189 protein-coding genes and 1 riboswitch (1 of these 190 cut by a window edge) are annotated in these 230,686 nt (G+C 65.8%); of the genes, 72 read left to right on the top strand and 117 right to left on the bottom strand.

Annotation, left to right across the window (positions count from 1 at the left end; all coding sequences use genetic code 11):
• From HY57_RS01185 to HY57_RS01175, 3 genes are all read left to right on the top strand, one after another.
• Nucleotides 1-490 carry the final stretch of a glucokinase gene (locus tag HY57_RS01185; protein WP_019466435.1) on the top strand. Its footprint begins 590 nt before the window's first position, so 490 of the gene's 1,080 nt are visible here — the last part of the coding sequence; its start codon lies beyond the left edge, outside the window; it ends in the stop codon at nt 488-490.
• Between the two features lie 124 nt (nt 491-614).
• Nucleotides 615-2,201 carry an alpha-L-fucosidase gene (locus HY57_RS01180; RefSeq protein ID WP_019466436.1) on the top strand — a complete coding sequence of 529 codons (1,587 nt, stop codon included), beginning with the start codon at nt 615-617 and terminating at the stop codon, nt 2,199-2,201.
• 267 nt (nt 2,202-2,468) lie between these two features.
• Nucleotides 2,469-5,378, top strand: coding sequence for a TonB-dependent receptor domain-containing protein (locus HY57_RS01175; RefSeq protein ID WP_019466437.1), 2,910 nt, complete (start codon nt 2,469-2,471; stop codon nt 5,376-5,378).
• Nucleotides 5,379-5,441: 63 nt separating this feature from the next.
• On the opposite strand, the gene HY57_RS01170 is transcribed toward HY57_RS01175, so the two are convergent.
• Nucleotides 5,442-6,188, bottom strand: coding sequence for a 2OG-Fe dioxygenase family protein (locus tag HY57_RS01170; protein ID WP_026034129.1), 747 nt, complete (start codon nt 6,186-6,188; stop codon nt 5,442-5,444).
• 116 nt (nt 6,189-6,304) lie between these two features.
• Nucleotides 6,305-7,054, bottom strand: coding sequence for an SDR family oxidoreductase (locus HY57_RS01165; RefSeq protein ID WP_019466439.1), 750 nt, complete (start codon nt 7,052-7,054; stop codon nt 6,305-6,307).
• Between the two features lie 108 nt (nt 7,055-7,162).
• Between HY57_RS01165 and HY57_RS01160 the strand changes: the two genes are divergently transcribed.
• The 4 genes from HY57_RS01160 to HY57_RS01145 all read left to right on the top strand — a co-directional run bounded on the left by HY57_RS01160 (nt 7,163) and on the right by HY57_RS01145 (nt 10,776).
• The gene (locus tag HY57_RS01160; RefSeq protein ID WP_026034130.1) at nt 7,163-8,080 is read left to right on the top strand and encodes a LysR family transcriptional regulator; all 918 of its coding nucleotides are present in this window, start codon (nt 7,163-7,165) and stop codon (nt 8,078-8,080) included.
• Between the two features lie 128 nt (nt 8,081-8,208).
• On the top strand, nt 8,209-8,586 hold the full coding sequence (locus tag HY57_RS01155; protein WP_144240732.1) for a hypothetical protein: 378 nt from the start codon (nt 8,209-8,211) through the stop codon (nt 8,584-8,586).
• Between the two features lie 71 nt (nt 8,587-8,657).
• On the top strand, nt 8,658-9,101 hold the full coding sequence (locus HY57_RS01150) for a tetratricopeptide repeat protein (RefSeq protein ID WP_019466442.1): 444 nt from the start codon (nt 8,658-8,660) through the stop codon (nt 9,099-9,101).
• Nucleotides 9,102-9,468: 367 nt separating this feature from the next.
• The gene (locus HY57_RS01145; RefSeq protein WP_019466443.1) at nt 9,469-10,776 is read left to right on the top strand and encodes an SEL1-like repeat protein; all 1,308 of its coding nucleotides are present in this window, start codon (nt 9,469-9,471) and stop codon (nt 10,774-10,776) included.
• Between the two features lie 227 nt (nt 10,777-11,003).
• Here HY57_RS01145 and HY57_RS01140 read toward each other — a convergent pair whose 3' ends face one another.
• The 4 genes from HY57_RS01140 to HY57_RS01125 form a co-directional block, all read right to left on the bottom strand.
• Nucleotides 11,004-12,818 (bottom strand): DUF4231 domain-containing protein, encoded by a 1,815-nt coding sequence (locus tag HY57_RS01140; RefSeq protein ID WP_019466444.1) that lies wholly within the window; start codon nt 12,816-12,818, stop codon nt 11,004-11,006.
• Nucleotides 12,819-12,837: 19 nt separating this feature from the next.
• A complete protein-coding gene (locus tag HY57_RS01135) occupies nt 12,838-13,212 on the bottom strand; it encodes a hypothetical protein (RefSeq protein WP_019466445.1) in 375 nt (124 codons plus the stop codon).
• Between the two features lie 76 nt (nt 13,213-13,288).
• On the bottom strand, nt 13,289-15,481 hold the full coding sequence (locus tag HY57_RS01130) for a toll/interleukin-1 receptor domain-containing protein (protein ID WP_019466446.1): 2,193 nt from the start codon (nt 15,479-15,481) through the stop codon (nt 13,289-13,291).
• 532 nt (nt 15,482-16,013) lie between these two features.
• Nucleotides 16,014-16,478, bottom strand: a complete 465-nt coding sequence (locus HY57_RS01125) for a hypothetical protein (RefSeq protein ID WP_144240731.1) — start codon at nt 16,476-16,478, stop codon at nt 16,014-16,016.
• Between the two features lie 460 nt (nt 16,479-16,938).
• Between HY57_RS01125 and HY57_RS01120 the strand changes: the two genes are divergently transcribed.
• The 7 genes from HY57_RS01120 (at nt 16,939) to HY57_RS01085 (ending at nt 23,140) form a co-directional block, all read left to right on the top strand.
• Nucleotides 16,939-17,562 (top strand): hydrolase, encoded by a 624-nt coding sequence (locus HY57_RS01120; protein WP_026034132.1) that lies wholly within the window; start codon nt 16,939-16,941, stop codon nt 17,560-17,562.
• 14 nt (nt 17,563-17,576) lie between these two features.
• The gene (locus tag HY57_RS01115) at nt 17,577-18,182 is read left to right on the top strand and encodes a M17 family peptidase N-terminal domain-containing protein (protein ID WP_157786198.1); all 606 of its coding nucleotides are present in this window, start codon (nt 17,577-17,579) and stop codon (nt 18,180-18,182) included.
• A 183-nt stretch (nt 18,183-18,365) separates the two neighbouring features.
• Nucleotides 18,366-18,977 carry a hypothetical protein gene (locus HY57_RS01110; RefSeq protein ID WP_019466450.1) on the top strand — a complete coding sequence of 204 codons (612 nt, stop codon included), beginning with the start codon at nt 18,366-18,368 and terminating at the stop codon, nt 18,975-18,977.
• Nucleotides 18,978-19,846: 869 nt separating this feature from the next.
• Nucleotides 19,847-20,521, top strand: a complete 675-nt coding sequence (locus tag HY57_RS01100) for a hypothetical protein (protein WP_019466452.1) — start codon at nt 19,847-19,849, stop codon at nt 20,519-20,521.
• Nucleotides 20,522-21,088: 567 nt separating this feature from the next.
• Nucleotides 21,089-21,562 carry a hypothetical protein gene (locus HY57_RS01095; protein WP_019466453.1) on the top strand — a complete coding sequence of 158 codons (474 nt, stop codon included), beginning with the start codon at nt 21,089-21,091 and terminating at the stop codon, nt 21,560-21,562.
• Between the two features lie 106 nt (nt 21,563-21,668).
• Complete coding sequence (locus tag HY57_RS01090; RefSeq protein WP_019466454.1) at nt 21,669-22,061, top strand: hypothetical protein; 393 nt, start codon at nt 21,669-21,671, stop codon at nt 22,059-22,061.
• A gap of 92 nt (nt 22,062-22,153) precedes the next feature.
• The gene (locus HY57_RS01085) at nt 22,154-23,140 is read left to right on the top strand and encodes an alpha/beta fold hydrolase (protein WP_026034134.1); all 987 of its coding nucleotides are present in this window, start codon (nt 22,154-22,156) and stop codon (nt 23,138-23,140) included.
• A gap of 84 nt (nt 23,141-23,224) precedes the next feature.
• On the opposite strand, the gene HY57_RS01080 is transcribed toward HY57_RS01085, so the two are convergent.
• The 3 genes from HY57_RS01080 to HY57_RS21785 form a co-directional block, all read right to left on the bottom strand.
• The gene (locus HY57_RS01080) at nt 23,225-23,743 is read right to left on the bottom strand and encodes a peroxiredoxin family protein (RefSeq protein ID WP_019466456.1); all 519 of its coding nucleotides are present in this window, start codon (nt 23,741-23,743) and stop codon (nt 23,225-23,227) included.
• Nucleotides 23,744-23,838: 95 nt separating this feature from the next.
• A complete protein-coding gene (locus tag HY57_RS01075) occupies nt 23,839-24,939 on the bottom strand; it encodes a hypothetical protein (RefSeq protein ID WP_019466457.1) in 1,101 nt (366 codons plus the stop codon).
• A 183-nt stretch (nt 24,940-25,122) separates the two neighbouring features.
• Nucleotides 25,123-25,488 carry a DUF2946 domain-containing protein gene (locus HY57_RS21785; RefSeq protein WP_019466458.1) on the bottom strand — a complete coding sequence of 122 codons (366 nt, stop codon included), beginning with the start codon at nt 25,486-25,488 and terminating at the stop codon, nt 25,123-25,125.
• A 375-nt stretch (nt 25,489-25,863) separates the two neighbouring features.
• On the opposite strand from HY57_RS21785, the gene HY57_RS01065 reads away from it, so the two are divergent.
• From HY57_RS01065 to bluB, 4 genes are all read left to right on the top strand, one after another.
• Complete coding sequence (locus HY57_RS01065) at nt 25,864-27,138, top strand: M24 family metallopeptidase (protein ID WP_019466459.1); 1,275 nt, start codon at nt 25,864-25,866, stop codon at nt 27,136-27,138.
• A 133-nt stretch (nt 27,139-27,271) separates the two neighbouring features.
• Nucleotides 27,272-27,832, top strand: a complete 561-nt coding sequence (locus HY57_RS01060; protein WP_019466460.1) for a hypothetical protein — start codon at nt 27,272-27,274, stop codon at nt 27,830-27,832.
• Nucleotides 27,833-27,921: 89 nt separating this feature from the next.
• Nucleotides 27,922-28,374, top strand: coding sequence for a VOC family protein (locus HY57_RS01055; protein ID WP_019466461.1), 453 nt, complete (start codon nt 27,922-27,924; stop codon nt 28,372-28,374).
• 182 nt (nt 28,375-28,556) lie between these two features.
• The gene (gene bluB, locus HY57_RS01050) at nt 28,557-29,219 is read left to right on the top strand and encodes a 5,6-dimethylbenzimidazole synthase (protein WP_019466462.1); all 663 of its coding nucleotides are present in this window, start codon (nt 28,557-28,559) and stop codon (nt 29,217-29,219) included.
• Between the two features lie 125 nt (nt 29,220-29,344).
• Here the strand turns inward: bluB and HY57_RS01045 are convergent, their stop codons facing one another.
• The 9 genes from HY57_RS01045 to HY57_RS01005 form a co-directional block, all read right to left on the bottom strand.
• On the bottom strand, nt 29,345-30,190 hold the full coding sequence (locus tag HY57_RS01045; RefSeq protein WP_019466463.1) for a sulfotransferase family protein: 846 nt from the start codon (nt 30,188-30,190) through the stop codon (nt 29,345-29,347).
• Nucleotides 30,191-30,237: 47 nt separating this feature from the next.
• Nucleotides 30,238-31,245 carry a LacI family DNA-binding transcriptional regulator gene (locus tag HY57_RS01040; protein ID WP_019466464.1) on the bottom strand — a complete coding sequence of 336 codons (1,008 nt, stop codon included), beginning with the start codon at nt 31,243-31,245 and terminating at the stop codon, nt 30,238-30,240.
• A 16-nt stretch (nt 31,246-31,261) separates the two neighbouring features.
• The gene (locus HY57_RS01035; RefSeq protein ID WP_038579178.1) at nt 31,262-33,973 is read right to left on the bottom strand and encodes a glycoside hydrolase family 2 protein; all 2,712 of its coding nucleotides are present in this window, start codon (nt 33,971-33,973) and stop codon (nt 31,262-31,264) included.
• Between the two features lie 4 nt (nt 33,974-33,977).
• Entirely contained in the window at nt 33,978-35,366 is a 1,389-nt protein-coding gene (locus HY57_RS01030; RefSeq protein WP_019466466.1) for an APC family permease, read from the bottom strand.
• A gap of 166 nt (nt 35,367-35,532) precedes the next feature.
• On the bottom strand, nt 35,533-38,730 hold the full coding sequence (locus HY57_RS01025; protein ID WP_019466467.1) for a TonB-dependent receptor: 3,198 nt from the start codon (nt 38,728-38,730) through the stop codon (nt 35,533-35,535).
• Nucleotides 38,731-38,922: 192 nt separating this feature from the next.
• Nucleotides 38,923-41,259, bottom strand: coding sequence for a beta-N-acetylhexosaminidase (locus HY57_RS01020; protein ID WP_019466468.1), 2,337 nt, complete (start codon nt 41,257-41,259; stop codon nt 38,923-38,925).
• On the bottom strand, nt 41,256-42,308 hold the full coding sequence (locus tag HY57_RS01015; RefSeq protein WP_019466469.1) for a glucokinase: 1,053 nt from the start codon (nt 42,306-42,308) through the stop codon (nt 41,256-41,258). The genes HY57_RS01020 and HY57_RS01015 overlap by 4 nt, the downstream gene beginning before the upstream one ends.
• A 192-nt stretch (nt 42,309-42,500) precedes the next feature.
• Nucleotides 42,501-43,133, bottom strand: coding sequence for a hypothetical protein (locus tag HY57_RS01010; protein WP_019466470.1), 633 nt, complete (start codon nt 43,131-43,133; stop codon nt 42,501-42,503).
• 9 nt (nt 43,134-43,142) lie between these two features.
• Nucleotides 43,143-44,363 (bottom strand): hypothetical protein, encoded by a 1,221-nt coding sequence (locus tag HY57_RS01005; RefSeq protein WP_019466471.1) that lies wholly within the window; start codon nt 44,361-44,363, stop codon nt 43,143-43,145.
• A 124-nt stretch (nt 44,364-44,487) separates the two neighbouring features.
• On the opposite strand from HY57_RS01005, the gene HY57_RS01000 reads away from it, so the two are divergent.
• Together HY57_RS01000 and HY57_RS00995 are read left to right on the top strand one after the other, a co-directional pair.
• Entirely contained in the window at nt 44,488-45,252 is a 765-nt protein-coding gene (locus tag HY57_RS01000) for a DUF899 domain-containing protein (protein ID WP_019466472.1), read from the top strand.
• A gap of 105 nt (nt 45,253-45,357) precedes the next feature.
• Nucleotides 45,358-46,101, top strand: a complete 744-nt coding sequence (locus HY57_RS00995; RefSeq protein ID WP_019466473.1) for a DUF2182 domain-containing protein — start codon at nt 45,358-45,360, stop codon at nt 46,099-46,101.
• A 44-nt stretch (nt 46,102-46,145) separates the two neighbouring features.
• On the opposite strand, the gene HY57_RS00990 is transcribed toward HY57_RS00995, so the two are convergent.
• Both HY57_RS00990 and HY57_RS00985 read right to left on the bottom strand, forming a co-directional pair.
• Nucleotides 46,146-46,436: a hypothetical protein gene (locus tag HY57_RS00990; protein WP_019466474.1), complete on the bottom strand. Its 291-nt coding sequence runs from the start codon at nt 46,434-46,436 to the stop codon at nt 46,146-46,148.
• A 34-nt stretch (nt 46,437-46,470) separates the two neighbouring features.
• Complete coding sequence (locus tag HY57_RS00985; protein WP_019466475.1) at nt 46,471-46,884, bottom strand: organic hydroperoxide resistance protein; 414 nt, start codon at nt 46,882-46,884, stop codon at nt 46,471-46,473.
• A 295-nt stretch (nt 46,885-47,179) separates the two neighbouring features.
• On the opposite strand from HY57_RS00985, the gene HY57_RS00980 reads away from it, so the two are divergent.
• The 3 genes from HY57_RS00980 to HY57_RS00970 are packed head-to-tail and all read left to right on the top strand — an operon-like array spanning nt 47,180 to nt 49,809.
• Complete coding sequence (locus tag HY57_RS00980) at nt 47,180-47,722, top strand: redoxin domain-containing protein (RefSeq protein WP_019466476.1); 543 nt, start codon at nt 47,180-47,182, stop codon at nt 47,720-47,722.
• Nucleotides 47,723-47,752: 30 nt separating this feature from the next.
• Nucleotides 47,753-48,493, top strand: coding sequence for a response regulator (locus tag HY57_RS00975; protein WP_019466477.1), 741 nt, complete (start codon nt 47,753-47,755; stop codon nt 48,491-48,493).
• On the top strand, nt 48,490-49,809 hold the full coding sequence (locus HY57_RS00970; RefSeq protein ID WP_019466478.1) for a sensor histidine kinase: 1,320 nt from the start codon (nt 48,490-48,492) through the stop codon (nt 49,807-49,809). Before HY57_RS00975 ends, HY57_RS00970 begins: the two co-directional genes overlap by 4 nt.
• Before the next feature lie 382 nt (nt 49,810-50,191).
• Here HY57_RS00970 and HY57_RS00965 read toward each other — a convergent pair whose 3' ends face one another.
• The 6 genes from HY57_RS00965 to HY57_RS00940 form a co-directional block, all read right to left on the bottom strand.
• Nucleotides 50,192-51,583 carry a sensor histidine kinase gene (locus HY57_RS00965; RefSeq protein WP_019466479.1) on the bottom strand — a complete coding sequence of 464 codons (1,392 nt, stop codon included), beginning with the start codon at nt 51,581-51,583 and terminating at the stop codon, nt 50,192-50,194.
• Nucleotides 51,580-52,245, bottom strand: coding sequence for a response regulator (locus tag HY57_RS00960; protein ID WP_019466480.1), 666 nt, complete (start codon nt 52,243-52,245; stop codon nt 51,580-51,582). Before HY57_RS00960 ends, HY57_RS00965 begins: the two co-directional genes overlap by 4 nt.
• Nucleotides 52,246-52,410: 165 nt before the next feature.
• A complete protein-coding gene (locus tag HY57_RS00955; protein ID WP_019466481.1) occupies nt 52,411-53,124 on the bottom strand; it encodes a phosphatase PAP2 family protein in 714 nt (237 codons plus the stop codon).
• Between the two features lie 19 nt (nt 53,125-53,143).
• Nucleotides 53,144-55,453 (bottom strand): TonB-dependent receptor, encoded by a 2,310-nt coding sequence (locus HY57_RS00950; protein ID WP_019466482.1) that lies wholly within the window; start codon nt 55,451-55,453, stop codon nt 53,144-53,146.
• Nucleotides 55,454-55,591: 138 nt separating this feature from the next.
• Nucleotides 55,592-60,499 (bottom strand): autotransporter-associated beta strand repeat-containing protein, encoded by a 4,908-nt coding sequence (locus HY57_RS20670; RefSeq protein WP_019466483.1) that lies wholly within the window; start codon nt 60,497-60,499, stop codon nt 55,592-55,594.
• 217 nt (nt 60,500-60,716) lie between these two features.
• Nucleotides 60,717-61,229, bottom strand: a complete 513-nt coding sequence (locus HY57_RS00940; RefSeq protein ID WP_019466484.1) for a cupin domain-containing protein — start codon at nt 61,227-61,229, stop codon at nt 60,717-60,719.
• A gap of 42 nt (nt 61,230-61,271) precedes the next feature.
• Here HY57_RS00940 and HY57_RS00935 point away from each other — a divergent pair, with 42 nt between their 5' ends.
• On the top strand, nt 61,272-62,357 hold the full coding sequence (locus HY57_RS00935) for an oxidoreductase (protein WP_019466485.1): 1,086 nt from the start codon (nt 61,272-61,274) through the stop codon (nt 62,355-62,357).
• 256 nt (nt 62,358-62,613) lie between these two features.
• Here the strand turns inward: HY57_RS00935 and HY57_RS00930 are convergent, their stop codons facing one another.
• Nucleotides 62,614-63,609 (bottom strand): aldo/keto reductase, encoded by a 996-nt coding sequence (locus HY57_RS00930; protein WP_019466486.1) that lies wholly within the window; start codon nt 63,607-63,609, stop codon nt 62,614-62,616.
• Nucleotides 63,610-63,731: 122 nt separating this feature from the next.
• Here HY57_RS00930 and HY57_RS00925 point away from each other — a divergent pair, with 122 nt between their 5' ends.
• Nucleotides 63,732-64,631: a LysR family transcriptional regulator gene (locus HY57_RS00925; protein WP_026034139.1), complete on the top strand. Its 900-nt coding sequence runs from the start codon at nt 63,732-63,734 to the stop codon at nt 64,629-64,631.
• A gap of 15 nt (nt 64,632-64,646) precedes the next feature.
• On the opposite strand, the gene HY57_RS00920 is transcribed toward HY57_RS00925, so the two are convergent.
• Entirely contained in the window at nt 64,647-66,689 is a 2,043-nt protein-coding gene (locus tag HY57_RS00920; protein WP_019466488.1) for an amidohydrolase family protein, read from the bottom strand.
• A 223-nt stretch (nt 66,690-66,912) separates the two neighbouring features.
• On the opposite strand from HY57_RS00920, the gene HY57_RS00915 reads away from it, so the two are divergent.
• Nucleotides 66,913-67,281, top strand: a complete 369-nt coding sequence (locus HY57_RS00915) for a hypothetical protein (RefSeq protein ID WP_019466489.1) — start codon at nt 66,913-66,915, stop codon at nt 67,279-67,281.
• A 19-nt stretch (nt 67,282-67,300) separates the two neighbouring features.
• On the opposite strand, the gene HY57_RS00910 is transcribed toward HY57_RS00915, so the two are convergent.
• Both HY57_RS00910 and HY57_RS00905 read right to left on the bottom strand, forming a co-directional pair.
• Nucleotides 67,301-68,053, bottom strand: a complete 753-nt coding sequence (locus tag HY57_RS00910; RefSeq protein ID WP_019466490.1) for a glutathione S-transferase family protein — start codon at nt 68,051-68,053, stop codon at nt 67,301-67,303.
• Nucleotides 68,054-68,112: 59 nt separating this feature from the next.
• The gene (locus HY57_RS00905) at nt 68,113-68,526 is read right to left on the bottom strand and encodes an acyl-CoA thioesterase (protein WP_019466491.1); all 414 of its coding nucleotides are present in this window, start codon (nt 68,524-68,526) and stop codon (nt 68,113-68,115) included.
• 58 nt (nt 68,527-68,584) lie between these two features.
• Here HY57_RS00905 and HY57_RS00900 point away from each other — a divergent pair, with 58 nt between their 5' ends.
• The 3 genes from HY57_RS00900 to HY57_RS00890 all read left to right on the top strand — a co-directional run bounded on the left by HY57_RS00900 (nt 68,585) and on the right by HY57_RS00890 (nt 72,451).
• On the top strand, nt 68,585-68,938 hold the full coding sequence (locus HY57_RS00900; protein ID WP_019466492.1) for an SMR family transporter: 354 nt from the start codon (nt 68,585-68,587) through the stop codon (nt 68,936-68,938).
• On the top strand, nt 68,928-69,260 hold the full coding sequence (gene mdtI / locus HY57_RS00895; protein WP_038579173.1) for a multidrug/spermidine efflux SMR transporter subunit MdtI: 333 nt from the start codon (nt 68,928-68,930) through the stop codon (nt 69,258-69,260). Before HY57_RS00900 ends, mdtI begins: the two co-directional genes overlap by 11 nt.
• 854 nt (nt 69,261-70,114) lie before the next feature.
• The gene (locus HY57_RS00890; protein WP_019463519.1) at nt 70,115-72,451 is read left to right on the top strand and encodes a S9 family peptidase; all 2,337 of its coding nucleotides are present in this window, start codon (nt 70,115-70,117) and stop codon (nt 72,449-72,451) included.
• A gap of 507 nt (nt 72,452-72,958) precedes the next feature.
• Here HY57_RS00890 and HY57_RS21040 read toward each other — a convergent pair.
• The 3 genes from HY57_RS21040 to HY57_RS00880 form a co-directional block, all read right to left on the bottom strand.
• A complete protein-coding gene (locus tag HY57_RS21040) occupies nt 72,959-73,171 on the bottom strand; it encodes a hypothetical protein (protein ID WP_081870081.1) in 213 nt (70 codons plus the stop codon).
• Between the two features lie 615 nt (nt 73,172-73,786).
• A complete protein-coding gene (locus tag HY57_RS00885; protein WP_019463847.1) occupies nt 73,787-74,653 on the bottom strand; it encodes an SPFH domain-containing protein in 867 nt (288 codons plus the stop codon).
• 5 nt (nt 74,654-74,658) lie between these two features.
• Nucleotides 74,659-74,856, bottom strand: a complete 198-nt coding sequence (locus HY57_RS00880) for a hypothetical protein (protein ID WP_019463848.1) — start codon at nt 74,854-74,856, stop codon at nt 74,659-74,661.
• 360 nt (nt 74,857-75,216) lie between these two features.
• On the opposite strand from HY57_RS00880, the gene HY57_RS00875 reads away from it, so the two are divergent.
• The 4 genes from HY57_RS00875 to HY57_RS00860 all read left to right on the top strand — a co-directional run bounded on the left by HY57_RS00875 (nt 75,217) and on the right by HY57_RS00860 (nt 80,238).
• Nucleotides 75,217-75,603, top strand: a complete 387-nt coding sequence (locus HY57_RS00875) for a BlaI/MecI/CopY family transcriptional regulator (RefSeq protein ID WP_019463849.1) — start codon at nt 75,217-75,219, stop codon at nt 75,601-75,603.
• A gap of 1 nt (nt 75,604) precedes the next feature.
• Nucleotides 75,605-77,578: a M56 family metallopeptidase gene (locus HY57_RS22195; RefSeq protein ID WP_019463850.1), complete on the top strand. Its 1,974-nt coding sequence runs from the start codon at nt 75,605-75,607 to the stop codon at nt 77,576-77,578.
• Between the two features lie 138 nt (nt 77,579-77,716).
• A complete protein-coding gene (locus HY57_RS00865; protein WP_019463851.1) occupies nt 77,717-79,018 on the top strand; it encodes an ABC transporter permease in 1,302 nt (433 codons plus the stop codon).
• An 8-nt stretch (nt 79,019-79,026) separates the two neighbouring features.
• A complete protein-coding gene (locus HY57_RS00860) occupies nt 79,027-80,238 on the top strand; it encodes an ABC transporter permease (RefSeq protein ID WP_019463852.1) in 1,212 nt (403 codons plus the stop codon).
• A 136-nt stretch (nt 80,239-80,374) separates the two neighbouring features.
• On the opposite strand, the gene HY57_RS00855 is transcribed toward HY57_RS00860, so the two are convergent.
• Nucleotides 80,375-81,385 carry a ribonucleotide-diphosphate reductase subunit beta gene (locus HY57_RS00855; protein WP_026033685.1) on the bottom strand — a complete coding sequence of 337 codons (1,011 nt, stop codon included), beginning with the start codon at nt 81,383-81,385 and terminating at the stop codon, nt 80,375-80,377.
• A gap of 207 nt (nt 81,386-81,592) precedes the next feature.
• Between HY57_RS00855 and HY57_RS00850 the strand changes: the two genes are divergently transcribed.
• Nucleotides 81,593-81,889, top strand: coding sequence for a GIY-YIG nuclease family protein (locus HY57_RS00850; protein WP_026033686.1), 297 nt, complete (start codon nt 81,593-81,595; stop codon nt 81,887-81,889).
• Nucleotides 81,890-82,050: 161 nt separating this feature from the next.
• Here HY57_RS00850 and HY57_RS00845 read toward each other — a convergent pair whose 3' ends face one another.
• Nucleotides 82,051-84,540, bottom strand: coding sequence for a ribonucleoside-diphosphate reductase subunit alpha (locus HY57_RS00845; RefSeq protein WP_019463855.1), 2,490 nt, complete (start codon nt 84,538-84,540; stop codon nt 82,051-82,053).
• 156 nt (nt 84,541-84,696) lie between these two features.
• A riboswitch (cobalamin riboswitch) is annotated at nt 84,697-84,910 on the bottom strand.
• Between the two features lie 257 nt (nt 84,911-85,167).
• Between HY57_RS00845 and HY57_RS00840 the strand changes: the two genes are divergently transcribed.
• Nucleotides 85,168-86,421 carry a cation:proton antiporter gene (locus HY57_RS00840; protein ID WP_019463856.1) on the top strand — a complete coding sequence of 418 codons (1,254 nt, stop codon included), beginning with the start codon at nt 85,168-85,170 and terminating at the stop codon, nt 86,419-86,421.
• A 677-nt stretch (nt 86,422-87,098) separates the two neighbouring features.
• On the opposite strand, the gene HY57_RS00835 is transcribed toward HY57_RS00840, so the two are convergent.
• The 5 genes from HY57_RS00835 to HY57_RS00815 form a co-directional block, all read right to left on the bottom strand.
• Entirely contained in the window at nt 87,099-89,171 is a 2,073-nt protein-coding gene (locus HY57_RS00835; RefSeq protein ID WP_019463578.1) for a M13 family metallopeptidase, read from the bottom strand.
• Nucleotides 89,172-89,307: 136 nt separating this feature from the next.
• Nucleotides 89,308-89,667, bottom strand: coding sequence for a hypothetical protein (locus HY57_RS00830; RefSeq protein ID WP_050997853.1), 360 nt, complete (start codon nt 89,665-89,667; stop codon nt 89,308-89,310).
• 272 nt (nt 89,668-89,939) lie between these two features.
• The gene (locus HY57_RS00825) at nt 89,940-90,470 is read right to left on the bottom strand and encodes an SRPBCC family protein (protein ID WP_019463576.1); all 531 of its coding nucleotides are present in this window, start codon (nt 90,468-90,470) and stop codon (nt 89,940-89,942) included.
• Between the two features lie 38 nt (nt 90,471-90,508).
• Complete coding sequence (locus HY57_RS00820; RefSeq protein ID WP_019463575.1) at nt 90,509-91,183, bottom strand: glutathione S-transferase family protein; 675 nt, start codon at nt 91,181-91,183, stop codon at nt 90,509-90,511.
• A gap of 16 nt (nt 91,184-91,199) precedes the next feature.
• Nucleotides 91,200-91,835: a YceI family protein gene (locus tag HY57_RS00815; RefSeq protein ID WP_019463574.1), complete on the bottom strand. Its 636-nt coding sequence runs from the start codon at nt 91,833-91,835 to the stop codon at nt 91,200-91,202.
• Nucleotides 91,836-91,985: 150 nt separating this feature from the next.
• Here HY57_RS00815 and HY57_RS00810 point away from each other — a divergent pair, with 150 nt between their 5' ends.
• A complete protein-coding gene (locus HY57_RS00810; RefSeq protein WP_026033645.1) occupies nt 91,986-92,282 on the top strand; it encodes a hypothetical protein in 297 nt (98 codons plus the stop codon).
• A gap of 470 nt (nt 92,283-92,752) precedes the next feature.
• Here HY57_RS00810 and HY57_RS21780 read toward each other — a convergent pair whose 3' ends face one another.
• The 3 genes from HY57_RS21780 to HY57_RS00800 all read right to left on the bottom strand — a co-directional run bounded on the left by HY57_RS21780 (nt 92,753) and on the right by HY57_RS00800 (nt 95,281).
• Nucleotides 92,753-92,899 carry a hypothetical protein gene (locus tag HY57_RS21780; protein WP_158407917.1) on the bottom strand — a complete coding sequence of 49 codons (147 nt, stop codon included), beginning with the start codon at nt 92,897-92,899 and terminating at the stop codon, nt 92,753-92,755.
• A 675-nt stretch (nt 92,900-93,574) separates the two neighbouring features.
• Entirely contained in the window at nt 93,575-94,555 is a 981-nt protein-coding gene (locus HY57_RS00805) for an NAD-dependent epimerase/dehydratase family protein (RefSeq protein ID WP_235186598.1), read from the bottom strand.
• An 87-nt stretch (nt 94,556-94,642) separates the two neighbouring features.
• Nucleotides 94,643-95,281 carry a flavin reductase family protein gene (locus tag HY57_RS00800; RefSeq protein ID WP_019463707.1) on the bottom strand — a complete coding sequence of 213 codons (639 nt, stop codon included), beginning with the start codon at nt 95,279-95,281 and terminating at the stop codon, nt 94,643-94,645.
• An 83-nt stretch (nt 95,282-95,364) separates the two neighbouring features.
• Between HY57_RS00800 and HY57_RS00795 the strand changes: the two genes are divergently transcribed.
• The gene (locus HY57_RS00795; RefSeq protein WP_019463706.1) at nt 95,365-96,069 is read left to right on the top strand and encodes an ArsR/SmtB family transcription factor; all 705 of its coding nucleotides are present in this window, start codon (nt 95,365-95,367) and stop codon (nt 96,067-96,069) included.
• A gap of 52 nt (nt 96,070-96,121) precedes the next feature.
• Here HY57_RS00795 and HY57_RS00790 read toward each other — a convergent pair whose 3' ends face one another.
• The 8 genes from HY57_RS00790 to HY57_RS00755 form a co-directional block, all read right to left on the bottom strand.
• On the bottom strand, nt 96,122-97,033 hold the full coding sequence (locus HY57_RS00790; protein WP_019463705.1) for a DUF2167 domain-containing protein: 912 nt from the start codon (nt 97,031-97,033) through the stop codon (nt 96,122-96,124).
• Nucleotides 97,034-97,521: 488 nt separating this feature from the next.
• Nucleotides 97,522-98,904, bottom strand: coding sequence for a M28 family metallopeptidase (locus HY57_RS00785; RefSeq protein WP_019463704.1), 1,383 nt, complete (start codon nt 98,902-98,904; stop codon nt 97,522-97,524).
• Nucleotides 98,905-98,991: 87 nt separating this feature from the next.
• Nucleotides 98,992-99,756 carry a glutaminyl-peptide cyclotransferase gene (locus tag HY57_RS00780; RefSeq protein WP_019463703.1) on the bottom strand — a complete coding sequence of 255 codons (765 nt, stop codon included), beginning with the start codon at nt 99,754-99,756 and terminating at the stop codon, nt 98,992-98,994.
• 31 nt (nt 99,757-99,787) lie between these two features.
• A complete protein-coding gene (dbpA, locus tag HY57_RS00775) occupies nt 99,788-101,179 on the bottom strand; it encodes an ATP-dependent RNA helicase DbpA (protein ID WP_019463702.1) in 1,392 nt (463 codons plus the stop codon).
• A gap of 252 nt (nt 101,180-101,431) precedes the next feature.
• Complete coding sequence (locus tag HY57_RS00770; RefSeq protein ID WP_268746178.1) at nt 101,432-103,081, bottom strand: sugar porter family MFS transporter; 1,650 nt, start codon at nt 103,079-103,081, stop codon at nt 101,432-101,434.
• 1,165 nt (nt 103,082-104,246) lie between these two features.
• Nucleotides 104,247-104,966 carry a 23S rRNA pseudouridine(2604) synthase RluF gene (rluF, locus tag HY57_RS00765; protein ID WP_019463492.1) on the bottom strand — a complete coding sequence of 240 codons (720 nt, stop codon included), beginning with the start codon at nt 104,964-104,966 and terminating at the stop codon, nt 104,247-104,249.
• 167 nt (nt 104,967-105,133) lie between these two features.
• Nucleotides 105,134-105,907 (bottom strand): ABC transporter permease, encoded by a 774-nt coding sequence (locus HY57_RS00760; protein ID WP_019464357.1) that lies wholly within the window; start codon nt 105,905-105,907, stop codon nt 105,134-105,136.
• Nucleotides 105,904-106,872, bottom strand: a complete 969-nt coding sequence (locus HY57_RS00755; RefSeq protein ID WP_019464356.1) for an ABC transporter ATP-binding protein — start codon at nt 106,870-106,872, stop codon at nt 105,904-105,906. The genes HY57_RS00760 and HY57_RS00755 overlap by 4 nt, the downstream gene beginning before the upstream one ends.
• Nucleotides 106,873-106,966: 94 nt before the next feature.
• On the opposite strand from HY57_RS00755, the gene HY57_RS00750 reads away from it, so the two are divergent.
• Together HY57_RS00750 and HY57_RS21385 are read left to right on the top strand one after the other, a co-directional pair.
• Nucleotides 106,967-107,710 carry an FAD-binding oxidoreductase gene (locus tag HY57_RS00750; protein WP_019464355.1) on the top strand — a complete coding sequence of 248 codons (744 nt, stop codon included), beginning with the start codon at nt 106,967-106,969 and terminating at the stop codon, nt 107,708-107,710.
• 264 nt (nt 107,711-107,974) lie between these two features.
• On the top strand, nt 107,975-108,307 hold the full coding sequence (locus tag HY57_RS21385) for a hypothetical protein (RefSeq protein WP_144240728.1): 333 nt from the start codon (nt 107,975-107,977) through the stop codon (nt 108,305-108,307).
• A gap of 4 nt (nt 108,308-108,311) precedes the next feature.
• Here the strand turns inward: HY57_RS21385 and HY57_RS20665 are convergent, their stop codons facing one another.
• From HY57_RS20665 to HY57_RS00730, 4 genes are all read right to left on the bottom strand, one after another.
• Nucleotides 108,312-109,445: a fimbrial protein gene (locus tag HY57_RS20665; protein ID WP_019464353.1), complete on the bottom strand. Its 1,134-nt coding sequence runs from the start codon at nt 109,443-109,445 to the stop codon at nt 108,312-108,314.
• On the bottom strand, nt 109,442-112,222 hold the full coding sequence (locus HY57_RS00740) for a fimbria/pilus outer membrane usher protein (protein WP_019464352.1): 2,781 nt from the start codon (nt 112,220-112,222) through the stop codon (nt 109,442-109,444). The genes HY57_RS20665 and HY57_RS00740 overlap by 4 nt, the downstream gene beginning before the upstream one ends.
• Nucleotides 112,219-112,974 carry a fimbrial biogenesis chaperone gene (locus HY57_RS00735; RefSeq protein ID WP_019464351.1) on the bottom strand — a complete coding sequence of 252 codons (756 nt, stop codon included), beginning with the start codon at nt 112,972-112,974 and terminating at the stop codon, nt 112,219-112,221. Before HY57_RS00735 ends, HY57_RS00740 begins: the two co-directional genes overlap by 4 nt.
• A gap of 72 nt (nt 112,975-113,046) precedes the next feature.
• Nucleotides 113,047-113,628: a fimbrial protein gene (locus HY57_RS00730; RefSeq protein ID WP_019464350.1), complete on the bottom strand. Its 582-nt coding sequence runs from the start codon at nt 113,626-113,628 to the stop codon at nt 113,047-113,049.
• A 466-nt stretch (nt 113,629-114,094) separates the two neighbouring features.
• Here HY57_RS00730 and HY57_RS20660 point away from each other — a divergent pair, with 466 nt between their 5' ends.
• From HY57_RS20660 to HY57_RS21035, 7 genes are all read left to right on the top strand, one after another.
• Nucleotides 114,095-114,718 (top strand): hypothetical protein, encoded by a 624-nt coding sequence (locus HY57_RS20660; RefSeq protein WP_019464349.1) that lies wholly within the window; start codon nt 114,095-114,097, stop codon nt 114,716-114,718.
• Nucleotides 114,715-114,948 carry a helix-turn-helix transcriptional regulator gene (locus HY57_RS00720; protein ID WP_019464348.1) on the top strand — a complete coding sequence of 78 codons (234 nt, stop codon included), beginning with the start codon at nt 114,715-114,717 and terminating at the stop codon, nt 114,946-114,948. Before HY57_RS20660 ends, HY57_RS00720 begins: the two co-directional genes overlap by 4 nt.
• Before the next feature lie 12 nt (nt 114,949-114,960).
• Nucleotides 114,961-116,538, top strand: a complete 1,578-nt coding sequence (locus HY57_RS00715; protein WP_019464347.1) for an alpha/beta fold hydrolase — start codon at nt 114,961-114,963, stop codon at nt 116,536-116,538.
• On the top strand, nt 116,535-117,269 hold the full coding sequence (locus tag HY57_RS00710; RefSeq protein WP_019464346.1) for an ATP-binding cassette domain-containing protein: 735 nt from the start codon (nt 116,535-116,537) through the stop codon (nt 117,267-117,269). The genes HY57_RS00715 and HY57_RS00710 overlap by 4 nt, the downstream gene beginning before the upstream one ends.
• Nucleotides 117,270-117,271: 2 nt before the next feature.
• Nucleotides 117,272-118,474, top strand: coding sequence for an ABC transporter permease (locus HY57_RS00705; RefSeq protein WP_235186643.1), 1,203 nt, complete (start codon nt 117,272-117,274; stop codon nt 118,472-118,474).
• A gap of 182 nt (nt 118,475-118,656) precedes the next feature.
• On the top strand, nt 118,657-120,360 hold the full coding sequence (locus HY57_RS00700) for a dipeptidyl-peptidase 3 family protein (protein ID WP_019464344.1): 1,704 nt from the start codon (nt 118,657-118,659) through the stop codon (nt 120,358-120,360).
• Nucleotides 120,361-120,516: 156 nt separating this feature from the next.
• Nucleotides 120,517-120,972, top strand: a complete 456-nt coding sequence (locus tag HY57_RS21035) for an REP-associated tyrosine transposase (RefSeq protein ID WP_081500588.1) — start codon at nt 120,517-120,519, stop codon at nt 120,970-120,972.
• Between the two features lie 127 nt (nt 120,973-121,099).
• On the opposite strand, the gene HY57_RS00695 is transcribed toward HY57_RS21035, so the two are convergent.
• The 4 genes from HY57_RS00695 to hemH all read right to left on the bottom strand — a co-directional run bounded on the left by HY57_RS00695 (nt 121,100) and on the right by hemH (nt 125,840).
• On the bottom strand, nt 121,100-122,974 hold the full coding sequence (locus HY57_RS00695) for an aspartyl protease family protein (protein ID WP_019464343.1): 1,875 nt from the start codon (nt 122,972-122,974) through the stop codon (nt 121,100-121,102).
• 73 nt (nt 122,975-123,047) lie between these two features.
• On the bottom strand, nt 123,048-123,845 hold the full coding sequence (locus HY57_RS00690; RefSeq protein WP_019464342.1) for an AraC family transcriptional regulator: 798 nt from the start codon (nt 123,843-123,845) through the stop codon (nt 123,048-123,050).
• Between the two features lie 76 nt (nt 123,846-123,921).
• Nucleotides 123,922-124,779: an alpha/beta fold hydrolase gene (locus HY57_RS00685; RefSeq protein ID WP_019464341.1), complete on the bottom strand. Its 858-nt coding sequence runs from the start codon at nt 124,777-124,779 to the stop codon at nt 123,922-123,924.
• Nucleotides 124,776-125,840, bottom strand: a complete 1,065-nt coding sequence (gene hemH, locus HY57_RS00680) for a ferrochelatase (RefSeq protein WP_026033773.1) — start codon at nt 125,838-125,840, stop codon at nt 124,776-124,778. Before hemH ends, HY57_RS00685 begins: the two co-directional genes overlap by 4 nt.
• Nucleotides 125,841-125,949: 109 nt before the next feature.
• On the opposite strand from hemH, the gene HY57_RS00675 reads away from it, so the two are divergent.
• The 5 genes from HY57_RS00675 (at nt 125,950) to HY57_RS00655 (ending at nt 128,568) form a co-directional block, all read left to right on the top strand.
• A complete protein-coding gene (locus HY57_RS00675; RefSeq protein ID WP_019464339.1) occupies nt 125,950-126,639 on the top strand; it encodes a lipid-binding SYLF domain-containing protein in 690 nt (229 codons plus the stop codon).
• A gap of 66 nt (nt 126,640-126,705) precedes the next feature.
• Nucleotides 126,706-126,933, top strand: coding sequence for a Sec-independent protein translocase subunit TatA (gene tatA, locus HY57_RS00670; protein WP_019464338.1), 228 nt, complete (start codon nt 126,706-126,708; stop codon nt 126,931-126,933).
• Nucleotides 126,934-126,948: 15 nt separating this feature from the next.
• The gene (gene tatB, locus HY57_RS00665; RefSeq protein ID WP_019464337.1) at nt 126,949-127,344 is read left to right on the top strand and encodes a Sec-independent protein translocase protein TatB; all 396 of its coding nucleotides are present in this window, start codon (nt 126,949-126,951) and stop codon (nt 127,342-127,344) included.
• Nucleotides 127,331-128,095: a twin-arginine translocase subunit TatC gene (gene tatC, locus HY57_RS00660; protein WP_019464336.1), complete on the top strand. Its 765-nt coding sequence runs from the start codon at nt 127,331-127,333 to the stop codon at nt 128,093-128,095. The genes tatB and tatC overlap by 14 nt, the downstream gene beginning before the upstream one ends.
• Nucleotides 128,092-128,568: a cupin domain-containing protein gene (locus tag HY57_RS00655; protein WP_019464335.1), complete on the top strand. Its 477-nt coding sequence runs from the start codon at nt 128,092-128,094 to the stop codon at nt 128,566-128,568. The genes tatC and HY57_RS00655 overlap by 4 nt, the downstream gene beginning before the upstream one ends.
• A 968-nt stretch (nt 128,569-129,536) precedes the next feature.
• On the opposite strand, the gene HY57_RS00645 is transcribed toward HY57_RS00655, so the two are convergent.
• Both HY57_RS00645 and HY57_RS00640 read right to left on the bottom strand, forming a co-directional pair.
• The gene (locus HY57_RS00645) at nt 129,537-130,916 is read right to left on the bottom strand and encodes a S41 family peptidase (protein WP_019466101.1); all 1,380 of its coding nucleotides are present in this window, start codon (nt 130,914-130,916) and stop codon (nt 129,537-129,539) included.
• Between the two features lie 139 nt (nt 130,917-131,055).
• A complete protein-coding gene (locus tag HY57_RS00640; protein ID WP_026034072.1) occupies nt 131,056-132,255 on the bottom strand; it encodes a murein hydrolase activator EnvC family protein in 1,200 nt (399 codons plus the stop codon).
• A gap of 387 nt (nt 132,256-132,642) precedes the next feature.
• Between HY57_RS00640 and gltB the strand changes: the two genes are divergently transcribed.
• From gltB to HY57_RS00620, 4 genes are all read left to right on the top strand, one after another.
• Nucleotides 132,643-137,088, top strand: coding sequence for a glutamate synthase large subunit (gene gltB, locus HY57_RS00635; protein ID WP_019466103.1), 4,446 nt, complete (start codon nt 132,643-132,645; stop codon nt 137,086-137,088).
• 127 nt (nt 137,089-137,215) lie between these two features.
• Nucleotides 137,216-138,655: an FAD-dependent oxidoreductase gene (locus tag HY57_RS00630; protein ID WP_019466104.1), complete on the top strand. Its 1,440-nt coding sequence runs from the start codon at nt 137,216-137,218 to the stop codon at nt 138,653-138,655.
• Nucleotides 138,656-138,792: 137 nt separating this feature from the next.
• On the top strand, nt 138,793-139,662 hold the full coding sequence (locus tag HY57_RS00625) for a methylglyoxal synthase (protein WP_019466105.1): 870 nt from the start codon (nt 138,793-138,795) through the stop codon (nt 139,660-139,662).
• Between the two features lie 74 nt (nt 139,663-139,736).
• Entirely contained in the window at nt 139,737-140,498 is a 762-nt protein-coding gene (locus HY57_RS00620) for an NRDE family protein (protein ID WP_019466106.1), read from the top strand.
• Between the two features lie 55 nt (nt 140,499-140,553).
• Here the strand turns inward: HY57_RS00620 and HY57_RS00615 are convergent, their stop codons facing one another.
• The 17 genes from HY57_RS00615 to folE all read right to left on the bottom strand — a co-directional run bounded on the left by HY57_RS00615 (nt 140,554) and on the right by folE (nt 160,526).
• Nucleotides 140,554-140,976, bottom strand: coding sequence for a YchJ family protein (locus tag HY57_RS00615; RefSeq protein WP_019466107.1), 423 nt, complete (start codon nt 140,974-140,976; stop codon nt 140,554-140,556).
• Between the two features lie 81 nt (nt 140,977-141,057).
• Complete coding sequence (locus HY57_RS00610; RefSeq protein ID WP_019466108.1) at nt 141,058-141,651, bottom strand: DUF938 domain-containing protein; 594 nt, start codon at nt 141,649-141,651, stop codon at nt 141,058-141,060.
• Nucleotides 141,652-141,849: a hypothetical protein gene (locus tag HY57_RS00605; protein WP_019466109.1), complete on the bottom strand. Its 198-nt coding sequence runs from the start codon at nt 141,847-141,849 to the stop codon at nt 141,652-141,654.
• Nucleotides 141,850-141,918: 69 nt separating this feature from the next.
• Nucleotides 141,919-142,497 (bottom strand): NnrU family protein, encoded by a 579-nt coding sequence (locus tag HY57_RS00600; RefSeq protein ID WP_019466110.1) that lies wholly within the window; start codon nt 142,495-142,497, stop codon nt 141,919-141,921.
• Between the two features lie 177 nt (nt 142,498-142,674).
• Nucleotides 142,675-143,235, bottom strand: coding sequence for a HutD/Ves family protein (locus HY57_RS00595; RefSeq protein WP_019466111.1), 561 nt, complete (start codon nt 143,233-143,235; stop codon nt 142,675-142,677).
• The gene (dinG, locus tag HY57_RS00590; protein ID WP_026034074.1) at nt 143,232-145,334 is read right to left on the bottom strand and encodes an ATP-dependent DNA helicase DinG; all 2,103 of its coding nucleotides are present in this window, start codon (nt 145,332-145,334) and stop codon (nt 143,232-143,234) included. Before dinG ends, HY57_RS00595 begins: the two co-directional genes overlap by 4 nt.
• 590 nt (nt 145,335-145,924) lie before the next feature.
• Complete coding sequence (locus HY57_RS00585; protein ID WP_019466113.1) at nt 145,925-146,545, bottom strand: ParB-like protein; 621 nt, start codon at nt 146,543-146,545, stop codon at nt 145,925-145,927.
• Nucleotides 146,546-146,756: 211 nt separating this feature from the next.
• Nucleotides 146,757-149,669 carry a TonB-dependent receptor domain-containing protein gene (locus tag HY57_RS00580; RefSeq protein ID WP_026034075.1) on the bottom strand — a complete coding sequence of 971 codons (2,913 nt, stop codon included), beginning with the start codon at nt 149,667-149,669 and terminating at the stop codon, nt 146,757-146,759.
• Nucleotides 149,670-149,990: 321 nt separating this feature from the next.
• Nucleotides 149,991-151,640 carry an NAD(P)/FAD-dependent oxidoreductase gene (locus HY57_RS00575; protein WP_019466115.1) on the bottom strand — a complete coding sequence of 550 codons (1,650 nt, stop codon included), beginning with the start codon at nt 151,638-151,640 and terminating at the stop codon, nt 149,991-149,993.
• A gap of 150 nt (nt 151,641-151,790) precedes the next feature.
• Nucleotides 151,791-152,444, bottom strand: coding sequence for a DsbA family oxidoreductase (locus HY57_RS00570; RefSeq protein ID WP_019466116.1), 654 nt, complete (start codon nt 152,442-152,444; stop codon nt 151,791-151,793).
• A 285-nt stretch (nt 152,445-152,729) separates the two neighbouring features.
• Nucleotides 152,730-153,236: a DUF1993 domain-containing protein gene (locus HY57_RS00565; protein WP_019466117.1), complete on the bottom strand. Its 507-nt coding sequence runs from the start codon at nt 153,234-153,236 to the stop codon at nt 152,730-152,732.
• Complete coding sequence (locus HY57_RS00560; protein WP_019466118.1) at nt 153,233-154,582, bottom strand: TCR/Tet family MFS transporter; 1,350 nt, start codon at nt 154,580-154,582, stop codon at nt 153,233-153,235. The genes HY57_RS00565 and HY57_RS00560 overlap by 4 nt, the downstream gene beginning before the upstream one ends.
• A 193-nt stretch (nt 154,583-154,775) precedes the next feature.
• Nucleotides 154,776-155,123 carry an EF-hand domain-containing protein gene (locus tag HY57_RS00555; protein ID WP_019466119.1) on the bottom strand — a complete coding sequence of 116 codons (348 nt, stop codon included), beginning with the start codon at nt 155,121-155,123 and terminating at the stop codon, nt 154,776-154,778.
• Nucleotides 155,120-157,912, bottom strand: a complete 2,793-nt coding sequence (locus HY57_RS00550) for an AAA family ATPase (protein WP_019466120.1) — start codon at nt 157,910-157,912, stop codon at nt 155,120-155,122. The genes HY57_RS00555 and HY57_RS00550 overlap by 4 nt, the downstream gene beginning before the upstream one ends.
• On the bottom strand, nt 157,905-158,630 hold the full coding sequence (locus tag HY57_RS00545) for a hypothetical protein (RefSeq protein ID WP_019466121.1): 726 nt from the start codon (nt 158,628-158,630) through the stop codon (nt 157,905-157,907). Before HY57_RS00545 ends, HY57_RS00550 begins: the two co-directional genes overlap by 8 nt.
• Entirely contained in the window at nt 158,623-159,924 is a 1,302-nt protein-coding gene (locus HY57_RS00540; protein ID WP_019466122.1) for a hypothetical protein, read from the bottom strand. The genes HY57_RS00545 and HY57_RS00540 overlap by 8 nt, the downstream gene beginning before the upstream one ends.
• Nucleotides 159,924-160,526: a GTP cyclohydrolase I FolE gene (gene folE, locus HY57_RS00535; protein ID WP_019466123.1), complete on the bottom strand. Its 603-nt coding sequence runs from the start codon at nt 160,524-160,526 to the stop codon at nt 159,924-159,926. The genes HY57_RS00540 and folE overlap by 1 nt, the downstream gene beginning before the upstream one ends.
• Nucleotides 160,527-160,685: 159 nt before the next feature.
• On the opposite strand from folE, the gene HY57_RS00530 reads away from it, so the two are divergent.
• Nucleotides 160,686-161,543, top strand: a complete 858-nt coding sequence (locus tag HY57_RS00530; RefSeq protein WP_019466124.1) for a hypothetical protein — start codon at nt 160,686-160,688, stop codon at nt 161,541-161,543.
• Nucleotides 161,544-161,553: 10 nt separating this feature from the next.
• Here the strand turns inward: HY57_RS00530 and HY57_RS00525 are convergent, their stop codons facing one another.
• The 7 genes from HY57_RS00525 to HY57_RS00495 all read right to left on the bottom strand — a co-directional run bounded on the left by HY57_RS00525 (nt 161,554) and on the right by HY57_RS00495 (nt 168,501).
• Nucleotides 161,554-162,417: a class I SAM-dependent methyltransferase gene (locus HY57_RS00525; protein ID WP_019466125.1), complete on the bottom strand. Its 864-nt coding sequence runs from the start codon at nt 162,415-162,417 to the stop codon at nt 161,554-161,556.
• A 79-nt stretch (nt 162,418-162,496) separates the two neighbouring features.
• Nucleotides 162,497-163,330 (bottom strand): hypothetical protein, encoded by an 834-nt coding sequence (locus HY57_RS21775; RefSeq protein ID WP_019466126.1) that lies wholly within the window; start codon nt 163,328-163,330, stop codon nt 162,497-162,499.
• A 157-nt stretch (nt 163,331-163,487) separates the two neighbouring features.
• Nucleotides 163,488-164,951 carry a DNA recombination protein RmuC gene (gene rmuC, locus HY57_RS00515; RefSeq protein WP_019466127.1) on the bottom strand — a complete coding sequence of 488 codons (1,464 nt, stop codon included), beginning with the start codon at nt 164,949-164,951 and terminating at the stop codon, nt 163,488-163,490.
• A 225-nt stretch (nt 164,952-165,176) separates the two neighbouring features.
• Complete coding sequence (locus HY57_RS00510) at nt 165,177-166,352, bottom strand: class I SAM-dependent rRNA methyltransferase (protein ID WP_019466128.1); 1,176 nt, start codon at nt 166,350-166,352, stop codon at nt 165,177-165,179.
• A gap of 136 nt (nt 166,353-166,488) precedes the next feature.
• Complete coding sequence (locus HY57_RS00505) at nt 166,489-166,923, bottom strand: hypothetical protein (protein WP_019466129.1); 435 nt, start codon at nt 166,921-166,923, stop codon at nt 166,489-166,491.
• A gap of 184 nt (nt 166,924-167,107) precedes the next feature.
• Nucleotides 167,108-168,058 carry a serine/threonine protein kinase gene (locus HY57_RS00500; protein ID WP_019466130.1) on the bottom strand — a complete coding sequence of 317 codons (951 nt, stop codon included), beginning with the start codon at nt 168,056-168,058 and terminating at the stop codon, nt 167,108-167,110.
• A 2-nt stretch (nt 168,059-168,060) separates the two neighbouring features.
• Nucleotides 168,061-168,501: a hotdog fold thioesterase gene (locus HY57_RS00495; protein ID WP_019466131.1), complete on the bottom strand. Its 441-nt coding sequence runs from the start codon at nt 168,499-168,501 to the stop codon at nt 168,061-168,063.
• A 338-nt stretch (nt 168,502-168,839) separates the two neighbouring features.
• Here HY57_RS00495 and HY57_RS00490 point away from each other — a divergent pair, with 338 nt between their 5' ends.
• On the top strand, nt 168,840-169,907 hold the full coding sequence (locus tag HY57_RS00490; protein WP_038579152.1) for a 2Fe-2S iron-sulfur cluster-binding protein: 1,068 nt from the start codon (nt 168,840-168,842) through the stop codon (nt 169,905-169,907).
• Between the two features lie 46 nt (nt 169,908-169,953).
• Here the strand turns inward: HY57_RS00490 and HY57_RS00485 are convergent, their stop codons facing one another.
• From HY57_RS00485 to HY57_RS00475, 3 genes are all read right to left on the bottom strand, one after another.
• Nucleotides 169,954-170,406, bottom strand: a complete 453-nt coding sequence (locus HY57_RS00485) for a rhodanese-like domain-containing protein (RefSeq protein ID WP_019466133.1) — start codon at nt 170,404-170,406, stop codon at nt 169,954-169,956.
• Between the two features lie 186 nt (nt 170,407-170,592).
• Nucleotides 170,593-171,006 carry a hypothetical protein gene (locus HY57_RS00480; protein WP_019466134.1) on the bottom strand — a complete coding sequence of 138 codons (414 nt, stop codon included), beginning with the start codon at nt 171,004-171,006 and terminating at the stop codon, nt 170,593-170,595.
• A gap of 73 nt (nt 171,007-171,079) precedes the next feature.
• Nucleotides 171,080-171,562, bottom strand: a complete 483-nt coding sequence (locus HY57_RS00475; protein ID WP_019466135.1) for a YiiD C-terminal domain-containing protein — start codon at nt 171,560-171,562, stop codon at nt 171,080-171,082.
• A 110-nt stretch (nt 171,563-171,672) separates the two neighbouring features.
• On the opposite strand from HY57_RS00475, the gene HY57_RS00470 reads away from it, so the two are divergent.
• The 3 genes from HY57_RS00470 to HY57_RS00460 all read left to right on the top strand — a co-directional run bounded on the left by HY57_RS00470 (nt 171,673) and on the right by HY57_RS00460 (nt 174,871).
• Entirely contained in the window at nt 171,673-172,440 is a 768-nt protein-coding gene (locus HY57_RS00470) for a uroporphyrinogen-III synthase (RefSeq protein ID WP_019466136.1), read from the top strand.
• 77 nt (nt 172,441-172,517) lie between these two features.
• Nucleotides 172,518-173,618, top strand: a complete 1,101-nt coding sequence (locus tag HY57_RS00465; RefSeq protein WP_019466137.1) for a uroporphyrinogen-III C-methyltransferase — start codon at nt 172,518-172,520, stop codon at nt 173,616-173,618.
• Nucleotides 173,615-174,871, top strand: coding sequence for a heme biosynthesis protein HemY (locus HY57_RS00460; RefSeq protein WP_019466138.1), 1,257 nt, complete (start codon nt 173,615-173,617; stop codon nt 174,869-174,871). The genes HY57_RS00465 and HY57_RS00460 overlap by 4 nt, the downstream gene beginning before the upstream one ends.
• Nucleotides 174,872-174,906: 35 nt before the next feature.
• On the opposite strand, the gene HY57_RS00455 is transcribed toward HY57_RS00460, so the two are convergent.
• The 7 genes from HY57_RS00455 to HY57_RS00425 all read right to left on the bottom strand — a co-directional run bounded on the left by HY57_RS00455 (nt 174,907) and on the right by HY57_RS00425 (nt 183,707).
• The gene (locus HY57_RS00455) at nt 174,907-175,263 is read right to left on the bottom strand and encodes a hypothetical protein (protein ID WP_019466139.1); all 357 of its coding nucleotides are present in this window, start codon (nt 175,261-175,263) and stop codon (nt 174,907-174,909) included.
• 99 nt (nt 175,264-175,362) lie between these two features.
• Complete coding sequence (locus tag HY57_RS00450; protein WP_019466140.1) at nt 175,363-175,932, bottom strand: FUSC family protein; 570 nt, start codon at nt 175,930-175,932, stop codon at nt 175,363-175,365.
• 31 nt (nt 175,933-175,963) lie between these two features.
• Nucleotides 175,964-178,159, bottom strand: coding sequence for a DNA helicase II (gene uvrD / locus HY57_RS00445; protein ID WP_019466141.1), 2,196 nt, complete (start codon nt 178,157-178,159; stop codon nt 175,964-175,966).
• A 188-nt stretch (nt 178,160-178,347) separates the two neighbouring features.
• The gene (locus HY57_RS00440) at nt 178,348-180,291 is read right to left on the bottom strand and encodes a serine hydrolase domain-containing protein (protein ID WP_019466142.1); all 1,944 of its coding nucleotides are present in this window, start codon (nt 180,289-180,291) and stop codon (nt 178,348-178,350) included.
• A gap of 115 nt (nt 180,292-180,406) precedes the next feature.
• Entirely contained in the window at nt 180,407-181,579 is a 1,173-nt protein-coding gene (locus HY57_RS00435) for an FAD-dependent oxidoreductase (RefSeq protein ID WP_019466143.1), read from the bottom strand.
• Between the two features lie 188 nt (nt 181,580-181,767).
• The gene (locus HY57_RS00430) at nt 181,768-181,986 is read right to left on the bottom strand and encodes a hypothetical protein (protein ID WP_019466144.1); all 219 of its coding nucleotides are present in this window, start codon (nt 181,984-181,986) and stop codon (nt 181,768-181,770) included.
• A gap of 107 nt (nt 181,987-182,093) precedes the next feature.
• Nucleotides 182,094-183,707 (bottom strand): alpha-glucosidase family protein, encoded by a 1,614-nt coding sequence (locus tag HY57_RS00425; RefSeq protein WP_019466145.1) that lies wholly within the window; start codon nt 183,705-183,707, stop codon nt 182,094-182,096.
• 507 nt (nt 183,708-184,214) lie between these two features.
• Between HY57_RS00425 and HY57_RS00420 the strand changes: the two genes are divergently transcribed.
• The 5 genes from HY57_RS00420 to HY57_RS00400 all read left to right on the top strand — a co-directional run bounded on the left by HY57_RS00420 (nt 184,215) and on the right by HY57_RS00400 (nt 194,901).
• Nucleotides 184,215-187,118 (top strand): TonB-dependent receptor, encoded by a 2,904-nt coding sequence (locus HY57_RS00420; protein WP_050997948.1) that lies wholly within the window; start codon nt 184,215-184,217, stop codon nt 187,116-187,118.
• Nucleotides 187,119-187,296: 178 nt separating this feature from the next.
• Complete coding sequence (locus HY57_RS00415) at nt 187,297-188,868, top strand: alpha-amylase family glycosyl hydrolase (protein ID WP_026034080.1); 1,572 nt, start codon at nt 187,297-187,299, stop codon at nt 188,866-188,868.
• Nucleotides 188,868-191,198 (top strand): TIM-barrel domain-containing protein, encoded by a 2,331-nt coding sequence (locus HY57_RS00410; protein ID WP_019466148.1) that lies wholly within the window; start codon nt 188,868-188,870, stop codon nt 191,196-191,198. Before HY57_RS00415 ends, HY57_RS00410 begins: the two co-directional genes overlap by 1 nt.
• Complete coding sequence (locus tag HY57_RS00405; RefSeq protein ID WP_019466149.1) at nt 191,195-193,417, top strand: hypothetical protein; 2,223 nt, start codon at nt 191,195-191,197, stop codon at nt 193,415-193,417. The genes HY57_RS00410 and HY57_RS00405 overlap by 4 nt, the downstream gene beginning before the upstream one ends.
• Nucleotides 193,414-194,901, top strand: a complete 1,488-nt coding sequence (locus HY57_RS00400) for an MFS transporter (RefSeq protein WP_019466150.1) — start codon at nt 193,414-193,416, stop codon at nt 194,899-194,901. Before HY57_RS00405 ends, HY57_RS00400 begins: the two co-directional genes overlap by 4 nt.
• A gap of 105 nt (nt 194,902-195,006) precedes the next feature.
• Here the strand turns inward: HY57_RS00400 and HY57_RS00395 are convergent, their stop codons facing one another.
• Nucleotides 195,007-196,035 carry a LacI family DNA-binding transcriptional regulator gene (locus HY57_RS00395; protein WP_026034082.1) on the bottom strand — a complete coding sequence of 343 codons (1,029 nt, stop codon included), beginning with the start codon at nt 196,033-196,035 and terminating at the stop codon, nt 195,007-195,009.
• 490 nt (nt 196,036-196,525) lie between these two features.
• On the bottom strand, nt 196,526-199,288 hold the full coding sequence (gene polA / locus HY57_RS00390; RefSeq protein WP_019466152.1) for a DNA polymerase I: 2,763 nt from the start codon (nt 199,286-199,288) through the stop codon (nt 196,526-196,528).
• 163 nt (nt 199,289-199,451) lie between these two features.
• On the opposite strand from polA, the gene HY57_RS00385 reads away from it, so the two are divergent.
• Together HY57_RS00385 and HY57_RS00380 are read left to right on the top strand one after the other, a co-directional pair.
• The gene (locus HY57_RS00385) at nt 199,452-199,979 is read left to right on the top strand and encodes a DUF2782 domain-containing protein (RefSeq protein ID WP_081500694.1); all 528 of its coding nucleotides are present in this window, start codon (nt 199,452-199,454) and stop codon (nt 199,977-199,979) included.
• 36 nt (nt 199,980-200,015) lie between these two features.
• Complete coding sequence (locus tag HY57_RS00380; RefSeq protein WP_019466154.1) at nt 200,016-200,447, top strand: EamA family transporter; 432 nt, start codon at nt 200,016-200,018, stop codon at nt 200,445-200,447.
• Here HY57_RS00380 and HY57_RS00375 read toward each other — a convergent pair.
• Nucleotides 200,444-201,169, bottom strand: coding sequence for a glutathione S-transferase (locus HY57_RS00375; protein ID WP_019466155.1), 726 nt, complete (start codon nt 201,167-201,169; stop codon nt 200,444-200,446). The two genes, HY57_RS00380 and HY57_RS00375, sit on opposite strands and share 4 nt — an antisense overlap.
• Before the next feature lie 233 nt (nt 201,170-201,402).
• Nucleotides 201,403-202,281, bottom strand: coding sequence for a LysR family transcriptional regulator (locus HY57_RS00370; protein ID WP_019463511.1), 879 nt, complete (start codon nt 202,279-202,281; stop codon nt 201,403-201,405).
• 94 nt (nt 202,282-202,375) lie between these two features.
• On the opposite strand from HY57_RS00370, the gene HY57_RS00365 reads away from it, so the two are divergent.
• Nucleotides 202,376-203,377 carry a bile acid:sodium symporter family protein gene (locus HY57_RS00365; protein ID WP_019463510.1) on the top strand — a complete coding sequence of 334 codons (1,002 nt, stop codon included), beginning with the start codon at nt 202,376-202,378 and terminating at the stop codon, nt 203,375-203,377.
• A 1,053-nt stretch (nt 203,378-204,430) separates the two neighbouring features.
• On the opposite strand, the gene purH is transcribed toward HY57_RS00365, so the two are convergent.
• The 12 genes from purH to HY57_RS00305 all read right to left on the bottom strand — a co-directional run bounded on the left by purH (nt 204,431) and on the right by HY57_RS00305 (nt 216,446).
• The gene (purH, locus tag HY57_RS00360; RefSeq protein ID WP_026033707.1) at nt 204,431-206,041 is read right to left on the bottom strand and encodes a bifunctional phosphoribosylaminoimidazolecarboxamide formyltransferase/IMP cyclohydrolase; all 1,611 of its coding nucleotides are present in this window, start codon (nt 206,039-206,041) and stop codon (nt 204,431-204,433) included.
• Nucleotides 206,042-206,180: 139 nt separating this feature from the next.
• Nucleotides 206,181-206,468 (bottom strand): helix-turn-helix domain-containing protein, encoded by a 288-nt coding sequence (locus HY57_RS00355; protein WP_019463975.1) that lies wholly within the window; start codon nt 206,466-206,468, stop codon nt 206,181-206,183.
• A gap of 286 nt (nt 206,469-206,754) precedes the next feature.
• Nucleotides 206,755-207,546 carry a zinc-ribbon and DUF3426 domain-containing protein gene (locus HY57_RS00350; RefSeq protein ID WP_019463976.1) on the bottom strand — a complete coding sequence of 264 codons (792 nt, stop codon included), beginning with the start codon at nt 207,544-207,546 and terminating at the stop codon, nt 206,755-206,757.
• An 86-nt stretch (nt 207,547-207,632) separates the two neighbouring features.
• Complete coding sequence (gene prmA / locus HY57_RS00345) at nt 207,633-208,532, bottom strand: 50S ribosomal protein L11 methyltransferase (RefSeq protein ID WP_019463977.1); 900 nt, start codon at nt 208,530-208,532, stop codon at nt 207,633-207,635.
• 239 nt (nt 208,533-208,771) lie between these two features.
• Nucleotides 208,772-209,137, bottom strand: coding sequence for a DUF7716 domain-containing protein (locus HY57_RS00340; protein WP_019463978.1), 366 nt, complete (start codon nt 209,135-209,137; stop codon nt 208,772-208,774).
• 50 nt (nt 209,138-209,187) lie between these two features.
• Nucleotides 209,188-210,555: an acetyl-CoA carboxylase biotin carboxylase subunit gene (gene accC / locus HY57_RS00335; protein ID WP_026033709.1), complete on the bottom strand. Its 1,368-nt coding sequence runs from the start codon at nt 210,553-210,555 to the stop codon at nt 209,188-209,190.
• 21 nt (nt 210,556-210,576) lie between these two features.
• Nucleotides 210,577-211,035 (bottom strand): acetyl-CoA carboxylase biotin carboxyl carrier protein, encoded by a 459-nt coding sequence (accB, locus tag HY57_RS00330; protein WP_019463980.1) that lies wholly within the window; start codon nt 211,033-211,035, stop codon nt 210,577-210,579.
• Between the two features lie 69 nt (nt 211,036-211,104).
• Complete coding sequence (gene aroQ, locus HY57_RS00325) at nt 211,105-211,563, bottom strand: type II 3-dehydroquinate dehydratase (RefSeq protein ID WP_019463981.1); 459 nt, start codon at nt 211,561-211,563, stop codon at nt 211,105-211,107.
• Between the two features lie 151 nt (nt 211,564-211,714).
• Nucleotides 211,715-212,269: a TlpA family protein disulfide reductase gene (locus tag HY57_RS00320; protein ID WP_026033710.1), complete on the bottom strand. Its 555-nt coding sequence runs from the start codon at nt 212,267-212,269 to the stop codon at nt 211,715-211,717.
• Nucleotides 212,266-214,470 carry a protein-disulfide reductase DsbD family protein gene (locus HY57_RS00315; RefSeq protein ID WP_019463983.1) on the bottom strand — a complete coding sequence of 735 codons (2,205 nt, stop codon included), beginning with the start codon at nt 214,468-214,470 and terminating at the stop codon, nt 212,266-212,268. Before HY57_RS00315 ends, HY57_RS00320 begins: the two co-directional genes overlap by 4 nt.
• Nucleotides 214,471-214,569: 99 nt before the next feature.
• Nucleotides 214,570-215,484, bottom strand: coding sequence for a DMT family transporter (locus HY57_RS00310; protein ID WP_019463984.1), 915 nt, complete (start codon nt 215,482-215,484; stop codon nt 214,570-214,572).
• A 263-nt stretch (nt 215,485-215,747) separates the two neighbouring features.
• Nucleotides 215,748-216,446, bottom strand: coding sequence for a glutathione binding-like protein (locus HY57_RS00305; RefSeq protein WP_019463985.1), 699 nt, complete (start codon nt 216,444-216,446; stop codon nt 215,748-215,750).
• 110 nt (nt 216,447-216,556) lie between these two features.
• Here HY57_RS00305 and HY57_RS00300 point away from each other — a divergent pair, with 110 nt between their 5' ends.
• From HY57_RS00300 to HY57_RS00290, 3 genes are all read left to right on the top strand, one after another.
• Entirely contained in the window at nt 216,557-218,005 is a 1,449-nt protein-coding gene (locus HY57_RS00300; protein WP_019463986.1) for a PLP-dependent aminotransferase family protein, read from the top strand.
• 91 nt (nt 218,006-218,096) lie between these two features.
• Nucleotides 218,097-219,107: a TlpA family protein disulfide reductase gene (locus HY57_RS00295; protein ID WP_019463987.1), complete on the top strand. Its 1,011-nt coding sequence runs from the start codon at nt 218,097-218,099 to the stop codon at nt 219,105-219,107.
• A gap of 29 nt (nt 219,108-219,136) precedes the next feature.
• Complete coding sequence (locus HY57_RS00290) at nt 219,137-219,475, top strand: cupin domain-containing protein (RefSeq protein ID WP_235186596.1); 339 nt, start codon at nt 219,137-219,139, stop codon at nt 219,473-219,475.
• Between the two features lie 186 nt (nt 219,476-219,661).
• On the opposite strand, the gene HY57_RS00285 is transcribed toward HY57_RS00290, so the two are convergent.
• From HY57_RS00285 to HY57_RS00275, 3 genes are all read right to left on the bottom strand, one after another.
• Nucleotides 219,662-221,647 (bottom strand): tetratricopeptide repeat-containing sulfotransferase family protein, encoded by a 1,986-nt coding sequence (locus HY57_RS00285; protein ID WP_019464466.1) that lies wholly within the window; start codon nt 221,645-221,647, stop codon nt 219,662-219,664.
• A 271-nt stretch (nt 221,648-221,918) separates the two neighbouring features.
• Nucleotides 221,919-224,612, bottom strand: coding sequence for a TonB-dependent receptor (locus HY57_RS00280; protein WP_019464465.1), 2,694 nt, complete (start codon nt 224,610-224,612; stop codon nt 221,919-221,921).
• 366 nt (nt 224,613-224,978) lie between these two features.
• Complete coding sequence (locus HY57_RS00275; protein WP_200873894.1) at nt 224,979-226,160, bottom strand: alpha-D-ribose 1-methylphosphonate 5-triphosphate diphosphatase; 1,182 nt, start codon at nt 226,158-226,160, stop codon at nt 224,979-224,981.
• A gap of 62 nt (nt 226,161-226,222) precedes the next feature.
• On the opposite strand from HY57_RS00275, the gene phnF reads away from it, so the two are divergent.
• Nucleotides 226,223-226,963, top strand: a complete 741-nt coding sequence (gene phnF / locus HY57_RS00270; protein WP_019464463.1) for a phosphonate metabolism transcriptional regulator PhnF — start codon at nt 226,223-226,225, stop codon at nt 226,961-226,963.
• Nucleotides 226,964-227,187: 224 nt separating this feature from the next.
• On the opposite strand, the gene HY57_RS00265 is transcribed toward phnF, so the two are convergent.
• Genes HY57_RS00265 through HY57_RS00255 form a run of 3 tightly spaced genes read right to left on the bottom strand, consistent with a single transcriptional unit; the run spans nt 227,188 to nt 230,407 of the window.
• On the bottom strand, nt 227,188-228,372 hold the full coding sequence (locus HY57_RS00265) for a TIGR03364 family FAD-dependent oxidoreductase (RefSeq protein ID WP_019464462.1): 1,185 nt from the start codon (nt 228,370-228,372) through the stop codon (nt 227,188-227,190).
• Entirely contained in the window at nt 228,369-229,700 is a 1,332-nt protein-coding gene (locus HY57_RS00260) for a DUF5690 family protein (RefSeq protein WP_019464461.1), read from the bottom strand. Before HY57_RS00260 ends, HY57_RS00265 begins: the two co-directional genes overlap by 4 nt.
• A gap of 8 nt (nt 229,701-229,708) precedes the next feature.
• Entirely contained in the window at nt 229,709-230,407 is a 699-nt protein-coding gene (locus HY57_RS00255) for an HAD hydrolase-like protein (protein WP_019464460.1), read from the bottom strand.
• Nucleotides 230,408-230,686 lie beyond the last annotated feature (279 nt).

The raw sequence follows: 230,686 nt of genomic DNA, 5'->3' as shown, positions 1-230,686 counted from the left end.
CCAGCTGGCGGCGCGCACGTCGCGCGAACGGCAGGTGCTGGCGGTGCTGTCGCCGGCTGACGCCCATGCGCCCTACGACATGGTGCTGTCCGGCCCGGGCCTGCTGCGCGTCTATCGCGCGCTGTGCCAGATCGAAGGCGTTGCGCCGGCCTGCCACGCGCCGGCCGAGGTGGTGGCCGCTGCCGTCGCGAACCGCGATGCGCTGGCGCACGAAACCCTGCAGCTGTTCTGCGGCTGGCTGGGTTCTTTCACCGGCGACCTGGCGATGATGTACGGCGCCACCGGTGGCATCCATCTGGCAGGCGGTTTCCTTTCGCAGATGACGGACCTGCTGCGTGCCAGCAGTTTCGTCGAGCGTTTTCTCGACAAGGGCGTGGTGCGTCCCTTCCTTGAAACCGTGCCGGTGCAGGTGGTGGATCACGCGCAACTGGCGGTCATCGGCGCGGCACGCTGGCTGGTGGAACGCACGGCGCCTGTCGCGTCTGTGTAAGTCGGCTATTCATCCCGGTTCGAACTCCATCACGGCAATCACAGACCTGGCGGGTACTCCCATGGCAGCTCTTTCCGAAGCACGTCGTTCTTCCCGATTCCGAAGCCTTGCCGGATGGCTGGGCGTGGCCGCCGTGGCATGCGCAGGCACGGTGGCGGCCACGGAGCAGGCGGCGTTTACGCCGCCCGATGCAGCGACCATCGAGCAGCAATGGGTGGCCGCCAACAAGCCTTATGACCATGCGCGTAGCGAGATCCTCGCGCAGACCGAGAAGGTAGCGTGGCAGGGGCCGATGCAGCCGGACTGGCAGCGCCTGACGGCCTACCGCACGCCCGACTGGTACCGCGATGCCAAGTTCGGCATCTTCATCCACTGGGGCGTGTATTCGGTGCCAGCCTTCAAGGGCGAGTGGTATCCGCGCCACATGTACGAGCGCGAAGGCGAGAACTCCGACCGCTACCGCCACCAGATCGCCACCTACGGGCCCATGCCCAAGGTGGGTTACAAGGATCTGATCCCGCTGTTCAAGGCCGAGCATTTCGATCCGGACGCGTGGGCAAAATTGTTCCGCGAAGCGGGCGCACGCTACGTGGTGCCGGTGGCCGAGCATCACGACGGCTTCGCCATGTACGACTCCAAACTGTCGGACTGGACGGCGGTGAAGATGGGCCCGCACCGCGACGTGATCGGCGAGCTGGCCAAGGCCATCCGCGCGCAGGGCATGAAGCTGGGCCTGTCGTCGCACCGCGCCGAGCATGACTGGTTCTACGAATACGGCCGCCAGTTCGATTCCGACGTCAACGATCCGCGCTACGCGGCGCTGTATGGCCCGGCGCATCCCAACAAAGGGGCCAAGGGCGAAGACGGCCAGGACGTGGACTGGACCTTCGTGTCCGATGCGTACCTCAACGACTGGCTGGCACGCTCGGCGGAGATCGTGCAGGACTACCACCCCGACCTGATGTACTTCGACTGGTGGATCGGCCAGCCACGCTTCCGCGGCGCGCTCGCCGACTTCGCCGCGTTCTACTACAACCAGGCCGCCGCACGGCAGCAGGGCGTGGTGCTGAACTACAAGCTCAACGACATGCGTCCCGGCACCGGCACGCTCAACATTGAGCGCGGGCAGGCCGCGGGCATCCGCGAGCAGCCGTGGCAAACCGAAACCTCGGTGAGTCCCGACTCGTGGGGCTATGCCGAGGGCGACACTTACAAGTCGCCGGACGAGATCGTGCAGCTGCTCGCCGACGTGGTCAGCAAGAACGGCAACCTGCTCTTGAACATCGGACCCAAGGCCGACGGCACCATTCCGGACGAAGCGCGCGGCATCCTGCAGGCAGTGGGCCAGTGGATGCACGCCAATGGCGACGCCATCTACGGCACGCGTCCGTGGCAGCGTTTCGGCGAAGGCCCGACGGAAGTGGCGGCCGGTACCAACCAGGACACCAAGACCAAGCCGTACACCGCCGACGACTTCCGCTTCACCATGAAGAACGGTCAGCTCTACGCCATTGAAATGGCATGGCCGGCGACGAAGCACGCGCTGATCCACTCGATCGGGCCGACGATGAAAGTGACGTCCGTAACCCTGCTGGCCACCGGCAAGCCTGTTCCGTTCACCCAGCAGCCCGATGGCCTGCACCTCGACCTGCCGGCGCAGCCGCAGGGCGTGCATGTGTACGCGTATCGCATCGCGCTGGCTTCACACTGACCGCCTGCCGACAAATTCCATGAAGCAACGGCCTGTCCTTGTCTGTGAGGACAAGGACAGGCCTATGTACAAACCTCGACAATAGCCCTGCGGCGTTTCCCCGCGCCGCGAAAAGAACGGTCCCAACCGTCGCAAGGAGCAAGCCGGAACTGGCGCCGGCATGACGTCTTTCGCCAGTACTACAACAACCACAAAGAACGCTGCCATGGCCCGTGGGCCGTGGCGGACAGCCATGACTACCCCAAGGTTCTTCGGGAGGGAACTACCATGACCACTATCCGCATGCGTCGCGGACTGCTTGCCAGTTCGCTGGCGCTGGCGCTTGCTGCGCCGTCGCTTTACGCCCAGACGACCCAGAACGACGCGCAGGCGCCCCAGCAGAACGACGCGGACAAGACCGATACGAGCAGCAAGGCGAAGACGCTCGACAAGATCGTCGTCACCGGTTCGCGCATTCCGCGTTCGGAGATCGAAGGCCCGGCACCCGTCACCATCATCACGGCCGAGCAGATCAAGGCGCAGGGCTACACCACTGTCTTCGAATTCCTCAACTCGCTGCCGCAGGTAGCGACGCCGGCGTTCTCCGACCGTATCTCCACGTGGGGCAACACGGCCGTCAACGCGCGCCCGATCAACCTGCGCAACCTCGGTCCGGACCACAGCCTGCTGCTGGTCGATGGCCACCGCATTACCGACTACCCGCAGCCCAGCGCGGGCCAGAGCACGTTCCAGAACTACGCCAACATCCCCACCGGCATGATCGACCACGTCGAAGTGCTGGCCTCGGGCGCGTCCTCGATCTACGGTTCGGACGCCGTGGCCGGCGTGGTCAACGTGATCCTCAAGAAGCAGTACCAGGGCGATGACCTGCAGCTCACCGGCGGCGGCGCCACCCGTGGCGGCCGCAACTACGGCGACCTGAACTTCACCGGCGGCCGTTCCGGCGACAACTGGCACGTGATCTACAACTACGAGCACACCAACCGCTCGCCGCTGTGGGGCCGCGACCGCAGCTACACCGACGCCGAGAGCGACGCCGGCTACGGCACCTGGAACCCGAGCGCACGCATGTTCGGCTTCCCCACCTCCAACGGCATTGCCCTCCAGAACGCGGCGGGCAACTACATCGCGCCGCCGGCCGGTGCCTGTGGCCAGTTCGGCAACAACTTCTCGGCGTACGACCACAAGACCATCGGCACCATCGGCAACGTGGTCGACCCGACCAGCATCAGCGACGCGGGCGTGTCCTGCACGCAGCGTGCCGTGTTCGCCAACTGGGTGCTGACGCCCGGCCTGCGCAGCGACAGCTTCTACGTGGCGGGCCAGTACGACTTCTCGTCGTCGCTGTCGGCCTATGGCTCGGTGACCTTCAAGGACAGCACGGGCACCACCAACACCCAGCTGCCGGTGCTGTACCCGATGGGCGGCCTGCCCAACAACTTCTATGACCAGACCAGCGGCCAGGTCATCAGCAACTACACGCGCCAGCTCACGTCGCAGGAAATGGGCGGCTACGGCAACACGCACGACTACGAGAAGAACTGGGACATTCATGCGGGCCTGAAGGGTACCGTTTTCGATGACCGCTTCGACTGGGACTTCAACGTCGGCACCAGCAAGTACATCGTGCACGAGAACTACACCGGCCTGAACGAACAGGGCATGTTCGATTACTTCTTCGGGCCGCAGCTGGGTACCACCAACGTCGGCGGCACGGATTACCCGACCTATGCGTTGAACAGCAACCGCTTCTGGAACCCGATCTCCACCTCGGACTACAAGAGCTTTGCGGTGGGCGGCACCAACAGCGCCTACACCTGGATGGACCAGGCCACCTTCAACCTCAACGGCAACCTGTTCGACACCTGGGCCGGCCCGGTCGGTTTTGCCGGCGTGGTGGAAGGCAACCACCAGGGCTTCCGCCTGGCGCCTGACCGCCGTGGCAACACCACCACCTTCGGCGACCCGTTCCAGAACCTGATCACCGGTGGCGGCACCCGCACGCGCTTCTCCGGCGCCACCGAGTTCCGCGTGCCGCTGGCTTCCACGCTGACCTGGACCATCTCCGGCCGCATCGACAGCTACAACGACGCCAGCATCGCCAACACCGCCAAGACCTGGGGCACCAGCCTGGAATACCGGCCGCTGGAAAGCCTGCTGCTGCGCGGCACCTACGGCACCAACTTCCACGCGCCGGACATGCAGGCGATCTACCTCGCCGACTCGGTGAGCACGGTGGGCGACTACGCCGACCCGCTCAAGTGCATCCAGACCGGTGACCGCGCCTGCCAGCCGACCCAGCACGCGACCTACTTCACCCAGTACTCGGGCGGCAGCCGCAACCTGCTGCCGGAAACCGGCCACTCGTGGACCTACGGTTTCGTGTGGGATATCCCGTGGGTGGATGGCCTGGCGGTGTCCGCCGACTACTGGCACATGGGCATCGACAACGCGATCAAGTGGATCGACACCAACACGCTGCTCACCGACGAAGCCGGCTGCCTCACTGGCACGACCGTTACCGGGGCGCCGTACATCGCGCATCCGCAAGGCTCGGAATACTGCCAGCTGGCGATCAAGAACGTGGTGCGCAACGCCGACGGCAGCATCAACAACATCACGGTGGGCCCGATCAACGAGGCCTCGCTGTATGTCAGCGGCGTGGACGCCTCGCTCACCTACAAGTTCGGCAGCGAGCGCTGGGGCAACTTCAACCTGGGTATCGACTACACCAACAACCTGCAGTTCAAGGAGCGTGACCTCAGTTCCGACCCGCTGCTCAACACGCGCTACCAGTACGTGGCGAGCAAGGTGGTCGGCACCGCGAGCTGGCACAAGAACGACTGGGACGTTTCGCTGCACGGCGAGCGCTCGGGCGAAATCCGCTCCAACAACTACGGCGGTTGCGAAGTGCTGCCCAACGGCATCCAGCCGTCGGTGGGCGACCCGCAGTGCGTGATCTACCATGGCCACGTCGCACCGTGGATCGTGTGGAGCACGTCGGTGGGCTATCGCATCAACGAGCGCCTGCGCGCCAGCCTCAACGTGTCGAACATCTTCGACAAGGTCGGCTCGATCCCGTACTACTCGGGCGGCTTCGAGTTCATCCCGACGCAGCAGGGCGACAGCTACACCGGTCGCGAAGTCTTCCTCACGCTGGACTGGAAGATTGATTGATGAGTGACGACATGGGCGGGCCGCCATGGCCCGCCCATGCCATCCGGTTTCATCCGCCGCCGGTTACGCCGCGTGGCTGGCGGACGCCTTGAAGGTCACCACCAGCACGTCGCGGAACGCGGGCTTGTCCGCCTCCAGCGGCCGCACCGGCGTCACGCCGTGATAAACGCTGGGATCGTGGATCAGCGCGGCATCCAGCGGATGCGTCAAGGTGAAATCACCCAGCAGGCGCCCATCGGGCGTATGGATGGTGGTGGTGCCGCTGGCGATGTTCTGCCGGTTCACCAGCAGCACGAGCACATAGTCCACGCCATCGCGGTGGCTGCCTTCCGGCGTGGGTTCGCCAGCGGTATCAGCGGTCGCCTCGATGCGAAACTGATGCACCTCGATATGCCAGCGCAGCGCCGTTGGCGCCACTTCGCCAAACAGCCGGTGACAGAACGCCAGGATGGTGCGCAGGCTCGCACCGTTGGCCACTGGCGCGGTGATCGGCTCGAACCAGCGCTGGATGTCGCCCTGCAAGGCGTTGTACTGCAGGCTCTGGTAGTGAGCCTGGTGCGGCTCGGGCAACACGGGGCCGTCGGCGGTGGCGGAGAATGTCGCGTGGCGCCGGCGGCGGAAGCGTCCCTTCGCGGCCAGGTAGGGATCCGGTTCCAGCTGGTTCCAGCTATCGACGAAGGCTGCCCAGTCCGAGAGCTGGCCCACGGCGGTGAGCAGCGGCTTCATCGCGTCGCCCTCGACGAAGGCGAATCCGGGAGAGGTCAGCTGGCCAGGCAGCGTGGAAGCGAACGAATCGGCGTGAGTGTGCATGCGGTTCATTTTAGGCGCTTGCGGCGTTTGTCGCCGCACGTTGCGCTTCCCGCCTTGCGCCCAGGTGTCGCCGGCAAGGTGGGGCGCCACGTGTCGTGGCACCCCGCCCAGTGGATTTACAACTGGCTCATGCCGCCATCCACCACGATTTCCGTGCCGACGATGTAGGCCGACTCGGCCGCGGTGAGGTGCAGCACGGTGGCGGCGATCTCTTCCGGCGTGCCGAAGCGGCCCAGCGGAATCTGCGCCTGGATCTGCGCGGCCACCGCATCCAGCGCGGAGGCATCCACACCCAGCTTGCCGTAGATGGGCGTGCTGACCGGGCCGGGGCTCACCACGTTCAACCGCACCCCACGCGGCAGCAGTTCCGCCGACAGCGTGCGTGCCAGGCTCACCAGGGCCGCCTTGCTCGCACCGTAGATCGAGGTGTTCGGCATGCCGATGTGCGCGTTGATCGAACCGTTGATCACAACGGCCGCCCCCTTGTTCAGCAGCGGCAGCAGCGCCTGCAGCTGGAAGTAGGGACCCTTCACGTTGGTGTCGAAGATCTGGTTCCACAGCGCCTCGTCGGCGTTCTTGAGGTCGGCGAACTTGGCGATGCCGGCATTGATGAACACCGCGTCCAGCCGCAGCCCGCGCTGGGTGAGCTCGCCGGCGAGAGTCCTGGCGGCCGGAAGCGAACCGGCATCGTTGCTCAGCGCGATGGTCTGGGGCCCGATGGCCGCGGCGGCCTGCGCCAGGGCAGCGGCGTCGCGCCCGGTGATCACCACGCGCGCACCTTCGGCGGCGTAGGCCTTGGCAGCGGCCAGGCCAATGCCACTGCTGCCGCCGGTAACGAGTACGGTCTTGTCTGCAAAGCGAGTCATGTGCGTTCTCCGATAAGGGGTAGGAAAGAAGGAACGATGCCTATGCTGCGCGTTGCCGGCCGCTTTGCCGTACCATGGAATCGGTGCACACGTTCGAAGGTATCGAACATGTTGTCAGACGACGAACTGGACCTTCTGCAAGCCATCCATAGCAGCGGTAGCCTATCGCGGGCGGCCATGCTGCTGGGCAAGGCCCCTTCCACCGTGTCGCATGCCGCGCGCCAGCTGGAGGCGCGCTTCGACGCGCTGCTGTTCGATCGCCGCCGCTACCGCATGCAACTGACGCCGGCCGGGAAACTGCTGGCGGAAGAATCCGCGCGGCTCGCGCAGGACGTCTCGCGGCTCACCCGCCGGGTCAGGCAGGTGGCTGGCGGGTGGGAAGACCGCCTGTGGATCGTCACCGACGAAATCCTCGAATTCGAAACCCTGGTGCCGGTGATCCGCGCGTTCGACGCGCTGCGCTCCGAGGTGCCGCTGCGCTTCACGCATGAAGTGCTCAACGGCACCTGGGAAGCCCTGCGCGATGGTCGCGCGGACCTGGTCATCGGCGCCACCAACGCGCCGCCGTCCATCCCCGACCTGCGCTGGGAAGAACTGGGCGTGATGGAGTGGGTGTTCGCGGTGGCGGCCCGCCATCCGCTGGCCAAGGTCGCCGGCCCGCTGGAGCAGCAGCAACTGCTGCCCTATCGCGCCGTGGTCGTGGCCGATACGGCGCGCGGCCTGGGCAGCCACAGTTTCGGCGTGGTCGGTGGGCAGGCCACGCTGGCGGTGCCGAGCATGCATGCGAAGATCCTCGCCCAGCGTGACGGCCTGGGCATCGGCTGGGTACCGCGCCAGCGCGTGCAGTCCCTGCTCAAGCGCGGTGAGTTGGTGGAGAAAACCATGGCGGCACCGCGCGACCCCAACCGCCTCTTCGTGGGCTGGCGCGGTGACCATCGCGGCCGCGCGCTGGACTGGTGGCTCGACCAGCTGCGCCAACCGAGGCTGGCCAAAAAGTTGCTGCAAGGGGTGGATGCGTGGCGCTGAGTTCGTTGCCCTCCGCGTACGATGGGCACGGCGTCGCTAGCCACCCGCGCCAAATCCTGGCGGCCGGGTCACAGTCAGATCGAGGATGGAAGTCGATGGAAATCAGGTCAGAGGTCTGGGATCAGGTCATGGCATTCGCATCCCGGATGGCGCGTGAAGAACAGCCCGACACCTACCGGGCGGACTACAACGCGCTGAAGGACTATTGCGAAGCGCAAAGCCTTGCCGGCTACGACCATCCCTTCCTCTGGGAAACTCTGGCGGACTTCACCATCGACGACAGCGCCGCCATTCCCCTGTACCTGAGGGCCCTGGCCGGCGCCTCGGATGCGGACATGCGCGACTATCGCGTCTCGATCCGGTTCGCGCTGGCCCAGCGCCACAGGACCCTGGGAGACGCCGAACGGGCGCGCGAATACGCCATCGCGGCGGACGAAGAAGCCCGGCAGATAAACGACCTGGAACTACGCCGCAGAATCAGCAGGTTTCTCCTGGCGCGGGAATAGGGGCTACTTTCTGCCCAAAGCCGACATCGACCACGAGCACCTGGATACGCTGGATATCGCAAGGGGGGGATGTGGAAGAGGTTGCAGCGGATGTACACCAAAAGATCGAGGACCTCTCATCAGAGGGGGACAGACTTGCCGGCCTCAGCCAGTTTGAGGATGCCTTCAAAACTTACAGCGACGCCTGGCAGCTGATCCCAGAGCCGAAGACCTCATGGGACGCAAGTACGTGGCTCCTGGTCGCCATGGGTGACGCCGCGTTCCTCGCTGGTAAGTTCATAACCGGCAGGAACACATTCGGGTATGCGCTTCATTGCCCGAACGGATTTGGCAACCCATTCATTCATTTGCGACTCGGTCAATGTGAGCTTGAACTGGGCAACGTCGATGATGCGGTGGAGAACCTGACGCGCGCCTACGCGCTTGAGGGAAAGGAAATTTTTGAACGGGACGATCCCAAGTACTTTACCTTCCTGCAGTCAACGATCGAGCCGCCCGCGTCCGGTATTTGGTAGCGGGAGCAACGCGGAAACTATCCGCTTGCGACCCGACGTGGACATTAGTCAATGAGCAGCAAGAACCTGACGATGAGCGATGTCAGGTCTATAGCGGTAACACCCTGGTGGGCTCGTCGGATTTAGAGACGCGGGATTGTTCGATAGCAACTGCATTCGGAACCTTTGTCGCTATCAAGGGATACGTCGCCATCAAGGGTACTGTGGTAGCTCTGAGTGATGGGGATCAGGGCCAGCTAGACCTGGGCATCAGACCGGGCGATGGCGCGCCGCCAAGTTGCGACGTCGTCTACATTGCCGACCATTCGCAGAGCGTCATCTAGTGCAGGGCTGTACTTGTTTGGCTGAAATGGCCTAAGGGGGAAATATGGAAGGGTTTGGGCACCGTCTCTCGACAGTTGCTGCCGTAGTGTTGCTTGCCTCTTGCTCGACGTCCAGTCAGCTCAAGCAGGGTAGGCAAGCGCTCGAAGCGGGCGATTTCGCCACAGCCAGGTCGGTCTTTGAGCCACTGGCCGAGAAAGGCAACGCCGAGGCGCAGCAGCGGCTGGGACGAATGTATGTCCACGGGCAGGGCGTCGAAGTCAATGATGGGCTGGCAGTAAAACTGTTTGAACAATCTGCGGCACAGGGTTACGCGGATGGCATCAACAGCCTTGCCACCCAGTTGGAAGCCGGGCGCGGTATTTCACGCGACCTTTCCCGCGCCGTAGCGCTCTATCAACGGGCATCAGACTTGGGCAATGCCAAGGCGGAGTACAACCTCGGTCGCATGTATGAGCATGGCAAGGCCGTGCCGGAGGATCAGGCGAAAGCGGCGGAACTGTACTTGCGTTCGGCCAAACAAGGTTACGAGATGGCCGAGTACAACCTTGGACTCATGTATGACCAAGGAAGAGGTGTGCGAAAGGACAAGGCACAAGCGGCACACTGGTATGAAGAAGCCGCAGCGCAAGGCGATGACATGGCGCTCAATAACCTAGGCGTGATGTACGAGATTGGCGATGGTGTGCCGCGCGACATCGAACGTGGCTTGCATTTGCGCAAGCAGTCGGCCTTGAAAGGAAATGTCCTGGCGCAGCGGGATCTCGGTCGCGTCTATGCGATTGGCGATGGCGTTTCACAGGATTTTGCTGAGGCCCTTCAGTGGTATCGTCTGGCCGTCGCACAGAACGACCCAAGGGCAGAGGCTGGCCTCGGTGATATGTATCATGACGGCAACGGCGTGCCACGCGACTACGCTGAGGCAAAAGAGCTCTACAGCAGGGCAGCGGCCCAGGAGGATGACAGCGCGCTCAACAGCCTTGGCAGGATGTACGGCAATGGCGAAGGCGTGCCCAAGGACGACATCCTCGCCTCAAGATTGTTTAGGCGGTCGGGAGGACAAGGGAATGCCGCTGCGCTGTTCAATCTCGCCGTCATGTACCACGACGGTGGAGGGGTGCCATCCGACGATGTCGTTGCTTATGCCCTTGCTGACATCGCCTGCCAGCTCGACAAAGAGGTGGAAGCCAAAGCAGCCTGGCGGCGTGCCGATATCGCCAGGATGTTGAACCTCAGTCAGCTCTCTGCCGCACGCCTGTTGAGCCAGAATATAGCGACCAAAGGCTTGGATCAGGCACTGGATGACTATGTTGCAAGAACGAGGTCGAGAACAGGCTCGGGTTCACTTCTTTAGTCTTCCGCCAGCGAGCCTGACGTCATCTCCCGTCGGCATGGCACCTTTGTTCAACGCTGGAGAGGAAATGCTTTTTTATTTGCCGTTGATCGCGGGCACCTTCGACCCAAAGCGGAACTAATGCGGTGAGGTGATAACGGGCTTGGATCATGTCCAGCATGGTCCTCGTGATGGAAGACTCTGTGGCCACGAAAACAGCGGCTTCACTGATGATGCGTTCCGCGCGGTCAGAATTTGCTGTGCTCCACATCGCGCTCGCGATGCATCAGCGTCCATTCCGCGTGCTCGGTTAGCGCGGCATCGCCAAGCGCCAGCAGGATCTCGCGTTGCTTGGCCGGGTCCCCGGTGCGGTCCAGGGCGGCGCGGGCACCGCTGAATATCCGTTGCATGAAACGGTACTGGCGGATCAGCTCCTTGTCGGCCTTGCGATACGCGTAGGCTTCGCGGACTGCGGCAACGATGGATAGCACCGCCATGATCAGCACCAGTGTGGTCTTGATCTGCTCGGGCAGTTTGAAGGCGAAGATCGCCAGGAAGACGCTGATGGAAATGCCGCCCCACAGGCTGATCATGCCAACGGCTTCGGTCACGTGGTGCAAGCCGGCGCGCTCGATGGTCTTGCGCTCGAAGTAGTGCAGTTGGCCGCTTCGGCCGGACTCGCCGACCCACTCCTGCGTCACCTCGGCCAGTGCTTCCGCGGTGTGCGCGTCGATGCCGGGTGACGGCTCGACGCCAACCGCGCGCATGACGTGGCGGATCCAGCCCAGCTCGATGTTCTGCTTCTGCAGGAAATTGTCGTGGGCGAATTCATGGTCGGTGCTCGCCGAGATGCCGGCATGCCGCCAATAGGCCTGCACGCGCAGCCCCTCCGCGAGCGCGCGGTAGTCCAGGTATTTGCGATGCCAGCCACGGTTCCGTGCCAGCAGGGCGATCAGCGCGCCGATGCCAAACAGCAGCAGAAACGTGTAGATGAGGAAGTCCTGTTCGGACAGATGGGCATAGAAAGCAAAGGCGATACCCATCAACGCGGCCAGCACGTAGGTGAGCCGCAGGGCGAGCAGCACGCGTTTCTGGAAATGGATCGCAAGCCAGTCGGCCGCATGGAACGTGCGGCCGACGGTGGTCCGGTCGTTGATGACACGGCTGGCCTGCTGGCTTGCGGTCAGCTCGATGTCCTGCCGGTATTTGCTCCAGTCGGCGTTGTACTCCGCCATGTTCGCGAACATTTGGCGAAACTCGGGTGGCGGCATGGTGTCGGTCGTGGTGATGTCGCCGCTGCGCCAGTACTGCTGCAAAGGTTTCAGCCCGGGCGCGACTTCGCCGTGACCGCCCTCGCGCGAGCACACGATGTGATAGAGCAGCCGCTCGTCACCGCCACCGAGCACGTGGCGTGCTTCACGGTGGCGCTCCACCAGGCCCGGCAACGCACCGCTCAGATGGTAGTTGACGATTTGTGCGGTGCCGCCAAGGCGCCCGGAATCCTTGCCGTCCCAAATGGCGAGCAGGATGTGGCAATGGCTGGCGATGAATACGCCGGCCTTTGCGTACTGCTTGTCGCGCGCTGCGCTGGGTGCTTCGACGACGTGGTGCGGCTGTCCTCTGGGTAGCGGCAATTCAAGCACGCGTGCCTGGGCGCACAGCGATTCGAAGCGCGCGCGGGCCCTCGGTGTCGCAAAGTCATCGAGATAGAGTTCCGCCGGCATGGGCAGTGGTGCAACCAGCTCCGCACCGGCACGCAAGGCCTCCTGCGCGAACAGCTGGTCACCGCCTTCCGCAAGGGCCGAAAGCGCGCACAGCGGAAGTTGTGGAAATTCGCGTTGCAGCATGGCGAAGAGTTCGGCAAGGCGGTGCCGGATCGGCTCGATCTCCGCGGCGGGGATATTGCGGTGACTGGTCACACCAATCACCAGTGGTGTCGTGGTGGGCGCCGAGCGGGTGGGGAGTTCAACGCGATCGTCGTCGACACGGCGTGCGCCATAGGCCGCGAGGAGGTCGCCATGGACCCCCTGCGCGGACGGTTGCGGGCTTTCCCTGCGATGCATGGTCAAAGACTCGTGCCGGTCAGTTGTTCTTGATCGTGGGGTTATCCGTGGTGCCAGTGATGCTCGCGTTGGTGGAATACTGGTTGTTGTCGACCTCGATGGTGAGCTTGTAGATCCAGTCGCCGGTGGTGGCAGCGCTATTGTTCAGGTCGGTCAGCGTCATGTTGTGGTCGTTGTTGTTGTACTTCGGTTGGCCGAAGATGTCGGCTTTCGGCTGGGTGCCGACCCAGTTGAAATCGATGATGTCGCCGGTCGCGGCATTGCCGTCGAGCTGCCAGGTGATGGTTTGTTGCTCGGGGTTTCTGGCGACCTCGTTCGCATTGCCTTTTTCATCGATCTTCACGACCCATGGGTTCGTGGTTTCGTCGAGACTGACCTTGAGGTTGTTCGGCATGACTGGATCCTCTTTGATTGAGCGGGTTAGCTATCTCTCCCGGATAGATCAGCGTTTTGTTCGTTTGAAACAGGCGCTATCGGGGGTCCATAGCGCCAACGGCGGCATGCAGGCGTTGCTCGGATGCGGCATGGGAGGGGTAGTCGATGTCGTTGCGCTTGAGCGCAGCGAGCAGTTCCAGGTCGCGATAGCCGGATGCCCACAACTGCCGGACGATGGGGTCGGCATCGGCCCGCCGATCGAGGCTGAGCAGGGCTTCCACGTGCAGCGCCAGCAGGCGCGGATCGTTGTTGGCGCTGATGGCCGACGACAGATCCTTCAGCGCCGCTTCGCGCGACTGGTGTGAGGCCGCAGAGCCGGGCGAGGCGGCGGCCAGCAGCAGGCGGGCACGGGCGGTGTCCAACAGCAAGCTGCGTTCGTCGGGCTTCCTGGCCTGCATGGGGGTGAGTACCGAGAGGGCTTGCGTTGCCTCGTTTTGGGCTTGGCCTTGTTGGCCGGCAGCCAACAGCAACTCGACCTGTTCAAGCCTGGCCTCGGCATAGTCCTGCTGCCACTCCGCATTGCTCGGATCCTGGCGCGTCATGTCGCCAAAGATCTCCCGCGCCTTGTCGTTGAGGCGCTGCGCCTGCTCCAAGTCACCCGACAGTCGCCGTAGCCTGGCCAGTTGCGTGGAATACAGTGCGATCTTCGCGCGGAAGCTGGTGGCTTTGGGCTCGAACTCGCTCAGCTGCACCGCGCCGTCGATCGCCTGCTGAAGGTTTTTCGCACCCAGGTCTACGGCTCCGCCAAGGGCAAGGGTGCGGCCGAGGATGGCGCGTACGCGCACCATGTTCTCCCGCTGGTCATGATTCCTCGGGTCGCGCTCGCTCATCGCGGTTTCGATGGCGTCGTCGGCGCGGTACTCCGCGATGGCCGTGGGGAGATCGCCGCGCATCAGGGCCATCTTGCCAAGGTTGTTGTGCGCTTCCCCGAGAAGTTCCTGCCACTCTGTCTTGCTATCGGCACCCTCGACCAGTTGCCGGCAATGCACCAGCATGTTCTGGTATTGCTCGACGGCCTCGTCGAGCTTGCCACGTGCTTCGAGCACATGGCCGAGGTCGGTATCCAGGGTGGCCCATTGCTGGATCAGCGCCTTGTTGCCGGACAGGGGCAGTGGTGTGCGGCGCAATACATCCTGCGCGGTGGCGAAGCTTTTGCCCGCCGTATCAAGGTCTCCCTGCATCCACTCAGTCATGCCGATGAAGGTGATCACGCGCGAATAGGCGATCTGGCGCGGGATATTGGCCGGTGCGCGGCTGGCCAGGGGCCCGGCGATGCGCGCGGCCGCCTGGTAAGAAAGTAGTGCCGCATCCAGGTGGCCCTGGTCGAAGCGCACGCCGCCGATCTTCTCCAGCGCCTTCGCGCGTTGCTCAAGCGACGTATCGGTGACGTCGGTGCTGGGCAGGGACTGGAAATAGGACATCGCGCGGTCGTCCACCGCCTCCATGATGTCCAGGCGCTGTACCTGCCCGAGTTTTTCGTTGAGGTCGCCGAGCATGAAGCTGACCAGGCCTTCCGCCTGGTTGCGCTCGCGCTCGGCCACGCGGCGTGCGTGCATGGCCACCACGGCCAGGGTGGATGTCATCACGGTAATCACCATCGCCGTCGCCGCGATGGCGGCGAGGCGACGCTGGTGGCGCTGCTGCTCGCGCTGCTTGAGCTGGTCGAAGCCAATATCCAGCAGGCCGGCGATCAGCTTGAGCTTGGCGTTGATCCGGCCGTCCTTCCCCGGGCGTGCATCGGCGGCGATCGGCTCGGCAGGCACGTCGCTCAGCGTGCCGTTGTCGCCCCATAGGTAGCGGAGAGCGTGCGCGAAGCATTCCTCATCCTCGCGACCGGGGAGGTCGGTGGCGTTCGGTTCGCCGCCTACGATCAGGCAGAAAACACGATCGCTTCGCCCAAGCCGCTTGAAAGCCATGACTTCTTCATTGACCCAGCGCGACCTGGCTGACGCGGGCGAACAGATCACGACGAGGTTGGCGGATACCGCCAGGGCCTCGTTGACCTTGCGGCCAAGGTCGGTGGCGCTTGCCAGTTCATCGCGGTCACGGAAGATCGGAACCAGACGCCGTGGCACGACGCCTGCTGTCGTGGTTTTCCCCACCAGGCGTCGGGGAACCCGATAGTTCTCCAAGGCCTTGTGCAGCCAGTCGGCCCAGGCTTTGTCCTGGTGGCTGTAACTGATGAATGCGCGATACCGGCATTCCGGCACAACGGGATCCTGCGCCATGACGAGCCGCACTCCTGCAACAGGCAGCGCAGTCCCTTGCCGGGAAATCCTCACTCATGGGCGGTCGTCAGGCAGCGCCAGCCTGGGCACCAAAAAACGGCTGGCTTCCCTCGCCGGGAGACTAGCACGGCGGTTAGCTTCCGTGAGCCGTCTGGAAGGATAAATGTCTTGCAGCCATCACCTATGACTATCGTTGTACCGCTGGGCATGGCCAGCTATAGCGATCCGCCTAGCCGCTAAGCCCCGGCAAGCTCGATAGGGGTGCTGGGAAACGGGCTCATGACGCATGAAGAAGTTGTGACGGCAGGGATCATGGTCCGGATCCGGCCGCGCGTTATCGAGATAGCGCGGGGGGAAGATGCTGGGTCCGATGCTTCCAGCCTAGTTCAATCGCGACGCTGACCAGCTCGTGGACGCTGTGCGCCTCTTTGCCAGTTCCGCATCAACGCCTATGTTGTGGGTCTATGCGGAGAACGACAGCGATGTCGGGTTAGCCCCGGCCCGGGCGAATCATCAGGTCCCCCCGTTTGGTTCAAATCAGGTCGCTACCGCTCAGTACGTCTGTCGGTTCGGCCCGTTCGACGCGGGAGATCGCGAGGTGCCTGGGTAGTCCTGAGTTTATGGCTCTGACGCAAGCCCCGAAGTCCTCGAGGGTCTCCCCAATGCGGATCCGCGTTCCGTTGCTGGCACGGAGGATGATCTGCCCATGGTCATTGCCACGGAGATACGTTGCCTGGACCACCTCGGCGAACTCGATCTTCTTGAAGAAGAAGGCGCCCGCCCGTAGGGATGTCGCGTCAAGAATGACGCGAAAGCTATAGAGGTATAGGCAGAACAGGGTGGCGGCGAGGAAGTACACCGCAACGAACACCTTTCCGATGAACAGCTGCGTGAGACTTGCCTGCGCTGCCAACAGGAAGCCTAGCGCGTAGAGGCCAATGAGGCAGAAAAGCGGTGTGCCCCTGGGCCACCGGTATGTCGAAGGTTCGTCCATCATCAAGCCTGTGTGTCGTGCCGTGGCCCAGACGTCGAAGCGTCATCATTCGCCGAATCCAGGGGCCGGCGTGTCGTGCCCGGCGCCCGGGATGACGCGCCTTGGGATCTGCTTTTCAGACCTCCAGCGGCGAGTATTCGCCCGCTGTTTCCGTTTTGGAAATAACGAAATGGCAGAGGGATGTAACGCATGTATATAAGCGGGCCCCGGGGCGATTCAGCTGGCGAGCGACCCGCCACGCCCAAAGCGCTGCGCCAGCGTATGCATCTTCATCGCGGGATAGGGCGTAAAGGTACGGACCCGGACGCGTCAGGCGTGGCCGCGGCCGTTCTGAAGCCGTGGCTGGCAGCCGGACTCTCCTCGCCGACTGTTCGGCGGGAGCATCCCAACCGGACCTTCGGCACAGGGATACATCTGTTTTCTGGCGAGTAGGCAACGCATTTCCTTCAACGGAGCATCCCCCATGAATCTCCCGCTTCTTGATCCTCCCCACTGTGCCTTGGTCTTCGTCGATCAACAGGCCGGCCTTGCCTTTGGCGTCGGCTCGGAAGATCGCCAGGTGCTGCTCAACAACTCGATTGCGCTGGCGAAGACGGCCAAGGTGTTTGCGCTGCCCATCGTGGCCTCCACCTCGGCCACCAAGGTTTACAGCGGACCGATGATGCCGGCGCTACAGCGCGCCATTCCCGAGGTGAGCGCCATCGACCGGCGCAACATGAATGCGTGGGAGGATGACACCGTGCGGGAGGCGATCATCCGCACCGACCGCAGGAAACTGCTGGTTTCCGGCATGCTGACGGAAGCCTGCGTGAGCTTCCTTGCCCTGTCCGCGGCAAACGACGGTTACGAGGTCTACGTGGTGGGCGATGCCTGCGGCGGGCTCACCCCGCAAAGTCACCAGCTCGCCTTGCTTCGGATGCAGGCGGCGGGCGTTCGCATGACGAGCTGGATACAGGTGCTGCTCGAACTGCAGCGTGACTGGACGCGGCATGACACCTACGATGGCGCCCGGGCGATTGTTGAAGCATTCGCCGGTGGCTACGGCATCGGGCTGGCCTATGCGCGCGACATGATCAAGCCCGGATGATTTCCGGAGGACGCGTGCCCGAACAGCAGACGCTGGGTTCCTGGCGGGGAGTATCCCTCGACATCGCCGCCTGGGATGGCGTGGCGGCGGAGGTCGATCTTTCCTTTGCGTGCATGTTCACCCGCGAGCGGGATGGTGGGCCGCGCGGTGGCCTGGCTCATTTGGACCATGCGCTATCGGGCATGCTGTTGCGTGCACGCGACGAGGGCGTATTTCAAGGCACCTCCATGGAGACGCTGCTCATCAGCCAACCGCCAGCGAGCATTGCCGCCCGCGCCGTCATGGTGATCGGCATGGGTGAGCCATCCGCGTGGCTGCCTGCCGTGACGGCCGGGGCGGTTGCCACGGCCGTCCGGGCGGCCATGCAGCTTGGCGTTGCCAGCGCCGCGTTTGCGCCCAGCCTGCTCGATGCGGGTCTGGCGCCGGGGGAAACGGCGGGCGCGGGCCCGGAAATGATGAAGGCGGTTACCCGTGCCATCGATGCGCAGGCAAGCATGGCAACGTATGGCCTGGTGCCGACGCCATCGTTGCGTCGCTGGGTATTCGATGTGGGTGCCGCCGGTTACGCGGCGGCAGCCGAGGCGTTTCAGGCCACCCTGGCGCAACTGAAGGCCGGTTGATCCGTGCCACGCGGTGACAGTACGAGGCCCTTGCCGAATCAGGGCGGCGAGTGCGCATTTCGCTATGGGCCGGGTCCTGCAAGGGCACGCGCTGGGCAAAAGAAGTCGCGTCAACCACTCTGGGTGCCCTCGACCATGCATAGCCAGGCCGAGGGGAGCGTTTATTTGACAGTTGGGCCATCCATGAAACGTGCCATCAAGTACCTCGCTTTCCTCCTGGCGGCCTTCTTTCCATGGGCGCACGCATCGCAGGCGCCTGCGGTACAGGCGGATGCACCCCCTCCCCAGGGCGATTGCAGGCAGATGAGTGACAACAGGGTGGTGAACGCATCGACATCACTGCGCGTGACCGTGTTCTCCTGCTCCAGCGGCATGCGCATGGTTATCGATCGGAAGGTCGGCAACGTATCCGCCGAGACAGCGTCGAAGATATTCAACATGCCCAATACCAGCGTGAATGCGGTGGTTGCCGTCAGCGAGGATGCCTTCGACATCAACTTTCTCGAGTCAAGCTCATACACCCATCCGAGCGTGCTGATCTATAGCTTCCATTTCCAGGACAACCAGTGGCTTCTGAGGGAAATGTCCTTTCAGGCGACACAGTCATGCAACGGCGAAGCGGGTGTCGAAGCCAACTATTACGACGTCGACTATCTGGCCGGAACGGTAGAAGCGAAAATGTACGACGGTTGTGACCACTACAGGAAGAAGGAAGCAGCCATGAAACCTGCCTTCATCCTGTTGGAAAATTTTGACCCGTCCGACGAGCGTCTTTCGCCGTTTCACTATGAATGAGTCGTCGCGATATAGACCCGACACCGCTCTCGAGGCGGATGGTCATATCGTCGTTTGATTCGGGTGTTGGCGATGAAGAAGGGCGCCGTCCGTGCGGCCGTTTCCGAAACAAGGCAGGCTCTTCTATCGGCATGACTAGTCGACGATCCTGACGGTCCGTGAACGTGCGTGCCATCAGCAACGTCAATGCGTTTCACGCCTGGTAGGCGCCGAACAACAAGTAGGGTGCATCCACTCATTTCCTGCCTGGCCGGCCAAGGTCCGGCTGCACGCGGCTGGCGACGCTGCGACGCCAGAATCCGCGATTTCTCGCGACCACGGCTGGCCCGCCGTCGACATGATCAAACCCATGTCGGCTGATACGGCTCAGCTTCCCCTCGACGGTTGCAGCGTCGCAGGTTGAGGATGATTGCGCCGCTATTTGAAACAGGCCACGATGTGGCATCCGGGAAGGGGGGATTGAGCATGTCACGGGATTCCGTTTCGATCTGGTCCGAAGAGGCACCGGACGGCCGGTTCGTCGGCTGTTATCGCGTTCTCCATCAAGGCGTACAGATCGCCCAGGACCGCACAACCCGCGCATACGCGACCAGGCATGAGGCTGAAGAGGCTGCGCGTAGCGCGGCGAATCTCGCCAGGGATGCCCAAGGCAATGCCGACATGACCTTGCGGCACTGACGTGGAGGCGGGGCACGGCACTCCGGTCGTAGATGCCTTGCCTTGTCTGAGAAGACGGAATACTGCTGAGCTTGGCGGTGCTCAGCGCTATGTCCGCTTTCGACCCAAAGCAGACCTTAAGCGTCTGACTACAGCTTTTTGAAGGATGCCTCTTCCACACATCCACCGACTGAATCCGACGGAGCTTGGCCATGAAGGTATTCAAGCGGCTGTGTCTATTGGCGGCATTGTTCTTACCCATGAGCGTGCTGGGAGGAGGGCTGGATCTTCTGGGTGGCGTTAAGGTGGAAGATCCTCACGATAATCTCGAACGAATCCGAGCAAGTCGCCACCTTGTCACTATGGCAGTCATGAAGAACGACCGCGCTCACGCCGTCGACATTCCGACAGAGTTGGTCCCATTCATGAGCGCCACCGAGATCCCCGTCTATATCAACAAGGCTGACTTGGAGGAGACTGGCAGGCAAGACTATGTCCTGGTCGTCGGTGCTGAGGACTCCGAGGACAAGATCTTAAGAGTCATCTCAAGAGATGCTTCCGGCACGCTCAAACTCGTATTGAGCAGAAGTGACGTGCTTATGTGTGATGGGTGTGGCGGAATGGACGAGGGCTCAAGTATCGGACTCGGCAAAGGCACGATTGAAATACGGAACATCCAAGGCAGCGCGAGTGGCGGGATAGATGTCACCTGCCTGTTCCGCTACTCAAAGACGTCACGCCTATGGCTCTTGGTGGACCAGGCCACCTTCTTGTGGAGCACAGATGTGCCGCAAGGCGAGTCGCAAACATCGGTTCAACACAAAACTGCAAAAGATTTTGGAGCTGTTTCGCTCGCAGGTCCGAAGCTTTTTGAGCATTGCTTTTAGATTCGGCCAAATCCACTACGTCGCCAAGACAAAAGCCCACTGGTGGCCAAGCGAAACGACGAAATTTTGGGTTCCAGCGAGGTCCGCTTTCGATCCATAGAGGACCTTCGCGTATCCCTGAAATGGGCCACGGAACTACCCTTTGGGAGGGGTAATGTCGGGAAGTCCACACGATTTTTCTCGAGGGAAGGGATCTGTCCCCGTTACTGCGCACTCCACCTACAAATTGACCTGCCCTGAGTGCAACTGGTCACAGATCATCGCCACGCCAGATGCGCCACCCGTCCTTCAATGTCCCCTTTGCAGTTGGGACGAAATTGACGCCAAGGAGGAAGGGACATTTGTTAGCTTTGAGTGCGTTGTGCATGGGGTGGTCACATCCATCGTGACGGATGCTGCGAGCAAAACCACCGATCATATGGATACTTTTTGCCCGCACTGCCTCGTACGTCCGCGGCAGTATTTCGAGAAGTAGTCTGCATATCCGCTTTCGACCCGACGCGGACATTACCCGTCCGGAACCGATCAACGCAAAAGGCGATCGCGAGATCGAAGGAAGGTCCGATCATGTTTGTTGCGATCCGTTGTGGTCTCGTCCTGGCTCTCGCTCTGCTGGCCACCTGTGTGCTGGCCAGTGAGTCCGATGCACTGACACGCCTGCAGAGAACCTCTTCAGGTCACATCTGGGATCGCGACAGTGTGTTGAAGATCGACATTGATTCCGATGGAAAGCCTGACTATGTGTTCCTGAGCCAGGATTCGAAATCCGCATCGGTAGGCCTCGTCCTTGGGCAGAGAGGACGTAGAGTTATCGTTCATACCTTTCCTATCGGTGACCCGTCGCAAGACAGCCTCTGTGCGGCACCCGCGGGTATAGCCAAGGAGTCACTCGATTACGACCCGACCGATGAGGTTGGGGCGATCTCCGGCTTCAGGCGATCTAAGGCTGGGACGGCGTTCATTCTTGGTGAAGGGGAATGTGATCTGTTCCATTTCTTCTGGAACACAAAGACAAACAATCTGGATTGGTGGCGACTGTAAGGTTCCGATATCTGTGAACGCGCATGTCCGCTTCCGACCCAAAGCAGACCTAACCACTAAGCTAACGACAGATCCACTCCGGTCCACATATGCAAAAGGGGAAGTCATGGTCAAGTTTTGTCTTTTGATTGGATTGTTCGCTGCGCCGGTGGCGTTCGCTGGCGATATGACCTTTGCCGAAGCCAAGGCCTTGGCGCATCACGACGAAGCATCGCTTTCGGCGAAGCAGCAACAGGCTTTGGTCCAGGCGCAGGAGCCCGTCATCCAATCGGCTCTGTTGTCATGCGTAGCCGCCAACCGTCCGGGGCCTTTTTCTTTCGTCGTGGTGGCGGAGCTGGACGCTGCTGGAAAGGTTCAAAAGACATGGCGGAACGACGAGTCGAAACTCGGCGGCTGCTTTCAGGGTGTGGTGGCGAAGGCGAGCCTGAATGCGCCGCCGCGCAGTCCGTTCTACTCGTCTTTTGAGGTGAATGTTCGCGCGGGTGGTGCCGGTCAGTAAGAGGCGCGTCATCTGGAACGGCAACGATCCGCTTTCACCCATCGGTTTTCTGGACACTTATCAGGCGCCACTTTGCCTACAGGGATATGGAAATGCAGCGCAGAGCGTTTCTCGGTTTGAGTTTGACTGCCCTGGCCGCCGGTACGGTCGCCGGTTGCGCCACTCGCGTTGTCACGCGTGGCGCGACCGCTACGGGGTCAAGCGGGTCGACGAAGGAAGCGGAAGACTGGCGTGCGTCGCGGCGCTTTCTCAACACGCGTTTCGGCCATATCGCTTACGCGGATCGAGGCCAGGGGCAGGCTGTACTGTTCCTGCATGGCTTTCCGCTCAACAGCTTTCAGTGGCGTGGCGCGATAGAACGCTTGTCCCCCTATCGCCGTTGCATAGCGCCCGATTCGCTCGGCCTGGGTTACACCCAGGTGGCGGAAGGCGTGAAGATTACGCCTGCCACCCAGGTGCAGATGCTTATCGCATTGCTGGACGCGCTTTCCATCCACGACGTCGACATCATCGCCAATGACAGTGGCGGCGCCATCGCGCAGCTCTTCTTCACGCAGCATCCCGACCGAGTGCGCACCGTGCTGCTCACCAACTGCGACGTGGAGGGCAACTGTCCGCCGCCGGCCGTGATTCCGGTGATCGAGCTGGCCAGGCAGGGGCGATTTGCGGACGAATGGCTTGCCCCGTGGGTTGCCGACAAGCATCTGGCACGCTCGGACAAGGGCCTCGGTGGCATGACCTTCACCTATCCGGAAAGGCTGGCCGACGAAACCATCGACATGTACCTCGGGCCACTGGTCGAGTCGCCGGCGCGCAAGGCGCTCACCAACGCCTACGCCATGGGTCTTGCACCGAATCCACTCGCCGGCACGGGAGCGTTGCTCAAGCTGAGTCAGCTACCCGTGCGCGTGGTATGGGGCACAGGCGACACCATTTTCTCGCAGGACGATGCAGCCTACCTCGACCATGCGTTGCCGCGTTCGCGTGGCGTGCGATGGATGGAAGGCGCCAAGCTGTTTTTCCCGGAGGAGTTTCCCGACGTCATCGCCGAGGAGGCGCGGAAGCTCTGGGCTGCGTGATCCGGTCCGCCGCCCACCAGATGCCGAGGGTGCACGGCAGTCCGCGCGCATCGAAGGTGCATCCGCGGCACCCTGCCTCGCGCGTCAGTGGGAGGGTTTTTCCAGCAGCGGCGTCACGACCCGTTCTAGCCGTTCGCGGGTGAATTCGGGCTGCTTGTCTTTCCAGCCGTCGTGGACGAGCAGGCCGTTGCGATCAATGACAAAGCTGACCGGCAAGCGCCAGATGCGACCGTAGCCGGGCACGTGGGGGTCGCCGAGCAGCCCCGTGGGGAAGCTCAGCCTGGACGCGACTTCCCTGACCTGGGCGAGCGTGTCGGGCGTATCCAGGCTGAAACCCAGCACCACAAGATTGTCTTGCGCATGCTCCTGCGCGTAGTGGGACAGCAGGGGCAGCTCGTTGCGGCAGGGGTCGCACCACGTCGCCCAGAAGGTGAGGATCACCGTTTTGCCGCGTAGCGTTTCCAGCGGGATATGCCGCCCATCCAGCGTATCCAGCGTGATCGCGGGTGCGGGCTGCCCCGTGCGAAGCTCACTGGCGAATGCCATGGAGGTACTGGCGGCCAGCAGCACGAGTGCCGTGATGTGCTGCCACAGATGTGTCATTCGCGTGTATCGGGTTGCGGACATCGAAGGTCTATCCATCGGATGGGTGGCGCGGGCTTGCGTCAACGCCCGCGCTCCCTGGTGTGCGGTCACGGTCAGAATTGCATGCTCAGGCCCACCGTGCCGGTCCAGCGCGGAAACAACTGGTATCCCTGCAGGTGGCTGTACACGGGCACCTGTACGAACGCATAGAACTGGAGGTTCCTGGCCAGGCTGGCGCTGATGCCCGGGCTGAGGTAGGCCACGGTGCCCGCGGTGTCCGGCCGGTCCGCGAAGGCGCCCTGGTCGGCGCTGCGGTGGATCACGTTGAGCTGCAGTTGCGGCACCCAGTTCGCGTGCGCTTCATAGCGCAGGCCAAGGCTCGCCGAGGCGAGGTTGCCCGGTCGGAAATCGGCGCCCGGTCGATTCATCCGCTCGCTCACGGCGGCCTGGAACTGGCCATTCACGAACATGTCGAAGTTCTGGCTGACGGGTTGGTAGTAGTAGGCACCGACGATGAGGTCCGTGCTTCCCGTGCCTGCCTGCAGGCTGCTGTCCAGCGACTGTCCCAGGTTGGGGCCGGAGTGGAACGTCGTGGGGTGGCCGATCAGGCCGCCGTCATCCGTCTCGCCGCCGTAGTGGCCCGTCGGCAGCTTGACGCCGAACTGGATGCCCAGGTTGTGCATGGGCAGGAAGCCCTGGTAGCTGCCGATGAGCTTCACGTCGCCGAGCCCGGCGACATGGGCGTTGCTGACCTGATCGGGTGCGGTTTCGGCGGGCGTATAGGGCGCCAGCTGTGTGCCGTAGGTGTCGTGATCGCGAATGACGTAGGGCGCGACGAAGGTTAGGCCCCAATCGGCGTTGAAACGATACGTCGCGCTGAGGTTGATGTAGCGGTTGACGGTCTTCTTCTCGATCTCGCCGCCACCCAGCGACGGATCGGACGGCTGTTCGACGACTTGCTGGGGAGAGGCCTTGCTGTTGCCGTGGCGAAGCTGGTTCTGGTCGATGAACGTGTAGTCCACGTTCACTCGCCATCCGCTGGTTGTCGAATAGCCGGTGGCGGCATCCGTGCTGAGGGTGCATCCGCAGGTCGCGCACGCGCTGGCGAGCTGCGGGAACAACGCGGCAAGGCCCAGCAGGACCATGGGTGTGCCCATCGGGCGTCGCGGCGAGCGGCGAGGCACGGCGGTGAAAGAGGAAGCGATGACGCGCATGGGGCGTGTTTCCATAGCGTGCCGCGAACGCAGGGTGGTTCGCCGGGCACGGAGATGTTCAGGTGCTCGCGCAGCATGGTCGAACCGCGTGGTCTGGCACGTGGTCCGTGGCGCGGAGCGTTGGCGTGGTCGACAGTGCAGAGTCCATGCGGCGCAGCATGCGCGCGGACCCTCACCGGCATGTCAGGCGAGGGAGGGAGGTCCGCGAGGGCGTGCATCCTGGCGCGGTGTCTGCCGCGTGTCGGCCTCATGCAGGGGAACGGGCAGGTAGGCGCGTGGCGGCGCAGGAAGCAGATGGAGGATCGTGTGCGCCGCGACCAGCGACTGGTGATCGAGCAGCACGCAGTAGCCGCAGCGGTCGGTCGTGTCCGCCGGGCGGCTGGGATCCGCGGGGTGATCGGTACCCGCCATCACGTGCGGGCAATCGCCGGCCACCATGCTCATCATGCCCGCCATGTCCTGCATGGCGGCGTGCACGGGCATGACGCGCGATACCAGGGGCGCCACCACAACGAATGCCATGGCCAGCCAGGCTAGCCACGAGACCATCTGTCGGTGGGATTGACGTCGTAACACGCAGGCGGCCGATGGATGCAGGCGAACTGGGGAAATGTAGCACGCGGGGCGGCGGCCGGAGGCTGCCATCAATGTCGCAGCACGCGCGCAAGATTGTGCGGGCCGCAGCGGACACGGCCGGGCGGCGGGACGTGGGGCCATCAGCACGCTTGCAGAACGCGTCCGCGCGCCGGCTCTGGCCGGCGCGGCACGGCGCATCCCCGTGAGCGCAGGCGACAAGCATCATCGCGTGCAGGGCAGGATCGGGGCGACGGCGCCAGTGCGATAGGACATCAGCCAGCCAGTAGTCGCGTCGCCGATTCCGGCCTCATACTGCAACGCATCCTCAGCACTGGTCCGGGAGTCTCCATGCGTCGTCGCGACTTTCTCACGGGGGCTGTAGCCGCCACGGCTGCCGCATCCACCGCCCTTGTGATGGCGGGCCGCCCGGCGCAGGCCGCGCCTGCCAAACCCGGCGGGCTGGCCGGGTTGACCTCCATGACCACCGGCGCCAAGCCGATTTCGGTACAGGAGCGCCTTGCGCGCATCGCCAGGCTGCAGCAGCTGATGGTCGATCAGAAGATCGGCGCCTTGATCCTGGAGTCGGGCTCGAGCCTGGATTACTTCACCGGCATCCAGTGGCATCGCTCGGAGCGTACGACGGCTGCCGTGATCCCGGCCCGGGGTGACATCGTCGTGGTGACGCCGGCCTTCGAGGAGCCGTCCATTCGCGAAACCCTGGCCGTGGCTGGCGATGTGCGGCCCTGGAATGAGCATGAAAGTCCGTTCGCACGCCTTGTCGGCGCGCTTCGCGACCGCGGCGTTACGTCCGGTGCGATCGCCTTCGAAGCGACCACGCGCCTGTTCATCGTCGACGGGGTGCGCGACGCAAGCGCGGGTGCCTATCGCGTGGTTTCCGGCGACGCCCTGGTCAAGGCCGTCCGGCTGATCAAGTCACCGGCCGAACTCGCGCTGATGCAGACCGCCAATGACGTCACGCTGGCGGCACTGCGCTATGTCCACGGCAACGTCCACGCGGGCATGCGCCCCAACGACATCGCCACCCTGATGAACGACGCCACCGAAGCCCTGGGCGGCGCGCCGGAATTTGCCCTGGTGCTGATCAACGAGGCCAGCGCCTATCCGCACGGCTCGCATCAGCCGCAGACGCTGCACGAAGGCTCCGTCATCCTGATGGACGTGGGTTGCAACGTGCATGGCTACCAATCGGACATCTCGCGCACCTGGGTGATGGGCCAGCCGACCGCGAAACAGCGCAAGGTGTGGGACACCGTCAAGCGTGGCCAGGAGATCGCCTTGAGCACTGCCAGGCTGGGCACCCCGGTGGGCGCCATCGACGACGCCGTGCGCGCCTATTACGAAAAGGAAGGCTGGGGCCCCGGTTATCACCTGCCTGGTCTTCCTCACCGCACCGGCCACGGCATTGGTCTGGACGGCCACGAGCCACCTTACCTGGTGCATGGCGACGCCACGCCATTGGCGGCCGGCATGTGTTTTTCCGACGAGCCGGGTATCTACATCCCCGGCGAATTCGGCATCCGTCTGGAAGACTGCTGGCACATGACCGACGCTGGGCCCAAGCTTTTCACGGAGCTCGCCAAATCGATCGACGACCCGATCTGATCGGGTCCGCGGCGAGCCGCCATTTGCCGTTCGTCGAACGTGGCCGGTCGACGTGAAAGGGATGGCCTGGGGGCGTAATCACAGGTGTCTGCTTTCGACCCGAAGTGAACATGGCAACGAGGGGCAGGGATCCATGGATATCCGTGTCATTCCGCGTATCGGCTGGCTGCTTGCGCTTCTTTGCCTTGGCCTGTTCCCGACGCAAGGCCATGCCGAAGCGCCCGTTCAAGTCAGCGTTTGCCAATTGCTCGAGGATCCGGGGCGCTACAACCATGCGCTCGTCGAGGTGACCGGCCGTGCCGGACATGGCTTCGAAGACTTCAGCCTGACGGCAGGGCACTGTGCCGATTCGGTCCACGTGTCGGGCATATGGCTGGAGTACGGTGGAACCCACGCCTCGGGGACCATGTATTGCTGCGGCGTTACCAGGATACGGACGCGACCCGAAGCGCTCGTCGTCGAAGGCGTGACGACGCGGCTCAGGGATGACAAGGTCTTCCAGGACTTCGATCAAATCATCCAGAAGGAGCCCTATGCCAGGGCGCAGGTGACCGTGGTCGGCCGATTCTTCTCCGGCGAGCCGCGGCAGTTTCCACGGGGCACGGTATGGGCGGGCTACGGACACATGGGTCTGTTCAGCCTGCTGGTGATCGAGCAGGTGCTGGCTGTCAGCGCCCTGCCTGATCAAGATTGAACACCGCGGCGTGCACGATCCGCGTTCGACAGGAAGCGGACGTGCCAGCAGCCAGTCACGGGCAAGCCATACCAACCGGGAGCACCTAGATGGATCGGCGATGGATTCTCCTGCTGTGCCTGACTACGCTTTCCACCGCCGGCTTCGCGTCGGCGGCATCCGCGCCACCCGCCGGCCACATCACCGGTGTCGGCGGCATCTTTTTCAAGGCGAAGGATCCCAAGGCGCTCGCCGCGTGGTATCGCGATGTGCTTGGCATGCCGGTGGAAGTCTGGGGTGGTGCGGCGCTGCGCTATGACGCACCCAAGCACCCGCCCGCGTTGGCATGGAGCGCGTTTCCAGCGTCGACGAAGTACTTCGCACCGTCGTCCAGTGGGTTGATGATCGACTACGCCGTGGACGATATGGATGCCTTGCTCGCGCGGTTGCAGGCCAAGGGTGTGCCGGTTCTCAAGCGTGACGACAGCGATCCGAACGGCCGCTTTGCGTGGATTCTGGATCCCGAAGGCAACAAGGTCGAACTGTGGGAGCCCAAGCGCTGAGGCGTGGCTTACCGGTCGTCGCGAGATCCTTCGACCCGTTCAGCGTCAAGGCTGTATCGCATCGCGCAGGCGTCGAAAGGCGCGCCATGCCGATGGTTGACAGCGGGGCGGCGGAACAACCCATCGTAAGCCGCGTCTGTTAGCCTCTCGGCGATTCCTGTCATCACCCGAAGCTTCACCCCATGAGACGTTACAACGACAACGATATCGCAGCCGTCTATCGCGTTATCGAACAGCGGCGCGACATGCGGCATTTCCTGCCCGATGCGCTGGAGCCGGCGCTGCTTGAGCGTCTGCTGCGGGCGGCGCATCTTGGCCCCAGCGTGGGATTCATGCAGCCCTGGCGCTTTATCCGCATTACCGATAGCGCGTTGCGCCGCCGCATCTACAGCCTGGTGGACGAAGAGCGGCAGCTGACTGCCAGCGCGCTTGGTGAGCGCCGGAGCGAGTTCATGCGGCTGAAGGTGGAGGGCGTACTGGAATGCGGTGAGCTGTTGGTAGCGGCCCTGATGGATCGTCGCGAGGAACATGTGTTCGGCCGCCGCACGATGCCGGAAATGGACCTGGCCTCCGTTGCCTGCGCCATCCAGAACATGTGGCTGGCGGCGCGCGCCGAAGGCATCGGCATGGGCTGGGTGTCCATGTTCAATCCGGACGAACTGGGCAAGCTGCTGGACCTGCCGCGCGATGCACGGCCTGTCGCCGTGCTTTGCCTTGGCCACGTGCAGGAGTTCTACAGCGAGCCCATGCTCCAGCAGGAAAAGTGGGCCACGCGCCAACCGCTCGAGGCCCTGGTGTTCGAGAATGGATGGCGCCACGACGAAGAGGCATCCTTCCCGGCGTAGCGCCAGCCCGCAAGGGCTCTGCGCCATGAGCCGGAAAACACGGTGCCGCACGCATTCCCGTGGTTCCCGCAGATACAACAAAGGCCGCGCAAGCGGCCTTTGTTTCTTGCAGGGACAACCGGCGCCTACACGATGGTCACCTGGTTGACGTTGTTCTTCGGATCCATCCAGAACGCTTCGTTGGCGAAGCGGCCGAAGACCTCGCGTGGCAGCATCGGCTGGCGTTCGACCGCCTGCACCTTCGGGCGCACGGAGTGCAGGCCGGGCATGCCGACGCGGGCGTCGAACTCGTCCGCGTGGTACTCGAGATGGTCGAAGTCGTGCTCGAACCAGGGCTCGCCGAGGAACTGGTAGACCGCGCGCACCGCCGCGGCCGGGTTGGCCACCAGGCTTTCGTAGGTCAGCATCAGCAGGTGGTCTTGCGCGAACTGGCCGTAGAAGGCTTCCTTGGTGGCCTGGTAGGCGAAGCCCACCATGCCGCGTGGATCGGTCAAGGCTTCAACGCGCGAGTACACCGTGGTGTTGGTGTCGAAGCGGAACACCTTGCTGACGCTGACCGGCTGCTTCTGCACCAGCCGTTCCATGCTGTCCAGCACCCATGCCAGCTGGCGCACGCAGGCAATGACCTTCACCCCGGGGAACAGCGTGTTGAGCAACGGCATGCGGCTGCACCACAGGCGGCTGGTGTCGAACACCACCTCGGCATGGTTCTGCACCGAGTAGAAGTTCTCGACCAGTCCACGCAGCAGCGCCACGCGCTGTTCGTCGGAGACGTCGAAGGAGAAGTCGTTCTTGCTGCTCGCCTCGGCCATCACCAGGCCCATGATGTCGGCCAGCGGGCTGGTCATGCCGGCGCGGAAACGCGGGTTCTGGTTGAGGATGGCCGCCAGCAGCGTGGTGCCAGAGCGCGGCAACCCGGAGATGAAGTGGAACGTCCGCGGCGGGTGGCTGGCGTCTGGCGTGGCGGGCATCGGGTGGATCCTCGGGATCGGTCGCGTGGGCTGCAGGATAGCGGCGGTCAGGGCGCGGGCGCTGTCGACGCGCGCATGCGCATTTCGTAGTCGACTTCGACCATGCGGGCTTCGCCCTTGCCCAGCACGCGCAGCAGCAGTTCTTCGGTGGCGCGCTTGCCCATGTCGCGCACGGGCTGGTGCACGGTGGTCAGCGGCGGCCACACCTGCGTCGCGATGGTGGTGTCGTCGAAGCCGCAGATGGAGATCTCGCCGGGAACCGACACGCCGGCCTCTGCGGCAGCCCAGATCGCGCCGACGGCCATGTCGTCGTCGGCCGCGAAAATGGCGGTGGGGCGTTGCTTCAGTGCAAGCAGGCGACGCGCCGCAGCCACGCCGGATTCGAAGGAGAACTGTCCCTGCACCATGTACGCCGGGTCTTCCTTCAGCCCCGCCCGCTGCAGGCCGTCGCGATAGCCCGCAAGGCGCCAGATGCCCGCGCCATGCTTGGGGTCGCCGATGATATGGGCGATGCGGCGGTGACCCAGCGACACCAGGTGCTGCACCATCGCCGCGGCCGCTTCGCGCTCGCGCAGCATCACGCCGATGCAGCCCTTGGGGTGGCGCGGGGCGATCGAGGCGAACGGAAGATCGCTCTTGCGCAGGTGGTCGAGCAGCTTGGCATGGTCGGTGATGGGCGGCGTCAGGATCAGTCCATCGGGCTGGTGCCGCGAGAGGATGCTCTCCACGCGCTCGACGAAGTCCGGCGCGGTAGAGACCAGCGGCTGCACCATCATGCTGTACTGCTTCGCCTCGCACGCCTCCAGCACGCCGGCCTGCACTTCCATGATGTAGCTCGGCGACAGGTTGTCGTAGAGCAGGCCGATCATGAAGGAGCGGTTGGTCGCCAGGCTGCGCGCCGAGGTGAGCGGCCGGTAGTTGAGTTCCGCTACCGCCGCCAGCACGCGCTGCCGTACCGAATCGCGCACGTTCGGCTCGTTGTTGAGCACGCGCGACACGGTCTTCTTCGAGGTGTCCGACGCACGGGCGACATCGTTGATGGTCACGCGCGACATGAAAGCCCTGGCGTCTTCAATGGTCTGTTCCCTGCGTGGCGGAAGCCGGAACGCTCTGCGACTGCACGTTCCACCCACTCACTTCGACCACGGGATCGGCCGTGCCCTGCGATGCGTATCGCGCGGTCAGGGTCATCGATTCACCGGGCCAAAGCGTGATGTCATTGTCAGTCCACCGTATCGGCAGCGCAAGCTCGCCACGCGCGCCGCGCCGGATCGACACATGCTGGAACAAGGCCACGGCCCGGGACGATGCGGGCACCGACAGCGTCACCGTGGTGACATCTTCATGACCTTCGTGCCGCGTGCTTGCGTGCACCTCGCTGGCCGCCTCCGGCAGCGAGCGCAGCGCGGTCAGGTCGCCGTATTGCGTCAGCGGCGTGAGGTACCAGTTGGAGTTCGCCCAGTCGAGCACGTCCGCGCGCGTGGACAGCCAGTAGACGTTGCGGCTCACCGGCTGCCCATCGGAAGCGGCGAGGTCGAGCTCGACGAAGTAAGTGGGCGAGAGGTTGCCGATGGCCGGCAAGGTGGCCAGCTGCCGCGTGTGGTTGCCCGCGAGGTCGATGCCTTGCAGGCGCTTCTCGTAACGCACGCTGCCATCCAGGTTGCGCACGCGGAGGGTCGCCTGCAGGCCGTGCATGTCATCGAGCCCATGGTTCACCAGCACGATATTCCTGGAGTCGTACGAGTACTGGATGTGCACCTGCTCGTTGGCCTTCTTGGCGCCGAAGTACGCCCCGGCCGGATTCATGTAGTAGTCGTACAGGTGCCAGTGCAGCGAGGGCCATGCGTTGTTGAGCATCCAGTAGATCACGCCCGTCGCGGGCTTGGCTGCATCCATGCGTGCGTTGAACGCCTCGAACTGCGCGCGGACGTTGTCGTAGTTGTCGAGCTGCGCCTTGGCGACGTAATCGGCAAGGCTGGTGGGGGCGCCGTAGCGCTGGGCCAGCGCCTTGTCGAACGGGGTGAGCACAGCGAAGGTCGACCAGTCGGCCGAGGCGTGGTACTGCCTCGCCTCCGGGTATTTCCACAGCGCTTCCTGTTCCTGCGGCGACAGCATGCGCTCCACGTCTTCCAGGCGCGGGATGTCGGCGCCGGCGCTGACCTCGGAGTCGAAGCCGAAGGCGCCGCCGAGTTTGTCGGCATACCAGTAGGCGGGGGGAATCCAGTCGTAGGGTCCGGCCATCTTCAGGCCGGAAGGGCCGGTGTCGGCGGTTCCCTGGGGCACGGCAGCCGCGATGATGGGCAGCGACCAGTCCGCCGCGCGCAGCGTGTCGGCGTACATCTTCGCGATCGGCGGTGGTGGCGCGTTGTCGCTGCCGATCAGGAAGCCGATCACCGAGGGATGGTTGCGCAACAGGCGCGCTTCACTGGCCATCGAATCCTTCGCGACGTTCATGTCGGCGTCGGTCCATGGCGCGCCGCCGGTCTTGGCCGCCGACTCCCATTTGTCGCAGCACTCCCAGCCCGCGAGTATCAGCACGCCGTAGCGGTCGGCGAGCTCATAGAAGCGCGGGTTCTCCAGCTTGCCCTCGCTACGGATGGTGTTGAGGCCCAGGTTGAGGACATAGCTGAACTCGGCCTCCATGCGGGCCGGGTCGTCGCGCAGGAACATGTCCGGCGCCCAGCCTGCGCCACGGATCAGCAGCGGCTTGCCGTTGATGAAAAACTGGCGGTAACCCTGGCTGGTGAGGCGTGAGGTGACGCTGCGTATGCCGAACGTCGCCGTGGCCCGATCGGAGGTCGCGCCGTCGACGGCGGCACGCATCTCCAGCGTGTACAGCGGCTGCCCGCCCATGCCCGCCGGCCACCAGATCTTCGGGTGATCCAGCGCGAGGCCCGGCGTGGTGCCGGTGGCGAACGCGACGACCTGCGTTTGCCCGGGCGCGAGATGTACGGTCTGTTGCAGGGGGACGCCGGCCACGGTGCCGGTGATGGTGGCGTCATGCGCCACGGTGTCCAGGTTCTTCGCGTCCACCTTCACGGTCAGCGTGGCGCGCGACAGGTCAGGCAACGACAGCGTGGACGCCACCTGTGGGGCGCTGAGTTGGACGGGCCCGGTCTGCATGACGTCCACACCACGCCAGGGGCCCATGTTGTTGTCCGGCGGCGTGGGGTTCCAGTCCACCCAGCCGATCGACAGGCTCTGGCGCGGATCGGCCGGATGCACGCGCAGGGCGAGGATATTGGCGCCCGCGTGCACCCAGCGCGTCACGTCGAGTTCGTGCACGGGATAAGCACCGGCCAGCTCGGCGTGGTCGGCCACCTGGTGTCCGTTCACCCACACGTCGGCGCTCGCGATGATGCCGTTGGTGCGCAGCAAGGTATGCCGGCCTGCCGAATCCTTCGGCAAGGCGAATTCGGTGCGGTACCACCACGGCGTCACGAACAAGTTGCCGCTGGCCTCCGGTACCTGCACGGCACGCAGGTTGTCGCTGTAGAACACGTCGTTCTTGAACGTGTGGTTTTCCAGCAGCGCGGCCATGACGGTGGCGCGACCCGTCGCCGGGTACCAGTCCGTGGTGGGAAAGCCGGTGGAGGAAATCTCGGCGCCGGTTTGCTGCGCCTTCGCGCTGTCCTGGATCTGCCAGTGACCGATGGTGGTGACCGAGCCGGCGTCAACACCCACCTGGGTGGGGGCGTAGGCGGTCTGGGCCTGTACGGCCGGCGCGGCCGACAAGGCCATCGCGGCCATCATCCAAAGCATGGGCTTGGCTGGGGTTTGCATAACGTCAATGCTTCTCGAGATAGGTTTCGCGTACTTCGACGGGCGCGAACGGCCAGGACCGGTTGTGCCGGGCCCAGAGCGCAAAGACGACCAGGCCGGCGACGATCCACAGGCCGGAAAGAATGAGCGACAAGGTCGAGGCGGACACGTACACGTAGATCCACCCCACCAGCGCGATCACGCACGGCACGGGGTAAAGCCATTGCCTGTACGGACGCGCGAGGTTTGGCTGGCGCCTGCGCAGCACCACCAGCGCGGCGATCTGCGCGATGGATTGCACGATGATGGTCGCCGCCAGCAGCATGTTGATGACTTCGGTAAGGTCGAAGAACGTGCCGATGGCCGTCACCACGCCCATGGTGATCAACGCCACATGCGGAAAGCCATGCCTGGCGTGCAGCTTGCCGAACACGGACAGGAACACCTTGTCCTGCGCGGCCTGGAAGGGCACACGCGAACCGCCCAGCAGGCCGGTGAATACCGAGGCGAAGGCGGTCACGATGATCAGCACGGTCATCACGGCCGCGGCCAGATGACCCCAGCTGCGCTCCACCACCAGCGAGGCCACCGACTTGGATTGCGCGATCTCCTGCCACGGCGCCACGCCGAGCACGCTGATGTTGAGCAGCAGGTAGACGAACATCATCGCGATCACCGACACGATGATGGAGCCCGGCATGGTGCGGCCCGGATCGCGCAGCTCGTCACCGATGTAGGCAGTGGTGTTGTAGCCGAGGTAGTCGTAGATGCCGATGATCAGCCCCGCGCCCAGCCCCACGAAGAAGTGGCCGCCAAACGTGTCGGGCGGATAAGCAAAGGCGAAGCCGGCGTGGAAGTGCGAAAAGCCCGCCGCCGCCACGCCGATCACGGAAACCAGCATGATGATCCACAGCGCGATGGTGATGGAGCGCACCGACTCGATGCGCCGGTACAGCATCCACGTGACCACGGCGGTCGCCGCCAGCCCGATCAGATGCACCGGCCACCAGCCCAGGTTGGGGAAGAAGAACGCCAGGTACTCCACCATGCCGATGATGCCGGTGGACATCAGCAGGGGAATCGCCAGCAGCATCGTCCAGATGAACAGGAACGGCATCAGCTTGCCGGTGCGGTACTGGAAGGCTTCGCGCAGATAGACATAGGTGCCACCGGAGCCCGGCATGGCGGCGCCCAGTTCCGCCCAGACCAGGCCATCGGCCATGGCCAGGATGGCGCCGGCGATCCATCCGATGACCGCCTGCGGCCCGCCCATGGCGGCGACCATGATGGGGATGGTGATGAACGGCCCGATCCCGCACATCTGCGTCATGTTGATCGCGGTGCCCGAGAACAGGCCGATGGAGCGGTGGAACGCGTTGTCGCGAACGGGCGGGGGCGTGCTGGAGTCGGGCATGCTGGCAATCGTCTGGGTGGCCGCGTTATGAGTGAGGCTACATTTGAAACAATGTCTAACCTATCCCTCACCGTCATCCCCGCTCTCGCCCCCTTGTCGGGGTTCGCGGGAATGACGGTGAGGGGCTTCGAACATTTCTACACGTTGAAGCGTCAGGCTCGACGACTTACCACTGGCCGCGCACGCCCAACATGAACATGCGCTCGGAGAACGTCGAGTGCCCCGGCTGGTCGGGCCACACCAGGTAGTACTTCTGATACTCATTGGTGAGGTTGGTGCCGTCCAGGAACACCTCGGCGTACTTGCTGAACTTGTACGACACCGAGGCGTCCACGTAGCGTTGCGGCGCTTCGTACATCTCCATGCCGGTGATGCCGCCCACACTGTCCATCACCGCGCGCCGCGAACGGTAGTTGTAGGCGACACGTGCCTGGAAGTGATCGTCCTGGTACCACAGGATGAAGTTGCCGGACTTGGTCGAGTTGTCCTGGAATGGGATCTTCTTGCCGGCCAGGTCCGTTTCGCCCGAATTGCTGGGCGCGTACGTGCCGTTCACCTCCATGCCGGTCTTGGACAGGATGCCCGGCAGGAAGGTGAAGCCCTGGCGGTAATCGAACTCCGCGCCATGGATGCTGTTGCCGGTACCCTGCACGGGCTGGGTGATCACGATGCAGTGGTCGCGCACCACGCCGTCTTCGTCGGGCAGGGTGCAGTTGGTCACGCTGCCGTTCTTGATGAAGCTGTCCACGTTGATGCGGAACAGCGCAAGGCTCAGCATGCTGGTGGGGTTGATGTAGTACTCCAGCGACGTCCCGTAGTTGGTGGAGCGCCACGGGTTGAGGTTCGGGTTGCCGGTGGAGGTACCGTTGGACACGCGGAAGATCGGCCCTTGCGGCGTCTCCATCAGTGAGTAGTTCAGCTGCAGGCCACCCGCCCAGGTGCTGAGATCCAGCGGCATCATGTTCTTGGAGTACGCCAGTCGCCACTTCAGGCGGTCGGTGATGTCCAGCGAGAAGTTGGCCGACGGCAGCGTGTCCTGGTAACTGCGCTTGGTGAGCGCAGTACCCACGTCGGCGGGCTCGTCGCCGTACGAACCCGGCGCGCCGGTCAGGTGCTGGGTCACGTCCAGGTTGGTGTGGATCAGGCGCACGCCCACGTTGCCGCTGTACGGCATGTTGCCGATCTCGCCCTTGAAATCCGCCTGCAGATAGCCGGACAACTCCTTCAAACGCACGGCCCATGTCGTGCCGGGTTCCGCCACTTCCTGGGTATTGGGGTAAAGCGATTTCCAGAAGGAAATCGGATTGACCATCGCGTTGGGATCGATCGCCCAGAAGTTGATGCCCGAGCCGAGCAGGTTGTTGTACTGCTTGAAGTTGTTCGCCAGCGGCGCCGCGGTATTGGGCATCTGTATGGCGGACAGCGGGCCCGCGCGGAAATAGCCCTGGTCGTTGCCCGCCGTGCAGGCGCCGCTGTTGAGCACCACGTCGGCGCCGACATAGCGCACCAGGCATCCGTTCGGATCGCTGGCCCCGATGCCGGCGTAGACCGGCGTTTCCAGCGTCCAGCCATTGTTGTCGGCGCTGCGGATGCTGTTGCGCACGCCGAACTCGAGCTGGATGCCGTCCTGGAAATCGTACTTGCCGTCGAAGCGCAACGCGTTCAGTGCCACCTTGCGGTCGTAGTCGCCGGACGACTCCAGCGTCTTCATGGTCCAGCCATTGGGGTTGGCGAAATCGGCGGCCAGCGACGAGGGCATGCTGACCTGGATGTAGCGGCCATTGAAGTCCGCGACGATCGGCACCGTGTTCTGCGGAATGCCGTTGGCATTGAACACGCGGTTGCCGCCCAGCTGGGCTGGGTAGACCATGGTTCCCGGCGGCACGGTGACGCCGTCCATCAGCACGTTCGGCCACAGCGCGCCGTCGGAATCGGAAATGTTGACGTCGGTTTCCTGGTTCGACTGGGATGCCGTGTCATGGATGCCGCGCAGGCTGGCCGTGAAGTTGCCGCCGTTGTCGTAGTCCAGCTGCAGGTTGAGGTTCTTGGCGACGGAGCTCTTCTGGATGATCTGCGAGTACGACTCCACGTCGCCCGGCCATTTCTCGTACACCTGCGTGGTGTAGAACTGCGAACCCTCCCAGCCGGGCTCGGGCGTGCCGTAGGCACCGAGGGCGGGGCTGCCGGTATTGCGCGATTGCAGCGGCACGTAAGTGGCGCCCTGCCAGTTGGTGGAGTTGAACTGGATGCCGACATTCCGGTCGTACTGGCGCTGCTGCGAGTAGAAATAGTCGCTGGTGACGCTGAAGCCGCTGCCCAGGTCCATCTGGAACGAGGCATTGCCGGACTTGCGCTTGCGCTGGGTGATGATGTCGTTGATGCCGATGTCCTGGCTGCCCATGAAGACGCCGTTGGACTTGCCGTCGCCATTCACATCCACGCTGCCGTCCGGGTTCTGCACGATCCTCGACGGAATGGGCGCGCCGTTCCATGCGCTCAGGAAGCCGTTGTAGCTGGCGGCGCTGGTGGCGTTCTCGCCATTGAGCACGACGCCATACTGGTCCAGGCCTTCGGTGGCGTTCATGCGCCGGGTATCGGAGTAGTCGGCGGAGATCAGCAAGCCCCAGCGGCCATGGTCGTTGTAGGAGATAAGGCCGTTGGCCTCGGGCCCCGTGTGGCTGGTGGTATTGCCGCGCTCGCCGTTCGCGGAATAGCTGTAGGTGAATCCGCTGGGAAGATCCCAGGGGCGATAGGTATGCAGGTCGATGGCGCCGCTGATGCCGGCGTCGGTTTCGTTGGCGGTGGATGACTTGACCACGTCCACACCGTGGAACAGCGTGGACGGCAGCATGGTGAAGTCAGGCTGCTGCGAGTCGATCTGGTCCGCCGTGATGAACACTTCGCCATTGAGCATGGTGCCGACCTGCGGCAGGCCGCGCACGTCCACCGAGGTACCCACGCCTGCGTCGCGGTTGATCTGCACGCCGGTGACGCGCTGCAGCGAGTCGGTGATGGTGGTGTCGGGCAGCGCGCCGATGTTCTCCGCCGTGATGCTGTCCTGGATGTTGGCCGCATCCCGCTTCAGATCGATGGCGCGCATCTGCGAGGCACGCACGCCCGACACGCTCACGGTCGACAGCGTGGCCGCGTTCTTCTGTGCTTCGGTATCGCTGGTCTTGTCGTCCGCCTTCTTGGCGTCGGGCGTCGAAGGCGTCGTTGTCGTCTGCGCCGTGGTGGCCTGCGTTGCCTGCCCGTTGGCCTGGGCATCGGCGGGCGTCGACGCCACCGCCGCCGTCGACACGACGGCGAACAGCGACACGGTGATGGCAAATGACAATGGATGCTTGCGTAGTGCGGTGGACATGGGCGTTGACCTCGTTGGTGTTGCCTGCCGAACCTCAGTGGCTCCGTGAAATTCAAAAAAACGTATAGCCCGGCGATGCCTGCGGATCCGCACGCCGTGGTGATGCCTGTTCTCGTTCTCCCCGACCCTGGCTTCGCGTGCCAAGGGCGCTTGTTCGGTGCTGCCGCGCGGGACGCACGCCCCGCCTGTTGCTTATTTCGAAAACGTCATTCGCGCCAACGCCCACTGGCCATCGCGTGGATCGCCGGTAGCGAAGACGCACAGGTTGCGCACGCCGGTCCCCACCGGCGCCGCAAGCGTTGCATCAAGACGGGTCAGCCCCTTGGCCGGTGCCGCGCTCACTAGCGGCAGACGGGCAAGCAACGGCCCCGAGCAGGTATCGACATGGATCTCGAATTCGCCGGCTGTGCTGGCCTTCGGACGCACCACGGCATCCTTGGCTTCGTCGCCGAAGCGCCACGTCAGTTGCTCGATGGTCAGCTCGACATGCCGGCTGCCTTCCAGCGACGCCTGCGGCCACAACCAGCAGGCATTGCCGATGTCCACGGCATAGACCGGGCGCGGTCCTTGCGCGGGACGCCTGCCATCCAGCCGCGAGGCGGGCTGGCTGGAGCAGGTTGCCAGCGCGCTGCCGTCACGGCTCAGCAAGGTGCTTGCATCCAGTCGCTGCGTGCGTGGCGCGGCAAGTTCGAAGCCGTCCGGCGCAAAGGTCGCGGCGCGCAGGCTGGTGTTGCCCGGCAGGGTAAGCGGCAGCGCATAGGGGGTGGAGTGAACGGTGGGCTTGGTGCCATCGGTGGTGTAGCGAATCGTGCCGAATCCCGCCTGATTGGACAGCTCCACCCGGAATGTACCGTTGGCGGCCGCGGTGACCTGGAAGCGGGGGGCGAACGCGCTGTCGGTGTAGTCGATGCCGAGTGCGCGGTAGCGTGCCAACTCCGCCGGCATGCGTTGCACGAACGTGTTCCAGTCATGCGCGCCCGCGGGCGACCAGCCTAGTTCCGACAGCGCCGCGATGCGCGGGAATACCGCATGCTGGTCGTGCGCAAAGGTGAGCATCTGCTCGGTCCAGAGCCCGCCCTGCACGCCGATGATGCGCTTGGCTTCCGCCGGGCTCGCGCCGTTGGGAATCACGACGGTGTCGTAGGCTTGCCGCAGCGTCGCGGCGGGCGGCGGCCCGGCCCATTCGTCGGGCAGCCCGGACTGCACGTGGTCGAAGTACAGCGATTCCTGCGGCGTCATGACCACGTCGTGGCCTTGCTGGATCGCTGCAAGCGCCACGCGTTCGTTGTCGTTGCCATGCCACGACATCACCACTTCCGATGCGGGCAGTGTTGCGCCGGCCACCAGTTCGTCATCCCAGCCCACGGGCGTGCGGCCGTGCTGGATGAGATGTGCCGCGACCTGCTGGGTGAACCAGCCCTGCAGCTGATCCATGTTCGCCAGGCCGAGCGCGTGCCTCTGCGCCTGTACCTCGGGTGAGGCGTTCCACTGCTGCTTGTCCGCTTCGTCGCCGCCGATGGAGATGTAGCGCGAAGGGAACAGCTGCATCACCTCGTCGAGCACGTCGTCGACGAACTGCAAGGTCTTTGCATCCGGCTTGAGCAGCCACGGGCTGACGCCCCAGTCGGTCCACACCTCAGGACGCTTGCCGGTGACGCCCAGCCACGGATAGGCGGCAATGGCCGCCTGCGAGTGACCGGGCAGGTCGATCTCCGGCACCACGTCCACATAGCGTTGGGCGGCGTAGCGCACGATGTCGCGCGCCTCATCCTGCGTATAGACGCCGCAGTAAGGCTGGCCGGCTGCACCGGTCAGTTCGCTGTCGAGGCCGACGGCCTGGCGGCATGCGCCGTGCCGGGTGAGTTCGGGATACTTGGAAATTTCCAGGCGCCAGCCCTGGTCTTCCGTCACATGCCATAGCAGCACATTGAGCTTGTTGAGCGACATCCAGTCGATCAGCTGTTTGATGTCGGCGACACTTTGGTAGTGCCGACCGGAATCGAGCAGCAGCGCGCGCCATGCAAAGCGCGGGTGGTCGTCGATGACGCCATGGGCCACCTCCACGGGCGTGCCACGCGTCCAGCCCGGTGGCGTCAACAGCTGCCACAGGGTGACGCCACCGTAGAACGCGCCGCGTGGCGTGCGTGCCGTGACCAGGATGCCGTGATCGTCCACCGTGATGCGGTAGCCGGCGTCGTCCGCGACATCGGCCTTCGGGGTCACATCGAACGTGATCGCGGGCTGCGCCGTGCCCGGCGTCGCTAGGTGCAGGCGCAGACCGTTGGTGTCGGCCACGTGCTGCACGAACCGTTCGGCGATGGCCTGCAGTGTTTGGCCGTCCGCACCATGCACCGCGACAACGGCGCCATCGGCGACACGGAACGCGCCCGTTCTGGCAGGAGTGGCCTTCGCGGGCTGTGGCAGCAGCGACCAGGCGGGAGCCGCCGGTGCCGCGACGGCAACGCCCGTCGCCAGGAGACCGGCGATGCCCAGGCAGCGGAACCATGCCGGCCGCACGAGGTGGCTCATGCGCCGACCTCGCCAGCCATGGCATGGGGCGGTGCGACCGTTCCCGGCACACCGCGCCTGAGGTACCACCGGGCCGCACCCTGCACGCCGTGAAGACCGTGCTCCGTCACCCATACCGGAACCTGCGAGAGCAAGGCACGTGCGCTGCGGCCGTGCAGGAACCGCTCTTCGAAGGCGCTGCGCTTGAGTAGTTCGAAGATGGAGGACAGAAAGCCGCCGGCCAGATAGACGCCGCCCGTCGCCATGAAGGCCATCGCAAGATTGCCGGTGAAGCTTCCCAACGAGGCGCAGAACAGGTTTACGGCTTCCACGGCCAACGCATCGCCGCGCGCCAGCGCCGCCCGGGTGACCGCCTCGGGCGTCGCCAGCGTCGGCGTTTCTCCATCCAGCGTGCACAGCGTGGCGTAGAGAGTGAGCAGGCCGGGGCCAGACACGATGTGCTCGAACGCCACGTAGCCGCCCTGCGGTGCCAGGTGCGCGAGCACCTCGCGCTCGCGCACCGAATTCGGTGCGTAGTCCATCTGGCCCGCTTCGGTCGGCAGCACGAGGCCGCCGCCCGGGCCGGGCACGTGCACTGCCGCGCCAAGGCCCGTGCCCGGTCCGATCACCAGGGTGGGGCCGGTGGACAGCGTGTCGGGTCCGCACAGGTGGTGACCGCTGCCGGCGAGAGGGCCTTCCAGCGCATAGGCCAGCGCCTCGAAATCGTTGAGCACGGCCACCTCGTCCAGGCCCAGCGCATGGCGCAGCCGGCTCAGGTCGATGGGCCATGCCAGGTTGTCGTTGACCACCTCGCTGCCCATGATCTGCCCGGCGCAGGCGAGCACGCAGTGCTTCACCGGCGCCCGCACTTCGGCGTCGACAAAGGCGGTCAACAGCTCGGGCAGCCCCGCGAACCCGGCGCAGGTGAACACGCGCCAGGCGAGCATCTCGACGCCACGGGCACGGTCAGGCGATGCGCGCATCAGCGCGACGCGCGCATGCGTGCCGCCGATGTCGGCTGCCAGAAACGGCGCCGCCGGTATCCCCGTCAGTCGATCCGAAAGGTCCATTGCCACGTCCAACGCGCTCCCCCGCATGGAACTGTCATCAGCGTGGAACGACATTGACACCGGTGTCAAGCCGTGGCGCACCATGGGCCGGAACGGACGGTGGAAGGGCTGGAGGATGAGCGCGCGGGTGTGGACGGGCCTGGCGACGTCGCGCGGGTTACGGCGGGAGCGGCTGGCGCATCGCGCCGTGTTCTATCGGGGGCGCCGCACGGCGCGCAGCTTGCCGCTTTGTCCGCCGCCGCAGAAAAACGTGTTGTGCCCGTCGGATTCGAGCCCCGATACCACGGTGCCTGCAGGCATCTCGAGTTTTTCCAGCACTTCGCCCGTGCGGGCATCGATGTGCCTCAGCTCGCTTTCGTTGCCTTCCCAGGTGGCGTGCCACAGCTCACCGTCGACCCAGGTGACGCCCGTGACGAAGCGATTGGATTCGATAGTGCGCAGGATGGCGCCCGTGTCGGGATCGACCTGGTGGATTTTGCGCTCGCGGTATTCGCCCACCCACAGCGTGCCTTCGGCCCAGGCGAGGCCGGAGTCGCCACCGTTGCCGGGTGCGGGGATGCTCGCAAGGACGCGGCCGGTGCCAGGATCGATTTTCTGGATGCGGCGCTCGGCGATCTGGAACAGGTACCGGCCATCGAACGCCGTGCCTGCATGCGCGGCGACGTCCATCGCGCCTTGCGTGATGCCGCTGTCTGGATCGAGTGCGACCAGCTTGTCGCCGCTGGCGAACCACACGCGCTCGCCGTCATAGGTGACGCCGTGCACCTGGTCGACGCCGGTGAAAGGGCCGTACTCGCGGACGATATGGGCGGCTGATCGTTTCATGTGTCCATCCTAGTCGCCGGGCAGCGGGGCTGGGAGTAACAAAGTCGTCGTGAATCCCGGAACGGGTGGCGTGATCCAGCGGCGGGAACGGCCACGCCCCAAGGCCTGCACCTTGCCTGCGTCCGCCAGGGCATCCAGCGCGCGCTGCACGGTGCGCTGGCTGCTGCCCAGCGCGAGCGCCAGGCCGGAACTCGACCACGATTCGCCATCGGCGAGCAGGGCGAGCAGCGCGGCGTGCTTCTCGTCAACGGGCTGCGCCAGCACCGCCACGCCGGGCGCATGCAGGGGCTTCAGCACAAAACCCCGTTCGGTGGCGCGCACGTCGGCCAGTGCCCTGAGCTCCGTGCGCAGCCGGCCGATCTCCACGCGCAGGCGGGCACGATGCGAGTCGTCGACTTGCCTGGCGCGAAACGCGCGGACGGCAAGTTCATGGCGCGACACGTCGCCCGGCCACGCCTCGGCCAGTGCATGGGCCAGCGCGAACAGCACCGGGCGCCTGCCCAGCGACACCAGCGCGGATGTCGCGTACACCGCATGGCGGCATGCATCGACGATGAGTCGTCCCGACGTGCTCAGGGCCTCGACCTCCTCGAGCAGGAGGGGCTGCTGCATGCCGCCCGACAACAGGCGCGCCGCAGGCACCGCCAATGCGCGGGACGCATGCTCCACTTCGGCGATCAAAGCCGGTATGCCGGCCTGGCGTGCATCGTGCGTGGCCTGCGCAAGCGCATGACGCGCGTGGGTGGCGCGCAGGCGACGCATGGCGATGCCTGCGATGGCCAGCCAGTGGATGGTCCGCAACGCGGCGGGAAGCGACGAGGCATCGGAGGAGGCAAGCGCGCGCTCGGCTTCGTCCAGACGCCCGATCAGCAGCAGGCGCCGCAGGGAGAGATAACGCGCGTGCGCGGCATTGATGCGATCACCGTGCGCCTGCAGCGTGGCCTGCGCCAGTTCGAGCGCCTTGGTCGGCCAGCGCAGGTCGCGCGAAACGAGTGCGATCTCGGCCTCGGCCACCACGCATCGCGCACGCGCCACCGGCTCCCTTGGGCCGAACGAACGCGCTGCCCGGCGCAGCAGCGGCCTGGCGCGCTCGAAATCGCCCAGCTGCGCCATGGCGATGCCACGGAGCGCGAGTGCCTGCGGATCGTCACGCAGCGCGACCCGGTTCAGCGCTCCCAGCGGATCACCGGCGGCAAGCGCGCGGGCGGCGGCGGTAATCAGCGAGTCCATCGGAATCCCGACACACTTGTCACTCCCTGCGTCCGGTCGGACGGCGGCAGTCTATCCCACGCCCCATCACGGGTGCGTCACAGCAACACCGGCGCACACCACACCTGACCGAAGGAGACCGACCATGAATGCACATACCACGGGTACCCGCGAGGAATGGCTGAAAGCGCGCATGGCGCTGCTGAAGGCGGAGAAGGAACACACGCGGCGCGGCGACGAGCTGGCCCGTCAGCGCCAGGCCTTGCCCTGGGTGCGCGTCGACAAGACGTATCGCTTCGACACCGACCAGGGCCCGGCCACGCTGGAGGATCTTTTCCGCGGCCGCTCGCAATTGCTGGTCTATCACTTCATGTTCGGGCCCGATTACAAGGCAGGTTGCCCGTCCTGTTCGGCGGTGGCCGATGGCTTCAACGGCAACGTCGCACATCTGGAACATCACGATGTCGCGTTCTGGGCGGTGTCGCGCGCGCCGCTGCCGAAGTTGCAGGCTTACCGACGGCGGATGGGATGGAGCTTTCCGTGGGCGTCGTCGGTCGAGGGCGAGTTCAACTTCGACTTCAACGTGTCCTTTACCGAAGAACAGCAGCGCAAGGGCGACATCGAATACAACTTCGAGCGCGGCGGACATGCGATGGACGCCACTCCCACGCCGGAGCCCGTCGCGTACTTTGCGGCCTCTTGCGGCACCGATGCGCCGACCTACTCACGCGATCGCCCGGGACTGAGCGCCTTCGTGCTCAACGACGGCGTGGTCTATCACACGTACTCCTCCTATGCGCGTGGCGTGGATGGCGTGTGGGGCATGTACCAGTGGCTGGACCGGGCGCCGCTGGGGCGCAACGAGTCGGGTATCTGGTGGCGCCGCCACGACGAGTACGACCGGATTTGATCGACACACCGTTGCGTTGGACCGACAGCGAGGCGCGCCGCCATGCATGCGCAGACATCCCAGGACACGACCGTTGGCCGAAGCCTCCCCAGGGCCTTCCTTACTGTGCTGACGCTGCTCTTTGCCGCCAGCACGGCGATGACTGTGGCGTGGTGCACCTCGATGCCGTCGATGGATGACATGCCGATGCCCGGCGGCTGGACCCTGTCGATGATGTGGATGCCAATGGGGGAGCCGTCGTGGTGGGGCGCCGCGCTGTCCTTCCTCGGCATGTGGACGGTGATGATGATCGCGATGATGCTGCCGTCGCTGGCACCCGTGCTGTGGCGTTGCCACCAGGGCGTCAGCGGCCATGGTGCGGCGAGTCCGGCCTGGCTCGCGATGATCGTGGGCGTGGGGTACTTCGTTGTCTGGGCGGCGCTTGGCGCGTTGGTGTTTTCAGTGGGTGCCGCACTGGCATCGTTCGAGATGGCGATGCCGGCCCTGGCGCGTGAGGTGCCATTGGGAGTGGGCGTGGTCGTGTTGCTCGCCGGTGCGCTGCAGTTCACCCGATGGAAGAGCCACAGCCTCGCATGTTGCCGCCGTGAGCCGGAGCGCGTACCGGCGAATGCCGGTGCGGCATGGCGACATGGTCTTCGCCACGGCCTGCATTGCGTGTATTGCTGTGCCGGCCTTACCTCGATCCTGCTTGCATGGGGTGTCATGAACCTGCGCGCCATGATGCTCGTCACCCTGGCCATCACTGCCGAACGGCTGGTGTCCGCGGCCACGCCGATGGTGAGGACCATCGGTGCCACCGCGGTGATGGCCGGCCTGCTGCTGGTTCTGCGCGCCCTCGGTGCCGCCTGACGCCGCCGGGGCGACGTCAGGCGTCCTGCGACGCGTGCGTAGGCTCAGTGCAAGGCCTGCGGCGCCAGCTGCGACGGGTAGTCGACATCCCAGTCAGAACGACCATTGACCCGGCTGTCGCCTTCAACGTGCGCCTCGCCATGCGAGGACGATGCCGGATACGACACGCCATCCGTCGACGGCGTGGCCGAGGCGGATGCTGGTGCATCCACCGCCGGTATCGCGGAGGGAGCTGCCAACGTGCGCGGCTTTGCTCCCATGTCATGCCCCTGGGCAGTAAAGACGGCAAGGCCGAAGACCAGCGCGGCGCCGAGTGTGGTGCGTATGAGTGCCATGGTGGATTTCCAAAGAGGATGTCGGGCAGGCGGATCAGGCGAGGGTGATCGCAACGTCGATGTTTCCGCGCGTCGCCTTGGAGTACGGGCAGGTCTGGTGGGCGGCGTCGATCAGTTGCTGGGCGGTTTCGCGGTCCAGGCCCGGCAGCGACACCGTCAGGCGTGCCTGCAGGAAGTAGCCGTCGGCGCCAAGGCCCAGGTCGATCTCCGCACTCACGGTGGTGTCGGCCGGGAAGTCGATCTTGCCGGCACGGGCCGCGTGGCGCATGGCGCCGGTGAAGCAGGCGGACCAGCCGGCGCCGAACAACTGCTCGGGATTCGTGCCGGGCAGGTTGGCGCCGGGCGTGGAGAGCTTGAGGTCGAGCTGGCCGTCGTCGCTGGTGGAGCGGCCTTCGCGGCCGCCGGTGGTGGTGGTCTTGCCGGTGTAGAGGATGCTGGAAGCGGACATGGGTGGAATCTCCTGGGTTGGCATGGCTGTGGATCAGCCGGTGTGCCAAGGAGACGCCGGGCGCGTATCGTCGATGTGTCCCGCGGGGTGCCCGATGGCATGGAAACGTGTCGCGCGGTCAGGGCGATACATTCCGTTACACACCGGGCTGCGCCAGTCCCAGGATGACTCCGGGCGACGGATACAAAGCGATACAAAAAGCCTGGGCGGGGGACACGCGCGGTACAAACGGGGTTGTTCCAATGCCTGCGTCGGCGGCATTCAGGCCGCTGCCCCTGTCCTGGAGACTCCTTCGATGAAATTCCTGCATCTTGTCGTTGCTGCCGCGGCTTTCAGTGCAGCCCTTTGCGCCGCCTGGCCCGGATCCTGGCTGGATGCCAACGCCCAGACCCCGTGGGTCGACGCGCCGGCACCGGGATTCGACGGGGCCACGCAATGGCTCAATTCGCCCCCGCTCACCACGCAGGACCTGCACGGCAAGGTCGTGCTGGTCGAATTCTGGACGCGCGAATGCATCAACTGCCTGCACGTGCTGCCGCATACCAAGGCGCTGTACGACCGTTACGCCGGTGACGGACTGGTGGTGGTCGGCGTGCACACGCCCGAGTACGAGGAAGAGCACGACGTGTTCAGCCTGCGCCAGGCCATCCGCACGCTGGGCATCCGCTACCCGGTGGCGGTGGATAACGACAACCGCATCTGGAACGCTTACGGCAACCGCTTCTGGCCGGCCATCTACCTGATCGACCGCGATGGCCATGTGGTCTATCGCCATGTCGGCGAGGGAGACTACGATCAGACCGAAGCGAAAGTGCGCGAACTGCTCGGCAAGGCCTGACGCGCGGGTTCGCACCCCACCGGAGAAAGCATGGAACACGTCGACCATATCCTCGTCGTCGATGACGATCACGGCATCCGCACGGGCATCGTGGACTACCTGCGCAAGAACGGCCTGCGCGCCAGCGGCGCCGCCGATGGCCGCGAGATGTTCGCGCAGCTCGATACCTCGGCGTTCGACCTGGTCGTGCTCGACATCATGATGCCGGGCGACGACGGACTGGTGCTGTGCCGCACGCTGCGCGCCGGCAAGCACAAGCACGTGCCGGTCGTGCTGCTGACCGCGCGCGACGACGAAACCGACCGCATCATCGGCCTGGAAATGGGCGCGGACGACTACGTCACCAAACCCTTCTCGCCGCGCGAACTGCTGGCGCGCATCAAGGCGGTGATCCGCCGCACGCGCATGCTGCCGCCCAACCTGCGTGTCACCGAAAGCAGCGACGTCATCGCCTTCGGCCGCTGGCGGCTGGATACCACCGCACGCCACCTGCTGGACGAGGACGGCACCGTGGTCTCGCTGAGCGGCGCGGAGTTTCGGCTGCTGCGCGTGTTCCTTGACCACCCGCAGCGCGTGCTGTCGCGCGACCAGCTGCTCAACCTCACGCAAGGGCGTGACGCGGAGCTGTTCGACCGTTCCATCGACCTGCTGGTGAGCCGCCTGCGCCAACGCCTGCAGGATGGCGCGCGCGAGCAGACCTACATCAAGACCGTGCGCAGTGAGGGCTACGTGTTCTCGATGCCGGTGATCCTCAACAGCGGGCAGCCATGAGCGCCGACGCGCCGGCTATCGCACGCCGCTGGTTGCCGCGCAGCATGGCGTCGCGGCTGTACCTGATCATCTTTGCGGGGCTGATGCTGGCGCAGGGCTTGTCGTTCGCGCTGCTCTACCTGGAGCGCGTGCAGTCCGCGACGGCGGTGATGTTCAACACGCTGGAGCACGACGTGGGCACCTCGGTCGCGGTGATCGACCGGCTGCCTGCGGCCGAACGTTCGCGCTGGCTTACGCGGTTGGCGCGCGACAACTATTTCTACATTCTCGGCAACGGCGAACCGGGCGACCGCCTCGCCACGCAGCGTTCGCGCGACGTGCTGGCCCTGATCGCGAAAGAGGTTGGCCCGGACTACCGTGTCTACGGCAACACCCTTTCCCTGTCGCCGGAGCGGTATCAGGTTCACTTCACCCTGCGCGACGGCTCGCCGCTGACCTTGCAGATCACGCCGTACATGAAACCGCTGGCGACGTGGCTGCCCTTTGTCTTCACGCTGCAGGTGATCCTGCTGCTGGTGTGCACGTGGCTGGCGGTAAGGCTGGCGACGCGGCCACTGGCGACCCTGGCGGAAGCGGCGGACGCGATGACGCCTACCGCCAACGGCCCACGCGTCGCGCAGGACGGCCCCACCGAAGTCGCGCGCGCGGCGAAAGCCTTCAACACCATGCAGGACCGCATCGCCAGGCACCTCAAGGAGCGGCTGCATATTCTTGCCGCCATCTCCCACGACCTGCAGACCCCCATTACCCGCATGCGCCTGCGTGTCGAAGCGCTGGACGAATCGCCCGAGCAGCAGCGCATCCTTGACGACCTGCAGGAACTGCAGCATCTGGTGAAGGAAGGCGTCGCCTACGCGCGCAGCGCGCACGGCGACGCGGAGAAGCCGGTGAAGATGGACGTGGGCGCCTTCCTGGAAAGCCTGGTGTTCGACTACCAGGACGTCGGCCAGCCCGTCAGCATGACCGCCACCGTCGATGCCACCGCCACCGTTCGCCCGCAGGCGCTGCGGCGCGTGCTGGTGAACCTGGTCGACAACGCGATCAAGTACGGCGGTGCGGCGGAACTGGCCTTGCAGCGTGGGACCGGCGGCGCGCTGGTGATCACCGTGTCCGACCGCGGCCCCGGTATTCCCGAAGGTGAACTCGAACAGGTGCTGCAGCCGTTCTATCGCCTGGAATCCTCGCGCAACCGCGATACCGGTGGCGCGGGCCTTGGGCTCGCCATCGGTGCGCAACTTATCGCTTCCATCGGAGGCCACCTGCAGCTGGCCAACCGCGAGGGTGGCGGCTTGCAGGCGGTGATTACGTTGCCGTGAGCTGGCTTCGCGGCGCCGACTGGCGACCACCAGGGAGACGCTGGGCCACCTCAAGCTCGTCATTCCGGCCTAAGCCGGAATGACGCATCGCTCTTTTCATCGCTGCGGTTCTTCCGATGGCTTCCTGCAAACCTAGGGACACGACAGCGGTATCGACACCCGCACGCGCTGCCCGCGTACGAGAGGCGAGTCAAGCTCGTCATTCCGGCGCAGGCCGGAATCCAGTGGCTGGTGCGTTTGGTTCTAAGCGCGACGCGGATGGCTTTTCAGTGGGCCAGCATCCCGCGAGAACCGGACAATGATGCCACTGGATTCCGGCCTACGCCGGAATGACGCATCGCTCTTTTCATCGCTTCCGTTCTTCCGATGGCTTCCTGCAAACCTAGGGATACGACAGCGGTATCGACACCCGCACGCGCAACCCCCTACCCAGCGGCGAATCGAGCAGCTCGATGCTGGCGCGGTGCAGGCTGGCGGCGCGGGTGACGATGGACAGGCCCAGGCCGTAGCCTTCGCCGCGGGTGCCGGCTTCGCGATGGAAGCGTGCAAACACGGCGTGGCGACGTTCGGCGGGAATGCCCGGGCCGTTGTCGATGACTTCCAGCGTGGCCTCCTGCCGGCCTTGCGCCACGGCGAGCTGGATGCGGCCGCCGGCCGGCACGTAGCGCAGCGAGTTTTCCAGCAGGTTGCGCAGCAGCGCGACGAGTGCCGGCGCGTAGCCCTGCACCAGTACCTGGCCATCCTGCTGCGCGAAGCCCAGTTCGACGCCACGACGCTGGATGACGGGCGAAAGTTCCTTCACCACGCCGTCCGCGACGTCGTTGAGGTCGACCGCTTCGAATCGGGTGGAGGCGGCGCCGGCTTCCAGCCTTGCCAGCGTGAGCAGTTGCTCCACGCGTCGGCTGAGCGTGGCGACGCTGTGGTGCGCGCCGGCCAGGCTGTCGTGGATCTCGTCGGGGTCGACGGTCTCCATGGCGCTTTCCAGGTTGAGCAGGATGGAGGCCAGCGGTGTGCGCAATTCATGCGCTACGTCGGCGCTGAAGCGCCGCTCGCGTTCGATCGCGTCTTCCTGCCGGGCGAGCTGCTCGTTGAGCGCGCCCAGCACGGGGCGCAGTTCGCGCGGCGCGTCGGGCAATACGATGCGCTCGCGGCTGCCGGGCTCGCGCGCGGACAATGCCGTGGTCAGGCTGGCCAGCGGGCGCAGCCCCCGGCCCACGGCCCAGCCCACCAGCAGCGCGAGCACGGGCAGGCCGAGCAGGAATGGCGCGCCGTGGTCCACCCATAGCGTATGCACGATGTTTTCGCGGCTGTCGTAGCGGTCAGCCGTGCGTATCACGTACTGGCTCTGCGAATCGACGTAGTTGAACACGCGCCACACGTGGTGCTGCTTCTTCAGGTCGTGGTAGGCGGAGCGGTCGTCCGGCGTGGCCGGCAGCGTCATCAGGTTGACCGTGCCGAGCACCAGCTTGCCCTGGCGGTCGAACACCTGGAAACCCACTTCCGACTCGTGCGTGGCGACTTCGCCTTGCGCTGCCAGCACGCTTTTCTTCTGCACCGGCACGATGATGCCGTCGCTATTGGCGAAGGCCTGCAGGCCGGACTGGCGGATCAGTGCGGCCACGGTGTGGGCCGCCTCGGCGAGGCGCGCGTCGGACAGCACCGCCATTTCGTCGCTGGTGCGGTAGAAGCTGTAGAACGCGAGCGGCAACAAGAACAGCAGCAACAGCGCGATGATCATCCAGCGCAGGCGGCCGCGCAGGCTGGTGGGTTTCACCGGGCGTCCCGGGGAATCATGTAGCCGAATGCGCGCACGTTCTGGATGGTGTCGAAGCTCAGCTTGCGGCGCAGCGAGTGCACGAGCACGTCGATGGCGCCGTCGGTCACTACTTTCTCGCCGCCGTACAGCGAGCTTTCCAGCGTGTCGCGGCGCACGACGCGGCCGGCGCGTTCCATCAACGCCTGCAGCAGCGACAACTCGCGCCGCGTGACCTCGACCTTGTTGCCGTGGAAGGTCACTTCCAGCGTGCCCAGGTCCAGGCACAGCGCACCGGCTTCGATACGGTTGGCGGCCAGCCCCTGCATGCGGCGGGTGAGCGAGCGGATGCGCGCGCCGAGCTCGTCGAGGTGGAAGGGCTTGGTCAGGTAATCGTCGGCACCGGCGTCAAGGCCGTGCACGCGTGCCTGCACCGCGTCGCGCGCGGTGAGAATGAGCACCGGCGTGCGGATGTCCGCGTTGCGCGCCTCGGTGAGGATGTCCAGGCCGTCCTTGCCCGGCAGGCCGAGATCGAGCAGCACCAGGTCGGCCGCCTTGGCCTGCATCGTCGCAATGGCGTCCGTGCCGTCGGTAAGCCAGGTCACCGTGTACGACAGGCGCTCAAGCGCCCGCTGGATGGCCTCGCCCAGCTCCAGATCGTCTTCCACCAGGATGATGTGCACCTTGTGCCCCTTGGGTACGAGAACAGCAGGCCACAGGAGAAACCCGGAACCCGCCGTCCATTGTCTTTCCGTTTTGTTACCGTCCCGGGAAAAAGGTGCCCGTCCTTGGGCGTGCTCCATGCAGACTTGAGGGAGGGTTGGGGGATCGATCGATCCCCCGGGGGCTTACGGTGTCTTCGGAGCCAAACCGGCGGCACGCAGTTCCTCGCGGGCCGCCGCCAGATCGTGTTGCATGGTGGGCGAGGCGAGCATGTCGGTGGCCAGGGCCTGACCGAATTCCCGTCCCGCATAGATATCCTGCAAGGTGTGCACGCCCTTCACCACGCGACGCCAGCCGATGTCGCGGGCGTGTTGCATCAGCGCATCCGCGTCCTGCGGGAACAGCTGGGCGAGCAGGACGGCATCCACCGTGGCGCGGCTGGAATGGCCGCTGGGGTAGCCGTAACTCTTCTTCGCGGCTTTTTCCGGGTTGCTGGCGCAGTCGGAAGCGGGCGGACAGGGACGCGGGCGCTTCCAGTGGTTCTTGGAAAGATCCACCGCCTCCTTGGTCTCTTCCTCCGCTTCCTTGAACAGCGCGGCCACGTGCGGGAGCTGGTCCGCGCGGAAGCCGGGGCCGATCACCGGGGCGAAGTCGAACGCGTTGAACTTCTCTTCCTGCTTGGCCTGCGCGAAGTCCGCCGCCGAGCGATCGGCAAAGGCACGGTCGGTGGCGGCGTAGTCGGCCTTGTCTTCCGCGCTGCCCGGCGCGCTGGGCGCGGGCAGGGCGGCCATCACGGCGTTGACCTGTGCCGCGCTGAGGTAGGTGTGGGCCGGTGCATCGCTGGCAGATGCCAGCGACGGTGCGAGCAGGAGCAGGGCGAGGAACGTATGCCTGGACATCAAGTGATCGCCTCGTCCGTCAGAGTGCCAGCGAAACCGAGGCGAACCAGCTGCGGCCCGGCAGCACGTAGTATGAGCCCACGTTGCCGCTCACCGAGTTGATCACCAGGTTGTGCGCGTCGAAAAGGTTGTCCACCTGCAGGCGCACCTTGTAGCTCTTGATGAAGGAGCCGGTGAGGTTCTGGCCGTAGCCCAGGCTCATCGCCGCCTGCCAGTAGCCGCCGGTGCCGATGGTGGAGGTCACGGAGGAGGCGACGTCGGGATTGAAGCTGGAGTTGTACGCCTTCTGGCTGCCGGAGTACTTGTCGTACAGCGAGGCGAAGAAGCCATTGTTCTCGTACATCACGCCAAGCGCCGCGGTGCGGTTCGGCACGTTCGGCATGTCGAGGCTGGAGCCCTTGAAATAGGCGTCCTGAAGCGAGGCGTTGGCAAACACGCTGGTGCCGTAGCCGACGTAGTAGGTGGCTTCGCCCTCGATGCCCTTGATGTAGGCGCCCTTGGCCAGGTAGTACACCGGTTCGGTGGTGCCGGGCACATTGGTGGAGAACTGGTAGTTCTTGTAGTTGATGAAGTACACGTCGGCGTCCGCGTTGAAGCGGTCGGTCTTGTAGACCGTGCCGAACTGGTAGTTCATGGTCTGCGTGGGGTGCGTGTTGTTGGCGGTCGGGGCGGGCACGTAGAACTGGTTGAGGTTCGGCGTCAGGAAGCCCTGCGCGGCGGTGGCGTAGATGCTCCAGTCCTCGCGCACCAGGTAGTTGGCCGTGAGGTAGCCCAGCGTCTTGTCCCAGCTCTGCTTGTAGTTGAGCGGGGTCTTGGTGCCCTGGTTGATCGGCGCCTCGATGTCGCGGCTGACGTTGAAATACTTCACGCCCGGGGTAACGCTCAGGCCGTCATAGGCGTACCACTCGTATTCCGCATAGAGCTGGCCGGTGTGCAGCTGGTCGGTCATCGTGTACTTGTACGGGCCGCTGTACACGCCCTTGCTGTTGAACGTGCCGAAGGTGGATGCACCCGGCTTCACGTCCACGGCGCCGCCGCGGCCGTAGTCGATGGCGATGCTGCTGCGGTTGTTGTCGGTGAACTCGTACCAGCCGCCGGTGCGGAACTGGCCGTGGTCGTCGGCGTGCACCAGCTGCAGCACGTCGCCCCAGGCGCGGTAGTTGTTGATCTTGATGTAACCGCCCATGTTGGTGGGCGAGGCCTTGGTGCCCACGTATGGGCTCTCGTGGCTGGTGTTGTCGTAGGCGTACGTATAGACCTTGTTGTCCAGCGACCAGGTCTGCGACAGCAGGCTGTGCACGCCCAGGTATTCCAGGTCGGTCTGCTTGGACTGGTAGTTGTAGCAGGCGCAGTTGGTGCTGGTGCGGTCGTCGTTGAGGCCGAAGTTGCGGCCAAGCTGCTGGATCTGCTGCAGCGTCAGCGAGCTGAGGTTGGGGTTGTTGAAGCGGATGTCGTTGTAGTTGCTGAGGAAGGTGATCTCGGTGCTGTCGCCGATCGGCTGCACGTACTTGATGTAGCCGGTCTTGCGCGACATGTCGCCGTCGGTCTTGGCGGTATCGGTGCTGATGTACTGCGCGCTGGCGATGAGCTTGCCGCCGCCCAGGTCATCGAGCTTGCCCGAGTTCACTTCCAGGTGGGTGAGCGAGGTGCTGTAGCTGCCGAAGCTCTGCGTGGGAATGAACGAGAAGCTGTCGGTCGGATCCTTCGAGCTCAGCGCCACGGTACCGCCGAAGGTCGCTTCGCCGATGGTGCTGGCATTGCCCGGGCCACGGTCGATCAGCACCTGGCCGAGCATCTTGGCCGGGAAGTAGCTGCTGGTGTGGTGACTGAAATCGTTGGTGTCGCCGAACGGAATGCCGTCGTAGGTGACGTTGTACTGGTTGTCGTTGAAGCCCCGCAGCGTCATCTGCTTGGACTCGCCCAGGCCGGGGCCGGCGGTGCTCACGTTGGTGACGCCCGGCGCGATCGCGGCGATGGTGGCGTAGTCGGCGGTCGGCGCGACGTGGTTGCTGATCCAGTCCAGGCCGATGATGGACTGCGGCTGGGTGATGGTCAGGTCGGCCTGCGTTGGCGCCTGCGTGATGGCGGACTGGGTGGCCGTGCCGCGTACTTCGACTTCTTCCAGCTCCTTGGGGGCCTTCAGTGCGTTGGCGTTGGCTTTGGACGTCGAAGCGTCCGCCGCCGTGGCGGCCGTGGACGCGTCGGTGTCGGTGGCGTGTGCCGGCATGCCGAACGACAAGCTGGCGAGCAGGGCAAGGGCGATCGCGCTGGAAATCGGGCGCAGGACGGGGTGCGACGCGTCGAAGCGCCGGCGGGAGGCGATGGACATGGTGGGCTACGCAGTGGCTGGATTCAGTGCGCTAGCGTGAATTTACGATTTGACAGTTCTGTTTCACACGGGTGATGCGCGCCGGCGGTTTGCTTAGCGCCGTCTTAGGCAGGCCATGGCTCTAAGACCGCGCTAAGACTACCAATGGAAGCGCATGCCGATGTTCCCGTCGATGGCCTTGACGCCCTGGCTGAACCCCTTGTCGTAGCCGACGGTGGCATACAAAGACGCGCCCTTGCGCAGCTGCGCGTCGACACCGACGCCCACTTCCCACCAGCTGCCACCGAGATCGGAGTGGAACGGCACGTTGCCATCGGCCGAGGAGAAGGCTGTGACCGTGTCGGCTTTGAACTCGTGCCAGAGGTTGGCGAAGAACCACCCGGAGATCAGGCGCGAGGCATCCCACTGCCAGGTGCGCGCCGCGCGGCCGCCGATGCGCGCGGCCAGCGAATCGCCATCGCGAAACTGCACGCGGGCGGCGGCATCGGAGGCGTTGTCCAGGTGCAGCGTCTGGTAGATCACCTGGCCTTGCGGCTCCAGCGACCAATCGTTGTCGAAGCGGAAGGGATAACCGCCTTCCACCGACAGCGCCGCGCCGAAGCCATGCGTGGAGAGGCTGTAGGGCTCGTTGGAGGTGGCCTTGGCGTCGTACCAGGTGCCCTGCAGTACGCCGTCGAGGTACCCGTCGTTCGCACCGAAGCGTGTCCAGTAGCCGCCGACGGAGTACGAATCGAAGCGGTTGTTGCCGGCCGAGGTGCCGTCGTAGTTGCTGACCCCGCCGTGGCCATGGCCGACGGCGGCGAGTACGCCGGCAATGTCGCGCGCGCCGCCATCGTACCCGGCGCGATACAGGTCAAGGCCCGCCTGCACCGCGATCATGTTGTCGTCGAACGATGGCCCGTCGCGATACACGCCGCCGGCCTTCGCATCCCACTGGCCGTCCTGCCCGACCACGCGCGCCCATGCGCCGCTGGGGCCAGCGACGTCACCGGTGGTTCCGCGCAGCTGCTCCTCTTCACCGACGCGGTCGTGCAGCGTGCCGATCAGGGCCCGGCCGTAGTTGAGCGCCATGGAGGGCAGCGCCGTGTAGAGCGAGACCTCGCTGCGGTAGTACGGCACGTATGGCTCCAGCGGCGGTGGCGTCGGTTCGCCGGGAGCGACGACCGGCGGCGGAGGCGGCACGCTTTCGGGTATCTGTGCCGGTGGCAGCGGCGGGGTCGGATTTTCCGAGCGCAGGTACCAGGAATCCGCCGAGGTGTTGTCGCGCGCGCCCCTGAACAAGGCGTACTGGTAAGGCCCCGCTTCCAGCGATGTGCCCAGCGCGAAGGACCCTGGCGCGGTGGTCGCGGATGCGGCGGCTGCGACCACCAGGATGCCGTTGCCGGTGGTCGCGGCACCCAGTCCGCCTGCATTGGCGATATTGAGCACGGTGCGACCGCTCGCGCTGCCCGCGTTGATCACGAGCAGGTCCGATTGGGATGTGTCTCCGCCAAGCACGGTGTTCATGGCGATGCGCGAACTGCCCTGGCCCACCAGATCGTGGACGAACAAGGTATTGCCCACGCCCGACCCCGCGAGCTGGATCAGGTTGTTGTTGGTCAGCGTGCCGCCCATGACGAAGTCGCCCTTGCTGCCGCCCTGGAACAGCGGCAGGGCATCGGCCACTGCGATGGTGCCGTTGTTGTCCACCGCACCGGCGGTGCTGCCGTAGCCGCCGAACGTGGCGCTGCTGGCCACGGTGACCGTGCCACCACCCGCCAGCGCCGCGGTACTGAGGGGTACGTTGCCTATGACGAGCGTTCCGGCGTTGACCTGCGTGGTGCCGCTGTACGTGTTCAGCGCGGTGAGCACCGTGGTGCCGCTGCCGTTCTGCTGTAACGAGCCGATCGGATCCGGCGTGGTGTGGGTCCAGTCGCTGATCACGCCGTTGAAGGTGAAGGTGTCCGAGCGGTTGAAGATCAGCGCGCCGCCGTCCTGCACGTCCCCGACGATGCTGCCCGTGGTGCCGCCGGCGCCGAGTTGCAAGGCGCCACCGGCGATCACCGTTCCGCCGCCATAGGTGTTGTTGCCGGTGAGTATCGTGGTGCCGCCGCCCAGCTGCTTCACACTGCCGCTGCCGGAAATGACGCCAGCGAATGTGACCGTGTCCGCGCGATCGAAGACCAGCCGGCCGCTGTTGGCGACATCGCCCACGATGCTGCCCGTGGTGCCGTTATTGCCCAGTTGCAGCATGCCCGCCTGGATGGTGGTACCACCCGCATAGGTGTTGGTGCCGGTAAATATGGTGGTGCCGGTGCCTTGTTGCGTGACGCTTCCGCTGCCGGTGATCAGGCCGGGAAACGTGACCACGTCGCTGCGATCAAAGACCAGCGCGCCGTTGTTGGTAACGTTGCCGACGATGCTGCCGCTGGTACCTCCGTTGCCAAGCTGCAGGGTACCCGCGCTGATCGTGGTGCCGCCCGTATAGGTGTTGTTGGCTGTGAAGAGGGTGGTGCCCGCGCCCAGCTGCGTGACGCTGCCACTGCCGGCGATCAGGCCGGGGAACGTGACCACGTCGCTACGATCAAAGGCCAGCGTGCCGTTGTCGGTGACGTCGCCGACGATGCTGCCGGTGGTGCCGCCGTTGCCCAGTTGCAGCGTGCCTGCACTGATCGTGGTGCCGCCCGTATAGGTATTGTTGCCGGTGAGGATGGTGGTGCCGGTGCCAAGCTGCGTGACGCTGCCACTGCCGGCGATCAGGCCGGGGAACGTGACCACGTCGCTTCGATCAAAGGCCAGCGTGCCGTTGTCGGTGACGTCGCCGACGATGCTGCCGGTGGTGCCGCCGTTGCCCAGTTGCAGCGTGCCCGCGCTGATCGTGGTGCCGCCGTCGTAGGTATTGTTTCCGGCAAGGATGGTCGTGCCCGTGCCCTGCTGCGTGACACTGCCGCTTCCGGTGATCCATCCAGGAAACGTGATGACATCAGCACGGTCGAACACCAGTGCGCCGTTGTTGGTCACGTCTCCTGCCACGCTGCCTGTGGTGCCGCCGCTACCCAGCTGCAGGGTGCCTGCGCTGATGGTCGTGCCGCCCGTATAGGTGTTGTTGCCGGTGAAGAGAGTGGTGCCGGTGCCTAGCTGCGCGACTGCGCCACTGCCGGAGATCAGGCCGGGGAAGGTGACCACGTCGCTACGATCAAAGGCCAGCGTGCCATTGTCGGTGACGTCGCCGACGATGCTGCCGGTGGTGCTGCCGTTGCCCAGTTGCAACGTGCCCGCGCTGATTGTGGTGCCGCCGCTGTAGGCGTTGTTGCTGGTGAGGATGGTGGCGCCGCTGCCAAGCTGGGTAACGTTGCCGCTGCCTGAAATCATCCCGCTGAAGATGCTCGCGTCACTGCGATCAAACACCAGCGAACTGTTGTTCGTCACATTACCGATGATGCTGCCGCTGGTCCCGCCGTTGCCCAGCTGCAGTGCGCCGCTGCTTAGGGTGGTACTGCCGGTATAGGTGTTGGTGCCGGTCAGTGTCATGGTGCCGGCGCCGGTCTTGGTCAGTCCGCCGCTGCCGCCGATCGCGCCTCCGAACGTGGTGGAGGAGCCGAGGCCACCGGTGGTCAAGGTGCCCGCACCCAGCGTCACCGTGCCAGCGCCGGCGAGGCTGCCGATGGTCTGATTGGCGTTGCCCAGATCCAGCGTGGCGCCGCTGTTCACGGTGAAGGCGCTGGATGGCGACAGTACTCCCGCACCGCCGGCCTGCAGCACGCCGCTGGCAACGGTGGTGGTGCCGGTGTAAGTGCCCGCACCGGACAACAACAGCGTGCCGCTGCCCGATTGCGTCACCGCACCGCTGCCCGCGATGGGCGCGGTAATGCTCAGGTTGCTGCTGCTGGCAAAGACCAGGGATCCGTTGTCGGTGATCTGTCCGCCGATGGTCAGTGCCGGCGTGGCGAACGTGGCCGTCGTGCCGGCGTCCAGCGCGAGATGGGTCAGCGCGTAGCTTGATCCGGAGAGGGTGACATTGGCGCTGTTGCGCAGTGCGACCAGCTGCCAGTTGGGAATGGCATTGGCAAAGGCGCTGGCGGTGAAACCATCGAATACAAGGGTATTGTTGCTGCCGCCGTTGCCGCCATCGATCGAACCGGTGGTGGTGGAGCCCGCCTCCAGCATCACCGTGTTGTTGGATTGCCCCGCGCCGAACAGGATCGCGCCACGGCCGCCGCTGAGCGTGCCCGCATTGATCACCGTGATGCCGTTGGCATTGGGCCCGTTGCCGTAGAAGCCGTAGGCGTTGTCGCTGCTGACGCCCGCACCTGCTTCGTTGATGAACGTGCCCGGGCCGGCCATCTCGACACCGTTGCCGGCGATGGCCACGGTGGCGCCCGTGCCGACGGTGGCATAGGCGCCGTGGGCGGCCACGGTGCCGTAATTGAGGATGGTGCTCGCCACGGCACTGTCCGAGCGGATGCCGGCCGAGGACGAACGCGGACTGGTTCCGGAGATGGAGCCGCTGGTATCGATCGTGCCGCGGTTGATCAGCGTATTGCCCGCGGTCTTATTGGCCGTGCGGGCGAACATGCCCACGGAATTGCTGCCCGTGGTGCGGATGCTGCCATCGTTCTCCAGCGTGTTGCCGTAGCCCACCGTCGTGCTGGACGCATTGCCGGGATCGCCCGCCCAGATGCCATAGGCATTGATGAAGGTCGTGCTGATGCTGCCCGCGTTCGTCACCGTGCTGTTGTTGTTGACCTGGATGGCCGCGCCCGTCGTCGCCACGCCCGCGCCCGCCTGGACGATCACTTTCGCGCCGTTGGTCGGAATGCTAAGGGTGCCCGCCCCGCTGCTGATGGCGTTGATGCTGTTGGTGAATGGGTTGGGGGCGTTGGTATTGCAGATCACCGTGACGCCATCGGACTGCAAGGCGCAGGTGGCGAGCGCGTTGTGCGAAAGCGCGGCAAGCAGGCACGCGATCAGCAGCCTTGGGCGCAGGGAACCATCACGGCGCTTCGGCTTGGCGCATGCACGGAGATTCGCCGGAAGCACCGGCGGACGTTGTGCGTTTCCATTCATGGTCCGCCTCATGGGTCGTCCGATGACGCCGCTGAGTAGCATCGGCGCGGTGACCTGCCCGTGAAATAACGCGGCGCGTGATGTCGCCAGGTGGTTGCCGACAGGCGGCAAGATCTTGCTTCCCGAAGGGAGCGCAGCGTGTGCGCGCTCGCCTCATCGCTACATCGGGCTGTCGCGCACAGGGTGCGCTCCCACAGGGGAGACGATGGCGCGGGTGTTATTTCACCGGCTCGGCCAGCGGTTTGCCCTTGTCGACGATCCAGGTCGACAACGCCACGCCGCCATCGCCGTCGGGTGCCGCGACGAGGTTGTGCACGGCGCCGCGCGGATTGAAGAAATGATCGCCCGCCTTCAGCACCTGGTCGGGCTTGCCGCGTGTCTTGAGAATCAGGTTGCCCTTGAGCACATAGCCTGATTCGTCGCCGTCATGCATGTGCCAGCCAGACGCGCCGCCGGCCGGGAGCTCGGCGGTACCCAGCACGATCACCGTGCCCGCCACACCGCTCTGGTCGTGCTGGTCGAGAATGGTCCGCTTGGCCTGCGGCGTGCTGGCCGCTGGTGCATCCAGTGCGTTCGCACCTGCGACCAGGCACAGGCTCGCGAACAGGGCGGCGCTCCACAAGGGACGGGTCGACATGGCGGCATCCTCGATGCAAAGGGAGGCCGCGATGGTGCGCGCCACCACGTCATGGCGGTGCGAAACCGCGCCTGGCAGATCAGGCAGGGGCATGGCCTATCATGTCGGTTTCGCCCTTCGCTGCCGGATTTCGCCATGCATGACACCATCACCCCATTGCGCGTGGCGCTGATCGGTTACGGGTTTGCCGGCAAGACCTTTCATGCACCGCTGATCCGCAGCGTGCCCGGCCTGGCGTTGAGCACGGTGGTATCGCGCGATGCCGGCAAGGTGCATGTGGATCTGCCCGACGTCGAGGTGGTTGCCGATGTGGCGGCGGCGCTCGCCGATCCGCATCTGGACGTGGTGGTGATCGCCTCGCCCAACGACACGCACGCGCCGCTCGCGCGCGCGGCGCTGGAAGCGGGCAAGCATGTGGTGGTCGACAAGCCGTTCGCCCTCGACCTGGCGCAGGCACGTGAGCTGGTCGACGTCGCCGAACGCGAGCAGCGCGTGTTGTCGGTATTCCAGAACCGCCGCTGGGATACGGATTTCCTCGGCGTGCGGCAGCTGATGGAAGCAGGCCGGCTCGGCGAGGTCACGCACTTCGAATCGCATATCGATCGCTTCCGCCCGCAGGTGCGCGCGCGCTGGCGCGAACAGGCGGGCGCCGGCAGCGGGCTGTGGTACGACCTTGGGCCGCATCTGGTGGATCAGGCGCTGTGCCTGTTCGGTGTGCCGGATAGCGTATGGGCCAGCCTGGCCACGCAACGCGACGGTGGCGAAGCCACCGACTGGGCGCATGTCGTACTGGCATACGGCGGGCGTCGGGTGATCCTGCACGCCAGCATGCTGGTGGCCGGCGGCACGCCGCGTTTTGTCGTGCATGGCACGCAAGGCAGTGTGGTGAAACCGAAGATCGACCCGCAGGAAGCGCAGCTGCTCGCGGGTGTGCGGCCGGGCGACGCGGGCTGGGGCAGGGATGCGGACGATCTGCTGCTGTATGACGGTAGCGGCCAGGTTGAGCACATCGCCTCGCCGCTGGGCGATCAGAGCCGGTACTACGCCGCCTTCCGCGATGCGGTGCGCGGGTATGGCCCCCATCCGGTCACGCCACGGCAGGCCATCGGCGTGATGGCGGTGATCGAGGCGGCGATGACATCGGCGGCGGAAGGAAGGGCGGTCTCGCCTGAGCTGCGTGATGAAGAGCGCCACGCCTGGACGACGATGGCGCACGGCTGACGCGGGCCCGGGTTGGCACCAGGCGGAGCGCGGACTTCCCGTCACGCCTCCTGTGTTTGCCGTGCAAAAAAAAGGCCCCCTTTCGGGGGCCTCATGGATCGGCTCTAGGGGGGCGACCGATCCGGGGGCACCGACGTCCGTGGGAACGTCGATGTGTGTAGATTGCCTGAGCGCCCACGATTTCTATGTAAGCGAAATCCTACTCAACAAGTAAGGAAGCAGAGCATCGACTGTCAGGCACGCGGGGAGATGTGAACTACCTGTTCACCATCTGCATCATCGGCCCCGCATAACGCGCGCCAACGGCGGCGTCGGGCGGGAAGATCGCGTCGATGGCGGCCAGCTCGTCCGGCGTCAACACGATGTCGATGGTGCCGAGATTTTCGTCCAGGCGTTCGCGACGACGCGTGCCCGGGATGGCGAACACGGCCTTGCCCTGCGCCAGTACCCAGGCCAGTGCCAGTTGGGCCGGCGTGCAACCCTTGTCGGCGGCGATGGCCTTCACCTGCTCCACCAGTTCCAGGTTGCGGAAGAAGTTGTCGCCCTGGAAGCGCGGGCTAGAGCGGCGGTAGTCGTCGGCTTCGAAGTCGTCCGGGCTGCGGAAGGCACCGGTGAGGAAACCGCGACCCAGTGGCGAATAGGCCACGATGCTGGTGCCCGTGGTCGCGCAGGACTCGACCATGCCGTTCTCCTGCGGGTCGCGCGTCCATAGCGAGAACTCCACCTGCAGCGCGGCAATCGGGTGCACCTTGGCCGCGCGCTCCAGCGTGGCGCCGGAAGCTTCGGACAGGCCGAGGTAACGCACCTTGCCGGCCTTCACCAGTTCCGCCATCGCGCCCACGGTTTCCTCGATGGGCACGGAGGTATCCACGCGGTGCTGGTAGTACAGGTCGATGTGGTCGGTGCCCAGGCGCTTGAGGCTGGCGTCCACCGAGGCGCGCACATAGTCCGGGCGGCCGCTGACGCCGCGCTTCGACGGATCGTTCGGGTCGCGCACGATACCGAACTTGGTGGCGACGAAGGCCTGGTCGCGGCGGCCCTGGATGGCCTTGCCCACCAGCACTTCGTTGGTATGCGGGCCGTACACGTCGGCGGTGTCGAGGAAGTTGAAGCCACGCTCCAGCGCGTGGTGGATGGTGGCGATGGATTCGGCTTCGTCGCGGTCGCTGCCGTAGAAGTCGCTCATGCCCATGCAACCCAGGCCGAGGACGGAGACGGAGGGACCATTCTTGCCGAGCTGTCGCATGTGCATGGGGCATTCCTTGATCAGGGGGTGAGCGGATGACGCATTCTTGGCCATGACGCCGTGGCGATAAATGCTCAATAATCGCCAGGTCTGTTGTCGAAATGATCAACAATCTGGGGTGCCATCCCATGGATCGTCTGCAAGCCATGCGAGTGTTCACGCGCATCGTCGAACTAGGCAGCTTCACCCGTGCCGCCGACGACCTGAGCCTGCCGCGCGCCACGCTCACCCATACCATCAAGCGGCTGGAGGAGCGCCTGGGTGCGCACCTGCTCCAGCGCACCACCCGCCGCGTGCGGCCCACCCGTGACGGCGAGGTCTATTACAACCACTGCGTGCGCCTGCTCACCGACCTGGACGCGGTCGAGGCGGATTTCCGCGAGGCCGCCATGGTGCCCAAGGGGCGGCTGCGCATCGACCTGGCCTCGTCGCTGGCGCGCAATGTGCTGATTCCGGCGCTGCCCGCCTTCATCGAGCGCTACCCGCAGATCGAACTGGACATCGGCACCAGCGACCGCTTCATCGATCTCGTGCAGGAGGGCGTGGATTGCGTGCTGCGCGCGGGCGACCTGCCGGACTCGACCATGGTCGGCCGGCGCGTGGCCAACCTGTCGCAGGCCACGGTGGCGAGCGCCGCCTACGTGAAACGCCACGGCGTGCCGCAAACCCTGGCCGACCTGCAGGACGGCCACGTGGCAGTGAACTGGGCTTCGCCCACCACGCGGCGCACCACGCCGCTGGAATTCATGGTGGGCAAGCGCCTGCGCGAGGTGAACCTGCCGGCGCCGGTCACCATCAGTGGCACGGAAGCCTATCTCGCCTGTTGCGAAGCGGGCCTGGGCATCGCGCAATTTCCGCGTTACCGCGTGGAGCGCGAACTCAAGCGTGGTGCCCTGGTCGAGTTGTTGCCGTCGATGCCGCCACCGTCGTTTCCGCTCAGTGTGTTGTATCAGTCACAGCGGCAATTGCCGCTGCGACTGCGCGTGTTCATCGACTGGATGGCCGAGGTGATGGGCGCGCTGCACTGAGCGCGGCCACCTGCCTCACTCTTCCCATGCCGGCCGCTTGCTGATGCCGCCTTCGGCGCGCAGCGCGTTCGCGTCCATCAGCTTGCCGTCCATCATCACCACCTCCGTGTGGCGCAGATCGCCGATGTTCACCGCCGGGTTGCCGTCGACCAGCACCAGGTCAGCGGCCTTGCCGGTCTGGATGCTGCCGGTGCGTGCGTCGGCGCCGACCAGGTGCGCGGTGGCGATGGTGGCGCTGGCGAGCGCTTCGGCGTTGCTGAAGCCGGCCTGCACGTAGAGCTCCAGCTCGCGCACCAGCTCCATGCCGGTGCCGTCGGTGCCGGCGACGATGGGCACGCCGGCCTTGTGCAATGCGCCCACCAGCGCCTGCAGCTTGGCGAAGCTGGCGCGGTAGTCGGCCCGGGTGAGGTCCTTGGGCACGGTGAAACCGCCCTGGCGGAAGCCGCGCTCCACGGCGGGCGGCAAGGTGCCGACAAAGGGTGCGTAGGACGGCGAGAGATCGCCGTTCTCCGGCACGTACAGGCTCTCGGCCACCACCAGCGTGGGATCGGAGGTGATGTGACGCTGCGCCATGGTGGCGATCAGCGACTTCATCGGTTCCTTGTCCAGGTCAACGTTGCGCGCGTAACGGCCCGGCCCTTCGAAGCGGCCCATGCCATTGGAGGCTTTCACCACGTCATCCGGCATCGCCTGCATCATCACGAAGTAGATGTGCGTGATCTCGTCGTAGCCGTCGTCGATGGCTTGCTTCGGACGCATGCCGGCCGGCAGGTGGCCGTGCACGTGCAGACCCTGCTTGTGCGCTTCGGCCGCGGTGGCCTTCACCCAGTCGGGGTTGAAGGTGCCGTAGATCTTGATGGCGTCGAAGCCGTCGGCCTTGGCCTTGTCGACCAGCTTGAGCGCCTCCTCCTGCGAGGTAGCCACGGTGGCGACCTGCGCGGTATTCGGGCCCTTGCCATCGATCAGCACGGAGGGATACACGTGCGGCCCCAGCAGCTCGCCCTTGGCGCGGCGCTGTGCGCGGGAGAGGGTCTGCTTGTTGTCGTTGCCCGGATCGCGCACCGACGTGATGCCGAGCGACAACAGCAGCGGACCGGCGGCATCGTCGGGCACGTGCTGGTGCGAATCCCACAGGCCCGGCACCAGCGTCTTGCCCGTGCCGTCGATGAGCTGCGCGCCGGCCGGCACCTTCACCGATGCCGCGTCGCCCACGTCCGTGATCATGCCCTTGTCGACCACCACCGTCTGGTCGTCGGCGAAGCGCGTGCCATCGACGAAGGCGCGCACGTGGGTAAAGGCGACCGGGCCAGCCGGCGTTTTCTCCAGCTTGGGAATAATGGCCTTCGCATGTTGTGCGAGTGCCTCGGTCTGGATCTTGTCCAGCATGGGCAGCGCGGATTCGTAACCCTCCGGCAACCACGCCAGGCCGTAGATGAAGCCGAAGAAGTGGCCCTTCGCGTCGACCCAGATCGGTACCGGCGTAGTGCTCAGACCGCTGACCGCATAGGCCGTCACCACCTGCTTCTTCGCGCCGTCGCCCACGGTGGCTGTGGTGAGTCTCTCGGCATGCGCCTTGCCGCCGGGCAGCAGCGTGAGCGTCTTGTCCGGCATGGTAAGCAGCTTTTCCACCAGGTCGGCATTGAGATCGACGGGACCACCAAAGGCGACGTATTCCGCGGGCGAACCATAGGGCGCGGACCCCGCGTCCACCGGGCTTTTCCAGGTGGCGGTGCCGTCCTTCACGCTGAAGGTCTCGCCGGCGTCGCCGTTGGGGGTGTGCCCACGTACCACGACGTGTTGCAGCATGCCGTCGCTGCCGAGCGTGGCGCTGCTGTCCACCTCCGTCACCATGCCGCGCAGCAGCAGGCTGTCGCGCCCCATGCGCTTGCCGTCGGCGGTGGTCCAGCGCGCCGAGGTGCCGTGCTTGCCGGCGGTGGAAAGAATGCTGAAGCGCTGGGCGTTGGCCGGTGGCGTCGCCAGCGCATCGGTGGAAGCGGGAGTATCGGCCAGGCAGGGCAGGGCCAGGCAAAGAGCGAACGCGACGAGCGGGGCACGCATGGGAAAGCCTCCGGGTGGGTTCGCCGCGGAGTATGGCGTCGCGCCGGGCCGGGCCATAGTGCCCGGATGGGGTGCCTGATGGCCTATGCGGGGCGGGCCGGCCTCAAGTTCGCGTAAGCATCGCCGATAACCGTGCCATACGCCGGCCCTTGGGACGACGTGTCTGCCTTGCCGCGCCCACCCTCGCGGCGTTGTCGTACCGCCCGATGAGATCAGTTTCCACATGACCGCACACAAGCCGCACGTGAAAGGGAATCGCGTGGATTGGAGCGACCCGCGCCTGCAGGCGTTGCTGCGCCGATCGGAGAACTGGAAGCTCGACAACCGTGGCAGCTACGCGCCCAAGGACGTGCAGATCCACCTGGGCTGGGGTGCCAACTCGGCCCGCCCGGCCATCCTGGTGTGGGAACGCGACCAGGTGATGATGCTGGAAACCCGCTTCGCCATTCCGCTGGGCGAGCATGTGCGCGTGGACGAGCCATTGGGCGAGACGATGCGCACCGTGTGGGGCATCGTGGCGGAGGGCCGCGAAGGCTTCCGCGCGGAAGACCGCGAGAACGGGGTCCACCTGCACTGGCTGCATCTGCGCTGAGATCGCCCCGGCGCGAGGGCTACTCCATGCGGGCAAAGCCCTTGCGCGGCGTTGGCGTACCCATCGTCCACGAGGTCAGCGGCGCACCGGCAGCCTGCAGCGCCGCACGCTGCTCGGTGACCGGCAGGCGCAGCGCCGTTTCTTCCCAATGCGCCAGGCGCTGGAACGCCGGCAGCGCCTGCGTGCGTTCGACCAGTTGCGCCGTGCGCGGCCAGCGCGTGGCATCGATGGCGTAACGCACGAAAGAAGCGGTGCGGAAATACGAGGCGATGCTGATATCCGCAATGGAAAGCCCGCCGAACGCGAAACCCTCCGCGGGCAGCTGGTTCTCCAGGTAATCGAGCGCCGCCGGAATCTCCACGCTGAGCGCCCGCTCCACCACGGCCTCGTCCGTTTCCTCGTGAAAGACCCGGCGCAGGATGGCCTTCTGGTAGAACAGCTTCCACACCAGCACGTTCGCCAGGTGCGTATCGCAGTATTCCTCCAGCCAGCGCGCCTTCGCGCGCTGCGCGATGTCGGCCGGATAGAGCGACGGCGTGGGGAAACGATCTTCCAGATACTGGCAGATCACCGATGAGTCGTTGAGCACCAGCTCGCCATCGATCAGCACCGGGATGCGTCGCAGCGGGCTCAGGTCGCTGAAGCGATCGTCGCCGACAAAGGGCGTGATCGGGTCGATGTCATACGCCAGCCCCTTCAGTTCCATGCACGCCAGCACTTTGCGCACGTAGGGCGAGATGTAGTTGCCGACAACGGTAAGGCGAGGCGACATGGCGGGTATCCCAGGGCGGTGAATGGAGGCGGCGTGCCTGCGCCACGGCAGAAACTAGCTTAGCCGGCGACGGCGGCCAACGGCGGCACGGTGGCCGGCGTGCCGTTGGAATCGAGCGCGACCATCACGAAGCGTCCGGTGGTACACACGCGACGGTCGCCGGTGAGGGGATCTTCGGCGGTGAGTTCCACTTCCACCGTCATCGAGCTGTGGCCCACGTGCACGATGCGCGCGACCAGTTCGGCCAGCTGGCCCTTGCGCACGGGCACGCGGAAATTCACCTCTTCCGAGCGCGCGGTGACCACGGTGCGGCGGGCATGGCGCGAGGCGACGATGAACGCGGCCTTGTCCATCCAGGCCAGCGCCTGGCCGCCGAACAGGGTGCCAAGGTGGTTGGTGTGGTCGGGAAACACCATCTCGAGCATGCGTGCTTCCGGCAGCGAGAGGGACGGGGAGGTGACGGCTTGGTTCATGGCGTGATCGGGGATGGCAAGGGTAGGATGGCAACGCAAGGGGGACAAGGAGATCCACATGCGTTACTGGCTATTCATGGCAGCCGCTATTGTCACCGAAGTCGCCGGCACATTGGCGATGAAATACGGCACGCACCACGGCTCGCAGACAATCGGTCTCTCCGTGATGTACATCATGCTGGTGCTGTCGTACACCAGCCTGGCACTGGCGGTGAAGCGCATTCCGCTGGCGGTGGCCTATGGTGCGTGGGAAAGCCTGGGGCTGGTACTCATCACCGTCTGCAGCGCGTGGCTGTTCGCCGAGGCGCTCTCGCCGGTGAAGCTGATCGCGATCGCGCTGATCATCGCCGGCATCGTGCTGCTGGAACGCGGCACGGACGAAGCGCCGGAGGAAGGCCATCATGCTTCCTGAGTTCGAGCCGGTCCATTTGCTCTATCTCGCCATCGCGATCGTGCTGGAGATTGCGGCAAATGTGTTGATGAAGCAATCGCACGGTTTTGCCTACAAGCGGCCCGCGGTGGCGGCGATTGCCTGTGCGCTGGCGGCGTTCACCGCGCTGAGTTACGCGATCCGGGGGATACAGCTTTCGGTGGCGTATGGCATTTGGGGTGGCGTGGGCTTGGTGGCGACGACGGTGTTGGGGATGACGTTGTTCGGGGAGCGGTTGAGGCGATCGGGGTGGGTGGGGTTGGGGTTGATCATGGTGGGAGTGGGCTTGTTGAAGTTTGCGTAGTTCGCGTGGGGTGGTCATGGATGACGGTGACTCTTGCATCCTCCCCTTCGGGCGCGATTCGGAGTGAGAGGTCACTCTTGCCCCGCCCCTCCTGCCCGTCATCCCGGCGCAGGCCGGAGGCGCTTTTCAACAGCCGAAGGGCTGGTCATCCAGTGACTTTGCGGTTGGTTGTCGCCTCAGACGATCCCGCGATCGGGCCGCTTACGCAGCGGGCGTTTCGACCTTCTGCCGAAGGCCGAGTCACTTTTCTTTTGCTGGCCCAAAAGAAAAGTAACCCAAAGAAAATGGCCTGAAGAGCCAGAGCTGGCAGCATTTCAAAGGGAAAAGCTCGAACGCTCGAGGCGGTTTGTTGCTTGCCTACCTCCGCCTCTAGACAGCGAGTACTTCGAAGCGCTTCGCAACGCGCCATGGCGATGAGGGCTCAAAGCGTAGTCTCGCTGCGCTTCGGTCCTGACGGGCCACGCACGGCCGCCCGCTTTTCTGTGGGAGCGCACCCTGTGCGCGACAACCTAACGGAGCGGTGACTACGAGACGCCCTAGTCGCGCACAGGGTGCGCTCCCACAAGGGACTCGCCTCTCTGGGACGCCCCGCCAACGGCTCAGGTTCATGCTTTGGCTTCCGGCCATGGCTTTTGATCTCCGGGGGACCTTGTATGACGCGCCCTTCGGACAACAACCAGGCCATTCAGTCACCACATGCCTGGCAACACCATCCCCTGCCGCGCGAGCAAGCAACCGTAGATAGCCACTCCCCAAACCAATGGCATGCGTCCCCATCCATCGGTAACACTAGGATAAAAGGTCCGGCCGGCAGGTAGACCTGCCGGCACGCCGTGATTGACTGGGGAGATAACATGACATTGAACACACGTGGCGCGCGCCTTGCCGGTGCGCTTGCGCTGGGCGCTCTTTCGATGGGGGCGGCGGCACAGGGGCGTACCCTGACCAACGATGACTACGCGCGGGCTGAGCGCTACGTGGGTTACAACGTCACGCCGCTGGTCGATCACGCTGTACAGACCGTCACCTGGCTGGACGATACGCACTTCTGGTATCGCGACCATGATGCGACCGGCGACCACTACTTGCGCTTCGACGTGGGTACCGGCAAGGCCGAGTCGGCGTTCGATCATGCAAAGCTTGCCGCAGCACTCGGCAAGGCACTGGGCAAGCCGGTCAGCGCGACGAAGTTGGGCATCGCCACGTTCGCCATCGCGCCCGATGGCCGCCTGGACGTAAGCCTGAAAGGCCGGCACTACCTGTGCGACATGAAGGGCAAGGCCACGTGCGACGCGGGCAGGGACGAGAACGTCGACGGCGTCGGCAACGAGCCCATGGTGCTCTCGCCGGACAAGCGCAGCGGGGCCTTCGTGCGTGACTGGAATCTGTGGGTGCGCGACATCGCCACCGGCAAGGAAAGCCAGCTCACCCTCGACGGCGTGGAGAACGACGGCTACGCCACCGACAACGCAGGTTGGAAGCACAGCAGCAAGGCCATCCTGGTGTGGTCGCCTGATTCCAAGCGCATCGCCACCTTCCAGCAGGACCAGCGCAAGACCGGCGACATGGTGCTGGTGGGCACCAACGTCGGCCACCCGAAGGTGGAGAAGTGGAAGTATCCGCTGGTCGGCGACAAGGACGTGACGATGATCGAGCGCGTCATCGTCGACGTGGATGCACGCAAGGTGCTGCGCCTGAACATGGAGCCGGACCAGCATCGTTCCACCTTGTGCGACGACGTGAGTTGCGGTCGCGATGACGGCTGGGATGACGTGCAATGGGCGACCGACTCGGGTTCGCTCGCCTTCGTGTCCTCCTCGCGCGACCACAAGCAGGCATGGTTCCGCGTGGCAGATATCCACACCGGCGACGTGCGCACGGTGTTCGACGAAAGCGTGCCCACCTATTACGAAAGCGGCAACGGCAAGGTCAACTGGCAATACCTGCCGGCCAGCCACGAAGTGGTGTGGTTCAGCGAGCGCAACAACTGGGGCAACCTGTACCTTTACGATCTGGACAGCGGCAAGCTCAAGCACGCCATCACCACCGGCGAAGGGAACGTCACCGAGGTGCTGAAGGTTGATGCGGCGACGCGCACGCTGTGGTTCCGCGGCGTCGGTCGCGAGCATGGCGTTGATCCGTACTACCAGCAGTTCTACAAGGTAAGCCTGGATGGCGGCGCGCCGACCCTGCTCGCACCGGAGCCGGCGGACCACACCATCACTCTTTCGCCGGATGGACGTCTGTTCGCGGATGCCTATTCCACGCCAACCACGCCCCCGGTCACCGTGCTGCGCAACGCGCAGGACGGCAAGGTGATGGGCACCATTGCGAAGGCGGACATCTCGCGCCTGCTCGCCACCGGCTGGAAGGCACCCGAGCCGTTCACCGTGAAAGGCCGCGACGGCAAGACCGACCTTTATGGCCTGATGTTCAAGCCGACGCATTTCGATCCGTCGAAGAAGTACCCGATCATCGATTACATCTATCCCGGCCCGCAGACCGGCTCGGTGGGATCGCGCAGCTTCAATCCGGCGCGCGTGGATCACCAGGCGCTGGCGGAACTGGGCTTCATCGTGGTCGCCATCGACGGCATGGGCACGCCTTGGCGCTCGAAGGCGTTCCATGACGCGTACTTCGGCAACATCGGCGACAACACACTGCCTGACCAGGTCGTTGGCCTGAAGGAACTGGGCAAGCGCTACCCGTGGATCGACATGCAGCGCGTAGGCATGTGGGGCCACTCCGGCGGCGGCAACGCCACGGTGACCGCCATGTTCCGTTACGCCGACCTGTTCAAGGTAGGCATCGCCGAAAGCGGCAACCACGACAACCGCAACTACGAAGACGACTGGGCTGAGAAGTGGCAGGGCCTGCTGGTGGCCGGCAAGGACGGCAAGAGCAACTATGACGACCAGGCCAACCAGAACCATGCTGCTGGACTGAAGGGCCACCTGCTGCTGGCGCACGGCACCATGGACGACAACGTGCCTCCCTACGAAACGCTGTTGGTCGTCGATGCGTTGATCAAGGCCAACAAGGATTTCGACTTGCTGCTGATACCCAATGCGCGGCACGCGTATGGCGCCGCGAGCCCGTACATGATGCGCAAGCGGTGGGATTATTTTGTGCGGAATCTCGCGGGGGATACGTCGCCGCGGGAGTATGAGATGAAGCCGCCGAAGGATTGAGGCTGTTGGTGGGTGATCGTCGGGTGGTGTCGTTGCCGGCCGGATTTGCATAGTTATTTCTGCGGGGTACGCGGCCATGGATGGCTACGGCTATTGGGAGCGGGGAAGAGGGTTGGAGTGAGGGGTCAATCTGGCCTCACTGCTTCGTTCTTCTGCCGTCATCCCGGCGCAGGCCGGGATCCAGTTTCTGTGGTGGTCGGTCGTCGCCTCAGGCGCTCCCGTGACCTGGCTCGCCTGCCGCGGGCTTCCGCCCTCCTGCCGGAGGGCGGGTCACTTTCTCTTGCTTGCCCAAGTCCCACGGGGATTAGCTTCGCGTCAGAAAGTAACCAAAGAGAAGGGCCCCCCGGATGACGCGCCTTCCGGGCTTCGCCCGGAAGGTTCGCGGGCGGGTTCCGGGCTTTTCAACGGGGCATCCTGCCCCGACGAAAAGTGCCAGGGATCCGTCCCTGGCACCCCTACGGGGCCTGATCTCCACCCGTCCGCCGCGTCATACGGGGACCCGGTAGGTCAAAAGCCAAGAGCCAAGAGCCAAGAGCCAAGAGCCAAGAGCCAAGAGCCAAGAGCCAAGAGCCAAAGCCAAGAGCCAAAGCCAAAGCCAAAGCCAAAGCCAAAGCCAAAGCCAAAGCCAAAGCCAAAGCCAAAGCCAAAGCCAAAGCCAAAGCCAAAGCCAAAGCCAAAGCCAAAGCCAAAGCGGACGGCTCGTGCTGCTTCGCTGCACATTGCGTCGAATGTCGCGATGGAACTCCGTTGTGCCGGCTTGTCTGCGGGAGCGCACCCTGTGCGCGACAGCGGCGTCTCGTAGTCACCGCTCCGTTAGGTTGTCGCGCACAGGGTGCGCTCCCACAGAAAAGAGAAAAGCGGGCGACCGTGCGGGTCATGTCCCCGCCGAAGCGAGGCGCTGCTTTAAGTCCTCATCGCCATGGCGCGTTGCGAAGCGCTTGGTAGTACCTGCTGTGCAGAGGCGAAGGTTGCCGTGTGGCAACGTTCCTCAACCGTTCGGGTTTATCCCACCGGAATGCTGCCAGCTCTGGCTCTCAAGGCCATTTTCTTTGGGTTACTTTTCTTTTGGGCCAGCAAAAGAAAAGTGACTCGGCCTTCGGCAGAAGGTCGAAACGCCCGCTGCGTAAGCGGCCAGATCGCGGGAAGGCCTGAGGCGACGACCGGCCACTACCGCTACTGGATCCCGGCCTGCGCCGGGATGACGAGTAGGAAGGGTGCGGCAAGATTGCCCCCACCCCCAACCCTCTCCCCCACAGGAGAGAGGGCCGAAAAGGCGGCTAACAATCGCGGTTTCAAATCACCACCCCGCAACAAAAAGCAAGAACACCAACCAGCCTACTTCCCCTGCACACTCCCCAAACTGACAAACGGCAACGCAGCACTCCCCGTATACGTCGGCAGATGCCCATCCCACTTCTCGATCGCCGACATCTGCACAATATTCGGATTCGACCGCAGCGCCTCACCCTTCAACTCGATCGCCTTGGCCTCCGCCTCGGCAATCGTGATCTGTGCCTGGGCACGTCCCTGTGCTTCCGCCTCCACCTTTTCCGCTTCAGCCTTCGCCTGCGCCACTTCGTTCTGGCGCTGCTCGGCCATCTGCGTTGCCTGGATCTTGGCGTTGATCGACTGCACCACGTTTTCCGGCAGGCGCAGTTCGCCGATCCAGTAGATTTTCTCCACGTCGATGCCCACGGCGGATACTTCGTCGCTCACGTCCTTCTGCACCGCTTCGATCAGGTTGGCCTTGCCCTTGCCGTACACCGACTCGATGTCCAGGCTCGAAGCTTCCTTCACCAGCGCGTCGCGGATCATGTTGCGCAGGTACACGTCGGTGATCTCGTCGATGCCCTTGCGGTACTTCTGGAAGATCAGCGTCACCTTGGATGGATCGATGTGGTAGGTGATGCCCACGTCGGCGTTCACGGTAAGGCCCTGGGCGGTCTGGAAGCTGATCGATTCGTCGACCGGGCGGCCTTCGGTGGCCGAGCGGGTGAAGGTGTAGGTCTGCGTGAAGGTTGGGAAGGTGTACATCTCGTAGCCCCAACCCACCCAGTAACGGCCGGGCGGCAGCTCCTGCAGCGAGCCCTTGTCGTCGCCATACATCTGGAACTTCACGCCGACATTGCCCGCCGGCACTTTCGAGCAGGCGGCCAGCAACAGGGCGGAGAGCGACAGCGACATCGTCAACATGCGTTTCATGGCGATCATTCCTTGTGAGTGAAACCGCGGCGCAGCAGCAACCCGCCCCATGCCAGCAGCAAGACCAGGAGCACCAGGCCGGCGATCACGGCCGCCGTGCTGGCGGCTGAGATCAGTGCCGGCCCTATGGCACCGACGTAGAGCACCAGGCAGAACACGTACGGCCACAGCCGTCGCGCCAGCCAGTCGACAAGCGTCTTCATGGTTTTCCCCGTGTGTGGTGAATCGTTCGGCGGATGCCGTATGGACGTCCCATCGCATTCGTCCGCCACGGCGCATGCGCGCGCCGCGGGTACGGATGCCTAAGGATGGGAGGAGGTCGCTAACCCGTGGGCGGAAGCACTCGCCGTGCGAGGCGGGACAGGTCGGCAATGTGTTGCGTGATGGCCTTCATATGAGCGCACTCCAGGCGCGCCGTTGGATGAGGACGGCGCGCACTCTACTCCGAATTTTGTGCGATGCAACAAGTCAGCGCTGACGCAAATCCAGTCCGACCGGCCTATTGACTACATCTGTAGTCACGGCGTAGGTTGACTACAGATGTAGTCACGAGGATCGTGGACATGGGCAAGCCAAGCATCGGCGACCAGGAGCTGGCGCTCCTGCAGTACCTGGCCGAACACAACAACGCATCGGTCGGTGAAGTGGCCGCCGGTTTCGGCGAGCCCCGCGGCCTTGCACGCTCCACCGTGCTGACCATGATGGAGCGCCTGCGCGGCAAGGCATATCTCAAGCGCAAGCAGGTGGATGGCGTGTATCGCTACAGCCCCGCCACCGGCCCGGGCGAGGTCATGCGCAGCGCCGTGGGGCAGTTCGTGGAGAAGACGCTCAGCGGCTCCGTGTCGCCCTTCGTGGCATGGATGTCCGAACGCAGCGACGTGAGCGATCGCGAACTCGCCGAACTGGAGGCGCTCGTGCAGCAACTGCAGTCGCGCCGCAAGGGGAGCTGACATGGCCGCCTTCGCTTCTATCGCTCAAGATGTGGTGGTGCGGCTCGCCTGGACGTCGCTGCAGGCCACCTTGCTGATTGGTGCAGTGTGGCTGCTCAACCGCCAGCTGCCGCGCCTTTCCGCGGCGACGCGCTCGCTGCTGTGGTGGTTGCTGGGCGTGCAGTTGCTGCTTGGCCTGCTGCTGCCCACGCCGGTGGCGCTGCCGTTGCTTTCACCCGCGCGCACCGCGATCGCCACTGCCACCACGACAGTGGCGGACGGCCCGTCGACCGGGCTCACGATGTCGACCACGGCACCTGCCGAGCATCGCATCGCTGGCATGGGGCAAACCGGTCGGTCGTCGCTGGATGCCTTCGCCATGTCTGCCGAAGCCAGAGCGAAGCCGGCCGGTGAAAACCCGCACGTTGCCTGGTCGCGTGTGCTGCCCGTTGCATTTGCACTATGGCTGGCCGGCGTGCTCGTGCAGCTGGCCATGACGATGCGGCAGTGGCGCGAAGCGCGTGCCGTGGTTCGCGCATCGCGTTCGCTCGATGACCCTCGCCTGCAGGCGCTGTGCGCGGCGCAGGCGCGCGACATGGGGTTGCGCCGCTGCCCGTCGCTGCGCGTGTCCGATGCCATCCGCTCGCCCCAGGTCAGTGGCTTGTGGCGCCCCGTGGTATTGCTGCCGGCGGCGCAGGGGCTATCAGCGGAGGAGTCCGCGCTGGCGCTGGCGCACGAACTTACCCACCTGCGCCGCGGCGACCTGTGGATGGGCTGGGTGCCCGGTATCGCGCAACGCCTGTTCTTCTTCCATCCCATGGTGTTGTGGGCGATGCGCGAATACGCCCTCAACCGCGAGGCCGCGTGCGATGCGCAGGTGGTGCAACGGCATGACGCGGCACCACAGGATTATGGTCGCCTGCTGCTGCGTCTTGGCGTGGCGCATCCGCTGCACGCTGGCCTTGCCGGCGCCTCGCCGACCTTCCACAACCTGAAAAGGCGCCTGATGCTGTTGCAGCTGAGCGGTCAGGACACCACGTCGCGCCTGCGCAGCGGCCTGATCATCGCGCTGGTTGCCGCCATCGGCGTGCTGCCGTATCGCGTGACGGAAGCGAAGGCGGAGGCCACGCCCGCACCGGCCACATCGTCCGGCGTGGCAGCCTCACCGTCTCCTTCATCCGCTCTGACACCGACACCAGCAACACCAGCGACACCGACGGAGCCTGCCACGCCGTCAACGCCCGCCACTCCGGCCAGCCATGCGTTGGCGCGACCCAGCATGGCGCCGCCGCCACCGCCTTCGCCGCCGCGCATGCCGAAGGTGCCACCTCCGCCGCCCGCGCCGCCGGTGGAAGCAACGGGTTTCGCCGCGCATCACGTGGATATCGATACACGCAGCGGTGCCACCTACGGGTTCGCCGTGCTCGACCACGACTCGGTGATCGTCAACGGTAGCGATGTGGACTTGTCCACGGCCCGGCGCATGCAAGGCAACGGCGCGCCGCTGGTGCTGTTCCGTCGCGGCTCGGACACCTACCTGATCCGCGACGAGGCGTATGTCGCGCGGGCCAAGGCCGCCTATGCGCCGGTGACCGAGCTTTCGAAGGAGCAGGGCCAGCTGGGTGGCAAACAAGGCCGGATCGGCGGCGAGGAAGCAGGTATCGGTGCGCGCATGGGTGCCTTGGGCGAACGTTTGTCCCGCATAGCACAGCGCGAGTCCGAACTTGCGGTTCGCCTCGCGCAGCAACCGTCGGCCGACCGTGGCGATGGGGAACGCGCCGGATTCGCCGCAGAGCGTGCCGAGATCGAGCGCGAGCAGGCCGGACTGGAGCACGAACAGCGCGACCTCGAGGGGCAACAGCAGGCGTTGAGCAAGGAGCAGCAGGCCTTGAGCGAGAAGCTCCAACAGGCCTCCGCGAAAGCCAATGACAAGATGAACCAGCTGTTGGACGAGGCACTGGCGAAGGGCGCAGCGAAGGCCGTGGAAAACCGCTGAACCGACCCGGTGGCGCGGATTGGGCGCGCCACCTCAACCGATTCACCCCTATCCGATGACCACCCGTCCCGGCCTGAGCCGGGGCGCCGGGTGCGGCTTGCCCTCGCACGCCCGGCACGACGCGGGACAGGAGACGACATGATCGGCTACTACGCAGCCACCGCCATCAGCAGCCTGCGCCGCAGCAAAGCGCTGGCGATCCTGATGATCCTGGTGATCGGGCTCGGCATCGGCGCGAGCATGACCATGATCACCATCTTCCATGTGCTTTCCGGTGATCCGCTGCCGGGACGCAGCGGACAGCTCTATGCGCCGGTTATCGACCCGCGTCCGCTGGCCCGCGACCGCAGCGAACCGGGCGAGCCGGATGGCAACTTCACCTGGCCCGATGCGATGAACCTGTTGCGCGCGCATCGCGCGGACCGGCAAGCCGTCATGGCTGGCGGCGCGGTGCCCGTGCGTCCGCCACAAGGCGGCCAGCTGCCGTTCTACGAGGCGGGCCGCTACGTCACCGCCGATTTCTTCGCCATGTTCAATGCGCCGTTCGCGGCCGGCGGCGGTTGGCGCAGCGACGAGGACGATGCTCACGCGCGCGTGGTCGTGCTCAACAGCGAACTCAACCGCAAGCTGTTCGGCGATGCCTCCGGCGTCGGCCACACGGTGCGCCTGAAGAACACCGACTTTCGCGTCGTGGGCGTGCTTGACGCGTGGAACCCGCAGCCGCAGTTCTACGCGCAGATCAACGGTCGCGTGTATGGCAAGGCCGACCAGTTCTTCCTGCCGCTGCAGACCGCGCAGGACCTGGGCCTCGATTTCAACGGCCGCTTCTCCTGCTGGGATGGCGGCGGCGACGCACGCACCAGCGACCACTGCGTGTGGCTGCAGTTCTGGGTGCAACTGGACACCACGGCGAAAGCCGTGGCTTACCGCGACTTTCTTGGACACTACTGGCACCAACAGCAGGCGCACGGCCGCATGCCGCGCCCTGCCAGTCCACAGCTGTTCGGCCTGATGGACTGGCTGGCGCGGCAGCACGCCATTCCCGATGACCTTCGCCTGCAGCTGTCGCTCTCGCTGGGCTTTCTCGCGGTGTGCATGCTCAACGTCGTGGGCCTGTTGCTCGCGACCTTCCTGCGCCGCGGCGGCGAGATCAGCGTGCGGCGCGCGCTGGGGGCGCGCCGTTGGGAAATCTTCCTGCAACTGGGCGTGGAGTCCTGTGTGATTGGCCTGGCCGGCGGCTCGCTGGGACTGGGCATCGCCTTCCTCGGCCTGTGGAGCGTGCGGCAACGGCCGGACGGTTACGCCCAGCTCGCGCAGATGGACGCCAGCATGCTGTTCGGCACGTTCGCCCTGGCCTTGGTGGCCAGCGTCATCGCCGGCTTGCTGCCGGCATGGCGCGCCTGCCGCATCCCGCCCGCCCTGCAACTGAAGACGCAATGAGGTTCGCCATGTCGCACTCACCGTTGATCGCCAGCCTGCTGCGCCACAAGCTCACCGCCGGCCTGCTGGTGATGCAGGTCGCGCTCACCTGCGCCATCGTCTGCAACGTTGCCTCCATCATCGGCCATCGCCTCACGCAGATGCAGTTGCCCAGCGGCGTGGCGGAGAACGAACTGGTGCTGATCGAGAGCATCAGCGTGGACGAATCCGCCAACCCGCTGGCAAGGCACGATGCGGATCTGGCGGCCTTGCGTGCGATTCCCGGCGTCACCTCGGTCACGGCGGTCGACTCGCTGCCGCTCAGCGGCAACAACTGGAGCAATGGCATATCGCTGGTGCCCAACGGCCCGTCGCTGACCACGGCAACTGCGTACAGCGGCACGCAGGAAGAAATGCGCACCCTGGGCATGCACCTGGTATCGGGCCGCCTGTTCCTGCCGGAGGAATACATCCCCCTGGGCGCCGCCCACGACTGGTCGGGCATCAACCATGTGTCCTCCACCATCATCACGCAGGCGCTTGCTGCCAAGTTGTTTCCCGGGCAGGACCCGCTGGGCAAGGTGATCTACCCGGGCGATGGGCCGATACGCATCGTCGGCGTGGTCGACCACCTGCTGCGCCCGACGTTGGACGAATCGGAAGCGAGCGGATACGCCACCTTGTTCCCCATGCTTCCCGACGGCGCCGGCATCACCTATGTCATGCGCTCGGCGCCGCAGGAGCGCGAACGCGTGCTCAGGCAGGCGCAGAAGGTGCTCGCCGTACTCGATGGCAATCGCGTGCTGCGTCGGCCGCAGACGTTCGAGCAGTTGCGCAGCGACTACTTCCGGCGTGACCGCACCATGATCTCGCTGCTGCTGGCGGCGGCGACGGGCTTGTTGCTGGTGACGGCGGCCGGCATCACGGGCCTGGCCAGCTTCTGGGTGCAGCAGCGGCGGCGCTCCATCGGCATCCGACGCGCGGTCGGGGCGACGCGCGCCGACATTCTCCGTTACTTCCAGACGGAGAATTTTGTGATCGTCGGGGCAGGTGTGGTGCTGGGTGCCGTGCTGGCGTATGGGCTCAACATGCTGCTGATGGAGCATTACGCGTTGCGGCGGTTGCCCTGGTTCTACCTGCCGGCTGGCGCGGTGGCGTTGTGGGGCTTGGGCCAGCTGGCGGTGTTGGGGCCGGCGCTGAGGGCGAGCATGGTGCCGCCGGTGGTGGCGACACGGGGGTGATTGCCCTGGCGCTCGCTCCCCCGGCGCGCGAGCAAAGCCGGTGCCTCGCCGCAGGGCGGCAAGGCCACCACCAGAAAAGCAAAGGCCAGCCCCATGCAAGCAGGCTGGCCTCAACACTACGACATGGAGATGGGGATCAGAACGCCATGTCGAACGCGACTTCACCCTGCACGCCCACCTGATACGCCGACACGCGACGCTCGAAGAAGTTAGTCACTTCCTGCACGTCCTGCAGGTCCATGAAGTCGAACGGGTTCTTCGCGCCGTACTTCTTGGGAAGATCCAGCTGGGCCAGGCGCTGGTCGGCGCAATATTCGAGGTACTGGCGCATATCCTTCACCGACAGGCCGGCCACGCCACCCGACAGCACGTCCTCCGCGAACTGCGTTTCGCAGGCGATGGCGTCTTCCAGCATTTCCTCGATCTGCGCGCGCATCGCATCGTCGAACAGGTCGGGCTCTTCGGCGCGCACGGTGCGTACCACGTCGAAGGCGAACGCCATGTGGCAGCTCTCGTCGCGGAATACCCAGTTGGTGCCCGAGGCCAGGCCGTGCAGCAGGCCACGCGAGCGCAGGAAGTACACATAGGCGAAGGCGGCGAAGAAGAACAGGCCTTCGATGCACGCGGCGAAGCAGATCAGGTTCAGCAGGAACTGGCGGCGCTGCTCGCGCGTCTCCAGCCTCGTAAGGTTCTGGATGGAGTCGATCCATTTGAAGCAGAACTCGCCCTTCTGGCGGATCGAGGGGATGTTCTGGATCGCTGCGAAGGCCTTGTTGCGCTCGGCCGGATCGGGGATGTAGGTATCGAGCAGCGTCAGGTAGAACTGCACGTGCAGCGCTTCTTCATAGAGCTGGCGCGACAGGTACATGCGCGCTTCGGGCGCGTTGATGTGCTGGTACAGGTTCAGCACCAGATTGTTTGCCACGATGGTGTCGCCGGTGGCAAAGAAGGCCACGAGGCGATGGATCAGGTGACGGTCGGCGTCGGACATCTTCGAGCGCAGGTCGGTGACGTCCAGCGAGAAATCCACTTCGTCCACGGTCCAGGTGTTCTTGATCGCGTTGCGGTACATCTCGTAGAACTCGGGGTAGCGCATGGGGCGCAGGGTGAGTTCGAAGCCGGGGTCGAGAATGTGCTGGGTGGACATGGTGTTCCTCGTGCTGTGTCGCGCCAGCTGCGGCCGGCGCATGTGTCTTTGCTCGTCATTCCAGCGAAAGCTGGAATCCAGTGACTTCCTTCATTCCACCGAAACGTGTCGGGGAAAGGCGCTGGATCCCAGCTTTCGCTGGGATGACGGTCGAAATGGGTTGTTGATGACGGCAAGCTCGGGCGAGAACCAAAGGGGTCGCGTCTCGTGCGTATTCGTCAGCCTTGCGTTTACATCCTTGCCAGTGGCCGCAACGGAACCTTGTACACGGGCGTCACCTCCAACCTGCCGGCGCGCATCTGGCAGCATCGCAACGACGTGGTGGAGGGTTTCAGCCATCGGTATCAGGTCCACATGCTGGTCTGGTACGAAGTGCATGAATTGATGGAGTCGGCCATTTCACGGGAAAAGGCCATCAAAAAATGGAATCGCGCCTGGAAACTCGGGTTGATTGAAAAGACCAACCCCTGCTGGTGCGACCTTTACCCTGACCTCATCCCTTGATCGTCATTCCCGCGCAGGCGGGAATCCAGTGCCTTTCCAACCTTGCGATGAAGCCACTGGATCCCCGCCTGCGCGGGGATGACGGTGAGGATTGCTGACGGGCCTCGCCATATCCCCGCCCTTGCCCCCTTTTGTGGGGTACGCGGGGATGACGGTGAGGGTTACTGACAAGCCTCGCAATACTCCGGATTCTCCAGCGAGCAGAACACCGCCGCCGTCGCCTGTTCCTGATCCGCCACCGGCGCCGGCTTGGCCGCCGGTGCCGCCGAGACGGTGGTCTTGGCGATCTTGGTGGCCGGACGCGAACGCAGGTAGTACGTGGTCTTGATGCCGGACTTCCACGCGTACATGTACATGGAGCTGAGCTGGCCGATGTTCGGGTTTTCCATGAACAGGTTCAGCGACTGGCTCTGGTCGATGTACGCGCCGCGGGCAGCGCCGAGATCGATCAACGCCTTCTGCGGCAGCTCCCACACCGTGCGGTAGATCGTGCGCAGGCGTTCCGGAATCGCGTTGATGCCCTGGATGGAGCCTTCCGCCAGCTTGATCGCGTCGCGGACGTCGGCGGTCCACAGGCCCAGCGTCTTCAGCTCTTCCACCAGGTAGCGGTTCACCACCAGGAAGTCGCCCGACAGCGTCTCGCGCTTGAACAGGTTGCTCACCTGCGGCTCGATGCACTCGTAGCAACCGGCGATGGAGGCGATGGTGGCGGTCGGTGCAATAGCGATCAGCAGCGAGTTGCGCAGGCCCTTGGCCTTGATCGACTCGCGGAGCGCGTCCCAGCGTGCCTGGTCGTTCGGCTTGGCGTTGGTCCAGTAGTCGAACTGCAGCTCACCGTTGGCGGCGCGGCTTTCCGCGAAGCCCGGGTGCGCGCCCTGTTCCATCGCCAGTTCGTTCGACTGCGACAGCGCGTTGTAATAGATCTCTTCGGCAATGCGCGTGGACAGTTCCAGCGCTTCAGCCGAATCGAAGGGCAGGCGCAGCTTGAAGAACACGTCCTGCAGGCCCATTACGCCCAGGCCCACCGGACGCCACTTGTTGTTGGCGACCTTGGCGGTGTCGATCGGGTAGAAGTTCAGATCGATGACACGGTCCAGCTGGCGCACGGCGGTGCGCACGGTGGCGGCGAGCTTGTCGAAATCGAAGCGGCCGTCGACCACGTGGCGCGACAGGTTCACCGAACCCAGGTTGCACACCGCCGTTTCGTCGGCATTGGTGACTTCCAGGATCTCGGTGCACAGGTTCGACAGGTGGATGACGTTTTCCGCCTTCGCCGTCTGGTTGCTGGTGGCGTTGCTGCGGTCCTTGAAGGTCATCCAGCCGTTGCCGGTCTGCGCCAGCGTGCGCAGCATGCGGGCGTACAGCTCGCGCGCCTTCACCTTCTTGGTGGCCAGGCCGGCGGCTTCGGCTTCGCGGTAGGCCTTCTCGAAGGTCTCGCCCCAGCTGTCGACGAAGTGCGGCACGATCTTGGGATCGAACAGCGACCACTCGCCATCGGTTTCCACGCGACGCATGAATTCGTCGGGGATCCAGTTGGCCAGGTTGAGGTTATGCGTGCGGCGCGCTTCGTCGCCGGTGTTGTCGCGCAGCTCGAGGAACTCCTCGATGTCGCCGTGCCACGGCTCCAGGTACACACAGGCCGCGCCCTTGCGCTTGCCGCCCTGGTTCACCGCGGCGACGGAGGCGTCCAGCGTCTTCAGCCACGGCACCAGGCCGTTGGAGTGGCCGTTGGTGCCCTTGATGAGCGAGCCGCGCGAACGCACGCGCGAGTATGCCAGGCCAATGCCGCCGGCGAACTTGCTGAGCTTGGCCACGTCGCCGTACTTCTCGTAGATCGACTCCAGCGAGTCGGACGGCGAGTCGAGCAGGAAGCACGAGCTGAGCTGCTCGTGCGCGGTGCCCGCGTTGAACAGCGTCGGCGAGCTGGCGATGTATTCCAGCGAGGAGAGCAGGCGATACAGCTCCAGCGTTTCGCCGATCTCGTTGCCGCCCAGCGCGCAGGCAATGCGCATGAAGAAGTGCTGCGGCGTTTCGATCACCTTGCGCAGCTGCGGGTGGCGCAGCAGGTAGCGGTCGTACACCGTGCGCAGGCCGAAGTATTCGAAACGGCGCGTGGCGAGCGGGTCGATGGCGTCGTTGAGCTTGCGCGAGTTGGTGGCGACGAAGTCGCGCAGGCGCTCGTTGAGAATGCCCAGCTCCGCGCCGCGCGCGATGGACTGCGAGAAGCTCTGGATTTCCTGGCCGCTCACTTCCTTGTCGACGAACGCGCCCAGCAGGCGGGCAGCCAGCTGGCCGTACTCGGGCTCTTCCGCGGTAAGCGCGGCGGCGGTACGGATGGAGAGCTGGTCCAGCTCCTGCGTGGTGGCGCCGTCGTACAGGCCGCCAATGGTCTTGAGCGCCACGCGCATGGGGTCGACCGCGTGCAGGCCTTCCGCACTGCGGGTCACGGCGCGCACGATCTTGTTCACGTCCACCACTTCCTGGCGGCCGCTGCGCTTGGTCACGCGCATCTGGCCCGGGTTGTGGGGCGGGGTCAGGGCGAACGGGGCATCCGCGCGCGGCGCTTCAGCCACGGCGGTGTCGGCGGGGAAAACGGTGCTGTCGGCGCGCTCGTCGTTACGTTCGCGACCGGTGGTATCGATAGGCTGCATGGCGACTTCGCTCCAAGCTTGGTCATCAACCGCCTGCTCCCGCGCGCAGGGCTGAAAGAAATGGGGTGGGGTTTTCGCGGACGGTCGAGCAGCAGGGCTCGTCGCCCCGCGCATCGACGCACCTCCCCGCGGAAGCCGTCACCACGCACCACGGCGCGTTGGCCGCAGCTGTCGGCAGGTCTTCGGACTTGCGGACGAGGGTCTTGCGACCCGGCCTACTCGCTCCCGCTTCCCAGCCGCTGAGGGCCAGTGCGTTGTTGGCTTTCGTTTCCGCTTACCGCTGCGGGGCAGTCCCGGATTTCCACCGGATTCCCGTTTTAAGCCATTCCGACATTAAGTCTGAGAGTGGCACCGACGGGGCACAACATATCGGGCTGGCGGGGGTGGGTCAACCCAATAGATTGTGGATTTCGCGTGGATAACCCCGAAAACCCCAGGACGGGGGCGGAGTTAGCCAAGGCCAGAAAATTTTCGCGGGGCCGGCCCGCGCCGGATCGGCCCGGCGGGGACGGGTTGGCGCATGGCTGGCGGAGGCGGCGCGCCGCCGTGGCAGGTTGCGAAGCCTCCCTCCAACGGGGCAATCTCGCGGCCTGCCTTCGGGCCACCCCGGCCCATCGAGACCCGTGCATGGGCCACCCGCTGCTGCTTGTCCAATTGCTGGTGATCATCGTGGTGGCGCGGGTGATCGCGTCCATCGCGCGGCGCTTCGGGCAGCCGGCCGTGGTGGGCGAGATGCTCGCTGGGCTGGCCCTGGGGCCGATCGTCTTCGGCGCCATCGCTCCGGCATGGCAGCAACAGTTGTTTCCCCTGCAAAGCCTCGGCGGCCTGCAAAGCCTGAGCACGCTGGGCCTGGTGCTGTTCATGGTGGTGGTGGGCGCGGAGCTGCGCGTGCCGGCTAGCGCGCAGGGTGGCCTGATGCGGCCAGCGGCATGGATCGGCGCCCTGGCGGTGGTGCTGCCGGTGGCGCTTGCGCTGGGTGTCGCCCCTTTGTTGTACGGCGAGTACGCGCCGCCGGGCATCAGCCGGCTGGCCTTCGCGCTGTTTTTTGCCACGGCCTGCGCCATCACGGCGTTGCCGGTCATGGCGCGCATCGTGAAGGAGCGCGGCATGACCGACAGCCTGCCCGGACGCCTGGGCGTGGCGGCGGCGGCCGTGGCCGATGTGCTCGCATGGATCATGCTCGCCTTCGTGGTGGCGCTGATCAGTGCGCATGGCGACTGGGTGCCGTTCTGGCGCACCATGATCGGCCTGGTGCTGCTGCTCGCGCTGACCTGGTTCGTGCTGCGCCCGCTATGCGCGCGGCTGCTGGCGCGTCATGCCCCCGAGGGCAACGCGAACGCGGCGGTGCTGGCCTTTCTGCTGGCCGGCGCCTTCGGCTGCGCAGCGATCACCGAGTGGCTCAACCTGCATGCGGTGTTCGGCGCTTTCCTGTTCGGTGCCTGCCTGCCGCGCGACGACCGCCTGCTGCACAAGCTGATCGAGCGCGTGGAGCATGTGACCGTGGCGACCTTGCTGCCGGTGTTCTTCGTGCTGGCCGGCCTGAGCACCAGCTCGCAGATGCTCACCGGTGGCGCGGGCATGGCCTTGTTGCTGGTGCTGGCGGTATCCGTGGTGGGCAAACTGCTCGGTGGCACGGCTGGCGCGCGCATCGCGGGGCAGGGGTGGCGCGACAGCTTCACCATCGGCTCGCTGATGAACGCGCGCGGCATGATGGAACTCATCGTCATCAAGGTCGGGCTGGATGCCGGCGTGATCAACAGCGCGATGTTCACCATTCTGCTGGTGATGGCGATTGTCACCACGATGATGACGACGCCGATGGTGGTGGCGTTTTACGGTGCCGCGCGCGATGTCGCGATGCGGGTGTCGTCATCGCGTTGAGGTCGGATGGCGGTGGGTGTTTGCCCCGCCGCTTCAACCTTTAGCCGTCATTTCGGCGCCCCACAGGGACTAGCTTCGCGTCGCAGGCCGGAGGCGCCTTTCAACAGCCGCATGGCTGGTCATCCAGTGGCTTTGCGGTTGGTTGTCGCCTCGTGCGTGACCGCGATCGGGCCGCTTACGCAGCGGGCGTTTCGACCTTCTGCCGAAGGCCGAGTCACTTTTCTTTTGCTGGCCCAAAAGATCCCACGGGGACTAGCTTCGCGTCGAAAGTAACCCAAAGAAAATGGCCTTGAGAGCTGGCAGCATTCCGATGGGATAAGCCCGAACGCGTGAGGCAGATCGTTGCTTGGCAACCTTCGCCTCTAAACAGAGGGTACTTCCAAGCGCTTCGCAACGCGCCATGGCGATGAGGACTTAAAGCGGGGCCTCGCTTCGCTTCAGCTCTGATGGGAGCCACACGGCCGCCCGCTTTTCTGTGGGAGCGCACCCTGTGCGCGACAAGCCTACGGAGCGGTGACACCGCGACGCCGCAGTCGCGCACAGAGTGCGCTCCCACAAGGGACCTGCCTCTTTGTCATGTTCTGCTGACAGCTCCGGCTCTCGCTCTGGCTGTTCTTGCTTTGGCTTTTAGCTTTGGCTTTTATCCCCAGGCTAAAGTTGACCACTGAACGGCATCGTCACCAGATCCGCACGCGCTCCTTCGGATCGAGATACAGCTTCTCCCCCGCCTGCACCCCGAACGCCTGATACCACGCATCGATATTGCGCACCGGTCCGTTCACGCGGAAGGCGCGTGGCGAGTGGGGGTCGCTGGTGACCTGGCGGCGGATGGCGTCGTCGGTGAGTTTGCCGCGCCATGCCTGGGCCCAGCCTAGGAACACCCGCTGGTCGCCGGTGAGGCCGTCGATCACCGGCGCGGGCTTGCCGTGCAGTGAGGCATGGTAGGCGTCGAGTGCGAGTGTGAGGCCGCCGAGGTCGGCGATGTTCTCGCCCATGGTCAGGTTGCCGTTGATGTGCACGCCGGGCAGCGGGTCGAACGCGTCGTACTGGGCGCCGAGTTTCTTCGCGCGTTCCTCGAACGCCTTGGCGTCGGCCGGTGTCCACCAGTCGCGCAGTGCGCCGGAGGCGTCGATCTTGCGGCCTTCGTCGTCGAAGCCGTGGGTGAGCTCGTGGCCGATCACGCCGCCGATGGCACCGTAGTTGATGGCGGGGTCGGCGTTGGGGTCGAAGATCGGCGGCTGCAGGATGGCGGCGGGGAACACGATGTCGCGCAGCGAGCCGTTGTAGGCGTCGTTGGTCTGCGGCGTCATGCTCCAGTCGTCGCGGTCCACCGGCTTGTCGAGGCGGTTCACGTAGAACGACCAGTCGGCCTGCGCGGCGCGCAGCACGTTGCCGGCAAGATCATCCCCGCGCACGGTGACGTTCGAGTAGTCGCGCGGGTGATCGGGGTAGCCCACCTTGATGGTGTAGGTGTCGAGCTTCTTCAGCGCTTCCTTGCGCGTCTCCGCGCCCATCCAGTCGAGCTTCTCGATGCGCACGCGATAGGCCGCTTTCAGGTTGGCGACGAGTGCCTCGATCTTGGTCTTGGACGAGGCCGGGAAATACTTGCCGGCATAGAGTTCGCCTACGCCCCAGCCGAGGTTGCCGAAGCAGGCCAGGCGCTCGCCGACGCTGCAGTCGCCGCCCGACACAGCGTGCACGCCGCGCTTCCAGCGGGCTTCGATCTGCTCTTGGCCTGCCAGCGTCTTGTTGTGCATCTCGAAGTACGCCTGCTGGAACGGCTCCGAAAGATAGTAGGCGGCGTTGTCCGCGATGCGAGCGGCCTGCCACGCCTGGACGGTGGCCACCGGCGTGCGGGCATACAACGCGGTGAGTTTCGGGAATGCCGTCTTTTCCATCACCACTACGTGGGTCAGCTGGCCGAGCTGGGCGGACTGGAGGAAATCATTCCACGCAAAGCCGGGCGCGAGCTTTTTCAGCTCGTCCACGCTCATTGGGTTGTACATGGCGACGGGATCGCGCTGTTCGACCTTGCTGATACTCGCTTCGGCTATGGCTGTCTCGAACGCCACCACGTCCTTCGCCGCAGCGTCCGGCTGCGGCCAGCCGGCGAGGGTGAGCAGTCGTGCGACATAGGCCTGATACGCGGCCTTCTGCTTCGCGAATGCCGGCTTGAGGTAGTAGTCGCGGTCCGGCATGCCAAGGCCTGCCTGCGAGAGGTAGACCGAGTAGTGGCTGATGTCTTTCAGGTCGACGTCAATGCCGAGATTGAACAACGAGCCCTCGAAATCAGTGTTGGTGCGTCCCATCAGCGCTGCCTGCGCATCGCGCGTGGTGGCTTGCTTCACCGCGTCGAGCTGCGGTGCGATGGGTTTCGCACCCAGGGCGTCGATGTGCGATTGATCCATGAAGGACTGGTAGAACGCACCGACCTTGCCTTCGATGGTCGCATCGCCGGCCTTGCTCTTGGCTGCCGTTTCCATGAGGTCGTGCAGGCGCTGCTCGGTGAGGTCGGTCATCGCCAGCCGCAGGCTCACCGCGGGCTTGTCGGCGGGGATCGGCGTGCGGTCCAGCCAGGTGCCGTTGGCGTAGCGGAAGAAGTCGTTGCCGGGCTTCACCGATGTATCAGCGCCGGCCTGGTCGAAACCCCAGGCGCCGTACTGTGGCTTGCCTGCGGCTGGATCGGCCGCGTGAGCCGCGCCGAAGGTGAGTGCACACACGCACGCCGCCGCCAGGATCTTGCTGACCATACGATGCTCCCGCCCGAATGATGGTTTCGGGATACTGGCACGGCGGGGGCGGGGGACCAGTGCTGGAAGTTGTGCCGGCGGATAGGCGAACGGCCCGGGCGAGCCGGGTCGTTCGAGGGTCAGGTCGCGTGCGCGATCAATTGGTGCGCTGCTTGTGGATGCGCTTGCTGTCCTTGTTGAGCGACTTGTTGAGGTTCTTCTGTTCCTGCTTGGTCAGGTGGCCACCGTGCTGGGCTTCGTCGCGGCTTTCGCGGGCGGCGATGTTGGCGTCCTGCTTTTCGTCACGCGCGGCCTGCTTGGCGTTGAGCTGGCCGTCGGCAACGCCGGCCTGGATGCGGTCCTGCTGGTTCTCCAGGCGCTGGTTCACTTCGCTTACGCGCGGATGGCCCGGGATGTCCTGCGGGTTGGTGGCCTGCGCCATGGCACCGGCGCTGGCGAGGGCGGCGACCATGCCGAAGGCGATCAGGCTGAAACGCGACGTCATAAGGTTCTTCATGGGCTTGGGTCCTCGTTGTTCCGATAGGTTTTGGACAGGTGTCGCAACCCCTGGGCTTGCGCCCACTGCATGGCGGTGTGTGAGACCCCTGTAGGCCATCCCGTGGATGGATGACTCAGGCCGGAAAACGAGGGGACAGGAAGGCGGTTGACGTGCGTCATGCGCCTTCCCGATTCCATTCAGCCGCAAGCCGGCTTGCTTAGGGCTCGCGTAAGTCTGCCGTTATTTATTTGGAAAACATGTGCCCGCCCGCATGCCATGGCGCGGCGCGATCAGGCTGCTTTCTCTGCCAGCGTGCGCAGGTTGACCAGGCCGTCTTCGAAATCCTTGCCGACCATCTTGTCGACGTTGAACACCAGGCCCATCAGCTTGCTCATGAAGTTGGAGTGGCCCTGCATGGACCAGGTGATGCGCGTGGCATCGCCCTGCGGCTCGAGCACGAACTCCGCCGTGTTGCTAGCCTTGAACGGCGTGAAGAACTCCAGCTGGATGCGCACGAGCGAGGACGGTGTGGATTGGCTGATCTCCATGCGGCCACTGCCGATGTTCTTGTTGCCGCTCCAGCCATAGGCCGCGCCTTGCCCGCTCGACGGGCCCTCGAAGCTGCGCTGCATGGCCGGATCCTTCTTCTCGTAGGGCGACCACGACTGCCAGCGGTGCAGGTCGTTGATGTAGGGAAAGATGCGTTCGGGCGCAGCCTTGATGGTGGCGGCGCGCTCGATGCGGAACTGGTCGGGGCGCGAGGCGGCCACGGCCAGCACGGCGGCGATGACGAGCAGGACGATGATGAGTGCGATGAGCATCGTAGGTCTCCTTGTGGCGATGACGGTCGTTTCGGGCGTCAGGCTTCGACGGGCTCGGTGGGAACCATGTGCAGGTAGGGCTCCGCCTCGCGCAGCACGCGGGCGTAGGACGGACGCTGCATCAGGCGAAGCAGGTAGGCGGCAGTGAGCGGGTGGTTGTCTTCCAGCGGGATCACGAAGTTGGCATAGAACAGCGCGGGCGACGCGGCGCAGTCGGCCATGCTGTAGTGCTCGCCGGCCGCCCAGGGGCGCTTGCCGTCGTCACGTTTGAACTCGTGTTCGATCAGGTCGAGTGCAGCGCGCAGCTTTTCCCGGGCCAGCGTGACGCCATAGCGGTCGTGATCGCCCTGCGGGCGCAGGCGGTCGGTGATCACCTTTTGCGTGGGTTCCATGACGTACAGGTCATAGAAGCGATCGCGGAAGCGTACCTCGCGGGCGTCGTCGGCATCGTCGGGAACCAGGGCGATCGGGCCCGGGTAGTGCCGGGCGAGGTACTCGATGATGATGCTCGACTCGGGTACCAGACGGCCGCGGGCGTGGTCGCTGAGTACGGGGAACTTGCCGATGGGCCACAGCGCATAGAACGCCGCGCGCTGCGCATTGTCCGCCAGGTCCACCAGGTGCGCGTGGAATGGCGTGTCGTTTTCGTACAGCGCAATCAGGGCCTTGTGGCAGTAGGCCGCCAGCGGGTGCATGTAGAGCGTGAGTGACATGATTGGGCTCCGGGCATCAGTGAGCGGGCGTGGCCAGCGCGGTCTTGCCGGCGCTGCCGTCGTCGACCAGGGCTTCCACCTGGATGCGCAGCACCACGTCCATGTTGAAGCCGTAGTCCTTGCCGGCGGTGATGCCGAACTCGTCGCGCTTGAAGCTGGCATAGGCATCGGCCCCGCACAGCTCGCGCTTGTAGAGCGGATGCGGCACGCACTTGAAACTCTTGATGGCCAGCTCAAGCGGGCGCGTCACGCCGTGCAGCGTCAGCGAGCCATCCACCTTCGTTGGCGCACCGTTGACGAAGCCGGCAAGCGTGCCGCGATACGTCGCCGTGGGGTATTTGGCGGCGTCAAACAACTCGTTGCTGCGCGCTTTCTCGTTCATGGCGTCCAGGCCGAAATCCACGCTGGTGGCATCCACGGTGATATCCACGCTGCCGGTGCCGGCTGTCTTGTCCAGCGTCACCTTGCCCGAGGTTCGGTCGAACTTGCCGCGCCAAGTGGACAGGCCACCAAAGTGGTCGGCCTCGAAACTGGGGTAGGTGTGCGCCGGGTCGACGACATAGGTGGCGGCGCCGGCCTGTGCCGTGGCGGCGGCAAGCGGGAACAGCAAGGCGCTGGCGAGGGTGCGGGTCATGCGGCTGGACAGGAACATCGTTGACTCCCTGGGATGAGGTATGGGGCGTCGCTTTTGGCGAGCTTACCCACATGACGAACGGGGCCGGCCGATTTCGACACGGCCTTTCACGACGGCCGGCGGGGCAGCTGCGCTACCCTGCGGCATCCCAAGCCAGAGGTCGCCGCCATGCGCGCGCCAACAGGTTCAGTTGTCGGGTTGTGTTCCGCGTCGGCCACCCTGTGCGCGATGGGCATGGCCTTCCTGGGGTACTGGGGCGTGCACGAACCCGTGCCATGGCGAGCGGTAGACGTGGTGGTGATCGTGCTGGCCTTCATCGGGTTCGCCTTGCTGGCGTCGGTACCGTGGATGGTTACCACGCCGGTGGCGGAGGACGGCGCCGAGCGTATCCAGCCTGCGCGGCGGGCGTTTGCCTGTGGTGTGGCGGTGATCTGGGTGGCGGCGGTGTTGGCTATTGTTGGTTAGGGGGCTTGCTCGCCTTTGGGGGGCGTGAGGATCGGCCATGATTGGTGGCGGTTTTGGGAAGTGAGGGGAGGGTAAGGGTGAGGATGGCAGCCTTGCCTCACCGCCTCGTTCTTTAGCCGTCATCCCGGCGCAGGCCGGGATCCAGTTTCTGTAGTGGTCGGTCGTCGCCTCAGGCGCTCCCGCGACCTGGCTCGCCTGCCGCGGGCTTCCGCCCTCCTGCCGGAGGCCGGGTCACTTTTCTTTGCTTGCCCAAAGATCCCACGGGACTAGCTTCGCGTCGAAAGTAACCCAAAGAAAGGGCCCCCCGGATGACGCGCCTTCCGGGTCATTGGCCCGGAAGGTCCGCGGGCGGGTTCCGGGCTTTTCGACGGGGCATCCTGCCCCGACGAAAAGTGCCAGGGATCCGTCCCTGGCACCCCTACGGGGCCTGATCTCCACCCGCCCGCCGCGTCATACGGGGACCCGGGAGATCAAAAGCCAAAGCCAAAGCCAAAGCCAAAGCCAAAGCCAAAGCCAAAGCCAAAGCCAAAGCCAAAGCCAAAGCCAAAGCGGACGGCTCGTGCTGCTTCGCTGCACATTGCGTCGAATGTCGCAATGGAACTCAGTTGTGCCGGCATGTCTGTGGGAGCGCACCCTGTGCGCGACTGGGGCGTCTCGTAGTCACCGCTCCGTTAGGTTGTCGCGCACAGGGTGCGCTCCCACAGACAAACGGGGGACCGCGTGGGTCCCATCAGAGCTGAAGCGAAGCGAGGGGCTGCTTTAAGTCCTCATCGCCATGGCGCGTTGCGAAGCGCTTGGTAGTACCTGCTGTGCAGAGGCGAAGGTTGCCAAGCGACGACTTGCCTCAACCGTTCGGGCTTATCCCCACAGAATGCTGCCAGCTCTGGCTCTTGAGGCCATTTTCTTTGGGTTACTTTTCTTTTGGGCCAGCAAAAGAAAAGTGACTCGGCCTTCGGCAGAAGGTCGAAACGCCCGCTGCGTAAGCGGCCAGATCGCCGTATCCCCTGAGGCGAAGACCAAATTTCGCCGAAACTGGATCCCGGCCTACGCCGGGATGACGGTGTTTATGAAGCGGAGTGGCCAGATTGCAGAATCGCCTTCTTCTTCCGCGGCGGCGACGCCATAAGTGAGGCGGCGCGGCGAGCTTGTCGAGGCGCCGCTACGGCCCTTCTCCGACGCAAAGCCAGCCCCCCCGCGGAACGCGTCCGAGCTTGCCTAAACCCGCCCCTTCCTGAGTTTCGCCAGAACGACACCTTCACCCACACGGTGAGCCCACCTCGGCCCCTCACCCATCACGACTCAACCGGATAAGGCCCATCACCGAAAACCTCCGCGTGATACCCCTTGGAGCCAACCTCCCGCGCGAGCGCGCTGCGGATATCCCCGCCCGCCTGCAAGCGCGTCATCAGCGCGGCGAAATCATGGCGCGGCGCCCAACCCAACTCCTCGCGGGCACGCTGGTTCACATACACGCGATCAATACCCTGCGCCATCGTCCAGCCGTGCTGCGCATAGACCGCCTCGTAACCCGGCACGCGTCGACGCACCACCAGTGGCGCGTGCACGCGCAGCCCGGCCAGGTCTTCCTGCGCGAATGGCGTGGTGGCGCTGATGATGTAGCGGCGAAAACCCAGCATCGGCGCGCGACGCGCGGCAAGCAGGTGCGCGCTCACCACGTCCTCGATGTCCACGCGCCGGTAGAGGTACTCGTTGGCCTTGAGGTTGTCGTCGGTGTAACGCGCACGCGCGGTGCGGTCATCGTCTTCCTCGGGGAAGAAGCGCGAGGTGCGCAATACCATGGTGGACAGGCCCTGGTTGCGCTGGAACAACTGGCACAGGTCCTCGGCCGCGGCCTTGGTGACGCCGTAGATGTTCTTGGGCACGGCGGCCATGTCTTCGGTGACCCACACGGCCGGGTCGCTGGACTTCGGCGTCAGTGCGTCGCCAAACACACTGGTGGTGCTGGTGTAGACGAACGACTCCACGCCGGTGGACACGGCTTCTTCCAGCAGGTTCAGCGTGCCGGTGAGGTTGACGTCCAGGAAATCCTGCCGGGTGTGCGTGGCGACGTGCGGCTTGTGCAGCGTGGCGGGGTGGAACACGGTGGCCACGCCGGCGATGCAGCGGCGTACGAAGGCTCGATCGGCGATGGAGCCGACGCGGTGGGTGTACGGCCCTTCGACCACATCCAAACCGATCACCTCGTGCCCGGTGCCCTGCAACGTGCGCACCAGTGCCTCGCCCAGATGACCCGAACTGCCCGTGACCAGCATGCGCATACTCGACCGTGTTCGTACCGGACCTGTGGTGGGGCCGATCCTAGCACCGGCTTTCCATGCAGCAACATCACCCGGTGTCGCTCAAACTTCCGCTTTAAACGTCCGACCCAGGGGCTTGCCGGGGCCCACGTAATGGCGGAACAGATAGAACAGCGGACGGTAACGTTGCGGGTCGACATGTTGCGTGCCGGGCACGGTAACGTTTTCGTGCGCATGCACGTGCAGCACTTCCAGTTCGATGATGGCGTAGCCGCCCGCGCTGTCGCGCCATGCTTCCAGCGGACGTTCGACCTCGAGCAGCACCTGGGCTTCCAGTTGCAGCGGGCATTCCATGATGCGCGGTGGCCTCACCGTGAGTGAAGGAAGTTCGTGCCAGCCGCCCAGCGCGAACTTGTCCGCTTCGTGTCGATAGCCGATGGCCTGTTTCCACGGCGGCACGGTCGCTTTGCCGGTGGTCGGGGCAATGCGTTCCACGCCGCGGTGCATGTCTTCGCCGGCAAGGTTGAGCACGCATTCACGCTCGCGCCGCAGGTTCGCCAGGCCCTGGCCACCGCCGGACAGGCCGATGACGATGCGGTCAGCCAACGCCCAGGCGGACGACATCGGCGTGATGTTGGTGGAGCCGTCCCGGTTGCGCGTGGTGATCAGTACCACTGGCGTGCCGAAGTAGAGGATGGACGGGTGGATGACCCGCGTGTCGGGAAAACGATGCATGTCCATGGCCCCAGTGTCCCGGTCTTTGCGACTGAATGTTTCGCCGGGCATCGAACCGTCCGTCGCCGTGGCGGCGTTAGACTCCGCGCATGAACGATGCGATCTCCCCAAGCCGTTACCAGCTGGCCGAGATCGGCGCGCTGCTTGCCGAACCGGCGCGTGCCGCCATGCTGCTGGCGCTTATCGACGGCACCATGCGTCCGGCCGGCGAGCTGGCCCGTGTGGCTGGCGTGGGCGCGGCGACGGGCAGTGCACATCTCAAGCGCCTGCTGGAGGGCGGCCTGCTTGCCGTGCACGAGCAGGGCCGTCATCGCTACTACCGCCTCGCCAACGACGACGTGGCCGCGCTGATCGAGGCGCTGGCACTGCCGCGTACGCGACCGGTGCTGCCCGACCCCAGCGGCGGCGATCGTCCCCTGCGCATGGCGCGTACCTGCTATCGCCATCTTGCGGGGCTGTTGGGCGTAGGCCTGTGCGATGCGTTGCTGCAGCGGGGTTTCGTGCAGGCGGCCAGCGAGGGCATGCGCCTGCATGACGAAGGCGCGCAGGCGCTGGTGGCGGCGGGACTGGATGCCGTGCGGGTGGAGGCGCTATTGCCCCTGGCTGGGCGCGGATGCCTGGACTGGACGGAGCGGCGGCTGCATCTGGGCGGCCCGCTGGGCGTGTCGTTGACCGAGGTGATGCTCGATGCAGGCTGGTTGCGCCGCCGCAGCGGCAGCCGTGCCTTGCAGCCCAGCGACGATGGCCTGCGCCGCCTGATCGCGCTGGGTGTGCCCTGGGAAAGCCGGCATTGAAGCGTGATGAACGGCCGGCTGCGTCGTGTGCCGACGCAGCCGCCGGACGTCTTTACGCCTGCTTGCTCTTGAAGATCTTGCGGAACAAGGCGCCGATGGCGGCGATACCGAGCACGATGAACTTCTTCAGCGCGAGCAGCAGCACGCCGAGCTTGGCGAACAGCCCGGCCTTGGCGGCAATGCCGCCGGCTACCAGCGCGGCAATGCCGTAGGCAGCGGCCTTGTCGGTACCGGCGTTGTAATCGGCGTAGCGCTCGCCCTGGTTGAACTCGGCCATGGCCACCACGTCGGGCATGTCCGCGCGCACCTTGTCGAGCTGGCCGATCGGCGCCACCGCATTGAGCGAGAGGTAACCGCGGCGACCCAGTACGCGGATGGCGTAGTTCAGCGTGTGGCCGCCATTGCTGCCGTCGGCCTTCCTGAACTGCAGGTCGCGGGCCCAGTACAGCTTGTGCGTGGAGGCGTCATAGTGCGGCGGTTCGGCCCAGCCCAGCAGGTCGATGGCGGGATAGCCGGCCTTGAGGCGCTCCTCGTTGCTTTCCTGCGTGGCCTTCTTCAGGTCTTTGAGCATGTCGTCGTAGTCGATCTTGGCGGCGTCCTTGTCGGACACGTAGCCTTCGTCGACAAAAGTGACGACCACCGCCCAGGCCTTCCCGTTGAGCACGGTGTGCGCGTCTGTGGTGGGCAGGATCATGCCGAGCACGCTGTTGTCAGGCGGGTTGCCCCAGGCCTGGGTCAGCACGCGCTGGGCGTCGCTGGCGGAGAGGAAGCTGTAGCCATCGGCCAGTTTCAGCGTGGCCTGTGCCTCAGGAATGGTGACGTCGCCGGTCGTCGGGTGCAGCGAGCTGACGAATTGCTCGGCGGTCACGTGGTGCTCGCCCTGTGCATCGGGCATGGCCGCGACGGGTGCGGCGAGAGTGAAGGCAGCCAGCAGCAGCGCCGGCATGAGCGTCTTGCGGAACATGGAATCCCCCTGGGTATCGTCCGTTGATACGCATCCCTCTCGATGCGGCCGCTGCTCCCCCTCAGGCGCAGCGGCACGGTCATCTTAGAGGGGTTTTGGGGTTCTTGCTCTGCGCTTGCCACTGCGCGCCAGCCCCGCCTCACCGTCATCCCCGCGAACCCCGCAAAAGGGGGCGAGAGCGGGGATGACGGTGAGGTGATCGGGTGGGCTTGTGGCGATCTTGAACGAGCCCTGCTCAGACCCAGGCCGGTTGAGGCTTTGCGAGGTTGGTGGGCGACGCTTGGTGCCGCCCGTAAGGCGCTGCCCTTTTCTAAACCGTCATTCCCGCGAAGGCGGGAATCCAGCGCCTTTCAGCTCTTGAGGGCCAAGGCACTGGATCCCCGCTCTCGCCCCCTTTTGCGGGGTTCGCGGGGATGACGGTGAGGGAGAGTGCCAGCGCATGGCGCATAGGTAGCGCATAACCCCGAAAGCGATGCAGGCCCGCCGTATCAGGGCGACTTGGGCGCGGGCGAGCGCTCGAAGCTACCTGCATCGCCCGGAAACACCACGGGGCTTTCGTAGCCCGCGGCGGACACGGCCGAGACACCGAAGAACCAGTCGTCGATCACCACATCCTTGATCACGGCCTGGTCGGCATCGCCCACCGCGCGGCTGTACTGCCATTGCGGCGCGGTGGTGTCGCGCCAGTGCACGACATAACCGGTGGCGCCCGGCACCTTTTTCCAGTGCACGGTGGTGTCGGTGGCGAGCGCGCCTTCGATGCTCACGCCGGTGGGTGGCGCGGGCGCGCGGCTCATGGCCGCCATGGTCACCGTGTTGAGTGCGGTGACGCGGGCGAGATAACGGAAATCGACACCGTCGATGGTGTCGCCGTACTTGATGCCCTTGTCGGTGCGCAGGTCCTGGTGCTGGCGGGTGTAGTCCTCGTGGCCCTCGGTGACGCGCACGCCCGGATAACCCGCTTCCAGGAACGGCACCTGGTCGCCACCGCGGCTGTAGCGGTCGGTGCGGTAGACCATGTGCACGCGCAGGTCGGGCAGGGTGGTGGTGGCGATCTGTTCCATGTAGCGCGCCACGTTGCGCGAGGGCGAGTCCACTTCACCGCCGTGATAGGCGCGGTACTTCGCCTGTTCCGGCGTTTCGTTGCTCTTGGTGCCTTCGGAGAAGATGCGCACCGTGGTGTTGTCCAGCACACCGTTCTGGCCGTGGCTGTTGCCGACGATGTCGTTGTTGAGATCCGCCTGCACCTGCCAGCCCTGCGCGGTGGCGTAGTCGGCCAGTACCTTGCCGCCGTACAGGCCCTGTTCTTCACCGGACAGCGCGGCGAATACCAGCGTGGCGTCGTTGTCTTCCTTCGACAGCAGGCGCGCGGCTTCCATCAGCGCGGCGACGCCGGAGGCATCGTCGTTCGCGCCGGGCGCGTCGGACTTGGCGTTCATCACGTCGGTGACGCGCGAGTCGAGGTGGCCGGTCATCACAATCACGCGCTTGGGATCGGTCTTGCCGCGCTTGATCGCCACTACGTCCATCACTTCCGTGGGCTGCGGAATGCGCTTGCCGGTGAACACCTGCGAGGGCGTGACGATCTCGATGCAGCCGCCGCATTCCTTGGAGATGGCCTCGAACTGCGATTTCACCCAGCGCCTTGCAGCGCCGATGCCGCGCTTGTTCGACTGGGTGTCCGACAGCGTGTGGCGGGTGCCGAAGCCCACCAGCGTCTCGATGGTGGCGTGCAATCGGGCTTCGCTGGGTGCGGTGGACAGCGTGAGCAGGGAGGGCTGCGCGTGCGGCTGTACGGGCGTCTCGTCGGCGTAGGCGGCGGAGACGGCCAGGCTCAGGGCCAGCGGCAGCAGAAGAGGGACGTGGCGCATCGAAAGCTCCGGGCAAGGTAACGCCCCACTGTAACGCCGCCCGGGTAGTGTCACCCCTGCCGAACGGCAGGGGGCGCATAGCCCGGCTCAGCGGGCCGGCGGCACCAGGGTGATCTCGAACAGCTTCGGCCAGCGTTTGCCGGTGACGAACAGGCGGTCATGCTGGGCGTCGTAGGCAATGCCGTTGAGCACGTCGTTGCCCGGATCGGGCAGGCTGCCGACGTCGAAGAGGCCGGCGAGGTCGATCCAGCCGGTCACGCGGCCAGTGGCCGGATCAATGCGCGCGATGCGGTCGGTGAGCCACACGTTGGCGTAGATCTCACCCTTCACCCATTCCAGCTCGTTGAGGTTGGTCACCGGCTGGCCGTTGTCGGTGACCAGGATGCTGCCAACGGACGCCAGCGTCTGCGGATCGAGCACGCGCAGCACGGCCGAGCCGTCGCTCATGTAGATGTGCTTGTTGTCGCGCGTCAGTGCCCAGCCCTCGCCGGGATAGTTGAAGGTGCGCTGCGGCTTGAACGTCGCCATGTCGTAGACGAAGCCCAACTGGTCCTTCCAGGTGAGCTGCACGATGCGCGAGCCCCAGTCCACGATGCCCTCGCCGAAATACTTCGCCGGCAGGTCGTGGCGCTGCACCACCTTGCCGCTTTCCAGTTCCACCTTGCGCACGGTCGATGAGCCGGCCTCGCCCGTGCTCTCGTACAGGTAGCCATCCTTGTAGAACAAGCCCTCGGTATAGGCCGAGGTGTCATGCGGGTAGGCATGCACCACGCGGAAACCGTAGACCGGCGTGGTGGCGTGGGCGGTGGTGGCGAGTGCGCCAAGCGCGGCGAAGGCGAGCCAGCGGATCATCAGGCGGTTTCCGTGCGGTGACAGGTGGGCATCAGTGCAGGGCGCGAACGCGGAAGTTGCGGCCCTTGATCTTGCCCGCGCGCAGCCGCTCCAGCGCCTTGTTCGCAAGATCGCGCCGGATCGCGACATAGGCGCGCGTGGCAAACACGTCGATCTTGCCGATGTCCTTGCCCTCCAGCCCCGCATCGCCGGTGAGCGCGCCGAGGATGTCGCCCGGACGCAGTTTGTCCTGCCGGCCCGCGTCGATCACCAGCGTCTTCATCGGCGCCAGGTTGAGCTGCTTGCCGCGCGGCGGCGACACCCGCAGCGGGTGCCACGGCAATGGATGGCCGAGCTGCTCCTCGATGTTCTGCGCCTTGGGGCGCTCGCGCGGTGTCACCAGGGTAATGGCCAGGCCATCCTCGCCCGCGCGGCCGGTGCGGCCCACACGGTGGGTGTGCGTATCCGGGTCGTGCGCGATGTCATAGCTCACGACCAGCGGCAACGAGGCGATATCCAGGCCGCGCGCGGCCACGTCGGTAGCCACCAGAACGCAGCAGCTGCGGTTGGCGAACTGCACCAGCACTTCGTCGCGGTCGCGCTGTTCCATGTCGCCATGCAGGGCGAGCGCGGAGAAACCGCGTCGATCCAGCTCCTGCGCCACGGCGTCCACGTCCTTGCGCATATTGCAGAACACCAGCGCATGCTGCGCCTGCTCCGTGCTGAGCGTGCCCTTGGCAAGCAACTGCGCCAGCGCGTCCAGCTTGTGCGCCGGTTCCACTTCGTGGAAGCGCTGCTCGATGGTGGACTCCTCGTGCGGTGCCTCCACCGTCACTTCCACCGGATCGCGCTGCAGGCGCTTGCTCACCTGGCGGATCTCCTCCGCATAAGTGGCCGAGAACAGCAGCGTCTGGTGGTGCTTGGCGATGCGCCCGACGATGTCGTCGATGGCCTCGCTGAAGCCCATGTCGAGCATGCGGTCCGCTTCGTCCAGCACCAGCGTTTTGATACCGCCGCCGTGCAGGCTGCCGCGCTTGAGGTGCTCCTGCACGCGGCCGGGCGTGCCGACCACAATGTGCGGATCATGCGTGAGCGAGGCGAGCTGCGGGCCCAGCGGCATGCCGCCGCACAGCGTCAGCAGCTTCACGTTGGGAATATTGGCCGCCAGCTTGCGGATGGATTTGCTGACCTGGTCGGCCAGCTCGCGGGTGGGGCAGAGCACTAGCGCCTGCAGGCGGATGGTGTCGACGTCCAGGTGCTGCAGCAGGCCCAGCCCGAAGGCGGCGGTCTTGCCGCTGCCGGTGCGGGCCTGCGCGATCACGTCGCGGCCTTCCAGGATGGGTGGCAGGCTCTGCGCCTGTACCGGGGTCATCTCGGTGTAGCCGAGGGTCTCCACGCTGGCGAGCAGCGCGGGCTTGAGCGGGAGCGTGCGGAAATCAGTCATGCGCCATGATCGCATGGCGGGGTGAAGACGTGGTCTGGGCCACCGGGCGATGTCGCCCCGGCACCCAGCCCATGCGTGCCACAACCTTCACACCGTCATCCCCGCGAATGCGGGGATTCAGTGCCTTTCAATCGTGCAGGAGCCTCGCAGAAAGTCCCTGGATCCCCGCCGCCGCGGGGATGACGAGCAAGATCAAGAACGCGGGCCCACGCCGCGATTGAGCAGGTGCAGCGCTACGGCGGCGAAGCCGAATCAGCTCTGCATGTCTTCCAGTTCCATCCCCTTGGTCTCGCGCACGGCCTTCATCACGAAGACCAGCGAGATCAGGGCGAACGCGGCGTAGAGGCCATAGGCGAACGACAGGCCCACTTCGGACAGCGCCGGGAAGGTGCTGGTGATGACGAAGTTGGCCAGCCACTGCGCGGCGGCGGCCACGGCGAGCGCAATGGCGCGGATGCGGTTGGGGAACATCTCGCCCAGCAGTACCCATACCATCGGGCCCCAGCTCAGGCCGAAGAACACGACATAGGCATTGGCCGACACCAGCGCCACCATGTTCCACGGCGCCGGCAGGCTCAGGTTCGCACCGGCCCCGGTGGCCTGCGAGAAGCACCAGGCCATCGCACCCAGCGTGATGGTCATGCCGGCCGAGCCGATCACCAGCAGCGGCTTGCGGCCGATGCGATCCACCAGCGCGATGGCCACCAGGGTCACCAGCACGTTCACCACCGACGTGGCGACGGTGATGGAGAACGAATCGGATTCACTGAAGCCCACCGAGTGCCACAGCGTGGACGAGTAATAGAAGATGACGTTGATGCCCACGAACTGCTGGAACACCGACAGCAGGATGCCGATCCACACCACCGGCAGCAGGCCCAGGCGCGGGCCGCGCAGGTCCTTGAGGGTGGGGCGGTATTCCGAATGCAGGCTGTCCTGGATGTCCTTCACCTTGGCATCCAGTGCGGCATCGTTGTGCATGTCCAGCACCTGGCGCAGCACGTCCTTCGCTTCGGCCAGCCGGCCCTTGGCGACCAGGTGGCGCGGCGATTCCGGCACGCCCAGCACCAGCGAGCCGTAGACCAGCGCCGGCACCACGGCGACGAGGAACATCCAGCGCCACGCGGCCAGGCCCAGCCACAGCGTATGCGCCGCGCCACCGGCCGTACCGGCCAGCCACGCGTCACTGAGCAATGCGGCGAAGATGCCGAGCACGATCGCCAGCTGCTGCAGCGAACCGAGCCGGCCGCGCACGGCGGCCGGCGAGATTTCCGCGATATAGGTCGGCGCGATCACGGAGGCCACGCCCACGCCGATACCGCCCACCAGACGCCAGAACACGAGGCTGCCCACGCCGGTGACCAGACCCGAACCCAGCGCGCTCAGCGCGAGAAACAAGGCCGCCACCTGCATGGCGCGAACGCGCCCGAAGCGATCCGCCAACGGGCCCGCGTACCAGGCGCCGGCCGCGGAGCCGAGCAGGGCACACGACACCGCGAAACCGATGCGCGCCGCGTCCAGCCCGAAATTGCCGCGCACGGCATCGACGGCGCCGTTGATCACGGCGGTGTCGAAACCGAACAGGAAACCACCAAGCGCGGCGGCGGCCGCAATCAACACCACGCGCGCGGTGGCGTGCTGCCCAAGATCATCGACGGCGTTCTTCGACGCCGGTGTGGAATTCAGATTCATTGCCTCTCCCCGATTCTGAGTCCGGCGATTCTGCGATGGCGTCGCCGATTCATCGAAGTGAATACGTATGCACCAGCGGGGAGGGGATGTCGAGCGATGGGTGCGTTTGTAACGGTTTGTGCGGGTGCGTTCGGAGGTATGTGTTCGATGGGGCCTTTGGTGGGTGGGTTTGGGTGAGGTGGGGTGGGTTGTGCTGTTGCGATGCAGCACGTTTGCTGGGGTTGGGGATGTGGGTGGGCTGGCGAGGGGGAGAGGAGGTCCGTTGAGTCGATGCTCGTCTTCCTCGCCCCCTGCTGGGTGTGCGGGAGCGGGGTGGGTGTGGTTTGGAGGGGGTGAGGGCAGGGATGAGGGGCTTGCCTTACCGCTTGGCCTCTTCCGCCGTCATCCCTGCGAAGGCAGGAGGCGCTTTTCAACAGCCGAAGGGCTGGTCATCCAGTGACTTTGCTTTTGACCTTCGGCTGCTGTGATCCCGCGACCTGGCTCGCCTGCCGCGGGCTTCCGCCCTCCTGCCGGAGGGCGGGTCACTTTTCTTTGCTTGCCCAAAGAAAAGTAACCCAAAGAAAGGGCCCCCCGGATGACGCGCCTTGCGGGCCTTCGGCCCTCCAGGTTCGCGGGCGGGTTACGGGGACCAGGGAGATCAAAAGCCAAAAGCCAAAAGCCAAAAGCCAAAAGCCAAAAGCCAAAAGCCAAAAGCCAAAAGCCAAAAGCCAAAAGCCAAAAGCCAGAGCAAGGGCCCGAGCCTCTGGCGGAGCATCTCAAACAGGCGGAACCCTTGTGGGAGCGCACCCTGTGCGCGACAGCGGCGTCTCGTGCTCACCGCTCCGTTGGCTTGTCGCGCACAGGGTGCGCTCCCACAGAAAAGCGGGCGGCGGCGCGTATCACGACCGCGCCAAAGGAAAGCGAGGCTCCGCTTTAAGTCCTCATCGCCATGGCGCGTTGCGAAGCGCTGGGAAGTACCCGCTGTGTAGAGGCGAAGGTTGCCGTGTAGCAACTTTCCTCAAGCGCTCGGGCTTATCCTGACGACATGCTGCCAGCTCTAGCTCTCAAGGCCATTCTCTTTGGGTTACTTTTCTTTTGGGCCAGCAAAAGAAAAGTGACTCGGCCTTCGGCAGAAGGTCGAAACGCCCGCTGCGTAAGCGGCCAGGTCGCGGCATCACGGCAACCGAAGGTCAAAGGCAAAGTCACTGGATGACCAGCCCTTCGGCTGTTGAAAAGCGCCTCCTGCCTCCGCAGGGATGACGGCTAAAGAATGAAGCGGTGAGGCAGGCCCTACCCCTCACGTCAGCCCTATACCTTCAAAATCGAAGCCGTCCATGGCCGCTCCCCCGTGCGCATCAAAGAGGAAAGGGGAAAAGAAGCGTCCCGCGAAAACCAACTACCACTGCGTCCGCTGCGGCAACAACCCCTTCAACTCCGCATCCGTCAGATTGCGCCACTGCCCCGGCTTCAGATGCCCCAGCTTCACGTTGATGATCCGCACGCGCCGCAACTGCGTCACGCGGTAACCAAACGCCGCCGCCATCAAACGAATCTGCCGGTTCAGACCCTGCGTCAGGATGATGGCAAACCCAAATTTCGCGATCTTGCGCACCTTGCAAGGCTTGGTCATCTGCCCATGGATGCGCACGCCGCGCGCCATGCCCTGCAGGAACTCATCGGTCACCGCCTTGTTCACCGCCACCAGGTATTCCTTCTCGTGATTGTTCTCCGAGCGCAGGATCTCGTTGACGATGTCGCCGTTGCTGGTGAGCAGGATCAGGCCTTCGGAGTCCTTGTCCAGGCGACCAATGGGGAAGATGCGTTCCTGGTGGTCGACGAAGTCGACGATGTTGTCCTTCACCGTGCTGTCGGTGGTGCAGGTGACGCCCACCGGCTTGTTCAGTGCGATATATACGGCGCGCTTGGCCGAGGGCGTATGCGCAAGGATGCGCGCCTTGACGAGCTCGCCGTCCACGCGCACTTCGTCGCCTTCCAGCGCTTTCGCACCGGTGGTGACGACTTCACCGTTGATGGTGACGCGGCCGGCCAGCAGCAGTTCGTCCGCCTCGCGGCGGGAGCAGATGCCGGCTTCGCTGATGTATTTGTTGACGCGCATGGATGGAATGTACCTAAACTTTCATCACCGTCATCCCCGCGAACCCCGCAAAAGGGGGCGAGGGCGGGGATCCAGTGCCTTTTCACGCTGATTGGAACCTTGCAAAAAAGACGCTGGATCCCCGCCCTCGCCCCCTTTTGCGGGGTTCGCGGGGATGACGAGCAAATTCACGAGCGCAAGCCGACGCCGCGCTTGAGCAGGTGCAACGCCACGGCGGCCAGGCCGACCACGAACACCAGCATCACCGCAAAGGCCACGCCGATCTGCACGTCGCTCACGCCGAGCACGCCGAAGCGGAACGCGTTCACCATGTACAGGATGGGATTGACCATGGAGATGCTGCGCCAGGGTTCGCCCAGCAGGTCCACCGAGTAGAACACGCCGCCCAGGTAGGTGAGCGGAGTGAGCACGAAGGTGGGGACCAGGGCGATGTCGTCGAACTTCTTGGCGAACACCGCGTTGACGAAGCCGGCCAGCGAGAAGACCGTGGCACCAAGCAGCACCGACAGGAAGGTGATGATCGGATGCGCCACGTGCAGGTCGGTGAAGAACAGCGCGATCAGCAGCACCAGCCCGCCGACCACCAGGCCGCGCGCCACGGCGCCGACCACGTAGCCGAGCAGGATCACCCAGTTGGGCATCGGCGACACCAGCATCTCTTCCACCGCGCGGCTGAACTTGGCGCCGAAGAACGAGCTGGAGATGTTGCCGTAGCTGTTGGTGATGATGCTCATCATCACCAAGCCGGGCACGATGTACTGCATGTAGGTGAAGCCGTGCATCTGGCCGATGCGGCTGCCGATCAGCTTGCCGAAGATGACGAAGTACAGCGTCATCGTGATGGCGGGCGGGATCAGCGTCTGCGTCCAGATGCGCATGATGCGCACGATTTCGCGGCGGACGATGGTGTTGAGTGCAACGAGGTTGCCTGCGCCGTTCATGCGACCTTCTCCGTGGTGTCCTTGCGGCCCTGCTCCTGTCGACCATTTTCGACGAGTCGCACGAACAGTTCTTCCAGCCGGTTGGTCTTGTTGCGCATCGAGGTCACCGTGACGCCGCGTTCGCTCAGGCCGGCGAACAGCGAGTTGAGGTCGTGCGAGCGGGACATTTCCGCCTCTACCGTGTGGTCGTCCACGCGACGCAGCGTGATGCCCTGGATGGCGGGCAGGTCGGCAGGCAGGTGGTTCACGTCGAGCACGAAGGTTTCGACGTCCAGCGAGGCCAGCAGGCGCTTCATCGAGGTGTTCTCCACGATGGTGCCGTGGTCGATGATGGCGATGTTGCGGCAGAGCTGCTCGGCTTCCTCAAGGTAGTGCGTGGTGAGGATCACCGTGGTGCCGGCGGCGTTGATGCCGCTGACGAACTGCCACATGGAACGGCGGATCTCGATGTCCACGCCCGCCGTCGGCTCGTCGAGGATGAGCAGCTTGGGCTCGTTCATCATCGCGCGGGCGATCATCAGGCGGCGCTTCATGCCGCCGGAGAGCATGCGCGCCTGATGCTGGGCCTTGTCCCACAGGCGCAATTCCTTGAGGTACTTCTCCGCGCGTTCGGCGGCGACCTTGCGCGGAATGCCGTAGAAGCCGGCCTCGTTCACGCAGATGTCGAACGGCTTCTCGAACTGGTTGAAGTTGATCTCCTGGGGGACCAGGCCGATCAGCTGCATGGCCTTGCCACGCTGCTTGTTCACCGACACGCCGAACACCTTCGCGTCGCCGTCCGAGGCGTTGACCAGGGAGGAGAGGATGCCGATGAGGGTGGATTTGCCGGCGCCATTGGGGCCCAGCAGGGCGAAGAAATCGCCGGGCTGGACCGTGAGACTGATGCCTTTGAGGGCTTCGACGCCGTTGCTATAGGTCTTGCGCAGGTTTTCGACGACCAGCGCGGGTGTTGAACTGGGGGACATGGGCTGCACCGGAGGGGCCAGCCTTCTATTATACGTGGCTTCCCATACCGCTCCGTTCAGGAACGGGACCTTCACTGTTTCCCCCGGAAGACCCATGGCCGACCATTTCCAGCTCCGTCTCGTTGACTCCACCATGCTGGCACCCACGGTGCGGCACATGGCGTTCGAGCGCGTCGACGGCCAGCCGTTGGCCTTCACCCCGGGGCAGTTCCTGCAGATCCACTTCCATTACGAAGACGGCACGGCCACCAAGCGCAGCTATTCGGTGGGCACGGTGGGGGATGGCTCCTCGCCGGTGCAGCGCATCGAAATCGCCGTGAGCTACGTGGAGGGCGGCGCCGCCACCAAGCTGCTGGGCGAGCTGCCGATCGGCGGCGACATCAACGCCAGCGGCCCGTACGGCCGTTTCTGCCTGCAGGCGGGCGATACCAATGCCCGCTACCTGCTGCTGGCCACCGGCACCGGCGTCACGCCGTACCGCGCCATGCTTCCGCAGATCGCCGAGCTGGTGAAGCAAGGCCGGGAAGTGGTGCTGCTGTACGGCGCCCGTAACGAGACCGAGCTGCTCTATGGGGACCAGTTCGAGGCCTTCGCCCAGGCCAACCCGGGCTTCCACTTCTATGGCTGCCTGAGCCGCCAGCCCCGGACGGAGCCCCGCCCGACCGACCGCCCGGGCCATGTGCAGAACGTGCTGGCCGAGCTGGCGCCCAGCGCCGACCGGGACATCGCCTACCTGTGCGGTAACCCCAACATGGTCGACGCCGCCTTCACCACCCTGAAGGACTTCGGCCTGCCGGTGATGCATATCCGCCGCGAGAAGTACGTTTCCTCACGTTGATTGGCGGAAGCGGTTTCTAAACCGTTGCCAACAAAGCACTCAAGTTCGGCTGAGACTGGCCGCTAACCGGATCAGCCCCGGCGACGCCCCTCGCCTCTTCCCAACGTAGTTCTACGTATGCCCTTGGTGGGGGTGCGTCAAAAGTGTGACTTGGTTCACGCCCTGAGAACGTGCCCGGGTTTCCGATATCAAGCCCCGGATACCCACGCCGATAGACCCGTCATGTACCCCCTCTTTCCGCAGGGGGTGCGGGAAGGGGCACTTATGAAGGGCTGGATTCGCAGGACCTGTGTGGTTTGCGCCGTTGCCTGGGCATTGGGTACGCCGTTGGCGCACGCGGGCGGCAGTGGAACCATCACGTTCGTCGGGGCCATCGTCGTGCCGACGTGCAGCGTGGCCGATACGGACGGGACCACGCCAGATCGCGGGCGGCACCGCTGCCCGGCCGTTTCCGGGGAGGCATCACCGCCTGCTTCTAGTTATCGTCAGGATGTGACATTGCTTGAGTCCGTTGCGGGCAGCGATCGCCTGCTGGCTTATTTTTCGGGTTATGCCGCGGGCGGCGACACACGCATCGTCACGCGAACCTACGAGTGATCGTTCACTGATAAGTGATGCCGTACTGCACCGTGGCCGTGAAGAGGCCCGGCGTGACCGCCCCGGTAGCCAGGTATTGGGCGTAGTAATTGAGCGTCGCGCCATTGTTGACGAGCGTATAGGTGCTCGTGCCCTGTGCGCTTGCCGTGGTCTGGCTGAGATTGATGAGCGAGCCCGCGTTGTTGCTGCCGCCAGGGCCATTGAGGAACTGCACCTCGAGGTTGGCCGCGCCTGATCCACCCTTGGCCGACGAGGTGGTGTTCGTCAGCGCACCCGTGGTGCTGTCCGTGGAGCCGCCGCTGAAGACGTTGGTCGCGATCGACGCGCCCGCCGGACAGTTGGTGATACTGATACTGAAAGGTGTGAGGCCGGCCGTGGCGCCGCTGGTGGCAAGCAGCCTGCTATCCACGGTGGGGAGCGTTACCGTCTGGTTGGCGCCTGCCGAAATGGTGCACGTCGGCACGGTGATGGTGATGTTCGGCAGGATCAGATAGGCATTGAGGGCCTGGCTGACCGAGTCGACACTGCCGCCCGGGATGTACCACCAGAACGGAATGAGCTGGTTCGTCGTGATGGTGCCGGGAGATACCGCACCGGAGGTGGTCTTGATCAGTTGCGCGGTATAGACGGCGGAGAACGAGCCCGAGTACGCGTTCACCTTCGAGTTGGATGGCGCGACGATAGAGCCGGGCACATAACCCGCCGTGCTAGTGGGGCCGCAGGCAAGGCAGCTGTTGCTGGTGGCCTGCACCGTTGATGCGGTGACCAGTACGGCCAACCCCGTGATGTTGGTGGCGAAGGTGATGCCCGGACCGTTCGTGTTGTTGGTAGCGTCCAGCGGGGCCAGGAACTGGCCGGCCTGGATGGTCGCGGTGTAGTCGGGCGAAGACTTCGACGCGGGAAGACCCGAGCAATTGAACGTGATGGTCGCCGTGCCCGTTGCACCCGAGATCGGACCGGCACCGGCGAACGGCTGGACGGTGACGCTGGACGGCATGGTGAGCGTGGCGGAAGACGCGGAGCATGCGGGCGCCGCCGCCAGCGCCGATGGCGCCCAGCCGACGAAAGCCAGCAACATCAGCAGCCACAGCGCCGACAGCCGTGCCCATGGCCTACGTTGGTTATTGCCGCCTGTCATGAGCCACTCCTTGTTGCCTGCGCGACCATGGTGGGCCTGACGCACGTTGCCTGAATCTGCTGCGGGGCCTTGGACGGCGTGTTCTTGTCTTTGGCCGGCAGCTGGTACGAGAACGAGCAGGACTGCGCCTGGCCGTCGTCATCATTCCACCGAACGGTGAGCTGGCCGGACTGCTCGACGCCGCGCACCAGGATCTGGCCGGCCTGGCCCACCACGCCCAGCGATGCGTTCTTCTCGTTGAATACTTCAGCGCCGAACGGCGGTGCATCGCCGTTCTCCATCTGCGAGTGGATCAGGATGGTACGGCCATTCTCGGTCTTGAACTTCAGCATCACCACGGCGCCCGCGTACGGGGCGACCTGTGCGCTGGTGGTGGAGAGCTGCACGTCCAGCGGCAGGCCCTTCGGGTCGATCTGCACCGTGTTGAGGCTGTACGGCGTCAGGTACGGAACGATGGCGTAGCCGAAGCGATCGATGACGATGCCGCCGCTGCTGTTCACGCGGGCGCCGGCCGCGCCAGGGGCGTAGACCACGCCCACGGTGTCGCTGATGGGCTGGCCGAAGGTGACGCCGCCCGGGTGCGCGATGATCGAGCCACTCACGCTGACAGAGGCCTGCGAGTAGCCCGAGCCCTTGCCGTAGGTCGCCGAGAAGACCGCATACGGGCTGCGATAACCCGCGCTCAGCGAGCCGGCGTTGCTGGAGCTGCCGGATCCACCGGAGCTGTGCGAGGCGGTCGCGCCATAGTTGTACTGATTGTCCGAACCCAGGGTGCCGCTCACCATCGCCTGCTCCTGCGAACCGCTCTGGTCGTCATGCGACAGGTTGAGCGTCATCGTGGGCGAATGCGGCGTCGATCCCAGCGGCAGGGTGAAGTTCACAAAGAACTGGTTGTCGTAATGGCCCGTGGAGTCGACCGAGCGCGTCGCCGACACGCCATAGGCAAGGCGACGGAAATGGTTGTTGTAGCCCACCTGGTACTGCGTGTCGTTGCCGTTGCGGTTCCAGTAGCTGCGCACGGAGACGTTCGCATACAGCGAGCCGCCGATGGGGCCGAGCGGCTGGCTCATCGACAGCGTGAAACTGCTGCGCTGGCGCTGCACGCCCGTCACCGTGAACAACGAGCCGGCATTGAGCGTGGTGCCGTTGAGCGCTGCCTGCTGGGCGGGCGTCAGTACGCTCGACGCATTCACACCGTCGATGGTGGGCACCACCGGCGTCACGCTGGTGGCGAACGCGTCACGGCCCTGGCGCACGTAGTCACGCGCCTGCTCGGCATCGGTCAGGCTGAGGTAGCCGCCGGTGGAATAGCGGTAAGCGGCCACGGAGAAGTTGGTCTGCGTGGAGGGGATGATCTTGCTGTACGTCACGCGCACGCTCTGGCCCGACTGCGTCGAGTAGCCGGGGATATGCGCCTGAGCCTGGGTCACGTCGAGGGCGAGGGCGCCATAGTGCGTGTCGATGGCTGCGCCGATCAGCGCCGCGCCGTAACCCTGCGAGCCTACGATGCCGGCATAGCCGGTAAGCAGATTGTTGAAGCCGTGCTGCACGGTCGCCTGCACCACACCAGGCTGGTCCTTGATGGCGGCGGCGCGCAACTGGCCGGCCGCGACGTCGAAACGCGTGATGCCCGGGCGCAGCAACTGCGCGACAGAGGCATAGGGCACGACAAAGCTGGTGGTGTGGCCATCGGCTTCGGTCACGGTGACGTCGAGATTGCCGCCGAAGCCGGTCGGGTACAGGTCGTTGATGACGAAGGGGCCGGGTGACACCGTGGTCTGGTAGATCTGCACGCCGTTCTGGCGCACGCTCACCAGCGCGTTGGTGGTCGCCACGCCGCGGATCATCGGCGCGTAGCCCTGCATCGTCTGCGGCAGCATGCGGTCATCGGTCGACAGCTGCACGCCGCGGATGCCGTAGCTGTCGAACACTGCGCCGTCGGTATAGCTGTCGCCCACGGAGAGCACCGCGCGCAGCGACGGCAAGTCGCGTTGCAGATAGGTCTGGATGTTCTGCCAGTGCGATTGGGAGCGCACGTTGCCCGACCCGGACGTCCACGTCATCGTGCCCTGCTCGCGCAGGTGCCACAGGCCGACATTCAGGCCCGTGCTCACGCCCAGGTACGACGAGGTCTGGCTGGCGCCCTGGCTGCTGCTGTGGAAGCTGTTGAAGTTGTAGTTGAGCAGGCCGGCCGTGGTACCGGCGTCCCAGTACTCGGGGCTCACGTAGCCGCGCGGCATCACGCCCAGGTAGGCCTGCGGGACACTCACGTCCAGGCGCAGTCGCGTCATGTCGAAGATCATCGTCGCGTCGGGGATCAACTCACCCAGCGAGACGCAGCCGTTCGGGTCGTCCAGGCGCTTGGCCACGTCGTCGCCCATCTTGGGGTGCAGGCCGAACTGGTCGAGCATCTTGCGGCTGAGGCAGGCCACGGCGTCCGCTTTCGCCGAGGGTGCGGCGAAGCGCACTGCCTCGCGGCTCATCCACACGTTGTTCAAGTAGACGTCGCTGACGTACTCGCCCGGCAGTACGGGGTTGCCATGCTCGAAGCGCGACAGGTCGGTGGTGTTCTGGCCAGCGCCCGACAGCATGCTGCGGTCAAAGTCGGCGTAGCCGCCGGAGGCGGCCGGATCGGCGCCATTGGCCGCCGCCGGCAGGGCGTGTGCACTGAAAGTCGCGCCAGCCAGCGTGGCGGCGATGGCCGAACTCAGGAATGCGCGACGGCACGCCACGGACCAGGACGTGCGTCGCTGGGTCGTGGCGTGCAGCGCCGTCACGGCGAGACGGCGCCCTTGAGGACAACGTCCGAACCGAAATCATTGATGCAGTGGTATTCGATGGCAGTGCCGGCGGCCGGCGCCTGCTTGAGGTCCGCCACGGACAGCGTGAGGTCAGACATCGGCGCCACCATGCCCGGCTCGGACTTGTGCGCGCTGCCGCCCGTCGTCACGCGCAGTTCGGTGATCGTGACGTAGTACGGCGTGGGGTTGTGCACCACCACCGCCGCCGTGCCGGCAGCGCTGGTGGCCTTGAAAGTCAGTTCGCCCGGTGCCTTGACCGGATCGCCGGCAAGACCGGCCGGACGGTAGAACAACTTGAGGCGCGACCGGATCGCCATCTGCAGCGTGTTTGCCTTCTGCACTTCCAGGCTGGTGGGCTTGGGCGGCACTTCGAGCACGTTGAGCCAGAACACCGACTCGCGGTCGGTGGGCAGCGGCTGATCGCTGTGGGTAAACAGGATGCGCAGGCTCTGGTCCCGGTTCGGCTCCATGCGGAACAGCGGCGGGGTCACCAGGAAGGGCGTCTTCACCTTGTCTGGCGTGGACATCGGGTCGCCGTTGTCCACCCACGACTCGATGAGCGCAGGCGTGGTGTTCTGGTTGGTCAGGCGAACCGTGACCTCGCCATCGGCGGCGGGAAAGATGATCCGGGTACCGGCAATGATCACGTTGGCGCGTGCTGCCGTCATGGAAACCAGGCAGCCAACCGCCAGCAGCGCCGCGGAAAGGGCGCGGAGAGGACGCTTCATGGGAAACCCCGGAGAGATTGCAGAGGGAGAAGTGCTGCGGCCAGGGCGGCCGCAGCACGGGTATTGCAACGCTTACTGATAGCTCAGCGCGTACTGGACCGTGGTGTTGACCGCACCGGCCGTGGCGGCCGACGTGCCGGCAACGTAGCCCACGTAGTAGTTGAACGTAGCGATGCCGGTGGTCGTACCCGGGATGGCGACCACCGGGGTGTTCTGCGAACCGGCGGGGGCGTTCAGGGCCAGGCCGTTGCCGGCGCCCAGGGCCGCGGTCTGCGAGTTCGACAGCACGATTTCGACGTTGCTGCCGCCGGCGGTGGTGTTCTTCAGGTAACCGGTGGTGCTGTCGACGTTGACGCTCGAGAAGTAGGTGGACAGCGAGGTCGCGGCGGGGTTGGTGACAGCCGAGCAGCCCGTGACCGAGAAGGTGAGGGCGGTCCAGCCGGCCGAAGCGCCAGCCGGCAGCGAGTTCGTGTCCAGGGTCGGCAGCGTGATGGTCGGGTTCTGCTGGCCGTTCGCGGTGACGGTGCAGGTCGAGGAGACGATCTTGCCGTTCACGGTGATCGTGCCGCTGCTGACGACCGGGGTGGCGGCGGTGGCGAGGCCCGCAAAGCCCAGGGTGGAGGCAACCAGGGCAGCGAGGAGAAGCTTCTTCATATCCATGTCCTTTGAGCGTGTGTGGATGAAACCTGTTCGTTATGCGCTTCCGGACAGTGGCTTCTGCCCCCCATGGCGCCTTCGGCTTCTGGTCCGAGCCTGTACAGGTCGGTGGCCAGATCGCTTACCGGGGGCGATAAGCAATGGCCGTGCCAAGGTGTAGGGAGGTGAAGAAATGGCGGCGCAGGCAGAAATGAGAGATCGTCGTTAAAATTTTGTGACGATTCAGTGAGCCCTGAAAGGTCACTTCGGGCCGCCCGGCGTGGGTGGGAATGTGCACATTGCGTCACATTTTGGGAATGATCCTATTAACGTCACCCTCAAGTTTCGGAACCTCTCGCCGATAAACGGCTTGCGTGTAAAGTTTGCTTGACACGGTTCGCCTGCAGTACTAGCTTCATGTCAAGGCAGCTTGACATGTGGCGGGAGGCGGCATGGAACAGGTCGGGAAGACGGGTGGGGTGCCATGAGCGCATCCACGGGGTTCACCCAAGGCGGTCGGCTCGCGCCCATGGAGGCGTGGCCCACTTGGGCCCGCTGGGGTGCGGTCGCCCTCGCGTATGCGCTGCTGGCGGCCAGCTTCTGGCTCATGATCCGGGATGGGGCGCTGCTGAAGCTGCTGGGGCTGGTGGTATTCATCGCCGGGCTGCCATTCACGATCTACACGAGCAGGGCGCTGATACGCGAGCGCTGCCGCGCGGTGGATCGCCGTTACCTGCGCGAGTTCATGCCGGCGATCCTCATTTATATGGTCGTGATGCTCTACGCCTGGCCGCTGCAGAAGGGCATGTCGCCCGGCGCGCTCAAGACGGCGCTGGTGCTGTCGCCCATGCTGCCGATCGCGTGGATCGTCATTGCCTGCGTGCGGCACATTCTGGCCGGCGACGAGCTGGAGCGTCGCCAGCATCTGGAAGCCATCGCCGTCAGCGCGGCGGTGGTCGGCGTGGCGAGCATGGCGCTGGGGTTCCTTGGTGCATCGAGGATCCTCGTGCTGGACGGCACCTTCGTGCTGCTGCTGACGTACCCGGTACTCTGCCTGATCTATGGCGCCGTTCGCGGCTATCTGACCTGGCGTGCGCGCCGCGAATGAACAACCGTATCCGTGAACTGCGCGGCGATCGCGGCTGGTCGCAGGCCGACCTTGCCGAACGCCTGGACGTTTCGCGCCAGACGGTGAACGCCATCGAGACGGGCAAGTACGATCCGAGCCTGCCGCTGGCCTTCAAGATCGCGCGCCTGTTCGGCCTGTCCATCGAATCAATCTTCGAACCGGAATGGCAGGCGGCATCGCCTGCGGTTTCGCGACATCCAATGGAGTGAGGGAGAGCACCCATGGCAATCAAGGGCCGAACGGCCTTCCGCATAGGCGTGGTGGTCATTGGACTGGCCGCGTTGGGGTGGAAACATTTCCATCCGCCCACCAGTGAGGCGGTCAGCGATGGCACCGCGACCATCGCACCGGTCGATCATCCATCCACGCCCGTGGTCCCGCAGACATGGAAACTCGGTTCGCTGACCCTCGCACCGTGCGAACTGGGCCAGCCGAACAGCGGCTTGTCGACGGCGGCCTGGTGCGCGCCGTTCGACGTGCCCGAGAACCGCGATGATCCGAACAGCCGCAAGATCCGCCTGAAGCTGGCGGTGATCCGCAGCAGCGCGCAGGTGGCCAGCAAGGACATGCTGGTGATGCTTGCTGGCGGTCCTGGGCAGGCGGCCACCGAGTCGTGGCCGGGCGTGTCGACCGCGTTGCAGCCGCTCACCGCACATCGCCACGTCGTGCTGCTCGACCAGCGCGGCACGGGCGGTTCCAACCCGCTGACCTGCAAGGACGAGGGCGAGGGCACGGAAGGCGGCTCCGAAGACATCGATGCCGGCGCCGAGCGGCAAAAGCAGGAAGCCGAGCGCTGCCTCAAACAGCTCCAAGGCAAGGCCGACCCGCGCTACTACACCACCACCATTGCCGCGCAGGACCTGGAAGACGTGCGCAAGGCGCTGGGCTCGCCGACCTTCGACCTGGTCGGCGTGTCCTACGGCACGCGCATGGCGCAGCAGTACGCCATGCACTATCCCAAGGCCGTGCGCAGCCTGGTGCTGGACGGCGTCGTGCCGAACGAACTGGTGCTGGGGCAGGACTTCGCGCGCAATCTCGACGACGCGCTGAAGGCGCAGTTCGCCCAGTGCACCGCCAACGACGCCTGCCGCAAGCGCTTCAGCGACCCGTACCAGACGCTCTACCAGCTGCGCGATGCGTTGCGCGCCAACCCGCACAAGGTGAGCTTCCGCGATCCACAGAACTACCAGAGCGTGCAACGCACCCTGAGCGAGTATTCGCTGGCCAGCGTGGTGCGCATGTTTGCGTACTCGCCGCTGACCGCCGCGCTGCTGCCCGTGTCCATCGACGCGGCGGCGCATGGCGATGTCGGACCGCTGCTGGGGCAGGCCAAGCTGCTGTCGGGTGATCTTTCCGACACCATGAATGGCGGCATGCAGCTGTCGGTGATCTGCAGCGAGGACGCCGACCTGCTCACCCCGGCTGACGCGGATGCGCACACCATCCTCGGCACCCGCATGGTCGACACGCTGCGCAACACCTGTTCGGTCTGGCCCAAGGGCACGCGGCCAGCCGATTTCCACCAGCCCCTGAAGACGGATGCCCCGGCGCTGCTGTTCTCCGGCCAGTTCGATCCCGTCACGCCGCCGCGCTATGGCGACCAGGTGGCAAAGAACCTGCCGAACTCGCGCCACTTCGTGCTCACCGGGCAAGGCCACAATGTGATCAATACCGGGTGCGCGCCGCAGGTGGTGAAGCACTTCATCGAAGATCTCGACCCGAAGGCGCTCGACGCCACCTGCCTCAAGCGCTTGCAAGCCACGCCCACGTTCATCGATTTCAACGGAGCGACGCCATGATCGAGGTGAAGGATCTGCACAAGGCGTTCGGCGCCGTGAAGGCCGTGGACGGCGTGAGCTTCAAGGCGCGCGACGGCGAGATTACCGGCCTGCTCGGCCCCAATGGCGCCGGCAAGACCACCACGCTGCGCATGCTCTATACCCTGATGAAGCCCGATCGCGGACAGGTGCTGGTGGATGGCATCGACGCCGCCGACGATGCACTGGCAGTACGTCGCCAGCTCGGCGTGCTGCCGGATGCGCGAGGGCTCTACAAGCGCCTGACCGCACGCGAGAACGTCGACTACTTCGCGCGCCTGCATGGCCTGCCCGACGACGTCATCGACCGTCGCCGGGAGGCGCTGGTGAAGGCGCTGGAGATGGAAGACATCGCCGACCGCCGCACCGAGGGCTTCTCGCAAGGCCAGCGGGTGAAAACGGCGATCGCACGCGCGCTCATCCACGACCCGCGCAACGTCATCCTCGACGAACCCACTAACGGCTTGGACGTGATGGCCACGCGCGCGCTGCGGCAGTTCATGCAGCACCTGAAAAGCGAGGGCCGTTGCGTGCTGTTCTCCAGCCACATCATGCAGGAGGTGGCTGCGTTGTGCGATCGCATCGTGGTGATCGCCAACGGCCGCGTGGTGGCCGACGAGTCGCCGCAGGCGCTGCGCGAACAGACCGGTGCGGCCAACCTCGAAGATGCCTTCGTGAAGATCATCGGCACCGAAGAGGGGCTTGCCGCGTGAACATGAAAACCATGACGCCCGTCGCCCGCACGCGGGCCTTCCTCACCGTCTTCCTCAAGGAGGTGAAGGAGAACCTGCGCGACCGCCGCACCATCATCAGTGCGTTCCTCACCGGCCCGCTGCTCGGGCCGCTGATCCTGGTGATGATGCTCAACGTCACACTCAACCGCCAGTTCGACAAGGCGGAGAAACCCCTGCCGGTGCCGGTGATCGGTGCCGAGCACGCGCCCAACCTCATCAACGCGCTGAAGGCCGAGGGCATCGTGCCCAAGGCGCCCATCGCCAACCCCGAACTGGCCGTGCGCAAGCAGGACGCCGACGTCGTGCTGCGCATCTCGCCCGATTACGCCGAGGCCTGGCGCAAGGGTGAGGCGGTGCAGGTGGAGTTGATCTACGACTCCTCGCAGCGCGACGCCAATGCCGCCGTGGAGCGCGTGACGCAGGTGGTGGAAACCTATGCGCGCCAGCAGGGCGCCATGCGACTGGTGGCGCGCGGATTGTCGCCCAGTACTGCCTGGCCCGTGGTGGCCGCCAAGCGCGACCAGGCCACGGCGCAGGCACGCGCGGCGTTGATGTTCTCCATCCTGCCGTACTTCTTCGTGCTCACCGTGTTCGTCGGCGGCATGTACCTGGCCATCGACCTCACCGCCGGTGAGCGCGAGCGCCAGTCGCTGGAGCCGCTGTTCGCCAATCCCGTACCGCGCTGGAAGATCCTCGCGGGCAAGCTGGCGGCGATCTGCACGTTCTCGGCGGCGAGTCTGTTGATCAGCTTGCTGGCCTTCAGCGTGGTCGGGCCGTTCATTCCCACCGAAAAGCTGGGCATGGAGCTTGACCTAGGCCCGCGCTTCAGCGGCCAGGTGCTGTTGCTGATGGTGCCGCTGATCGCCCTGCTGGCGGCACTGCAGTCGATGGTGGCGGCGTTCGCCAAGAGCTACCGCGAGGCGCAGACCTATCTGTCGCTGCTGATGTTCGTGCCGGTGCTGCCGAGCATCCTGCTCTCCACCATGCCCATCAAGGCGCAGGGCTGGATGTATGCCGTGCCGCTGCTGGGGCAGCACCTGGGCATCATGCAGCTGTTGCGCGGCGATGGCGTAACCGCGCAGCAGCTCGGGCTGTGCCTGGCCGGCAGCCTGGTGGCCGCTTTGATCGCCGTACTGGCGACGGTGCGGTTGTATCAGTCGGAGCGGTTGGCGATTTCGGGGTGAGGCGGGCGTCTCGATGACGTTTGCGCCCCTCACCGTCATCCCGGCGAAAGCCGGGATCCAGCGACTTTGCTCTTTATGACAAACGTCCGAAAAGGCACTGGATCCCGGCTTTCGCCGGGATGACGGTGAGGTAGGGCGGGTGATGCGGTTAGCATGGCGCTTTCCTCCAACGAGAAAGCCCCATGCGCCGCCATCTTCTTGCCCTGAGTCTTGTCGTCGCCCTGGCTGGCTGCAGCTCGCACGACGCCAACACCCCTGCACAACAGAGCGCCGCCCCCGCGCCGGCCAGCACGGCGCCCGCCGTGCCGCCGCCGTCCACCGATGCCGACATCGCCTCACAGCGCATGGCCAACTATGCATCGGTCAAGCTCAGCGCCGACCTTTCGGGTTTCGACGACAAGCAGAAGCAGATGATCGCGCTGCTGATCGAGGCCGCCGACGTCACCAACGACATCTACTGGCAACAGTCGTGGGGCGACAAGGCCGCGCTGATGGCGCGCATTCCCGATGACGTGACACGTCGCTTCGCCGAGATCAACTACGGCCCCTGGGACCGCCTGGACAACGACCAGCCGTTCGTTGCTGGTGTGGGCGCGCGTCCGCCGGGCGCACAGTTCTATCCGGCCGACATGACCAAGGACGAGTTCGACAAGGCCGATCTCAAGGACAAGGCCGGCCTCTACACGCTGCTGCGCCGCGATGCGCAGAACAAGCTGGTGACCGTGCCCTACCACGAGGCATACAAGGCCGACCTGGAACGTGCCGCCGGCCTGCTTCGCCAGGCGGCGGATCTCTCGGCGGACAAGGAGTTCGCGGGCTACCTGAAGAAGCGCGCCGACGCCCTGCTCAGCGATGACTACCGTCCCAGCGACTTCGCCTGGATGTCGATGAAGAACAACCCTGTCGACATCGTGATCGGTCCCATCGAAACCTACGAAGACCAGCTCTACGGCTACAAGGCCAGCTACGAAAGCTACGTGCTGGTGAAGGACCAGGCGTGGAGCGCCAAGCTCGCCCGCTTCGCCAAATACCTGCCGGAGCTGCAGCGCGAACTGCCGGTGGACGAGAAGTACAAGGTGGAGAAACCCGGCTCCGACGCCGACCTCAACGCCTACTTCGCCGTGTACTACGCGGGTGATGCCAACGTCGGCGCCAAGACCATTGCGATCAACCTGCCCAATGACGAGGAAGTGCAGCTGAAGAAGGGCACCCGCCGCCTGCAGTTGGAGAACGTGATGCAGGCCAAGTTCGACAGGATCATGCTGCCCATCGCCAAGGAGCTGATCGCGGACGACCAGCAATCGCACCTCACCTTCGACGCCTTCTTCGAGAACACCATGTTCCACGAAGTGGCGCACGGTCTTGGCATCAAGAACACGCTCAGCGGCAAAGGCATGGTGCGCACCGCGCTGAAGGACCAGGCCTCGAGCTTCGAGGAAGGCAAGGCCGATATTCTTGGCCTCTACATGGTCACCAAGCTGGCGGAAAAGGGCGAGCTGGACAAGGCCAAGCTGATGGACAACTACGTCACCTTCCTTGCCGGCATCCTGCGTTCGGTGCGCTTCGGCGCCAGCGACGCGCACGCCAAGGCGAACATGGTGCGCTTCAACTTCTTCCAGCAGCAGGGTGCGTTCTCGCGCGATGCCGCCACCGGCCGCTACCGCGTCGACTTCGACAAGATGACCGCGGCGATGAATGCGCTTTCCGCCAAGCTGCTCACCATCCAGGGCGACGGTGACTATGACGCCGCCAAGCAGCTCACCGATAGCATGGGCAACGTCGATGCCACGCTGGCGGGCGACCTGAAGCGCCTGGACAAGGCGAAGATCCCGGTGGATATCACCTTTGAGCAGGGGTTGGATGTGCTGGGTCTGCAGAAGCCCTGATCCAGCGCACACCGTTCCTGTGGGAGCGCACCCTGTGCGCGACAAGCCGACGAAGCGGCGAAGCCGTTCAGGGCTACGAAGCCGAGGTTGCGTTCCTACAGGAGAACCCGAAGCGTTCTGATGACGCCATGACCCGCGCAATGCGACGTTTGGGTCATGAATCATCCGCTTGGATACCAGGCACTGCGCCGGGGTCGAGTTTCGATGCCCGGCCAGGTCTATCTGCTGACAACGGTTGTTGCATACCGACGTCCGCTGTTTCGGAATATCGACCTGGCGCGGTCAATATGCCGATCCGTGCACAATCCACGGACATGGGGCGATGCCGAACTGCTCTGCTGGGTGTTGATGCCGGACCACTGGCATGGACTGGTGAGCCTTGGCCCGAACGATGGCCTTGCCACAGTGATGAACCGATTCAAGTCGGTTACCGCCAAGGGCATACGATGCACACTATCCACTCTCGTGTGGGATCGAGGCTTCCACGACCATGCGCTTCGGCATGACGAGGATAGGCGACACGTCGCCCGCTATATCGTTGCCAACCCGTTGCGTGCCGGGCTGGTGAGCAACGTGCTCGACTACCCGTATTGGAACTGTGTGTGGCTTTGAGTTCGGCGCAGTGGTCGCCTTTCGGTGTGGGAGCGCACCCTTTGCGCAACGGGAGAACGCCGGGTCCTTCGCTTTGCCAGGCCGTCGCGCACAGGGTGCGCTCCCACAGAGGATGTGACGGGCACGCTTACCTCGGCGCCAGATCCCTCATCACCATCTTCAGCTCCCGCCCGTCCGCCAGCTTCAGCGTCAATGGCGTGTTTTCCGGTTGCCAGCCGCTCATGGCGCGCAGGTCGTTGGTGCCGAGTACCGAGGCCGGCTTGCCATTGGCAGCGACGATCGCGTCGCCCTTCCTGAGGCCAGCCTGCGCGGCCGGGCTGTCGGGTATGACATCGATGACCTGGAAACGGTCAGGGGACTCCTGTTGCTTGGTGACGCGGATGCCGGCCATGGCGTAATGCTTCGGGGGCGCGTCTTTGCGGGGCATCAACACCATCTGTTGGCGCCGGTAGTCGAAGTGCACGTTGTAACGCGCCAGCACATCCTGACCGATGTTGCCGGCTTCGGAGGGGTTGCCGGTGGCGCCTGCATCGGTGCGGGTCAGCATGGCCACCACGTTGTCCAGACGCTGGTTGCCGAGGACGAGTTCGTGCGCGTGGGCTATGTGGGCCGTGAACAGTCCACCCACGCCACCGGTGGGAATGGGTGCGCCTGCGGCGTAGCGTGTGGCGATGCCGTTGCGTTCCGCCCATTGGGGAAAGGTCAGCAGGTAGCTGCCGTTGCCGGTGTCGATGCCGAACATGCCGCGATGGCCGTCCAGCTGCGCCGTCGTGAGCGGCATGTCGTCGGTGAAGCGCAGCGTCAGCGCGTCGCCTTCGGCGGCTTGTGGAGCCTGCCCGTGATCGAACGGTTGCAGCCGCAGTTCGCCGCGATCGTAGTCGTACGTCACGGCGAATCGCTCGAAGACTTCCAGGCCCAGGATGCCCGCAATCGGCTCCTTGCCTTCGCCGCGTTCGTAGAAGCTGTAGGGGAAGGGCATCACGCTGAAAGGGAGGTCGCGCACATGCGCGTCGCCCAGCGCCAAGTCGTCCACCTTGGTATACGAGGTGCTCATCGATCCCGGGCCGGAACCCGTGGCCACGCCCTGGCCTTGTGTGCGCAGGCCGAGCTTATTGGCCGCATCCGTCGTGAGGATGGCGTGGCCACCGGTATCGAGGATGAAAGGAGCCGGTGCATGGCCATTGATGCTGACATCGACCAGCAGCACGCCGGCTTCCAGATGCATGGGCGCGATGGCCTGCAGCGCGTCGTGCGCCATGGTGACGTCGGTCACCTGGTTGGCGGGGCGTTGCGTATCGATGGCCGCGCCGCCGCCCATCATCTGGTAATCCGACACTACCGTGTCGGTCTCACCGTCGCTCGCGCCACTGACGGTTGTTTCGGTGGTATGGATCTGGAACGGTAGCTGCTTGCCATCCACCGCGCGATAGTCCGAGTAACGCTCGGTTACCGTCAGGAACGAACTCTGCCAGACGGCGCGATCCAGCCGATGCGTGGCCGGATCGATCCACAACGTCACCGGGCGGCCACCGGCCGGCGTGGCCTCGAGCTGCAGATAGCGATGCTTGCGATCCTTTGCATCGGGCAACACGCGATAGCTGGCCGGCAACTCAGGGCGCAGGAAGCCCAGGCCGCGCAACCAGTTTTCGCTGACGGTGACGATCTTTGCTTCGTCCGAGTCCAGCGGATGCGACAGGCCGGTGATGTCCTGTCGCCAGTGGCCTTGCGCATCGAAACCTTCCGCGGTGGTGAACAGGTCATTGCGCGTGCGGGTGATGTAGTAACCGTTGCCGAGGTTTACCGTGGCCTGCCATGCACCGGTGAGGTCCTCGCTGGTCTGTTTTCCTTCGGCGTGCCAACCCCTGACGCCGTTCCAGTGCGCGCCGCCATAGGCTTGCCGCAGGTCGCGCAGCAACGCGTCCGCATCGGTGGCAGGGGCGGCCATGGCCGGTGCGGCCAGGCCAGCCATGAGACTGACAAAGAGGAGGGAGCGTAGGGCCATGACGGGTTCCTTGCGTGGGTTGACGCCATGGTCGCCGAGGCGAAACCGCGCGGTCTAGCACGGCAGTGACAAATCAGGATGCGGTTTGCAACCTGTGCCGATAGTCACGCGGTGTCTCCCCGGTGATCTGCCGGAACACGCGGGCGAAATGGCTCTGGTCGGTAAAGCCGGCGATGGCGGCGACGTCGGCGATGGAGCGATGTGCTTCCGCCAACGCCTTGCGCGCCAGCGCAATGCGCAACCCTCGCTGGTATTCGCCGACCGAGGCCCCCTTGGCACGCTGGAAGCTGCGCGCCAGGTGCGAAGGATGCACACCGGCCAGCCCGGCCAGCTCATGCAGGGATGGCATGGCGAGCGGATCGTCGTGCAGGCGGTCGAGCACGCGTTGCAGCCAGGCGGGCCGGCGCTCGTCATCGGCGCGGCAGGCCAGGGCGACCAGCTCCAGCACGGCCGAGTGGAGCGCCAGCGTTGCGGCGTCGTCCGTGGCGCGCAGTTCGCGCTCGATGCGTGCCAGCAGGCGATCCGCGTCGGGCAGGCGCAGCTGCCGGTGCTCGCCCAGCAGGCGTGTGACGCCATCGCCCGGCGCATCGCCGAAGAAGATGCTGATGCAGCGCGCACCGGCGCTGCCGAAGCGGTTGGCGTGCCGGTGACCTTGCGGATGCGTCAGCAGCATGCCGGGTTGGCAGTCCAGTTCGTCGTCAGCGCACTGCTGCGTATAGCCACCCGCGGCGACCAGGCAAAGATAGGCCTCGTCATGCTCGTGCCAGGGCAGCGTGCTGCCGCCCGCGTAAGGCGTCGCGGAAATCTGCAGGCCACCCAGCTGGCGAAGCTGCTCGGGCTGGCCGTAGTTGGTGCGCTGTAGATGCTGCATGGCCCCAGTCTAGGCAGCCAGTACGCGGTGGCATGTGCCGTCGGTCAGGCTGCCGTCTGTCCTATCCGCCGATGGCTCAGGCGGCGTGGCCGTCCAGATGCGCATTCGCCCAGGCCGCCACGGCCTGCGGATGTTCCAGGTGCAGGTGGTGGCCGCCATCCATGTGCGTCACTACGATGTCGCCCACGCAGTCGGCGCGCTCGCGCATGCGCTGGCCGGGCAGGTAGGGCGTGTCCGGCCGGGCGAGCAGCAGCGCCGTCGGCGACTCGATGCCATGCAACAGGGCGCGCACCTGCATTTCCGCCAGGCGGATCGATGAGGGCCGGTTCACCCGCGCATCGCTGCGCCAATACCAGCCGTGATCGGTCTTGCGCAGGCCGCGCTCCACGATGGGGCGCGCCTGGTCCGCCGGCAGGCCGCTGGCCATGGTGCGCGCGCTGATCGCCATCTCCACGGACGGGAACGAACGCAGGGAGCGCCCGGTCGCCGTGCTCGTCATCGCATCGCGGAACTGGCGCAGTGTATGGAGGCCATCATCGGCGATGGGCCCCAGCCCTTCGATCAATAGCAGCCGGCCCACGCGCTCGGGTCTCGCCGCGGCGACCAGCGAGGCGATGCCCGCGCCCAGCGAGTGGCCCATCAGGTGGAAGTGCTGCAGTTCCAGCACATCGATCGCATCCAGCACGGCGCGCACGTAATCCACGAAGTGGTACGGCATGCCGGGTGGCAGATGGTCGGAGTGGCCGTGGCCCGGCAGCTCCAGCGCGATCACCTGGCAGCGCTCGGCCAGCAGGGGCGCGAGGCGTGCATAGCTGCCGGCATTGTCGAGCCAGCCGTGCAGCACGAGCAGCGGCGGGGCCTTGTCGTGGCCCCAGACCTGCGCGGCAAGGCGCAGGTGCGGCAGGCGTACCTCGCGTTCGAGCGGACCGCTCACGCGGGGCTGCCGGCGCGCGGCGCGAACTCGGCCCAGCCGCCGGCATGCCGCATGACCAGCGCGGCCAGGCTGCCGACCTGGTTGGGCGTGTCGTTCAGTGCCGGGATATAGCGCAGCGCGTCGCCGCCCGCCTCGCGGAAGAACTCGTGGTTCTGCATGGCGATCTCTTCCAGCGTCTCCAGGCAGTCCACCGCGAAGCCCGGGCAGGCCACGTCGAGCGTCCTGATGCCTTGCGCGGCCAGTTCGCGGACGGTGGCGTCGGTATAGGGTTGCAGCCACGGCTCGCGGCCGACGCGGGACTGGAAGCTCATCAGCAACTGTGTCTCGTCCAGGCCCATCCGCTGCCGCAGAGCCTCGGTCGTCGCCTGGCACTGCTCGAGGTACGGATCGCCCTCGCGCACGTAGCGCGAAGGAATGCCGTGGAAGGAGAGCAGCAGTTTTTCGCCACGCCCCTGCGTCGCCCACCACTGCTCGATGCTGCGCGCCAGCGCGTCGATGTGGGCTGCGTCGTCGTGATAGTCGTTGATCAGGCGCAGCTCCGGCGGCCAGCGCAGCATCTGCATGGCTTCTGCCACGGCGTCGATCACCGAGCCGGTCGACGTGGCCGAATATTGCGGATACAACGGCAGCACCAGCAGGCGTCGCACGCCCTCACGTTGCAAGCGCTCGATCTGTGCCGGCACGGATGGCTGGCCGTAGCGCATGGCCAGTGCCACCCGTACCGGTTCGGCGCAGGCCTCGGACAACTTTTCCTGCAGGCGTGCCGCCAAGGCCTCGCTGCCCACGCGCAGGGGCGAGCCCTGGGCCGTCCAGATGCGCTGGTAGGCATGCGCGGAACGCGCCGGACGCACGCGCAGGATCACGCCGTGCAAGATCAGCCACCACAGCCAGCGGGGGTAATCGATCACGCGCGGGTCGCCGAGGAACTCGGCCAGATAGGGGCGGACCGCCTGCGCGGTGGGCGCTTCCGGTGTGCCGAGGTTCACCAACAGCACTGCAGCCTGAACGGGCTGGTCTCGGGATGAACCGGCAACGCCGGTATAGTCATGGCTGCGTGGCATCGTGGCGCTGACGGTAGTTACCGTTACAGAGTCTGCCACAAGCCGTCATCGGCGCCGTGGCGAGGATCGCCGCAGGCTGCCCTACCGAAACATCTGCACAGGAGTCGTCATGATCAAACCGTCGCTGCACCGTCTGCTGCTGGCTGCCCTGGTCCTGCTGGTACCGGCCATGGCCGCGCATGCCGAGGATCCGCCGCTGGTGCGCGCCCAGAACGCCGTGCGCGTGCTGAACGACATCATGGAGGCGCCGGACAAGTCGATCCCCACCGACCTGCTCAAGCAGGCCAAGGCCATCGCCGTGATCCCGGACCTGCTCAAGGTGGGTTTTGTGTTCGGCGGCCGCCGTGGCGAGGGCCTGATCTCGGTCAAGGGTCCCGACGGCACCTGGTCCAACCCCAGCTTCATCACGATGACGGGCGGCAGCGTGGGCTTCCAGGCCGGCGCCTCGTCCACCGACGTGATCCTGGTGTTCCGCACCCAGCGCGGCGTGGACAACATCGTCAACGGCAAATTCACGCTGGGCGCCGACGCCGCCGCCGCGGCCGGTCCGGTGGGCCGCACCGCCCAGGCCTCCACCGACAGCGACTTCAAGGCCGAGATCTACTCCTACTCCCGCTCCCGCGGCCTGTTCGCCGGCGTGGCCCTGGACGGCTCGGCCCTGCGCATCGACTACGACGCCAACGAGGCCATCTATGGCAAGGGCATTACCCCGCGCCGGATCTTCGAGGGCGGCGTGAGCAACGTTCCGTCGCAGGTGGTCGATTTCAGGGATCGCCTTGAGGAGTACACTCAGCGATGATGTGGAGCGGCGGCGCGGGAGCGTGACGGTTTCGTTCCGCCGCTTTCATCTCTGAGGCCCGATTTCATGAGCATCACCCATCTACTCATCCTGCTGGTTGTCGTCGTGCTGATCTTTGGCACCAAGAAGCTGCGCAACATCGGTTCCGACCTGGGCGGTGCCGTGCGTGACTTCAAGAAGGGTCTGGACGGCGACGAGGCCACCAAATCCAGCGATCCGAACGAGCGCCTGCGCGCCGATCCGCCGGCTGGCAATACCCAGAACCAGAGCCAGCACGAAACCGAGCAGAAGTAACTCGGGTTCATCGGCATGATCGAGATCAGCTTCGGCAAGCTGGTATTGCTCGCGCTTATCGCGCTGATCGTGCTCGGCCCGGAAAAGCTGCCGCACGCCGCGCGTACCGCGGGCGTCTTCATGCGCCGCATCCGGACGGGCTGGGACAGCGTGCGCGCCGAGGTGGAGCGGGAGCTGCAGGTCGAGGAGATCCGCCGCCAGGCCAAGGAGGCCGCCGCGCGCGCCGAAGCCGCGCAGGCCGAGCTGGATGAGACGCTGCGCAAGATGCGCCCCACTGGTGCGCCATCCGGTGCACCAGTGGCCGCCGAGACACCGGCCGCCATGCCGGTAACCGAAAGCACGGCTACCGCCGAAACCACCGTCACCGCCGACGCCACCTCGGCCAAGGAAGTCCCCCATGGCGGCGCCTGAACTCGACGGCCCCGAGGACGACCTCGAGCAGGGCCTGTTTTCGCATCTGATCGAGCTGCGTTCGCGGCTGATGCGTGCCATCGTCACCGTGCTGCTGGTGCTGGGCGTGCTCCTGCCCTTCGCCAATCGCCTTTATGCCGAACTGGCCGCGCCGCTGGTGGCGCGCCTGCCGCAGGGCGCGCACCTCATCGCGACCGAAGTAGCCAGCCCGTTCGTGACGCCGCTGAAGCTGGCGTTCTACGTGGCGTTGCTGATCAGCATGCCGATGATCGTCTACCAGCTGTGGGCCTTCGTGAGCCCCGGCCTGTACCGCAACGAGAAGCGCCTGGCCCGGCCACTGCTGGTGGCGGCGCTGTTCCTGTTCTACCTCGGCTGCGCCTTCGCCTATTTCCTGGTGCTGCCGGCGGCCTTCCGCTTCCTTACGGCGGTGACGCCGGAGGGCGTGGAGATGATGACCGACATCACGCATTACCTCGACTTCGTGATGCTGATGTTCTTCGCCTTCGGCCTGTGCTTCGAGGTGCCGGTGGCAGTGGTGATCCTGGCCGCGATCGGCGTGGTCAACCTGGAGCAGCTGCGCAACGGGCGTCGCTACGCCATTGTCGGCGCCTTCGCCATCGCCGCCTTCATCACGCCGCCCGACATCACCTCGATGATCATGCTCGCCATTCCCATGTGCCTGCTCTACGAGCTGGGCATGCTGGCGGTGCGCTGGCTGCTGCATCCGGCCAAGACCGAGAAAACGGCGTGAGCGACGCGGCCGCCCGCATCGAGGAACTGAAAGCCTCGCTGCGGTTGCAGCCGCATGTCGAGGGTGGCCACTACCACCGCTTCCATCCGCCCAAGGGCCCCGACAGCGACGGCGTGCGCCATGCGATGAGCGCCATCCACTATCTGCTTGAAGCCGGGCAGTGCAGCAGCTGGCATCGCGTCGATGCCGAGGAAGTGTGGCACTTCGTGGAAGGCGAGCCGTTGGAGTTGCTGATCTACAACCCCGTGACGCAGTGGCTGGATCGCCTCAGGCTGGGACCGCTGAAGGATGGCGTGCAGTCGGTGGCGGTGGTGCCGGCGGGGGCATGGCAGGCGGCGAGGCCGCTGGGGGCTTATACGTTGGCTACCTGCGTGGTCGCGCCGGGTTTCCAGTACGACGGATTTGAGTTGTTGGGGCAGGACGATCCGTTGGCGGGGCATCTGGCGGGGTTGGTGCCGGAGATCGGGTTTTAGTTTTGGTGGCCGTTGCGGCGCGCTGCGGTCTTGCTCCATCGTCCCTGGGTGATAGTTGGGTGAGCGGGCAATCCGGCTCCACCGCCTCGTTACATTAGCCGTCATCCCGGCGCACCCCGAAAAAGGGGCAAGGGCCGGAGGCGCTTCACAACAGCCGAAGGCTGGTCATCCAGTAGCGGTATGGTTCGGTTGTCGCGATGAGGCAACCTGGCTCGCCTGCGGCGGGCTTCCGCCCTTCTGCCCGAGGGCGGGTCATCCGGGGATCCGGCAGGTCAAAGGCCAAACGCCAAAGCTAAAAGCTAAAAGCCGAAGCAAGAAGCCGAGCCGTTGGCGAAGCATCCAAAGAGTCGAGTCCCTTGTGGGAGCGCACCCTGTGCGCGACAGCGGCGTCTCGTAGTCACCGCTCCGTTAGGTTGTCGCGCACAGGGTGCGCTCCCACAGAAAAGAGAAAAGCGGGCGACCGTGCGGGTTCCATCAAGGCCGAAGCGAAGCGGGGCGCCGCTTTAAGTCCTCATCGCCAAGGCGCGTTGCGAAGAGCTTGGAAGTGCCCGCTGTGTAGAGGCGTAGGTAGCCAAGCAACAAACTGCCTCGAGCGTTCGGGCTTATCCCCACGACATGCTGCCAGCTCTGGCTCTCAAGGCCATTTTCTTTGGGTTACTTTTCTTTTGGGCCAGCAAAAGAAAAGTGACTCGGCCTTCGGCAGAAGGTCGAAACGCCCGCTGCGTAAGCGGCCCGATCACGGGAAGGCCTGAGGCGACAACCGACCACGACAGAAACTGGATCCCGGCCTGCGCCGGGATGACGGTGTCTATGAGGCGATGCGACAAGAGTCCCATCACCCTAATCCCCTCCCCAATGGCAAAGGGAGATGAGCTTCAGCCCTCGGTGCGCCCCACTATCACCGAGCACCAACAACCTCAGGCCAACCCCACGGAAAGCCTCGCGCCAGCACTCTTATCGCACCAGGCTCAATGCTTCGTCGGCGCCGCAGCCGGTGCCGCATACGTCGCGCGATTCAGCGCCAACCCCTTCAGCACATTCAACGCCTGCGACAACGCATAGTCCTGTGTGGCGAGCTTCGCATTCTCCGCGCTGCCATCATTGTCGATGTCCTTGCCCTTCGAGGTGCCATCTTCGTTCGCAAGATGGTTGGGCAGGTCAGCCTCTGAGCTGACGAGGCTCGGCGCGCTGTCGGCCTTGTTCACCGCCAGGTCGGCCAGGGCGATGTCCGGCTTGATGCCCTCGGCCTGGATGGAGGTGCCGTTGGGCGTGTAGTAACGCGCCGTGGTGATCTTCACCGCGTGGTCGTTGTCCAGCGGCAGCACGGTCTGCACCACGCCCTTGCCGAAGGTGCGGCGGCCGACGATCAGCGCGCGGTGGTTGTCCTTCAGCGCGCCGGAGACGATCTCCGCCGCGGAGGCGGTGCCGTTGTCCACCAGCACTACCATCGGCGCACCGTTGAGCAGGTCGCCGGGGTGGGCTTCGAAGCTGAGGTTGGAATCCTGCAGGCGGCCGCGCGTGGTGACGATGGTGCCTGAGTTGAGGAAGTCGTCGCTCACACCGACGGCAGCGGTGAGCAGGCCGCCGGGGTTGGAGCGCAGGTCGAGGATGGCGCCCTTCTGCGGGCCGTTCTTGCGGATCAGCTCGCCGAGCTTCTTCTCCAGGTCCGGCGCGGTGTCGTCCTGGAACTGGCTGATGCGGATATAGGCGTAGCCGGGCTCCAGTTCGCGCGTCTTCACGCTGGTGACGGAGATCTTCTCGCGCACCAGTGGCATGTCGATCGGCTTGTCGCTCTTCTCGTGCAGGATGGTCAGCGTGACCTTGCTGCCCGGGTCGCCGCGCAGTGCCTTGAACATGTCGTCGATGTTCTCCGGCTCCACCGTCTTGCCGTCGATCTTGACGATGGTGTCGCCCGGCTTGATGCCGGCGCGCGAGGCGGGCGTGTCGTCGATGGGGGCGATGATGCGCAAGGTGCCGTCCACCTGCAGCACTTCGATGCCCAGGCCACCGTACTGGCCGGTGGTGTCCTCGTTGAGTTCGGCCAGGCCGTCCTTGTCGAGGTATTCGCTGTGTGGATCCAGGCCGCTCAGCATGCCGCTGATGGCGGCCTTCATCAGGGTCTTGTTGTCCACCGGTTCCACATAGGCCTGGCGGACGATCTCGTAGACGCGGCTGAAGTTGCGCACGTCCTCCAGGTCCACCTGGTCGGGCGTGGAAGAGGCCGCGGCGGGTGTGGCGCCGGCGGTCGAAGGCTTGGCGCCGCCGTGGCTGGCGGCCGGCGCGGTCTGCGCCTGCGCCAGCGGCGCCGCCAGCAGCAGGACGGCCAGGCTCAAGGTGGAAAACCGCATGGATGGGGGACTCCGGTAACGCTGTGGGGCGGGGCCGGCGGCGGACCGCGTTGTCGCTTCGACCGCCGGATATTGCGAAAATTCAATGCAGTACAAGGAGGTTAGCCTGCGACGGCGCATGGCCGGCGTCAATGGCGATTCATCCTTTCTTGGACAACCACGTGCGCGGGTCGACGGGCTGGTTGTTCTGTCGCAGCTCGAAATACACGCCGGTATTGGCCCCGGTGGGGGCCGCGGCCGTGCCGACGGCCTCGCCCGCGCTGACCTGGTCGCCCACGCCGTGCAGGATCGTCTCGTTGTTGCCGTACATGCTCATCCAGCCGCCGCCGTGGCTGACGATGACCAGCATGCCGTAGCCGCGCAGGAAGGCGGCATAGACCACCCGCCCGGACGACACGGCCTTCACTTCGCTGCCCCCGGGGGCCTTGATCAGCACGCCGTTGCCATAGGTGTTGACCACGCCGGGCGCGGGCCACGGCAGGCTGCCGCGGATATTGGCCAGGCCCTTGCCGGCCGGCGGCGCGGCCTTGCCCTCGTTGGCCTTGGCGGCGCGCTCGGCTTCGCGGGCGGCCTCGTCGATGGCCTTCTGCAGCGTGGCCACCAGCGAGTTCAGCGAGGCCTCGTTCTGCTTGAGGGCGGCCAGCCGGCTGCCCTGGTCCTTGTACTGGGCGTCGGCGTCGGCCACCAGCTTGGCCTGGGCGGATCGCTGCTGCTCCAGTGTCTTGGTCTGGGTTTCACGCTGGGCGCGGACGGTCTGCAGGGCCTGCTGCTGGGTGGTGATCTGGGTTTCCAGGTCCTGCAGCCGGGCCAGGTCGCCCATCAGCTTCTGCACGCGGGCCACGCGGTCTTCCTGGAAATACTTGGAATAGGCCAGCGCCTGGGCGATGCGTGCCACGTCGTCGTCGCCCATCAACAGGCGCAGGTCCGAGCCCTGGCCCAGTGCATAGGTGGCGCGCAGCAAATCGGCGATGGCGGCCCGCTGGCCTTCCAGGTTCTTCTGCAGCTCTTCGCGCTGGGCCTGCAGGTCGGCCAGTTCCTTCTGCTTGGCGGACAGCTCGGTATCGGTCTCGCGCACGGCCTTGGCGGCGCTGGCCACGGCGTTGGCCTGCTTGGCCAGTTCGGTGGTGGCGCTGTCGCGCTTGGCCGCAGTTTCGGCCTGCTCCTTGGCCAGCGCTTCCATCTTGCTGCGCACGTCCGAGAGTTTCTTCTGGGCTTCGGCCTGCTCGGCCTTGGTCTTGTTCTCCTGCGCCGCCCAGGCGGGCTGGATCGCAATGACAAGGGCGAGGGCGCCGGTCACGGCGCAGGCGAGGGGGCGGGCACGGCGGACTGGTATGGGCATCGGCGGATTATCACAGAGGCCGATGACGGCGCGCGAGCCGGCGCCATCCCGGGAGCCGTGTCCGGTCATGTGCGCGTCATCGCCATGCCAGTGCGGTCACTGGTATGCCCCGGGGCGACGATCGCGGCATCGCGATGGGGCGAGTGCGTGGATGCGCGTGTCGCCATGGCGAGTATTCGCAGAAGTTGCACGCGGGCCGGACGCGACATGACTCATCTTGTCCTGCGCAAAAAAAGCTTCCAGTTGAAACTTTCATTTGGACGTAAAGATGTCTTTGACGCGACGCACCAATTGTGTTTTAGTCGAAGCCACACTTGGACGCGTGACAGCGGTGCCTTCGGCGCCGTTGGGACGACGCGTCTGCAACCATCGGCCTGGGGAGGCGAGATGGCGCAGGCAGTACCAGCGACGCTTTATGACGCTGCGTTCGAGCACGACAGCTGCGGTTTTGGTCTGGTCGCACAGATCGACGGTCGCGCGAGCGCATGGGTAGTGGACACCGCCTTCGATGCGCTGGCCAAACTTTCCCATCGTGGTGGCGTGAATGCCGACGGTGTGAGCGGCGACGGCTGCGGCGTGCTCTTCCATCGTCCGCTGGGCTGGCTGAAAGCACTCGCCGACGAAGCCGGCATCGCGCTGGGCGAGCGATTCGCCGCGGGCGTGGTGTTCCTCGATCCCCATGGCGGCGCTGTCGCTGCATCGGTGCTGGAAGATCATCTGCGCGAGGAAGGCCTGCATGTGGCGGGCTGGCGCGACGTGGCGGTGAATGCCGACGCCTGCGGTCCGTTGGCCGCCGCGGCGAAGCCGCGCATCCGCCAGATCTTCGTGGAGCCGCCTGCGTCGATGGACGACGCTGTGTTCGAGCGCGCGCTGTTTCGTGCGCGCCGTCGCGCGGAAACCGCGCTGGCCTCCGACGAGCATTTCTATGTGGTCACGCTGTCGGCCCAGGTGATCGGCTACAAGGCCATGGCCGCGCCTGGCCGACTGCGCGAGGTATTCACCGATCTGGCGCATCCGGCATTGAGCGCCGACGCCGTCGTGTTCCACCAGCGTTTTTCCACCAACACCACGCCGCAGTGGCGGCTGGCGCAACCGTTCCGCCTGCTGGCGCACAACGGCGAGATCAACACCATCCGCGCGAACCGGCGCTGGATGCAGTCGCGTGAATCCATCCTGCATTCGCCGCTGGTCGATCTTTCCGACATCGGCCCGCTGGTGCGCCAGACGGGTTCAGATTCGGAAAGCCTCGACAATGCGCTGGAAGTGCTGATTGCCGGTGGCCTCGACCTGATCGCCGCCATGCGTGTGCTGGTGCCGCCCGCGTTCGCCGCGCGCGAAGGCATCGACGAGGATCTCGCCGCGTTCTACGAGTACTACGCCCTGCACAGCGAGCCGTGGGACGGTCCTGCTGGCCTGGTGATGTGCGATGGCCGTTACGCGGCCTGTACGCTCGATCGCAACGGCCTGCGCCCGGCGCGCTGGGCCTTGTCGGCGGACAACCATCTCATCGTGGCATCCGAAGCCGGCTTGTGGGACGTGCCATCGTCGCAGGTCGTGGCCAAGGGGCGCCTCGCGCCGGGCGAGATGATTGCCGTGGACCTGCAGCAACACCGCTTGTTGCGTGATGCGGATATCGACGACATCAACCGCAGACGTGCACCCTACCGCGATTGGTTGCGCGCGGGCGTGAGTTATCTGGAATCGGACCTGATCGATCCCTCGCTCGCCGCCGAGCCGCTGCCGACGGATGAACTGCGTCGTTACCAGAAGCTTTATGGCCTCTCGCGCGAAGAACGCGAGACGGTGCTCAAGGCCATGGTCGAGCTGGAGCAGGAAGCCACCGGCTCGATGGGCGACGACACGCCCATCGCCGCGATGTCGCGCCAGGTGCGCCCGCTGTTCGACCGTTTCCGGCAGGGCTTTGCGCAGGTGACCAACCCGCCGATCGATCCGTTGCGCGAAAAGCTGGTGATGTCGCTGGTCACGCAGATCGGCCCTGAAGCCAATGTGTTCGACCTCACGCCGGAAAACGCTAAGCAGATCCTGATCAACTCGCCGGTGCTTTCGCAACGCAAGCTGCGCCAGTTGCTGGCGCTGCCGCAATTCACCGGCACGCCGCGCTTCGACCTGATGTATGCGCCGGAAGAGGGCCTTGAAGCCGCGCTGCGTCGCCTCTGCCGCGAGGTGGAAGAGGCCGTGCGCGGCGGTTGCCAGCTGGTTTTCCTGAGTGACCGTTACCCGCAGAAAGATCTGTTGCCCATCCATTCGTTGCTTGCGGTGGGTGCCGTGCATGCGCACCTGATCGACCAGGCGCTGCGCTGCCAGTGCAATATCCTGGTGGAGACGGCGACGCCGCGCGATCCACACCAGTTCGCCTGCCTGCTGGGGTTCGGCGCCACCGCCATCTATCCATGGCTGGCCTACCAGAGCCTGTTCGAACTGGGCCGCGAGGGCCATATCGACAGCGATCGCTTCGAGATCGGCCGCAGCTATCGCCGTGGCATCCGCAAGGGCCTGATGAAGATCCTGTCCAAGATGGGCATCTCCACCGTGGCCGGCTATCGCGGCGCGCAGCTGTTCGAGATCGTGGGCCTTGCACCGGCCGTGGTGGAACTGTGTTTTCCTGGCACGCCCTCGCGCATTGGTGGCGCCGGCTTCGCCGAACTGGAGCACGACCAACAGGTGCTTGCCGCCGAGGCGTGGAGCGATGCCTCGCCGCTGCGTGCCGGCGGCATCTACAAGTTTGTGTACGGTGGCGAATACCACATGTACAACCCGGACGTGATCGGCACCCTGCAGAAGGCCGTGCGCACGGGCAGCCAGTCCGACTATCGCGCCTACGCAAACTTCGTCGATCATCGCCCGCCGTCGGCGCTGCGCGACCTGCTGTCGCCGCGTCCGCTGGGTGACGCCATTCCACTGGACGACGTGGAATCGAGCACCAGCATCCTGCGCCGCTTCGACTCCGCCGGCATGTCGCTGGGTGCCCTGTCGCCCGAAGCGCACGAGGCGCTCGCCATTGCGATGAACCGCCTCGGTGCGCGTAGCAATTCCGGTGAGGGCGGCGAAGACCCGGTGCGCTACGGCACGGAGAAGATGTCGAAGATCAAGCAGGTCGCGTCGGGCCGCTTCGGCGTCACCCCGCAGTACCTGGTGAACGCCGAGGTGCTGCAGATCAAGATCGCGCAGGGGGCCAAGCCCGGCGAAGGCGGCCAGCTTCCGGGCCACAAGGTGGACAGCACCATTGCGCGCCTGCGCTACGCCAAGCCCGGCATCGGCCTGATTTCGCCGCCGCCGCATCACGACATCTATTCCATCGAAGACCTTGCCGAGCTGATCCACGACCTCAAGGAAGTGAATCCCGACGCCTTGATCTCGGTGAAGCTGGTCAGCCACGCTGGCGTGGGCACGGTGGCGGCCGGTGTAGTGAAGGCTGGGGCGGACCTGATCACCGTCAGCGGCCACGATGGCGGCACCGGCGCCAGTCCGCTCACCTCCATCAAGTACGCCGGCACGCCGTGGGAACTGGGCCTGGCCGAGACGCAGCAGACACTGCGCCGCAACGACCTGCGCGGCCGCGTGCGGCTGCAGACCGATGGCGGCCTGAAGACCGGGCTGGACGTGATCAAGGCGGCGATGCTGGGCGCGGAGAGTTTCGGCTTCGGCACCGGCCCGATGGTGGCGCTGGGCTGCAAGTACCTGCGTATCTGCCATCTCAACAACTGCGCCACCGGTGTCGCCACGCAGCATGCCGTGCTGCGCAAGGAGCACTTCATCGGCCTGCCCGAGATGGTGATGAACTATTTCGGCTTCATTGCCGAGGACGTGCGCGCGCATCTGGCCAGGCTGGGTGCACGCAGTCTGGACGAGATCATCGGGCGCGCCGACCTGCTGGAGCAGGTGGACGGCGCCACGCCCGTGCAGCACAAGCTGGACCTAGCACCCTTGCTCGGGCATGGCACGCTGGGTTCGAACGTGGATTTCGCCTGCACGTTGCCACGCAACCCGATGCGTGACGACGCGGCGCTGGCGACACGCATCGACGAGGCCACGCGTGAGGCGGTCATCCGCCGTACCGGTGGCGAGTTCGCCTTCGATATCGTCAATACGGATCGCGCCATCGGTGCGCGCCTGTCGGGTGACGTGGCGCGCCGCTACGGCGACCACGGCATGGACCTCAAACCCATCCTGCTCAAGCTGCACGGTGCCGCAGGCCAGAGCCTGGGCGCGTGGAATGCCGGCGGCGTGCATATTGACCTCGTGGGCGAGGCCAACGACGGCGTGGGCAAGGGCATGGCGGGCGGCCGCATCGTGGTGCGTCCGCCGGCGGATTCGCCGTTTGCCACGCACGAGGCCTCCATCATCGGCAACACCTGCCTGTATGGCGCCACCGATGGCGAGCTGTTCGCCGCGGGGCGCGCGGGCGAGCGCTTCGCCGTGCGCAACTCCGGCGCGCTCGCCGTGGTGGAAGGGGCGGGCGACCATTGCTGTGAATACATGACCGGTGGCGTCGTCGCCGTGCTGGGCAAGGTCGGCCTCAACTTCGGCGCGGGCATGACCGGTGGCTTCGCCTATGTGCTCGACATCGAGCGCACCTTTGTCGACTGCTACAACCACGAGCTGGTGGACATCCTGCGCATCTCGCCGGAAGGCATGGAGCACTACATGCAGCATCTGCGTGGCCTGGTCGCGCGGCATGTGGAACTGACGGGCAGCGACTGGGGCCGCCGCATCCTGGCGGACTTCCGCGGCCTGCAATACAAGTTCTGGCTGGTGAAGCCGAAGGCGGCAAGCCTTGCTGCGCTGGCAGAGGAATTGAGGAGCGCGGCATGAGGCCAAGTCAGGCGTCACCTTTGCCCGTCATCCCTGCGAGAGAAGGGATCCAGCGCCTTTGTTCTCCGTGCCGTGAAAGGCGCTGCATTCCCGCTTTCGCGGGAATGACGAGTCATGTGAGGCTTTCATGAGCGACAAGACGTTTCAATTCCTCAACGTCCAGCGACAGACGCCGCGCACGGTGCCGGTGTCCATCCGTGTGCTCGGTTACGGCGAAATCGCCGGCGACTTCGGCTCGGAGCAGGCCGGCACGCAGGCGGAGCGTTGCATCGATTGCGGCAACCCGTACTGCGAGCACGCCTGCCCGGTGCACAACTACATCCCGAACTGGCTGAAGCTGGTGCAGGAAGGCCGCCTGATGGAAGCGGCGACGTTGATGCACGAAACCAATCCGCTGCCGGAAATCTGCGGCCGCGTGTGTCCGCAGGATCGACTGTGCGAAGGCGCCTGCACGCTGGAACAGACCGCGTTCGGCGCGGTCACCATCGGCAGCATCGAGCGCTGGGTGACGGATGAAGCCCTGCGGCAGGGCTGGCGACCCGATCTCTCCGCCGTGCAGGAGACCGGCAAGCGCGTCGCCATCGTCGGCGCCGGCCCGGCCGGGCTCGCGTGCGCGGACCGGCTGCGCCGCGCGGGCATCGCCGCGGACGTCTACGACCGCCAGAGCGAAATCGGCGGCCTGCTCACTTTCGGCATTCCCCCGTTCAAGCTGGACAAGGGTGTGGTGCGCACGCGTCGCCAGTTGCTGGAAGGCATGGGTGTGCGCTTCCTGCTCAACCGCGACGTGGGCCGTGACGTCGAATTCGGCCAATTGCTTGACGAGTACGACGCGGTATTCGTCGGCACGGGTGCCTATACCTACGTCGACGCGCAGCTGCCCGGCCGGGAGCTGCACGGCGTGCACGATGCCTTGCCGTTCCTCATTGCCAACACCGAGCGCCTGTTGCGCGACGAAGCACCACCGCCGGCCTTCGACTTCCGCGGCAAGCACGTGGTGGTGCTGGGCGGTGGCGACACCGGCATGGACTGCAACCGCACGGCGATCCGCCTGGGCGCCGCCAGCGTCACCTGCGTCTACCGCCGCGACGAGGCGAATATGCCCGGCTCCGCGCGCGAGGTGAACTACAGCCGCGAGGAAGGCGTCAGTTTCCTGTTCCAGCGCCAGCCGCTGGAAATCCTCGGCGGCGCGCGCGGCAACGTGCGTGGCGTGCGCGTGGTGGAGACGGCGCTGACGGACGACGGCACTGGCCGCCTGCGCCCGCAGAACGTGCCCGGCACCGAATACGTGATCGATGCGGACGTGGTCATCCAGTCGTTCGGTTTCCTGCCGAGCCCGCCGGATTGGCTGCGCTCGCACGGCGTGTCGCTGGACAAGTCTGGCCGCGTGGTGACGGGTGCCCATGGAGCGCTGCCGCATCAGACCAGCCACCCGCAGATCTTTGCCGGTGGCGACAACGTGCGCGGTGCCGACCTGGTAGTGCGCGCCGTGTATGACGGCCGCGAAGCAGCGGCATCGATCGTGCGGTTGCTGCAGACGGTCGACGCCACGACACTCGCGCACGCCTGACGGCCTCCCCGATGGGGGAGGTCGCTCTGCGCGAGATCTGTCACTCTGGCTTCGGCTGGTCCGCGTTGTGGTGGCGTCTCGCGACGATGGAATGCGACACTTCCGGGAACATAGCTATGTCCAGGGAGTGATCCGTCATGCGTCTTGGCCTCGCCGCCAATCAGCTGCACCATGCCCATGCCAATGCGGCCCTGTTTCGCTGGCTGCATGCGTGCGAAGCCGGCATCCGGGAACTGGAGCTGGGCCTGCATGCGGTGGGACGTACCTACGATGCCATCCATCGCGCGGGCTATCTGGAGCGCTACCTGCCGCTTCGCCGTTATCCCTACGGCCGCGAGGGCGGACTGATGAAACTGGTGGCCGAAGTGGTGGGGCTGGGGCCTGACCGCGTGCTCGACGGCGCCATCTACCTGATCGATCCGGTCGATCCTTCCTCGATCTTTCCCGAGGCCATCGCGCTCAAGCGCCAGTGCGTGATCCACGGCAAGCCCTTCATCTCCACCGTGGCGACCGCGCGTGACTGGATCGAGATGGAGCGTATCCATGCGGGTTTCGCACCCGATGTGGGCGCAGACCTCTTCTACGACCTGGGCCAGCAGACGCTCGCACTGATCGCGCATGACGCGATGAAGCCGCAGATGCTCGCCTACGCGGCCGAGCATTTCGACGTGCTGTCGCGCTTCGCGCATCGCGTGGGCACCGGCACCACCGGCCAGCGCCTCAACGAGCTGGCATGGAGCCGCGGCTGGCCGGCGGACCAGGCATGGGTGGAGCGTTACCAGAGCGGCCCGATGGGCGGCGATGCGCAGATCGCCGACCTGGTGCTCGAACGCCGCTGCCAGCGGGTGATCTTCTTCGAGGATCCGCACGTGGCGCGCCAGCACGAGGCCGACATCCAGCTGCTCGAGCGCGCCGTCACCACGCGCACCGAGGACGCCGTGTGCATGACCTCACCCAAGGTCGCCGCACGCTGGGCGGCTGCCGTGACATTGCGGTCCGGCGGCTGAGCCACGGGGAGGGTGCATACTGTGCGCCTGCTTGATCCTGTGGCGAACGCCGTTGGTCGACGGAGATCCTCTCCATGTGTGTGATTGCATTTGCCTGGCTTGCGCACCCGCGCTGGCGCCTGGTGTTGATCGGCAACCGCGATGAATTCCACGCGCGCCCCAGCCTGCCGCTGGCGCGCTGGGACATGCCCGCCATCCTTGCCGGCAAGGACCTGGAAGCCGGCGGCACCTGGCTGGGCGTGACCGACGATGGCCGTTGCAGCGTGGTGACCAACGTGCGCGATCCACGCGATCCGCAACTGGGGCGCTCGCGCGGCCTGCTGTCGCTCGACTATCTGGCCGGGCATGACGATGCCGTGGCGCATGCCAAGGCGCTATTGGGCACGGCGGCGGACTATCGGCCCTTCAACCTGCTGACCTTCGACGCCACCCACGCGTTCTATATCGGCAACCGACCGGATTCGCGGGCGCAATCGCTGGAGCCAGGCGTACACGGGCTTTCCAATGCCGACTTGAACACGCCTTGGCCGAAGACGCGGGCGCTGATGCGGCATCTGGAGGCGTGGGTCGCCGCCGGGCACGACGATGAGTTCGGGCCTTTGTTCGAAGCGTTGGCCGATCCCCGCGGTTATCCGGACGACCAGCTGCCCGATACCGGCGTGGGGCTGGAGCGCGAGCGCTGGCTGTCGTCCGCGTTCATTCGCGGCGACCGCTACGGAACGCGCGCAAGCACGGTGGTCGCGATAGGCCATGACGGGCGCGGCGTGGTGGTGGAACGGCGGTTTGGGCCGAATGGGCATGAGGAAGGCGAGACGGCGCTTCCGTTTTCGCCCTGATCCGACGCGTCAGGATGGGGAAGCGCACCCTGTACGCGACAGCCATGACGGGCGATCAGTCGCCGGACTTCTCCGGAAATTCGCCATCCACGTAGAACCAGCGGCCATCCTCGCGCACGAAGCGGCTGATTTCATGCATGCGTTGTGCCTTGCCACCGCCGTAGCGCAGCCGCGCCACGAATTCGACGATGGCGCTGTCGCCCTCGCTTTCGTGCCGCTTCACGGTCAGGCCCAGCCAGGTCGGCGCCGGTTGTTGCGTCGCCAGCTTGAGGTGCGCCGGGCGCGTGCTGTGGTGCCAGGTGTCCAGCAGGTAAGCCTCACGCTTGAGCACATAGGCGCTATAGCGGGAACGCATCAACTGCTCGGCCGTGGTCGCCACGCCGCCCTCGTGCAGAAGGCCGCAACAGCGGGAGTAGCCGTCATTGTTGCCGCAGGGGCAGGGCGTGAGCGTATCGATGGCTTGCACGTAAGGTCGCATGGCGGGACTTGGGCGCGGCACGGGGCGCCCCATGCCACGCATCCTGACGCCATCGGGATGAAAATGCCAACGACTGGCCGCTTAGCGGTTGCGCTGCCAGATCCGCAGGCGGTTGTTGGCAGGCATGGTGACGTCGTCGATCAGGTCGAAACCGGCCACTTCGGCCAGCGCATCCACCGCTTCGGCGTCGCGGATGCGCATATGCATGCCGCGTGCCTGCAGCCACTGGTCGAACGCGGCGTTGCTCTGGCTGGTGTACTGCCCGCCGTAATTGAACGGGCCGTAGATGGCCAGCCTCGCGCCTTCGGCGGTCACCGCGGCGAGATGCCCGAACAGCTGCTCCACCTCGTCCCAGCCCATGATGTGCAGGGTGTTGGCGCTGAACACCGCGTCGTAGTGGCCCGCAGGCCATGCTCCGCTCACGTCCAGCACGACCGGGGGCGGCGTGTTCGACAGCGCGGCCTCGTCCAGCCACAGGCGGATGCCGGGCAGATTTTCCTCGCGATCCGTGCATTGCCACTGCAGCCACGGCATGGCGGCGGCGAAATGCACGGCGTGCTGACCGGTGCCGCTGCCGATCTCCAGCACCTGCCGGCGATCAGCGAACGCGCTGCGCAATACCTCGAGGATGGGGTCGCGATTGCGTTCGCACGAAGGTGCGCTGGGCTTTTCCACTCAGGCCGGGCGGCCGCGCAGCACGCGTGCCGGCAGCATCAGCATGGCCCCCAGGAAGGAGAACACCGCGGTGACCGTGATGCCCACCAGGCGGAACGGCAACACCAGCAGCCACACGATGGGGTAGAGCACCAGCGCCAGCAGCGCGAGTGGCCAGCAGAACACCAGCAGCAACAGCCAGAGCAGGAAGGCAACCATGGCCCAATCCTCATGCCGGAAACGGCGCCACTTTAGCGCAGCGCCGTCGCACGGCCCAGATGACTGATTTCACCCCATCGGGTTCACGCCGATCAGCCACCCGTGCAGCCAGAACGCGAACACCGCCCAAAGCACGATGCCAGCCACGAGGACGATGGCATCGCCCTTCACGGTGCCCGCCGGGTAGACCACGCCGTCCGCCCGGTCGCGGCGCCGGGCGCTCACGAAATCCACGACGGCCCACAGCAGGAAGGCGCCAAACAGCAGCACGTCATGCAGCATGCCGGTGGCCAGCAGATGGCCGAACGCCCAGACTTTCACGCCCGCCAGCATGGGATGCCCGAGCCTGGCCTTGAGGTGGTTGGCCGGCACATAGGCCGCCGCGACGAGGACAAAGGCCAGCAGCGTGAAAAGCGCATTGAGATGGCGCAGGGCCAGTGGCGGGACATACAGCACGACCGGCTGCTGGCGGGCGAGGCCGAAGCCCCACACGATCAGCACGAAGCCGACGATGGATACCAGCGAATAAAGGCCTTTCCAGCGGTTCTCGCCGAGCCGCGCGCGCTGGCTGGTGCGCCAGTCGTTGGCAAAGATGCGGATGGAGTGGACGCCGAGAAACAACACCAGACCGAGGATCAGCAACGCCATGGGCTCACCTTGGGGTGGGTAGAACGGGGCGATGATAAGCGTTGTATAGGGCAGGGATGTGAAGCACCCGAAGCCCCCACTTGTGGGAGCGCACCCTGTGCGCGACGGGTGTGCATCCGTGAGGCGTGCTCGCGAAAGGCTGTCGCGCACAGGGTGCGCTCCCACCCGGGGGAGTTGTCAGCCTGGCTGCACCAGCGCCATCAGCACCACGGTGTCCTCGGCCAGCTCGAACGGGCTCCGATCCGGCAGCCAGGCATCGCCAGCCTGCAGCGGGCCGTCGATGGTGGTCACGCTGCCCCGGGCGACATAGACGAGCACGCAACGGGGATCGGGTTCGTGGCTGCCGCGCTCGCGGCAAACGCGCACCGCGCCCGTGCCGTAGCTGCGCCGCACCATCAGGTTGAAATCCCGCGTCGCGCCGCCGGCCATGGCGACGTCCACGGCGGCCTCGCCGGAAAAGGCAAACGGTTCCAGCGGCGTGGTGAGCGCGTGCTGTTGGTTGCCATCCAGCGTCATGGTGAAGCCGTCGCCGTCGAGCAGCACAATCTGCCGGTCGATGCCGGGAAAGGTGGAGAACGGCGCCGCGCTGTTCACCTCGGCCACGCTGATGCGCCAGAGGAAGTCGTCGCTGCCCGCATCGGTGGGAAAGCGTGCGACTTCCCGCGTCACGCCCATGCCGTTCTTCCACGGCTGGGGCTGCACGTCCGTCGAGCGGATGATGTGAAAGAGTCTGTTCATGCGACTTTCTCGATGACGCGGGTGAACGGAGGCAGGGATTTCAGCATGCGTTCGCCATAGCGCTTGAGCACCACGCGCCGGTCCAGCAGCACGATGCGTCCGCGGTCGGTTTCGGTGCGGATGAGACGGCCGCAGTACTGCGTGAGCAGGCGTGTCGCCTCCGGCACCGTCACTTCGATGAAGGGATTGCGGCCGCGCGATTCCAGCCATTCCGCATACGTCGCGCCCACCGGGTCGGTCGGCACGGCGAATGGCAACTGTGTGATCACCACCGTCTCGCAAAGCTTGCCCGGCAGGTCCAGGCCCTCGCCGAACGAGGCCAGGCCGAACAGCGTGCTGCCCTTGCCCGATTCCACGTCAGCGATGTGCTCGGCGACAAGTTGCGCCTTACCCAGCGAGCCCTGCGCGCGCACCTTGCGCACGTATTCGATCGGCAGCTTCTGCAGCACGCGGTCAAGCTTCACGCGCGAGGTGAACAGCACGAGATTGCCGGCATTCCAGTCGAGGTTGTCGGCCAGCCAGTCGCAGATTTCCTGCACGTGCTCTTCGCGTGCATCGGGCAGCGCACGCATGGCGGGTACTTCCAGCCGCGCCTGCGCGGCGAGATCGAAGGGCGAGGGCAGGCTCAGTGTCACGGAGTCGTCGGGCAGGCCCACGGCATCGGCGAAACCACGGAAGTTGCCGCCGGCGCTCAGCGTCGCCGAGGTCATCACCACCGCGCTCGCGTTGCCCCACAGGACGCTGCGCAGCAGGCCGCCCGCGGATACGGAGGAAGCATGGCAGATGAGCTGCTGGTCGCCGCTCAGCGTGACCCAGCGGGCCAGCGGCGGCGTGTTGTCGCCATCGGTGGCCGACCACGCGCGCCAAGTGCGCACCTGCCGGTCGATGCGTTCGAGCGCCATGCCCAGTTCACGCGACAGCGCCTCGTGCGTGGGGCCGGTCTCGGTCATCTCCAGTACGGCACGGCGCACCGCGCCAACCCAGCGTTCGATCTCGCCCGTGAATACATAGAGTGCGCGGGCATGCTCCACCCAGGCATCGGGCAGCTGGCCCAGCGAGCCGCGGTACATCGGCTCCTTATCGTCGGGTGCGGGCAGCCAGCCGAGGCGGATTTCCTTTTCCAGTTCCTCCAGCGCGTCGCTGAGTTCCTGCAGCTTCTGGTCGCCCGCGTCGAGCGGCAGCTTGCCGATCACTTCCTTGTCGGTGAGCGAATACGCGGCGTGGATCTGGCGGCCGAGGCGGCTCAGCTGGCGCACCGCGGTATTCATGTAGACCTCCGCCGCACCGCGGTCGATCGCCTTCGACGGTACGTGGTGACCTTCGTCGAAGATGTACAGCGTTTCGTCCGGCTTGGGCAGGATCACGCCGCCGAAGCCGTCTTCCTCGCGCGGCATGGTCAGGTCGGCCAGCACCAGGTCCTGGTTTGCCACGATGATCTCCGCGTCGCCCACCGCGCGGCGCGCGGCGAAGAACGGGCACTGCATGAAATGCGCGCACTTGCGGCTGGTGCAGCCGCCGGCGCTGGTGGTGATCATGGGGCGCAGCACGTCGCTGACCGGTTCGGGCGCGGCGTCGATGTCGCCGTCCCATTCGCGCCGGTCGAACAGGTCCAACAGTTTGGCCAGGGCCTTCTTGTCGCGTTCCTGCGGCGGTTTGGTCCACAGCGCGAGATCCGCGTCGAAGCCCAGGCCCATCTGCGAGGTCTCGTTGAGGCTGTTGCTGGCCATGGCGAGGTTGCGCGGGCACAGGTAGCGGCCGCGGCCCTTGGCCAGCGCCACCTTGGCCTCGGTGCCGTTGAGCTTGAGATAGAGCGGAATGTCGCGCTGGACCAGCTGCTCCTGCAGCGCCACCGTCGCCGTGGCGATCAGCAGCTTCTTCTTCTGCGCGCGGGCCACTTCCACGCCGGCGATGAGATACGCCATGGACTTGCCGGTGCCCGTGGGCGCCTCGATCACCGCGGCGCCACCTTCCTGCGCGAGCGCCTTGGCCACCTCGGCGATCATCTTTCCTTGCGATGCGCGGGCACGAAAGCCGGGCAAGCCGTCCTTGAGGCGCGTATAGGCAGCGCGGATCGCGTCTTTGGTGGTATCGGTCAGCATGGAGCGGATGGGGCGCGAATCGTCGCGTCGGTGGGCCATTCTCGCATGCCCGCCCGGCCCTTGCCGGCGCGAGGGGCGCCGAGGTGCCCGGGGAGCGGCCAAGCCCTTGAGCGGATGACAAAAAAGGCGGATGACATGGCCATCCGCCGAAATCCCTACTCCAAGCTTGCTGGAAACCCCGACCCATCCAGGCTACTGAGCACTCAGCAACCTAATCCCCGGATTTGTCGCGCGCGTCACCGCGGGCCCATACAACATTCCCTGCGCATGTGGGGCGGAAAAGATTGTTTCAAATGGCCGCCTTTACTGGCTATCGGATCGCTCTCAATTGCGTTGTCACGGCGCGGTTTGGCGCGAACTCTCATGCCAGATCGCTATCCGGGCCAATGAGTGACAACGTGATCGGAAGAAGACGACAGTGCGGTGTCTTGGCAAAAGATAATCTGGCGACGCCTTCGGACTTCATCCCCTTGTGTCGCGAAGGTACTGGACCAAGACCTCCCCTTAGCTTGGTCCTTGCCCCAAAAAGACCCCCGCAAGGGGGTCTTTCCTTTGGCGGCGGCGAGTAACGCCATGCCGCGAATCGTTGCTCAATTGCCGATGGGCCCGCACCAGCCGGGCAGATACTTGGCCTCCTGGGCCCTCGCGAGCTTGTAGGCCTTCTTCAGGGCTGCGTTGAAGTCTTTGTCGACCTGGGTGAGCTTCAGCTGACGGCGCAGGAAGTCGGCCCAGAGGAATTCGCTGAAGGGCGTGGTGTCCTTGGCGTAGCCGCCGATGCGACGCAGTTCACCGGCGACACTGCGATAGGGGTCGTCCTTGAGGTCGGACACCGTTCGCGGGATCTCGCCATAGCCGCGCCGCTTGCCCTTGGCGTCATAGGGAAAGACCCAGGCGTGATGGTCGAGGAAGGTCCAGAACGCATCCTGGTCCAGGGTGCTCAGGTCGGCCACGGTGACCACGAAGACGTGCTCGGCGCCCTCGTCGAGCAGCGCGCGCGCCAGGTGATGGTGGTCGATGATGTAGTCGCGCTGCTTGGGCCCGTGGATGACCGGGATCATGTGGTGGCCGAGGAAACCCAGCTTCTCCTTGTCGGGAAGTCGACGCCAGTGCTCGCGCTTCGCCTTCACTTCGCGCATGCCGACCGTGATCTGGGTGGGCCGCAGTTTCTTGATGAGGACTGGCTTGAGGACCGGCTCGCGAAGGGACCACATGGACTGCACCTCAATGGTTGTTCATGGCGGGTACCTGCAGGCGTCCGCCCGCGGGTGTCAGTCGAGGCTACACCATGACGGGCTGGCGCCGTATCGGACGCGCGCAGCGCCAAGGGGCTGTCGTGTCGCGCTGGCTGCGTGGATGCCGCGCAAAAAAAGGGCCGGCTTGCGCCGGCCCTTTCACCCCAAATCCCTGGGCTGCCACCCAGGTTTAGAAGTTGTAGTTGAAGCCCGCGTAGTAGGCGCGGCCGATGGCATCGTACAGACCGCCACCGAAGCTGTTGCCGAAGATGTTGACCGGCGGATCGCGGTCGAACACGTTGGTGATGCCGGCGTAAGCCTGCCAGCCGCTCTTGCCGAACGTATAGCTGGCCTTCACGTCGTTGAAGAAGCCGGCGCCCACCTTGATCGGCGTGGCCTGCATCGGGTTGGACTTATAGCTCTCGTTGCTCACGCGCAGCATCGAGGAGAAGTAGCGCGTGTTCCAGTTGAACAACCAGTTGTTCATCGTGTACGTCGTGCGCAGGATGCCCTTCCACTCCGGGTAGCCGATCACACCGTTGTCCTGCACGGTGTTGGTCGGGTCGTCCTGGAACGGGTGTTCCGTGAAGGCAATGACCCTGGTCACGTCGAGGTTGAAGCCCAGCTTGCCCGGACCGACCTCGTGCGAGTAGTAGGCACCGAAGTCGATGCCCGAGGTGCTCAGCGCGGAGATGTTCTGGTTGGTCGAGTTGATGAAGTTCAACTCGTGGTCCGGACCGCGCAGGGCGTTGGCGCAGTAGATGTTGTTGACGCCGGTGGTGGAATCCACGCAGTGGTTGGCGATGTCAGTGCCGCTGGGGGCGCTGATGGCGTCGGTCAGCTTGATGTTCCAGTAGTCCGCCGTCAGGCCGAAACCGGGGATGAATTCCGGCGTCAGCACGATGCCGCCGGTCCAGGTGCGGCCATGTTCCGGCTTCAGGTCAGGGTTGCTGCCCGAGATGCCGGCGATGGTGGCGGTGTTGCTGGACGTCCAGCCGGCCGGAATGCCCAGGGCCTGGCAGTTGGCGGAGCGCACGGCCGGGTTCGGCGCGTTCTTCAGCTGCTTCACCGAGCACGGGTCGGTGACGGTGAAGTAGTTCTGCGACTGGCCGCCGAACAGTTCGCCGATGTTCGGTGCACGCACGGCGCTGGACAAGGTGCCGCGCAGGCGGACGTTGCCATCGATGGCCCAGTCCAGGCCCCAGCGCCACGCCTTGGTGTGGCCGACGGTGCTGTAGTCGGAGAAGCGCGCGGCGGCGTCGAAGGTCAGGTTCTGCACGAACGGACGGTTCGAGAGCAGCGGCATGGCCGTTTCGACGAAGCCTTCCTTGACGTTGTACGCACCGCTGGACGGCGGAATGGCGTTGAGGAAGGTCAGGCCGGCCACGTCCAGCGGATCGGTGATCTGCCGGCTGCTTTCACGACGGAACTCGGCACCGGCAACGAGGCTGGCGGCGCCTGCCTCGAACGGCATCTGGAACAGGTTGTTGTTGGTGACGGTGCCGCCGCCAACGAACTGGGTCAGACGCGAGGTGGTCGTGGTGGTGGTGTTGAACCACTGCGCCGCGGCCGGGTTGATCGCGCCGGCGCCGAAGATGCTGGTCGGCACGCAGCCGCCGCCCAGGGCGATGGGGTCCAGCACGCCGTGGGCGTTCGGGTTCACCGCGTTGGGGTTCAGCGTGGAACGGCACACGATGTTGCCGCTGGCGTCACGCACCGCGTCGATCGAAGCGTAGAAGCGGTCGTTGATGCGGTTGTTGAGGTTGTGACGGGTTTCATCCGTCCAGCCGTAAACCAGCGAGGCGTCGTATTCCCAGTCGCCGGTGATCACGCCGTTGGCGCCGATCACGCCGCGCGTGGTGTTGCGCTTGGTGTCTTCGCCGCGCAGGCCGGCATCGACGTCGAAGCGTGCGACCTTGATCGACTTGAGCTTGTTGGCATCCATCACCGCCGCGAGCGTCGGGTCGATGTAGGCGTTGTCACGGGTGATGACATACGCGCTGCCGCCGCTGCCGAAGGCCGGCTGGCTCGACTTGGTCACGTCGACGTGGCTGTAGGTGCCTTCGGCGTACAGGTGCTGCTCGGGCGTGATGTCGAACGAGGCGACGCCGCTGACGGTGGTGCGCTTGTACTTCGGCTGGAGCTGCAGCACCTGGTTCACGTCCGTGCGATCGCAGGCGTTGCAGCGGCCGGTGTTGTCGTAGGCGCCGTAGAAGTTCTGGTGGCGCACCGAGCCATCCGGATTGAACACGTAGCGCTTGCTGATGTCCGTCGAGCTGCCGGTGGAGAAGGTACCGCCGGCGTAGTTGGTGTAGCCGCCGCCGTTGTTGTAGAGCGCCGCGTCGTACGGGCCGTTCGGGGTCAGGATGGACGCGTAGGCCTTGTGGCCGAAGCGCTCGCCGAACATGAGGTCGTCCTGCTCGGAGTGCTCCACCGAGCCGGCGATGTTGCCGCGGTTGTCGGCGAAGTTCATGCCGCCGGTCAGCGACACCAGGCCCTTGTTGAAGCTGCCGTGCTCGGAGGTGCCGAGCTGGGCGTGCAGGTTGGCGCCCTGGTAGTTCTTCTTCAGGATGAAGTTGACCACGCCGGTCACCGCATCCGCGCCGTACACGGCCGAGGCGCCGCCGGTGATGATTTCCACGCGCTCGACCCAATCCGCCGGGATTAGGTTCACGTCCACCGCGGTGTCGCCCGCGCTGGCGCCGACGAAGCGGCGGCCGTTCACCAGCACCAGGGTGCGGCTGGTGCCGAGGTTGCGCAGATCCTGGAACGACTCACCGGCCGTGCCGATGTAGCGGTTGGAGTTGCCCATGGTGAACGAGGTCGCCAGCTGGGGCAGCGTCGTCATCAGGTCGCCGATGTTGATGGCGCCGGTGGCCTTGATCTCGGCCGCCGACAGCACGCTGATCGGGGTGGGCGAGATCACGTTGGGGTTGGAGATGCGCGAACCGGTGACGGTCACGGTCTCGAGACTGGCCGCCTTCTTGGCATCGGCCGCGCCGGCATCGGTGCCGGCGCTGGTCTGGGCCATGGCCGGGCTGGCGAGTGCCGCCAGACAGGCCAGAGCGAGCAAATTACGGGTGCAAGACAGAGTGACTTTCATTGACCGCCTCCCTACGGTGTGGGTCATTTGGAACCGACGCCGGGCAACGTCATCCGGGGGTGGATGGACAGGCGTCAGCTTGCGATGTCGCAACTTGCTACGGGGATGTGAGCAAGTTGTTGCGATAAGATCACAAGAAACTTACGCCAAGCTGACGAAAACAGTGTTTTCTTACGATCGTAGGCCAGAGGTCACGGGTCAGCGCCAGCATGATGCCGGCGCGTGCTGGCACGCTGGAGGGGCTCTGGATGAGCCTTGAAACCAGTCAGGGCAAGCGGCTGGGGCCCTCGAAGGGCCAGGCGGCCCCGTGGATCGCCGGTATCAGCGCGAGGCGTTGATGTCCCTGGCGACGGCTTCCGCGACACGTATGCCGTCGACGGCCGCGGACAGGATGCCGCCCGCGTAGCCGGCGCCTTCGCCGGCGGGGTAGAGGCCGCGCGTATTGAGGCTCTGGTAGTCCTCGCCACGACGGATGCGCACCGGCGAGGAGGTGCGGGTTTCCACGCCGGTCAGCACGGCATCGTGCATGGCGAAGCCCTTGATCTGGCGATCGAATGCGGGAAGCGCCTCGCGGATGGCTTCGATGGCGTAATCGGGCAGGGCCGGCGCCAGGTCGGTCAGGTGCACGCCGGGTTTGTACGAGGGCTGCACATGGCCGAATTCGGTGGAGGGCTGGCCCTTGATGAAGTCGCCCACCAGCTGCCCGGGCGCGCTGTAGTTGCGCCCGCCCAGTTCATAAGCGCGCGACTCCAGCGCACGCTGCAGGGCAATGCCGGCCAGTGGGCTGCCGCTGTCGTCGAAGGCGGCGAAGTCCTTGGGCTCGATCCCCACCACGATGGCGGCATTCGCGTTGCGTTCGTTGCGCGAATACTGGCTCATGCCGTTGGTGACCACGCGCTCCGGTTCCGACGCGGCAGCCACCACGGTGCCGCCGGGGCACATGCAGAAGCTGTAGACCGAGCGGCCGTTGCCTTTATGGGTGCCGGTGCAGTGATGCACGAGCTTGTAATCGGCGGCGCCAAGGATGGGATGGCCGGCCTGCGGGCCAAAGCGGGCCTGGTCGATGATCGACTGCGGATGCTCCACGCGAAAGCCGACGGAGAACGGCTTGGCTTCCAGGTACACGCCGCGGTCGTGCAGCATGAAGAAGGTATCGCGCGCACTGTGGCCCACGGCCAGCACCACGTGATCGCTCAGCAGTTGCTCACCGCTCGCCAGCACTACGCCGCGCAGTTGGCGCGTGCCGTCGGCGGCGGTGTCGACCAGCAAGTCGTCCACGCGCTGGGTAAAGCGGATCTCGCCGCCCAGTGCCTGGATGGTTTCGCGCATGCTTTCCACCATCGTCACCAGCCGGAAGGTGCCGATGTGCGGCTTGCTGACGTAGAGGATTTCCTCCGGCGCGCCGGCCTTCACGAACTCGGTGAGTACCTTGCGGCCATGGTGGTGCGGGTCGGAAATCTGGCTGTGCAACTTGCCGTCGGAGAATGTGCCCGCGCCGCCCTCGCCGAACTGCACGTTCGACTCGGGCTCGAGCTTGCGCTGGCGCCAAAGGCCCCAGGTATCCACGGTGCGCTCGCGCACGGCTTTGCCGCGGTCAAGGATGATGGGCCGGTAGCCCATCTGCGCGAGCAGCAGGCCGGCGAACAGCCCGCAGGGGCCAAAGCCGATCACGATGGGGCGCTGCTTCAGGTCCTCGGGCGCCTGCGCCACGAAGCGGTAGCTGGTGTCGGGCGAGGTCTGGACGTGCTTGTCATCGGCATGGCGCGCGAGGATGGCGGCCTCGCCGGCCACCTCCACGTCCAGCGTGTAGATCAGCTGGATGGCGCCGCGCTTGCGGGCGTCATAGCCGCGGCGGAACACCGAAAAGCCGCGCAGGCCGTCCTTGCCCAGCCCCAGCTTCGCGCGAATGGCCGCCTCGATGGCGCCTTCGGCGTGGTCCAGCGGGAGCTTGATGTCGGTCAGTCGGATCATGCGGGGCGGCGGTCAGGGGGAGCGGTCGGGTATTTTTGCATGGCCGGGCGGTTGCCGGCCGGAAAGGCCTGTCGCGCACAGGGTGCGCTCCCACAAGTACGCGGTGCCTCTGTGGGAGCGCACCCTGTGCGCGACGCTCCTGACGAGGCCTCAGCCTTCCGCCGCGATCTTCCTCAACGTCTCCTCGAACACTTCCGCCGGCTGCCCGCCCTGGATCAGGTAGCGGTCGTTGACGATCACCGACGGCACCGCGCGGATGCCCTGCGACTGGTAGAACTGCTCCTGCGCGCGCACGTCCTGCGCGTAGCGGTCCTCGTCCAGCACGTGGCGTGCCTCGGTGGCATCCAGGCCTACCGACGCGGCCACATCCACCAGCACGTCGCGCGAACTGACGTCGCGGCCCTCGGTGAAGTAGGCCGCCAGCAAGGCCTGCTTGAGCTCGACCTGGCTGCCCTTCAGCGCGGCCCAGTGCAATAGCCGGTGCGCATCGAAGGTGTTCACGATGCGGTTGCGCTTGTCCATGTTGAAGGTGAAGCCCACGCCGGCGCCCCGTTCGCGGATCGCCTCCTGGTTCTGGCGCATCTGTTCCGGCGTGCTGCCGTACTTGCGCGCCAGGTGCTCACCGATGTCTTCGCCTTCCGGCGCCATCTGCGGGTTCAGCTCGAACGGCTGGAAATGCAGCTCCACCGCCACGCCATCGCCCAGCTTCTCCAGCGCCTTTTCCAGCGACTTGAGGCCGATGGCGCACCACGGGCACACCACGTCGGAGACGAAGTCGATCTTGATGGGCGTGGGGGCGGTCATGGCACAGGGGCTCCGGCTGGGTAGACCCCTCTTTGTGGGAGCGAAGCCGCGTTCAATCAAGTGCGACGGCCATGCCGGTTTAACCGCCATCCAGCGCGAGAGAAACACTCCCCGCTCATCTTCCCTGCAAGGCCATGCCGAGCGGGCGAAACCCCCACCGCTCGTCATCCCTGCGAAAGCAGGGATCCAGCGTCTTTTGCTTCTGCTATGGGCTTCAAAGGCACTGGATCCCTGCTTTCGCAGGGATGACGAGTGGGGCGTATGCGCAAGACGATCGGCTGACGATCAGCTCTTGCCGATGAAGTCGATCTTGCCCAGGTCCGCACCCGCCTCGCGCAGGATGGCGTAGGCCGTGGTGCAGTGGAAGAACAGGTTGGGGATCACGAAGTGCAACAGATACCCTTCGCCCTCGAAATGCTGTTCGCCGCTACGGGTCTTGATGGTCACGGCGCGCGTCTCGCTGCCGTCGATCTGCGCGGCCTTGAAACTCTTGATGTACTCGACGGCGCGGTCGATGCGCGCATGCAGCTCGGCAAAGCTGGTCTCGTTGTCCTCGAACTTCAGCGGGTCCACGCCGGCGAGTCGGGCGCAGCCGTTCTTCGCCATGTCGGTGGCGATCTGCACCTGGCGCGTCAGCGGCAGCATGTCCACCGTCAGGCGGCCCTGCAGCAGCAGGGTGGGGTCGTACTTGCGCGCTTCCGCGTGCGCCTCGCCCTTGCGCAGCACGTGCTGCAGGTTGCTCAGCGCACGCAGGAAAACGGGAACGGAGGCCTGGTACATCGACAAGGTCATGGGGATTGCTCCGGTGGTTCGGGGTGGGAGATGACGGCTTGCAGCGGGACAACCGACGACGGTTCGCCCGGAATGGTGTTGGCGAGGGGTTCGTCACCCCTCGCCAGGTCACGCACGTGCCGCGTCGCGCGCTGCGCGATGAACGTGCCAATGGCCAGCAGGGCCGCGGACAGCACGAAGGCCAGGCCCGGCAAGTGGAATGGCGCGGCAGGGGAGATCGAGTACGAAAACACCTGCGCGAACAGGAACGGCCCGAAGATGCCGGCGAAGCTCTGCAGGCTGGTGATGGCGCCCTGCAGCCGGCCCTGTTCGTGCGGATCCACCTCGTGCGTCATCAACGACTGGATGGGCGGCTGCGACAGGCCCCACAGGGCCATCAGCGGGATGCCCAGCAGGAACACCCAGCCGGTGTCGGCCAGGCCCATCACCAGGAACGAGCCGATGCCGCACAGCATGCCACCCAGCATCAGGCGACGCTCGCCGAAGATGGGCGCCAGCTTGCGCGTCAGCACCGCCTGCACGAGGCCGTCGCAGGCGCCCACCAGCATCAGCACGTAGCCTACGGCGCGCGGGCCCCACTGGTAGCGGTAATCCGCGTACAGCACGAACGTGGCCTGCAGCACGTAGTGCGACAGGAACACCAGGAACGCCACCACCGCCAGTCGCATCACCAGCGGATAGCGCATGAGCAGCTTGAGCGAGCCCAGCGGGTGCGCGCTGTGCAGTTCGAACTTCGGCGTGCGGCGCTCCTTGGGCAGCGATTCGGGCAGCACGAACAGGCCGTACATGAAATTGCAGGCCGCCAGCACGCCCGCCACCCAGAACGGCAGGCGCAGGTTGATGTCGCCGAGGAAACCGCCCAGGCCCGGGCCGATGATGAAACCCAGGCCGAACGCGCTGCCGAGAATGCCGTAGGCCGCCGCGCGCTTTTCCTTGGGAGTGATGTCCGCGATGTACGCATTCGCCGTGGTGAAGCTCGCTGCCGTCATGCCCAGCACCACGCGTGCGACGAACATCAGCCACAACGTCGGCGCCATGGCCAGCACGAAGAAATCGACCGCCAGCCCCGCGTTGGAAATCAGGATGACCGGGCGCCGGCCAAAGCGGTCGGACAAGGCGCCCTGCACCGGCGAGGAGGCAAACTGCACGATGGCGAACACCGTGCTGAACACGCCGACCCACCAGGCCGCATTGGAAATGCCGCCGCCAGCGAGCTGCTCGATCAGGTGCGGCAGCACCGGGATGACGATCCCGAACGCCAGCATGTCCAGCACCACGGTGACGTACACGAACACCAGGGCGGCATGGCGGCGCGGGTGGAACTCTGGATGGGTTGTCTGATCCATGGACGTGACCGACGGCAAGAGCCGCACGATAGCCGATTGCGCGTGACGTTGTGTGTGCGGTGCGCAAGACCTTCAAGGGCCGCGCGGCCCATGCCTTTGGTGGGAGCTCACCCTGTGAGCGACAGCCGGTTACCTCGGTAGACCGGCAGGCCCAGTCGCTCACAGGGTGAGCTCCCACAAGAAGCCGGAATCGCTAGCCCTGTGGCGGCTGCGTCAGCTCGCGGGCATCCAGGTAGCCGTCATGGTTGCGGTCCAGCTTGTGGAACTGCCGGCGCAGGTTGTCCTGGAACTGCTTGAGGGTGACCGGCTTGCCGTGGCCGCCGGGCAATTCGTCGGCTTCCAGCACGCCGTCGCCATTGCGGTCGAGACGGTAGAAGCCTTCGCTGAGGTGCGCCACGTACTCCGCTTCGCTCACGCGGCCGTCACCATCGGTATCGAACTCGCGCAGGTACTCTGCCGGCGTGGCTTGCGCCCACGCCATCAGCGGCACCAGCCATGCGCCGGCCAGCACCGCAAGATGGCGTGGCCGGCGCAGCATCATGCGGCCTCGGTCCGGCGGCGCAGCACGGCGAGCGGCTGCGCCCACGTCGCGCCGGGGCGGCGCTTGCTGGTGACCAGGGTGAGGTCGCTGGGCTGGAACACGTTGATGTTGTGTGTGGCCGGGGTGGTGAGAATGTACTGGGCGCGGGTGGACTTGAGGAAGACACCCACCTTGTCGATGTTGAAGATGTCCAGGTGCGCGAAGGGTTCGTCGATGAACACGAAGCCGCCGGGGCGGTCCTCGTCGCGCATCAGCGCCACCAGCAGCAACAGCGACTTCATCACCTGCTGGCCGCCCGATGCCTCGCCGTCGTCCATGCCGATCCAGCCCTTCTTGTCGAACTCGAAGCGCACGTTCAGGCCGGCCTGCGCCAGCGCGAGGTCTTCGTTGGACAGCTCCGGCAGCTCCGTTTCCACGCCGATGCCGGCGAGGTCGGCCAGCACCTTCAGGTTGCGCGCATAACGCTTCACCGTGTTGCGCAGCACGTTGAGGTACGCGCCGCGCGCCTCCGTGGTGATGCGCGCAGCGCGCTCCAGGTGCACGCGGCGGCGCTGCAGGTCGTCCTTCAGGCCATCGTGATCGTTGGCGTACTTGTCGCGCAGCGGCAACACGGCGTCGTCGGTTTCCCAGTGGCCTTCGTTGAGGCGGCGTTCGATGCGGTCGATCTCGCGCCGCACCGCGGCCGGCGATTCGTAGCGCTCGCGCAACTCCGCCATGGCGCGACGTGTGCGATGAACCGGCCGCACATGGCTGCGCTTGTGACGGAAGGCTTTCAGGCGATCGACCTGTTCGTTGCGAGACTGCGCGAACTGGCGGGCCGTATCGGCCAGCTGCTGCTGCGCCTGGCGATGCTCGCGCGCTTCGTTGTCGCGCTGGCGGGAGTTCTGTTGGCGCTTTTCGCGAACGGATTCATAGTGCGCTTCCGCCGCGGCGTAGCTGTCGGCGCAGCGCTGCACGTCGTCCTGCAAGGCGGCCTGCGCTTCGTGCGCGGCGGCAAATTCGTCGGCGCGGTCGGCCAGCTGGCCGCTGGCGTTGGCGCCGCGCAGCAGGCTTTCCGCATCGCTCGCCTGTTCCTGGCAGGCCTTGCGCTTGTCGCCGATGGCGCGCAGCTGCTTCTCGATCTGTTGCAGGCGGTCCTCGCCCTCGCGCAGCTGGCGCTCGCGGGCGGCGCTGCCGAAATAGACATCGTCCACGCCCAGGTGGCGGCCACCTCGGCGTTCGCGGAAATAGCCCTGCGGCGTGATCCAGTCCTGTTCCTTGCCGAGCTTGGCGCCGTCGGCCACGTCTTCCACGCGGCGGATACGGTCGAGCTGGCGCAGCAGCCATTCCGGCGCGGGTGCGGTGAAGTCGACCACTTCCAGCAGCGAGCCCCGCGTCGGCGCGGTGGTCGGCGCGCGTTCGGCGACGACGAAGTGCTTGTAGCGATGCTGCTCGCCGAGACGCCATGCGGCTTCGCGGTCGCGCGGATGATCCAGCAGCACCACGTGGCGATAGCCCGCCAGTACCGCTTCCACCGCTGCCTGCCAGCGCGGCTCGGTGATCTCCACGATCTCGCTCAGCATGCTGTGGCCGATGCTGGCGTCATCCAGTGCACGGCGGAATGACTGCTCGAACTCCGGCGTGTAGCGCTGGCCACGGCGCCATGCCGCCAGCTGCGCGGTGAGCGTGGACAATTGCTCGCGCAGGCGGGCTTCCTCGTTCTGCAGGCGGCCGAGCTGGCTGCGTGCCTCGACGAGCTGCTTGCCTTGCTTCTCGTGGTCGGCGCCATCCTGCTCGGCGACCAGCTTGCGCAGATGTGCCTCTTGCTTGAGCAGGGTGGCGTTCTCGGTTTCGGCGCGGCGTGCCTCGTCGAGCTGTTGCTTGGCCTGCTGGCGCGCTTGGTCGGCCACATGCTGTTCGCCGCGCAGGGATTCTTCGCTTGCATCGAGCGCTTGCAGGCCTAGCTGCAGCTCGACGTCGCGCGCGGAAAGGTCGCGGCACTTGCGCTTCAACCCCAGCAGTTGCGGCCGTGCGCCACGAATGGCGTTGTGCAGCTCGGCCAGCTCCGTGCGCGGCAATGTCTCGGCGACAAGGTCGGTGTGTTCGTGCTTGAGCGCATCCCATTCCTGCCAGGAGCGCACGCGACCCTCGGCTTCCTGCAGGCTCACGCCGATCAGCGAAAGCTGGTGCTCCAGCCCGTGCAGTTCGCGGTCCGCCTCGGCCTGCTCGTTGCGCGCGCGCTGGTAGTCCTCCAGCACGGCCTTGTCGCCGAACACGTCGAACACCAGGTCCAGCAGCGCCTTGGGCGGCAGCTGGCACAGCTTGTCGGTGGCGCCCTGTTCCAGCGTGAGCACGCGGCGGATCGCCTGCGACAGGCCAGCGCCTTCCAGGCGCACGCGATATTCGCGCAGGCCCAGGAAGTCGTTGCGTGCCTCGATCTCGTCCACGCTCACGTCGCCGCCCATCACGGCGTACTGGCGCTGCCATTCGCCGCCCTTCTTCTGGATGCGCACGGCCAGCGTCACTTCGCTGTCCATGATGGGGAAGAACGGACGCTCGCCGCGCGGCCCCGGCGTGTTGCCCACGCGGGCGCGCAGCCACGCAAACGGCTTGCCGTTGTGGCGCAGGTAGCTCTTGTAGTCGCGGTTGCCGGCGCAGTCGATGGTGAGCAGGGTGCGCAGCGCGTCCAGCAGGGTGGTCTTGCCCGAGCCGTTGGGGCCGACCACGGTGACGATGTTGGTATCCAGCGGCAGGCTGAAGCGCTGCCAGTAGTCCCAGTGGATGACTTCGAGGCTGCGGAAATCAAACATCGTGGGTCACTTCGCTGTCTTCGCTGAGGTCATTCACGTCGCCGTCGTCGTACAGGGGCTCGTCGTCACTGCCGAGGTCGTCGCGCGGCGTGAGGCCGGCCAGCAGGTCGCTCAGTGCGCCGTCGAGGACGCGCCGCGCGGTGCGCTCGTAGTCGAATACCAGGTCCAGCAGCGGGCCTTCCGCCAGTTCGCCCTTGCGGCGCACGATAAAGCCGTGGCGCGAGAGCAGGCCCAGGTTGAAGTTCACGCGCGTCTTGCCGCCAAGTTTTTCGCCGAAGTCGGCGAGCAGGGTGCGCTCGGCCACGATGGGCGACAGCGAGGCATCGCGCGAGATCGGCTTGGCCTCCGCGAACATCAGCGTCTGCGAGGCATCGGCTTCGGCCTGCTGGCGCTCGAGCTGGCGCTGGCGCTTCGGCAGCACGATCAGTGCCCACAGCACTACCAGCAGCGCGACGGCGTCGCGGTCCAACTGCAGCGTGTTGGAGATCCAGCTGTCGCTGCCGCCAAACACCTGCTTTTCGTTGGCGCGTGCCACGGCCACGCCGATGTAGGCGGAGTAGGGGTGTTCGCGCAGTTCCAGCCCGACCGCGGCGAGGCGGCGGTCGAGTTCCTCGCGGAACGCTTCGTCCAGCAGCGCCTTGCGCGCCTGCGCGTCGTCGCGCGGCAGCCAGCGTTGTGAAAGCAGTCGCGCGACGAGCGCGGCGGTTTCGTCATGCATCGGTTTTCTTTTCCTTGCGAGGGTGCAGGCGTCCCGCGCTGACCAGCGCGATGGAGGCCAGTCCCGGATCGATCAGGATGGGTTCGATTTCCAGCTTCAGCGGCAAGCGGGCGAGGTCCGCCGTCGGTCCCTGCAGCGCGGAGGATTCGGGGTCGCCCACCAGTCCGAGCAGCGAGAGGCGGTAGGCGCTCAAGGCGTAGTCATCACCGCGCAGCGCATCGCTGAGTTCCATCGGCTGGGTCAGCGCGGCCAGTTCGCCATGCCATGCGAGCAGCGGCGACAGGTCTTCCTCGTCGATGGGCAGGTCGTGTGTGGTTGGATTTTTTTCCGCATCGGGCAGGCTGGTGCTTTCCGCCGCCGCGCGCTCGCGTTCAAGAAGTTCGTACTCGGCCACGTCCAGCGCGATCTGGTCCTGCAGGAACGGCGGCTGCACCGGCATCTGCGCAGCTTCGTCCGCGTGCTGCGCCAGCGCGTCGGGCGTGAGCGAGCGCAGCCAGGCAACCAGGTCGGACGAGGACAAGCCCGTACGCCCCAGGTGCACGCGGTGCTGGTCGATCTTGTTGAGCTCGCGCTGGAACACGCCAGCCTGCCGCAGCAGCGCGCTTTGCGCGCGGCCTACCGCCTGTGCGAGGCGGTGCGTGGCCGGGTCGAGGTCCTCGCTGTCGGCAATGGCGCTGACCACTTCGGTGCCTTTCTCCACCCACGTCCACACCGCGTCGAGCCGTTGCGCGGCGCGGCGGATGCGGTGCTCGGAGCCGGACAGTACCGCGCGGTCGAAGTCTTCCTTCAGCTCGGACAGGCGCGACAGCAGGTGGCCGAGTTCATCGGCGGAGACGCGGCCGACCGCCTGGCCCGCCGCCAGCTGCGCGGTGATGTAGCCCAGGCCGTCCTCGTCGTCGCGCTCGAATTCCAGCAGCGTGGATACGGCAGCCAGCGCCTTGCGGCCCAGTGGGCTCACGCGGTAGCGCAGCGTCTCGTTGTCCCAGGTGAGCAGCTCGTGTTCCTTCAGGCGCTGCACCACGGTTTCCAGCTTCACCGGCTCGACGAAGGCGAGCTGGTCGCGGATCTCGGCGGGTGTCCATTCCGGCGCATGGGCGCGGGCGCCCAGCGTGCGCAGCACCAGCAGGCGCAACATCACCTGCGTTTCGCCGCCGTGGAACAAGGCGCTGAAGGCGCGCAGCAGCGACCGGCCGCGCAACAACGGGAAAGCCGCCGGGAGGTCCTCGGCGGTGATGCCATCACGCAATACGTCTTGCAGGCGCTCGTCGGCGTCCTGCGTTTCCAGTCCCTGCATCAACGGCCCGCGCCGTGGATGCCGATGAACTGCAGGAACTCGGAGCGCGTGCGGGCGTCGTCGCGGAACGCGCCCAGCATCTGGCTGGTGATCATCGACACGCCGCGCTTGTGCACGCCGCGCGTGGTCATGCATTCATGGCTGGCATCGATCACCACGGCCACGCCGGCCGGCTGCAGGTTTTCCTGGATGCACTGGGCGATCTGCGCGGTGAGCTTTTCCTGCACCTGGAAACGGCGCGCATAGGCGTCCACCACGCGGGCCAGCTTGCTGATGCCCACCACGCGGTTGGTCGGCAGGTAGCCCACGTGGGCGCGGCCGATGATGGGCGCCATGTGGTGCTCGCAGTGGCTTTCGAACTCGATGTCGCGCAGCACGACCATCTCGTCGTAGCCGGCCACTTCCTCGAAGGTGCGGCGCAGGTAATCGCCCGGGTCGATGTCGTAGCCGGAGAACCAGTCCTTATATGCCTTCACCACGCGCTTGGGGGTGTCGAGCAGGCCTTCGCGGCTGGGATCCTCGCCCGACCAGCGCAGCAGGGTGCGCACGGCTTCCTCGGCCTGTTCGCGGGTGACTTCGGTGGGATCTTGACGCTCGCTCATGCGGGTTCCTTCGGGTACGCCTTACAGACGCGTCAGTGTAACGCCCCCGTCAAGGTTTAGCCCCGCGCCGGCCGATCGGGCCAATGGGATCAGTGGCTTGCACTTATGCCCGCAGGCCGGGCCGGCTAGACTCCCGCAACGCGAAGACAAGGAGAGGTTATGAAGCGCGTTTCCATGATGTGGCTGGGAGGCTGGCTGATGGCCTGTGGCGTGGGCACGGCCGCCGCCGCGACGGCGGAGCAGGTCCGCCAGACAGCCGAGGCCGGCATGCTGGTCACCGGCACGGTCGAAGTGAATCCCGATGGTTCGCTCCATGGCTATGCCGTGGACCATCCCGAGAAGCTGCCCCCGGTGGTGGTCGACGTGGTGGACAAGACGGTCCACGCGTGGGCGTTCAAGCTTTCCGGGCCCATCACCGAGGTGTTGACGACGAAGATGAGCCTGCGCGTGGTGGCCAAGCCGCTCGGCGACGGCCAGTTCAAGGTGGCGGTGGCGGGCTCCTCGTTCGGTGGCCCGGGGGCCCATAGCGATCAGATCTCCTCCAGGAACCGTGCCCGGCCGATCTATCCGCAGGCCGTCATCCAAGCGCGCGTCAGCGGCACGGTGTACCTGGTGCTGCGCATCGGGCGCGACGGCGCGGTGCAGGAGGCGATTGCCGAGCAGGTGAACCTTGACCAGTACGACCGGGAGGCGTCGATGGAGCGCTACCGCAAGTGGCTGGCCGACGCTTCGCTGCTGGCCGCACGCCAGTGGACCTTCAATATCCCGACCAGTGGCGCCGAGGTGGACAACCCGTATTGGGTCGTGCGCGTGCCGGTGAACTTCGACCTGCGCGCCTGGGGTGCGCCGTCGAGCCACGGGTACGGCCAATGGGAGGCCTATATCCCGGGGCCGCGCCAGACGCCGACGTGGATCGGCAAGGCGCTGGCCAGCGGGTCACCCGACGCCGTGTCCGATGGCGAAGTGGGTTCGGGCGACGCGAGGCTGCAACTGGTCAAGTCGGTCGACGGCGCCTGAGCGCGCGCCGTCAGGCGACGGAGCGGAACAGGGTCACGCGGTCGGCGTTCGGTTCGCTGGCGGCGCGCAACCACGATTCGCCCGCCACGGCGGGCGTGCACGGCCCCAGCGTCGCGACGCGGAAGCTGCGCCGGCTCGCCTCGCGGCGCAGCCGGTCCAGCATGTGCCGCAGCATGTCGCCGGTAAAAGGCGTGTAGAGATAGAACACGGTGCCGCGCGATACGTCGGCGTCGCGCGCGTCCTGCGCAAGGAAGGTCGCGCGCTCCACCCGCAGCGCCTGCGCCGCGCGCCGGGCGCTTGCCACGTAGGCATGCTCGCGCTCGATGCCGCAGGCCTGGGCGTCCGTGCAGATCGATACCAGCAGCGGCACGTGGCCCATGCCGGAGCCAAGGTCGACCACGACGTCGTCGCTGCACAGCCGTGCGCGATGGATCAAGTCGAGCACATGGCGTACCGGCGTTGGCTGATAGAACACCATGTCCCGCTCGAGCGCCGCGATGGCGTCGTCCGGCTCGTCCAGCGAGAGCACGTCCCCGATCAGGGCGTCGAGATGGTCGTAGCCCCACGGTTCGCGCAGGTCGTCGTGCTGCAGCCAGCCATTCAGCGCGTGCGGGCCGGCGCCATGCACGATGGCGTGCCGCACGGCGTCGCACAGGTGCTGCTGCACGCTGGCGAGTGCCGCGTGGCGTGCCTTCGCGCGGCGTCGGAGCGCTTCCACCACGGCCTTGCACGCCGGGGTGGCTTCGAGCGGCTCGTGCAGCATCACGTCTTCCAGCCGATCCATCGCCCGGATGCGTTCGCGCAACTGTTCCGGCCGCTCCAGCGACCGGTCGAGCTCGACTTCTTTGACGATGGCGTGCAGGTCTTCCAGCATGGCGTGACATTTCCGCGATGACGGACTGGATGGTGTCACGCCTTGGCTGGCCGCGAGTTGAACACACGTTGCTGCGATGTCAACGCGGGTCGGGAACAAAGTGGCCCGGGAACGGGTCGGGGCGCGTCCCCGGCGGCGGCATGTCGCCTGGTATCACGCCTTGTGCGATCAAGCGCTCGCGCGTGTCGTAGTACACCGTGATCACTTCGTTCGGCGAGGACGAGGCGCGCTCGAAATCGGTATAGCTCACCACTGAGTTCTCGCGTTCGCCGTGCCCGGTGCCGAGGGGCCCCTCGGCGCGCGCCTTGGCAGCCAGCGCGGGCGTGGACGCGTTGGTTACCGGCGGGGCCTGCATCGCGGGCGCCGCCGGTGCGGGTGGCGCAGGCTCCGTCGGCTGCATGCGCTGGTCGGCGGTGGATGCTTCGGGCATCGGCATGGGGGCCGGCATAGGCAGGGGGTGGATCATCCGCCTTGGCAGGAAAACGGCGATGCCGATGACGCCAACGTTGTCGGGTCGCCCCGTGCGCGCGGCGTAGCTGCGCGGTGCATCGGCGAACACGAAGTCCGCCACCTCGGACAGACTCTTGCGCCAGCCGAGGATGTCGGCGGCGGCGTAAGGCTGCAGCACATAACCGGTCTGCGACCAGTCGGCGGTATCGCCCGACAGCACGTTCACGCCATCCACCGAAAGCACGCCCAACATGCGCATCTGCTCCTGGCTGCGCAGCTGGATCTGATAGCGGTGCCCGGGTTGCCCCGCGACGTAATAGCGGCCGTCATGGCGATAGACCGGCAGCTCCTGTTGCGAAGTGCGGTCGTAGACGGTCAGGTCCACCAGCCGGCCGACGGCCGCCGCCTGTGCGCTGGCCATCAGCGCGGTGAGGCCCAGAAGCACTTTCCCCACGGTATTCATAGCGACGATTCCGGCAGGCATCGACGACCGATGCATAGGCTGGAACGACGCGGCGAAGCAAAAGGGGTTAACGCGGGGCCCTCGGCGATGCTTCCGGTTCTTCCGGTACCGAGGCGCCGTGGTGGCGAGGGCGTCGGCCCGACGCCCGCGAGGCGGATCAGACCTCGACGTCGTCGTCGGCGTCGGCGTTGTCTTCCATGGCCGGTGCGTCGGCGAGCAGCTGCTGCGCTTCTTCGCCGGGCAGGGTTTCCACGCCGCGCAGCTTGCGTTCGATGGCACGGGTGCGGACGCTGGCCTGGTCGATGACGTTGCTGGCTTCGTTGAGCTTCTTGCGCGTTTTCTCCAGCACCGTGCCGAACTTGCCGAACTCGGTCTTCACCGCACCAAGCAGGGTCCACACCTCGCTGCTGCGCTTGGCGATGGCCAGCGTGCGGAAACCCATCTGCAGGCTGTTGAGCAAGGCGGTGAGCGTGGTGGGGCCGGCGACGGTGATGTGGTAGTCGCGCTGCAGCGCTTCGAACAGGCCGGGGCGACGGATCACTTCGGCATACAGGCCTTCGGTGGGCAGGAACAGCACGGCGAAATCGGTAGTGTGCGGCGGCGCCACATACTTGCTGCGGATGCGCTTGGCCTCCTCGCGCACACGCAATTCCAGCGCGCGGCCGGCGAGCGTGGCCGCGTCCGCGTCGGCGGCTTCCTGCGCGTCGAGCAGGCGCTGGTAATCCTCCACCGGGAACTTGGCATCGATCGGCAGGTAGAGCTGCGCGCTCTCGCCGGCGCCGGGCATGCGCACGGCGAACTCCACGCGGTCGTTGCTGCCGGGAATGGTCACCACGTTGGAGTCGTACTGGTCGGTGGTGAGCAACTGTTCCAGCAACGCGCCGAGCTGCACTTCACCCAGGATGCCGCGTGTCTTCACGTTGGTCAGCACACGCTTGAGGTCGCCCACGCCGGTAGCGAGGTTCTGCATTTCGCCCAGGCCGCGCTGCACCTGTTCCAGGCGCTCCGACACCAGCGCGAACGATTGGCCCAGGCGCGTTTCCAGCGTGGTCTGCAGTTTCTCGTCGACGGTGGCGCGCATCTGTTCCAGCTTGGCGGCGTTGTCGACCTGGATGTCCTTGAGCTTGGTTTCCAGCGTGGCGCGCACTTCGTTGAGGCGCTTTTCGTTGTCGGCGGTGAGCGCCGCCAGGCGCTGCTCCTGCTGCTCGCCGAAACGGTTGAGCGTGAGCGTGAGTTCCTCGCGGCTGCGGCGCGCGTCTTCGGTCAGGCGCTGCGCCAGTGATTGCAGGCCGGCATCGGTGCGCTCGGTGAGCACGTCCAGGCGCTGGCCGAAATGGCCGATGCGCTCATGCTGCTGCGTGCTCATGCCGCCAAGCTGCTCCTGCACCAGCGTGCGGAACTGGCCGAGTGACTGGCCGATCGACTGACTGATCTCGCCGCGCCCGGCGCGCTGTTCCTGGGCGAGCGCATCGCGGAGGTGGCGGTTGTCGTCCTTGAGCGCGTCCAGCCGCGCGGTGAGGCCGCTGTCGTCGCGCCCCCGCTGCAGGCCCATGAGCTGCAGCACGATCACCGCCAGCACGGCGACGACAAGGACGATCAGCAGGATTTCGATCAAGGACATGGCAGTTTCCGACAGCGCGACGGCGCCAGTGTACGCGCTGGCGTCTCAGAATCCGGGACCCGGATGGCTTGGCGCCTGACAACGACTTCCTTCAAGCCCCAGGTTTCCTCACCGTCATTCCCGCGAAAGCGGGAATCCAGTGCCTTTGGGCCTTTTGAGCGTAGCGGTAGAAGTCGCTGGATTCCCGCTTTCGCGGGAATGACGGGTAGGTTGTGCCAGGCGGACTCACATCACCCGGCAGAACACCGCCTTCAGATAGCGGCCTTCCGGCACGTCGCTGCGGAACGGATGGTCCGCGCCCGCACCGGCCGTATGCAGTACCTGGATCTCGCGGCCGGCGTTGAGCGCCACGCGGCGCAGCATTTCCAGGAAGTCCGCCTCGCTCACCAGGCCGGTGCACGAGCAGGTCAGCAGCAGGCCGCCGGGCGGGATCACGTCCAGCGCCAGTCGGTTCATCGCGAAGTATTTCTTCAGCGCGTCGACCACCTTGTTGCGGTCGCGCGTGAGCTTGGCCGGATCGACGATCACCGCGTCGTACTGCTCGCCACGGGCGATGGCACCGCGCAACCAGTCGAACATGTCGGCCGCTTCGAACACCACCGGCACGTCGTTGGCGGCGGCGTTGGCGCGGGCGATCTCCAGGATGCCCGGATCCATGTCCACGCCCGTGGCCGACAGGGCACCGGCGGCCAGCGCGTGCACGGCGAAGCCACCGGCGTTGCAGCACAGGTCGAGCACGCGCCGGCCCTTGGCGAGGCGCGCGAAGTGGTGGCGGTTCTCGCGCTGGTCGGCGAAGAAGCCGGTCTTGTGGCCATAGCCCGGCGCCGCGTGGAAGCGCAGGCCGTGCTCGTGCACTTCCACCGGCGCGGGCGCCTCGGGCGAACGGCAGTCGAAGGATTCCTGCTTCTGCACATGGTTCTCGGCGAACCAGTACAGGCGCGCGCCGGGGAAGTGGCGCAGGAGCGCGGCATGGATGGCCTCGCGGAAGCGCCACATGCCGGCGGCGAAGTATTCGATCACCAGGATGTCGGCGTAGCGGTCGACCACCAGGCCGGAAAGCCCATCGCCCTCGCTGTGGATCACGCGCCAGGCGTCGCTCACGCGGTCGAGCTGCAGCAGTTCGTTGCGCAAGGTGACCGCGCGGTCGATGCGGGCAGCGATCCAGTCGGCGTCGATGGCTTCGCCGGGGTCAGTGGTGAGCAGGCGCAGCGCGATGCGCGCATGACCGTTCCAGAAGCCGCGGCCGACAAAACGGCCCTTGGCGTCCTCCACGTCGACCACGCTGCCGGGCGGCACGCGGGTCTCCGGCTTGTGCACCTGCGCGGACCACACCCAGGGGTGGCCGGGCGTGCGGTCGGTCTTGAGGCGGATGGTGGGGAGGGGAGAGGCGGGGGTATTCATCCGCCCATGATACCGGCAGGCGACGCGGCACGCCGGATTTAGCTGTGGGAGCGCACCCTGTGCGCGACGGCCAGCCGGTGCCGCGGCCTCTGCGAGGCCGTCGCGCACAGGGTGCGCTCCCACAAAAGGAGGTGAATCAGCGGAAGCGCAGCGCCAGCCAGGAAAGGAGCGCCAGCAGGTTGATGCCCAGGCGTGACAGGGACGGTCCGCCCACCGCCAGCAGGAATCCTTCGCTGCCCACGTGCCAGTCCAGCCCCAGGGCCACCGGCAGATGCAGGCTGGCGTAGACGTTCACGAACGCGCCGCAATGGAAGCCGTAGCTCAGGATGGGGGTGGCGATCAGCGGCAGTTGCAGCAGCTGCGACCACTGGGAGAAGGTCACGCCGCGTTCGCTGTTCTCCAGCAGCAGGGCGCCGGCCACCATCGTGAACGCGTAGAACGCGAATCCGATCACCGCGACGATGGAATCGTGCGATCCGAACGGCAGCAGCCGGCGGAGCATGGCCACCATGCCGAAAAAGCCACCCGCCACCTCGAGGATGCCGATCACTCGGAAAAGGAAATTGCGCACGTACGATGCCCCGGATCGAAAGCCGGGAGCTTAGCGGATCAGGGCGCGGGTGTTGGTGGAGTGGTTTGGCAGTTTGTTGGGCGGCGTACAGCTCAAGCGACGTCCCCTAGTAGGAGCGCACTTGTGCGCGACCGCGGCGCCACGTCGATACCTCGTCGCTGATTGGTCGCGCGCAAGCGCGCTCCTACAGAAGCTCGTCCGCCAGTTCGTGCAGGTCGGCGATGTGCTGTTCCCACCAACGCGGCTCGGCCACGAAGGGAAAGGCGGCGGGGAAGGCCGGGTCGTGCCAGCGCGTGGCGATCCAGCCGGCGTAGTGCAGCTGGCGCATGGCGCGCAGCGCGGGCACCAGGGCGAGTTCGCCGAAGTCGAATTCGCGCATGTGCTGATAGCCTTCCAGCAGGGCGTTCATCGCCTTGTCGTCGTTGGCGAGCATCCACAGGTCCTGCACCGCCGGGCCCATGCGCGCGTCGTCCAGATCCACGAAATGCGGGCCGGCATCCGTCCACAGCACGTTGCCGGGATGGCAGTCGCCGTGCAGCCGCAGCTGGCGCACCGGGCCCACCGCAGCGAAACGATCGGCCACGGCGCGGTCCACGCGCTCGGCGGCTGCGCGGTACGCCGCGTGCAACGAAGGCGGCAGCAGGGAGGACGCCAGCACCGCCCGCATCGGCTGTTCGATCAGCGTGGCGCAGTCGATGCGCCCGCGATGCTCGAACGGCTGCCGCGCGCCCACGCTGTGGATGCGCGCGATCAGCCGCCCCAGCCATTCCAGCTGCTCCGTGGATTCCAGCGACGGCGCGCGCCCGCCACGACGGGGGGTGAGCGCATAGCGGAAGCCGTCGTGGTGGAGCAGGGTGCGTCCGCCGAACACCAGCGGCGCGACGACGGGAATGTCCGCCTCCGCCAGCTCCTGTGCAAACGCGTGTTCCTCGAGGATGGCCGCATCGCTCCAGCGGTGCGGGCGATAGAACTTTGCGATGACGGGCGCGGCGTCTTCGATGCCCACCTGCCATACGCGGTTTTCGTAGCTGTTGAGCGCGAGCAGGCGACCGTCAGGCCACAGGCCGCAGGCGGTCACCGCGTCGAGCACGCGATCGGGATCGAGCGAGGCGTAGGGCGCTGAGAGGCTGTCCATGCTCAACGCGGGGCCACCACGCGCGCCGGGATCACCGCCATGGTGATGCGCGAGATGCACACCAGCTCGCCGGCTTCCGTCTCGATGCGGATCTCCCACACCTGCGTGCTGCGACCGATATGTACCGGGCGTGCGGTGCCGATGACCGTGCCGCTGCGCACGCCGCGGATGTGGTTGGCGTTGATGTCCAGGCCCACGGTCACTTCCTGCGCGGGATCCAGCGTGAGCATGGCCGCGGTGCTGCCCAGCGTCTCGGCCAGCACCACCGAGGCGCCGCCGTGCAGCAACCCATACGGCTGGTGGGTGCGGTGGTCCACGGGCATGGTGCCGCGCACCCAGTCGTCGCCGATCTCGGTGAAACGGATGCCCAGCGTTTCCATCATGGTGTTGGCGCTCCAGCCGTTGATGCGCTCGAGCGAGGGATCCTGTTTCCAGATGGCCATGGCTGTTTCTCCGTGGAAAGCTTGTGAAAGGGTGAGTCTATTCAATGCCTCTGCATGGCCCGCGCCGGGAGCTGCTTGCCCGCAGGCCAAGGAAGAACGAGGGAGTGTATGTCGATACACGACCGAGTGATGACGCTGGCTTGTGGGCAAGCAGACCCGGCCCGAAGGGTTGAGCCCGTATGCCCGCCAGGAAGCGACGCGCGGCTCGAGCTGACGGTCAGTCAGGCGCTTCGCCACGCGCCACTCCCTGGCGGGCATACGGGCTCAACGCGGGCCATGCAGAGGTATTGAATAGACTCAAAGGGCCCTCATTGTCGACGGACGCTTACCCCGCGACAATGCGCCCTGTGTACAAGGTCACCATTCAATCCACCGGCCGGCATTTTCCGGTCGCTCCGGGCGAAACCGTGCTGGAGGCCGCCCAGCGGGCCGGCATCGCCCTGCCGTATTCGTGCCGCGCCGGTGTGTGCGGCAGCTGCAAGGCCACGCTCATCGAGGGGTATTGCGATTACCCGTTCAACCCCCCGGTGGCGCTGAGCGGCACATCGCCTGCGCAGCACGCCATCCTGCTCTGTCAGGCGGTGCCGCGTTGCGATCTCACCATCGAGGCGCGCGAAGTCACCTCGGTCGAAGACATCGCCCGCCGGCAGGTGGACGTGGTGGTCTCGCGCAAGTGGATGCTCGCGCCCGACGTGATCGGCCTGCACCTGAAGCCTGCGTCGGCGGATGCACGGCTCACCTGGCTGCCAGGCCAGTATCTGGACGTGCTGCTGGACGGCGGACGCCGCCGGCCGTTCTCCATCGCTAACCACCCGCAGGCGGACGGCACCATCGAGCTGCATGTGCGCCATGTGGCGGGCGGTGGTTTCACCTCGTGGGTGAACGATACGCTGCAGGTCGGCGACCCGTTGCGCATCGAGGGCCCGCTGGGCACCTTCGTGCCGCGCGAGGATGCCGAGCGGCCGATGATCTTCATGGCCGGCGGCACCGGCTTCGCGCCGGTGAAGGCCATCGTCGAGCACTTCATTGCGCTAGGCACGCGCCGGCCTATGCATGTGTACTGGGGCGCGCGCCAGGCGGCGGATCTGTACATGCGCGAACAGGCGGAACGCTGGGCGGCATCCGCGCATGACCTGAGCTTCCACGCGGTGCTTTCCGATGCGGAGCAGGCGCTGGCCAGCGGTATCCGCCCGGGCTTCGTGCACGAAGCCGTGCTGCAGGACCACCCGGACCTGTCCGGCTACGACGTCTATATGAGCGGCCCGCCGGCGATGATCGACGCCGGGCGCAAGCTCTTCACCGGCGCGGGGCTGCCGGAAGAGCGGCTCTACTACGATTCGTTCGATTACGCGCCCGACGTGCTGGCGCAGATCCTCGGCAACCGCGCGGGCATCGTCGGCTTGTAAGAGCCTGCCCGGGGCGAAGGCGTTGCGCCCCCGCCCCCTGGAGCCATCAGCCCGGGTTCTTGCCCTTGGCCACCGGCAGCTGGGCCTGCTGCCAGCCGATCACGCCGCCGCCCAGGGTGTAGACCTTGGTGAAGCCTGCCTTGACCAGGCGCTGCGCGGCCTTGTCGCTGGCGCCGCGGCCATCCTTGTCGATCAGCACCACCGGCACGTCCTTCGCCTTGGCGATGTCCTTGTGCTCGGGGTCGAACTGGCTGAGCGCGACATGGCGCGAACCCGGCACATGGGCCTTCTCGTAGTCCGCATAGGCGGAAAGGTCGATCAACAGCGGCCCTTCGCGGTTGATCAGCAAGGTCAGGCTGGCCGGGGTCAGTTCCTTGTACTTGCGCAGCAGCATCATCACCTGCGTGACGATCAGGCCCAGCAGCAGGATCAGGAACAGCGCGGCAAGCGCCAGGTTGTGGCCGATGAATTCGGGCAGCTTGTGCAGGACGTCGCTCATTCGTTGGGTTCCGCAGGCGCGGGCAAGGCCGCGTGGAGTGAACAGAACGGGCGATTATACGGCCGCTGGCCGTGGGGATGTTGGGGCGCCAGGGCGGGCGACATTCCTGCTCGTCATCCCGGCCCTTGCCCCCTTTTTCGGGGTGCGCCGGGATGGACGGACAGGAAAGGTTCGGTTGGCCAAGGCCTACTGCTGGCTGATGTCCGGCAGGCCCGATTCCAGATACCAGTGCTTGCTGGTCTCGTCGTAATGCCAGGTCTGGTGGTCGGTGACGCTGCGCTCGTGCTGCGTATTCACGTTGATCAGGTTGATCTGCACCGTCTGGTGCACTTCGAACTGGCCGTTGGGCACCGGGCCGTTGCCATCGTCATAGCCGCTCACCTTGTACTGCTGGTAGCGGGCCATCTCCAGCGGCGGGATGGGGTGCGCGTCGCGCACCTTCGGGTCCACGAACTGCAGCGCCGCATTGAAGTCGCCCCAGCGCACCGTGCTGGCGTAGGCGTTGAGCGTGGTGGTGAGCGCGTCCTTGCGCTGGTCGGTGGCGCAGCCACCGAGCGCGAGCAGGGACACCGTGACGAGCGGAATCAGGATGCGACGCATGAGCCTTTCCCCTGGGACAAGGCCTGCATTGTGCCCAAAGCACCGGCGCCGTGTCGTCACGCAGGCCTCGTTTTCACACGGCGTCGGGCGAGCGGCGCTTGGCCACGAAGCGGCCTTCCAGCGTGGCCGCGGGCTTGTCGCCGGTGCCTGGCACGCGGCACACCACTTCGATGCGGGCCCGGCCGCGCGAGGCCAGCGTGTCGAAGAACGCGGTCCAGTCCGCGCCCTCGGCCAGGCGGGCCTCACTGACGAAGTCGCTCCACACCGGTTCCAGGTAACGCACGGTGGATTCGCCCACGAACACGTCGCACTCCAGACCGCGCATGCGCAGCTCCAGTTCGACCAGGCCCCAGCCGTTGAGCGTCATCACGCTCACCAGGCTGCCGCCAAAGGCACAGCCCTTGTCGTTGATGTTGGGGCTCAATGGCGCGGCCAGCGACAGCCGCCCGTCGTCGCAGTCATGCAGATTCAGGTCCATGTTCTGCGCGAGCGGGATTTCGTCGCGCATGAAGCCAACCAGCTTGCGCGCAAGGGTATGCCTTTCGGTGGTGCTCATCGTGGGTGATTGGGGTGGGGTCACGGAGGGGGAAGGAATAGTTTACGTAGCCAGGTGGACCATCCGCAGGCGCATGGCCGTTACACTCGCGGCATTCCCCGGAGTGGCCGATGAAACCGCGATCCCCGCCCCCTGCCGAGCACACGCTGGATGGACGCGTCGTGGTGGTCACGCGACCGGCCGGCACCGGCTCGCCGCTGGCGCGCAAGGTGCGGCGGCTCGGCGGCGATGCCCTGCTGCTGCCGGGCCTGTCGTTGCGTGCCGTGGATGGGCCGGGTGCCGCCACGGCGCTGCGCGCGGCCCTGGGCGACGAGCTGCTGGTATTCACCAGCCCCGCCGCCGTGCGCTTCGCGGCGCGACTGGCATCGCTGGATACCCGGGCCATGGTGCTCGCCGTAGGGCGGGGCACCGCGCGGGCGCTGGGTCGTCATGGCCTCAAGGCACTGGTTCCGGCCGGAAGCCAGGACAGCGAAGGCTTGCTGGAGCACCCCGCGCTGGCCGGGCTCAACGGCCGACGCGTCGCCCTGATCGGCGCGCCGGGCGGGCGCGGCGTGCTGCGCGCCGAACTGGCGGCGCGTGGTGCGCGGCTGCGCGAGGTGCATGTCTATCGCCGTGGCGTGCCGCGCTGGCAACGCCGCCAGCTCGATGCCGTGATGCAGTTGCCGGCGGACGCGCGCGTGCTGCTGTCCAGTGCCGAGGCGCTGAACAACCTGAAGCAGGGCTTGCCTGCCGACGCGTTCGCGCGCCTTTGCCGCGCCGTGGCCGTCGCCAGCAGCGAGCGGCTTGCTGACGCGGCCCGCGCGGCCGGTTTCCGGCGCGTCGTGGTCGCCGATTCGGCGCTGTCTGAAAACCTGCTCGCGGCGGCGGCGCGGGCCTGATCTTTTTCCCGCGGAATCGGCGACTTTCACGCGCGTTTGATGCGAGTCCGCCATCGCGGGCTGTTAGCATGTCTCGCATGAGCCAAGACGACTCCTTCCTCGATAGCGGCGCATCCGCGGGTGCGCGTTCCGAAACCTCTCCCCGTCCGGCGCGCACCACATCGCCCGCACGGCGCGGCAGTGGCACGCTGGCCGTGGCGTTGCTGCTCTCGCTGGTCGCCGTCGGCGGAGCCGGTTACGTGGGCTGGCGCCAGTGGCAGCAGGAACAGGGCAGTGCGGCCAGCCACGCCACCGTCGACGCACTCAAGCAACGCGTGGATACGCTGGAAAGCGCCTTCAGTGCCAGCGACAGCGAACGCAACCTGCTGCGCCAGCGCCTAGGCGACGCCGACCAAGTGAATCGCTCGCTGCGCGAGGAAGTGCTCGGCGAGGCCGAACGCACGCGCAACCTCGAAGACGCCGTGGCCAAGCTGTCGGAAAAGACGCTGTCCGGTCACGACGCCATGCTGCTGGATGAAACCGAGTCGCTGCTGCGCATGGCCAAGGAACGCTACGACCTGTTCCATGACGCGCAGGGCGCGCTGGCGGCTTATGCACTGGCTGACCAGGCGCTGGCGGCGGTCAACGACGGTGCGTTCTCCGGCTTGCGCCAGAGCATTGGCGCGGAACGCGACGCGCTGACCAAGAGCAAGGCGGTCAACCTCGATACCGCGCTGACCACGCTGAGCAACCTGCGCGCCTCGATGATGGCGCTTCCGCTCAAGCCGCTGGATGCGGCGTCGTCCGACGCGGCGAGCAGCGGCTGGTCGCGCATCATGGGCGCGCTTAACAACGTGGTGAAGGTGCAGCGCACCAACGGCGCACCGCTGTCCGTGGCCGATGCGCGTTTTGCGCGCGAATTGACCGCGATCGACCTGGCGCAGGCGCAGGCGGCCCTGCTTGCCTCCGACCGCGACGCCTACGTCGCCGCGCTCAAGCGTGCCGACGGCGGCATCGCCGCGCAGTTCGACGCGGGTGCCGCGCCGGTGCAGCAGGCCCGCGAGCAGCTCTCCGCGCTGATCGCCCAGTCGCCGGGCGCGCCCGTGCAGCTCGGCGCCGCGCTCAACGAACTGCGCAACTTGCGCGCCGTGCATGCACTCAAGCCAGCCAGCGCCAGCTCGACCGGAGCCAAGCCATGAAGTTGTGGCGCTGGATTCTGGTGCTGGTGATCGTGGCGGCACTGGCCGCGTTCGGCTGGCACTGGGTAGCCGAAGATCCGGGCTACGTACTGGTGCAGCTGCGCGGCTGGCAGGCCGAGACCACGGTGGTCGCCGCCGTCGTTGTGCTGTTGCTGGCCTGGGCCCTGCTCAGCGCGGTGTGGTTCGCCGTGCGCTGGCCGTTCGGCGCGTTCACGCGCCGTCATCGCCGCCTCAGCCGCAAGAAGATGAGCGACGGCCTGCAGGCGCTGATGGAAGGCCGTCATGGCGACGCCGAGCGTGACCTGCACCGCGCCTCGCGGTTGGACGCGCTGCGCGGTCCCGCGTTGCTCGCGGCGGCTGAAGCGGCCTCGCGTCGTGGCGAGAACAACCGCGCGCTCACCACGCTCGATGAAGCCGCTCAGGTCGCACCGCGTGCGGCACGCGTGCTGCGCGCGCGGGTGCTGCGTCGCGAAGGTCGTGCGGTCGAGGCGGTGAACCTGCTCGCCGCCGATGCGGATGCCGGCAACCTCACGCCCGGCGGCTGGCGCGAACTCGCGCTGGCCGCGCTGGCCAGCGGCGACCATCGCCGCGCGCGTCAGGCGCTGGAGCCCCTGCAGAAGAGCGGTGCGCTCGGCGCCAGGAACTTCGCCGTGCTGGAGGCGCAGGTGCTTGCCGCTTCGCTGCGCGGTGCATCCGATGCCGCCGCGCTCAACACATTGTGGTCGCAACTGCCCAAGGCGCAGCGTCGCATCCCCGCCGCCATCGACGCCTATGCGCGCCAGGCCGCCGCGTTCGGCATGATGCTGCCGGCCATGGACGAGGTGGAATCGGCCCTGCGTCGCGAGTGGTCGCCCTTGTTGATCGAGACGTACGGTTCACTCGGGGCGGAGGACATCGAAGCCCGCCTGCGTCGCGCCGAATCGTGGCTGGACGGCCACCCCAACGACGCCGCGCTGCTGCTGACACTGGGCCGCATGTGCGTGCGCCTGAATCTTTGGGGCAAGGCCACGCAGTACCTGGAACGCTCGCTGGCGCTCACGCCGAGCAGCGGTGCCTGGGAAGCGTTGGGCGACGTGCACGCGGGTCAGGGCGATGCCGCGCTGGCGCAGCGCTGCTACCGCAATGCACTCGCGCTGGCCCGCGGCGAGGCTATCCAGCCGTTGCCGCAGGGCGCGCGCTCCACACGACTGGATACGCGTCCGATCGCGGTGGAAGAGCGCAGCGAACACGGTGTGCCAAGGCTGCCGGAGTAAGAAAAAAGCCGCTTCCGATCGAAGCGGCTTTTTTTTCAGCTCGCCGAAATCGCCCAGGTGATGAAGCCGGCATTGACGGCGGTGAACACCAGTGACACCAGGAAGATCGCGTCGGCGATGCGTTCCAGCCGATGGTTGCGCCCCAGGTTGCGCGTGCGCAACGCCCAGTACGACACCAGGCAGGACGCGAGGTAAAGCATGGCGTTCACCGCCAGCAGGTCATCGCCCAGCAAGTCTTCCTTGCGCAGCGAGATCACCACGCGAAGGATGCCGATGACGGTGAGGCACACGCCGACCATCGCGGCCGACGCGGTGAAGATGTGCACGCAGATATCGTGGTCCAGGCGCGCGCGGCTGGTGTCGGAAGTATCGCCGGGGTTGTCGGTCGTCATGGCTTGAACCGTTTCGGATGCCTGGACGTTGGGAGCGCCGGCGCGACTCGCCGGTTCCGGTCGAAGCTTCGTGCGTTCAGCAGGCAGATGATATCCGGCTCACTCGGCCGGCTGCACCCACCAGCGCTGCACCCGCTCGGCCACCGCCACCACGGCCAGCGCGCAGGCGATGCCGAGCGCCACCTCGCCCACGCGGGTGAGCGCAATCAGCCAGAACGAGCCGGTGTGCGGCACCAGCATGATGATGGTGGTGGTGCTGGCGCTGAGCCGGGCCGCGCTGCCCACGCCCAGCAACCAGCACGCGCCGATGGCGGCCACGATGCCGACCAGGTAGGCCGTGTATTGCTCGCCCATCAGCAGCACGGCGCCGAAGCCGGCGAGGCTGCCCACCAAGGCGCCGATGATCTGGTCGCGCGAGGACGAGCGCGTGTCCAAATAGGTCTGCTGCGTCACCGCGATGGCCGTCAGTGCCGCCCAGAATGCCTGCTGGGTGTGCACCAGCAGGCCAAGGCCGTACGAGGCGCTGGCTGCCAGCGTGGCCAGCAGCGCAAACCATGCGCCCTGCATCAGGCGATGTGTCCACGGCAGGTGCCGGTAGACGAAGGCCATGCCCTGCTGCACGTCGAACAGCTGGCGCAGGTTGTCACGCAGTGAAGGCTGGTCGCTCATGATCGTCGGCCTCTCGTGCCTGGTTTCGTGCCTACAACGGCGTCAGGTTGGCATAGGCGTAGACCAGCCACTTGCTGCCGCTGCTGGCGAAGTTCACCTGGATGCGCATGTGCGCGCCGCTGCCTTCCGCACTGACCACGATTCCCTCGCCAAAGCTCGGATGGCTCACGCGCTGGCCAAGCGTCAGCGGCATGGCTTCTTCCAGCGACTTGGAGCCGCCCGTCGGGCGCGCGCCATACAACGGACGACTCACCTGCACGCGCGGACGCACCTCGTCGATCAGCTCTGGCGGGATCTCGGCCAGGAAGCGCGACGGACGTGCCAGCATTTCCACGCCGTGCATGCGGCGTGACTCGGCGTAGGTGATGAACAGGCGCTCGCGGGCGCGGGTGATGCCCACGTAGGCGAGGCGGCGTTCCTCTTCGAGGCGGCCCTCGTCTTCCACCGAGCGCTGGCTGGGGAACAGGCCTTCTTCCATGCCGACCAGGAAGACCACCGGGAACTCCAGGCCCTTGGCCGAGTGCAGAGTCATCAGTTGCACGCAATCGTCCCACGCTTCGCCCTGGCCCTCGCCGGCTTCGAGTGCCGCATGCGACAGGAAGGCGGCCAGTTCGCTCAAGCCTGCTTCTTCGTCGTCCGGCGTCAGCTCGAAGCGACTGGCGACGTTGACCAGTTCGTCCAGGTTCTCCACGCGCGATTCGGCGTTGCCGCGGCTGTCCTTCTCGTAGAAGTCGCGCAGGCCGGTGTGGGTGATGGCGTGATCGATCTGTTCGGCCAAGGCCAGCGCGTCGCCCACACCGGCGCCGGCGAAGGCGCGCGCCATATCCTCGATCATGGTGAGGAAGGCCTTCACCGCGTTCTTGGCGCGGCCAGCCAGCTCCTTGCCGCCGCTGAGTTCGCTGAGCGCAGCCTCCCACATCGAGCTGTTTTCGGCGCGCGCGCGACGACGCAGCACGTCCAACGTGCGATCGCCGATGCCGCGCGGCGGTGTGTTCACCGCGCGCTCGAACGCGGCATCGTCCTGGCGGTTGGAGGACAGGCGCAGGTAGGCCAGCGCGTCCTTGATCTCCGCGCGGTCGAAGAAACGCTGGCCGCCGTACACGCGGAAGCGGATGTCCCGCTGCATCAGCTGTTCTTCGAAGTTGCGTGACTGCGCGTTGGAGCGGTAGAGGATGGCGCAGTCGCGTGCCTCGCCGTGCTCGGCGACGTATTCGCGGATGCGCTCGATCACAAAGCGCGCTTCGTCCTGCTCGTTGTACGCGGAGTACAGCGCAATGCGTTCGCCTTCGCCGCCATCCGTCCACAGCTGCTTGCCCAGGCGGCCGCCATTGCGGGCGATCACGCTGTTGGCGGCCTTGAGGATGGTGGAGGTGGAGCGGTAGTTCTGTTCCAGCTTGATGGTCTTGGAGCCCGGGAAATCGCGCAGGAACTGCTGCACGTTCTCCACCTTCGCGCCGCGCCAGCCGTAGATGGCCTGGTCGTCGTCGCCCACCACGAACACCTGCCCCGTGTTGCCGGCCAGCACACGAATCCATGCGTACTGCAGCGTGTTGGTGTCCTGGAACTCGTCGATCAGCAGATAACGCCAGCGGTCGCGGTAGTGCTCGAGGATGGCCGGGTTGTGCAGCCACAGCTCGTGCGCGCGCAGCAGCAGTTCGGCGAAGTCGACCAAACCGGCGCGGCGGCAGGCTTCCTCGTACGCCTGGTAGATCTGCACCAGCGTGCGCGTCATCGGATGATCGCGATGCTCGATGCTGTCCGCGCGCTTGCCTTCGTCCTTCCACTGGTTGATCTGCCAGGTGGCCTGACGCGGCGGGAAGCGAGCCTCATCGAGCCCGAGGCCCGCGACCACGCGCTTGACGATGCGCTGCTGGTCGTCGGCATCGAGGATCTGGAAGCCTTCCGGCAAGCCCGCCTCGCGCCAGTGTCGGCGCAACAGGCGATGCGCGATGCCGTGGAAGGTGCCCACGGTAAGGCCCTGGGTGCCGCCGGGAATCAGCTGGTCCAGGCGCGCGCGCATTTCACCGGCGGCCTTGTTGGTGAAGGTCACGGCGAGGATCGCCCAGGGCGATATGCCCTCGACCTGCGTGAGCCAGCCGATGCGGTGCGTGAGCACGCGCGTCTTGCCGGAGCCGGCGCCCGCGAGCACGAGGTAATTGCCAGGCGGGGCGCAGACGGCTTCGCGCTGCGCGTCGTTGAGCTTGTCGATCAGGTGGGAGACATCCATCCCGCCTATTGTACCGGGCAGGGGCGTATCGGTCCCGAATGGCAGGCCACCCCCCCTGTGGGAGCGCACCCTGTGCGCGACGGGGGATGCGAGGGAGTGTGACGCCGCCGGGACTTCATGCGATCTGGTAAAGCGCAACGCCCCGCCGCGCACAGGGTGCGCTCCCACAGGGGCACGACGATGCCTTGTCAGTAGCGTGGATCGAAACTCAACAGATGCCACGAAGCGATGAACGCGATGGCCCCAAGGCAGGCCAGCAGCAGCGCCGTCCCGCTGATCCGCCGCCACCAGGCGCCTCCGCGCCATGCCCGCCATGTTTCGATCGCCACGGGCACGGTACCCAGGACGGCCAGCGAGCCCACCAGGAAGAGCAGCAACAGGTGCAGGTCCAGGTGCGGGGCACCAAGCCGGGGCAGCACAAGACACCACTCCCCCGCGAACAGCAGGTAGAGCACAGCGCTGAAGCGGCTGAGGCGGTACACCCGCAGATCCTGTTCCGGGGGCGCCAGCGAGGCATGCCGGCGGCCGAGCCACGCCATCACCGGCCACGACAGCGCGATCAGCGCGAAGACCGCGAGCAGCAGCGACACGATGCCCTTGATGGTGGCGGGCGATGCGCCGGTCGCCGGCAGGTATACCTCGCCGGGTGACAGCGCGTCGGAGGATACCATGCGCACCTTGCCATCGCGGACGATAGCGCCCAGCCGCCGGCCCGTGGCGTCGTCCACCCACAGGTAGGGCTTCACCTCGCGCCAGTGCGCCGTGCCGAACATGGGCGTGACCAGCGCACCATCGGCTGCCACGCTTATCGTGCCTTGCCGGAACACATCGCGCAGTGCAAATACGTTGCTTTGCGATGTGATGCTGGACGCATAGCGGCCCGCGAGCTGCGCAGCGTGTTGCTTGTCCGTGCCCAGCGTCGGCTGTTTCAGTTGCGGCAGCGGCGGGAAATAGCGGCCGGCGAAGCGCTCAACCAGTGGGCGAAGCAAGGGCTGCGCATCGCCGCCTGCCGTGGCGATGAAGATGCCGGCGTGATGCTCGGGGAGCAGCGCGAGCAGGCTGTGGTAGCCGTTGAAATCACCGGCGTGGCCGAGGATGGCCTGGTCGCCGCGATCCATGTGCGCGAAGCCGAGCGCCATGCCCGGCAGGCCGGGGATCGCCGCGCGCTGGTAGCCCTGCATCTGTTGCACGGTAGCCTGCTCCAGCAGCTGCGCGTTGCCGGCGCGACCGAATTGCAATTGGGCGATCATCAGCGGAGCCATGTCTTCGCCACTGACGAGCAGGCCGGTCGCTGGGGTCGGCAAGATCCGTTTCCATGGTTGCACGGGCCCCGCGCTGGACGCGATGTGCTCCCAGGGCGGCGTCGATTGATTGAACCTGGCGTGCTGCATGCCCAACGGTTCGAAGATGTGCCGCGCCATGTAGTCATCGAAGGCCTGCCCCGATGCACGCTGCACGATATAGCCGGCCAATGCCATGCCATAGATGGAATAGGCAGGCACCTCGCCCGGCGGATAGATGCGCGCAGGTACGCTTACCCAGTGTTTGAGCCAGGCTTCGTTCTGCTCCAGCTGCTTGGCGTCCGTGACGTAGCTGTGCTTGGCCACGTCTTCGAAGCCGGGAGTGTGGGTCAGCAGATCACGCAGCGTGACCGGCTTCCCATCGCGCGGCGGGATGGTGAAGTCGAGATAGCGGTTGACGTCGGCATCGAGGTCAAGCTTGTGTTTCTCGACCAGTTGCATGACCGCCGTCGAAGTGACGACGCCGGACAGCGCGCCCACGCGAAACATCGTGGTGGCCGGGTCCACGGCCTTCTTCTCGTCCGGGTTCGCGTAGCCGTAACCCTTGGCGAGCAGGATCTCGCCGTCCTTCACCACCACAACCACGGCACCCGTCACCGCGCCTTGCTGCATGACGCCGTTCATCTCGCCATCGAGCCAGGGTTGCACGTCGCTGGCGCTCAACTCGGCGGCGCCGAGCTGGGTCACAGTGGCGTGTTTCGGTTCCGGCAACGGGGTGATCTGGATCGGCGCCTGCGCCCACAGCGCGGTGGACAGCAGCATCGAAGCCAATGCCACGGCGCGCTTGCCCCACGGGGACCGGTTCATCACGGCGGTCGCGACGGCGTGCATGCATGACTCCTTGAAACGGCGCGGCAAACGGACATGCAGTATGCCGCGCCACACTTTGCCCGGCGTCTGTGTCGCGTCAACGCGCGTCAGGGAGTCTTCAGCCGGGAACGTGCGCTCAGTCGCGTTTCATCTTCGCGACGATGTTCGCGAGCTCGCGCACGGCGGCTTCCGAAACCTCGCGCTGCGGCGTGGTGTCGGGGTTGTTGAAATTGCCGGCATCGCCGATCACCTGCACCATGATGCCGTCGCTGCGCGGCACCACGCTCAGGTTCTGCGAGCGCAGGCCGTAGGTGACCTCGGGCTGTGGAATCAGCCTTGCCGTCTGGCCACGCACGGGAATCACGGACTCGTCGCCGAACAGGGCACGCGCGCCATAGCCGGTGGCGTTGACCAGGGTACGTTCCGGCAGCTGCTGCAACTGTTCGGGATGTTCGAACTCACGGATCTCGATCTTGCCGCCCGCCGCGAGGTATTCGTTCATCAGGTAATTGGCATAGCTGCTGATGTTGAACATCAGCGTGGTATAGCGGCGCACGTACGGTTCGGGGAAGGGATGGTTGCCGGGCGCCAGTTCCACCGAGCGTGGCGTGAGGTCGCGCACGCGATCGGCGAAGTCGCCGTACTCGGGCTCGTCCGGCACGTCGCCGTGGAACTTGCCGAAAGGGGCGTCGGACAGCGAATAGCCATCGATCCATTCGATCGGCTTGCCCGGCAGGCCGAGCAGGCTCTGGTAACGCGCGTACGAGATGCGCGTCATCATGTCCCAGCGATCGGCCAGCGTCGGTGCGTGCGTGGCGTCGCAGATGCGCGAATCGGGCGTCCACAGGCCGGAGGCACGCATGGAGAACACGTCCGGCGGCAAGGCCTTGGCGTAGATGCGCACGGACAGGCCCGCGCGTTGGGCGAGCAGGGCAGTGGTGAGGCCGATGGCGCCGCAGCCGATCACGCCCAGTTCTTTCGCGCCGGTGGCCTGCACCATCTGCAGCGCCAGCGTGCCCGAGCCCCACGACAGCGACCAGCCGCTCCCGCCGTGGCCGTAGTTGTGCACCACGGTTTTCTTGCCGAGGTTCTGCGTTTCGACGCGCGGACCTTCCGCGCGGAACGGCCGCGTGCACACGTAGACGCCGGTGATGCGGTCGGTGCTGGCGCGGATGAGCGGCAGCGTAGGAGTGCTTCCGGTCGACGCCGGCCGCGGTTCCACGCGCTGCCCGGCGCAGGCGGTGAGGCCCGCCGTGGAGGCCACCGCTAGCGTGGCGCCGGCCTGGCGCAGGAAATGGCGTCGTTCCATGGTGGCATTCCAAGGGGGAGAACGGGAAAAACCGTAAGCCTACACGCTCGTCATTCCGGCGTAGGCCGGAATCCAGTTGCCGTGCATTGGGGTTCGCGCCACGGTAGACGCCTTTGCAGGGGCCCGCGCGAAAACCGAACTCTGCCGCTACTGGATTCCGGCCTACGCCGGAATGACGGTCAAGAGCATCAACCCTTCTTGAGGAACCCGCCCAACGCAATCACCGCACCCACCGCGGCGCCCGCGATGCCGGCCCACTGCGGAATGGCCTTGTCGTGCGTGGCGGTGACCTTGGCCGAACCGATCTGCACCAGCGTGTCGGTCGTCTGGTAGCTGCCGTGGCCCGTCAGGACCCAGATGCCGCCGGCCAAGAGGGCGAGGCCAATGAGGATCAGCACTGCGCGCATGGAAAACTCCTATGGATCGGGACGCCGATCATAGGAGCAGAGGGGTAGGGAAAAGTCGACGGCGGCATCAGATGGTGCGTCCGCCGTCGAGGGAGGTAAGCGAATATTCAGTCGACCCGGGCGAACAGCGCACCATGGCCGGGAAGGCGGATGCCGTCGGCGGTGGCTTCACCCTGGCTGAGCCCGTGCCCGTTGACGGCGGTGAGCTTGCCCGCGGCCAGCGGCAGTTCCACCGGCTGCTTCGAGAGATTGAAGGCCACCAGCAACGTTTCGCCGCCATGCTTGCGGGTGAAGGCGAGCACCGGTTCGGGCGTGTCGATGAACTGGATGTCGCCCCAGCGCAGCGCAGGCTGGGTCTTGCGCCAGGCCATGAAGCGGCGGAAGCCGTTGAGTGCCGATGTCGGCGTGGCGTCCTGCAGCGTCACGGCAAGCGCGCGGTGTTCGGCGGGCACCGGCAGCCATGGCTCGCCGACGCTGAAGCCGGCATTCACGCCACCGTCCCACGGCATAGGCGTGCGGCAGCCGTCGCGACCCTTGAAGGTCGGCCAGAAGGTGATGCCGTACGGGTCTTGCAGCGCCTCGAACGGCACTTCGGCCTCGGTGAGGCCCAGTTCCTCGCCCTGGTACACGCATACCGAACCGCGCAGCGAGCACACCATGGCGCTCAACAGGCTGGCCAGCTGCGGCGAGGCGTCGCCATTGCCCCAGCGGCTGAGCACGCGCGCCACGTCGTGGTTGGAAATGGCCCAGCATGGCCAGCCCTCAAGCATCTGCGCCTCGAGGTTGCGCACCGTGCCGCGGATGTAATCCGCGCTGAAATCATCGGTGAGCAACTCGAAGCTGTAGCCCATGTGCAGGCGACCCTTGCGGGTGTACTCGGCGGTCGTCGCGAGCGAGTCTTCCGAGGAGATCTCGCCGATGGCGGCGACGTCCTCGTACTGGTCCATCAGTGCGCGCAGCTGTTCGAGGAACGCGAGGTTCTCCGGCTGCGTGTTGTTGTAGTAGTGGTACTGGAACGCGTACGGATTGTCCGGGCTGAAGCCACGGCCCACGCGTTTTTCCTCGGGCTTGGGCGGGTTGTCGCGCAGCTCGCGGTCGTGGAAGCAGAAGTTGATCGCGTCCAGCCGCAGGCCGTTGACGCCCTTGTCCAGCCAGTACTTCACCTCGTCGAGCACCGCGCGGCGCACGTCGGGGTGGTGGTAGTTCAGGTCCGGCTGCGAGGTCAGGAAGTTGTGCAGGTAGTACTGGCCGCGTCGCGGCTCCCACTGCCAGGCGCAACCGCCGAACAGCGACAGCCAGTTGTTGGGCGGCGTGCCGTCGTCCTTCGCATCGGCCCACACGTACCAGTCGGCCTTGGGATTGTTGCGGCTTTCGCGGCTTTCCTTGAACCAGGCGTGCTCGGTCGAGGTGTGGCTGAGCACCTGGTCGATCATCACCTTCAGGCCCAGCGCATGCGCCTTGGCCAGCAGGCGGTCGAAATCGTCGTTGCTGCCGAACAGCGGGTCGACTTCGCGGTAGTCGGCGATGTCGTAGCCAAAATCGGCCATGGGGGAGCGGAAGAACGGCGAGATCCAGATCGCATCCACGCCAAGGCTCGCGACATAGTCGAGCTTGTCGACGATGCCCGGCAGGTCACCGACGCCATCGCCGTTGGTGTCCATGAAGCTGCGTGGATAGATCTGATAGGTGACGGCTCCGCGCCACCAGGGTGCATCACTCATTTCGCGTGTCCCGTTCCCGCCCATGTGCGAGCGCCACGCACAGGACGACAGGTCCGGGCAAAGCGCGGGGGCAGCTTAAAGGCAGAGTGCGAAGCGGACGCTTCGTTTGCATACGTATTCAAAAAATGCCGTTATTGCGATGCAGCAGGGCGGAAAATGGCTTGTTCGCCTGGCGGGAACTTGCCCCCTGCTGTCGCTGTCGGTGCACGAAAAACCGCGGCACCATCCGCTTTCCAGCGAAACTCCGCCACGACGGGCCCGGCGGGGTGCGTCAGCGCGTGCGAGCACGCGGCCATGAGGTTTTTGTCAAAGGTGCACAAAAAAACCGGGGTATGAATACGTATGCAGAGGCGTTTTCGCCCTTTCTTGCAGTCCTACCATGGCCGCCACGCGACGGAGCCCTCCGAGTACTCGGCTTGCGCTGGCGCGTAGCCCGCAACGGTCTGTGGGGACTGTTGCGGCAACTACAAAACCAAATGAAGTGCAAACCCGTGGGAGGGGAAGACGGTGGAACTGAAACGTAATGTGCTGGCCCTGGCGCTGGCTTCCGGCCTTTGTTTTACGGCCGGCATTCACGCGATGCCGACGGATACGGGCGCAAGCGTGGCCGGCACTGCCGCCACCAACGGCGCAACTAGCGACCAGGCCGCACCTGCACCGCAGGGCGACCAGAACGCCAAGAAAGACGAGAAGACCAAGGAAACGCAGGATCAGCAGCTCACCAAGAGCCTGTCGACCATCACCGTGACTGGCTACAACCAGGGCATGGAGAAGTCGATCGACTACCAGCGTTACGCCGACACCATCCAGAACGTCATCACCGCAGCCGACATCGGCGGCCTGCCGGACCAGTCCATTGCCGACGCGCTGACGCGCCTGCCGGGCGTGTCGGCTGAGCGCATCGCCGGCCAGGCTTCGCAGATCAACATCCGCGGCCTCTCGGGCAACTTCATCCAGACCACGCTCAATGGTCGCGAGCAGCCCTCCACCAGCGGCAGCAACTACATCCAGTTTGACCAGTACCCGTCCGAGCTGATCAACATGGCCACGGTGTACAAGTCCTCGCAGGCGTCGCTGGTCACCGGCGGCGTGGGCGGCACCATCGCGATGGAGACGGCCAACCCGCTCAACGCGCCGAAGGAACAGAACCTCAACGTCGACGCGCGCGGCAGCTACAACAGCCAGGCGAACGACGTGGCGGGTGCCCCTTCCACCGGTTACCGCCTGAGCGCTGCGTGGCAGGGCAAGTTCCTCAACGACACCCTGGGCGTGGGCCTGGGCGTGGCACAGATGTACCAGCCGCACGTGGCCGAGCAGTTCGTGGGCGAGGCTTCGGACGGCAACCTGGTCACGCTGCCCAGCGGCCAGCACACCTACCTGACCCAGGGCCTGCAGCTGCAGCAGAACGGCGGTACGGAGCGCCGCACCGGCGAGATGGCCACCGTGGTGTGGAAGGCCACCGACGAACTGCAGTTCGGCGCCGACGCGTTCTACTCCAAGTTCAAGGACCGCTCGTTCGGCTACGGCTTCCGTACGCAGAACATCTACGGCAACCAGAACCTGATCTCCAACGCCGTGCTCGGCCCGAACGGCACCATGACGGGCGGCACGGTCACCAGCCCGGGCGCCAACAACTTCTCCAACGAGACCACTGCCGACAACTACACGACGAACACCAGCGTGTTCTCCGGCGGCCTCAACATGAAGTGGAACCACGACCAGTGGCACGTCAACACTGACCTGTCGCTGTCGCGCTCGACCAGCAACGAGATCAACGTCGATACCACGGCCGATCCGTACAACGGTCTTGGCACGGCCACGCCGTCGCTGATGGCGCAGTCGACCACCTATCAGCTGGCGGGTCGCAGCCTCGGTACGGTGTCGTTCGCCAACCCGGGCATGTACACCAACCTCAACGACATGGGCCTGTCGCGTTACGGCGTGTACCCCTACATCTATCACGACAAGATGAAGGCGTTCCGCACCGACGTGAAGTACGACCTGCCCAATAGCCAGTGGTTCTCGGCGCTGGAAGCGGGCGTGTATGTCAACAACCATACGTACAACGCCGACCGCGAGGTCTACGTCTACGGTTCGGAATGGGGCACCGACCCTACGGCCGGTCTCCCGCTGACCATTCCGGCCAACGCCGCCAGCGTGCGTTGCTGGAAGGGTGATTTCGCCGGCTACCCGTGCTTCCTGCAGCTGAACGGCCCGGCCATCCTCGCCGCACACGGCATCACCGCCAACCCGGTGAAGGACATCCACAACAACAGCTGGTCGGAAATCCAGAGCGGTTCGGTCAATGAGCAGACCCGCGACCTGTACTTCCAGGCCGATATCGATGCGCAGAACGTGTTCGGCCACGAGCTGACCGGCAACATCGGCGTGCGTTACTCGCACCAGAAGCAGTACAGCGATGGTCTGCAGCAGGTGGGCAACGGTGCCGGCGTGCCGATCACCGACGGCAACGGCTACACCAGCTATGACTACGCGCCGCTGCACGTCGGCAAGACCTACTCCGACTGGCTGCCGTCGCTGAACCTGGTGTACCACCTCACCGACGACGACCAGATGCGCTTCTCGGCCGCCAAGGTGCTGGCGCGTCCGCCGATCAACAAGATGCTGGCGGGTTCCGGTTCGTGGGTGTCGGGCGCCGGTCCGCTCGCTCAGTACAACGTGTGGGGCGGTACCAGTCCGCTGCTCGATCCGCTGCGCGCGTTCCAGTGGGATCTGGGCTACGAGCACTACTTCGACGATCAGTCGGGCATGGTCAGCGCCGGTGTGTTCTACAAGCACATCGACTCGTTCGTGCAGGACGTGAGCTACAACGGCTACAACTTCGCGGCCGCAGGCATCCCGGTACCGACCAACCCGGCCACCGGTCAGCCCTATCTCGACGGCCAGTACCAGACCTCGTACAACGCCACGGGCGGTAGCGTGAAGGGCCTGGAGCTGTCGGCGGCCAAGAACCACTTCTTCCCGGGCATCTGGGAAGGCCTGGGCGTGCAGGCGAACTTCGCACTGACCACCAGCAACGTGCGTGACCCGAACAATCTGGGCGGCGCAACCGCGAACCTCAGCCTGCCGGGCCTGTCCAAGCGCGTGGCCAGCATGGCGGTGTTCTACGACTACGGTCCGTTCTCGGCACGCGTGTCGGGCAACTACCGCTCGAAGTTCGCTTCCGATACGCAGATGTCGGTGAACAACCAGATGGTCACCTTCGCTGCCGAAACGGTCTACGACTTCCAGGCCTCGTACGCGATCAACAGCCAGTGGCGCGCCGTGGTGCAGGTGCTGAACCTCAGCAACCAGCCCACCCGCACCTACTTCGGCTCCGACCCGTCGCAGACCGGCACGATCCAGTACTTCGGTCGTACCACCTACCTCGGCGTCGAGTTCAAGCTGTAAGCCACGATCGCGCCGGCCTCCGCAAAGGGGCCGGCGCGATGCTTTTTGGGGCCGTGCCGCGTCAGGCGGCATGGCGTACACATCCCTAGGCCCGGCGTGGCGGTTTCCGGTCCGATGCGATGGTTGCGTTCCGGTGTACCGTTCCGTCGATGGCCCACGGCTTTAGATGGAGCTTTGCATGTCCCGGAATCGCCTGTTCAGTTCTCTCGCGCTCGCTTTCTCCCTCGCCCTCGGCACGGGGATGACGCCGGCCAGCGCGGCCGACACCCCGGCGACACCCGCCGCGAACGTCCAGCCTTCGGGCGTCTATTACGAAATCTTCGTGCGCGCCTGGTACGACACCAACGGCGACGGCATCGGCGACCTCAACGGCGTCACCGCCAAGCTCGATTACCTCAAGCAGCTGGGCATCAGCGGCATCTGGCTGATGCCGATCAACAGCTCGCCGAGCTACCACGGCTACGACATCACCGATTACTACGGCATCAACCCGCAGTACGGCACCACGGCCGACCTGGAACACCTGGTGGCCGAAGCGCACAAGCGCGGCATCGCGGTGACCATGGACATGGTGATCAACCACACCAGCAACGAGCATCCGTGGTTCGTCGCGGCGCAGAATCCCGGCGACACGCATCGCGACTGGTACACCTGGACCTCCAAGAAGCCGGACCTCAACGCCATGAGCGCCACGGACACGCCGATCTGGCATGCCGGCAGCGACGGCTGGTACATCGGCGACTTCGGTGGCCACATGCCCGACCTCAACTACGACAACCCGGCGGTGCGCGCCGAGATGATCAAGGTCGGCCAGTACTGGCTGGGCGAGGGCGTGGACGGCTTCCGCCTGGATGCCGCCAAGCACATTTACGTCGACTTCAAATCAGACGTGCACAGCGCCAAGGCGCTGGAGAAGAACGTCCAGTGGTGGACGGAATACCACGATGCGCTCGCCAAGACGAACCCGAAGGTGACCCTGGTGGGTGAAGTCAGCGCGAACTCGCCCAAGGAGCTGGCCCCTTACCTCAAGCCGCTGGGTTCGATCTTCGACTTCCCGCTGGCGGAACAGCTGATCGTCAGCGCCAAGGGGGAGAAGGCCGGCAAGCTCGACCAGCTGCTCAAGGACACCTACGACGCATACAAGATTGCCGGAGATAGTCCGCACATTGATTCCACGTTCCTGTCCAACCACGACCAGGAACGCGTGATGAGCCGCCTCCATGGCAACCTCGACCATATGCGCATGGCGGCGGCCATGCTGCTGACGCTGCCGGGTCGGCCGTACATCTATTACGGCGAAGAGCTGGGCATGGAAGGCAAGAAGCCCGATGAAAATCTGCGCGAGCCGATGCGTTGGACGCGCGAAGCAGGTACGGGTGAGTCCCGCTGGAAACCCTCCAGCGTGAACCAGGGTGCGGCGGTTTCCGTGCAGGCGGAGCAGGACGATCCCAACTCGCTCTACAACGCCTACCGTACCCTGATCGGCTGGCGCGCGCAGAACAGCGCCTTGCGCGACGGCGACCTGACCGTGCTGGCCACCGGCAAGCCGAACTTGGTGGCGTACTGGCGCAACGACGGCAAGCAGAAGCTGCTGGTGGTGCATAACCTTTCCGGCAAGGACGCCGTGTGGAAACCTAAGGCGGACCTGCTGCCCAAGGACGCCACTGTGCTGCTGACCACCAAGCCACAAGCCACCCTGGCCAGTGGCAACCTCAAGCTGCCTGCCTACAGCACCGTGGTGTTGCACTGATGCGCGCGCGCCTGCTCGTGCTGGCGCTGCTTGCCGCCATGACCGCCACGCCGGTGGTCATGGCGCGCAACGATGCCAGCGCCGATCGCATGGAACTGGTGCTGCCCAAGGGCAAGCTGGAACTGCGCCTGCTGGCGCCGGGCATCGTCCAGCTGCGTGCGGACGGCACGCGCGAACCGGCCACGCCGGTGATCGACGAGCAGGTCAGTTTCGATCCGGTCGAGGTGACGCGGGAAACGCAAGGCGACGAGCAGATCCTGCGCTCCGCGGCATTGGCCGTGCGCTGGAACCCGCGTCGCACGGAGCTGCGCGTGGAGGACGCCACCGGTCGCCTGCTGCTCAGTGCGGACCTGTCGCGCGCGCTGGATGGCCGTTGGTCGTTGCGCCATGCCAAGGGCGACCCGCAGTACGGCATTGGCGGGCTCAACGCCTTCGATGCCGACACCGGCAACCTATTGCGCGAGGGCAAGCAGATCGCGACGGCGGGCCGCCAAGGCCATACCGGTGCGCCGTTCGTGTGGAGCACCGCTGGCTACGGCGTGCTTGCGGATGCGGAGCCGGCGCGCTTCGACTTGTCCGCCACCGACATCCGCATCCGGGCCAAGGCAGCCCCCGTGCGCACGATCTACCTGCTGGTGGGCGCGCCCGATGCACTGTTCGCGCAGGTGCGCCAGCTCAGCGGCGCGGCGCCGATGTTTCCCAAGTGGGCGATGGGCTTTACCAACAGCCAGTGGGGCATCGACCAGAAAGAAGCGCTGGAACTGGTCGACACCTATCGAGCCAGGCACATCCCCATCGACAACTTCACCTTCGACTTCGACTGGAAGGCCTGGGGCGAGGACATGGGCGAGTTCCGCTGGAACAGCGACAAGTTCCCGGATGGTCCCGACGGCAAGCTCAAGGCGCAGATGGACCAGCGCGGCGTGCACATGACCGGCATCATGAAGCCGCGCCTGCATGTGGACACCGTGGAAGGGCGTGAAGCCACCGCGCGCGGCTACTGGCTGGCGCAGTCGAAGGAAGCGCCCGACTACTTCTCGCACAAACCGGTGCGTGACGTGGACTTCGACAAGCCGGAGGTGCGCGCGTGGTTCTTCAACGATGCGCTGAAGCACTCCTTCGAGACCGGCATCGTGGGCTGGTGGAATGACGAAGCCGATGACAGCGGCGTCGACAGCCAGTTCCTCAACATGCAGCGCGCGATGTACGACGGCCAGCGCGCTGTCAGCGACCAGCGCGTTTGGTCGGTCAACCGCAATTTCTATCTTGGCGCGCAACGCTACGCTTACGGCGTGTGGTCGGGCGACATCCAGAGCGGCTTCGCCAGCATGGCGGCGCAGCGTCAGCGCATGCTCGCCGCGTTCGACGTGGGCGCGATGCACTGGGGTATGGACGGCGGCGGCTTCAAGGCGCCACGCCCCACCGACGAGAACTACGCGCGCTGGATCCAGTTCGGCGCGTTTACGCCGGTGTTCCGCGTGCATGGCGATTTCGGACAGAAGCGCCAGCCGTGGGTCTACGGCCCCGTCGCGGAAAAGGCCGCCACCGACGCCATCCGCCTGCGCTACTCGCTGATTCCATACATCTACAGCTACGAGCACCACGCGCATGCCGACGGCGTGGGGTTGGTGCGCCCTCTACAGTTTGCCTATCCGCAGGACCCGGCCCAGCGCGACCGCGTCGATGCCTGGATGTTTGGCGACTACCTGCTGGTGTCGCCCATCGTGGAACAAGGTCAGGCCACCAAGCACCTGCAGCTGCCGCATGGCCGTTGGATCAACTGGTTCGATGGCAAGACCTACGAAGGCGATCGCGAGGTCACCCTGGACGTGGACTCGGCGAACTGGAGCGATATCCCGCTGTTCGTGCGCGAGGGCGCCATCATCCCGCAGCAGCCGGTGATGGATTATGTGGGCCAGCAGCCGGTGACGTCGCTGGACGTGCAGGTGTTTCCGTCCGATGGCGAAACGCGCTTCGACGTCTATGACGACGACGGCGAAACCTACGGCTACGAGAAGGGTGCCTACTTCCTGCAGACATTGTCGGTGCGGCGCGAGGGCAACGTGGTCAGCTTCCGCACGACGGCACCGGCAGGCAGCTTCAAGCCCGCGTTGCGCACCTATGTGCTGGCCATCCACGGCCATGCCGCAGGTGAGGTGAGCAACGATGGCAAGGCAATGCCGATGGCCGCCAGCCTGGATGCGTTGCGTGCATCGGATGGCCAAGGCTGGGCACGCGGCAGCGATCGGTTTGGCGAGGTGACCTACGTGAAGATCGATGCGGGCAAGGCCATGAGCATCCAGCTGTCCACGCCGGCGGTGAAGTCGTGAGCGGCGCGCTGACGCGTCGCACGCGCGTCGCGCTTGCCTGTGCGGCGTGGCTGGTGGCAGGTCTTGTGCAGGCCGAGGCGATCACCGCGCAGGGCGCGGTGAGCTGGCACGGCAAGCTCGCCAGCATGGGCACACAGGCCGATGGCAGTTTCGTGCTGCATGCGCCAGCGGGGGATCGCGTCATTCCGGCGCAGAAGCTGTCCGTGCACACAGCCAGCCCGTTGTTCGATGGCCTTTTCGCGATGGCGCAGGACGATCTTGGCCATGATGCCGTGGCCGCCATCCGTGACGGTGCCTACGACCAAGGGCAATCCATACCGTGCGTGTGCTATGCCACCGGCGAGAAATGGCCGTACGTGTGGACGCGCGACGTGTCGTACTCCATCGACCTGGCGTTGTGGCGTGTCGATGCCGACCGCGCGCGCCAGTCGCTGCGCTTCAAGCTGTCGGATGTGCGCGAGCCGTCGGCACCGCAGGGCCTGTACGTGATGCAGGACACCGGCTCGGGCGGCAGCTGGCCGATCAGCACCGATCGCGTGGTGTGGTTCCTCGGTGCGCGCCACCTGCTGGACGACCGGGCTTTTGCCGACGACACCTGGCACGCCTTGCAGGACACGCTGGCGCAGGATCGTCTTTACGTGTTCGATCCGGCGCTGGGCTTGTATCGCGGCGAGACCTCCTTCCTCGACTGGCGCGAACAGACCTATCCCGCATGGACCGAGAAGGACGTGCGCTTCATCGGCGAGTCTTTCGCCCTGTCCACCAACGTGCTGCATTACCAGGCCCTGCAGCTGGCGGCGCAGCTCGCGGAGCGGAAGCACGATGCGTCCGCGACGGAGTACCTTGCCCAGGCCAACGCCCTCAAGCAGGCGATCAACGCGCACTTCTGGCGCGCCGACCGCGGCATGTACATGAGCTACATCGGTCCGGCGGCCATGCCGGTGGACAGTTACGATCTGCTTGGCATCGCGTTGGCGGTGACCAGTGGCGTGGCCGATCCGGCGAGGGCGAAACAGACGCTGGCGAACTATCCCGCATGGCCGGCCGGAAGCCCGGTGATCTGGCCCGAGCGCAAGGACCAGCCCGTCTATCACAACCGTGCCATCTGGCCGTTCGTGAGTGCGTATTCGCTGCGCGCCGCACGCGTGGTGGACGATGCCCCGCGCATCGCGCACGAGATGGATTCCATCCTGCGCGGCGCCGCCCTGGCGTCCTCCAACATGGAAAACTACGAACTGGTCTCGCAGGCGGTGCACGTCGACGAAGGCAAGCTGAGCGGGCCGGTGGTGAATTCGCCGCGCCAGCTCTGGTCGGTGGCGGGTTACCTCGACATGGTGATCAACGGCGTGTTCGGCCTTGGCGACGACGGCTGGATCGAGCCGAAACTGCCCGTGTCCTGGCTGGCACCGCTGTTCGGCGACGGCCAGAAGATCACGCTGGAGCTGCGTGGCCAGCGCATCACGCTGCTGCGCCCGGCCAAGGCCGATGGCGACCTGCTGGTTGCACAGTCGCAGCGCCAGCAGGACGGGGAAACCATCGTCCAGCTGAAGGCGATCCGTTCGGGCGCGAAACCCTTGCGCATCGATGCGCCGCTGTTCGGTCCCGACATGCCTGACGCACCCACCGTGACGGATACGCCGAAAGGTTGGCGGGTGGATGTCGACGGCTTGGCCATGTTGTATCTGGACGGCCGTCGCATCGGCCCGATCCATGGCAGCCTCACGGTGCCCAAGGGCACCACGCGTCAGTGCTTCCAGCTCACGCGCGTTGGCGACGATGGCCTGGAATCCTTGCCTGGCCTGCCGACGTGCAAGGGCGAGGAGACACGTCTTAGCGGGCCGGGTCCGTGGGAATGGAAGGCGGCCAAGGGCGGCAGCTTCACTGTCTCGTTCGACTACGCGAACAACCATGGCCCGATCAACACGGGCATCACCGCGGCGGTGAAGATGATGGACGTGTCCTGCGATGGTGCAGCGCCGCAGCATGTTCCGGTCGTGATGCCGCATAGTGTGGGAACGCAGCGTTCCGCCACTGCCACGTTCAAGGCCCAGGCGGGCGTGGCCTGCCGTTTCCGTCTCGACCAGGGGTTCAACATGAGTGACCTGCGCCACAACGCGCATTACACCGGCGAACAAGGTGGGGCCAGTGGCCCGGTGAATGACGCGGCCGTGGAAGCGATGTTTGTCTCGCCGGCACCGCAGGGAACCGTCGCGCCATGACGCGCAAGCCCGAGCTGTCGTTCTGGCAGATCTGGAACATGTGCTTCGGTTTCCTGGGCATCCAGTTCGGCTTCGCCCTGCAGAACGCGAACGTCAGCCGCATCTTCCAGACGCTGGGCGCGGATGTCGGCGACATTCCGGCGCTGTGGATCGCGGCCCCGTTCTCCGGCCTGCTGGTGCAGCCGGTCATCGGCTACCTCTCCGATCGCACGTGGACGCGGCTGGGCCGGCGCCGGCCGTACTTCCTGATCGGCGCGGTGCTGACCACGCTGGCCTTGCTGTGCATGCCCAACTCGCCGGTGCTGTGGGTGGCGGCGGGACTGCTGTGGATCATGGACGCCTCCATCAACATTTCGATGGAGCCGTTTCGTGCCTTCGTCGGCGACCAGCTGCCGCCGCGACAGCGGCCGGTGGGCTATGCGATGCAGAGCTTCTTCATCGGCCTGGGTTCGGTGGTGGCGTCGCTGCTGCCGTGGTTGCTCGCCAAGCTGGGTGTGAGCAACGTGGCGGGCGAGGGTGCCATTCCCGACACGGTGAAGTACGCGTTCTATCTCGGCGGCGTGGTGTTGCTGGGTTCCGTGCTGTGGACGGTGCTCACCACGCGTGAGTACCCGCCGGCCGAACTGGAGGCGTTCAGTGACAGTCCGGTGGAAGCGGAGCCGGTGGATGCGTCGCGGGCCTGGCGCTTCGGTGTGGTGCTGGTGGTCGCGGGGCTGGCCTTGCTGGTGGTCATCCGTCATTACGCGCTGGAGAAGGAGCTGTACCTGCTCGGCGGCGGCCTGGTGCTGTTCGGCGCACTGTTCTCCTGGCTCTCGGCCACGCGTACGCGGGGCATGCTCCGGCAGGTGATGGGTGACCTCTACGGCATGCCGGAAACCATGCGGCGGCTGGCCGTGGTGCAGTTCTTCTCGTGGTTCGCCCTGTTCGCGCTGTGGATCTACACCACGGCCGCGGTGACCTCGGTGCAATACGGCACCACCGACACCCATTCGGCCATCTACAACGAAGGCGCCAACTGGGTGGGCGTGCTGTTCGCCGCCTACAACGGTTTTGCGGCCATCGCCGCGGCGGCCATTCCCTGGATGGTGCGTCGCTGGGGCCTGCGCCTCAGTCATCTCGCCAACTGCTGGCTGGGCGGCGCGGGGCTGTTGTCGTTCCTGGTGATCCGTGACCCGCAGTGGCTGCTGGTGTCGATGGTCGGCGTGGGCTTCGCGTGGGCCTCGATCCTGTCGCTGCCGTACGCGCTGCTGTCGGACAACCTGCCGGCCTCGAAGATGGGCGTCTATATGGGCATCTTCAATTTCTTCATCGTCATCCCCCAGCTGATGGCCGCCAGCGTGCTGGGCCTGCTGCTGCGCCTGTTCTTCCATGGGCAGCCGATCTGGGCACTGGCGATGGGTGGGGCGAGCCTGGTGGTTGCGGGGCTGTGCACGTTGCGGGTGGCGGAGCCGTCGGCGCAGTTGACGGCTGCCGAGGCGCGGTAGTGTCGCCCTTTGTGGGAGCGCACCCTGTGCGCGACCGCGGAGCGGAGGGTCGCCTCTTCGATGGGGCGTCGCGCACAGGGTGCGCTCCCACAAAAGCGGCGGAAATCAGCGGGGCTTGAGGCTCGATTTCCGCACGATCAGCTTCGCCGGCAGCATCGCGCTTTCCGCCGGCTCGCCGCGGATCAGCGCGAGCAGGTTGTCGACCAGGATCTCGCCCGCGAGCTTCGTGTCCTGCAGCACCGTGGTCAGCGGCGGGTTGACGAAGCTGGCCACCGGGATGTCGTCGAAGCCGGCCAGCGCCACATCGTCCGGCACCTTGAGGCCGTGGTCAGCCAGGGAGCGCATGGCGCCGATGGCGATCAGGTCGCTGGCGGCGAACACGGCGTCGAACGCCACGCCTCGTGCCAGCAGGGTTTCCATGGCCTGGTAGCCGGACTGCTCGGTACTCTCGGCGTTCACCTGCAGCAGCGATTCGGCATCCATGCCGGCATCGCTCAGCGCACGCGAATAGCCGCGGTAGCGGTCGAAGAATTCGGGATAGTGACTGGAGGCGTCGCCGAGGAAGGCGACGCGCTGGCAACCCTGTTCCAGCAGGTGCGTGGTGACCTCGCGGCCGCCGCTGATGTTGTCGCAGCCCACCGAGACATCCGGCTGATCCGGCAGCACGGCGCCCCAGCGCACGCAGCGGGTACCCTGGTCCACCAGCTTCTGCAGCTTGTCGCGCGTGGCGAGGTAGTCGCCGTAGCCGAGCAGAATGATGCCGTCGGCCTTCTTGCTGTCCGCGTAGTCCGCATGCCAGTCGCGCGAGAACTGCTGGAACGAGATCAGCAGGTCGTAGCCGCGCTGGGCGCTGGCGCGCGTAATCGAGCCCAGCATGGAGAGGAAGAACGGGTTGATGTGCGATTCGTCGGCCGTCGGGTCCTCGAACAGCAGCAGGGCGAGGGTGCCGGTGTGGCGGGCGCGCAGGCTGGAGGCGTTCTTGTCGACCTTGTAGTTCAGCTCGTCCACCGCCGCCTGGATGCGCCGACGGGTTTCTTCATTCACCAGCGGGCTGCCGCGCAGCGCACGCGACACCGTCGACTGGGAGACCCCAGCCAGGTGGGCGATATCGAACGAAGTGACTTTTCCCTTGATCTGCACGCAGCAATGACCCTCGGAGCCGGCCGTGCTCCCTATGGCCAGATGATTGGTTCGCGCAAATCCTAGCGGCTTGAGTGCTCGCTGTCCTTTCCTGCGGCGACGCGGCCCACGAGCCGGAAAAGAAAAGGCCCCGAGGATTAGGGGGGAATCCTCGGGGCCGGGGTGGCAGCGAAACCCAGGGGAGAGGTTCGCTGACCGGTTGGGCCCGTCCAGGGAGGTGGCGGGCCCGTGGATGCCGTTGCGTGCATCCGATGATTAAGAACGCGGCAGGCGGCAAAAGTTGCACTCGCCAGGTCAGTTTTGGTCAGGGGCTGTTCATTTGACGAAAATCGAACATTTCAGGCGGGGCGACGCCTTCCCGCCCCTGTGGGAGCGCACCCTGTGCGCGACGAATCTCGCGGCACGGTCGGAGACTGGTGTGTAGCCATAGTCCGCGGTCGCGCACAGGGTGCGCTCCCACAGGGACGGAAGGCCTCGGACGCCCTCAGTGCGCCTCGTCCCAGTTCTTGCCCACCCCCGCCTCCACCAGCAGCGGCACGGACAGCTTCGCCGCGCCGGACATGCGCTCGATCACGCCGGCCCGCACCTCGTCGACGACTTCCTTGCGCACCTCGAACACCAGTTCGTCGTGCACCTGCATGAGCATGTGGGCGTCGTCGTTGCGTGTACCCAGCCAGTCGTGAACGGTGATCATGGCGCGCTTGATGATGTCGGCCGCCGTACCCTGCATGGGCGCGTTGACCGCGGCGCGCTCGGCGCCGGCGCGCAGGGCCTGGTTGCGCGAGGTGAGGTTTTCCAGATACAGGCGGCGGCCGAACAGGGTTTCCACGTAGCCATCCCGGTGGGCCTGCTGGCGGGTGGCCTCCATGAAGGCGTGCACGCCCGGATAGCGTGAGAAATAGCGGGCCATGTAATCGCTGGCCTCGCCGCGATCCACGCCCAGCTGGCGGGCCAGGCCAAACGCGCTCATGCCGTACATCAGGCCGAAGTTGATGGCCTTGGCGGCACGGCGCTGATTCGCGCTGACTTCTTCCGGCTTGAGCCCGAACACCTCGGCGGCGGTGGCTCGATGCACGTCGCCGCCTTCGTGGAAGGCCTTGAGCAGGCCTTCGTCGCCGGACAGGTGCGCCATGATGCGCAGTTCGATCTGCGAGTAGTCGGCCGCCAGCACCACCCAGCCCTCCGGCGCCACGAAGGCCTGGCGGATGCGCCGGCCCTCGTCGGTGCGGATGGGGATGTTCTGCAGGTTCGGGTCGGATGAGGACACGCGCCCCGTCGCCACCGAGCCCTGGTGGTAGCTGGTGTGCACGCGGCCGGTGCGCGGGTTGACCATCTCCGCCAGCTTGTCCGTATACGTCGAGCGCAGCTTGGCCAGACCGCGGTAGTCGAGGATCAAACGCGGCAGCGCGTGGTCGTCGGCGATTGCTTCCAGGGCTTCTTCGTTGGTCGAGGGCTGGCCCGTGGGCGTCTTCACCTTGATGGGCAGGCCCAGCTCGTCGAACAGCACGGCCTGCAGCTGCTTGGGCGAATCGAGGTTGAACTCGTGGCCCGCGCCCTTCCAGGCTTCCTGCTGCAGCTCCAGCATGCGCTTGCCAAGTTGCTGGCTCTGCATGCGCAGTTCGTTGACGTCGATCAGCACACCGCGCTGCTCCATGGATGCCAGCACGGGGATCAGCGGAATCTCGATGTTCTCGTACACCGAGCGCAGCGAGGGCACGGTTTCCAGCTTGGGCCACAGGGCGTGGTGCAGGCGCAGGGTGATGTCCGCGTCCTCGGCGGCGTAGCGGCAGGCGGTGTCCACATCCACCTGGGAGAACGGAATCTGCTTGGCGCCCTTGCCGGCCACCTGCTCGTACTTGATGGTGTCGACGTCGAGGTATTTCTTCGCCAGCGAATCCATGTCGTGGCGCGTCGCCGTGGCGTTCCACACGTAGGACTCCAGCATCGAATCATGCTGGAGGCCAGCCAGGCGGATGCCGTAGTTGGACAGGATGTTGATGTCGTACTTGGCGTGCTGGCCCATCTTCGGGCGGCTGGCGTCCTCAAAGAACGGCTTGAGCGTGGCGAGCACGTGCTCGCGCGAAAGCTGCGCGGGTGCGCCGGGATAATCATGCGCCAGCGGCACATAGCACGCGTGGCCCGGTTCCACCGACAGGCTGAGGCCCACGATGTCCGCCTGCATCGAGTCGATGGAAGTGGTTTCGGTGTCGAACGACACCAGTGGTGCGGTGGCGATCTTCGCCATCCACGCATCGAACTGTGCCTGCGTGGTGACCAGTTCGTACTGGCCGGCCATGGAAAGCTCCGGCGCGTCACTGCTTTTCTGTGGGAGCGCACCCTGTGCGCGACTGGCCTCAGTAGAGGTGCCCGGCGAGTGCGTGTCGCGCACAGGGGCTGCGGCCGATTCGGCGTCCAGATCCTTCAGCGCCGCCTTGAACTCATAGCGCGTGTAAAGCTCGCGCAACTGATCAACGTGGCGTTCGCGGAACGTCAGTTCGGTGACCGACTGGTCCAGCGGCACGTCGGTCTTGATGGTCACCAGTTCGCGCGACAGCGGCAGTTGCGGCAGCGCGGCGCGCAGGCTCTCGCCGATCTTGCCGCCGACCTTGTCGGCGTTGGCCATCAGGTTATCGAGCGTGCCGTACTCGGCCAGCCATTTGGCTGCCGTCTTGGGGCCGCACTTGGGCACGCCCGGCACGTTGTCGACGGTGTCGCCGGTGAGCGACAGGTAATCCACGATCTGCGACGGCTCGACGCCGAACTTCTCCATCACGCCGGCATTGTCCATCGTCGTGTTGGTCATCGTGTTGACCAGGTGCACGCCAGGACGCACCAGCTGCGCGAGGTCCTTGTCGCCGGTGGATACCTCCACCTCGATGCCTTGCGCGTGCGCCTGCAGGGCGAGCGTGCCGATCACGTCGTCTGCCTCCACGCCGCCGACGCGCAGGATCGGGAAGCCCAGCGCGCCGACGATGGCGAGCATCGGCTCCACCTGCGCGCGCAGGTCGTCCGGCATCGGCGGGCGATTCGCCTTGTACTGATCGTAGAGCTGGTTGCGGAACGTGGGGCCCGGCGCATCGCTGACGAAGGCCACATAATCGGGTTTCGCCTTGAGCGCCGCGCGCAGCATGTTCACCACGCCGAACAAGGCGCCGGTGGGCTCGCCTTGCGCGTTGGATAGCGGCGGGAGCGCATGGAAGGCGCGGTAAAGGTAAGAGGAACCGTCGATCAGGATGAGTTTGGCCATGGGGCATTCTCGCATGCGTTCACCAGCGGGCGCGCCTCGCGTTCAGGCATGGCGCGGCGGAGCCAGTGTCGTCCATCCGTGACGATGAATGAGGCATACCGCCGCTTCACAAGCGGTGCGGGTTTGCGCTGTTATGCTCCATTTCCCACAGGAGGCCGTCATCATGAAACCCGTTGTCATGTTTGCAGTTCTTGGTGTGGCCGTCGCAACGAATGCGCTTGCCCAGTCGTCCGCCAACCAGTTCCCGCCGGCACCGCCGCCGCCGGGCATGAATGATCCCGGGGTGAAGGCCGTGACCCCGCCGCCGGCACCGGCGCCCGTCGCTCCCAAGGCGGCCAAGTCCGCCAAGTCCACGTCGGGCAAAGTCTCGGCCGATACCGAGGCCACCCTGAGCCAGCCGGCCACGTCCACGCCCGCCACGTCCGATGCGCAGCCGCGCGACGCCAACGGCAATGCGCCGCCGCAGGTCCGCGTGCGCACCGAGGGCGACCAGACCATCCAGGAATACAGCCGCAGCGGTCAGGTCTACATGGTGATCGTGACGCCCAAGGGCGGTATTCCGCAGACCTATATGGTCGACCAGAAGGGCGCATGGACGAACCAGGCCGGCGAGCCGGTGAAGCCGGTCATGTACAAGGTCATGGAGTGGGGCAAGAGCCGCCCGGCGAATGACCAGGACAACGGCGGCTGAGTCCCCGCCCATGCGTCCGCTACCGACAGGGCTGGCATGAACCTGCGCGAGAGCTGGCTGCTCTTCGCCCTGGGCTCGGCGTTCTTCGCCGCGCTGACGGCACTGTTCGGCAAGATGGGCGTGGCGGGAATCAACTCCAACCTCGCCACCTTCATCCGCACCATCGTGATCCTGCTGGTCACCGCGGGCATCCTCAGCCTGCGGAACGAGTGGGCCCGCCCCACTGGTTTGCCGGTCAGCAGCTGGGTATTCCTGGTGCTGTCCGGCATCGCCACGGGACTCTCGTGGCTCTGCTATTACCGCGCCCTGCAACTGGGACCGGTAAGCAAGGTGGCGCCGATCGACAAGCTCAGCGTGGCCATGGCCATCGTGCTTGGCGTGCTGCTGCTGGGTGAACAGCTCAGCTGGTCGCTGGCCATCGGCGGCGGGCTCATCGTCGCCGGGGCCATTGTCATCGCGGTGTTCTAAACAGAGGTGTTCTGGTTTTCATCCAGTTCCGGGTAGTGGCGGAAGATGCCGTCCTCGTTGAACGGGATGCGGCGCGGCGACGCCAGGTAGGCAGCGATATTCGGTCTTTCCGCCACGCGGTCGCTTAGCGAGCGCAGCCGGGTCGTGCGCCGGCGCAGCCCTTTCATGGTGTTGGGGAACGCGTACTCCAGTCCCGACATCAGCTGGAACAGCGACAAGTCCACGTACGAATGCCGGCGCCCGATGGCATGGCGCCCATCGCCACGTTCCAGCACCCGCTCGAAATAGCCCAGGTATTTCGGCATGCGCTCGCTGCGGAAGGCAGCCGCGCGCTTGCGTGCCTCGACGCGTTGCTGGTCGTAGTACTGCTCGACCGAGATGGGGTGATGTGTGTCGTGTGCTTCGGCCACCACGTCGCTGATGGTCTGCTGCAGCTGCATGGCATAGGTCTGGCTGGTAGCGGAGGTTGGTACCAGTCCGTGCCGGGGCGCGAGAAACGCGAGGATGTTCGCGGTCTGCGCGATCAGTTGCCGGCCCGCGCGCAGGAAGGGAGGGGCAAACGGCAGTGCGCCAGGATGCTCACCGCGCAGGAACGGCATGATGGCCTGGTCGCCTTGCTCGCGCGCGACGTCGCGGTAGTCGGCTCCCGCGTCCTCCAGGGCGAGGCGGACGAATTCGCCGCGGCCCTGGATGCCCGTCCAGTAGTAAAGCTCGTAGCGCATGACGTAGGCCTTCGTAGAAAGGCGTGAGGCTAGGTTGTCGGCGCTCAACGAAGCGTGAGCGGACCGTGCACTCGACGCCCCACCTGTGGGAGCGCACCCTGTGCGCGACCGCGGACTCCACGGTTCTTCAATACATGTTTCGCCTAGTCTTGCCAGGCACTGGCCCTGTCGGTGACAGAGTCGGCTCGCTGCGCCGCTGTCGCGCACAGGGTGCGCTCCCACGGGGTGGGGGCTTAGTGCTTGGTCAGCGCTTGCAGCTGATCCCACACGAGCGTGGCCAATGGCGACAGCGAGCGCTGCCGGCGTTTGATCAGCACCACCTCGCGACTCTCTTGCGGCGTCAGCGGCCGGGTGACCAGTGAATCCGGCGGTGGTGCCAGCGCGGGACTTACGCTGATGCCTAGCCCGGCCTCCACCATGCGGAACGCGGTCAGCGTGTGGCCGGTCTGCTGCACGACATGGGCTTCGATACCGCGGCTGGCCAGCGCGTGATCGATCAGGCGACGACTGCCGGAGGAGTAATCAAGCAGGATCAGCGGCTGCCCCTGCAGCTTGCGCCACGGCACCTTGTCCAGGCGGGCAAGCGAATGGTCGGGACGGCATACCAGCACGAACGGGTCGCGCAGCAGGGGTTCGATGTCGAACTCGCCGGTGAGCGGCGGATCGATGGCGACGCCGAAATCCACCTCGCCACCGCGCACGCTGTCCAGCACCAGGGTCTGTGCCTGGTCATGCAGCTGGATAGTGAGCTCCGGGTAGCGCACCGCGCAGTCGGCGATGCAGCGGGGCATCAGGCCAGCCGACAGCGTGGGCACGGAGGCCACGTGTACCTTGCCGCGCTTGCGTTCGCTCTCCGAGTGGACGTGCGAGAGCACGCCCTCGAGCTCGTCCAGCACGCGGCCGATGGCGCTTTCCAGATAGCGGCCGGCATCGGTGGGCACGACTTCGCGGGTCGTGCGGTCAAACAGGCGCAGCCCCAGCTCCGCTTCCAGTTCGGCGATGTAGCGACTGACCGCCGGCTGGCTCAGGTGCAGGCTCTCCGCCGCGCGGCGAAAGTGCTGCTGGCGGGCCACGGCGAGAAACGCGCGAAGCTGGCGCAGGCTGATATTCATGCCTATATGGTATCAGTAGATCAGATAAAACGATTTGATTAATCAATGAGCTGGCGGTCCAATGGCGGCCATCCCCCGATGTGTCCCGACGGCCATGTTCCTGCGTCGCTTCCTGCCCGACCGTTTTACCTGCGCCCTGATCGTTACGGTGCTGCTGGCCAGCCTGCTGCCCTGTCGCGGCACTGCGGCCAGCGTGTTCAACGTGCTGACGGACCTGGCCATCGCGCTGCTGTTCTTCCTGCATGGTGCAAAGCTATCCCGCGAGGCGGTGGTGGCTGGCATGACGCACTGGCGCCTGCACCTGACGGTGCTGGGCAGCACCTTCGTGCTGTTCCCGTTGCTTGGCCTGCTGCTGCGCCCGCTGCTGCAACCGCTGGTGACGCCAGCGCTCTACCTGGGCGTGCTGTTCCTGTGCACGTTGCCGTCGACGGTGCAGTCGTCCATTGCCTTTACCTCGATGGCGCGCGGCAACGTGCCGGCGGCGATCTGCTCAGCGTCCGCATCTAGCCTGCTGGGCATCTTCATCACGCCACTGCTGGTGGGCGTGATGCTGGAATCGCACGGGCAGAGTGGCCTGAACTGGGGTTCCATCGGCGCCATCGTGTTGCAACTGCTGGTGCCGTTCGTGGCGGGACAAGTCGCCCAACGCTGGATTGGCCGCTGGGTACAGCGCAACCGCTCCGTGCTGTCCTACGTGGACCAGGGCTCGATCCTGCTGGTGGTCTACACGGCATTCAGTGCGGCGGTGCTGCAGGGTTTGTGGAAGCAGATTCCACTACCGGTGCTGGGCGGTTTGCTGGTGGTCAATGCGGTGTTGCTTGCCATCGCGCTGCTGATGACGCGATATGGCTCGCGTGCGCTGGGATTCGATCGCGAGGACGAGATCACCATCGTGTTCTGTGGTTCGAAGAAGAGCCTGGCCAGTGGTGTGCCGATGGCGAAGGTGCTGTTTGCGGGGCATCCATTGGGCACGATCGTGTTGCCGATCATGCTGTTCCATCAGATTCAGTTGATGACGTGCGCGGTGTTGGCGCGGAGGTATGCGGCGCGGCCGGTGGAGTTGAGGTGTGATGGGGTGGGGGAGGGGGCAATCTAGCCCCACCGTTTCGTATCGTCACCCCTGCGTAGGCAGGAGGCGCTTTTCAACAGCCGTATGGCTGGTCATCCGGAGCCTCGGTATTTGGTTGTCGCGATGCGGCAATCTGGCTCGCCTGCGGCGGGCTTCCGAATTGCTGCCGCAGTCCGGGTCACTTGCTCTTGCTTGCCCAAGTCCCACAGGGATTAGCTTCGCGTCAGAAAGTAACCAAAGAAAAGGGCCCCCGGATGACGCGCCTTCCGGGCCTATGGCCCGGAAGGTCCGCGGGCGGGTTCCGGGCTTTTCGTCGGGGCTCCTGCCCCGCAGGGGTGCCTGATCTCTACCCTCCCGCCGCGTCATACGGGGACCCGGGAGATCAAGAGCCAAGATCAAAAACTAGAAGCTAGAAGCCGAAGCAAAACCCGAACCGTAAGCGGAGCATCCCGAAGTGGCGAGTCCCCTGTGGGAGCGCACCCTGTGCGCGACAGAGGCATCTCGTAGTCACCGCTCCGTTAGGCTGTCGCGCACAGGGTGCGCTCCCACAGAAAAGCTGGCGGCGGCGCGTATCCCGATCCCGCCAAAGCGAAGCGAGGTGCTGCTTTAAGTCCTCATCGCCAGGGCGCGTTGCGAGGTGCTTGGAAGTATCCGCTGTGTAGAGGTGAAGGTCGCTAAGCAACAACCTGCTTCAAGCGTTCGGGCTTATCCCCACGACATGCTGTCAGCTCTGGCTCTCAAGGCCGTTTTCTTTGGGTTACTTTTCTTTTGGGCCAGCAAAAGAAAAGTGACTCGGCCTTCGGCAGAAGGTCGAAACGCCCGCTGCGTAAGCGGCCAGATCGCGGGAGCGTATGAGGCGACAGCCGACCACTACCGAAACTGGATGACCAGCCTTCGGCTGTTGTGAAGCGCTTCCGGCCCACGCCGGGATGACAGCCAAAGAGTGAAGCACTGAGGCAAGAAAGTGGCGTTGTGTCATACGCACTCGGCAAGCCGGCGCTTCCAGAGACTTACGCAACAACAAAAAGGGGCGCCATGGGCGCCCCTCTTCGTCAGCCATCCAGCATCAAACCCACCAACTCAATGCCTGAAATGACGAATCCCCGTAAACACCATCGCCATCCCATGCTCATCCGCAGCGGCAATCACCTCCGCATCGCGCATCGAGCCACCCGGCTGGATCACCGCGCTGATGCCAGCGGCCGCCGCCGCATCAATACCGTCGCGGAACGGGAAGAACGCATCGGAAGCCATCACCGAGCCGCGCACTTCCAGCTTCTCGTCTGCCGCCTTGATGCCGGCGATCTTCGCGCTGTACACGCGGCTCATCTGGCCTGCGCCCACGCCGATGGTCTGGCGGTTCTTCGCGTACACGATGGCGTTGCTCTTGACGTACTTGGCCACCTTCCACGCGAAGATCAGGTCGTCGATCTCGGCCGGCGTCGGCGCGCGCTGGGTGACGATCTTCAGGTCTTCGGCCTTGACCATCGCGCGGTCGGCGGTCTGGATCAGCAGGCCCGAACCGACGCGACGCGAGTCGTTGCCCGGATGAGCCTTGGCCAGGTCGCCATCGGCCGGCGGGGGGATTTCCAGCACGCGCACGTTGGTCTTCTTCACGAACACCTTGAGCGCGTCGTCCTCATAGCCCGGGGCCAGCACCACTTCGACGAACTGGCGGTCCACGATGGCCTTTGCGGTGGCCGCGTCGACGACGCGGTTGAAGGCGATGATGCCGCCGAACGCCGAGGTGGGGTCGGTCTGGTAGGCGAGGTCGTAAGCGCGGCCGATGCCGTCCAGGCTCACCGCCACGCCGCAGGGGTTGGCGTGCTTCACGATCACGCAGGCCGGCTTGGTAAAACTACGTACGCATTCCCAGGCGGCGTCGGAGTCGGCGATGTTGTTGAACGACAGTTCCTTGCCCTGCAGCTGACGGAAGGTGGCCAGCGTGCCCGGCGCCGGATACAGGTCGCGGTAGAACGCGGCCTGCTGGTGCGGATTCTCGCCGTAGCGCAGGTCCATCATCTTCACGAAGCGACCGTTGGTCTGCGCGGGGAACAGCTCGCGGCCCGCGATGGCGTTGTGGTCGTCGTTGAGCTTCAGCGCCGAAAGATAGTCGCTGATCGCGCCGTCGTAGTTCGACACGCGGTTGAACGCGGCAACGGCGAGCTTGAAGCGCGTGGCGCGGGCCAGGCCGCCGTGCGCTTCGATTTCGGCCAGCGCTTCGTCGTACTGGTCGGGCGAGGTGAGCACGCCGACGTCGTTCCAGTTCTTCGCTGCCGAGCGCAGCATCGCCGGGCCGCCGATGTCGATGTTCTCGATGGCTTCTTCCAGCGTGCAGTCGGCACGTGCAACCGTCTGCTCGAACGGATAGAGGTTGAGCACCAAGAGGTCGATCGGCGCGATGTCCAGCTGCGTCATCACGGCATCGTCGGTGCCGCGGCGGCCGAGCAGGCCGCCATGCACCTTCGGGTGCAGCGTCTTGACGCGGCCGTCCATGATCTCGGGAAAGCCGGTGACTTCGCTCACGTCCTTTACCGGAATGCCCGCGTCGCGCAGCGCCTTGGCGCTGCCACCGGTGGAAAGCAGCTCCACGCCGGCCTTGTGCAGGCGCTGGCCCAGGGCGATCAGTCCGGTCTTGTCCGACACGCTGAGCAGCGCGCGGCGAATGGGGGTTACGGCAGAGGCGGGCATGGTGGCTTCCAAGGCGGGGAAGCCGTGCATTATAGCCGTCTGACGGGATGGCCGTCCGGATGCGTGGCGCCCGCGGCTTGGATGGCTAAATACGGTGTGAGGCGCGCCGGCTCATGCGGCGCGCAAACGCGCGGAGGCGTTACAGCAGGCCGTGGGTGGCGAGCTTCTTGCGCAGCGTGGCGCGATTGATGCCCAGCACCGCGGCGGCGCGGCTCTGGTTGCCGTCATGCCAGGCGAGCACTTCGCGCAGGAGAGGGCCTTCGACTTCGCGAATAACGAGCGCGTGCAAACCCTCGTCGCACTCCGTATCACCGATGTCGGCGAGATAACGGCGCACGGTGCGGCTCACGCATTCGCTCAAGGCGCTCTGCGACGACGTCTCTTTCGAAGACTCGTTGGCAGGCAGTCTTACGGCGTTCACGGGCATTTCCCCTCACGTTCTAACGCAGCAGCTACGTAGGCCACTGCCATGTTTATGGCAATACCGCGGGCGGCGGCTCGCATGGAACGCCGGGTGCAGCACAAGACGAAGGGGTGAGTTTACTCTTGCGGGCCGAGAATTTTAAGTACCCGGTTAGTAGGAAGCGCATGGTCCCGCGGATACAAAATGTCCTATGGACATTCACTTGCGCCGATGGCACGACCTGTGCCTGTGTCGTGAATCATCCTGCAAGGCATGAAACGCTTCGCCTTGCCATCGGCCAAATGGATGGCTATTCGAAACCGAACTCGAAGGCGACGGCCTTGCCGCCCGGGTCTTCCACTTCAAGCATCAGGGCGGCGCTGCCGCCGGGCGGAATGCCTTTCTGCAGCACCGCGGCATCGCCCAGGTACTCGGCGGGACGCAGGCGACGCATGGCCAGCTTGTTGCCATTGGCATCCGACAAGGTGACGGATACGACGGGATAGGGCTGTGCGAAGGCCGCATCGTTGCGCAGGTTTGCCGTGATCAGCAGTGCGCCGGGCACGGAGGGGTGCGCCTGTACGTCGCGCGCGACCAGGCTCAGGCGCGAGGTGTCCTGCACCAGCGGCAGCTGGCAACCCAGCGTCGCGCAAGCCTGGCGCAACAAAGGCCCCGTGCTGTCGTCGCTGATCAAGGCCTCGCGCTTGGCCCAGCCAAGCTGGCCGACCAGGGCGAGCAGCAGCAGGCTGCAGGCGGTGATCCACGGCCAGCGGCGCTTTTTTTCCGGCTTGCGCGCAAAGCGCGGCGCCACCACCAGGTCGGCGAAGTCGTCGAGCGGTGCCGGTGCGGCAACGGGTGCATCGGCGACGGCGGGTGGTTCCGTCGGCGGCCGATAGACGGCGAGATCCAGTCGCGGCGGCTGGCCACCCTTGTCCCACGCGCGAAGTCGCTGAAAGGGCTCGGGTGGCAGCTGGTCGCTGAGGTTGGACAGCGCATCGAACGTCGCGTCGCAATGCCCGCACGCCACGATGCCGCACGCACGGGCAATCGTTTCCGCATTCAGCGAGAACACGGTGAGGCATTCGGGACACTGGGCGTACATGAGGGCCGTGGTGATCGGGTTCGGGCAAGCCTAGTGCACCGGACGCGACAAATCATCCGCGCACGGTGCCGGATGTGAACGGTCGCTCAGCTACGACGCTTGCCGCTGATGCGCACCCAGTCTTCCTGCGTGTCCACGCGCAGTTCGTCGAACCATTCGGCGTAGCGCGCCAGCAGCTCGTGTTCCTGGCCCAGCAGGATGCCGGAGATGGCGAAGGGTGCACCCGGTTTCGCGGCGGCGGCGAAGGTGGGGGCGAGTTCGCCGAGCGGGCCGGCAAGGATGTTGGCGATGAAAACGTCCGCAGGCTCCGCGACGAGATCGTCGGGCAGATACACCGCGAGGCGATCGGCGACGTCGTTGCGTTCGGCGTTGTCCGCCGATGCGGTGAGTGCCTGCGGATCATTGTCCACGCCCACCGCGCTGGCGGCGCCGAGCTTGAGCGCGGCGATGGCGAGGATGCCCGAGCCGCAGCCGAAGTCGGTGATGGTCTTGCCCTTCAGGTCCAGGCTGTCCAGCCACTGCAGGCACAGCGCGGTGGTCGGGTGCGTGCCGCTGCCGAAGGCAAGGCCGGGGTCCAGGCGCACCACGACGATGTCCTCGTCGGCTGGCGGCTCGATGTTCCACGGATAGATCCACAGCCGCTTGCCGAAGGGCATGGGCTTGAACTGGTCCATCCAGGCGCGCTCCCAGTCCTCGTCGGCCACGTCGCGGAACTGGAGCTGGTCGGGTTCGAGCCAGGGCAGCAGGTCGCCCAGCGCTTCGCTGAGGCCGCGACGATCCGTGCCTTCCTCGAACAGCGCGTTGAGCGTGATGGTCGGCCACAGCGGCAGTTCGCCGACGCCGGGCTCGAAGATGGCCTGTTCGTCCGGTGTCTCCGCATCGGCGTCCTGCAGCGTGACGGACAGTGCGCCAAGATCGTCCAGCGCTTCCTCGGCACGGGGCTGCTGTTCGGCGCGGATGGTGAGGGAGAGTTCGAGCCAGGGCATGGGGCATTCCTGCGGTTTAGGCGCGCATTGTCGCCGATGTGGGCAGCGCGGTGTGTGGCAGGCGTGCCCGAAACACCTGTGGGAGCTCACCCTGTGAGCGACCGCGGCATCGCAGGGTGCCTCGCCTCGCGATCTTCGCGAGATGTCCGGTCGACGTGGCGATAACCTGCCAATGAGGCTGTCTGTCGGTCCGCGATCGCTCACAAGGTGAGCTCCCACAGCATGCTGAGGTCGTAGGGCTACAACGACTCCGGCGGCACGCCCAAGAAGCTGTCGTGCTTGCGGTAGTAATCCAGCGCGCGGGCCAGGTCGTCCAGCGTGGGCGACGGATGATGCCGCCGGTGCACGAACAGCACTTCGGCGAAATCCGCCGCCTCGAGGAAATGGCGCAGGTGATGCTGCGCGGCGAACGGCGGCAGCGCCTCGCCGTGGTCGGCGATCAGTGCGTCGTCTTCGTCGGCGACGTGCGAGAGGTACAGCCGGCACGAGGGCTCGGTGATCTGACCGCGGATATAGACCCAGGCGTAGCGGTCCCAGCCGTCGCCTTGGTCGAACGCGTCGGTGACGGCGTCGATCGCTTCGCGGAGAGTGAGTAATTCGGACATCTTTCGAAAGACAGGCCGGCGAGTCGCATGGGCGACTCGCCGGCGAACCATCAACCGCCGGTGGCGGCCTTTTCCTTCTGCTCGGCCATGCGCTTTTCCAGATAGTGGATGTTCTGCCCACCCTGCTGGAAGCCGACGTCGGCCATGATGCGCTGCTGCAGCGGGATATTGCACTTCACGCCTTCGATCACCGTTTCGGCGAGCGCCAGGCGCATGCGCGCAATGGCGGTTTCGCGATCCGGGCCGTGCACGATCAGCTTGCCGATCATCGAGTCGTAGTTCGGCGGAATGCGGTAGCCGTCGTACAGGTGGGTGTCCACGCGCACGCCCGGGCCACCCGGCGCCTCGAAGCGCTTCACCGTGCCCGGCGAGGGCAGGAAGCTGTCCGGATCTTCCGCATTGATGCGGCACTCGATCGCGTGGCCGTGGATCTGGATGTCCGACTGGCGGATCGACAGCTTCTCGCCGCCGGCGATCAGCAGCTGCTCGCGCACCAGATCGATGCCGGTGATCAGCTCCGTCACCGGATGCTCCACCTGGATACGAGTGTTCATCTCGATGAAGTAGAAGCGGCCGTCCTCGTAGAGGAACTCGAACGTGCCGGCGCCGCGGTAGCCGATGCGCAGGCAGGCTTCCACGCACACCTTGCCGATCTGCTCGCGCAGTTCCGGCGTGATGCCCGGCGCGGGTGCCTCTTCCACCACCTTCTGGTGGCGACGCTGCATGGAGCAGTCGCGCTCGCCGAGATGGATGGCGTTGCCCTGGCCGTCGGCGAGTACCTGGATTTCCACGTGGCGCGGATTCTCCAGGAACTTCTCCATGTACACCTGATCGTTGCCGAAAGCGGCCTTCGCTTCCTGCTTGGTCATGGTGATGGCATTGCCCAGATGGGCCTCGGTGCGCACCACGCGCATGCCGCGGCCACCACCGCCGCCGGCGGCCTTGATGATCACCGGGTAGCCGATGTCACGCGCGATGCGCATGTTCTCGTCGACGTTGTCGCCGAGCGGGCCGCCCGAACCGGGCACGCACGGCACGCCGGCGGCCTTCATGGCGCGGATGGCTTCCACCTTGTCGCCCATCAGGCGGATCACGTCGGCCGTGGGGCCGATGAAGATGAAACCCGACTGCTCCACCTGTTCGGCGAAGTCGGCGCGCTCGGAGAGGAAGCCGTAACCCGGGTGGATGGCCTGGGCGTCGGTGATTTCCGCCGCGGCGATGATGCGCGGGATGTTGAGGTAGCTGTCGACCGACGGCGCGGGGCCGATGCAGATCGACTCGTCGGCCAGGCCGACGTGCTTGAGGTTGCGGTCGGCGGTGGAGTGCACCGCCACGGTTTTGATGCCAAGGCTGTGGCAGGCGCGCAGCACGCGCAGCGCGATCTCACCACGGTTGGCAATGACGACTTTTTCGAGCATGGGCATAGAGGGTGGCCCGGCTTAGCCGATCACGAACATCGGCTGGTCGAATTCCACCGGCTGGCCGTTCTCGAGCAGGATGGCCTTCACGGTGCCGGCCACGTCGGCCTCGATCTGGTTGAACATCTTCATCGCTTCGATGATGCCCAGCGTTTCGCCGGCCTTGACCTGCTGGCCGACCTTGACGAACGCAGCGGCGCCCGGGCTGGCGGAGGCGTAGAAGGTGCCGACCATCGGCGCCTTCACCACGTGGCCAGCCGGCAGGCCGGCGTCGGCCGGGGCGGCTTCGGCGGCGGGGGCTGCGACCGGCACGGCGGCAACCGGGGCAGCCTGCATGGCGACCGGGGCGGGAGCGACGGTCACCGTGCCCTTGGGCACGCGCGACAGACGGACCACTTCTTCGCCTTCCTTGATCTCAAGTTCCGCGAGGTTGGATTCCTCGAGCAGGTCGATGAGCTTCTTGATCTTGCGCAGGTCCATGTTTCAAACCTTTTCGTTGGAGCCGTGGTGACGGCCGGATATGGAAAGTGGGGGCTCAGGGGCCGTGATTCAGGAGGCGGACGCGCCAGCGCGATCCAGCCGGTTTAGTGCGGCATCCAGTGCCAGCCGGTAGCTGTCCGCGCCGAAGCCGCAGATCACGCCGACGGCGATGTCCGAGAGGTACGAGTGCCGACGGAACGCCTCGCGGGCGTGCACGTTGGACAGGTGCAATTCGATGAACGGAATCGCCACGCCCGCCAGCGCGTCGCGCAGGGCGATGCTGGTGTGGGTGAAGGCGCCCGGGTTGATCAGGATGATGGCCGTGCCATCCAGGCGGGCCTGGTGGATGCGGTCGATCAGCGCGTGCTCGGCGTTCGACTGCAGCGTCTCCAGGGCATGTCCGGCGGCTTGGGCGCGCTGGACCAGCAGCGTGTCGATATCGGCCAGCGTGTCGCGGCCGTAGACGTCCGGCTCGCGGGTGCCCAGCAGATTGAGATTGGGTCCATGCAGGACCAGGATCTTCGCCACGCCGATATCCAAGGATTGCACCGGCGGGGCCGGTGTCCGGCGCGGAGTGTGCGCGCCCCGGCCAATGTTGTCCAGTTCGGCGCAGTTCGGCGATGTTTGAAGGAGAAGTTGAAGTTAAACCATCCGGCGACGTATGGCGCCCGAAACCGCGTCAGGGCGCGGCTGGCGTGGTCCAGGCCTTCAGGTCGTCGGCGTCCAGCATGCCGCGCCGGCTGAACAGCACGCGGCCGTTCTGGTCCAGAAGCACGCTGTAAGGCAGCACTTCGCCGACGTTCCCCAGGCGAAGCGAGGTGCTGGGGCTGTCCAGGCGGCCCAGCAGGATGGGGTAGTTGACCGGATGGGCAGCAAGGAAGGCGCGCACCTGCGCCGGATCGTCCATGGCGACGCCGACGATGATCGGTCCCCACTTGCCGGCGTGTTCGCCGACGTTCGCCTGCGCTTGTACCAACGCAGGCATTTCCTTGAGGCAGGGGCCGCACCAGCTTGCCCAGAAGTTGAGCAGCACGCGGCGGCCACGGTAGTCGGAAAGGCGATGCTCCTTGCCATCCAGCCCGGTCAGCGCGAGATCGGGGACGATCTCGCCCGGTTCGGCCACTTGTACCCCTTCCGGTACGCGGGCGCGCTGGCTGGCGTGTTGCAGCCAGCCGCCGACGGCCGCCGCCAGTACGGCGGCGCCGAGGATGAGCCCGTTGCTGCGACTCATCATGGGGTAGTGGCGACCGGGTTGCCTGCCGCCTTGGTCAGGGCGTCTTCCACCAGCGAGGAGGTCAGCACGGTTGGCAGCTTGCGGCCCTCGCCGCCGTCCTTGGGGAACACCACGTAGAGCGGCACGCCCGGCGAGTGGTACTGCTGCAGGAAGGCGGCAATGGTCGGGTTCACGTCAGTCCAGTCGCCCTTCATGTAGACCGCGCCGGTCTTCTTCAGTAGCTCGCGGAACGCCTCGGTGTCGAGCACCGCGTGTTCGTTGGCCTTGCAGGTCACGCACCAGTCCGCCGTCATGTCCACGAACACCGGGGTGCCGGCCTTGCGCAGTTCGGCGAGTTTCTCCGGCGAATAGGCGACCACGCCATCCGTTGCCACGACAGCCTGCGCGGGTGCCTGCACCTTCGAGAGATAGAAGAGCGGAACGAGGGTGAGTGCCGCCAGCACCACCACGAACACGCGGCTCACCGCGCCGCGCGAACGGCTACGCTCGAACCACCACAACGTCGCCGCCAGCAGCACCGCCGCCACCAGCACCAGGCCCACGGCATCCGCGCCGCGCTGGTGCGCCAGCACCCACACCAGCCACGCGGCCGTGAGGTACATGGGGAAGGCGAGGATCTGCTTCAGCGTTTCCATCCAGGCGCCGGGGCGCGGCAGCAGGCGCGCCAGTGCCGGCACGAAACCGACCGCAAGGAACGGCAGCGCCAGGCCGATGCCCAGCATCAGGAACACCAGCAGCGCGTTGATCATCGGTGCGGCGAAGGCGTAAGCCAGTGCGCTGCCCATGAACGGCGCGGTGCACGGGCTGGCCACCGCCACGGCAAGCACGCCGGTGAAGAAGTCGCCCGCATGGCCCGAACGCGAGGCCAGCGACGAGCCGACATTGCCCAGCGAGGTGCCGAACTGCACCATGCCCGACATCGACAGGCCCACGGCGAACATCACGCAGGCCAGCACGCCCACCACCACCGGCTGCTGCAGCTGAGCGCCCCAGCCCAGCGCGTGGCCGGCCGAACGCAGGGCCACGATGGCGATGCCGATCAGCGCGAAGCTGCTCAGTACGCCGGCCGTATAGAACAAGGCATGTGAGCGTGCTTTGGCGGGGCTTTCGCCGCTTTCCAGCATGCCCACCGCCTTGATCGACAGCACCGGCAGCACGCACGGCATCAGGTTGAGCACCAGGCCGCCGCCAAGAGCGAGCAGCAGCGCGGTGAGCAGGCTTACTTCCAGCGGGCCCTGGGCCAGGTTGGCCGGCGGCATTTCCGGCGCGGGCTCTGCCACGGCGCCGCTGGTCGGCGCGGCACCGCTCAGTTCAATGGACAGTGCGCGCGTCATCAGCGGATAGCAGATGCCGCCGTCCTGGCAGCCCTGGAAACTGGCGTCGAGGTTCACGGCGTTGCGGCCAGCGGTATCACCCTCGATGGCGACGGGCACCTCGACCTGGTCGAAAAACACCGTGGTCTTGCCGAAGTGGGCGTCCTCGTGTTCCACGCCGGCCGGCCACTCGGGCCTGGCCAGCGACAATCCGCCGGTGTCCTTGAGCTTCAGCGTGGTCTGGTCGCGGTAGAGGTAGTAGCCCTTGGCCATGGTCCAGCGCAGCAGCAGGTGCTGGCGATCCTTGGCGATGGCTTCCAGGTGGAACGCCTGCTCGGCCGGCAGGGCCGCGCCGTCGCCGCCACCGCGATTCGAGCCGAGCTTGCCCAGCGCTGCGCCCAGGTCGCCCGCGCCCGCCTTGGCGGCCGTCGCTGGCAACGGCAGCGTCAGCTGTTCGGTATGCGGCGGATAGCAGATCTTCGGATCCACCTCGTGGCAGCCCTGGTATTGCACGCTGAGCTTCAGCTCCGTCGTGCCGGCCGCGACCGTGTAGGGCAGCGTGGCATCGACGCCGTGGTGGTAGGTCTCCACATCGCCGAGGTACTCGTCGTGATGCTTCTCGCCATCGGGCAGCTGCGCCTCGCCCAGGCTGACGCCGTCGGCGGCCTTGAACTTCATGCGGCCGCGATAGAGGTAGTAGTCGGGCGCGATGGTCCAGTGCAGCTTCACCACGCCGGGCGCGGACGCGTCGGCGGTGAGCTTGTAGGCCTCGGTGACCGGCAGCAGGCCGTCGAGGTCGTCCTGCGCCAGCGCGGGCGCAACCGGCGCCAGCAGGCAGAGCAGGGTAAGGAAACGGGCGGCCAGGCGGCCGGGATGGATCAGGCGCATTGCGGCTCCAGGATGGAGAGGCCCGTGCCACGGCACAGGCGAACCAGGATTATGGCGCAGCCCGACGATTCAGGCTGGCCGGGGAGGGACCAGCAAGATTCAGGCGCGTTCGGTCAGTACTTCGTCCAGGGCGCTGCCGCGGTTACGCGGGCGCAGCATGCCGGTGGTGAGCGCGACGCCCAGCAGGATCACCACGCAGCCACCCGCCATCGCCAGCGTCACCGGCTCGTGCAGGAACAAGAGGCCCCACATCACGCCAAAGACCGGGATAAGGAACATCACCACCATGCTGCGCGAGGCGCCGACGCGGGCCATCAATCCGTAGAACAGCACGTAGGCGAGCGACGTGCAGATGGCCGCCAGGCCCAACACCGCCAGCCACGAGGTCCAGCCCGGCGTGTGGGTGGGCCACATCCAGATCGTGAGCGGCAGCAACAGCAGGGCCGCGGCCAGCTGGCTGCCGGTGGCGACGCTGAGCGGCGTGACGCCACTGCGCAGGCGGCGATGGCTGTAGTGGGCGCCGAAGGTGTAGCAGACATTGGCGCCCAGGCAGGCGGCCATGGCCCAGCCTGTCGCATGCGCATGGCCGTTGACACCCACGGTGCCCAGCACCAGCCACACCACGCCGGTGAAACCGACCAGCAGGCCGCTGGCCTGCGTGGCGCTCAGCTTCTCGCCCAGCAGCATCCAGCCCGACAGCGCCACCAGCAGCGGGGCGATGGCGTCGGAAATGGCGGAGACACCCGCCGGCAGGCTCTTCGCCGCATAGGAGAACAACACGAACGGCAGCGCGGAATTGGCGATGCCGACGATGGCGATATCGCGCCAGTGCGTGCGCATCTCCACCAGCCGCGTGCGCGTCAGCAGGGGGATCGAACACACCGCGGCGCCGATGGCGCGCATGCCGGCCAGCGCCATGCCGCCGAATTCGTCCGCGCCCATGCGCATGAACAGGAACGAGGCGCCCCAGATGGCTCCCAGCAACAGCAGTGCGGCGATGTCGGAGGTTTTCATGGTGGTGTCAGTGATTGTTTTGGACTCGCGGGGCGATGACTCGGAGCCCCGCCTTTGCTCGTCATTCCGGCGTAGGCCGGAATCCAGTAGCGGTTCTGTTGGATCTTCGCGAAAGACGGCAACCGATCTCGCGACAACCTGTTACGACGGAAACTGGATTCCGGCCTGCGCCGGAATGACGAAGGTGAGAGGCAACTGTCTGTTTGGAAGGCTAGCCGCCCATGGTGTCAGAACCTGTCAGCAGACTGCATGCCTTTGGTACGTCAGGCCTTCGGCTTCGCCCCCTGCCCGAACAGCACGCGGCGTTCTTCATCCGTCAGCGCCTGCTTCGGCTGGTACGCGTTCTCCACGCCTTCATACGTGCGCTGCGTGGCTGGGCGCTGCGACATGGCAATGAACCAGCGTTCCAGGTGGGGAAAATCCGCCAGGTCCTGGCCGTGCGCCGCGTGCGGCACAATCCAGGGGTAGCAGGCGATGTCGGCCAGGGAGAACTCACCCGCAATGAATTCGCGACCGGCCAGCCGGCGATCGAGTACGCCGTACAGGCGGGCTACTTCGCGGGTGTAGCGGTCGATGGCGTAAGGCACCTTCTCCGGCGCATACACATTGAAGTGCCCGATCTGGCCCGCCATGGGGCCCAGCCCGGAGACCTGCCAGAACAGCCACTCCAGCGCCTCGACGCGGCCGGCCGTGTCCTTGGGCAGGAGCTGGCCAGTCTTTTCCGCGAGATACAGCATGATCGCGCCGGACTCGAACACGGCGAGCGGCGCGCCGCCACCGGCCGGGGCATGGTCGACGATGGCGGGAATCTTGTTGTTCGGCGAAATGGCCAGGAATTCAGGCTTGAACTGCTCGCCCTTGCTCAGGCTCACCGGCGTGATGAAGTAGGGCAGGCCAGCTTCTTCGAGGAACAGCTTGAGCTTCAGGCCATTGGGCGTGGCGGCGAAATACAGCTCGATCATGGCGGGGGCTCCGTGAGGTGATGGCGCCAGTGTCGGGGATACACTGGTCTTGAAAAAGATCCAGATCACGGGAATTCTTCAGGACCAGTCAACCCGCCCCGGATATCGGCATGGATCAACCACTGGCTTTCCCGCTGGATATTCCCGTGCGTGGCCGGCTCCAGGCGCTGCATGGGCAGCTGCGGGCGGCCATTCTGGACGGGCGGCTGCGTACCGGCCAGACCTTGCCGTCGACCCGCACGCTGGCCACCTCGCTGGGCGTGTCGCGCAACACGGTGGTGGCGGCGTACGACCTGCTGCTCAGCGAAGGCTATGTGGTTTCGCGGCAGGGCGCGGGCTACGTGGTGGCGCATGCCGGGCCCACGCAGCCTAGCGCATCGCGGCCGGGGGCCAGTGTCGAGCCGAGGCTGCAGCCGCGTTGGCGCGATGCCACGGTGCCTGCTCCCATGAACGCCTTGCCGCCCGCGCGCTATGACCTGCGCGTGGGGCTGCCGGACATCTCGCGATTTCCATTCGAGGCGTGGCGCAAGCTGTCCGCCCGCGCACTGCGCACACTTGGCCAGGCCATGTGCGCCTACGACGCCGTCGAGGGGCGTGCAGCGTTGCGCGAGGCGATTGCGGGGCACGTGTCGTTCACGCGCGCCGTGACCTGCAGCGCCGCGGACATCATGGTGACCGGCGGCGCACAGCAGGCGTTCGATCTGCTGGCGCGCATCCTGGTGACGACCGGGCGCACGGTGGTGGCGGTGGAAGATCCCGGCTACCCGCCGTTGCGCGCGGCGTTCGAGGCTGCCGGCGCCAACGTGGTGCCAGTGCCGCTCGACGATGAAGGCCTGATCGTCGAGCGGATTCCGCCCGATGCCCGCGTCATCTACGTCACACCTTCGCACCAGTTTCCCTCCGGCATGGCGATGTCGCCGGCACGCCGCGCCGCGTTGCTGGATTTTGCGCGACGGCAGGGCGCCGTGATCGTGGAGGACGACTACGACGGCGAGTTCCGCTACGGCGGGCGCCCGCTCGATGCGCTGCAGACGCTGGATCGCGACGGCTCGGTGTTCTACGTAGGCACCTTTTCCAAAAGCCTGTTCCCGGCCCTGCGCCTGGGCTACGTGGTGGCACCGGCCTGGGCCATGGCCGCGCTGGGCAGCGTGCGGCAACTCGTGGACCGGCACAGCGACCTGGTCGCGCAGGACACGCTGGCCTTGTTCATCGCCGAGGGCCATCTCGCCCGGCATGTGCGCAAGATGCGGCGCATCTATGCGGAGCGCCGCGAGGCCCTGCTCGATGGCCTGTCGCGCCATGCCGGCGAAGCCTTGCGTCCGCTGGCATCCGATGCCGGGCTGCACATCGCCGCGGCGCTGCGCTGGCCGGTGGCGGCAAGCCAGCTGGTCAAGGATGCGGCAGCCAGGGACATGCGCATCGAAGCGCTGGGCGACTACGCCGTGGGTGAGCACCAGCCCAACGGCCTGGTGTTTGGCCTGGGCGGCATCCCGGCAACGCGCATGGATGAAGCCGCACGCCTGCTGGCCCGGTTGCTCGAGGTGTACCGGCCGCACTGACGCTGGTTCCTTCGTTTCCGCAGCAACTGGATCTGTCCGGCCACTGCGTCGCGGAGGAGCATGCGAGGCCTCCCCTCCAAGGATGCCTCCCGTGCGTTACCTCGCCCTGCTTTGCCTGTTGTTGTCCTGTGCCCTGGTCCATGCTGCGGAATCCGGCCAGTCGCGCGCCGAAACGGCAGGCCGCAGCCTGATCGGCCAGCCCGCGCCGCGCATGGTGCTCAAGACCATCGACGGCCCGACCATCGATTTGGGGGCGCTGTACGGCAAAAAGGCCGTCTACCTGAAATTCTGGGCCACCTGGTGCGTGCCCTGCCGCCAGCAAATGCCGCACTTCGAGCATGCCTACGAAGAAGCGGGACCGGACATGGTGGTCATCGGCATCGACGTGGGCTTCGACGACAGCGTCGAGGAAGTACGCAAGGTGCAGAAGCAGCTCGGGCTCAGCATGCCTCTCGTGTTCGACGACGGCTCGCTGGGCGAGGCCTTCCACCTGCGCGTGACACCGCAGCACGTCGTGATCGGTCGCGACGGTCGCATCCTCTACGTGGGGCATGAGGCGAACGACAAGCTGGACGCCGCGCTGGCGCAGGCGCGCAGCAGCTCGCCGGGCCAAGTCGCTGCGGCCGCCGTGCCGAAGGACGAGCCGCACTACGACGTCGGCGACCGCGTGCCCGCCTTCGACGTGCGCACGCTGGATGGAAAGGCGTTGCCAGCCTTCGGCGCCACGCCGGGACAGCCGACCGTGCTGCTGTTCCTGTCGCCGTGGTGCGAGTCGTACCTGGCCAAGAGCCGTCCCGCGATGGCGCAAAGCTGCCGCACGGCCCGTGAACGTGCCGACGTGCTGGCGCGCGACAATCATGCGCGCTGGCTGGGCATCGCCTCGGGCCTGTGGGCCAGCCATGACGAACTGGCCGACTACCAGCGCGAACACCACATGACCATGCCGCTGGCGCTGGACGACACGGGCGCCTTGTTCCGCCGCTTCCGCGTGATGCACGTGCCGACGGTGATCGTGCTGGATGCGCAGGGCAAGGTGCTGCGCCGTAGCGAGGACGTCGACGCCGCGCTGCCGTCGCCGCAGCCCGTTGCCTCGGTGCACTGACCATGCGCGCCGCGCGGGGTTTCCTCTGCATGATGGCGCTCGCCGTGGCGGCGCCGGTCATGGCGACGCAGGACGAGTCCTTGCTCACGGCGGCGCTGACGCGTGCGCCGGGGCAGTCACTGGAAGCGCTGCGCGTGACGTATGCACCGGGCGAATCATCACGACCGCATTCGCATGATCGCGATGCCTACGTCTATGTGCTGCAAGGCCGCGTGCGCAGTCAGGTGGAGGGCCAGCCACTGCGGGTCTATGCGCCAGGCGAAAGCTGGTTCGAGCCGGCGGGTGCGCATCATCTGGTCAGCGGCAATGCGAGTCGTAGCGAGCCGGCTACGTTTCTGGTGGTGTTCGTGGGTGCGCCGCGTAAGTAGGGCTCGTCAGCAGTGTCAACGCGGTATCGGCACCACCCCTCGCCGTCACTACCCCTCACCGTCATCCCCGCGAAAGCGGGGATCCAGCGACTTTCGGTACCTGGTAGTGCTTAAAGGCACTGGATCCCCGCTTTCGCGGGGATGACGGTGAGGGGCGCCTGGGTCCCGCCGAGATCGGGAGAGCGTTTAGCCTGGGCGATAGCGATCGAGCGCGTCGCCGAGTTGGTCCCTGAGCGGCTCCAGGTACGCCGCATACTTCGTCCACTGGTCCATGCCATCACGGAAGATCGGCCGGCGCACCTGCTCCGAGCTGGCGGTGCGCACGCTGCGTTCCGTCTTGTGGAACTCAAGGCACGAGGCTTCGTATGGCAGGCCGCAGAAATCCAGAATGCGCCGAACGCTGCCCTCCAGATCATCCACCACATCCTCGTGGTGCACGCGCAGCACGAGGCCGGGCAGCACGCGGTCCCAGTGTTCCATCAGCGCCAGATACGTGCGGTAGTAACGTGCAATGTCTTCCATGCTGTAGGTGAACTCCTGGCCGCTGGCGAACAGCTGCTTGAGGTTGCTGAAGCAGCAGGCCATGGGTTCACGCCGTGCGTCGATGATCGTCGCGTTGGGAAACATCAGGTGGATCAGGCCAAGGTGCCGGAAGTTGTTCGGCATCTTGTCGATGAAGCGGGGCGCATCGCCGCGATAGGTACGTGTCTCGCGCAGGTACTTCTCGCCCAGTTGGCGAAAATCCTCCGGCGACATGTCGGCAAGCACGCCGGGGTAGCGCGGGTCGTCCAGGTCCGGCTCGCGCCCCTGCAGGTCGAGCACGATGCGCGGAATGTCGGCGAGCTCCTGCGTACCGTCCACCTGCGAATGCGAGGCGAGGATCTGTTCCAGCAGCGTGGAGCCGGCGCGCGGCAGGCCGACGATGAAGATCGGGTCGGGGCTGGGATCGCCCACGCCTGCGCGGCTGGCGAAGAACGTGTGCGTGCAGGTGTCGATCTGGCGGTGCGTATTGGTTTCGATGATCTCAGGACGATAGCGGCTTTCCGCGCGCTTGAGAGCGTTGCCACGCTCGTAGTGCCACCACGATGCGTCGTACTCGCCGCGATCTTCGTAAGCTTTGCCGAGCGCAAAGCACAGGTGATAGCGATCCAGCGCCGGCGTCTCCGGCAGGGCCTCGGCGGCCGCCATGCGCTCGATGTCGGCGTCGGCAAAACGATATGTCTTGAGGTTCGCCAGGCTCCAGTACGCATCGCCAAAGCCGGGGCGCGCGGCGATGGCGGCGTGGTAGGCGTCGATGGCCTCGCTGCGCAGGCCCTGAGTCTTCAACGCGTGTGCAAGGGACAAGTGCAGGTCCGCCGCGCCCGGCACGTCGCGGAGCAGTGCGCGGTACAGGCCGATGGCGCGTTCGTGCTCGCCCAGGCCGACGCAGGCACTGGCATGCAGCGCACGGTAGTCGGGGTGTTGGGGGTCCATCGCCAGCAAGGTTTCCATCTCGTTGCGGGCGCGCTGGTACAGATGCCGTTCGAACAGCACCTTGGCGTAATCGAAGCGCGCGGCATGAAAGTCGGGGGCGATGTCGAGGACCGCAGTGAGCAGAATCTCGGCGTCGTCCAGCACATCGCGCGCCACGGCAATGCGGGCCAGCAGGCGCATGCCTTCGATGTCGTTGCCGACGCGCTGCAGATAAGGGCGGATGACCTGTTCGGCCCCGGTCAGCTCGCCGTCCGAAAACAGGCTGGTTGCCTGCACGACCTCGGGCGCGAGGCGCTTGAGGATGCTCACGTGCGAGGCTGCCGTCGCCGCATTGGCATGGTCGCCGGTCATGCGGTAAAGACCTTCGAGAAGGTTCCAGCTCGAAGGAAGCGCGGGATTGATGTTGACCGCCCGCAGCAGCGCATCGATGGCTTGCGGTGCATCGCGGCGGACGACGTGGCAATGGCCGCGTTCTTCGTGGAGCCGGCTGTAAACAGGGTGTCCGCGTTCCAGCTCGGCAAGTGTTCGCAGCGCGTCGTCGATCCTGCCGAGATGGCGCTGGCTCTTGGCGATGGCGTGAAGCACATCGCGATTCTCGGGCACTTCGACCCGCAGGGCCGTGGCCTCCGCCAGTGCCTGTGCATGCTCGCCTGCCCCCTGTAGCCGGCGTATCTCGAAAACCTGTTGTTCGACGGACATGAGGGGTGTTTCGGCGGGGAGGGCGTTCATGCGTGATCTGTTGATAGAAGAGGAGCAATTGTCCGGCGTCATGCTCGCTCTGATCTGCGACGGCGAGATGTCAGAACCTCGCCGTCATCCCCGCGAACCCCGCAAAAGGGGGCAAGAGCGGGGATCCAGCGACTTTCGGCATTCTGAGACGCTTAGAGGCACTGGATCCCCGCTTTCGCGGGGATGACGGTGAGGGAGATGTCCGTCTACTGCAAAGTCAAACGGGATTCCGTACGGGTTCTCAGAACTTGAACCCGAACTTCACCCCGACCACGCGCGGACGCAGCGGCACTTCCGACTTGATGAACTGCGCCGACGAGGTGAACACGCTGGCGTGGCTGTTGCTCAAGTTGGTGCCATACAGGGACAGGTCCCAGGCATCCTTGGCGATGCCCACCGAAGCGTCATAGGTGGTGTAGCCCTCCTGCAGGTAGCGCAGGTCCACCGTGGTCGGATACAGCACGCCCTCGCCGCTGGGGTAGGTAGCCGGCTGGTTGTACATCGAGCCCGTGTGGCTGGCGCCGGCCATGGCGAACGCCTTGTACCCGCCATTGAGGGTCCAGTCGTAGCGGGCGCGCAGGTTGAACTGCGAGCGCGGGGAGAACGCCGGCACGCTGCCGGCCGCGCCGAACGGATTCTCGAACGGCTGCAGGCCCTGGCCGGCGATCACCACCTGGGTGATGCACGCGCCGTAGGACGGCGTGTTCGGGATGTTGCCGACCAGGCAGGGCGAGTTGGTCTGCTTGGACTTGTTGTACGAACCCGAGCCCATCAGGGTCAGCCCATCGGTGACGCGGCCCTCGAACTGCAGCTCGATGCCGTCCACCTTGTAGTTCGGGCCGTTGACGCCGAACGTGGTGTTGCCAAGCACCAGCGGGTTGAAGAACTGCATCTGCACGTTGTCCCACTTCATGTGGTACAGCGAGCCGTTGAGCAGCAGGCGGTCGTCGAAGAACGTGGTCTTGAAGCCGATCTCGTTGTTGGTGAGGGAGTCCGGTGCGTAGCTGAGCGGCTTGCGGTACTGCGGGCCGTCCGGACCCTTGGCAACGTTCTTGGTGGTGCGGTTGAACGCACCGGGGCGGAAGCCCTGCGAGAAGGTGTAGTAGACCATCGCATCAGGCGTGATATGCCACACCAGGTTGGCGCGGCTCTTGAAGCCGTGGTACGAGGCGTCGAGATGCTCGGCGTTCATGCTGGTCGCGTCGCCGCCCACGCACTGGCCGTTGGGCACGTTCACGCAGTTGGTGCCCGTCGAATACTGCGAGCCGCGCTGGTATTCGGAGTAGTGGTAGTAGCGCGTGCCCGCGGTGGCGGTGAGCACCTCGGGAATGATGTCGTAGGACACCGAGCCGAACGCCGCGACCTGGCGATAGCCGCGCTGTTCGTCCTCGCCGAACGCGGTGCTATCGCCGCGCACGCTCGGATCCATCTGCGCCGTGCCGGGGTAGGGCACCACATTGGCAACGCAGGGCGCGCCGCCCGCGACGGCCGACGCAAGGTTCGGCGGCGTGCACGAGGGGATCGTCTTGTAGTTGAAGTTCATGTCATCGAGGATCTTGAAGTCCTCGTAGTACAGGCCGCCGATGGCGCGCAGGCGGTTTTCTTCCGGTGTGCTGAAGCGCAGCTCATGGCTCAGGTGCGTGCTCTTGACCTGGTCGTTCCAGTAGCCCACGGGGGAATAGCAGGTGGGCGGGGTGCCGGCGCCCAGGCCCGTGCCGCCGCTGCAGTTGTAGTACCAGCCGCCAGCGCTGCGCGAGTAGTTGGTGTAGTCCTGCTGTTCGCTGATGTGGCGGTTGGTGTAGCCGCCGGTGTACACCAGCGAGACGTCGCCGATCTTGCCGTTGACCGTCCACGCGGTGTTGGTGTTGCGGTCCTTGTCCCAGGACGGCGCGAACGCGGTGATCTGCAGCGGCTTCAGGGCCTGGCCGTCCGAATTGACCGGGTAGGTCGACGACTGGCCTTGCGCGTCCATCTCCTGGTAGCTCTGTGCGATCAGCACGTTCCAGTCGTCGTCGATCTTGTAGAGCGCGGACAGGCGGGCGCCCTGGTAGTCGACCGGGTTCCAGTCCTTCTGCGCCACCGCGTTGTTGTTGGCGACCGGGCTGCCCGGCACGGCGCAGTAGCCGGTGCTGCTGGGTAGGCCGTTCGGGCACAGCCCGCCGGTCGGCTTGATGTTGGCGTAGAAGTTGCCGCCGTCGTTGTTATTGCGCGTGAACGTGCCCGGCACGTTGTCGATGTAGCCGCCGCGATGGTCGTTGTAGATCACGCCGCGCACGGCGAACGTGCCCGGAATGATCGGCAGGTTCAGCACCGCGCTGGCGGAGTTGTTCGGGCGGCCGCCGGTGGTGATGCCGGTACTCGCCTCGACGTTGCCGCCGACCTTGTCCAGGTTCGGCTTGTTGGTGATGTAACGCACGGCGCCGGCCTGGGCGCCGCCACCGAACAGCGTGCCCTGCGGGCCCTCGAGCACTTCCACGCGCTCCATGTCTACCATGTAGACGTCGAGGTTGCGCGCGGGGAACTGCATCGACTGTTCGTCGAGGTACACGGCGACGTTGGGGAACGGTGCGATCGACGCGCTGGACTGGTTGCCGAGGAAGCCGGTGCTCAGGCCGCGCATGTAGATGTTGCCCTGGCCCGGACCGTTCTCGGCGAACGTCACGTTCGGCAGGTACCGGATGATGTCATCGAAGGTGTCGACGTGGAGCTGCTGCAGGGTGGTGCCGCTGAAGGCCTGCATGGTGATCGGCACGTCCTGCATGGCCTCGTTGGCGTGCTGCGCCGTGACGGTGATCGAGCCGAGCGTGGACACCGTCGCTGCATCCGTCGCCGGTGCCGGCGGCGGAGCGGCCGGCGTGGCGGCTTCGTCGGCGTAGGACACGCGAGCGACCGCAAGCGCGGCGAGCACCGCGCAAGTGATTGGATTGATCTTCAAGATGCTCTCCCCGGAGGTTGTTATGGCCGAACGGCGTCGGCAGGCCTAGTGCTGCGATGGGCGAAGGCTAGGGAGGGCGGGTGAAATGCGAATGACTCGGACTAGGCAACTTTTGGGTGTTGTCTATGCCTTTCCTAAGGCGTTGGAACTTGCGGTGCTCCGGTAGCTCTGATGCTGCCTCGCAGCCCGCTCGAGTTTCAAACGACGCCTCGTGGGAGCCTCACTGTCATCCCCGCGAAGGCGGGGATCCAGTGCCTTTATGCGCCGCGGTAAACCGAAAGTCGCTGGATCCCCGCCTTCGCGGGGATGACGGTGAGGGCTGGTTGTCGGTTTGCTGCGGGTTGAGCGAAGACGTTGAACAAGCCCTCAAAGCCTCTGCTCACCCGCCACCCATGCCGAACGCACCACAGGCTGCGAACGATGCATGCGCACGCGCAGCAGGTCGGCGCGCAGGCCGCTGTCGAGGCGGCCCCGGTCGTGGAAGCCGAGCACGGTGGCCGGCGTGGCGGTGATGGTGGCGATGGCCTCGGCCAGCGTCCACCCGGCCTGCTCGTGCAGAATGAACGCACCCTGCAGCAGGCTGGTCGGCATGTAGTCGGAGGAAAGAATGTCCAGGCAACCCGCGCGCGCCAGCGCGATTGCCGCGACATTGCCCGCGTGCGAACCGCCGCGCACCAGGTTGCTGGCGCCGGCGACGATGTGCAGGCCGTGCTCGCGCGCCGCGTGGGCCGCGGCCAGCGTGGTGGGAAACTCACTGATGCGCGCACCCACGGCGACGGCCTCGTCCACATGGGCGACGTCCGTGTCGTCGTGGCTGGCAACCAGCAGGCCATGGCGGCGGGCCAACTGCATGACGCCGGCCAGCTGCAGGTCGCGATGCTGGCCTTGCTGCACGCGGCGCTCTTCCAGCACGGCGGTGAATTCCTCGTCGCTCCAGGTGATGCCACTGCGGCTGTAGTACGTGCGGTACTGGCGCACGTCGTGGTACTGGCGCTGGCCCGGGGTGTGATCCATCAGCGACAGCAGGCGCAGGTCCTTGCGGGTCATCAGTGGTTCCACCAGAGCCGGCAGTCCCGGCCAGCTCAGCTCGCAGCGCAGGTGCAGATAGTGTTCGCAACGCAGCAGGTCGTGATCGCGCGCTTCGTCGAGCGCGGCGAGTGCGTTGCGCAGCGTGCCGATGCGCCCGCCGTCCTCCTCCAGGTCGCCCAGCGCCATGGCATCCAGCACGGTGGTGATGCCGGCGGCCAGCAGCTGGGCGTCGTGCGCGAGCATGGCGGGCAGGGCCGGCCAGGCCGCGCCGGCGCGAGGAAGCAGGTGCTTTTCGAGGTTGTCGGTGTGCAGTTCGATCAGGCCGGGCAGCAGGAAATCGCCTTCGAAATCGATGGCGCCAGCGGGCCTCTCATCGCCGCGCCAGAGGCGTGCGATACGGTTCCCCCGGATCTCGACGCCACCCAGGACCACCCCGTCGGGCAGGACCAGCCGCGCCCTTGCAATGCACCATGAATCGTCCCGCGCCGATGTCATTTCCGCGAAAACTGGCCTGCCCATACTCGTCCGGATTCAAACTACCGCCTGCCAGTCTGGGCCAGGAACATGCAGGAATGATGGCAATGCGCTTCCAGCCACCGGACCGGTCGTGCGACATGCCGGTGTGGCGACAGATCGAACAACAGGTCTTGCAGCAGATCCGCAGCGGCCAGCTACGCGGCGGCGCCAAGCTGCCCTCGGCGCTGGAGCTGGCGCGCCAGCTCCAGGTGAACCGGCATACCGTGCGCCGCGCGCTCGACGCGCTGGAGGAACGCGGCGCGATCCATGCCGATACAGGTCGCGGCCTGCGCGTGCGGGAAGAGTGCTACGACTACGCCATCGGCCGTCGCACCAGCTTCAGTCGCAACATGAACAGCCTCAACGTGAGTTCGGGGAACAAGGTGCTGGGGACGGCGCTGGTGATGCCGCCGCAGCGCGTCGCCGAGTCGCTGGCGCTGGCGCGTGGCGAGCGCGCATGGTGGATCGAATCGTCCGCCTACGCCGAAGGGCGCGTGCTCGATCACAGCCAGGCGTGGTTTTCCGTGGCGCGGTTTCCCCGGCTTGGCGAAGTGTTTCAGCGGACGGGGTCGGTGAGCCGCACGTTGGCGGAGTTTGGCGTCGCCGAATATTTCCGCAGTTATACCCGCGTGACGGCGCGCCTGGCGGGCACCGCTACGGCGCGCGTGCTGGACCAGTCGCCGGAGCTGCCGGTGCTGGAAGTGGAATCGCTCAATGTGGATGGACAGAATCAGCCCGTGCAGTACGGGCTGACCTGTTTCGCGGCGGAGCGTGTGCAGTTGGTGCTGTCGACCGCCGAGCGTTGAGATTCAGGGCATCGGTGGCTCAACCGCCACACGCTTCCTAATAGTCACCTGCGGACATGCTTCCCACCGTCATCCCAGCGAAAGCTGGGATCCCGTGTCTTTGATGCGTGTGGCAAGGATGAAAGACGCTGGATGACCAGCCATTCGGCTGTTGAAAAACGCCTCCAGCTTTCGCTGGGATGACGGTGAGGAAGCGATGGGGCCGTGTCGGGAATTCGAAGAACTCAGTGCGCGCCAGCGACCACGGGTTCAACGGTTTCGGCCTGCCATTGGCCACTGACCACTTCCTCCGCCAGACCAAACGACAGCGTCATGCCCAGCCCGCCGCCACCGATGCCGTTGACGATGGTGACGCCCGGTTCGGCTTCGATCACCAGCTCGCTGCGCTTCCCATCGGTGAGCTTGGCGTAGATGCCGTGCCAGCTCTGCTTGACGTTCCAGCTCGGCAGGTCGAGCACCGTGCGCAGGTAGTCGGCGATCTTGCGGTTGATCGAGCTTTCGTCGAAGGGCTCGTGCGTGTGGCCGTATTCGTGCGAGTCGCCGATGGTGATCTCGCCGAGTCCGTTCTGCGCTGCCATGACATGGATGCCGAGTGCGATCAGGTCGGCGTACTGCTCGCTCAGTCGCTGGCGCATCGCTGCGATGCTCGGCGTGGCATGGAAGCCGCTGTAGTGGGCCATGGTGAGGCCGCCGCACACCACAGGGCCCAGCTGGAACGGCGTGGGCTGTGCTTCTAGCCGCAGCATCTGCAGCTTGCATTTGGTGATGGCCAGGCGTTCGAACAGTTCCGGATACAGCGTTTCGAAATCGGTGCCGCTGGCGATGTAGATGAGGTCCGCACCGTAACGGCGGCGGCCGCTCCATACCCACGGGTGTTCGATGCGGGTGACGGCCTGGCGCCAATGGAACTCCACGCCGTAGCGTTCCGTCAGCCAGGCGGGCAGGTTGCGGATCGCCTCGCGCGGATCCACCACCATTTCGTCCGTGCTGAGCAGGGCGCCGCGCAATCCGTTCGATACGACGCCCGGCGCGTGCTGGCGGACCTGTGCGGGGTCGAGCGTGCGGCAGGGGCGGATGCCCTCGTTCATCGCCGCGTACTCGTTCATCACCGCCCATTCGTCGTCGTGATACGCGGCGATGAGGCTGCCGCTGGGGGCGGACCACGTGCCGCTGGCGTCGCAGAATTCGCGCCAGATCTCGCGCGAGCGAAGCGCGCGCGCATAGAGCGGGCCGTTGGGCACGCCGATCGGCCAGATCGTGCCGAAGTTGCGTACCGAGGCGCCCACGGCGCGCTCGTGGCGGTCAAACACGGTGACCTTGTATCCGGCCTCTGCCAGGGCACGGGCCATGGCCAGCCCGACGATGCCTGCACCCACGACGATCGCGGTGCGTGTTTGCGACTTGCTCATAAACGAGTGCTTTCCATCTTCAGGGGTGACAAGGGGGAGGCGGTTGCCGTGAGGCCGTTCTGGCGGCCGTGCCACCAAAACCAGCGCGCCGACAGCGCGACAAGGACGAGGCCGAGCAGGCTGCTCGTCAGCACGGCGCGTTCGAAGAACTGCGTCCAGTTGAGCTGCAGGGCGAGGAACTGCCTGATCAGCAGCACCGCCACGCTGCCCAGATAGCCCGAGGCGTCGGCCAGATACATCACGAACGACACGGTGCCGGCGACGCGGAAGGTGGCCATCAAGCGTTCGAAGAACATGCCGTTGAGCGGGATGTAGCCCAGATACAGCCCGAACCCGACCAGGGTCATCCAGGTCAGCGGCGGCAGTTCGTGGTGCGCGAACAGCAGGGTGCTCAGCCCGGCGCAGCACAGGCCCGCAGCGATCAGCACGTGGTTGAGCATGAAGGCGCGCATGTTGTCGCGCACCAGCGACAGCGACGCGGTGAGCATGAGCACGCCCACGCCGATGGGCGTGTCCACCTCGCCGAACACCAGCGCGCTGCGGCCGAACCCGAGGTCGCGGAAGATCTCGGTGTCGAAGTTTTCGCGGAAATCGCGCAGCACCGTCAGCAGCACGTACAGCGGCACGATCAGCAGCAGGCCGGGCAGGAAGCGGCGCAGGAAAGCCCGGCGCGCATCGCGATCCATGCGGCCACGTGGCGCGCGGGCGGCGATGTCCTCGGCCGTGGGGGGCGGCAAACGCTCAAGCGTGCGCAGCGACAGCAGCAGCGGCGGCACGAATACCAGGCCGGTGAGGAACGGCATCCAGTGCTCGCTGACGCCGGCCAGCAGCATCGCCTTGCCAACGCCCTTCACTACACCGGAAGCAAAGATGAAGCTGGAAGCCAGGATGGCGCCCATCAACTCCGTGGCCTGCCGGCCTTCGATGTAGCCGAACACCAGGCCCCACACCATGCCCAGCGGCAGGCCGTTGAGGAACAGGAACACGATGCCGGGCAACGGCGGCGCCAGCGCGAAGCCCAGCAGGGCCAGCCACGACAGGCCGATCAACACGAGGATGGCTTTGCCACGGTTCGCCGGGTGCAGCTCCGGCACCAGCCGGATCGCCCAGAGCTTGCTCACCGCGTAACCCATCACCTGGGCGATCACCAGCCAGATCTTGTAGTCGACGCCCAGCCAGCTCATGGCATCGAAGCTGGCCGCGCTGAACGGCTTGCGGAAGGCGTACATGCATGAGTACACGCAGAACGCAGCCAGTCCGGCGACCAGCGGCAGCATGCGCGAGGATTTGCCGGGCGATGGCCCGGATGCGGTGATGATGGGCTGCATGACCGGCCTCAGGCCACGTGGGACTGGCTGGCGCGGTCAAGCAGGGCGGCCAGCTCATGCAGGCCATCCAGTACGGCATCCGGGTGATGCGCGAGCAGTTCGGCGCGCGTGTAGGCGCCCGTAGCGACCGCCACCACCAGGCCGCAGCCGGCCGCCCGGCCTTCGCGGATATCCACTTCGGTATCGCCCACCTTGAACACGCGCGCCGCATCGGTGACGCCGCCTTCGGCCATCAGCGCGCGGATCATGTCCGGCGCGGGACGGCCCTCGACGACGCGATCCGCTGAGGTCGCCGCGTCGATCAGGCCGCGGCGGCGCCAGTCGAAGCGCTCGATCAGGCATTCGGCGATGTCCTGGGAGAACGCGGTGTTGAGCGCCACCTTGATGCCGCGCTCATGCAGCCACGCGAAGGTGTCTTCGGCGCCGGCCATCGGGCGGACCGCTTCGTGGGTGCGGTAGCAGTGGAGCATGCGCTGCACGAAGTCGGCGTGGACATGCATCACGTGCGCGTCGTCCGCGGGCAGGTCGTGGGCGGCGAGCAGGCTGCGGATGGCCGCGGGCTTGGTGTAGCCCATCAACGCGCGCAACTCGGGCACGCCGGCCTCGCAGCCGGCCTCGGCCAGCGCCTCGCGCAACGCCTGCACGACCAGGTCGGGGTCGTGCACCGTGGTGCCCGCCATGTCGAAAACTGCCAGTTGGAACGTCATATCGCCTCCCGTGATGGAGAGGCATGCTGACGAGCGGCGATGGCGTGCCCATGACGCGGGCACCGACAGTCGGGGCGGACTGTCTAGTCAATCGCGGGGGATGGGATGTGGTGCGTGTTTGGGGTGCTGACGCTGCCGCTGCCGCTGGCTCGGGCTTGTTCGCGATCTCGCTCCGACGTTGCCATGGAGCGCCATTCGCCCCTCACCGTCATCCCCGCTTTCGCGGGGATGACGGTGAGGGGGCGGGAACGGTGAGGGGGCGGTGATGGGTGAACAGGT

The organism is Dyella japonica A8 (assembly GCF_000725385.1).
GTDB classification, from domain to species: Bacteria; Pseudomonadota; Gammaproteobacteria; order Xanthomonadales; family Rhodanobacteraceae; genus Dyella; species Dyella japonica_C.
This window is presented reverse-complemented; position numbering and strand designations above follow the sequence as displayed.

Bases quoted from the DNA above. Each gene is read 5' to 3' on its own strand.
- HY57_RS00815 (WP_019463574.1), bottom strand. From the start codon at position 91,835: ATGTTCCTGTCCAGCCGCATGACCCGCACCCTCGCCAGCGCCTTGCTG.
- HY57_RS00880 (WP_019463848.1), bottom strand. From the start codon at position 74,856: ATGAAGACGCTTGTCGACTGGCTGGCGCGACGGCTGTGGCCGTACGTG.
- HY57_RS00990 (WP_019466474.1), bottom strand. From the start codon at position 46,436: ATGGCACTCATACGCACCACACTCGGCGCCGCGCTGGTCTTCGGCCTT.
- HY57_RS00275 (WP_200873894.1), bottom strand. From the start codon at position 226,160: ATGGGCAGGCCAGTTTTCGCGGAAATGACATCGGCGCGGGACGATTCA.
- HY57_RS00700 (WP_019464344.1), top strand. From the start codon at position 118,657: ATGCGCCGCCATCTTCTTGCCCTGAGTCTTGTCGTCGCCCTGGCTGGC.
- HY57_RS00450 (WP_019466140.1), bottom strand. From the start codon at position 175,932: ATGAGCGACCAGCCTTCACTGCGTGACAACCTGCGCCAGCTGTTCGAC.
- HY57_RS00935 (WP_019466485.1), top strand. From the start codon at position 61,272: ATGCATGACACCATCACCCCATTGCGCGTGGCGCTGATCGGTTACGGG.
- HY57_RS00940 (WP_019466484.1), bottom strand. From the start codon at position 61,229: ATGCCCCTGCCTGATCTGCCAGGCGCGGTTTCGCACCGCCATGACGTG.
- HY57_RS00800 (WP_019463707.1), bottom strand. From the start codon at position 95,281: ATGGACATGCATCGTTTTCCCGACACGCGGGTCATCCACCCGTCCATC.
- HY57_RS01100 (WP_019466452.1), top strand. From the start codon at position 19,847: ATGAAGGTATTCAAGCGGCTGTGTCTATTGGCGGCATTGTTCTTACCC.
- HY57_RS00830 (WP_050997853.1), bottom strand. From the start codon at position 89,667: ATGAAGAACCTTATGACGTCGCGTTTCAGCCTGATCGCCTTCGGCATG.
- HY57_RS21780 (WP_158407917.1), bottom strand. From the start codon at position 92,899: ATGCCGGCACAACTGAGTTCCATTGCGACATTCGACGCAATGTGCAGC.
- HY57_RS00840 (WP_019463856.1), top strand. From the start codon at position 85,168: ATGGGCCACCCGCTGCTGCTTGTCCAATTGCTGGTGATCATCGTGGTG.
- HY57_RS21775 (WP_019466126.1), bottom strand. From the start codon at position 163,330: ATGAATACCGTGGGGAAAGTGCTTCTGGGCCTCACCGCGCTGATGGCC.
- HY57_RS00430 (WP_019466144.1), bottom strand. From the start codon at position 181,986: ATGCGCGCAGTGCTGATCCTCATTGGCCTCGCCCTCTTGGCCGGCGGC.
- HY57_RS00340 (WP_019463978.1), bottom strand. From the start codon at position 209,137: ATGTCCGAATTACTCACTCTCCGCGAAGCGATCGACGCCGTCACCGAC.
- HY57_RS00785 (WP_019463704.1), bottom strand. From the start codon at position 98,904: ATGCGCCACGTCCCTCTTCTGCTGCCGCTGGCCCTGAGCCTGGCCGTC.
- HY57_RS01045 (WP_019466463.1), bottom strand. From the start codon at position 30,190: ATGCCCGCCACGCCAGACGCCAGCCACCCGCCGCGGACGTTCCACTTC.
- HY57_RS00500 (WP_019466130.1), bottom strand. From the start codon at position 168,058: ATGGACAGCCTCTCAGCGCCCTACGCCTCGCTCGATCCCGATCGCGTG.
- HY57_RS00285 (WP_019464466.1), bottom strand. From the start codon at position 221,647: ATGTCCGTCGAACAACAGGTTTTCGAGATACGCCGGCTACAGGGGGCA.
- HY57_RS01010 (WP_019466470.1), bottom strand. From the start codon at position 43,133: ATGAAACGATCAGCCGCCCATATCGTCCGCGAGTACGGCCCTTTCACC.
- HY57_RS00315 (WP_019463983.1), bottom strand. From the start codon at position 214,470: ATGCGCCTGATCCATCCCGGCCGCCTGGCCGCCCGTTTCCTTACCCTG.
- HY57_RS00630 (WP_019466104.1), top strand. From the start codon at position 137,216: ATGAGCGACAAGACGTTTCAATTCCTCAACGTCCAGCGACAGACGCCG.
- HY57_RS01080 (WP_019466456.1), bottom strand. From the start codon at position 23,743: ATGACACATCTGTGGCAGCACATCACGGCACTCGTGCTGCTGGCCGCC.
- HY57_RS01030 (WP_019466466.1), bottom strand. From the start codon at position 35,366: ATGCCCGACTCCAGCACGCCCCCGCCCGTTCGCGACAACGCGTTCCAC.
- HY57_RS00370 (WP_019463511.1), bottom strand. From the start codon at position 202,281: ATGAATATCAGCCTGCGCCAGCTTCGCGCGTTTCTCGCCGTGGCCCGC.
- HY57_RS00540 (WP_019466122.1), bottom strand. From the start codon at position 159,924: ATGCAGGGACTGGAAACGCAGGACGCCGACGAGCGCCTGCAAGACGTA.
- polA (WP_019466152.1), bottom strand. From the start codon at position 199,288: ATGGCCAAACTCATCCTGATCGACGGTTCCTCTTACCTTTACCGCGCC.
- HY57_RS00510 (WP_019466128.1), bottom strand. From the start codon at position 166,352: ATGAATACCCCCGCCTCTCCCCTCCCCACCATCCGCCTCAAGACCGAC.
- HY57_RS00305 (WP_019463985.1), bottom strand. From the start codon at position 216,446: ATGATCGAGCTGTATTTCGCCGCCACGCCCAATGGCCTGAAGCTCAAG.
- HY57_RS22195 (WP_019463850.1), top strand. From the start codon at position 75,605: ATGGCCGCCTTCGCTTCTATCGCTCAAGATGTGGTGGTGCGGCTCGCC.
- HY57_RS01090 (WP_019466454.1), top strand. From the start codon at position 21,669: ATGGTCAAGTTTTGTCTTTTGATTGGATTGTTCGCTGCGCCGGTGGCG.
- HY57_RS00835 (WP_019463578.1), bottom strand. From the start codon at position 89,171: ATGGTCAGCAAGATCCTGGCGGCGGCGTGCGTGTGTGCACTCACCTTC.
- HY57_RS00720 (WP_019464348.1), top strand. From the start codon at position 114,715: ATGAACAACCGTATCCGTGAACTGCGCGGCGATCGCGGCTGGTCGCAG.
- hemH (WP_026033773.1), bottom strand. From the start codon at position 125,840: ATGCCACGCAGCCATGACTATACCGGCGTTGCCGGTTCATCCCGAGAC.
- HY57_RS01120 (WP_026034132.1), top strand. From the start codon at position 16,939: ATGAATCTCCCGCTTCTTGATCCTCCCCACTGTGCCTTGGTCTTCGTC.
- HY57_RS00385 (WP_081500694.1), top strand. From the start codon at position 199,452: ATGAAACCCGTTGTCATGTTTGCAGTTCTTGGTGTGGCCGTCGCAACG.
- HY57_RS00350 (WP_019463976.1), bottom strand. From the start codon at position 207,546: ATGTACGCCCAGTGTCCCGAATGCCTCACCGTGTTCTCGCTGAATGCG.
- gltB (WP_019466103.1), top strand. From the start codon at position 132,643: ATGGCGCAGGCAGTACCAGCGACGCTTTATGACGCTGCGTTCGAGCAC.
- HY57_RS00490 (WP_038579152.1), top strand. From the start codon at position 168,840: ATGCGCCCTGTGTACAAGGTCACCATTCAATCCACCGGCCGGCATTTT.
- HY57_RS01005 (WP_019466471.1), bottom strand. From the start codon at position 44,363: ATGGACTCGCTGATTACCGCCGCCGCCCGCGCGCTTGCCGCCGGTGAT.
- HY57_RS00820 (WP_019463575.1), bottom strand. From the start codon at position 91,183: ATGTCACTCACGCTCTACATGCACCCGCTGGCGGCCTACTGCCACAAG.
- HY57_RS00855 (WP_026033685.1), bottom strand. From the start codon at position 81,385: ATGTCCACCCAGCACATTCTCGACCCCGGCTTCGAACTCACCCTGCGC.
- HY57_RS01125 (WP_144240731.1), bottom strand. From the start codon at position 16,478: ATGATGGACGAACCTTCGACATACCGGTGGCCCAGGGGCACACCGCTT.
- HY57_RS00600 (WP_019466110.1), bottom strand. From the start codon at position 142,497: ATGGCGTTGCTGATCCTCGGTCTGGTGTTGTTTCTCGGCGTCCACTCC.
- HY57_RS21035 (WP_081500588.1), top strand. From the start codon at position 120,517: ATGAATCATCCGCTTGGATACCAGGCACTGCGCCGGGGTCGAGTTTCG.
- HY57_RS00885 (WP_019463847.1), bottom strand. From the start codon at position 74,653: ATGAAACGCATGTTGACGATGTCGCTGTCGCTCTCCGCCCTGTTGCTG.
- HY57_RS00415 (WP_026034080.1), top strand. From the start codon at position 187,297: ATGTCCCGGAATCGCCTGTTCAGTTCTCTCGCGCTCGCTTTCTCCCTC.
- HY57_RS00805 (WP_235186598.1), bottom strand. From the start codon at position 94,555: ATGCTGGTCACGGGCAGTTCGGGTCATCTGGGCGAGGCACTGGTGCGC.
- bluB (WP_019466462.1), top strand. From the start codon at position 28,557: ATGAGACGTTACAACGACAACGATATCGCAGCCGTCTATCGCGTTATC.
- HY57_RS00470 (WP_019466136.1), top strand. From the start codon at position 171,673: ATGAAACCGCGATCCCCGCCCCCTGCCGAGCACACGCTGGATGGACGC.
- HY57_RS00400 (WP_019466150.1), top strand. From the start codon at position 193,414: ATGACGCGCAAGCCCGAGCTGTCGTTCTGGCAGATCTGGAACATGTGC.
- HY57_RS00860 (WP_019463852.1), top strand. From the start codon at position 79,027: ATGTCGCACTCACCGTTGATCGCCAGCCTGCTGCGCCACAAGCTCACC.
- HY57_RS01040 (WP_019466464.1), bottom strand. From the start codon at position 31,245: ATGTCGCGCGTGACCATCAACGATGTCGCCCGTGCGTCGGACACCTCG.
- HY57_RS00375 (WP_019466155.1), bottom strand. From the start codon at position 201,169: ATGCGCTACGAGCTTTACTACTGGACGGGCATCCAGGGCCGCGGCGAA.
- HY57_RS00530 (WP_019466124.1), top strand. From the start codon at position 160,686: ATGAAGCGCGTTTCCATGATGTGGCTGGGAGGCTGGCTGATGGCCTGT.
- HY57_RS00910 (WP_019466490.1), bottom strand. From the start codon at position 68,053: ATGTCGCCTCGCCTTACCGTTGTCGGCAACTACATCTCGCCCTACGTG.
- HY57_RS00480 (WP_019466134.1), bottom strand. From the start codon at position 171,006: ATGCGTCGCATCCTGATTCCGCTCGTCACGGTGTCCCTGCTCGCGCTC.
- rluF (WP_019463492.1), bottom strand. From the start codon at position 104,966: ATGCGCGTCAACAAATACATCAGCGAAGCCGGCATCTGCTCCCGCCGC.
- HY57_RS00925 (WP_026034139.1), top strand. From the start codon at position 63,732: ATGGATCGTCTGCAAGCCATGCGAGTGTTCACGCGCATCGTCGAACTA.
- HY57_RS00780 (WP_019463703.1), bottom strand. From the start codon at position 99,756: ATGATCCGCTGGCTCGCCTTCGCCGCGCTTGGCGCACTCGCCACCACC.
- HY57_RS00575 (WP_019466115.1), bottom strand. From the start codon at position 151,640: ATGATCCGACTGACCGACATCAAGCTCCCGCTGGACCACGCCGAAGGC.
- HY57_RS01160 (WP_026034130.1), top strand. From the start codon at position 7,163: ATGTTGTCAGACGACGAACTGGACCTTCTGCAAGCCATCCATAGCAGC.
- rmuC (WP_019466127.1), bottom strand. From the start codon at position 164,951: ATGTCCTTGATCGAAATCCTGCTGATCGTCCTTGTCGTCGCCGTGCTG.
- HY57_RS00695 (WP_019464343.1), bottom strand. From the start codon at position 122,974: ATGGCCCTACGCTCCCTCCTCTTTGTCAGTCTCATGGCTGGCCTGGCC.
- HY57_RS00570 (WP_019466116.1), bottom strand. From the start codon at position 152,444: ATGACCGCCCCCACGCCCATCAAGATCGACTTCGTCTCCGACGTGGTG.
- HY57_RS00260 (WP_019464461.1), bottom strand. From the start codon at position 229,700: ATGCAGCCCATCATCACCGCATCCGGGCCATCGCCCGGCAAATCCTCG.
- dbpA (WP_019463702.1), bottom strand. From the start codon at position 101,179: ATGACTGATTTCCGCACGCTCCCGCTCAAGCCCGCGCTGCTCGCCAGC.
- HY57_RS01085 (WP_026034134.1), top strand. From the start codon at position 22,154: ATGCAGCGCAGAGCGTTTCTCGGTTTGAGTTTGACTGCCCTGGCCGCC.
- tatB (WP_019464337.1), top strand. From the start codon at position 126,949: ATGATCGAGATCAGCTTCGGCAAGCTGGTATTGCTCGCGCTTATCGCG.
- HY57_RS01175 (WP_019466437.1), top strand. From the start codon at position 2,469: ATGACCACTATCCGCATGCGTCGCGGACTGCTTGCCAGTTCGCTGGCG.
- HY57_RS00810 (WP_026033645.1), top strand. From the start codon at position 91,986: ATGCGCGCGCCAACAGGTTCAGTTGTCGGGTTGTGTTCCGCGTCGGCC.
- HY57_RS00645 (WP_019466101.1), bottom strand. From the start codon at position 130,916: ATGCGGTTTTCCACCTTGAGCCTGGCCGTCCTGCTGCTGGCGGCGCCG.
- HY57_RS01060 (WP_019466460.1), top strand. From the start codon at position 27,272: ATGGATATCCGTGTCATTCCGCGTATCGGCTGGCTGCTTGCGCTTCTT.
- HY57_RS00790 (WP_019463705.1), bottom strand. From the start codon at position 97,033: ATGTTCCGCAAGACGCTCATGCCGGCGCTGCTGCTGGCTGCCTTCACT.
- mdtI (WP_038579173.1), top strand. From the start codon at position 68,928: ATGCTTCCTGAGTTCGAGCCGGTCCATTTGCTCTATCTCGCCATCGCG.
- HY57_RS00730 (WP_019464350.1), bottom strand. From the start codon at position 113,628: ATGAAGAAGCTTCTCCTCGCTGCCCTGGTTGCCTCCACCCTGGGCTTT.
- HY57_RS00915 (WP_019466489.1), top strand. From the start codon at position 66,913: ATGACCGCACACAAGCCGCACGTGAAAGGGAATCGCGTGGATTGGAGC.
- HY57_RS00555 (WP_019466119.1), bottom strand. From the start codon at position 155,123: ATGATGCTGCGCCGGCCACGCCATCTTGCGGTGCTGGCCGGCGCATGG.
- HY57_RS00455 (WP_019466139.1), bottom strand. From the start codon at position 175,263: ATGACGACCGACAACCCCGGCGATACTTCCGACACCAGCCGCGCGCGC.
- HY57_RS00890 (WP_019463519.1), top strand. From the start codon at position 70,115: ATGACATTGAACACACGTGGCGCGCGCCTTGCCGGTGCGCTTGCGCTG.
- HY57_RS00715 (WP_019464347.1), top strand. From the start codon at position 114,961: ATGGCAATCAAGGGCCGAACGGCCTTCCGCATAGGCGTGGTGGTCATT.
- HY57_RS00435 (WP_019466143.1), bottom strand. From the start codon at position 181,579: ATGGAACGACGCCATTTCCTGCGCCAGGCCGGCGCCACGCTAGCGGTG.
- HY57_RS00985 (WP_019466475.1), bottom strand. From the start codon at position 46,884: ATGTCCGCTTCCAGCATCCTCTACACCGGCAAGACCACCACCACCGGC.
- HY57_RS00580 (WP_026034075.1), bottom strand. From the start codon at position 149,669: ATGAAAGTCACTCTGTCTTGCACCCGTAATTTGCTCGCTCTGGCCTGT.
- HY57_RS21385 (WP_144240728.1), top strand. From the start codon at position 107,975: ATGAAGGGCTGGATTCGCAGGACCTGTGTGGTTTGCGCCGTTGCCTGG.
- HY57_RS00550 (WP_019466120.1), bottom strand. From the start codon at position 157,912: ATGTTTGATTTCCGCAGCCTCGAAGTCATCCACTGGGACTACTGGCAG.
- HY57_RS00625 (WP_019466105.1), top strand. From the start codon at position 138,793: ATGCGTCTTGGCCTCGCCGCCAATCAGCTGCACCATGCCCATGCCAAT.
- HY57_RS00355 (WP_019463975.1), bottom strand. From the start codon at position 206,468: ATGCCCGTGAACGCCGTAAGACTGCCTGCCAACGAGTCTTCGAAAGAG.
- HY57_RS00440 (WP_019466142.1), bottom strand. From the start codon at position 180,291: ATGCACGCCGTCGCGACCGCCGTGATGAACCGGTCCCCGTGGGGCAAG.
- HY57_RS01170 (WP_026034129.1), bottom strand. From the start codon at position 6,188: ATGCACACTCACGCCGATTCGTTCGCTTCCACGCTGCCTGGCCAGCTG.
- HY57_RS00595 (WP_019466111.1), bottom strand. From the start codon at position 143,235: ATGAACAGACTCTTTCACATCATCCGCTCGACGGACGTGCAGCCCCAG.
- dinG (WP_026034074.1), bottom strand. From the start codon at position 145,334: ATGCTGACCGATACCACCAAAGACGCGATCCGCGCTGCCTATACGCGC.
- HY57_RS00795 (WP_019463706.1), top strand. From the start codon at position 95,365: ATGAACGATGCGATCTCCCCAAGCCGTTACCAGCTGGCCGAGATCGGC.
- HY57_RS00410 (WP_019466148.1), top strand. From the start codon at position 188,868: ATGCGCGCGCGCCTGCTCGTGCTGGCGCTGCTTGCCGCCATGACCGCC.
- HY57_RS00265 (WP_019464462.1), bottom strand. From the start codon at position 228,372: ATGAGCAAGTCGCAAACACGCACCGCGATCGTCGTGGGTGCAGGCATC.
- HY57_RS00465 (WP_019466137.1), top strand. From the start codon at position 172,518: ATGAGCCAAGACGACTCCTTCCTCGATAGCGGCGCATCCGCGGGTGCG.
- HY57_RS00615 (WP_019466107.1), bottom strand. From the start codon at position 140,976: ATGCGACCTTACGTGCAAGCCATCGATACGCTCACGCCCTGCCCCTGC.
- accC (WP_026033709.1), bottom strand. From the start codon at position 210,555: ATGCTCGAAAAAGTCGTCATTGCCAACCGTGGTGAGATCGCGCTGCGC.
- HY57_RS00475 (WP_019466135.1), bottom strand. From the start codon at position 171,562: ATGAGCACCACCGAAAGGCATACCCTTGCGCGCAAGCTGGTTGGCTTC.
- HY57_RS01165 (WP_019466439.1), bottom strand. From the start codon at position 7,054: ATGACTCGCTTTGCAGACAAGACCGTACTCGTTACCGGCGGCAGCAGT.
- HY57_RS00290 (WP_235186596.1), top strand. From the start codon at position 219,137: ATGATGGCGCTCGCCGTGGCGGCGCCGGTCATGGCGACGCAGGACGAG.
- HY57_RS00845 (WP_019463855.1), bottom strand. From the start codon at position 84,540: ATGCAGCCTATCGATACCACCGGTCGCGAACGTAACGACGAGCGCGCC.
- HY57_RS00485 (WP_019466133.1), bottom strand. From the start codon at position 170,406: ATGAGCGACGTCCTGCACAAGCTGCCCGAATTCATCGGCCACAACCTG.
- HY57_RS00970 (WP_019466478.1), top strand. From the start codon at position 48,490: ATGAGCGCCGACGCGCCGGCTATCGCACGCCGCTGGTTGCCGCGCAGC.
- HY57_RS01015 (WP_019466469.1), bottom strand. From the start codon at position 42,308: ATGGACCTTTCGGATCGACTGACGGGGATACCGGCGGCGCCGTTTCTG.
- phnF (WP_019464463.1), top strand. From the start codon at position 226,223: ATGCGCTTCCAGCCACCGGACCGGTCGTGCGACATGCCGGTGTGGCGA.
- HY57_RS00905 (WP_019466491.1), bottom strand. From the start codon at position 68,526: ATGAACCAAGCCGTCACCTCCCCGTCCCTCTCGCTGCCGGAAGCACGC.
- HY57_RS00825 (WP_019463576.1), bottom strand. From the start codon at position 90,470: ATGCTCATCGCACTCATCATCGTCCTGCTCGTCATCGCCGCCGTGCTG.
- HY57_RS00640 (WP_026034072.1), bottom strand. From the start codon at position 132,255: ATGCCCATACCAGTCCGCCGTGCCCGCCCCCTCGCCTGCGCCGTGACC.
- HY57_RS00525 (WP_019466125.1), bottom strand. From the start codon at position 162,417: ATGCTGGAAGACCTGCACGCCATCGTCAAAGAAGTCGAGCTCGACCGG.
- HY57_RS00710 (WP_019464346.1), top strand. From the start codon at position 116,535: ATGATCGAGGTGAAGGATCTGCACAAGGCGTTCGGCGCCGTGAAGGCC.
- accB (WP_019463980.1), bottom strand. From the start codon at position 211,035: ATGGACCTGCGCAAGATCAAGAAGCTCATCGACCTGCTCGAGGAATCC.
- HY57_RS00690 (WP_019464342.1), bottom strand. From the start codon at position 123,845: ATGCAGCATCTACAGCGCACCAACTACGGCCAGCCCGAGCAGCTTCGC.
- HY57_RS00365 (WP_019463510.1), top strand. From the start codon at position 202,376: ATGTTCCTGCGTCGCTTCCTGCCCGACCGTTTTACCTGCGCCCTGATC.
- HY57_RS00955 (WP_019466481.1), bottom strand. From the start codon at position 53,124: ATGTCCAGGCATACGTTCCTCGCCCTGCTCCTGCTCGCACCGTCGCTG.
- HY57_RS01110 (WP_019466450.1), top strand. From the start codon at position 18,366: ATGAAACGTGCCATCAAGTACCTCGCTTTCCTCCTGGCGGCCTTCTTT.
- HY57_RS01140 (WP_019466444.1), bottom strand. From the start codon at position 12,818: ATGCATCGCAGGGAAAGCCCGCAACCGTCCGCGCAGGGGGTCCATGGC.
- HY57_RS00975 (WP_019466477.1), top strand. From the start codon at position 47,753: ATGGAACACGTCGACCATATCCTCGTCGTCGATGACGATCACGGCATC.
- HY57_RS01145 (WP_019466443.1), top strand. From the start codon at position 9,469: ATGGAAGGGTTTGGGCACCGTCTCTCGACAGTTGCTGCCGTAGTGTTG.
- HY57_RS00495 (WP_019466131.1), bottom strand. From the start codon at position 168,501: ATGGCCATCTGGAAACAGGATCCCTCGCTCGAGCGCATCAACGGCTGG.
- HY57_RS00875 (WP_019463849.1), top strand. From the start codon at position 75,217: ATGGGCAAGCCAAGCATCGGCGACCAGGAGCTGGCGCTCCTGCAGTAC.
- HY57_RS00545 (WP_019466121.1), bottom strand. From the start codon at position 158,630: ATGCATGACGAAACCGCCGCGCTCGTCGCGCGACTGCTTTCACAACGC.
- HY57_RS01035 (WP_038579178.1), bottom strand. From the start codon at position 33,973: ATGCAAACCCCAGCCAAGCCCATGCTTTGGATGATGGCCGCGATGGCC.
- HY57_RS00605 (WP_019466109.1), bottom strand. From the start codon at position 141,849: ATGGTTGCCTTCCTGCTCTGGCTGTTGCTGCTGGTGTTCTGCTGGCCA.
- HY57_RS01065 (WP_019466459.1), top strand. From the start codon at position 25,864: ATGCGTCGTCGCGACTTTCTCACGGGGGCTGTAGCCGCCACGGCTGCC.
- HY57_RS00980 (WP_019466476.1), top strand. From the start codon at position 47,180: ATGAAATTCCTGCATCTTGTCGTTGCTGCCGCGGCTTTCAGTGCAGCC.
- HY57_RS00760 (WP_019464357.1), bottom strand. From the start codon at position 105,907: ATGAACGGCGCAGGCAACCTCGTTGCACTCAACACCATCGTCCGCCGC.
- tatC (WP_019464336.1), top strand. From the start codon at position 127,331: ATGGCGGCGCCTGAACTCGACGGCCCCGAGGACGACCTCGAGCAGGGC.
- HY57_RS01130 (WP_019466446.1), bottom strand. From the start codon at position 15,481: ATGGCGCAGGATCCCGTTGTGCCGGAATGCCGGTATCGCGCATTCATC.
- tatA (WP_019464338.1), top strand. From the start codon at position 126,706: ATGAGCATCACCCATCTACTCATCCTGCTGGTTGTCGTCGTGCTGATC.
- HY57_RS01020 (WP_019466468.1), bottom strand. From the start codon at position 41,259: ATGAGCCACCTCGTGCGGCCGGCATGGTTCCGCTGCCTGGGCATCGCC.
- HY57_RS00560 (WP_019466118.1), bottom strand. From the start codon at position 154,582: ATGGATCAGACAACCCATCCAGAGTTCCACCCGCGCCGCCATGCCGCC.
- HY57_RS00865 (WP_019463851.1), top strand. From the start codon at position 77,717: ATGATCGGCTACTACGCAGCCACCGCCATCAGCAGCCTGCGCCGCAGC.
- HY57_RS00930 (WP_019466486.1), bottom strand. From the start codon at position 63,609: ATGCACATGCGACAGCTCGGCAAGAATGGTCCCTCCGTCTCCGTCCTC.
- HY57_RS00320 (WP_026033710.1), bottom strand. From the start codon at position 212,269: ATGATGAGTCGCAGCAACGGGCTCATCCTCGGCGCCGCCGTACTGGCG.
- uvrD (WP_019466141.1), bottom strand. From the start codon at position 178,159: ATGGATGTCTCCCACCTGATCGACAAGCTCAACGACGCGCAGCGCGAA.
- HY57_RS01055 (WP_019466461.1), top strand. From the start codon at position 27,922: ATGGATCGGCGATGGATTCTCCTGCTGTGCCTGACTACGCTTTCCACC.
- purH (WP_026033707.1), bottom strand. From the start codon at position 206,041: ATGCCCGCCTCTGCCGTAACCCCCATTCGCCGCGCGCTGCTCAGCGTG.
- HY57_RS00620 (WP_019466106.1), top strand. From the start codon at position 139,737: ATGTGTGTGATTGCATTTGCCTGGCTTGCGCACCCGCGCTGGCGCCTG.
- HY57_RS00310 (WP_019463984.1), bottom strand. From the start codon at position 215,484: ATGAAAACCTCCGACATCGCCGCACTGCTGTTGCTGGGAGCCATCTGG.
- folE (WP_019466123.1), bottom strand. From the start codon at position 160,526: ATGAGCGAGCGTCAAGATCCCACCGAAGTCACCCGCGAACAGGCCGAG.
- HY57_RS00705 (WP_235186643.1), top strand. From the start codon at position 117,272: ATGAAAACCATGACGCCCGTCGCCCGCACGCGGGCCTTCCTCACCGTC.
- HY57_RS00425 (WP_019466145.1), bottom strand. From the start codon at position 183,707: ATGAGTGATGCACCCTGGTGGCGCGGAGCCGTCACCTATCAGATCTAT.
- HY57_RS00950 (WP_019466482.1), bottom strand. From the start codon at position 55,453: ATGTCCATCGCCTCCCGCCGGCGCTTCGACGCGTCGCACCCCGTCCTG.
- HY57_RS00585 (WP_019466113.1), bottom strand. From the start codon at position 146,545: ATGTGGTCCCTTCGCGAGCCGGTCCTCAAGCCAGTCCTCATCAAGAAA.
- HY57_RS20665 (WP_019464353.1), bottom strand. From the start codon at position 109,445: ATGACAGGCGGCAATAACCAACGTAGGCCATGGGCACGGCTGTCGGCG.
- HY57_RS01095 (WP_019466453.1), top strand. From the start codon at position 21,089: ATGTTTGTTGCGATCCGTTGTGGTCTCGTCCTGGCTCTCGCTCTGCTG.
- HY57_RS01025 (WP_019466467.1), bottom strand. From the start codon at position 38,730: ATGTCCACCGCACTACGCAAGCATCCATTGTCATTTGCCATCACCGTG.
- HY57_RS00755 (WP_019464356.1), bottom strand. From the start codon at position 106,872: ATGTCCCCCAGTTCAACACCCGCGCTGGTCGTCGAAAACCTGCGCAAG.
- HY57_RS00565 (WP_019466117.1), bottom strand. From the start codon at position 153,236: ATGACCTTGTCGATGTACCAGGCCTCCGTTCCCGTTTTCCTGCGTGCG.
- HY57_RS21040 (WP_081870081.1), bottom strand. From the start codon at position 73,171: ATGTGCAGCGAAGCAGCACGAGCCGTCCGCTTTGGCTTTGGCTTTGGC.
- HY57_RS00920 (WP_019466488.1), bottom strand. From the start codon at position 66,689: ATGCGTGCCCCGCTCGTCGCGTTCGCTCTTTGCCTGGCCCTGCCCTGC.
- HY57_RS21785 (WP_019466458.1), bottom strand. From the start codon at position 25,488: ATGGTCTCGTGGCTAGCCTGGCTGGCCATGGCATTCGTTGTGGTGGCG.
- HY57_RS00735 (WP_019464351.1), bottom strand. From the start codon at position 112,974: ATGAAGCGTCCTCTCCGCGCCCTTTCCGCGGCGCTGCTGGCGGTTGGC.
- prmA (WP_019463977.1), bottom strand. From the start codon at position 208,532: ATGCCCTGGCTCGAACTCTCCCTCACCATCCGCGCCGAACAGCAGCCC.
- HY57_RS00675 (WP_019464339.1), top strand. From the start codon at position 125,950: ATGATCAAACCGTCGCTGCACCGTCTGCTGCTGGCTGCCCTGGTCCTG.
- HY57_RS00460 (WP_019466138.1), top strand. From the start codon at position 173,615: ATGAAGTTGTGGCGCTGGATTCTGGTGCTGGTGATCGTGGCGGCACTG.
- HY57_RS01000 (WP_019466472.1), top strand. From the start codon at position 44,488: ATGAATGCACATACCACGGGTACCCGCGAGGAATGGCTGAAAGCGCGC.
- HY57_RS20660 (WP_019464349.1), top strand. From the start codon at position 114,095: ATGAGCGCATCCACGGGGTTCACCCAAGGCGGTCGGCTCGCGCCCATG.
- HY57_RS01135 (WP_019466445.1), bottom strand. From the start codon at position 13,212: ATGCCGAACAACCTCAAGGTCAGTCTCGACGAAACCACGAACCCATGG.
- HY57_RS20670 (WP_019466483.1), bottom strand. From the start codon at position 60,499: ATGAATGGAAACGCACAACGTCCGCCGGTGCTTCCGGCGAATCTCCGT.
- HY57_RS01075 (WP_019466457.1), bottom strand. From the start codon at position 24,939: ATGCGCGTCATCGCTTCCTCTTTCACCGCCGTGCCTCGCCGCTCGCCG.
- HY57_RS00300 (WP_019463986.1), top strand. From the start codon at position 216,557: ATGGATCAACCACTGGCTTTCCCGCTGGATATTCCCGTGCGTGGCCGG.
- HY57_RS00750 (WP_019464355.1), top strand. From the start codon at position 106,967: ATGGCCGACCATTTCCAGCTCCGTCTCGTTGACTCCACCATGCTGGCA.
- HY57_RS01155 (WP_144240732.1), top strand. From the start codon at position 8,209: ATGGCATTCGCATCCCGGATGGCGCGTGAAGAACAGCCCGACACCTAC.
- HY57_RS00380 (WP_019466154.1), top strand. From the start codon at position 200,016: ATGAACCTGCGCGAGAGCTGGCTGCTCTTCGCCCTGGGCTCGGCGTTC.
- HY57_RS00900 (WP_019466492.1), top strand. From the start codon at position 68,585: ATGCGTTACTGGCTATTCATGGCAGCCGCTATTGTCACCGAAGTCGCC.
- HY57_RS00255 (WP_019464460.1), bottom strand. From the start codon at position 230,407: ATGACGTTCCAACTGGCAGTTTTCGACATGGCGGGCACCACGGTGCAC.